The following is a 194,012-nucleotide window of genomic DNA, read 5'->3' as shown; positions in this document are numbered from 1 at the left end:
ACCGATAGCGAACTAGTACCGTGAGGGAAAGGTGAAAAGCACCCCGATGAGGGGAGTGAAACAGTACCTGAAACGGATTGCCTACAAGCAGTAGGAGGGTCTTTAGGGCCTGACTGCGTACCTCTTGCATAATGGGTCTGTGACTTAATGTTTCAAGCAAGCTTAAGCCGATAGGTGTAGGCGCAGCGAAAGCGAGTCTGAATAGGGCGCTTTAGTTTGAAGTATTAGACCCGAAACCCGGCGATCTATGCATGACCAGGATGAAGGTGCGGTAACACGCACTGGAGGTCCGAACCGATTAACGTTGAAAAGTTACCGGATGAGTTGTGCTTAGGGGTGAAAGGCCAATCAAGCCGGGAAATAGCTGGTTCTCCGCGAAAACTATTGAGGTAGTGCCTCGAGCGTACACCATAGGGGGTAGAGCACTGGATGGTTGCGGGGGTCGCGAGATCTACCAATACTAACCAAACTCCGAATACCTATGAGTGATACTCGGGAGACAGACGGCGGGTGCTAAGGTCCGTCGTCAAAAGGGAAACAGCCCTGACCTACAGCTAAGGTCCCCAAGTCGTGTCTAAGTGGGAAAGCATGTGGAAATCCCAAAACAACCAGGAGGTTGGCTTAGAAGCAGCCATCCTTTAAAGAAAGCGTAACAGCTCACTGGTCTAAACAAGGGTTTCTGCGGCGAAGATGTAACGGGGCTCAAGACACGCACCGAAGCTTAGGGTGTACACTTTGTGTACGCGGTAGCGGAGCGTTCCGTAAGCCTGCGAAGCGATCTGGTAATGGGTCGTGGAGGTATCGGAAGTGCGAATGCAGACATGAGTAGCGATAAAGAGGGTGAGATGCCCTCTCGCCGAAAGACCAAGGGTTCCTGCGCAAGGCTAATCCGCGCAGGGTGAGCCGGCCCCTAAGACGAGCCCGAAGGGGGTAGTCGATGGGAACCACGTTAATATTCGTGGGCCTGGTGGTGTGTGACGGATCTCGTGTGTTGTACGTCCTTATCGGATTGGACGTGCCTCGAAGAGGTCCCGGGAAATAGCCCCACCGTATAGACCGTACCCGAAACCGACACAGGTGGTCAGGTAGAGTATACCAAGGCGCTTGAGAGAAGTGTCCTGAAGGAACTCGGCAAATTGCCTCCGTACCTTCGGAAGAAGGAGGCCCCATGTAAGCGCAAGCTCTCATGGGGGGCACAGGCCAGGGGGTAGCGACTGTTTAGCAAAAACACAGGGCTCTGCTAAGTCGGCTTCAAGACGACGTATAGGGCCTGACGCCTGCCCGGTGCCTGAAGGTTAAGTGGAGGAGTGCAAGCTCTGAAATGAAGCCCAGGTAAACGGCGGCCGTAACTATAACGGTCCTAAGGTAGCGAAATTCCTTGTCGGGTAAGTTCCGACCTGCACGAATGGCGTAACGACTTCCCCACTGTCTCCAGGACATGCTCAGCGAAATTGAATTCTCCGTGAAGATGCGGAGTACCCGCGGTTAGACGGAAAGACCCCGTGCACCTTTACTGCAGCTTCAGAGTGGCATTGGACAAGAACTGTGTAGCATAGGTGGGAGGCTTTGAAGCATTGGCGCCAGCCGATGTGGAGCCATAGGTGAAATACCACCCTGTTGTTGTTTAATGTCTAACCTCGTACCGTGAAACCGGTACAGGGACCCTCTGTGGCGGGTAGTTTGACTGGGGCGGTCGCCTCCTAAAGAGTAACGGAGGCGCGCGAAGGTTGGCTCAGGCCGGTTGGAAACCGGCTGTTAGAGTGCAATGGCATAAGCCAGCCTGACTGCGAGACTGACAAGTCGAGCAGAGACGAAAGTCGGTCATAGTGATCCGGTGGTCCCTCGTGGAAGGGCCATCGCTCAACGGATAAAAGGTACGCCGGGGATAACAGGCTGATAACCCCCAAGAGCTCATATCGACGGGGTTGTTTGGCACCTCGATGTCGGCTCATCACATCCTGGGGCTGGAGCAGGTCCCAAGGGTTTGGCTGTTCGCCAATTAAAGTGGTACGTGAGCTGGGTTCAGAACGTCGCGAGACAGTTTGGTCCCTATCTGCCGTGGGCGTCGAAATTTGAGAGGAGTTGACCCTAGTACGAGAGGACCGGGTTGAACGTACCTCTGGTGTACCTGTCGTCGTGCCAACGGCGCAGCAGGGTAGCTATGTACGGACGGGATAACCGCTGAAAGCATCTAAGCGGGAAGCCTCCCTCAAGATAAGATTTCTCAGGACGGTCGAAGACCACGACCTCGATAGATCGGATGTGGAAGTGCGGTAACGCATGGAGCTAACCGATACTAATTGTCCTATTCGCGCTTGAGAGCTCCACACCCCCACCATCAGCCCTGGGCTAGATGGCAGGGTGCGGTCATCAATACAGCCAGTGCACGCATCGATTTTATACCCATCACCCCGCCCACAAAGCGGGGTCAGTATTCGCGGACTCTATTGCCTGGTGGCCATAGCGTCGGTGTCCCACCCGATCCCATCCCGAACTCGGCCGTGAAACCCGACTGCGCCAATGGTACTACTGCTCAAGCAGTGGAAGAGTAGGGCGTCGCCAGGCATTATAGTCCGCGTATACACACAAAACCCATTCACTTGTTTCCTCGGGCACTCCGCCCGGGGCGCTCAGCCCCACGACACCACGCATGAAGCGTGCCGCCGTGCGGCTCAGCTCAGTCGCGGGGTGGAGCAGCCCGGTAGCTCGTCAGGCTCATAACCTGAAGGCCGCAGGTTCAAATCCTGCCCCCGCAACCACCGCCATAGAACGCGACACGCCGCCCTCACGGGCGGCGTCGTCGTTTGTGCGCCACCACACCAGCGACCGACGTAAGCGTGGCGTGGAGGCCGCAGATTATGCTGCTTGTGCGGTCGACTGATCTACCTGCGGCATCCAATTCCAGGGCATGAGTTCGTCCCATCGGCTGGCAGGCCAGTCGCCCGCGACCTTGGCGATAACGTCAGCGATATAGGCCTGCGGGTCGACGCCGTTCGCCTTGCAGAGCCTGCCCCGGCGAAGGCCGGGGTCTGGATGACGGTGTAGATGGCAGCGGCCCGTTCGCGACCTGCGCGCGAACCGGCGAACAGCCAGTTGCGGCGTCCAATGGCAACACCGCGCAGTGCACGCTCCGCGATATTGTTGTCGATTTCCAGACGACCCTCACCCAGGAAGCGCGACAGTGCCTGCCAGCGCTTGGTGCCGTAGGCGATGGCTTTGGCCATGTCGGACCTGGGCGACAGATGGCGAAGGGCGGCGTCGAGCACCTCGCGCAGGGCCTCGACCAGCGGTTTGCTCCGCTCCTGCCTGACACAACACCGTATGTCGGGCGGCTGGCCGCGCACCTCGGCCTCGACGGCATAGATCGCTCCGATCCGCTCGAGAATGTTGGTGGTCAGCGGCGTGGGCGACCGCTCGTGCAGATCGAAGACCTTGCGCCGGAAATGTGCCCAGCACGCGACTTCGGTCACGCCACCACGATACAGTCCGTCATAACCGGCATAGGCATCGGCCTGAAGGAAACCGCGCAAGCCGGCGAGATGGGCCATCGGGTGCGCGGCCGTGCGGTCGGGCGTGAAGCGATACCAGGTCGCGCGCGGCGCCGTGCCGCCGGACGCCTGGTCGTCGGCTGCGTACCCCTCCGCCTGCCTTCCAACGATGCTGCGCATCGCCGGAACCTTCTTGGCAGGCTCCGCCCATAGCCGCCCGGTCGCGGTCTTCCCCCGGCCGGGGTCGAGCACCGGCACGGGCGTGTCCCCGGCCTTCGCCGGGGCAGGCTAGGCATGGATCTTGTCGGCCTTGAGCACCTCGTCGCGGATGCGGCTGACGATGGGGTCGAGGAGCACCGCGGCCTGTCCGGTCCAGCCCGCCAGCGTCGCGCGGTCGATGTCGAGCCCTTGCGCGGCCATCATCTCGGCCTGGCGGTAAAGCGGCAAATGGTGGTCGAACTTTGAGACGACGACGTGCGCCAGCGTGGCGAAGCTGGCCTTGCCACGCGCCACGGCCCTGACCGGGACGGGAGCCTGGACGATCTTGTCGCAGGAACGGCAGCTGTATTTGGGGCGGACGTTGCGCACGACCCGCCAGCGCACCGGCACGATGTCGAGCATCTCGTGTGCGTCTCGCCCAAGCGGGCGCAACGCGCCGCCACAGTCCGGGCAGGTGCAGGCACCCGATGCCGGCTCATGGATGACGTCCTCGCGTGGCAGATGTGCGGGCAGACTGCGGACGGGCACCGGCCGAACCGCCACGCCGCTGTCGGCCATCTCAGGCCCAGGCGCGTTGCGCTGCGTCTCCAGTTCCTCCAGCGCCAGTTCGAGCTGCTCGATCTCGCGGCCGAGCTTTTCGGACGAGGCACCGAACTGCATCCGCCGCAGCCGGGCGATCTGTCCGCGCAGGGTATCGATGAGCAGATCGCAGGCGGCGAGCGCGGCATTGGCCCGGGCGAGTAAGGCCTCCAGCGCGGCGATCCGCGCGGTGGCATCTGCAGGGGAAACAGGTGCTTCCGACACGCTGTCTTCATAGCAGATTGCAGGTCGGCGAGCGAGCAAAAGCGACGAAAAACCGCCGTTCTCACCCCGCCAGCGTCGGCGTAAACGTCCGCTCGGGCCGACGCCAGTCGATGCCCTCCAGCAGCATCGACAATTGCGCCGGCGTCAGCACCACCGTGCCGGTCGCGGTCACCGGCCAGACGAAGCGGCCACGGTCGAGCCGCTTGGAAAACAGGCACAGGCCTTGCCCATCGAACCACAACAGCTTGACCAGATGACCCCGCTTGCCGCGGAACGCGAACAACGCTCCGGAATGCGGGTTCTGCACCAGCACCTGCTGCACCAGCACCGCCAAACCATCGAACCCCTTGCGCATGTCGGTCACGCCGCATGCCAGGAACACCCGCGTCGGCAACGGCACCGGGCTCATCGCAGCACCGACAGCACCCGTGCCAGCGCCCCTGCATCCACGGCAGCATCCACGCTCACCCGCACGCCACCCGGCAGTTCGATATGGATGAACCCCGGTGGACATGGTGCCGGCTGCGGTGTCCGCACGACCGGTTCCGCCACCTGCACTTCGGCGAATACCGGCAACGACGGCACGGCACTCGCCAGCTTGCCCTCCCGCAACTGCTTGCGCCACGTGTAGATCAGGCTGCTCGACACCTCACGCCGGGCGATGACGTCGCAAACCCGCACCCCCGGCCGGAACGCCTCCGCCAGGATCTCCAGCTTCTCCGCGTCCGACCATCGCCGTCGACCCGACACACGGCCGACCACCTCCATCCGACCAGTCATACGAGTGCTCGTATGACCAGTCGTAGAACCGAAAACTTCCCGCACCGCCCGCGCCCTCGTCAAAGGCGACAAGCATCCTGACCGCCAGCGCTACCGCAAGGCGGCCTGCTGACCACGCTTACCGACCGACGCCACGCTGGCCACCACCTCCGCTGCGGGACCTTCCGGTTCATCCGGATAGATCGTCACGCTCTCGATAAGACGCGCACCGTTGCGTAAGCGGCAAAGCCGAGCCCCTATCAGGTCCTCAGATGGCCGGAGCCGTCCTGAAGCAGCCAGAAACGGGTGTGTCGTTGCAGGCGCGGCAGGATCACCCATTGCAGGGTCGCGGTGAGCAGCAGGGACGAGGGGAGCAATTGCAGGGGCAGGGGCGCCTCCTTCACCACCATGCGCACGTTCAGGCTGACGATCAGGAGGACCGGGAAGACCGTCAGCCATGTCGTCACGAAACGCTTCCACTTGCTGGCGCTGGCGTCGCTCGGCAGTTCGAAGCGGACGGCGTCGCCGGTGCCGATCTGGTCAAGCGCGGTGGAATAGTCATCGGCCATGGCCGCATGCGCGACAAAGGCGGGGCTGTTGCGCCAGGCCTCGGCCGTGCCACGATCGTCGAAGCGGAAGAGGAGATGCTGAAAGCCCGCCGTCTGGCCCAGCCGGATGCTCGCGCGAAAGCCCGGTTCCGCGCGGGCCAGCCGATCCAGTTCGGCGGCCCATCGCTCGAAATCCTCCTCATGCCCCGCGCGGATGGCGCGGCTGGTCACGATGGTCGCGGTCTCTTCGGGATCGAGTGGCATGGCGGGGAGAACGTCCGGATGGCCGTCTCGTTTCTGTCCGGGCATCGGTGATGGGCCATGCCGCGCCCCCATGCGCCTGCGATGCGGAAGGCGCATGGGGGCGTGTCGCCATTTACCAGATATGGACCCGCTTTTCGGGCGTTAGATAAAGCGCCTGCCCCGACTGGACGTCAAAGGGCGCATACCAGGCATCGAGATTGCGGACCGTCAGGACCCGCCACGGCGCGGGGGCATGGACGTCGGTCGCGATCCGGGCGCGCAGCGCCTTGTCGCGCACCTTGGTCCGCCAGCTCTGCGCAAAGGCCAGGAAGAATCGCTGGTCGCCGGTCAGCCCGTCGATCACCGGGGCGGGCTTGCCCCCGAGCGAGGCGCGATAGGCTTCGTAGGAGGCGGTGAGTCCGGCGACATCGGCGATATTCTCGCCCAGTTCCTGCTCGCCGTTGAGGTGGAGCCCGGGCAAGGCCTCATAGGCATTGTATTGGGCGACCAGCGCCTGGCCCGCGCCCTCGAACCGCTTGAGGTCGGAAGGCGTCCACCAATTGTGCAGCCGCCCGGTCGAGTCGAAATCGGCGCCCAGATTGTCGAAGCTGTGGCTGATCTCATGCCCGATCACCGATCCGATCGCGCCATAATTGGCCGCCGCGTCGAACCGGGGATCGAAATAGGGGCTCTCCAGGATCGCGGCCGGGAAGTTCAGCGCATTCTGAAGCGGTAGGTTGACCGCATTGACCGTCTGCGGCGTCATCCACCATTCGCCGCGATCGACCGGCTTGCCGAGCTTGGCGAGGTGATAGCGATAGAGCGACAGCCGCGCCCGTTGCGCATTGCCGACCGGATCGTCGGCGCGCACCGCGAAGGTCGGGTAGTTCCACCAATGGTCGGGATAGCCGACACCGACCTTGAGCACCGCCAGCTTGGCCCTTGCCTCGGCCTTGGTGGCGGGCGCCATCCAGTCGAGCGCGGCAATGCGGCGGTCGAAGGCGGCGACGATGTTCGTCACCATATGCTGGATCTCGACCTTGGACGAGGCCGGGAAGTAGCGGCGGGCATAGATTTTGCCCACCGCCTCGCCGAGCGCGCCATTGACCGCCGCGATGCCGCGCTTTTCGCGCGGTTGCTGTGCGGGCGTGCCGGTCAGCGTGCGGCCGTAAAAGCCGAAGGACGCGTCGTCGATCGCCTTGGGCAGCGAGCCGGTGACCTGGTTGATCATATGGAAGGCGAGCCAGTCCCGCCAGCTTTGCAGCGGCTCGCTGGCGACGAGCGCGGACAGCTTGGTGATCGCGCCGGGTTGCCAGGCGATGAAGTCGCGCTGGCTCGCGGGCACGCCAGCCGCCGTCCAGAATGCGGCCCAGTCGAGGCCTGGCGCGCGAGTGGCGAAGTCGGCGCGGGTCCAGGGATTGTCGCCCTTGTGCGCATCCTGGCTGGCGATGATGTCGGCCTGGGCCGCCGCGATCTTCTGTTCGAGGGCGAAGATTCGGTCGGCACGGGCTTGCGGATCGGACAGCCCGGCCAGTTGCAGCAAATGGCCCAGATAGGCGCGATAGGCGGTGCGAATCTCCGCCATCTCGGGCTTGTCGGACAGGTAATAGTCGCGGTCGGGCAGGCCGAGCCCGCCCTGCATGAGATAGGGGATGTTGCGGGTCGGGTGGTTGAGGTCCTGGCTGACGAACAGGCCGAACAGGTCGTTGGTGCTGGCGTAATTGTTGTTGTTGAACGGATCGGTGTCGGCGCGCATCGCGGCGCCGATCGCGCGTGACAGGTCATGTTTGTCGCGGATCGCGGCGATCGCGGCCAGGCCGGGCTGGATCGGCTTCAGCCCGCGCGCCTCGATCCCGGCGGTATCGGTATAGGCGGCATAATAATCGGCGATCCGCTGCTCGTCGCTGCCCGGTGCGCCACGGGCGGCCGCGGCCCCCTTGATGATCGCGGCATTGCGCGCCTCGGCGCGGAGCGAAACGTCGAGCCCGACGCCGATCGAGGAGCGGTCGGCGGGGATCTGGGCGGTCTTGCGCCAGGTGCCATTGGCGTAAGTGTCGAAATTGTCGCCGGGCTTGACCGTCCCGTCCATCAGCGCCTTGTCGACGCCCGAGAGGGTGCCGGTCTGGGCGACGGCAGCGGTGGAGGCGAGCAGGGCGAGCGAGAGCGCGAGGCGTTTCATGGTGTTTCCGGGTTCAGACAGTGTTGCTGTCCGATGGAGCACCCCTTGCCCCGCTCCCGTCAAGGGGCCGCGCCGAATGTGACAGCGAAGACATGCTGGCGGGCCCCACGCCCGTCGTCACGCCTGCCCCCGCGACGATGCCAGGAACCGGTCGGCGGTGCGCAGCGACAGCGCCATGATGGTCAGCGCGGGGTTGGCGGCCAGCGCGCTGGGAAAGATCGAATTGTCGCAGATCAGCAGGTTGGGGATGTCGAAGCTGCGGCCATCGGCATCGACCACCGCCTCGTCGCCATCGTCACCCATGCGGCAGGTGCCGATGGTGTGGGCCGAGCGGTCGATCGCGAAGATGTCGCTGGCGCCCGCGGCGTCCCAGATGGCGGTCATGGTGCGCCGCGAATGCGCGTCGATGGCGCGCTCGTTCGCCTGATAGGTGAAGTCGATCCGTGCCTTGCGCTGTCCGAAGGCGTCGGTTTCGTCCGACAGGGTCAGGCGGTTGTCGGGATGGGGCAGGCAGTCGCCATTGATGCCGATCCCCGCCATCCGGTTATAGTGACGCAGCGTGTCCTGGAGCCGGTCCCCCCACATGCCCGCGCCCCGCGCCAGACCGGTGGCCAGATTGACGGGCAGCACGCCCAGGCTCTGGATCAGATAGCCGCCCGCGAAATCCGCATCGCGGGGGCGCATCATGTCCTCGGTGATGATCGAGGAGGGATAGCCGCGATTCATCCGCATCTCGGCGTCGAACCGGCCCCAGACCTGGGTGGCGACATGCGCCATGAAGTTGCGCCCGACCTGTCCGCTGGAATTGGCGAGGCCGAGATTCAGGAGCAGGCGCGGCGTCTCCACCCCGCCCGCGCACAGGAACACCGCGCGGCAGCGCTGGCGGCGGTCCTCACCGTCCTGGCGATAGACCACGGCGTCGATCCGCCCCTGATGGTCGCGGTCGAAGGTCAATACGCGGCATCCGGCGCGGATCTCGGCGCCATGCGCGACGGCATAGGGAAGATAGCTGGTGTCCATGCTGGTCTTGGACGCGTTGCGGCATCCCTGGTGGCAGGTGCCGCAATTCACGCAGGCCTGGCGCTGCCCCCAATAGGGCTGGTCCCGGTCGCGCGACACCAGCGCGGCGGGCGCGTCGGTCGCGGTGATGCCCAGCGCCGCGCAGCCCCGCGCCATGGCGTCGGCCGACGCGTTGCGCGCCACCGGCGGATAGGCATAGCGGCGGCTGTCGTCCCACGGATAATGCGCCGGGCCGGACACGCCGGTGAACGCCTCCACCTCCTCGATATAGGCGATCAGCTCGGCATGGGGGACGGGCCAGTCCGCGCCTTGCCCGGTCATCGTGCGGAGTTGCAGGTCGCGGGGATCGGGCCGGGGGCAGAAGGCGCCCCAGTGCAGCGTCGATCCGCCCACCCCCATGCCCGAATTGTTCGAGCCGAAGGCGGTGGGGTCGGCGCCGCCGCTCAGCCGCTCCTCCATCCAATAGATATTGGCGGCCACCTCGTCGGCGACATGCTCGTCGGGGCGAAAGGCGCGGCCCGCCTCCAGCGCGACGACCGACAGGCCCGCCTTGGCGAGGCGGGCGGCCAGCGGCGCGCCGCCCGCGCCGGTGCCGATGACCACCGCGTCGACCATGTCATGCTCGGCGTAAGGGGGGCGGCTCATGCGGTCGTCTCCGTGGCGTGCTGCCAGCGTTCGGCATCGTTGGCGGCGGTGCGGGCATAGCCCTGTTTGCGGGGGCCATCGCCGCCGACCGCGAAGCCGTCATAGCCGATGGCGGCCATCGCGGCGGGCGAGGCCATCCATTGCCGCACGATCTCCGCGCGGACGTCCTGGAACCACAGGGCCATCTGGTCGGGGGTGAGCCGGTCGGGGCCGGATGTCCTATCGCCATGGTCGTCCATGCGCCCGGCGTCGATCCGCTTCAGCCATTCGGCCTGCGCCGCGTGGTCCAGCGTGACGAACCCGCCGGTCAGCGCGTCGAGCGTCGCCAGTCCCTGCGCCCATGCCACCCGATCCGGCGGCAGGTCGGCGAAGCGCCAGCCATCGCCGGGGCCATGAACCGCCGCACCGACATGGCGGGCGAGGTCGCGATCGGCCCCCCGGTCGGGCAGGACATGCGCGATCAGCGCCGCGACCATGGCCAGCTGCGCCTCCGACCAGCCGCATTGGTCATCGGATACCGGCCGCGTCCGCTCCAGCATCGCGGCGCGGGTCCGGCGGCTGACGCGGTCGGAGCCCAGGATATGGACGAACCCGGCGGGAAGGATCGACCCGGCGAGCGAGGCGGCGTGATCGGCGATCAGCGCGGCCAGCGCGTCGGGCTGTTCATAGGGGATCAGGTGCGCGGCACCCTCGACCACGCGCATCTCGGCATGGCGATAATGCGGCCGGTTCAGCCGGGCCTGCGCATCCTCGCCCAGATCGCCATCCTCCGCGCCCGCCACGATCAGCGCCGGGATGGTGATGGAGCCTGCCTGTCGGCTCCAATCCTCAAGGCTGCCGCGCTCCAGCCAGCCCAGCCATGCCTCGCGGCTCGACCGACGGACATCGGCGATCGCCCGTTCGCGCAGCGGCGGGGGCAGCGGCCGGGCGGTGTTGGCGTCGACAAAGGTCTCGGCATCGGCCTGTCCGACCGGGCCGTCCGACACCCAGCCGATCATCTGCGCGCGACGGTCATCGTCCATCGGCTCGGGGGCGGGCGGGGAGGCGGCGACCAGCACGACCCCGACGACACCGGCCAGCCCCTGCTCGCCCGCCTGGGCGCGCGCGGCGACCAGGGTGGCGATCTTGCCGCCCATGCTGTGCCCGACCAGGATACACGCGGTCAGCCGGTTGCGGCGTATCGTGTCGGCCAGATCGTCCGCCATCGCGGTGACATCGGCATAGCCTTCGTCGCTCCGCGCACCGAATCCCGGCAGGTCGAGCGCGAGGCTGGGCAGATGGCCGAGCTGGCGGCACACCAGATCCCATTCCCCGCTGCTGGCGCCGAGTGCGTGAAGAAAAACCAATATGGGTTGGGTCATGCGGTCTCGCCCGGATAAATCCCATGCTGGACGTCGCAAAAGCCGGAGCGTTCCCCCCCAAACCCACCGTATCGAAATTAATTTGGATCATGATCGCCGCGCTTTTTGTTCCTGCGGCCTTGTCGATAATTTCATGGAACCCTGCGCGGGAACAAGCGCTTCGGAACGAAGATCATTGCAGAGTGGAGTGACATCGTGACCGATACCGACCAGGCGCAGCCGCAGTACAAGATCGACTATCGCGAAATCCAGCCGTTCGGTACGCTGAAAGACCTGCCGCTCGGCCTGTCCGAAAACGCCCGCAAGCAAAGCGTGTCGATCCTGAACCAGGTGCTGGCCGACACGATCATGCTGCGCGACCTGTACAAGAAGCATCATTGGCAGATGTCGGGTGCGACCTTCTATCAACTGCATCTGCTGCTCGACACCCATTATGAGAAGCAGGCCGAACTGGTCGATATGGTGGCCGAACGTATCCAGGCGCTGGGCGGCATCAGCATCGCGACGCCGCACGACGTGGCCGAGATGACCAAGATCCCGCGCCCGCCGCGTGGCCGCGAGGATGTGCCGACCATGCTCGCGCGGCTGCTCGAGGCGCACAAGATCGTTCTGGAACAGGCGCATGAAGGCGCCAAGACCGCCGATGAATCGGGCGACGACGGCACCAACGACCTGCTGGTCAGCGACATCATCCGCACCGGCGAGCCGCAGGTCTGGTTCATCGGCGAACATCTCGCCGCGACCGAATTGCAGCGCGCGGACTGATCCGGACGACCGACGGGAAAAGGGTGAGGCGATGGCGGATCGTGATCTGGCGAAAGGCATCGCCTCCACCGATCTGGAGGAAGGGCGGATCCTTGCCGGGGTCGTGGACGGACAGGACGTGGTCCTGGTCCGCCATCGGGGCCGTGTCTGCGCACTCTCGGGCACCTGCACCCATTTGAAGGCGCCGCTCGCCGACGGCATCGTCGCCGATGGCACGCTCCGCTGTCCCTGGCATCATGCCCGTTTCGACGTGGAGACGGGCGAGGCGATGGGTGCGCCTGCCTTTGCCCCGCTCGACCGCTTCACGGTGGTCGAGGAGCAGGGGCAAGTCCGGGTCGAGGGGCCCGCGCCACGGGCCGAGACCGTACCGGCGAAGACCGGGCGGAGGATCGGCCGGGTCGTCATCATCGGTGGCGGCGGGGCGGGCCATGCCTGTGCCGAGATGCTGGCGCGACACGGCGCGGATGCGACGGTGACGCTCCTCTCGGACGATCCGGACGCGCCCTATGATCGCACCTTCTGTTCCAAAAAATATCTGGCGGGCAAGGCGGAGCGCGACGACACCGCGCTCCCGCCGCTGGGCGAGGGGGTGACGGTGCGGACCGGGGTGGCGGTGACGCGGATCGACCGCGATGCCGGGGCGGTCGTACTCGGTGACGGCGAGCGTGTGGCCTATGACATTCTGGTCCTGGCGACCGGATCGGCCGCCGTTCCGCCCGACTTCTACGGCGCGAACCGGGACGATGTGCATGTCGTGCGCGGCCTGGCCGATGCTGACCGGCTGATCGCCGCGCTGGCAGGCGCGGCGCGCGCGATCGTCATCGGATCGAGCTATGTCGGGCTGGAAGTCGCCGCCTCGCTGGTCGGGCGGGGATTGGCAGTGGCGGTGGTGTCCGACGCCGACCTGCCGCTGGAAAAGACCGCCGGGCCGGAAGTCGGCGCGATGATCCGCGATCTCCACCAGTCCAAGGGCGTGACCTTCCACCTCAACCGCCGCGTCGCGCGCTGGGACGGGCATGCCGCGACGCTCGATGACGGCAGCCGGGTCGAGGGCGATCTGCTGGTCGCCGGTATCGGTGCCACGCCCCGGACCGAGCTGGCCGAGGCGGCCGGGCTGACGCTCGCCACCAGGGAAGCGGGGGGCGGGGTGCAGGTCGATGCTACCCTGCGCACGTCCGACCCGGCCATCCATGCGATCGGCGACATCGCCAGCGTGCCCGATCCCCGGCTCGGCCATCCGATCCGCGTCGAGCATTGGGTGGTGGCACAGCGCATGGGCCAATGGCTCGCCCGGCATCTGATGGGCGAGGGCGAAGCGGAATATACCGAGGTGCCGTTTTTCTGGTCGGGCCATTACGACCTGAGCCTGCGCTATGTCGGCCATGTCGCATCGACCGAAGACCGGGTGATCGACGGTGACGTTGCCGGACGAGACTTCGTGGTGTCCTTTGCCGAGGAGGGACGCGAGCGGGCGGTCCTGACCGCCGGGCGTGACGTTCTGGCGCTGGAAAAGGAACATGGCTGGGAGCGCGATTAAGTCGGATCGCCATTCAGTATTGCGTCTTCTTCCCCTCTCCCCTGGACAGGGGAGAGGGTTAGCGAAGCTTGCCAGCCTGCTGGCTAGCGCAGCTTGGGTGAGGGGTTGAGCGAGCCCAAAGGCTCGCGCGCTCGCTTCGCGAGCGCCAACCCCTCACCCAGCTCCGACTAAGCCTTTGCTCTCGCAAAGGCCAAGTCTGCGCAACCCTCTCCCCTCTGCGAGGGGCGAGGGACGAAAAGGCATGGCTGAATGGCGATCGGCCCCGGCGCGCGCTTACCCCAGCGTCAGCATCCACAGGCTTTCGCCGCCGGTCACGAACAGCCGCCGCTCGTCGGTGTCGAAGGCGCAGTTGCTGCACAGGTGCGGCGTGGGGACGGTCGCCAGGTGCCGGGCTTGGGCATCGAACAGCTCGACACCGATCTCCGAACTGCTCCACAGCCAGCCGCGCCGGTCGACGGTGAAGCCATCGGGAACGCCCTGCGGCACGCGGGCGAAGAGCCTGCGGTTCGACAGGGTATCGCCATGCCGGTCGAATGCGAAGATCGCGACCTCGCCCTCGCCATGTTCGGGGGTCTGCGAGGCATAGAAGGTCCGGCCGTCGGGCGAGAAGGCCAGGCCATTGGGTTGCGCCATGTCGATGACGCGCACCGCCGTCCCGTCCGCGCCGATCCGGCAGATCGCGGTGCGCCCGCTCTCGGACCGGCCGGGTACGCCTTGCCTGGGGTTTTCCAGCCCGAAAGTCGGGTCGCTGAACCAGATCGAACCGTCATCGGCGACGGCCAGATCATTGGGCGCATTGAGCCGCTGGCCCTGCGCCTGGGTGGCGACCGGCGTCGGGATGCCGGTGCCGTCCGAGCGGCTGATCGCGCGGCGGCCATGCTCGCAATGGACGAGGCCGTCGTCCGCGGTGACCGCATTGCCGTTGATGAAGGGCGTGGCGTCGAGCAGCACGTCGACCGCGCCATCCTCGCGCCAGCCGAGCACCCGGCGGCCGACAATGTCGCTCCACACCAGCGTCCGCGCGCGCGGCCACCAGACCGGCCCCTCGCTCCAGCTCGCCTGATCGTAGAGCGTGAAGAGCCGCGCCTTGGCCAGCACGTCCCGCGCGGCGGCATGGTGGATGCGGATCGGGTCGGCCTCGGTCGGCTCGGGCGGTCCCGGCGGACGCAGGCGCGCGGGTGTCAGCAAGGGGGGAGGATCGCCCGTCATGCGCCGAATGGATCGCGCGTCTGCGCGGCGGGCGAGGTCGCGAACTGGATCATGATCTGGAAACAGGGCTCGTCGCCGATCTGGCCGGAGCGGTGGCCCTTGCCATCGGTGGTGTCCTGATCCTGGCCGAAATGGATGTCGCCCGGCCCCATCTTGACCCGGTTGCCGTCCATCGTCTCGATGAACCAGCGGCCGCGCAGCGGGATGACCCATTGCGGGCTGGGGCTTTCGTGCCAGTCGCCGGTCCAGCCGACCGGCAATATGGCGAAGTTGATCGCGGCGACCTCGCCGGGAAAGGGGCGCATCCATTGCGGCGATGCCTTGCCCCCGACGCTCTTCATCCCGAACCCGGTCATCCGCGACAGGTCGATGCGGCTGGTGCCGTCGATGGCGGTCCACATGTTCAGGAAGGGCAGGACCGGGGGGCGGTCGGCATCGGTGCCGTCATTGTCCAGCGGAACGCGGCTCGGCAGGTCGGTCATCATCGTCTCCCCTCGAGGCGCGGCGGCGGACCCGTCCGGGGCACGCCGACCGCGTCGATGCCGGATCAACCGAATCGTGGACGCCGCGTTCCGGCGCGGTGAATTATCGGTCATCCATCGCCGGCGATCTTGATTCCACCGACGCCCGGCCGATGTTCCGGTCGCATCACTGGAGTGCCCCGATGAACGCCGAAGAACGCACCCTTCTCACCCGTTTCCTCGATGAGCTGGCCGCCGCACGGACCAGCGCCAAGGATGGCGAGGCCGAGGCGATGATCGCCCGCACGCTGTCGTCCAATCCGGATGCGGCCTATCTGCTGGTCCAGCATGCGATCGTCGCCGACCAGTCGCTCCACGCCGCGCAACAGCGCATCGCCGAGCTGGAACGCCAGCAGCCGCAATACGCCCCGGCCCCGTCCGGCAGCGGCTTCCTGCCGCAGGGCGCGGGCGGCCCCTGGGGCGCGCGGCCGCAGGACAGCTATGCGCCGCCCCCGCCCGAGGCGCGGCCGGGCGTCTTTTCCGGCGGCGGCGGGCTGGGCAGCTTCCTGCGCAGCGCGGGCACGACGGCGGCCGGGGTGGTCGGCGGCCAAATGCTGTTTTCCGGCCTGTCGGACATGTTCGGCCATCAGGGCGGCGGCGGCCTGTTCGGCGGCGGTGGCGGTCAGGGCTTCATGGAGCGGCCCGAGAATATCACCATCAACAATTACGGGGATGATGACGACCGCCGCTTCGACGATGGCGGAATGGACAATAGCGGCGATTTCGACCCGTCGGACGATTACTGACGCTGCGCCCCGGCGGACGGCACCGGCCCTACCGGCTCCGTCCGCCGTCGTTCAGGCGGCAAGCGCATAGTGGCGGCAATGGTCCAGATAGCCCGCCTCGTGCCGCTCCGCGAGCGACACGACGCTCTCCCACAACCAGGAGGGCGTGTCGACGGCGCCGCCCCGGTCGGCGTCCAGCATCGCCAGCCAGTCGGCCCTGGCCCGATCGTCCAGCTGTCGGCCATGCGCCTTGCCCACGACGAAGGCGAGGTGGCGGGCGGCGCGCACCGCCTCGCCTTGGCTGAACTGGTCGACCTCCAGCTTCAGGTCCTGCGGCGTCAGCTCGCGGATGAACAACGAACGGTCGAGCATCCGCACCGGCATCATCCGCTGCCCCAGATGGGGTGACAGCGCGCGGGCGGCGGCGGCGACTCGTTCGGCATTGTCGCGCGGCATCTTCGCGCGGGCGGCGGCGGCGGGGGCGAGCGGATCGGTCGCTTCCTTCAGGTCGACCAGCGCATAGGTCCATTGGCCCTTGCCGCCCTTCAGCCCGACGATCGCAGCATAGCGCAGCAGCCCCAGCGAGCTGCACCCCTTCATCCAATAGGCGGCATCGACCAGCCGCACCTCGCGCTCCTTCGACTTGCCCTTCAGCGCCAGCACCAGCGCGGCGACGCGTTCGTCCTCGAACAGATGCTCCAGCGCGTCGCGTTCCTCGGGCGCGAGTTCCCAGAATTTCTTGCCCAGCGGGATGCGCGGCTCGACCGCGTCCAGCCGCTCCCTGGCGAGGTGGCGCCAGCGGCGGCCCAGCGCGGCGCGCTCGACGCTGCGCACGACATCCGATTCGTCGCCGGGATCGCCGCCGGGGTCGCGGATCGCGGCGGCATAGCCGTCGACCATCTCCTCCAGCATCCGCATCGTCACGACGCCGGGCAGGTCCGATCCCCGCGCCGCCGTGGCGAGCGACAGCCCCAGCCGGATCAGGTCGTGCGCCGGATTGCCGATCACCGCCTGGTCGAGATCGCGAATCTGGATCTCCACCTGTCCCGCGCCGTTCGCCAGCGGCCCCAGATTGCCGAGATGACAGTCGCCGCAAATCCAGATGGCGGGCCCCTGCGGCACCCGCGCCGCGACCGGCGACGCCGCCAGCCATTCATAGAATTTCGCGGTGTTGCCCCGCACATAGGCATGGGCGGAACGCGCCATTTTCAGCGTGCGGCGATGGTCGAGGATGGCGTAGCGTTCGGCGGGAAGGGGCATCGATCGGGGGCACCTGACAAAAGGGATGCTCTTCAAACGCCGCCCGTCGCCGAAAGTAACAAAATGTTGCTGGCGGGCGGGGCAGGCGGCGGGGCGACGTCCTGCCCCGCATCATGCCCCGCCGTGCCGGTCAGCGGATCAGGTCGAAGGTCCCATGCGCGCCCTCGTCCTGCGCGGAGGGGGCGATCCACACGTCGAAGGTGCCGGGCTCGACCGTGGGGCGCAGGTCCCGGCCCAGGAACTCCAGCTGGGGACGGGTCAGCGTGAAGCTCACGACCTCGCTCTGGCCGGGGGCCAGCGCGACCTTGCGGAACGCCTTCATCTCGCGCACCGGCCGGGTGATGCTGGCCACGCGGTCGCGGATATAGAGCTGGACCACCTCCTCGCAGGGGCGGGTGCCGCCATTGGTGACGGTAGCGGACACCGTGATCCGGCCGTCCCAGGGCAGGCTGGCGGGCACCTGCGCCGCGCCGTAGGAGACCTTGCCATAGGTCAGGCCATGGCCGAACGGATAGAGCGCCGCGTTGGGCGCGGTGCGCCACTGGGTCTTGTAGGGGACGCGCGGCCCCTCCGGCGCGGGACGGCCCGTCGCCTTGTGCGCGTAATAATAGGGTTCCTGCCCGCTTTCGTGCGGAAAGCTGAGCGGCAGGCGGCCCGATGGCCCCACCTTGCCGAACAGGATGTCGGCAATGGCATGGCCGGTCTCGGAGCCGAGGAACCAGGTGACGAGGATCGCGGGCGCGTCCTTCACCGCGCCCTCCAGCGCAAGGCCGCGCCCGTTCTTGAGCAGGACGACGATGGGCTTGCCGGACGGTTTCACCGCCTGGGCTACCGCCTCCGCCAATGCCATCTGCGGCGCGGGCACGGTGATCGAGGTGCGCGACTGCGCCTCGCCCGACATGACCTCGCTCTCGCCGATCGCCAGCACGACCACGTCCGCCGCTTGCGCCGCCGCGACCGCCGCCTCGATCCCGCCGGGCAGCGCCTGCTCGACGCCCGAGCCGTGCGTCACCGTCACGTTCTTGGCGCCCGCATCGCGCAGGCCGGTCACCAGGTCGATCGCCTGGTTGTTGTCGCCGTAAACGACCCATGGCCCGTTCAGGTCGTGCTGGCCGCTGGCAAAGGGACCGATCAGCGCGATCCGGCGATTGGGGTCGAGCGGCAGCAGGTCGCCGTCGTTCTTCAGCAGCACCATCGCCTTCTGCGCCGCCTCGCGCGACAGGGCCAGGGCCGCCTTGGTGCGCGACCGCGCGGTTTCGCGCTTGCGGTCGATCCGGCGGAAGGGATCGTCGAACAGCCCCAGCATCTGCTTGACCGCCAGCACGCGGCGGACCGAGCGGTCGAGCACCTCCTGCGGCACCGCGCCCTCGCGCACCAGCTCGGGCAGGTACAGCGCATAGAGGTTGGACTGCATGCTCATGTCGACCCCCGCCAGGAAGGCGAGGCGCGCGGCGTCCTTGCCGTCCTTGGCAAAGCCCGCCGCGATCATCTCCTCGTCGCCGGTATAGTCGGACACGATGATGCCGGGGAATTTCCACTCGTCGCGCAGCACCTGCTTCATCAGCCAGGGATTGCCGGTCGAGGGGATGCCGTCGATCTCGTTGAACGAGGCCATGCCGCTCATCGCGCCTGCGTCGAACCCGGCCTTGTAAGGCGGCAGATAGACCTCGCGCAGCGTGCGTTCGGACAGGTCGACGATGTTATAGTCGAGCCCGCTCTCGCCCGCGCCGTAAGCCGCGAAATGCTTGATGCAGGCCATGACCGCATCGTCGGCGGACAGGCTCTTGCCCTGGAAGCCCTTCACGCGCGCGGCGGCGAACAGGTTGCCGAGCAGCACGTCCTCGCCCGCGCCCTCCATGGTGCGGCCCCAGCGCTGGTCGCGCGCGATGTCGACCATCGGGAAGAAGGTCCAGTCGATGCCTGCCGCCGCCGCCTCGAACGCGGCCATCCGCGCGGTCCGCATCGCCAGGTCGGGCTCGAAGCTGGCCGCCTCGGCGACGGGCACCGGAAAGATGGTGCGGTGGCCATGGATCACGTCGGCGGCGAAGATCAGCGGAATCTTCAGCCGCGAATTGCGCATCACCGCGCCCTGCATCCGCCGCGCCATTTCCGCGCCATTGCCGTTGAACACGCCGGTCAGCTTACCCGCGACCGCATCGGCCAGCTGCCCCTCGAAGCTGGGGCCGTTCGACGGCGGGTTGAGCGCGGTGGCGACGCCGCCGCCCCAGGCCGCCGCGTTCAGCTGGAGCTGCCCCGCCTTTTCCTCCAGCGTCATGCGCGCCAGGATCGCCTCGACCGAGGCGGGCAGCGCGACGCCGTCGCCTTGCGCGAGCAGCGCGCGCGCGGGGCTGGCCGCCCAGGCCGCCACCGCGCCTGCGCCGAGCAGCGCTGCACGCCGCGAGATTCTGGTGTCGGACATTGGCGATTCTCCCCTAGGATATGGCGGATGCTCGTGGCCCTTCGGGCTTCGGCATGCGCCTGTCGACTTTCGCATTGACGCTCTTTTGTAACCGGTTACACAGGCTGGACACGTCGCACAAGATACGATGTGAGGGATGGAGCGAGCCGGACCTGCGCCGGGAATGGGGGAGGGGTGTGAGGCAGTCATCGGCCACGATCCGCGATGTCGCGCGCGAGGCTTCGGTTTCGGTCGCCTCGGTATCGCGGGCGATGAACGGGCATAGCAGCGTCCATCCGGACACCCGCGAGCGCGTCCTCGCCGCCGCCAAGGCGCTGGGCTATGTCCCCCATGCGGGCGCGCGCAGCCTGTCGCTGTCGCGCAGCCATGCGATCGGCGTCGTCCTGCCCGACCTCCACGGCGAGTTCTTTTCCGAGATCGTGCGCGGCATGGACCGCGAGGTGACGGCGCGCGGCTATCACCTGCTCCTGTCCAACATGCACGCCGATGCGGAGCGCGCGGCGCTGGCGGTGCGGGCGATGCGCGGGCGGGTCGACGGGCTGATCGTCATGGCGCCGCAGCTCGACGCACAGGCGCTGGCGGAGGCGCTGCCCCCCGAAGTGCCCGCGGTGCTGGTCAACGCCCATCGCGGCCTGGGCCGTGCCGCCCTGCGGGTCGACAATGCCGCCGGGATCGCGGCGAGCGTCGCGCATCTGGTCGGGCTGGGGCGGCGCAGGCTGGTCCATGTCTCGGGCCCGGCGGGCAATGTCGATGCGAGCGAGCGGCGGGACGGGTTCCTGGCCGCGATGGCGCGCCTGGCCCCGGATGTCGAAGCTGTGGTGATCGAGGGGGATTTCCATGAATCCTCGGGCACGGCGGCGGCGGCGACGCTGCTCGCGCGGGACATGCCGTGCGACGGCATCGTCGCGGCGAACGACATGATGGCGCTGGGCGTGCTCGGCGCATTGCGCGGGGCCGGGATCGATGTTCCGGGCGCGGTCGCCGTCACCGGCTTCGACGACGTGCCGCTGGCGCGCTATATGGGGCTGACCACCGTCCGGGCGCCGCTGGCCGGGATGGGCGAGCGCGCGGTGGCGCGGCTGATCGACGCGCTGGAGGGGGGCGGACTGACCCCGGACACGCAGGTCATGGCGACCGAACTGGTGATCCGCGCGACCACCCCGGCGGGGGCGGCATGACCGATCCCAATCCCAATGCGCCGATCAGGACCATCACCATCGTCGGCGGCGGCACCGCCGGGTGGATGACGGCGGCGCTGCTGTCGCGACTGTTCCTCGGGGCCTATACGATCCGCCTGATCGAGTCCGAGGAGATCGGCACGATCGGCGTCGGCGAGGCGACGATCCCCGCGATCCGCACCTTCAACGGCCTGGCCGGGATCGACGAATATGAGATGGTCCGCGCGACCCAGGCGACCTTCAAGCTGGGCATCGAGTTCCGCAACTGGCGCGAACCGGGGCACAGCTATATCCATGGCTTCGGCAAGATCGGGCAGGATCTCTACTGGCTGCACTGTCACCAGTTCTGGCTGAAGGAGGCCGCGCGCGGGCGAGCGAAGCATCTCGACCATTATGCGCTGAACACGCTGGCGGCGCGGATGAACCGCTTCGCCATGCCCGATCCGTCCAATCCCTATTCGCCGATGGCGGACCTGGACTATGCCTATCATTTCGATGCCTCGCTCTATGCGCGCTACCTGCGCGGGCGTGCCGAGGCGGCGGGCGTGGAGCGGATCGAGGGGCGGATCGTCGCGGCCAAGGCGCGCGCCAGCGACGGCTTTCTCGACCATGTCGTGCTGGCCGATGGGCGGACGGTGGACGGCGACCTGTTCATCGACTGCTCCGGAATGCGCGCCCTGCTGATCGGCGAGGCGATGGGCGTCGGCTATGAGGATTGGAGCCAATGGCTGCTCTGCGACCGCGCGCTGGCGGTGCCGAGCGTCCGGGGTGGCGGGCCGCTGACCCCCTATACCCGCTCGACCGCGCATGGCGCCGGGTGGCAATGGCGCATCCCGCTCCAGCACCGCACCGGCAACGGCCATGTCTATGCCAGCGGCTTCACCTCGGATGACGAGGCGGCGGCGACGTTGCTCGCGCATCTCGACACGCCCGCGCTGGGCGATCCGCGCGCGGTCCGCTTCCGCCCCGGCAAGCGTATCCGCGCCTGGGAGAAGAATGTCGTCGCGCTGGGGCTGGCGGGCGGATTCCTGGAGCCGCTGGAGTCGACCAGTATCCATCTGATCCAGACGGGGCTGCTGCGGCTGATCGCGCTGTTTCCGGGGCGCGGTTTCCATGCGGTCGATCGGGAGGAATATAACCGCCAGACCGATTTCGAATATCGCGACGTGCGCGACTTCATCATCGCGCATTACAAGGTGACGAATCGCCAGGACACGCCCTTCTGGCAGTATCTCAAGCATATGGACGTGCCCGACAGCCTGGCCGAACGGATCGCGCTGTTCCGCTCGTCGGCGCGCTTCTTCATGCATGGCAAGGCCGAGCTGTTCCGCGAGGAAAGCTGGGTGCAGGTGCTGCTGGGGCAGGGGCTGGTCGCGCGGCATGACCCGATGGTCGATATGATCCCCGATGCCCAGGCGAGCGACTTTCTGAAGGATGTCGAAGAGGTTATCGCCGAGGTCGCGGCGGCGATGCCCACCCATGAGGCGTTCATCGCCCGCCATTGCCGGGCGCCCGCGCTTCCCGCCGGACTGTGACATTTCCGTAACAGGGAAATCGATATCGGGTGGAACCCGATCACGGTGGTTGTAACCGGTTACGCAGCCAAGTAACCGGTTACACAAGTCCTGAAAGGCTCAGGCGGTCGATGCGCGTCATCGGCTGTCGGGGAACATGACGGGGCACAAGGGATGATCATGGAGGGGATTGAAATGGCATCCAGAATCGATCGTGTGCGTCTCGTCCGCGGGATTTCGGCGATGGCGATGGCCGCGACCCTGGTCGTGAGCGCGCCAGCCCTGGCCCAGGCGACCTCCACCCTGCGCGGCCATGTCGAGGGCGCGGCGGCCGGGACGACGGTCACCATCACCGACCTGACGACGGGCCAGGTCATCAACGGCCGCACCAATGCGGCGGGCGACTATACCATCCCCGGCATCCGCCCCAGCACCTACCGCGTCGCGGTCCAGGGCCAGCCGCCCGAAGAGGTCGTGGTGCCGGTCGGCCAGATCATCACCGCCGATATCGGCGAGCCTGCCGCCACCGCCACCACCGGATCGGCCGACGCGGCCGTCGCCAGCGGCGATGTCGTCGTCACCGGCCGCCGCACCCAGGAGGTGCGCACCGCCGAGGTCTCCACCAACGTCTCGCAGCAGCAGATCGAAAGCCTGCCGCAGAGCGACCGCAACTTCCTGAACTTCGCGGCGCTCGCACCGGGCGTCGCGGTGACGCCGGGACGCGGCAATCGCCAGGTCCAGGCGGGCGGCATCAGCGCCGACAATATCAACGTCTTCATCGACGGCCTGTCCCTGAAGAACCAGGTCAATCACGGCGGCGTCGCGGGCCAGAATTTCAGCCAGGGCAACCCCTTCCCGCAGCTGGCGGTGCAGGAGTTCAAGGTCGACACCCAGAATTTCAAGGCGGAGTACGACCAGGCGGGATCGGCGGTCATCACCGCCGTGACCAAGACCGGCGGCACCTCCTACCATGGTACGCTGTTCGGCGAGTGGCAGCCCAAATCCTTCTACGGCACCAAATATTTCGACCGGCCGGGCCATGCCAACAATATCGACGGGCAGCTTCAGCAGGGCAATTACGACCGCAAGCAATATGGCGCCGATCTGGGCGGCCCGATCATCAAGGACGTGCTGCACATCTATGGCGCGTTCGAGGCGACCGACCAGAAATCGCCGTCGGCGGCGGTGCTGCTCGGCCAGACCAATTCCGCCGACCCGACCCAGAATGTGCCGCAGGCGATCGCCAGCCAGTATAATGGCAGCTATCCGCAGGATTTCAGCCAGCGCCTCTATTTCGGCAAGCTGACCGCCTTCCTGTCCAATGCCGACACCGTCAATTTCAGCGGCTTCTTCCGCCGCGAGAGCAATCTGGCGGACTTTGGTGGCATCGCGGTGCCTTCGCACGGCCATCTGCTCGAGTCGAAGATCGATCTCTACCAGCTCGAATGGAATCATCGCGGCGACCATTGGCTGAACGAGGCGACGATCGCCTATAACAGCGTCTTCAACGGCACGCCGCGCACCGGCACCGGCCCCGAGATCGTGCTGGGCAAGCCCGGCGCCGCCGTGGCGCAGCTCGGCACCAACGGGTTCGAGCAGATCGACAACCAGAAGACCTGGACGTTCAAGGACAATGTGACCTTCTTCGGCGATCGCCATGTCGTGAAGGCGGGCGTCAAGGTGTCGCTGAACGACCTGTCGCGCTCCGAGGACAATCTGGGCAACGGCGCCTATTATTTCACGCCGTCGACCTTCACCTCATTCGAGAATTCGACCCCGCAACAGGCCGCCATCTCGGTCGTGCCGGTGCGCCCCGCCACCGCCAAGGACACGCAGATCGGCCTGTTCATCCAGGACGACTGGACGGTCAACGACCATATCACCATCAATGCGGGCCTGCGCTGGGACTATGAGACCAACGCCAAGAACGACAAGTTCGTCACCCCCGCCGCGATCGCCAATGCGCTGCGCAATTACCAGCCCTGGCAGGCGGCGGGGATCAACCCGGAGGATTACATCTCCACGGGCAGCAACCGGAAACCCTATTGGAAGGCGTTCCAGCCGCGCCTGGGCATTTCCTATGACGTGAACGGCGACCGCGACACCATCTTCTTCGCAGGCGCGGGCCGCTATTACGACCGGCCGCTGTTCATCGCGTCGGGCATCGAGACGGTGAAGGCGCTCTATCAGCAGACGGTCACGCTCAGCTTCTGCGACGGTCCCGGCCAGCCGACCTGCGCCAGCATCCGCGCGGGCAATGGCGGCGCGCTGCCGCCCGCGACGCTGGCCTGGAACAGCGGCTACAAGAACGTCGATACGCTGCGCGCGGCGGCGACCGCGACCGGGGTGGGGGGCGATGTCTGGCTGCTCAACAACAACACCCGGCTGCCCTATTCGGATCAGTTCAACTTCGGCTTCCGCAAGCGGCTGGGCGTCGTCCAGACCTCGGTCACGTTCAGCCACATACGCAGCCACAACATCTTCAAATATGTGCGCGGCAACCGCCTGCCCAGCGGCCAATATACCAGCCAGGGCGATCAGTGGATCGAGGATCTCTTCCCCGCCTCGGGCATCCTGCCCGGCTATAGCGGCAAGCTGAACATCGGGTCGAATGCGGGCAAGGCGGAATATAACGCCATCTACTTCACCGCCGAAAAGCCGTTCGTGACGGGCTCCAAATGGGGCTTTACCGCGACGCTGACGGTGCAGCAGGCCAAGAGCAACGTCGCGCAGGAATTGCAGGGCGATGAATTCTACAATGGCCCGCGCGTCGATGCCTATGGCTGGAACTATGTCGCGGGCGTCGAGAAGTGGCGCTTCGTCGGCACCGGCATCGCCAAGGGGCCGTGGGACACCAAGATCTCGCTGACCGGCACCTTCAGCTCGGGCCCGTCCTTCGGCCAGGTGATCTTCCCGGCCAATCCGCCGGAAAATGCGAACGCCTATGGCAATTTCGGCGGCGTGTTCTGGCCCGACCAGATCGTCGGCTATGCCTCGGTCGATGCGCGCATCTCGAAGAATTTCCACATGCCCTGGGGGCATGATCTGGAGGTCAATTTCGCGGCGTTCAACCTGTTCGACTCGGTCAACCGGACCTACACCGCCTGGGGTGCCGGGTCGGGCGTGAACCCGACCAAGCGGGAGAACGACACGATCGGCGTGCCGCGCTCCTTCCAGGTCGGCGCGCGGTACAAGTTCTGACCGACGCACGGGGAGGCGGTATCGTCATGACGCCCCGCCTCCTCCGCATCGGCGCGTCGCAAAGTCCGGTCGTGGTGGTCGACGACGTGATGGGCGATGTCCCGGCGATCGTTGCCATGGCGGCGGCGCTGGCACCGTTTCCGCCAGCATCGGGCAATGGCTATCCCGGTGTCCGGCGCGTCCTGACACCGGCCGATGGTGCGGGCCATGGCTATGCCACCGCGCTGCTCGAAGCGGTGGCGCCCTTTATCGGCGGCGCGTTCGCGGTGGATCGCTTCGACTGGATCGAGGCCAGTTTCTCGATGATCACCGCCGCGCCCCATGCCCTGTCTCCGGCGCAGTGTATGCCGCATTTCGATTCGATCGATCCGGGCTATCTGGCGGTGCTCCACTATCTGTCCGACACGCCCGGCAGCGGCACCGCCTTCTACCGCCAGCGCGCCACCGCGATCGAACGGGTGGACGCGGCCAATCGCGACGATTTTCTCGCCGCCGCGCGTCGCGCCGGGGCGGCACGGACCGGCTATATCGCAGGCAGCGATACCGCCTATGAGCGGATCGGCATGGTCGAGGCCAGGGTCGACCGCGTCGTCATCTATCAGGGCAGCCTGCTCCATTCGGGGATCATCCCGCCCGACATGCCGCTCAACGCCGATCCGCGTATCGGCCGCCTGACCGCCAACATGTTCGTGCAGGCGCGACCATGATCCTGTCGCTCGGGCTCGCCGCCGCGATCCAGTCCCCCGCCCAGACATATGCCAACCCGGTCGACATCGATTACCGGTATAATTTTGAGCAGGTGAACGAGGGCGTCTCCTACCGCACCGGCGCCGATCCGGTGATCGTGCGGTTCAAAGGGGCCTATTATCTCTTCCTGACGCTGGCCGATGGCTATTGGCACTCGACCGACCTGATCCACTGGCGCTTCGTCACCCCCAGCCGCTGGCCCGCCGAGGGGATCGTCGCGCCCGCCGTGCGGTCGGACGGGGAGCGGTTGCTCATCATGCCCTCGATGACCGGCCAGGGCGCGATCTATGCGACCAGCGATCCGGCGAGCGGCAGGCTCGACTATTTCGTCCGTCGCATGCCGCCGCTGCCCGGCGCGGTGCGATCGGGGTTAGAGGATCGCATCAAGCCGGGGCAGGTGCCCCCCGGCCCCTGGGACCCCGACCTTTTCCAGGACGAGGACAGGCGTTGGTATCTTTATTGGAACTCGTCCAACGTCTTTCCGATCTATGGCGCGCCGGTGCGCTTCGCCGATGGGAAGATGGTCTATGGCACGCCGCGTCGCGCCTTCATCAGGCTCGACCCCGCGCATCATGGCTGGGAGCGGTTCGGCCAGGACCATAGCGGGACGCTGCCCGACGGCACGCCGATCACCCCCTATATGGAAGGCGCGTGGATGACCCGGACGGGCGGGCGATATTATCTGCAATATGGCGCGCCGGGGACCGAGTATAACAGCTATGCGACCGGCACCTATGTCGGGACGTCGCCGATGGGGCCGTTCACCTATGCGCCCTACAACCCGGTCGGGTACAAGCCCGGCGGCTTCGTCCAGGGGGCGGGGCATGGCAACAGCTTCCAGGACGCGCATGGCAATTGGTGGAACACCGGCACGCCGTGGATCGGCTATAACTGGACGTTCGAGCGGCGCATCGGGCTATGGCCCGCTGCGTTCGAGGCTGATGGCCAGATGCATGTCTCGACCCGTTTCGGCGATTTCCCGCATTATGTGCCGCGCGGCCGCGTTACCGATCCCGAGGCGTTGTTCACCGGATGGATGCTGCTGTCCTATCGCAAGCCCGTGGTGGCGAGCGGGGCGGTGGCCGGGCACCCGGCAAGCGACGCGACCGATGAGAATCCCCGCAGCTTCTGGCTGTCGCCCAGCAAGGCGGCGGGCGCGACGCTGACCGTCGATCTGGGCGCGGTGAAGACGGTGCGCGCGGTGCAGGTCAATTTCGCCGATTACCAGGCGGGGCGCTTCGGCGATGCGCCGGACATCTATACCGAATTCCGGCTGGAGCATTCGCGCGATGGCCGCCATTGGCACCCGCTCGCCCGGACCGAGGCGCCGCGCCGCGACCGGCCCAACGCCTATTTCGCGCTCCCCGCGGCCGTGCGGACCCGCTATGTCCGCTATGTCCACGGCCATATCGGCGGCGCGCATCTGGCGATCAGCGACCTGAGGGTATTCGGCCGCGCCGACGGGCCCGTGCCCGCCGCGCCCGTGCTGGTCGAGGCCAGGCGCGAGGCGGACAGCCGCGATGCAACGATCCGCTGGCGGCGGGTGCCGGGCGCGGTCGGCTATAATGTCCGCTGGGGCATCCGGCCCGACCGGCTGTATCTGAGCTATCAGCTGTTCGCGGACCGGGTCGCGGGCGGTGAGGCCGCCACGCTCCCCTTGCGCGCGCTGACCAGCGGCCAGCCTTATTATGTCGCGGTCGAGGCGTTCGATGAAAACGGCGTGTCCCCGCTCAGCGCGGTCGCGCCGATGTGACGCGCCAGCACCGCCCGCTGCGACGCAGACGGATGCCAGTCGCTCGCCAGCAGGCCGTGCTCGCCGAACAGCGCGTCGATCAGCCCCGCCTCGCCCGCGCTTTGCCACAGTGCCGCCAGTTCGGCCGAGCGCGGATCGGGGGAGGCGGGATGCTCGCGCCGGATGAAGCGCAGCCAGGCGCCCAGCGCGGCCAGCGTCGCGGGCATGTCGGTGCCCCGCGGCGCATGATCCGCCAGCGAGCCGAGCCAGCGCGGCCCGACCTTTTGCGACCCGTCGCTCGCGATCTGCGACAGGCGATGCGCCAGCGACGGATTGGCGAAGCGCGCCAGCAGCGCATCGGCATAGGCGTCCAGATCCTGCCCCCGGGCCGGGGTGAAGCCGGTCGCCGCCTCGGCCCGCATCAGCGTCTCGACCAGCGGGCGGATGACGGGATCGGCGATCGCCTGATGGACATAGTCATGCCCCCGCTCCAGCCCGAGATAGGCCAGCGCCGAATGCGCGCCGTTGAGCATACGCAGCTTGGCGGTTTCATAGGGCGCGACATCTGCGACGAAGGTTGCACCACCCGCATCCCAGCGCGGTCGGTCGGCGGCGAAATCATCCTCGATCACCCATTGGCGATAGGGTTCGGTGACGACGGCCGCCGCGTCGCGCAGGCCCAGCATCGCCTCGACCCGGTCGAGATCGGTATCGGTCACGGCGGGGACGATGCGGTCGACCATGGTGTTGGGCGCGCGCCATTCGCGCTCGAACCAGTCGCGCTCGGCCGCCAGTCCCTGATGATCGAGAAAGGCCGCCACGCCGCCATGCAGCACCCGGCCATTGTCGGGCAGATTGTCGCAACTGACCAGCGTCAGCGGCCCCAGCCCCGCAGCGCGCCGCGCCGTCACCGCGCGGGCCAGATGGTGATAGATGCTGTTGCCGTCCGCCGCGATGCCCGACAGGTCGGTGCCGCCGCCGGGCCGCCGCCAATAGCCCTTTTCGGTTACGGTCAGCGTCACCACCCGCGTATCGGCGGCGGCGAGCAGCGCGGCCAGCCGGGTGGGCGCCTTCGCGACCGCGCTGACCTCCCGCACCGCGCCGATCAGGCGGACGGCCTCGCCCTCCGCCGAGCGATCGGTGACGGTATAGAGCCCGTCCTGCGGGGCGAGCGCATCGCATACCCCCGAGGAGCGCAGCGAGGCGCTGGCGATCGCCCAGTCGCGATCCCCCGCCGCCATGGCATCGTCGGTATAGACCGCCTGATGCGCCCGGTGGAACGCGCCCAGGCCCAGATGGACGATGCCGATCCTCTGCGCATCGCGGTCATAGCCGGGGCGCGCGACCGCCTGGGGCAAGGCCGCGACCTGCGTGGCATTCAACCGGGGCGTGCTCACAGCCGGTACGCCGATCGCACGAGACCGCTGGTCAGCGCATGGGCCAGTTCCACCGCTTCATCCTCTTCCAGCCGGTGCTCGGCGACCAGCCGCGCCAGGAAGCCGCAATCGACGCGCCGCGCGACGTCGTGCCGCGCCGGGATCGACAGGAAGGCGCGGGTGTCGTCGTTGAACCCGACCGTGTTGTAGAAGCCCGCCGTCTCGGTCGTCATCTCGCGGAACCGGCGCATCCCCTCGGGGCTGTCGTGGAACCACCAGGCGGGGCCCAGCTTCAGGCAGGGATAATGGCCCGCCAGCGGCGCCAGCTCGCGCGCATAGACGCTTTCGTCCAGCGTGAAGAGGATGATGGTCAGGTCGCGTTCGTTGCCGACCACGTCGAGCATGGGCTTGAGCGCATGGACATAATCAGTGCGCATCGGCAGGTCGGCGCCCTTGTCGCGACCATGGCTGGCGAACAGCGCGGCATTGTGGTTGCGGAACGATCCGGGATGGATCTGCATCACCATGCCGTCGGCGACGCTCATCTTCGCCATCTCGGTCAGCATCTGCGCACGGAACAGCTCGGCATCGGCCGGGGTCCAGGTGCCGCCGACGATCCGTGCGAACAGTGCCTCGCACTCCGCTCTCGACAGGTTGGCGGTCGCGGCAGTGGGATGGCCATGATCGGTCGCGGTCGCGCCCATATCGCGGAACGCCGCGCGGCGCTTGGCATGGGCGGCGAGATAGCCCGACCAGCTATGCACGTCCTCGCCGGTCAGCTCGGCGAAACGCTGCATCGCGCCCGCGAACTGCTCATGCTCGACATCGATCACGCTGTCAGGGCGATAGGTGGTGATGACCCGCCCCTGCCACCCCGATTCGCGGATCGCGCGGTGATGCGGGAGCGCATCGTCGGCTCCTTCGGTGGTGGCGAGGCAGTCGATCCGGAACCGCTCGAACAGCGCGCGCGGGCGGAAGGCCTCGGTCGCCAGCGTCTCGCCGATCGTGTCGAAATACAGGTCGGCCGTTGCCGCCTCCAGCGCGACCGGCATGCCGAACACCTCGGCAAAGACATGGTCGAGCCACATGCGCGACGGCGTGCCGCGGAACAGATGGTAATGGCTGGCGAACAGCGCCCAGGCCGCGCGCGGATCGGTGGCGGGGCGACCCGCCTTGCTGGGGATGGCCAGATCGTCGAGCGCGATCCCCTGGCTGTAGAGCATCCGGAAGATATAGTGATCGGGCGCCAGCAACAGCTCGGTCGCATCGCGCCAGGGTGCATCGGTCGCGAACCAGCGCGGATCGGTATGACCATGCGGGCTGACGATCGGCAGGTCGGCGACCTCGGCGTACAGGGTGCGCGCGATGCCGCGAATGGTCGGGTCGGCGGGGAACAGCCGGTCGGGATGAAGATTCAGCGGGCGGGTCATGCCGCCATCTCCTGCACGGAGTCTCGGGTCAGGCCCAGCATCGCGGCAATTCCTCTCTCCGCCCCGCGCAGCTCCGCCAGTCCGCGCATCCGGCCCAGCAGCGAATAGCCCGGATTGGCCTGGCGATGAAGGTCGTCCATCATGCGGTGGCCGTGATCGGGGCGCATCGCGATGGCACGGCCCTGGTCGTGCGACAGCTCGACCACTGCGCGGACGACTTCGATCATGCGCGCATCGCCGCCCAGATGCTCGGCCTCGTGGAAATTGCGCTCGCCCGCTTCCCAGGCGACCGCGCGCAGATGGAGAAAGTCGATCCGCTCGCCAAAGCGGCGGACCATGGCGGGCAGGTCGTTGTCGGGCCGCGCGCCGAACGACCCCGTGCAGAAGCACAGCCCGTTGGCGAGGGAGGGGACGGCGGCAAACAGCCGGGCAAGATCGTCTGCGGTGCTGACCACGCGCGGCAGGCCGAAAATGGGGAAGGGGGGATCGTCGGGATGGACGACCAGGGTGATGCCGACCTCCTCGGCGATCGGGCAGACCGCGCGTAGAAAGGCGACATGATTGGCACGCAGCTGTTCGGCGTCGATCCCGGCATAGCTGTCGATCGCGCGCAGGAAGGCGGGCGAGTCGAAGCTCTCCTCGCTGCCCGGCAATCCGGCAATGATCGTGCGCTCGAGCCGGTGGCGCTCCTCGGCGCTCATGCCCTCGAACCGCGCGGCGGCGGCGGCGCGGACCTGGGGCGAATAATCGGCCTCTGCCCCCGGTCGGCGCAGTATATGGATGTCATAGGCCGCCACCGCCGCCCATTCGAAGCGCAAGGCGGTCGCGCCGTCGGGCAACCGCCAGTCGAGATCGGTCCGCGTCCAGTCGAGCAGCGGCATGAAATTATAGGTGACGGTGCGCACCCCCTCCGCCGCCAGATGGCGCAGGCTGTCGCCATAAGCCTGGATCAGCGCATCGGTCATCTCGCCGCGCTTGATCGCGTCGTGGACCGGCAGGCTCTCGACCACGGTCCAGCCCAGCCCGGCCGCCTCGATCATGTGCCGCCGCTCGGCGATGGCGGCGCGCGGCCAGACCTCTCCATTGGGGATTTCGTGCAGCGCGGTTACCACTTCGGTGGCGCCCGCCTGGCGGATATGGGACAAGGGCACGGGGTCGGCCGGGCCGAACCACCGCATTGTCTGGGTCATGAACATGTCGCCATCCTCTCCAGCGGACATCAAGCTGCTTTGGGTGATGCGGTAGCAGCAATGATTCTGATAGACCAGTTTTGTAGAATTGGCCTTGCCAGTCTTTCAAGACCGGTAGGGCATAAAAGAGGAGAGGAAGCTTCATGCGGATCGTCGTGGTCGGGGAAGGAATGATCGAGCTGTCGCGCGCCGGTGCGCAGGACTGGCGGCTGGGCCATGGCGGCGACACGCTGAACACCGCGATCCATCTGGCGCGCATGGGGCGCGACGTGCGGTACGTCACCGCGCTGGGCGAGGATCCGTTCAGCGCGACGCTGCGCCACGACTGGGCGGGCGAGGGGATCGACACCTCGCTGATCCAGAGCGATCCGACGCGGATGCCGGGCCTGTATGCGATCACCACCGACGCGGCGGGCGAGCGCAGCTTTGCCTATTGGCGCGGGCAGAGCGCGGCGCGCCGCACCTTGTCGCTGCCCGGCAGCGACGCGGTGCTGGCCGAGGTGGAAGGGGCGGATCTGCTGCTCTTTTCGCTCATCACCATGGCGATCCTCGAGCCCGAGGGGCAGGATCGGCTGATCGCGCTGGCCGAGCGGGTGCGCGCGCGGGGTGGCCGGGTGGCGTTCGACGGCAATTACCGCCCCCGGCTGTTCCCCGACCAGCCGACCGCGCAAGCCGCGTGCCGCCGCGCGGTCGCGGTGTGCGACATCGGCCTGCCGACGCTGGAGGACGAGACGATGCTGGAGGGCACGCGCTCGGCCGAGGGGGTGCAGGCGCGCTGGCAGGGGCTGGGCGCGCGCGAGGTCGTGGTCAAGCTGGGGGCCGAGGGGTGCCTGCTGGCGAGCGGGCTGGTGCCGCCGCCCGAACGGCTGTCGCCGCGCGATACCAGCGGCGCGGGCGATGCGTTCAATGCCGGGTATCTGGCCGCGCGGCTCGACGGGCTGGCCCCGGCCGAGGCGGCGCTGTGCGGGCACCGGCTGGCGGGATGGACGGTGATGCGGCCCGGCGCGATCCCGCCGCGCGATGCCGACATGCCGGGCTGACGCCTTCGGGCTGGTCGGCCCTGGTCGGGGGTGGAGCGTGCCAAATGGCGGCCATCCCCATCGTCATCCCAGCGCAGGCTGGGATCTCTGGCGGAGGATTCCCTTCCCGCGCCAAAGGCCCCAGCCTGCGCTGGGGCGACGATCAGGAATCAGACCGCGTAGCGCTCCCGATGCGCGGCGATGCGGGCGCGGGCCTGTTCCATTTCGTGCACTTCGGTCGCGGCCAGGATCGCATCGAGCACATTGGTCAGATGCTGGCGCATCGCCGCCCGCGCGGCGTCTGCATCGCGCGCGATCAGCGCGTCGAGGATCGCGACATGGTCCTCCAGCCGGGGGACGACGCCCGCGCCATGCGCCTTGTCGCTAAGCAGCCGATATTGCGGCGAGCGTTCGCGGGCGTTCCACAGCAGCTCGACCATCGCGACCATCGCGCTGTTCTGCGTCGCGCGCGCGATCGTTTCGTGGAACCGCCGGTCGGCCAGCTCGGCGCGCTCCAGATCGGGGTCGTGCAGCGCGTCGGTCAGCGTGCGCAATTCGGCCAGCGTCGCATCGTCGATGCGGGTGGCCGCCAGCGCGCAGACCTCGCTCTCGATCGTGCGGCGCGCCTCCAGCAGCTCGAAGGGGCCGATATCGGTCTGGCCCGGTTCGCCGCCATGCGGGGTGGCGGCCGTCACATAGACGCCCGATCCCATCCGCACCTCGACCAGACCGTCGAGTTCGAGCGCGATGATCGCCTCGCGCACCGTGGGGCGGGACACCGCATGCGCCTGCGCCAGGTCGCGCTCGGACGGCAGGCGCTGGCCCACCGCATAGTCGCCGGCCGTGATTTGCGCGCCGATCTCGCGCGCGATCCGCTCGTACAAGCGGCCATTGTCGGGCTTTTTTGCCATGGCCAAGCCTATGCGGCCTGACCGCCCGCTGCAAGCCGGGCAAGAGGCGCATAACGAAAAGGGGGCCGGAACCGAAGTCCCGACCCCCTGATCTGTCAGCCTGACGGCTGCGGCGAGGATTACGCGCCCGGAACTTCCGAGACGTTCACCTTGATGCCGCGGCCCATCGTCGACGAGACGGCGATCTTGCGGACATACTTGCCCTTCGCGCCCGACGGCTTGGCCTTGATGAGAGCGTCGACCAGCGCGTCGAAGTTCGCGCGCAGATCCTCCGCCGGGAACGACGCCTTGCCGATGCCCGAGTGGATGATGCCGGCCTTTTCGACGCGGTATTCGACTTGGCCGCCCTTGGCCGCCTTGACGGCTTCGGCGACGTTCATGGTCACGGTGCCCAGCTTCGGGTTCGGCATCAGGCCCTTGGGGCCCAGCACCTTGCCGAGGCGACCGACGACGCCCATCATGTCCGGGGTCGCGATGCAGCGGTCGAAGTCGATGGTGCCGCCCTGGATGGTTTCCATCAGGTCCTCGGCGCCCACGACGTCGGCGCCAGCGGCGCGTGCTTCGTCGGCCTTCGCGCCCTTGGCGAACACGCCGACGCGAACGGTCTTGCCGGTGCCCTTGGGCAGGGTGACGACGCCGCGCACCATCTGGTCGGCGTGACGCGGGTCAACGCCCAGGTTGACGGCGACTTCGATCGTTTCGTCGAACTTCGAGGTCGCGTTGGTGCGCGCCAGCGTGATCGCTTCGTCGATGCCGTGCAGCTTCTCGGAGTCGATCTGGACGGCCTTCTGCTTCTTGGTCAGCTTCGCCATGATCTTAGCCCTCCACCACTTCGAGGCCCATCGCGCGGGCGGAGCCTTCGATGATCTTGGTCGCGGCCTCGATATCGTTGGCGTTCAGGTCCTTCATCTTGACCTGGGCGATTTCCTCGAGCTTCGAGCGCGCGATCTTGCCCGCCGACACCTTGCCCGGCTCCTTCGAGCCCGACTTCAGGTTGGCCGCCTTCTTGATGAGGTAGGTCGCAGGCGCGGTCTTCGTCTCGAACGAGAACGAACGGTCGGCATAGACGGTGATGACGGTGGGCAGAGGCGTGCCCTTCTCGACTTCGCCGGTCTGCGCGTTGAACGCCTTGCAGAATTCCATGATGTTCACACCGCGCTGACCCAGCGCCGGGCCGATCGGCGGCGAGGGGTTGGCGGCGCCTGCAGGGACCTGCAGCTTGATATAGCCGGTAATCTTCTTTGCCATGTCACTCTCTTTTCGAGTCTAGCGGTCGTGACGGGCACGCAAGGCATAGGCCAGCGCACCCTCCCGCAAGGGTTCCGTCGCATGATGCTAGGGAAGCGCGGGCCGATAGCCGAAAATAGGGGGAATGGCAAGGCGACTCCGCCCTCACCTCCGTTCGCACTGAGCGAAGTCGAAGTGCACGGGATTCCATCTGCCGAAAGGGCAGGGCGTGGGCTTCGGCTGCGCTCAGCCTGAACGGCGGTTTGGGAGCGGGTCTGGATACGAAAAGGGCCGGTGGCGTCGCCGCCCCGGCCCTTTTCGTCGGACGATCCGAACTTATTTCGAGCGTTCGACCTGCTCGAAATCCAGTTCCACCGGGGTCGCGCGACCGAAGATCGACACCGACACCTTGACCTTGGACTTGTCGAAATCCAGTTCCTCGACCACGCCGTTGAAGCTGGCGAAGGGGCCTTCCAGCACCTTGACCGCGTCGCCGATCTCGTAATCGACCTTGACCTTGTGCTTCGGGGCGGCGGCCTCTTCCTTGGAGTTCAGCATCCGCGTGGCTTCGCTTTCGCTGATCGCCTGCGGCTTGCCCATCGCGCCCAGGAAGCCGGTCACCTTCGGCGTGTTCTTGACCAGGTGATAGACCTGGTCGTTCATGTCGAGCTTGGCCAGCACGTAACCGGGCATGAACTTGCGCTCGACCGCGATCTTCTTGCCGCGACGGGCCTCGGTCACGGTTTCGGTCGGCACCTCGATCTGCGCGACGAGATGGTCGAGGCCCAGACGGGTCGCCTCGGCCATGATCGAATCGCGGACCTTGCCCTCGAAACCGGAATAAGCGTGGATGATGTACCAGCGCGCCATGGGAACCCTTTTACTTCGCGAGCGACAGCAGGGTGCGGACCAGCGTCTCGAAGAACGAGTCGACCGCCAGGAAGAAGATGGCCAGGATCGTGGTCATCACGACCACCATCACGCCGGTCATCACCGTCTCGCGCCGCGTCGGCCAGACGACCTTCTTGGTCTCGGTCTTGACCTGGTTGAAGAATTCGATGGGGGTCGTCTTCGCCACTCGTGCCGTTCCCGCACCTGCGTTGAAATACTGTCAGCGAGGCATGGGGCCGCCGTCGCTGACCCAAGGGGTCTGCGACGAAAGGTCCGTCCGCGCTGTTCGGATGGGAACGCGATGTAGCCGTGGCTTGGTCAAAAGGCAAGGGTAGCGGCGGGATGGGGCTTTCGGGGGCACGCGAAGCCGCGATGGCGCGAAGGTTTTTGGTTCGCGCGGAGACGCGGAGACGCGGAGATTTTTGTGGTTCGCGCAGAGGCGTGGAGGGCGCAGAGGGGGAGCGGCAGGCTCTTGTTACCTCTCTCTCGAACCTCCGTTCGGCCTGAGCGTAGTCGAAGGCCAAGGGAAGGAGACGCCTAAGGACTTCGAGCCGCAGGCTCAACGAACGCTGGCGCGTTCCGCCCGCGTGACGGGCATCATCCCATGGCCTTCGACTACACTCAGGCTGAACGGAGGGGGGGTAATGCCCCACTCTTTCTCTCCGCGCCTCCGCGCCTCCGCGCGAACCAACCTTCTTTCCTCTTCGCGCCGTCGCGCCTTCGCGTGAACAATCAACAGCAACGCCCACCATTCTTGCCACCGTACCGCGCCTGTTGCCGCTCGCGGAAAAACGTCACCTCGTCCATCGGCTCCCGGTCGGGATGCCTGGCCGCCATATGCGCCCGATAGGCGTCATAGCTCGGCATCCCGACCATGGCATTGCCGATCTCACGCAGGCGGGCGAGCCAGCTCATTCGGCCGCCGCCATTTCGGGCGGGATCTCGCTGATGCTCGGCCGGTCTATCCGGCGGGCGATCAGGCAGGTGCGGACCGCATAGACCAGGATCGCCAGCACCACGCCCAGGAAGATCGCGCACAGCCCCGCATCGATCCGGTCGTTGAAGACGATCCGCCCCATCTCCGCCATGGTCTTGGCGGGGGGCAGCACCTTGCCCGACGCGGCGGCGCTGGCGAATTTATCGGCATGCGCCAGGAAACCGACGCGCGGGTCGGCGGAGAAGATCTTCAACCACCCGGCAGTCAGCGTGCAGGCGAGCAGCCAGACGGTCGGCACCACGGTGATCCAGGCGTAACGGTCCTTCTTCATGCGGAACAGCACGACCGTCGCCAGCATTAGCGCGACGGCGGCCAGCATCTGGTTGGAGATGCCGAACAGCGGCCACAGCGTGTTCACCCCGCCCAGCGGATCGGTGACGCCCTGGTAGAGGAAGAAGCCCCAGGCCGCGACGCACAAGGCCGTCGCGATCAGGCCCGGCGCGACCTTGCTCGATCCCCGGAAGCTGGGGACGGCGAGGCCGATCAGGTCCTGGAGCATGAACCGCCCGGCGCGGGTCCCTGCATCCACGGCGGTCAGGATGAACAGCGCCTCGAACAATATGGCGAAGTGATACCAAAAGGCCTTCATCGCCTGTCCGCCGAACAGGTGGCTGAAGATTTCCGCCATCGCCACCGCCAGCGTCGGTGCTCCCCCTGCGCGCGAAATGATCGTATGCTCGCCGACGTCGCGCGCGACCTGCGACAGCGTATCGGCCGAGATGGGAAAGCCCATCGCGGTCACGGCGGCGGCGGCGCTGGCCGGGTCGGTGCCCAGTACGGCGGCAGGCGCGTTCATCGCGAAATAGACGCCCGGATCCAGGATCGAGGCGGCGACCAAGGCCATGATCGCCACCGCGCTCTCCATCAGCATCGCGCCGTACCCGATGAACGGTGCGTCCCTCTCGCTGGCGATCAGCTTGGGGGTGGTGCCGCTGGCGATCAGCGCGTGAAAGCCCGACACCGCGCCGCAGGCAATGGTGATGAACAGGAAGGGGAAGAGCGGCCCCGCCCAGACCGGCCCGCTGCCGTCGATGAATTGGGTCAGCGCGGGCATCTTCAGCGGCGGCGCCATGATGACGATGCCGATCGCCAGCGCCACGATCGCGCCGATCTTGAGAAAGGTCGAGAGGTAATCGCGCGGTGCGAGCAGCAGCCACACCGGCAGCACCGAGGCGACTGCGCCATAGCCGATCAGCAGGAAGCAGAGCTGGACCGGCGTGAAGGTAAATAGCGGCGCGAGGACGGCCGACTCGGCGATCGACTGGCCATAGACGATGGCGAGGATCAGGCCGATGAAGCCGATGATCGACACCTCGCCGATCTTTCCCGGCCGCACCCAGCGGGTATAGCCGCCCATCAGCATCGCCAGCGGCACGGTCGCCGTCACGGTGAACAGCCCCCAGGGGCTTTCCGCCAGCGCCCGCACGACGATCAGCGCCAGCACGGCCAGGATGATGACCATGATCATGAAGGCGCCGAACAGCGCGATGGTGCCCGCCACGGGGCCCATCTCCATGCGGATCAGCTCGCCCAGCGAGCGCCCGTCGCGCCGCATCGACAGGAACAGGACCAGAAAATCCTGCACCGCCCCGGCCAGCACGACGCCCGCCAGAATCCACAAGGTGCCCGGCAGATAGCCCATCTGCGTCGCCAGCACCGGCCCGACCAGCGGCCCCGCGCCCGCGATCGCGGCAAAGTGGTGGCCGAACAGCACCGTCCGGTCGGTCGCGACATAGTCCAGCCCGTCGGCGCGACGAATGGCGGGGGTGGGGCGGCTGGGGTCGATGCCGATCACCCGCGCGATGAACAGCGCATAATAACGATAGGCGATCAGATAGACCGAGACCGCGGCCGCGACGATCCACAGCGCGTTGATCGGCTCGCCGCGCACCGTCGCCACGACGCCCAAGGCGCCCGCTCCGACGATCGCCAGCGCGATCCAGGGGAGGTGTTTCGTCATGCCCTGTCCGGTCCTCTTGTTATGCTTTTTATCGATCTTCTACCCCCTGGGGGCGGGCGTGCCAGCCCTGAATATGCCGATGGGGATTTTTGCCGGGGCCGCCGGAATCGATTGCGGGCGTGCGCATCGACATGCCAAGCTGCACGCCATGGAACCGACGCGGCGGTGGATGATCGGCGGGCTGGCGATGGGCGCGCTTCTCGGTGCGACGCGGCCGATGGGGAGTGGACAGGTGACGGACGATCTTTCCCACCTCACGCCCGAACAGCGCACCCGCTATGAGGCGATGCACCAGCGGACGATGGCGGCGCTGACCTATGAGCGGATCACCGTGCCCGGCCGGAACGCGCTGGCGGAGTGGGAGCGGCTCAAAGGCGCCGGGCGTGGCTGGCCGGTGGTGATCGGCGGGGACGAGGATCTGGAGCGGATCGCCGAACAGCTCTCGATCGATGACCCGGCCATGTCGGGCGCGCCCGCGAACCGCCCGGCTCCGCGCACGCCGGCCCAGATCGTCGCGGCGGCCGACGCCCTTCGTTTTTCGGCGGATTTCCACCGTTGGTCCAAGGAGAATGGCGGGGAGGATTTGCGGGCCCCGGTCGGCGAATGGCCCAGGGACGTCGGGGACGGTCCCGAAGAGCCGGGATTGTTCGTCATCGAGGACGGGGCATCCGGCCAGGTTCGTGACCGGGTGCACATCATGATGCTGCCGACCTCGCACGCGTGGGAAGCGCCCGCCTATCTGCGCTGGGGCAACTGGAACGCCTGTCCGCCGTCCGAATATCATGTCGCGGCGCTGCACGACTGGAATCGGCGCTATGGCGCCGAACTGGTCGGGCTCAACGGCGATACGATGAACATCCGGGTCCGGACCCGGCCGAAGGACCGGGCGGAGGGGCTGGGGCTGGCGCGCGAACTGTATGAATATTGCCCCGACATCATCGAGCAGGGGGCGGGCACGCTGTCCAACCTGGCCGCCGGATTGATGACGTCGAACTGGTGGTTCTTCTGGTGGGACTGACGGCATAGCGCGCGCCCGGCGCTTCACCTTGGCACGGTCCCGTCATCGCACCCTCCGGCGGGCCTGCCGCAACTTACCCCTTGCCCAGCCGCCCGGTCCGGGGTGAAAGGCGGACATGGTCAGTCCTTCCTCCTCCCCGCTCGTCGTCGGCATCGGCGGCACGATCGGCAGCGTCTCCTCGACCGAGCGTGCGCTTCGCATTGCGATGACGGCCGCCGCCGACGAGGGGTTCCGCACCCATGTCTTCGGCGGCGAGGATCTGGCGCGCCTGCCGCTCTACAATCCTCGCGCGGCCGAGCGGACCGAGGCGGAGCGGGTCTTTGTCGAGACGGTGCGACAGGCCTCGGCCATCATCATCGCCAGCCCGGGCTATCATGGCAGCATCTCGGGGCTGGTGAAGAACGCGCTCGACCTGCTCGAAGAAACGGCGAAGGACGAACGCCCCTATCTGGCCGATCTGCCGGTCGGGCTGATCGCGACCGCCTATGGCTGGCAGGCGACGGGTTCGACCATCGCGGCGCTGCGCTCGATCGTCCATGCGCTGCGCGGCTGGCCGACGCCCTTTGCGGCGGCGGTGAATTCGCAACAGACGCGGTTCGATGAGGATGGCCGGATCAACGATGCCTCGGTGGAGGGGCAATTGCGGTTGGTCGGCCAGCAGGTCGCCCGCTTCGCACCGCTGGCAGGGACGATTCGCGCGTCGAATTGAGCGGCGCTAGCGCACACAAATTTTGTTCACGCGAAGCCGCAAAGATTTTGATTTCGCGCGGAGGCGCGGAGGGCGCCGAGATAGATCAATCGCGTGCGACCGCGCGCAATCCTTTCTTCGATCATATGAGGAAGAAGGACTGCGTCACCCAAAGCGTACGACATCTCCGCGTTCTCTGCGCCTCCGCGCGAACCCTCCTCTTTCTTCTCGCGCCCTCGCGGCCTCGCGCGAAATGAAGATTACCCCAGCCGTCCCGTCACCAGCGCGGCAATCTCGTCGGCGATCTCCGCCGGATCGCGCAAATTCCCATGCGCCACGGTCGACACCGTCGCCCATTCGCCCAGCATCGCGCCGTCCGCCATCGCGGCATAGTTGGCCCGGACCCGCGCCTGGAGCCCCAGATCGGCCTCATAGGCATCATAGGTCTCGTCGGTATAGCTGCGCTTGCGCTTGCGGGCGATCAGGTCGCGCGCGACGGTCAGCGGCGTGTCGAGATAGACCGACAGATGCGGCGCGGGCAGGCGGAACTGCACCGTCTCCAGCCGTTCGATCCATTGCAGCAGCGCCTCGGCCTGTTCGGGGGGCACCTGCGCCGCCTGATAGGCCATGTTGGACGCGATATAGCGGTCGAAGACGATGACGTCGTGGCGCTCGGCCAGCGCGATCAGGTGCGGGCGCGATTCGAATCGGTCGAGCGCATAGAGCGTCGCCGCCGTCTCGGGCGCGGCGGCATGGGGCAGGCGCCCTGCCAGATATTCGCCCAGCGCCCAGCCGCCGATCGTGTCGCCGTAACGCGGAAAGGACAGCGCCGCCGCCGACAGGCCCGCCGCGTTCAGCCGCTTGGTGACGGCGGCCGTCGCGGTCGCCTTGCCGGCGCCATCGGCTCCTTCGATCGCCAGGAGAAAGGCCATCTCAGCCGCGCAGGCGTTCGTGGTGGCGGATCACCTCGTCGATGATGAAGCGCAGGAATTTCTCGGAAAATTCGGGGTCCAGCTGCGCATCGATCGCCAGTTGCCGAAGCCGGGCGATCTGCGCTTCCTCGCGACCCGGATCGGCGGGGGGCAGGCCGTTCTTAGCCTTATATTCGCCAACCGCCTGCGTCACCTTGAACCGTTCGGCCAGCATGAAGACGAGCGCGGCATCGATATTGTCGATCGACTGGCGATAGCCGGTCAGCACGGTGTCGGACATGGTGGACGTGTCTCCCTCTGGCGCGTGGGCTCGCGCAATTTCGCGCGCGTCCTTTCGCGCTTAGGCTTGCGTTCGGCAAGCGTTGTCGCCAGAGGCTCTTACCTGCCCATGACCGTAACCGCCACCCGCCTCGCCAAGCCCGCGCCCTCGCTGGACACGATGATCCGGCTGGTGGCCGACGACATGAATCAGGTCAATCAGGTGATCATCGACCGGATGCGGTCGGAGATTCCGCTGATCCCGCAACTGGCCGGTCATCTGATCGCGGGCGGGGGCAAGCGGATGCGCCCGATGCTGACGCTCGCGAGCGCGCAGCTGCTCGGCTATCAGGGGACCAGCCACCATGTGCTGGCCGCGGCGGTGGAGTTCATCCACACCGCGACGCTGCTGCACGACGACGTGGTCGACGGCTCCGACCTGCGGCGCGGGCGGCGGACGGCCAACATCATCTGGGGCAATCCGGCGAGCGTGCTGGTGGGCGACTTCCTGTTCAGCCGCTCCTTCCAGCTGATGGTCGATGCGGGCAGCCTGAAGGTGCTGAACATCCTGTCGGGCGCCTCGGCGGTGATCGCCGAGGGCGAGGTGAACCAGCTGACCGCGGTGCGGCAGGTGGGCCTGCCCGAAGAGCGTTACCTCTCGATCATCGACGCCAAGACCGCCGCGCTGTTCGCCGCCGCCTGCCGCATCGCGGCGGTCGTCGCCGAGCGGCCCGAGGCGGAGGAGCTGGCGCTGGAAGCCTATGGCCGCAACCTGGGCATCGCGTTCCAGCTGATCGACGATGCGATCGACTATGTCTCCGACGCCGGAACCATGGGCAAGGATGCGGGCGACGATTTCCGCGAGGGCAAGATGACCCTGCCGGTGATCCTGGCCTATGCCCGCGCCAATGACGAGGAGCGCCAGTTCTGGAAGGACGCGGTCGAGGGGCGGCGCACCTCGGACGAGGACTTCGCCCATGCCATCGCACTGGTCCGCAAGAGCCGTGCGGTGGACGACACGATGGCGCGCGCGCGCCATTATGGCGGGCTGGCGATCGAGGCGATCAAGGGATTTGCCGATAGCCCCGCGAAGAGCGCGATGATCGAAGCGGTCGAGTTCGCGGTCGCACGAGCGTATTGAATCCCTTTTACCCCGGCGAAGGCCGGGGCCCAGTCGCGGTGAATTTGCGAGGGCGCTGGGCGGTTTGCCTTCCCCGCGTTGCGTGGCGCGCCTCCGGCTTGGTCGACCCTGGGCCCCGGCCTTCGCCGGGGAACGGCCTTGCTGACAATGCACCCCACCTCCGTTCAGCCTGAGCGTAGTCGAAGGCCAAGGGAAAGCCTGTCCGCTGGGCAAATGCCCAGGCATGGGCTTCGACTTCGCTCAGCCTGAACGGGGGAAGGGGAATTGGGGCGAAGTCCTTCACCCCGCCCGCCAAACCCCGTATCGCGAGCCGATGACCTTACCCGTCACCGCCGTCCTGCCCGACCTGTTGACCGCGCTCGCGGCCGCTCCCAACGCCGTCCTTGTCGCGCCGCCGGGCGCGGGCAAGACCACCGCCGTCGCGCCCGCTCTCCTCGACCAGCCCTGGTGCACCGGGGAGGTCCTGCTCCTCTCCCCCCGCCGCCTTGCCGCCCGCGCCGCCGCCGAACGCATGGCCGCGCTGGCCGGGGAGCCGGTCGGCCGCACCTTCGGCTATGCCACCCGCATGGATACTAGGGTCAGCGCCGCGACCCGCGTGACCGTGGTGACCGAGGGCATCTTCGTCGCGCGCATCCAGGCCGATCCCGAGCTGGCGGGCGTATCGGCGGTGCTGTTCGACGAGGTGCATGAACGCAGCCTCGACGGCGATTTCGGCCTCGCGCTGGCGCTGGATGCGCAAGCGGGCCTGCGTCCCGACCTGCGGCTGGTCGCGATGTCGGCGACGCTCGATGGCCGCCGCTTTTCCAGCCTGATGGGCGATGCCCCCGTCATCGAGAGTGAGGGGCGCAGCCATCCGCTGACGCTCCGCCATCTCGGCCGTGCGGCGGAGGCGCGGATCGAGGATTCGGTCGCCGCCGCCATCCGCCGCGCGCTGGCCGATGAGGCGGAGGGCGACATCCTGGCCTTCCTGCCCGGCACCGCCGAGATCGCGCGCACCGCCGAGCGACTGGCGAGCCTGCCCGCCGGAATCGCGGTCCATGAACTCCACGGCTCGCTCGACCCGGCGGCGCAGCGCGCGGCGATCCGGCGCGATCCGGAGGGGCGGCGGCGCATCGTCCTTGCCACCTCGATCGCCGAGACCAGCCTGACGCTCGACGGGGTGCGGATCGTGGTCGATTCGGGGCTGGCACGCCGCCCGCGCTATGACCGCGCGGCGGGGATGACCCGGCTGGTCACCGAGCGTGCCAGCCAGGCCGCCGTCACCCAGCGCGCGGGCCGCGCCGCGCGCCAGTCGCCCGGCGTCGCCTATCGCCTGTGGGAAGAGGCCGCCACGGCAGGCCTGCCGCGTTTCGACCCGCCCGAAATCCTGGAGGCGGACTTGTCGGCGCTGCTGCTCGGCACCGCGCTCTGGGGGGTGGGCGACCCGCGCGCGCTCCCCTGGCTCGACCCGCCGCCCGAGGCCGCCGTCGCCGAGGCGCGCGCGCGGCTGACTGTGCTGGAGGCGCTGGACGATACCGGCCGCCCGACCGCGCATGGCAAGGCGATCGCCGCGCTGCCGATGCCGCCGCGCCTGGCGCATATGCTGATCCGCAGCGGCGAGCGCGGGCTGGCCTCCGTCGCCGCCGAGGTCGCGGTGCTGCTGGGCGAGCGGGGCATTGGCGGGCAGGATGTCGATGTCGAACAACGCCTGCGCCGCTGGCGGACCGAGCGCGGCCCCAAGGCGGAGGCGGCGCGCCAGATGGCGAAACGCTGGACCAGCCTGGCCCCCAGCCCGGTTGAGCGCGAGGCGTGGGACCATCCGGCGGGCGTCTGCCTGGCGCTGGCCTATCCCGACCGGGTCGCGCGGCGGCGCGACTCGACCGGCGAGAATTGGGCGAGCGTCGGCGGGCGGGGCTTCCGGCTCGATCCGGCATCGGCGCTGGCCGGTGCGGAGTGGCTGGCGGTGGGCGAGACGCAGGGCGCGGCGTCGGGCGCGCGCATCCTGTCCGCCGCGCCGCTCGACCTCGCCACCGTCGAAGCCCTGTTCGCCGATCGGATCGAGACCCGGCGCACCGTCACCTTCAACCCCGCGACCGGCGGCGTCGAGGCGTTGCGCGAACGGCGGCTGGGCGGGCTGCGCCTGTCGAGCGGACCCGATTCGGGCGCTTCCCCCGAGGCGATCGCGGAGGCGCTGGTCGAGGGGGTGCGGACGCACGGCCTGTCGCTGTTGCCGTGGAGCGACGGGGCGGGGGCGTACCGGGCGCGCGCAGCCTATGCCGGGGTGGCGCTGGACGATGCGACGCTGATCGCGCGGCTGGACGACTGGCTGCCCGCGCTGGTGGCGGGCAAGAGGCGGCTGGATGCGGTCGCCCCCGGCGCGCTGACCGAGGCGATCCGCAACCTGATCGACTGGAACGACCAGCGGCGAATCGATTCGATGGCGCCCGCCCAGTTCACCAGCCCGGCTGGCAGCAGCCATGCGATTGATTTTGCAGCGGAAGGCGGGCCCAGGGTGGAGCTGCGCGTCCAGGCGCTGTTCGGCTTGGCCGAGCATCCGGTGATCGGCACCGAGCGGGTGCCGCTGGTCCTCAGCCTGACCTCGCCCGCCGGTCGCCCGATCCAGACGACGCGCGACCTGCCCGGTTTCTGGGCGGGAAGCTGGAGCGCGGTGGCCAAGGAAATGCGCGGCCGCTACCCCCGCCATCCCTGGCCCGATGACCCCGCGGCGGCCTCCGCGACGCTGCGCACGAAAAAGGCGGATGCAAGAGCCGCCGGTTCGCGATAAGGGACGTGGATTATGGCCACTGCTCGCATCTTCCAGCGCCCCAAGAACGCGATGCAATCCGGCAAGTACCGGACCGATCGCTGGCAACTCGAATTCGAATCCACCGAGGCGAAAAAGCCCGATCCCCTGACCGGCTGGGCCGGAAGCGGCGATACGCGGGAGCAGGTTCGCCTGACCTTCGCGACGCTGGAAGAGGCGATCGCCTATTGCCAGCGTGAGGGGCTCGACCATCATGTCGTGCCGACGCCGCAAAAGACGCTCAAGCTGCAAAGCTACGCCGACAATTTCCGCTGAGGTTCGAGCGCTCCGGTCAAGGCCGGGGCGCTTTTCTTTCGCGCGCAGCGCTTGAGAAGGTTGGTTCGCGCGGAGACGCGGAGGTGTTGCGCCCGGCGGCATCGGGATCGCATCACAACCGATCTGTTGGAGCGGCGTGTCGCTTCCGCGAGCAATCCCTCTCTGCGCCCTCCGCGCCTCTGCGCGAACAAAGTTTCTTGGCGTCTTCCCGTCCGTTGCGGCGTGTCGCGATGATTTCACGCGAAGCCGCGATGACGCGAAGATTGTCGGAATGGGTTCGCGCAGAGGGCGCAGAGAGCGCGGAGGTGACGTGTCCGGTGGCATCGGATGCGCAACACATACAGCTGGTTGAAGAGATACTTCGCTGCCGCGAATACGACATCCCCGCGTCTCCGCGCGAACCAACCTTCTTCTCTTCGCGCCTTCGCGGCTTCGCGTGAAATCAAAAGCCCAGGATGCCGCCCCCCAGCAGCAAGAGCAGCTTGGCATCCATCACCACGCCCGCCGCACGTCGTTCGGCGATGAAGGCCGGAACCTCCGACAGCTTCACCCGATGCACGCTAATCTGCTCATCCGAATCGCCGCCGCCTTCGCCGACCTTCACCAAGCCGCTCGCGCGGACCAGGGTGAAGCGTTCCGAGGTCATGCCGGGCGAGGAGCAGAATTCGCCCAGCGGCTCGATCCGCGAAGGGCGATAGCCGGTTTCCTCTTCCAACTCGCGCGCCGCACCGTCCAGCACGGCCTCGCCCGCGGTTTCGTCGCCGATCAGCCCGGCGGGCATTTCCAGGCAGGGCGCGCCCAGCGGGACACGGAACTGTTCGACCAGCAGGATATGGTCGCCGTCGATCGCCAGGATGACGGCGGCGCGGATGTCACGCGGGCGGTCGGCATATTCCCATGTGCCGCGCTTGCGCAGCGCCAGGAACCGTCCCTCGGCCATGGTTTCGAGGGGGGCGTCCATACGGGGATCGGTCATAGCGAAATGGGTCTGTCCGGCAGTTCGTTGGTATCGGCCGCCGTCTTGGGGAAATGCTCGGCGAGCACAAGCCCGATCCGCTCGACCGCCGCGCCCAGCCCCTCACCGACATGGCCCGTCGCGACATGGGGCAGCATCACCGCCATGGCGCGGCCCCAGGTTTCCGGTCCCACTTTGCCGGTCAGGCCGGAGTCGGCGACGATCTCCGCCATATGCTCGTCTTCGGAAAGGTAGAGCAGCACGCCGTAGCGGCTGTCGGTCCGCCGCTCGGCCGAGACGCGGAAGAGCAGGACGGCACGCGCCCGGACGCGGGCATGGCGGATGCTTTTGGGAACCAGCGCGATCCGGCGCTTCACCGGCCCCAGCGCCGCGACGACGACCGCGAAGACCAGGATCTGCGCGATCATCAGCACGCCCAGGACCAGATCCTCGCCCGCTTCGCTCCATCCGTCATGCACCAGCGCGAGCAGCTTCAGGCCCAGGCCCGGAAACAGCGCGGCGAACAGCGGCACCAGCAGCATCGCGGCGGCGGCGAACCATAGCGCCACGTCGCGATAGTCGTCCGATCGGGGGGCGACGATGGTCACGATCTCGGCATCGGTCGCGGCTTCGGCGCGCGCCACGGCGGCGGTGACCAGATCGCTATCGGCTTCGCTCAACATCTCACCAATCCCCCGAAGCGCCGCCGCCGCCGAAATCGCCCCCGCCGCCGCCGGTAAAGCCGCCGCCGAACCACGATCCGTCGCTGCCGCCGCCGGAGCCGCCTGAACTCCAGCCGCCGCCCGATCCGCCACCGCTGCCCCAGCCGGGACCCCAGAGAATGATCGGCCAGCCGCCTCCACCGCGCCGCCCGCCACCGCCGCCACGATCATCGTCATCGTCATCGTGGAAACGCTGGCCCTGCTTGCGGCGCAGGATGGACAGCAGGACGAATCCGCCGATGAAGATGACCAGGACGATCAGGATCGGAAAGCCGTTGGAATCGCCGCCGCCGCGCCGGTGCTGGCGGTCGAACTGCTTCGCCGCCTCGGCCACCTTGGCCTGGGCTTCCTCGGGCGAGGCGCGGAGCTGCGCGATCACCGCGTCCGCGCCCGCATTCAGCGCGCCCGATATGTCGCTCGATTCACGCAGGCGCGGGATCATCAGGGTGCGGATCATCTGGGACGACCAGGCGTCGGTCAGGATCGGCTCCAGCCCGCGTCCGACCTCCAGCCGGGGGCCGCGCTGGCCCTTGCCCTCATTGGGCGCGACGAACAGGATCGCGCCATTATCCGCATCCTTCAGGCCGACACCCCAGGCGCGGCCCAGCCGATAGCCATAATCCTCAATCGGATAACCCTGAAGATCGGGGATGGTCGCGACCACCAGCTGGCGGCCGGTATCCTTTTGCAGCGCCTCCAGCTTCTGTTCGAGCTGCGCCTTGGTGGCGGGGTCGATCTTGTTCGCCGCATCGACGACCAGGCCGTCGAGCTTGGGAAAGCTCTGCGCCATCACGGGGACGGCGCAGAGGATCAGCCAGAGCCCGAGGACCGGGCGAAGCAACCGGGTGAACCGGGTCATGGGCGCCCGATCAGCTGCCGAAATTCACCTTGGGCGCGTTCTCGGCCCCCGGCGTCGTCGCCTGATAGGGGGTGATCGGCTTGGCGCCATAGAAGACCTTCGCACCGATCGCGTCGGGGAAGGTGCGGATGCGGGTGTTATATTCCTGCACCGCGCCGTTATAATCGCGGATCGCGATGTTGATGCGGTTCTCGGTGCCCTCGAGCTGGCTCATGAAGGTCTGGAAATTGTCCTGGCTCTTCAGGTTCGGATAGGCCTCGACATTGGCGAGCAACCGGCCGAGCGAACCGCTGAGCTGGCCCTGGGCCTGTGCGAACTGCTGCATCTTGGCGGGGTCGGACAGGTCGTCGGCGCTGACCTGGACCGAAGTCGCCTTGGCGCGGGCGTTCACCACATCGGTCAGGATCGCCTTTTCGGACGCGGCGGCGCCCTTCACCGTCGCTTCGAGGTTGGGGATCAGGTTGGCGCGGCGCTGATAGGCGGCCTGGACGTCGGCCCATTTCGCCTTCGCATTTTCCTCCGCCGTGGGCACGCTGTTCATGCCGCAGCCGGACAGGGCGACGGCCATCACGACCGGGGTCAGGGCAAGAACGGGACGACGCATTCGAATATTCCTCCGTCAACTGTCCGATCCATATAAGACGCCGACCCCGCTTGGCGAAGGGGAAAAGCGACGATAGGCGTAACGCTCATCGAACGGAGGGAGTTGGCGATGCTAAAAGAATTTCGCGCCTTCATCGCGCGGGGCAATGTCCTCGACCTGGCGGTGGCGGTCATCATCGGGGCGGCGTTCAGCAAGATCGTGACCTCGCTGACCGACGACGTGCTGATGCCGGTGATCGGCAAGATTTTCGGAGGGCTGGATTTCTCCAGCTATTTCCTGCGCATGGGGCCGATCCCCGCCAGCTATACGGGCTCGCTGACCGATTATGCCGCGCTGAAGAAGGCGGGGGTGCCGCTGCTCGGTTACGGCGCGTTCGTGACCCAGGCGGTCAATTTCGTCATCGTCGCCTTCATCATCTTCCTGCTGGTCCGCACGGTGAACCGCGCGACGACGCTCTTCGAGAAGGAAAAGGCCAAGGCGGCCGAAGAGCCCAAGGCCGAGCCGACCGATATCGCGCTGCTGCGCGAGATCCGCGACGAACTGCGCGCGCGGCGTTCCTGAGCGGTCCAATCAGAAGGCTGGTGTTCCCCGGCAAAGGCCGGGGCCCAGTTGCCATCAAGGCTGTGGGACGTGACAACTTTGCGTGGGAGGCGAACTTGTCCCGCTGCCGCCACTTCATCCCGGCCTTCGCCGGGGTGGCGCGGTTAGGGGGCCTTACGCCGCCGCCAGCTTCCTGGCCGTGGCATCCGCCAGGCTGGTGCCGTCGAGGATCCGCGCCGTCTCGTCGCGCACGCGCATCATCGCATGGCGGATGGCGCAGTCCGCCTCGCTCTTGCAGTCGTTGCAGGGGCGATAGGCGGTCCGGCTGACGCAGGGGACCAGCGCCAGCGGCCCCTCAATCGTGCGGATGATGTCGCCCAGCGAGATCAGATGCGCCGAACGCGCGAGGCGGTATCCGCCCATCTTGCCCCGCTGGCTGTCGAGCAGATTCGCGCCCTTCAGATCGGCGAGGATCAGTTCCAGGAACTTGCGCGGCACATTCGCCTCGGCCGCGATGCGCGTCATCGAGGTCGGCGGCCCTTCGACGGGCATTTCCGCAAGGAACAGCATCGCGCGCAACGCATAACGGGACCGCTGGGTCAACATGGCGCTTCCATGGACCCAAAATGGGGCGAGCGAAAGGCATTTGCGTAAACGCGCATGGCTAACTATATCTCTTCGTGCCGGGTTTCACCCGGCTATGACGATAAACTGCGGCGAGTAATAGACGCAGCGGACCCGGGGGCAGTACCCGGCGGCTCCACCATAAAAGGTGGTGTACTTGGACACCGTTTCTGACGGGGCCGAACCAGGATCGACGTGTGTTGAAAAGCGCTGTTTTCGTTCGGAATGGGACCACCGCAACGGCCCATACACACAAGTGCCAACGATAACGAAGCACTCGCGATTGCGGCGTAATTGAGGGCCTCACGGCCTGAGATTACTCCAAAATAGCGCGGTTGGACCGAACCGGGCAACAGAATCGGATTCCAGCGGTACGGGGAGCACCGGGCAACAGAAGCTCCCCACTTTCCGGATTTTCGGGTGAGCTGAATCTTCCTGGGCCTTGGGGTAGGCGGCGGGTGGATGCTTGCTGGTCGGCTGCCCTCCCAACGTCCGTTCGCACTGAGCGAAGTCGAAGTGCATGGGCGACGCTCGCGGCGGGGCGATGGGGCGTGGCCTTCGACTTCGCTCAGGCTGAACGGGGGTGGGAATGCCTCCATTCCCGCACCCCGGCGGAGGCCGGGGCCCAGGTTCCACCCAGTCGATGGTGCGCCAGACGGTGCGGGGGAGGCAGACCCATTTGCGCCTCCGGAAATGCACCGCAACTGGACCCCGGCCTCCGCCGGGGTGGAAGACGGGAGCGGCTTACCCCTCCCGCGCCAGGGCCTTCAGCCGGTACAGTGCATCCAGCGCCTCGCGCGGCGACAGGCTGTCGACATCCAGCTTCTCCACCTCGGCCCGGATCGCGTCGCACTTTTCCTCCTCCGCCTGCGCGGCGGCGGCGAAGAGGGGCAGGTCGTCCAGCCCCGCCGCCAGCCCGCCGGTCTTGGCCCGGCCCGCCTCCAGCTTGGCGAGCACCGCCTTTGCGCGCGCGACCGTCGGCGGCGGCATGCCCGCCAGCCGCGCCACTGCCAGGCCATAGGAGCGATCCGCCGGGCCTTCGGACACCTCGTGCAGCAGGACCAGCTCGCCCTTCCACTCGCGCGCGCGGACATGGTGCAGCGACAGGGCCTCGCAGCGTTCCGCCAGCCGGGTCAGTTCATGATAATGGGTCGCGAACAGGCAGCGGCAGCGATTATCCTCGTGGATCGCCTCCACCACCGCCCAGGCGATGGCCAGGCCGTCATAGGTGGAGGTGCCGCGCCCCACTTCGTCCAGGATGACGAAGCTGCGCGGGGTCGCCTGCGCCAGGATGGCGGCGGTCTCGACCATCTCGACCATGAAGGTGGAGCGCCCGCGCGCAAGATTGTCCGACGCGCCGACCCGGCTGAACAGCCGGTCGACCAGCCCGATCTTCGCCTGGGTGGCGGGGACATAGGAGCCGGCCTGCGCCAAGACCGCGATCAGGGCGTTCTGGCGCAGGAAGGTCGACTTGCCGCCCATGTTCGGGCCCGTGACCAGCCAGAGCCGCGAAGCCTCCGACAGCGAACAGTCATTGGCGACGAACCGCTCTCCCGAGCGCGCCACCGCCGCCTCGACCACCGGATGGCGGCCGCCCGTCACCTCGAAACAGCTATGGTCGACCAGCTCGGGCCGCACCCAGCCGCCCTCGACCGCGCGTTCGGCCAGACCGCTCGCCACGTCGAGCCGGGCGAGCGCGTCCGCCGTCGCGGCGATGGCTTCGCGCGAGGCGAGCGCGGCGGCGGTCAGTTCCTCCAGATGTGCGGCCTCGGCGGCCAGCGCATGGGCACCGGCCTGCGCGACCTTGCTGGCGACCTCGTGCAGCTCGGGCGTGTTGAAGCGGACGACGCCCGCCAGCGTCTGGCGGTGGGTGAAGCCCGAATCCGGCTTCATCAGCGCATCGGCCGACCGCGCGGGCACCTCGACATGATAGCCGAGCACGCCGTTATGCCGGATCTTGAGCGCGGCAATCCCGGTCTTCTGGCGGAACTCCGCCTCCAGCGCGGCGATGGCGCGGCGGCCGCCTGCACCCGCATCGCGCAGATCGTCGAGCGCGACGTCATAACCCGCCGCGATATAGCCCCCTTCGCTGGCCTCGATGGGGGGCGAGGGGACGAGCGCGCGGCGCAGCAGGTCGATCAGTTCGCCATGCCCGCGCAGGCGCGGCGTCGTTTCGCGCAACAGGGGAGGGCCATCGCTCAACTGTTCAGACAATGCCCAGGCCCCGTCGAGCCCGTCGCGCAACTGTCCCAGATCGCGGGGAGAGCCGCGCCCCGCCGCGATCCGCCCGATCGCACGGCCGATATCGGGCAGCGCCCGCAGCGCCGCGCGCAGTCGCTCGCGAAGCGCGGCATCGTCATGGAAATGCTGCACGAGGTCGAGCCGGGCCTCGATCGCGTCGCGGTCCATCAACGGCGCGCCGATATCCCCGGCCAGCGCGCGGGCGCCTGCGCCCGTCACCGTCCGGTCCACCGCGTCGAGCAACGAGCCCTTGCGCTGGCCGTTCGCGGTCTGGGTCAGCTCCAGGCTCTCGCGCGTCGCCGCATCGATCGCCATGGCTCCAGCCGCCTGCATCAATACCGGCGGGCGCAGGAAGGGGAGCGCGCCCTTGGCGGTGTGGTCGAGATAGGCGACCAGACCGCCCGCTGCCGACAGTCCGGCTCGGCTGAACTGCCCGAACCCGTCCAGCGTGGCGACGCCGTAGAGTCGCTTGAGCCGATCCTCGCCCTGGCCGCTGTCGAACGTGGCGGAAGGGCGCAGCGTGCTGGCCGCTTCGGCATGGGCCGCATTCTCGGCCGCGACCACCTCGGCGGCGGCCAGGCGGGCGAGTTCGGCGCCCAGCGCATCCGCCTTCACGTCGATCACCACGAACCGCCCGGTCGAGATGTCGGCGGCGGCCAGCGCCACCGCGCCGCCCGCCTCGCCGATCGCGACGCACCAATTGTCGCACTTGGCGTCGAGCAGCGCTTCCTCGGTCAGCGTGCCCGCCGTGACGACGCGCACGATGCCGCGCGCGACCAGCGCCTTGGACCCGCCGCGCGCCTTGGCCTCGGCGGGCGTCTCGGTCTGCTCGGCGATGGCGACGCGGTGCCCGGCCTTGATCAGCCGTTGCAGATAGGCGGTCGCAGCATGGACCGGCACGCCGCACATCGGAATCTTCTCACCGCCATGCTCCCCGCGCGAGGTCAGCGCGATGTCGAGCACGCCCGAGGCGATCCGCGCATCGTCGAAGAACAGCTCGAAAAAATCGCCCATGCGATAGAAGAGCAGGCAATCCTCGGCCTCGGCCTTCAGCGTCAGATACTGGGCCATCATCGGGGTGGGGGTGGTCATTGGGGGCGAGAATCCAGATTGCGTGCGCCATGGCGGATGCCGACGATCGATACGATGTCGCCGTTCACGTCATAGCTGAGAATGTAAGGAGGAACCGTCACCAGCTCGCGGGTGCCATCCGCAGCGGGACGGCCACGGCGAGGAAAGTCTCGCAGGCTTTCGCCGAGATCCACGAGTCGCTGCGCGATTCGAGCGGCGGCCTCGGGATCAAAGGCTTCCAGATAGGCGACGATGAGATCGAGCTGGTCGAGGGCCTCGTTCAGCCAGACGACTTGAGCCATTCGCGAAACGATTTGCGGTTCGGGGTTCCCCAGGTGCGGAGCCAGGCGGAAACGGTGGTGTGGTCATGATAGCGCCCGGCGGCGTAATCCGCCCGAGCGCGTTCCAGCGACAGCGCTTCCGCCGCTTCGTCACGCTGCTCGAAAATGCCCGGCTCATGCTCCATGGATGAACGTATAAGGCTGATGCCCGGACTTGCCTAGGGCGGCAAAAGGGCTGCGTGACAGGGTTGTCAGCCGTGTCCGAAACCTTCAAGAGCCGTAGCGTCCTTAGTATCCACAGCATCGAAGGCCGCGCGCATGACCGACGAACCCACCGATCAGTTCTCCGAGCGCGAGGCCCTGCTGTTCCATTCCGAGGGGCGGCCCGGCAAGATCGAGATCATCGCGTCCAAGCCGATGGCGACGCAGCGCGACCTGGCGCTGGCCTATTCGCCCGGCGTCGCGGTGCCGGTGCTGGCCATCGCCGACGATCCCGCCACCGCCTATGACTATACCGCCAAGGGCAATCTGGTCGCGGTCATCTCCAACGGCACCGCGATCCTGGGCCTGGGCAATCTCGGCGCGCTCGCCTCCAAGCCGGTGATGGAGGGCAAGGCGGTGCTCTTCAAGCGCTTCGCCGATGTCGACTCGATCGATATCGAGCTGAAGACCGAGGATGTCGACCGGATCATCGACGCGATCGAGCTGATGGAGCCGAGCTTCGGCGGCATCAACCTGGAAGACATCAAGGCCCCCGAATGCTTCATCATCGAGCAGACGCTGCGCGAGCGGATGAACATCCCGGTCTTCCATGACGACCAGCACGGCACCGCGATCATCTGCGCGGCGGGGCTCATCAATGCCTGCCTGCTGACCAAGCGGCGGCTGGACGAGATCAAGGTCGTCGTCAACGGCGCGGGCGCGGCGGCGATCGCCTGTACCGAGTTGATGAAGGCGATGGGCGTCCGCCACGACAATGTCATCATGTGCGACCGCACCGGCGTCATCTATCAGGGCCGCGACGACATCAACCAGTGGCAGTCGGCGCATGCCGCCGTCACCGACCGCCGCACCCTGACCGAAGCGCTGCACGGCGCGGACGTGTTCCTGGGGCTGTCGGCGGCGGGCGCGCTCAAGCCCGAGATGGTCAAGGACATGGCGCCCTCGCCGATCATCTTCGCGATGGCGAACCCGGAACCGGAAATCCGCCCCGAACTCGCCAAGGCGGCGCGCCCCGACGCGATCGTCGCGACCGGGCGGTCGGACTATCCGAACCAGGTCAACAACGTCATCGGCTTCCCCTTCATCTTCCGCGGCGCGCTCGACGTGCGCGCGACCGGCATCAATGACGAGATGAAGATTGCCGCCGCCAACGCGATCGCCGAACTGGCGCGCCAGCGTGTGCCGGAGGAAGTGGCGCTGGCCTATGGCACGCAGCACAGCTTCGGCCCCGAATATATCATCCCCGCGCCCTTCGATCCGCGCCTGATGGAGCTGGTCCCCTCGGCGGTGGCCAAGGCGGCGATGGATTCGGGCGTGGCGACGCGGCCGATCCTCGACATGGACGCCTATCGCCAGAAGCTGCGCGCGCGTCTCAACCCGACCACCTCGGTCCTGACGCTGGCCTATGAGGGCGCCAAGGCGCACCCCAAGCGCGTGCTGTTCGCCGAGGGCGAGGAAGAGGTGGTGCTGCGCGCCGCCATCGCATTCAAGGAAGGTGGTTACGGCATTCCGGTGCTGGTCGGGCGCGACGACGTCTATGACCGTCTGGCCGCGCTGGGCGTCACCAACCCCAAGGAATATGAAGTCCATAACAGCCGCACCTCGGAGATGGTGCCGCAGATGGTCGACTTCCTCTATGAGCGGCTCCAGCGGCGCGGTTACCTGAAGCGCGATGCCGAGCGGCTGATCAACCAGGACCGCAACATCTTCGGTTCGGTCATGCTGCAACTGGGCATGGCGGATGCGATGATCACCGGCATCACCCGCACCTATGCGCAGAGCTTCCGCGAGATCCGTCGGGTCATCGATCCGGTCGACGGCAAGGTGCCGTTCGGCATCCACCTGCTCGTCGGGCAGAGCCACACCGTCTTCATCGCCGACACCACGGTCAATGAACGCCCCTCCGCCGAGGAACTGGCCGACATCGCCGAGCGCACCGCGGCGGTGGCGCGCCGCATGGGGCATGAGCCGCGCGTGGCCTTCCTGTCCTATTCGACCTTCGGCAATCCCGAGGGCCAGTGGATCGACAATATCCGCGACGGCGTGGCGGAGCTCGACAAGCGGCAGGTCGGCTTCGAATATGAGGGCGACATGGCCCCCGACGTCGCGCTGAACCCCAAGCAGATGGCGAACTTCCCCTTCTCGCGCCTGTCGGGTCCGGCGAACGTTCTCATCATGCCGGGTCTCCAGTCGGCCAATATCTCGGCCAAGCTGCTGCGCGAACTGGGCGGCGACAGCATGATCGGCCCGATGCTGATCGGCATGGAAAAGCCGGTGCAGATCGCGCCGATGACCTCGACCGCCGGTGACCTGGTCACGCTGGCGGTGCTGGCGGCGGGCGGCATCGCGCGCTGATTTTCGGAGATCGGTAGGAAAGGGGGCCGGGCAACGCGGGTTGTCCGGCCCCCTTTTTTCCTCCCCTGCAAGGGGAGGTGGCAGGGCGAAGCCCTGACGGAGGGGTGTCCCGCTGTGCGAGGTTCCGCCATCCTCGCAAGTGGTGACACCCCTCCACCAGCTTCGCTGGTCCCCCTCCCCTTGCAGGGGAGGAAAAGTACGTGACCGCAAAGCCACAACGGCAGGCCGTCACAAACCGGTCATTACGCTGTCGCCATGATGTCACGCGCCGGTCCCATGCGCCCGCTCCATTGGGTTAACGAGCCATTTGGGGGCGAAACATCATGGTGAAGTATCTGGTCGGTGTTGCGACGGTCGCGCTGATCGCACCCGGCGTCGCGGCGCAGGGGTTGCCCGCGCAGGCCGCTGTTACCGGCACGGCGAGCGACCCGGTGGTCGCCGACCCCAGCACGACCGATACCGATCAGTCGGGCAATTCGGGTGACGTCGTCGTGCTCGGCTTCGGCCAGAGCCGCCAGGTCCAGACCGTCACCGCCGCCGATCTCGACCGGCTGACCCCCGGCACGTCGCCGCTCAAGGCGATCTCGAAGCTGCCGGGCGTGAACTTCCAGTCGGCCGATCCCTTCGGCGCCTATGAATGGTCGACCAAGATCTCGCTGCGCGGGTTCAATCAGAACCAGCTGGGCTTCACGCTCGACGGCGTGCCGCTGGGCGACATGAGCTATGGCCCGACCAACGGCCTGCACATCAGCCGCGCGATCATCTCGGAGAATATCGCCTCGACCAGCGTCGCGCAGGGCGCGGGCGCGCTGGGCACCGCCTCGACCAGCAATCTGGGCGGTACCATCCAGTTCACCAGCCGCACCCCGTCCGACACCGCCGGGATCGCCGCGTCGGGCACCTATGGCAGCAACGATACCGCGCGCGCCTTCATCCGTGTCGACAGCGGCGACCTGGGCGGCGGGCTGAAGGGCTATCTGAGCTATGCCTATCTGACTACCGACAAGTGGAAGGGCTATGGCAGCCAGCGTCAGCATCAGGCCAATGCCAAGATCGTCAAGGATTTCGGCGATCGCGGCTCGATCACCGGCTTCTTCAACTTTTCCGACCGTCGCGAGAACGACTATCAGGACCTGAGCCTCGATATCATCAAGCGTCGCGGCTATTTCAACGACAATATCAGCAACAATTATCCGCTGGCGATCCTCTATGCCAAGCAGGCGACCAACGGCGCGGCGGCGGCGGCCTATCAGAAGGCGAACGGTTCGCTGAACGGCTTTTCCGCGCCCTATGCCGGGGTCGGGATCGGCCTGCCGAGCGGCATCACGCTGGACGACGGCTATTATGACGCGGCGGGTCTGCGCCGCGACTATCTGGGCGGCGTAACCTTCGACGCCAAGCTGACCGACAGCCTGTCGCTGACCTCGACCAGCTATTATCATCATAACAAGGGACAGGGGTCGTGGATCACGCCCTACAGCCCGACCACGCTGGGCGCGCCCAATGCCGACGGCACGCCGATCACCAACCCCGCGCCGCTGTCCTTCCGCACGACCCAGTACAGCCTCGACCGCGCGGGGACCATCGCCAAGCTGGCGCTGACCACCGGCGCCAACACGCTGGCGCTGACCGGCTGGTATGAGAGCAACACGCTGCACCAGGCACGTCGCCTCTATGGCATGACCGATACCGCGACGCCGAACCGCAACGCGCTGGACTATCAGAGCAATCCGATGTCGACCGCGTGGAACGGCAAGTACGACACCGAGACGCTGCAATATTCGGTCGGCGACACGCTCGACATCGGCCAGCTGACCATCAATGGCGGTTGGAAGGGGATGCGCGTGCGCAACCAGGCCAATGTGCTGGCGGGGACGCTGGCGCGCGGCCGGATCAAGAGCCAGGACTGGTTCCTGCCGCAGATCGGCGCGGTGCTGCACCTGGGCAACCAGGCGGAGGTCTTCGCCAGCTATACCGAGAATATGCGCGCCTTCGTCGCCGCCGCGACCGCACCGCCCTTCTCGATCAGCCAGGCGGCGTTCAATGCCGTGGCCAACACGGTGCGCCCCGAAAAGTCCAAGACGGCCGAGGGTGGCCTGCGCTATCGCACCGGCGGGCTGCAACTGTCGGCGGTCGGCTATTATATCGACTTTTCCGACCGCCTGCTGACCTATTCGGTCGGCACCGCGATCCAGGGCATTCCGCCGACGCTGAACAATGTCGGCCGCGTCGAAAGCTATGGCGCGGAGGTTTCGGCCTTCTACCGCCTGACCCCGGCCTTCTCGGCGTTGGCCAGCTATTCGTACAATCATGCGACCTATCAACAGACGGTGCGCGACGGTTCGGGCAACCTGCTGGCGGAGAAGGGCCGCTATGTCGTCGACACGCCGCAGAACATGGTCAAGGGCGAGCTGGTCTATGACGACAGCCGGTTCTTCGGCCGGGTCGGCGCGGATTACATGTCGAAGCGCTACTTCACCTATCTGAACGACCAGTCGGTGGCGGGTCGCGTGCTGGTCGATGCCAGCATCGGCTATCGCTTCCCCGAGGCCTGGGGCGGCTTCTCGATCGAGGGCAGCGTGACCAACCTGACCGACAAGCGCTATATCTCGACCATCGGCACCAACGGCTTCACCGCCAGCGGCGACAACCAGACGCTGCTCGCCGGCGCGCCGCGCCAGTGGTTCGTGACGCTGAAAAAGGGATTCTGATAGAACCCCGCCCTGGCCTCTAGCCGCTCCCCTCCCGCAGGCGGGAGGGGATGGGGGAGGGCATGGAGTCTCACCGAGACCATAGCCTGTGGCCTTGCCCTCCCCAAACCAGTTTCAGGTAAACGATGCCCTGCATCGTTCAGGTCATGCCGGGGGCATGACCGACCTGAAATCCGCCTGCGGGAGGGGCTTTTACACCGCCCAGGCCCCGATATCCGCCTGCTCTCCGATCAGCGCCAGGCCATGCGCGATCGAGGTGAGTTCGCCGCCGGTCGCGATCTTGCCCTCGCCGAAGCGCATCTCGAACATCCGCCGGATCGCGGGCATCAGCGAGGTGCCGCCGGTCAGGAACACCTGGTCGATCTGCTCGGGCCCGGTCGCCGCCGCCGTCATCGCCCGGTCGACCGCCTGCTCGATCCGCGCCAGATCGGGGGCGATCCAGCTTTCGAAATCCTTCCGGCTGACACCCGCCTCGATCGACCGGCCGCCGCCTTCGAACCGGAACCGCGCCTCCTCCGCCGCCGACAGGTCGCGCTTCACCCGGCCGACCGCGTCGTAGAGCCGGTATCCCTGCTCCTCCTCGATGATCGCGATCATCCGGCCGATCGCCTCCGGGTCGAGCGCGGCGCGGCGCAGCTTCTCCAGTTCGGCCAGCGTCTTGCGGTTGCGCATCAGCGCCAGGCGCGACCAGTCGCCGAAATCGGCGAAATAGCCGCGCGGAATCTCCAGCACCTTGTCGAACGACCGATATTGGCCGCCCGCGCCCAGCAGCGGCAGGACGAGGTGATCGATCAGCCGCTGGTCGAACCGATCGCCCGCAATGCCGACACCGGCATGGCCCAGCGGTTCGCAGCGGCGCGCGGCGCCGGGCGCGGCGATGCGGACGATCGAAAAGTCGCTGGTGCCGCCGCCGAAATCGGCAACCAATACGGTCGCGGGCTCGGTGATCCGCGAGGCATAGCTGAATGCCGCGCCCAGCGGTTCATAGACATAGTGGATCTCCGCCCCCAGCCGCGCGAACATCGCGTCGTAACGCTGGCGGGCGAGCGCCTCGTCGGGGCGGTGCCCGGCATATTCCACCGGCCGCCCGACCACGATCCGCGCCGCCTTGCCGTCCAGGGCGCCACCGCCATGCGCCGCCATCCGGTCGAGAAAGGTGCGACCCAGTTCCTCGAAGCGATAGCGTTTGTCGAACACCGTCGCATGCTCGAACACGGGTGAGGCGGCGACCGACTTGAACGACTGGATGAAGCGGCTGCCACCCGGAAAGTCGAGATATTCGGCGATCGCCCAGGGCCCCGCCTCGACCGCGATCCCGTCATCTTCCCAGAAGCACAGCGCCGAACGGAAGACCGGATCGGCGTCCTTGGGCCCCTTGAGGGGGACGAGATGGGACTGCCCGCCCTCGGCACGCGCGATGACCGAGTTGGTGGTGCCGAAGTCGATGCCTAGGACGGTGTGCGGAATGTCGGTCATGCGGGGTCCGCTACACGAAGTCCGGGGCGGGGGGAGAGTTTTTGTTCGCGCCTCCGCATGAACCCCTTATCGGGGCGCGCCATCCGAAGGGGTCAGTTCCGGCCACCGCTCCAGCATCGCCGCCGTGACCCCGTTGGTCCAGCCGAACCCGTCCTGCGTGGGATATTCCCCGCCGCCGCCAGGCCGCCGTTCCTCGACATCGTATTTTTCCAGCAGCTTGCCCATCTCGGCATAGGTTCGCGCGACGGTCGCGATCCAGCGGCGGGCGATGTCCCTGGCCAGTGCCTGTTCGCCATAGCGGCCGAGCCCCTCGACCGCGATCCATTGCAGCGGCGCCCAGCCATTGGGGGCATCCCATTGCTGGCCCGACCGGATATTGGTGGTGCGCAGCCCGCCCTCGCCGACCAGCGTGGCACGGGTGGATGCGGCGACCGCGCGCGCCTGCTCGGCACTCGCCAGCCCGGCGAACAGCGGGAAGAGCGAGGCGGCGGTGCGTGCCGCCGTGGGGCGCCGGGCCGTCCGGTCCCAATCGGCGAAGCGCCGTTCTCTGGCGACCCAGAGATAGTGGTCGATCGCCGCCTTTCGCCGCGTCGCCATGGCGGCGAAACGCTGCGCGGTCGCGTCGTCCCCGGCGGCCCTGGCCCGCGCGGCGATGCGGGTTTCGCCGATCCACAACAGGCTGTTGAGGTCGACAGGCACGATATCGGTGGTGCGGATCGTCTCCAATCGCATCGGGTCGCCCAGCCAGCGCGAGCTGAAGTCCCAGCCCGACTCCGCCGCCGCGCGCAGGTCGCGCTGCACGATCGCGGCGGGGCGGGGCGCGGCCCTGGCGGCGGTTTCGCGATCCTCGCGCCAGCTCTCGTCGCGCGGCGTATCGCGCGCATCCCAATAACGGTTCAGCAGGCTGCCATCGGGCATCCGCACGACATGCCGGCAGGCGCCGGTGGCATCCAGGCAGTCCGCCCCCGCCATCCAATAGTCATGCTCGCGGATCAGCGCCGCCAGCCGCCGCTTCGCCAGCGGCGGATCGCGATCGTCCGACAGGTCCATCATCAGCGCCAGGAACGGCGGCTGCGACCGGCTGAGATAATAGCTGCGCGTGCCGTTCGGGACATGGCCGTACCGCTCGACCAGATCGACGAAATTGGCGAGCATCGCCTCGACCAGCGGCGCCTGGCCATCGGCCTTCAGCCCCAGCATCGTGAAATAGCTGTCCCAGTAATAGATTTCCTGAAACCGGTCGCCGGGTACGATATAGCCACGGTTCAGCCCCAGCGCGGAGGAGCCGAGCGTTGCGGCGAAGGGCGCGCGGCCCAGCACGGGCCACAGGTCGCGGATACGCGCGCGCAGCGGCGGGCGGGCCTTTGCCTCGTCGCCGCGCACCGAGAAATGGCGGTGGACGAAGGCCGCCAGCGCCGCCTTGTCCACCGGCTTCTCACGCGCATAGGCGGCCAGGATCGCCTGCGGCTCTTCGCGCGGCACCGCATCGGCGAAGGTCTTGCCGTCGGGAAAGACCTGCGCCTCCTGCACCGCGGCGAATAGCGGGCCATAAATGTCGGCGGGCGAGGGCGGCGCGACCGGAACCGGCGTCTGCGCCTGGAGCAGCAGGGCCAGCATGGGGAGCAGGCATATCGGGCGAAGGCGGGCGGGGCGGGGGATCATCATGCTCTCCTGTCTAGGCGGTGCGGGCGGCGCGGGGCAGCAGCACGGTGGCGGCCAGCCCGCCTCCCGCCGCTTCGTCGAGGATCAGTCGCCCGCCATGAAGCTCGGCCAGTTCGCGCGCGATCGACAGGCCGAAGCCATGCCCGTCGCCCCGCTCGTCCAGCCGGGCCCCCGCCTGGGTTGCGCGAATCCGGTCCGCCTCGGCGATGCCGGGGCCGTCGTCCGACACGGTCAGGCGGATCTGCCGTTCCTCCGCCCGCGCCGCGATCAGGACGCGGGTGCGAGCATGGCGGGCGGCATTGTCGATCAGATTGCCCGCGACCTCGTCCAGATCCTGCGCGTCCATCGCCACCGCCAGATCGTCGGGCAGGTCGGTGGACAGGGTGATGCCGCGATCGGCATGGAGCCGCCCAATCGCATGGGTCAGGTCGCGGATCGCGGGCCCGAGCGCGGTCGCGGCGCGCACCGCCCCGTTCTGGACCCGCGCCCGCGCGAGGTGATGGCGAATGGTGGCATCGATCCGCGCGACCTGTGCCGCGCGGGGCGGATCGTCCGCCAGATCGAGCGCCAGCGTGGCGACCGGCGTCTTGAGCGCATGCGCCAGATTGGCGGCGGAGGCGCGCGCGGTGGCAAGCGCGCGCTCGCTATCGGCGGCCATCGCGTTGAGTTCGACCGCGAGCGGGCGAAGCTCGGCGGGCTGGTCCTCGTCGACCTGGCTCAGCGTCCCGCCCCGGATCGCTGCCACCTGATCGCGCAGCCGCCGCAACGGGCGCAGCCCCAGCCGCAGCTGGATCAGGCTCGCCGCCGCCAGCAACACCCCCAGCCCGGCCAGCATCGCCAGCAACGGGACCAGCGCGGCGCGGATCGGCTGCGCGACGACCGCGCGCGGGGCGGCGGCGGTGATCGTCACGGACCCGCGCGAGGAGGGGATGGCGATCTGCCGGGCATGGACGCGCACGCCCTGTTCGGTCCGACCTTCGGCAGGGCGGGGGCCCTGGATGGCGGGGCCCGGTGGCGGCGGGGCGGGGGAACGACCGGCTTCGTCCGGGCCGGGGGGATGCGGCGCGACGAGCGGCGGGAAATCGCCCGATCCCAGCGTGCCGTCAGGCCCCATGATCCGCCAGCGCCAGCCCGGCTCGGGCTCCAGCAGCCCGCGACGATCGGCGATGCGCGCCCGGTCGACCCGTCCGTCCGGCCCGATCGCGGCGGCGAGGACGGCGATCTCCGAATCGAGCCGCTGGTCCAGCCCGCGCGTCACGATCCCCTCCAGCGCGCTGGTTAGCGCCCAGCCCGCGAGCAGCAACGCGGCGAGGATCGCGGTGCCCGAGATGACGATCATCCGGCCATGGATCGAACGCGGCATCCTCATGCGGCTTCACCGGCGGTCAGGCGATAGCCCAGCCCGCGCACCGTCTCGATCAGCGCCGCGCCGACCTTCTTGCGCAGGCGGCCGACGATCACCTCCAGGCTGTTGGAATCGACATCGGCATCGCCCTCATAGACCCGCTCGAGCAGTTCCAGCCGGGGAATGACCGCCTCCTTGCGCAGCATCAGCGCGGACAGGACGCGCCATTCGAACGCGGTCAGCTTCAGCGGCAGGCCGTCCAGCTCGAACTGCCCGGTCTGGCTGTCGAAGGACAGGGGGCCGCAGGTCAGGCGCGGCTGGGCATGGCCCGCCGAGCGGCGGACCAGCGCGCGCAGCCGCATCACCAGTTCCTCGACGCGGAAGGGCTTGGTCAGATAATCGTCCGCCCCCGCCTTGAACCCCGCCACCTTGTCCGACCAGCCGTCGCGCGCGGTCAGGATCAGCACGGGCAGGGCGCGCCCCGCCTCGCGCCACTGGCGGAGCAGGGTCATGCCGTCGCCATCGGGCAGGCCGAGATCGAGCACGGCGGCGTCATAGATTTCGGTGTCGCCCGCATGGCCCGCATCGACGCCGCTGGCAAACAGGTCGACCGCGCAATGCTCGGCCCGCAGCGCGCGCGCGATGGCGGGACCCAAAGCGGCGTCATCCTCGACCAACAGGATACGCATGATCCCCTTTCCCTCTTGTCCCCGACCGACCCCGGCTATCGGCCGATTGCTTAAACCCAATCTGAACCGCGTGGTTCAGCGGGCATCGGGTCGAATCACCTAGAAGGAGGCATCAACCAAGGAGGACAACATGTCTCGATGGAATTTCCCGACTCCCCGGCTGCAAGGCAAGGCCCCGCTGGCCGTCGCCGCAGCGGCCCTGATCACGCTGGGCGCGGGCGGCGGTGCCGCCGCCGTCTCGATGACCCGGCCGACCGTCACCATGGCACCGACCATTCCGACGCCGATCGCCAAGCTGGCTTCGTCCAGCGGCATCGTCACCGCCAAGGGGCGGGTGGCCGAGGTCTTTGGCGATCGCTTCGTGGTGCAGGACGCCACCGGCCGGGCGATGGTCGCCGGCGACCGTGACGCGATGCCCGCGGTCGGCAGCAACGTGATGGTGCAGGGCCGCTATGATGACGGGCTGATGCACGCCCAGTATCTGGTCAATCCGCAAGGGACGGTGACCCCGGTCGGCCCGCCCCCGCCCCCGCCGGGCGGTCCGCGAGGTCCTGGCGGCCCTGATGGCCCGCGTGGCGACGGCCCGCCGCCGCCTCCGCCGCCGCCCGGCGGTCCGGGTGCGCCGGGTGGCCCCGGTGCTCCTCCGCCCCCGCCGCCGGGTGGCTGCGCACCGGGTGGTCCGGGGGTCCCGGGTGCCGTGCCCCCGCCTCCGCCGCCCCCGGTGAACGGCCAGGCCCCGCAAGGCGCCCCCGTACCGCCGCCCCCGCCGCCCGCCGGGGCTCCGGCTCCCGCCCCCACGGGGGCGGTCCGCCCGGTACGGTGATCGGGGTTTGACGAGGACGCCCTCCGGTTTTGGCCGGGGGGCGTTTTCGTTTTGGGCGAGGGTGGGGCGTGGCCTTCGACTTCGCTCAGGCTGAACGGGCGGTAGGATTTGTGGCCTTACTCTCCCCTCCGTTCAGCCTGAGCGAAGTCGAAGGCCAAGGGAATCCGGCAACCAAAAGGAACCTTCGCCCCCTTGACCGTTTAGCACCCCATGCGCTGGCTTCGATCGCTCGACATTCCGGCCGAATGGCTGTGGCTTCAACATGTGACGATCATTGCGGTCGCGATCCTGATCGCGGTGCTTGTCCACAGCGTCGCGATGCGGATCGCAGGGCATGCCGCGCGGCGGACTGCCAGCCAGAGCGACGATCTGGTCCTCGAACATATCCGCCAGCCCTTGCGCTGGGTCGCGATCGCCATCGCGGTCAGCTTCGCGATGCGGCTGGTCCCGATGTCCAGCGACGGGCGCGAGATATGGCGGCAGGCGCTGGGGTTCTGCGTGCCGGCGCTTCTCGGCTGGCTGGCGGTGTCGGGGCTGCGCGCGCTTCAGGGCGTTGTCTATCTGCGCGCCGATATCAGCGTCGAGGACAATCTGCGCGCCCGGCGCAAGCGGACGCGGGCGCAGATATTGGGGCGGATCGGCATCTTCCTGATCGTGTTCCTGACCGTCTGCCTGATGCTGCTCAGCGTACCCGGCATCCGCACCATCGGCGTCACGCTGATGGCCTCGGCGGGTATCGCAGGGCTCGTCGTCGGTGCCGCCGCGCAGCCCGCGCTCAAGAACCTGATCGCGGGCGTGCAGATGGCCTTTACCGAGCCGATCCGCCTCGACGACGTGGTCATCATCGATAACGAATGGGGGCGGATCGAACAGATTCACCTGACCTTCGTCGTGGTGCGCATCTGGGACGAGCGGCGGCTGGTCGTGCCGGTCGCCAAGTTCCTGGAGAACAGCTTCCAGAACTGGACGCGCGAGACCAGCCAGTTGCTGGGATCTGTCTTCTGGTATCTTGACCCGGCGGCGGACATTCCCCGGTTGCGCCAGAAGATGGGCGAACTGGTCGAGGCGAGTACGCGCTGGGACCGGCGGTTCTTCAACATGCAGGTGACGGATGTGAAGCCCGACTCGATCGAGGTACGCGGGCTGATGACCGCGCGCGATGCGGCGATCGCCTTCGACCTGCGCTGCGAGATTCGCGAAGGGCTGCTGGAGTATATTCGGCAGGAGATGCCGGAGGCATTGCCCCGGCGGCGGTTGGAGCATTCCATTCCTCCCCTGCAAGGGGAGGGGGACCAGCCGCAGGCTGGTGGAGGGGTGTCACCCTCTCGATAGCGGGGACACCCCTCCGACGCGCTACGCGCGCCACCTCCCCTTACAGGGGAGGAATTTCAGGACGCCGCCGCCTCGATCGCCTTGGCTTCGTCCTGCGCCTGATCCCCGCGCAGCGCGGCGAGGAACAGTTCGCACCACCAGAACACGTCTTCACGCCGGACATTGTCGATCAGGCTTTCCCAACGACGAATGCGTTCGTCGCGCGGCATGGTCAGCGCCTGGACGATGGCGTCGGACATTTCCTCGGCACTGTAGGGGTTGATGAGGACCGCGTCCTTCAACTGCTCGGCCGCGCCTGCGAAGCGCGACAGGATCAGCACGCCGGGATCGTCCGGGTCCTGCGCCGCGACATATTCCTTGGCGACCAGGTTCATCCCGTCGCGCAAGGGCGTCACCAGCCCGATCCGCGCCGCGCGATAGATGCCCGCCAGTACCGGCCGCGGAAACCCCTTGTTGACGTAGCGGATCGGCACCCAGTCGATATCGGCATATTCGCCGTTGATCCGCCCCGACAGCGCATCGAGATTGGCGCGAATCTCCTGATAGGTGTTCACCTTCTCGCGGCTGGGCGGTGCGATCTGGAGCATATAGACCAGCGCGCGCCGCTCCGCATTCTGCGCCAGGAACCGTTCGTAACCCAGGAAACGTTCGGCCAGCCCCTTGGAATAATCGAGCCGGTCGACCCCGACGATCAGGCTGCGGCCGGTCGCCGACATATACATGCGTTCGCGCGCGAAACGGGCGTCGTGGCCGCTGGCGGCTTCCTCGAACTCCTTGGTCTCGATGCCGATCGGCGCGCGGATCGCCTGGATGGTCTTGCCGTTCCACGTCACCGCGCCATTCTCGCCCAGCGTGCCGCCCAGCTCCTTGGTCACATAGTCGCGGAAGCTGTCCAGCCAGTCCTCGGTATGGAAACCGACCACGTCATAGGCGAAGAGCGATTCCACCAGCTTGCGATGGCTGGGCAGCGACATCAGCAGCCGCACCGGCGGCCAGGGGATGTGGAGGAAGAAGCCGATCCGGTTCTTGAACCCACGCTTGCGCAGGTCGCGGCCGAGCGGGATCAGATGATAATCGTGGACCCAGACCAGATCGTCGGGCTCGATCAGCGGCTGCACGGTTTCGGCGAACCGCTCGTTGACGCGGGCATAGCCGGAGTCGAAGTCGCGCTCGAATTCGGTCAGGTCGATACGATAGTGGAAGAGCGGCCACAGCGTCCGGTTGGCGTAACCGTTATAATATTCGTCGATATCCTGCTCTTCCAGGTCGATGGTCGCGGTGGTGACGCCGCCGCCCTGCTGGAAGTTGATATGGCCGCTGAACTCCTCGGTGGTCTCCCCCGACCAGCCGAACCAGATGCCACCCTGTTCGCGCAGCGCGGCGAGAAGTGCGACCGCCAGCCCGCCCTGATTTCCGCCCGGCCCGGTGGTGGGCGGCTGGACCCGGTTCGAGATGACGATCAGGCGACTCATCGCACGGCACTCCATGGTTTACTCAGCAGGACGGCGCAGTTGATCAGGCCGACCAGCGAATAGGTTTGCGGATAATTCCCCCACAGCTCGCCCGTATTCGGGTCGATATCCTCGGACAGCAGCCCGGCGGGGGTACAGCGCGCCACCATCTCCTCGAACAGCGCGCGGGCATCGGCATGACGCCCGGTCACATATAACGCCTCGATCAGCCAGAAGGTGCAAACGTTGAACGCGGTATGCGGCAGGCCGAAGTCATCCTCGGTCGCATAGCGCAACATATGGCTGCCCCGGCGCAGGCCCTTTTCCACCGCGTCGAGCGTCGAGCGGAAGCGGGGATCGTCGGGCGACAGGAAGCGCAGGTCGAGCAGCTGGATGATGCTGGCGTCCAGATCGTCGCCGCCGAAGGTCGCCGACATGCGCTGTGTTTCTGGGCGCCACGCCGCCTGCTCGATCGTCTCGCGCATCAGGTCGGCGCGCTCCTGCCAGAAGGCACGCCGCTCCTCCAGTCCCAGCGCCTGCGCGGCATTGGCCAGCCGGTCGCACGCCGCCCAGCACATGGCGGCGGAATAGGTGTGGACATGGCTCTTGGTGCGCAACTCCCACAGGCCCGCATCGGGCTGGTCATACTTCGCCCAGGCGCGCTCGCCGACGCGTTCCAGCGAGTGGAAATCCTCGACCCCCGACATGCGGAACAGGCGGGTATCGAAGAACGCCTGCACGTCGGACAGCACGATCTGGCCGTACGCGTCGTGCTGGATCTGCTCATAGGCCTGGTTGCCGACCCGCACCGGCCCCATGGCGCGGTAGCCGGGGAGCTTGGTCTCGATCCGCTCGACCAGGGTGGCCTCGCCGCCGACGCCGTAGAGCGGCTGGATATGCCCGCCCCGCGCGGCATCGACGATGTTGCGCAGATATTCGAGATACCCCTCCAGCACGTCGAGCGCGCCCAGCCGGTTGAGCGCCTGCACCGTGTAATAGGCATCCCTGATCCAGCAGTAGCGATAGTCCCAGTTGCGCCCCGAATCGGCATGTTCGGGCAACGACGTGGTGAGTGCTGCGACGATCGCGCCGGTTTCCTCATGCTGGCACAGCTTCAGCGTGATCGCGGCGCGGATGACGACGGCTTGCCACTCGACCGGGGTAGCGAGCCCGCGCACCCAGTGATGCCATTCATGCGTGGTCCGCTCCAGCATCGCGCGGCTGGCCTCGCTCAGCACGCCCGCGAAGCTCTCGTCGGGCCCCAGGAACATGTGGATGGGGCGTTCGAGGCGGAACCATTGCTCGGCGGCGATATGGCCGACCGGCGCGTCGGTGGTCAGGCGCAGCGTCTGCTGCGTCATCAGATAGCGGATATGGTTGGACCCCTGCGTCCGCTCGGTCGGGGTGCCCCAGTCGGTTGCGACGCGGAGCGCGATGCGGATGCGGGGCGAGCCGATGGGGCGCACGATCCGCACATAGCTGGTCGGGCGATAGACGCGACCCTCGCGCGAAAAACGCGGGCAGAAATCGGTGATCTCGATGCCGTTGCCCCGGTCGTCCATATGGGTGGTGACCAGGATCGGGGTGTTGCGCAGATAGCCCTGCGTGGTCGAGACCCGGTCCTCCAGCTCGATCGCCCAATATCCCGTCTCCGGCTCGCCATCGCCCAGCAGCGCGCAAAAGGCCGGGTCGCCATCGACGCGGGGCACGCAACCCCAGACGAAACGCCCGGTCGAGTCGATCAGCGCGGAAACCTGGCAATTGCCGATCGGCCAGAGATTCAGATCCTGTTGCGTCATTCGGCATTCTCCAGCGCTTGGGCGAGCCATGAGTGGACGGCGGCGACATCGGGCAGGCGGTAGCGCGCGGCGGTTTCGCGCATCGGGCCGACCAGCACCCCGGCACCGCCCAGCGCGGCGGCGGCGGCGAAGCCGTCCTCGTCGGTCACGTCGTCGCCGAAGAAGATCGGGATGGTGCCACGCATGGCGGGCCTTTCCATCAGGGTTTCGATCGCCTGGCCCTTGTCGCCGGGCAGGCGGATCTCGACCATCATCTTGCCGGGTTGCAAGGTCAGGCCATGACGCTCGGCGATGGCGGCGGCTTCGCGCAGGGCGAGCGGTTCGGCCTGCGGATTGCGGCGATAATGCAGCCCCGCGCCGAAGCTCTTGGTCTCGAAATACAGGTCGTTCGCCTCGGCCACCGCGCGCATCTCCTCGGTCGCGGTGGCGAGATGGTCGGGCTTTTCGGGACGGCTATGGCCGTCCTCGGGACTGCGGCGCTCGGCGCCGTGGCTGCCCGCCAGCGTGAAATGCTGCGCCTGCGGGCCGAACAGCGCATCAAGCTGCGCGATCGAGCGGCCGCTGACGATGGCGAGGCGGCCGGGCATATGCGCGGCCAGCGCATCCAGCCGGTCGGCGAGCGCGGTGCTGACATGCACCCCCTCGGGATTGTCGGCAAGGTCGACGAGGGTGCCGTCGAAGTCGAGGAACAGGCTGTCCTCGGCGGACAGGCGGGGCGGGGGCGGGGCGAGGTCGGCCAGCATGGACGAAAGCATAGCGGATGCGGACATGCCGAGTGAACCCATCCCCGCCGCTCGCGTTCCGCTGCGCATGCGAAATGATTACGGAAGGTCGGATGGAGTATATCGCGCGCGGCTGGGCGCTCCCCCTCCCGCAGGCGGGAGGGGGATGGGGGGAGGGTTCTCTCCACGGGCGACATCGCTTGGGGCTTTCCCTCCCCCAACCCCTCCCGCCTGCGGGAGGGGAGTAAGAAGAGGACGCTGCGATGAGCGATCCGAAAACAAAAAAGGGCCGACGATCGCTCGCCAGCCCCTTTATTACGAACCGTAAAACCGGGCCTTTAGTAAACCCGCTTCTTCGGCTTGATATACTCGATATCGTCGGTCAGCGTGTAATCATGGACCGGGCGATAGTCGATCGCGACACTGCCGCCCTGGCCACCCCAGCCGTCGAAGGTCGCGACGGTGTGCTTCATCCAGTTGGCGTCGTCGCGCTCGGGGAAGTCCTCGTTCACATGCGCACCGCGGCTTTCTTTGCGGTTCAGCGCCGATTCCATCGTCACGACCGCCTGGCTGATGAGGTTGTCCAGCTCCAGCGTCTCGACCAGATCGGTGTTCCAGATCAGCGAGCGATCCTTGATCCCGATGTCCTTCATCCGGTCATAGGTGGCGCGGATCATCTGGCGGCCTTCGGTCAGCAGCTCGTCGGTGCGGAACACGGCGCAGTGGCGCTGCATCGTCTTCTGCATCTCGCTGCGGACCTGCGCGGTGGTCGAGCCACCGGCGGCGTTGCGGAAGTGGTCCAGGCGACCCAGCGCCAGCTCTTCCGAGCCTTTGGGCAGCGGCGCGTGCGGCGTGCCGGGCTTCAGCGTGTCCTTGATGCGCAGGCCGGTCGCGCGGCCGAACACCACGAGGTCGATCAGCGAGTTGGAGCCCAGGCGGTTCGCACCGTGCACCGACACGCAGGCCGCTTCGCCGACCGCGAACAGGCCGGGGACGACCGAATCCGGGTTGCCGTCCTTCAGGCGGACGACTTCGCCGTGATAGTTCGTCGGGATGCCGCCCATATTATAGTGGACGGTCGGCGTGACGGGCAGCGGCTGACGGGTCAGGTCGACACCGGCGAAGATCTTGCCGGTCTCGGTGATGCCGGGCAGGCGCTCGGCCAGGACCTTCGGGTCGATATGGTCGAGATGGAGGTAGATATGATCCCCCTCCTTGCCGACGCCGCGCCCTTCGCGGATTTCCATCGCCATCGAACGCGACACGACGTCGCGGCTGGCGAGGTCCTTGGCCGACGGCGCGTAACGCTCCATGAAGCGCTCGCCCTCGGAGTTGGTGAGGTAGCCGCCTTCGCCGCGCGCACCCTCGGTGATGAGGACGCCCGCGCCGTAGATGCCGGTCGGGTGGAACTGCACGAACTCCATGTCCTGGAGCGGCAGGCCCGCACGCAGCACCATGCCGCCGCCGTCACCCGTGCAGGTGTGCGCCGAGGTGGCCGAGAAATAGCAGCGGCCATAGCCGCCGGTCGCCAGCACGACATTGTGCGCGCGGAAGCGGTGGATCGAGCCGTCTTCCATGCACAGCGCGATCACGCCGCGGCAATTGCCCTGCTCGTCCATGATCAGGTCGAGCGCGAAATATTCGATGAAGAAGTCCGCGTCATATTTCAGCGACTGCTGGTACAGGGCGTGCAGCATGGCGTGGCCGGTGCGGTCGGCGGCGGCGCAGGTGCGCTGCGCGGGCGGACCTTCGCCCATATTCTGCATCATGCCGCCGAATGGGCGCTGATAGATCTTGCCCTCTTCGGTGCGGCTGAACGGCACGCCCGCATGCTCCAGCTCGTACACGGCGGCGGGCGCCTCGCGGCACAGATATTCGATCGCATCCTGGTCGCCCAGCCAGTCCGATCCCTTGACGGTGTCGTACATGTGCCAGGTCCAGTGGTCCGGACCCATATTGCCCAGCGACGCGGCGATGCCGCCTTGGGCGGCCACGGTGTGGCTGCGCGTCGGGAACACCTTGGTGATGCAGGCGGTCTTCAGACCCGCCTCGGCGATGCCCATGGTGGCGCGCAGGCCCGAGCCGCCCGCACCCACGACGACGGCGTCATAGGTATGGTCGATGATCTTGTAAGCGGCAGCGGACATTATGCAGCGGCTCCGAAGGCGATCTTGAGGATCGAGAAAATGGCGATGGCGGCGATCGTGAAGACGAACAGGTTCATGACGACGAGCAGCGCGACCCGGTTCTGGTCCTGCTCATAATCCTCGATCACGACCTGGAGCCCCAGGCGCATATGATAGAAGACCGAGGCGACCAGCATCGCCATCGGGATGGCGGCCCAAGGATTGGCCAGCCACAGATGCACCGAGGCATAGTCGAAGGACGGCTGGCGCAGGATCGAGATCAGCAGCCAGACGACCAGCAGGAAATTGGACCCCGCCGTCAGGCGCTGGTTCAACCAGTGATGGGTGCCCGACTTGGCCGAGCCCAGGCCGCGCACGCGGCCGATCGCGGTTCCGGAACGCATCACTTGATCCCCAGATAGAGCCAGAAGGCCACCGTCATCACGACGGCAAAGACGATGGTGGCTTGCGCCTGACGCTTGTTCGACTTCAGCTCGAAGCCCGCGCCGACATCCATGAACAGGTGGCGGATGCCATTGGCCATGTGCTGGAACAGGCAGGCGGTCAGGCCGATGCCGACGACATAGCCGATGATGTTCAGCCTGCCCGACTCGACGGTGAAGACGTCGCGGAACGTCGCATAGCTTTCCGGCCCGGCGGCGACGGCCGCCAGGAACCAGACGAGAAGCGCCGCACCCACGGTCGCCATGCCCGTGCCGGTGGCGCGGTGCAGGATGGAGACCAGCATGTTGGGACCCCATTTCCAGATCTGGAGATGCGGGGAGAGCGGGCGTGCGGTGTTGCGGGCGGCCAAGGGCAGATCCTCGAACAGTCTAAAGTCGGGCTGGTTTGCGGATACGCCTATGGTGAAGACGCCGACAGGATGCAAGTCGCGAGGCGAGATTGATTGCGGGCCGGGATGGCAGGCAGGGGAGGGGCGCAACGCGGCTAACCGGCCCTTAACGCTTTTCACGCAAGGTCGCATCGAACGATTCCAAGTGCCTGAAACGGGGAGCCTGCGTGCCCAAGTCCCAGCCCAATTCCCAGCCCAAGACCGATCTGCCCCCGCCCACGGTCATCACCGCCGCGATCGATCTCGACGCGCGGATCCGGGCCTTTGATGGGGGGGATGGCATGCTGATCCGGCAGGCCGCCGAACTGTGGCCGGTGATCGAGCCGCGCGCGCAGGAGGTCGTCGATGCCTATTGGGATTATTGGCGCGCCGCCAATCCCGGACAGCCCGACTGGACGCCGCTGGACGAGGAACGCCGCCGCGTCACGGGCAATGCCTATCTGCGCAACCGCTTCTGCCACCTGTCGGGGCGCGACTGGGTGGAGTCGCTCGGGCGTTCGGTGGCCTCGGCCTATGCTGCGGGCGTCATGCCGATGGACGCGCTGGCCATGTCCTGCGCCAGCGACCGGGCCGCACTGAAGATCCTGATGGAGGAAATGTCCGCCGACGATCCGCGCCGGGCGGTGGCGGTCGACACGCTGCTCCGCCTGTTTGGCATGGAAACCGAACTGACCGTCGAGCTCTTCTCGGGCTATGAGAATTGGTGTGCCGATCGCGAGCGCGAGCGGCTGGCCGGGGATTTCCGCAACGGCATCGTCGCGGTGGTCGAAAATGCATCGGTCGAAGGGCAGGATCTGCGTCGCCAGGCGCAGGACGCCTCGCTCTCGACGCGCGGGATGCTCGGCAAGTCGAGCGAGGTCGCCGCCGCCGCCGAGCAGTCGGCGGTCGCGATGCGCGAGGCGGCACAGACCGCCGCCGGGCTGATCCGTGCGATCGAGGATGCCCGGGCCGAGGTTGACCAGGCCGCCGATGTCGCCAACCGCGCCGCCGACCAGGCGGGCCAGGCGGTCGGTATGTCCGAGATGCTGTCGGATCACGCCAAGTCGATCGAATCGATCCTGGGCCTGATCCGCGACATTGCGGGCCAGACCAATCTCCTGGCGCTGAACGCCACGATCGAGGCCGCGCGCGCCGGGGATGCGGGCCGGGGCTTCGCGGTCGTCGCGCAGGAGGTGAAGAGCCTCGCCAGCCAGACCGCGCGCGCGACCGACGACATCGCCACCAAGATCGCCGCGATCCAGGCGGCGACCCGCTCCACGGTCGAGACCAACGCCTCGATCAAGGCGACGGTCACCGAATTGCAGGCCTCGGCCGAGCATATCCGCCACGCCATGGAGGCGCAGGCGCAGACCGTGACCGCGATCACCGCCGCCGTCGACGAGACCGCGCTGGCGGCCGATTCGATGTCGCACACCATCGCCGCGATCCGCGAGGATACCGAGAGCGTCGCGCAGGAGATCGACCGGGTCGGACGCGGCTTCGATCATCTCGACAGCCAGCTGGGCGACCTGAAGGCCAGCGCCAGCCAGTTCGTGGTGCGCGTCGCCGCCTGATCGACCCTGTTGACGCGCCCGCACGCGCCCGGCACGGGCACGGCATGACGACGATCCTGGTAACCGGAAGCAGCCGAGGCATCGGCGCGGCCATCGCATCGACCCTGGGCGCCATGCCCGAAACGCGCGTGCTGGGGCATGGCACGCGCAGCGGCATCGCCGGGGATCTGTCCGAGGAGGGCGCGCCCGCCCACCTCTGGGCCGCGGCGCTGGAACAGGCGGGCGGGACGATCGACGTGCTGGTCAACAATGCCGGCATCTTCGAGGCCAGCCCGCTCGACGCCGACGACTGGTCGGAAAGCTGGGCGCGGACGATGCAGGTCAACCTGACCGCCTCGGCCGAACTCTGCCGTCTGGCGGTGCTGCACTGGCAGGCGCGGGGGCAGGGCGGCCGGATCGTCAACATCGCCAGCCGCGCCGCCTATCGCGGCGACTCGCCCGCCCATTGGCATTATGCCGCGTCCAAGGGCGGCATGGTCGCGATGACCAAGACGATCGCGCGGGGCTATGCCGCGCAAGGCATCCTGGCCTTTGCCGTCTGCCCCGGCTTCACCATGACCGGCATGGCCGACGACTATCTGGCCAGCCGGGGCGGGGACAAGCTGCTCGCCGACATCCCGCTCGGCCGCGTCGCCTCGCCCGAGGAGGTCGCCGCGACCGTCCGTTTCCTGTGCACCGATGCGCCGCCTTCGATGACCGGCGCGGTCCTCGACATCAATGGAGCAAGCTATGTCCGCTGACAGCTGGAAGCTGACGCTGCCCTGCACCCGCGACGAGGCGGAGGCGATCGACGCGGCCGACGACCTGGCGATCGAGGCGGTCATCATGACCACCGAGGAGGTGGAGGACGACCGCGAGCATTGGCGGCTCGACGCTTATTTCGAAGCCGAGCCCGACGCCGCCACCATTGAAGCGATCCGCGCGCTGGTGCCGAGCGCAGGGAATCACCCCGCCACGGTCGAGCATGTGCCCGCGCAGGACTGGGTGACGATGAGCCAGGCGGGGCTGGCGCCGCTCTCGGTCGGGCGGTTCTTCGTCCATACGGGTGACGAGGCGGTGCCCGAAGGCAAGCGCGGTTTCCACATCCCGGCGGGCCGCGCCTTCGGCACCGGGCATCATGAGACGACCAGCGGTTGCCTGGCCATGCTCGACGCGATGGCGGATGAAAGCGTGACGAATGCCATCGACGTCGGCACCGGCACCGGCCTGCTCGCCTTTGCCGTGCGGCACATCTGGCCGGACGCCAAGGTCGTGGCGACCGATATCGACCCCATCGCGATCGACGTGACCGCCGAGAATGCCGCGATCAACGGCGTCGACGGGGTCGCGCTGATCGTCGCCGACGGCGCGCTGGCCGATCCGATCATGGCGGGGGCGCCCTATGACCTGGTCGTCGCCAATATCCTGGCCGGGCCGCTGATCTCGATGGCGCCGGAACTGGCGGCGATCGCGGGGCCCGAGGCGACGCTGGTGCTCGCCGGGTTGCTGGAGACGCAGCGGGCGGACGTGGTCGCGGCCTATGAAGCGTGCGGCTGTGCGCTGGAGACGGTCGACCGGCGCGGCGACTGGAGCGTGCTGCGGCTGCGGGCAGGGGCTCAGCGGTTCGTGCCGAGCGGGCCGTTCGACCCCAAGGGGCGGGATGGTTGGGCTTTGGATATCTAAATCTTTCTCTCCCCTCCCGCAGGCGGGAGGGGTTGGGGGAGGGAAGGGCCGCGAGCTGTGGTCTCGGTGAGACTCCAAACCCTCCCCCCAACCCCCTCCCGCCTGCGGGAGGGGGAGCCTATGGCGCTGGCCATTATTCCAGACCTCCCGCTTACGAAAACGTAAGTCAGAGCATTTGCCATCCCCCCGGCCTCTCGGGCATAAGCCCGTGCAAAGAACCCAAGGAGAGGTCATGGCATCGACGATGGTCGAACTGGAACGCCGCCGCGCGGCCGCGCGGGCCGGTGGTGGCGAGAAGCGCGTCGCCGCGCAGCACGCCAAGGGCAAGCTGACCGCGCGCGAGCGGCTCGACGTGCTGCTGGACGAGGGCAGCTTCGAGGAGCTCGACATGTTCGTCGAGCATAATTGCACCGATTTCGGCATGACCGAGCAGATCGTCCCCGGCGACGGCGTGGTGACGGGTTCGGGCACGATCAACGGGCGGCTGGTCTTCGTCTTCAGCCAGGACTTCACCGTGTTCGGCGGCTCGCTGTCCGAACGTCATGCCCAGAAGATCTGCAAGATCATGGACATGGCGATGAAGGTCGGCGCGCCCGTCATCGGCCTGAACGACAGCGGCGGCGCGCGCATCCAGGAGGGCGTGGCATCGCTGGGCGGCTATGCCGAGGTGTTCCAGCGCAATGTGCTGGCCAGCGGCGTGGTCCCGCAGCTTTCGCTCATCATGGGCCCCTGCGCGGGCGGCGCGGTCTATAGCCCGGCGATGACCGACTTCATCTTCATGGTGAAGGATTCGAGCTATATGTTCGTCACCGGCCCCGATGTGGTGAAGACGGTGACCAACGAGGTCGTGACCCAGGAAGCGCTGGGCGGTGCTGTGACCCACACGACCAAGACCGGCGTCGCCGACGTCGCGTTCGAGGACGATATCGAGGCGCTGCTGGCGGCGCGCGATTTCATCGACTTCCTGCCCGCCAACAACCGCGAAGGCGTGCCCGAACGGCCGACGGCGGACGCCTGGGACCGCATCGAGGAGAGCCTCGACACGCTGATCCCCGCCAGCGCCAACCAGCCCTATGACATGCACGAGCTGATCGCCAAGGTCGTGGACGAGGGCGATTTCTTCGAGGTGCAGCCCGCGCACGGCGCCAACATCATCACCGGCTTCGGCCGGATCGAGGGGCGCACGGTCGGCTTCGTCGCCAACCAGCCGATGGTCTTGGCGGGGGTGCTCGACATCAATGCCAGCCGCAAGGCGGCGCGGTTCGTGCGCTTCTGCGATGCGTTCGAGATTCCGATCGTGACCTTTGTCGACGTACCCGGCTTCCTGCCCGGCACCGCCCAGGAGCATAACGGCATCATCAAGCATGGCGCGAAACTGCTCTTCGCCTATGCCGAGGCGACGGTCCCGAAGATCACGGTCATCACGCGGAAAGCCTATGGCGGCGCCTACGACGTGATGGCGTCCAAGCATTTGCGGGGCGACCTCAACTATGCCTGGCCGACCGCCGAGATCGCGGTGATGGGGGCCAGGGGCGCGGTCGAGATCATCTTCCGGGGCAAGACGCCGGAGGAGATCGCCGAGCGGACGGCCGAGTATGAGGCGCGCTTCGCCAATCCGTTCGTGGCGGCGTCGAAGGGTTTCATCGATGAGGTGATCCAGCCGCATTCCACCCGCCGCCGCATCGCGCTGGGCCTGCGCAAGCTGCGCAACAAGGACCTCGCCAACCCGTGGAAGAAGCATGACAACCTGCCGCTCTGAGATGGTCGCGAGGGGGGGAGCCCTCCCCCATCCCCTCCCGCCTGCGGGAGGGGCGTGCCTGGGGCCAGCGCTTACCCAGAGCCTCTCCCCTCCCGCAGGCGGGAGGGGATGGGGGAGGGCTGGCGCTGTCCAGTTGCAAACCGGCTGGAGGCGCGCATGACCCTCGGCCGCCTCAACCATATCGGTATCGCCACGCCGTCGATCGAAAGGGCCGTCGAAACCTATCGCCACCTGCTGGGCGCGGACGCGATCGGCGAGCCCTTCGATCTGCCGTCGCAGGGCGTGCGGGTGTGCTTCATCGATACGCCCAACACCCAGATCGAGCTGATCCAGCCGCTGGATGAAAGCTCCCCCATCGCCAATTTCCTGAAGAAGAACCCAGGCGGCGGCCAGCATCATCTGTGCTTCGAGGTGGCCGACATGGCCGCCGCCGTTGCCGCGTTGCAGGCCAAGGGCGCGACGCTGCTGGGCCAGCCGCGCATCGGCGCGCATGGCACGCCCGTCGTCTTCCTTCATCCGCGCGACATGGGCGGCGTGCTGGTCGAGCTGATGGAAACGCCGGAGGAAGGGCATTGAGCGAGGCCATGCTGCGCACCGAGCGCCGGGGGGACGTTCTGGCCCTGTCGCTCGACCGGCCCGATCGGTTGAACGCCGCGCCGCCCGCGCTGTTCGATGCGATCGGCGCGGCGCTGGCGGAAAGGGGCGATGCCCGTGCGGTGCTGATCGCGGGCGAGGGGCGCGCCTTTTGCTCGGGCGCGGACATATCGGGGGGCGATGTCGGCCCCGACACCGTCCACCGCGCGCTGGTCGCGCATTACAACCCCGTGATGCTGGCGCTCGCCGATCTTCCCATCCCGGTGGTCAGCGCGGTGCGCGGCGCGGCGGCAGGGATCGGGTGCAGCCTGGCGCTCGCCGCCGATTTCTGCGTCGCCAGCGAAAGCGCCTATTTCCTTCACGCCTTCGTCAATATCGGGATGGTCCCCGATGGCGGGGCGAGCTGGATGCTCCCGCGCCTGATCGGCCGCGCCCGCGCCGCCGAGATGATGATGCTGGGCGAGCGGGTGGGGGCGGCCAAGGCGCTCGACTGGGGCATGATCCACAAGGTCGTCGCCGACGATGCGCTCGACGCCGAGGCCTGGGCGCTGGCCGAACGGCTGGCGGCGGGGCCGAGCGTAGCGCTGGGGCTGATGCGCCGTGCGCTCCATGCCGGGTTCGACAGCGACTATGCCGCAGCGCTCGCGCGCGAAGCACAGGACCAGCGGAGCGCCCGCGCGACACTGGACGGAGAGGAAGGCGGCCGGGCCTTTTTCGAGAAGCGCCCGCCGCGTTTCCTCGGGCGGTAAGACTTGCGCGCGTATGATGATTTCGCTCTAGTGAAAGAAAATAAGTAGCGCGCGTAACGAATGGATGAGGAGTGGCCGATGGCCGAACGCCCTGACCTATCAGACTGGGAAGCCCTTGCCGCGCGCGAGGTAAAGGGGCGCGACCTCGATTGGCAGACGCCGGAGGGGATCACGGTCAAGCCGCTCTACACCGCTGCCGATGTGCGGGAAGACCCCGGCCTGCCGGGCTTCGCGCCGTTCACGCGGGGCGTGCGGGCGAGCATGTATGCGGGGCGCCCCTGGACGATCCGGCAATATGCGGGCTTCTCGACCGCCGAGGAATCGAACGCCTTCTACCGCCGCAACCTGGCGGCGGGGCAGAAGGGGCTGTCGGTCGCCTTCGATCTGGCGACCCACCGGGGCTATGACAGCGACCACCCCCGCGTGACCGGCGACGTGGGCAAGGCGGGGGTCGCGATCGACACGGTCGAGGATATGAAGATCCTGTTCGACGGCATCCCCTTGGATGCCATGTCGGTCAGCATGACGATGAACGGCGCGGTGATCCCGGTGCTGGCCTTCTTCATCGTCGCGGCCGAAGAACAGGGGGTTCACCGCTCGAAGCTGGAAGGGACCATCCAGAACGATATCCTCAAGGAGTTCATGGTCCGCAACACCTATATCTATCCGCCCGAACCGAGCATGCGGATCATCTCGGATATCTTCGCCTACACATCCGCCGAGATGCCCAAGTTCAACAGCATCTCGATCAGCGGCTATCACATGCAGGAGGCAGGGGCGACGCAGCTCCAGGAGCTGGCCTTCACCATCGCCGATGGCATGGAATATGTGAAATACGGCGTGGCCTCAGGCCTCGACATCGACAAGTTCGCCGGCCGCCTGTCCTTCTTCTTTGCGATCGGCATGAACTTCTTCATGGAGGTCGCCAAGCTGCGCGCCGCGCGGGTGCTGTGGCACCGGGCGATGACGCAACTGGGCGCGAAGGACGAACGCTCCAAGATGCTGCGCACGCACTGCCAGACGTCGGGCGTGTCGCTGACCGAGCAGGACCCGTATAACAACGTCATCCGCACCACCATCGAGGCGATGGCGGCGATGCTGGGCGGCACCCAGTCGCTCCACACCAATGCGCTGGACGAGGCGATCGCGCTGCCCACCGACTTCTCCGCCCGGATCGCGCGCAACACGCAGATCGTGTTGCAGGAAGAGACGGGGATGACGAAGGTCGTCGATCCGCTCGGCGGTAGTTACTATGTCGAGAGCCTGACCCAGAGCCTGGTCGACGGCGCCTGGGCGCTGATCGAGCGGATCGAGGCCGAGGGCGGCATGGCGAAAGCGGTCGCGGCGGGCTGGCCCAAGGCGATGATCGAAGAGGCGTCCGCCGCCCGCGCCGCCAGGGTCGACCGGGGCGAGGATGTGATCGTCGGGGTCAACACATACCGGCTGGCCGACGAGGCGCCGGTCGAGATCCTCGACATCGACAACCATGCGGTGCGCGGGGCCCAGGTCGCGCGGATCGCGGCGGTGAAGGCCGCGCGCGACGAGGCGGCGTGCCGCTCGGCGCTCGATGCCCTGCGCGACGCGGCCAAAATTCCTCCCCTGCAAGGGGAGGTGGCATCGCGCCGCGATGACGGAGGGGTGTCGACGCTCGAGAGAGGGGACACTCCTCCGTCAGCGGCTGACGCCGCCGCCACCTCCCCCGCCGGGGGAGGAATGGGGGCGAATCTCCTCGCACTGGCGGTCGAGGCGGCGCGGGCACGGGCGACCCTGGGCGAGATTTCTGCCGCGCTGGAGGATGTGTTCGGCCGCTATGGCACCCAGCCGACCCCGGTGTCGGGCGTCTATGGCGGCGCCTACGGCGAGGACGAACGCTGGGCCCGCCTGATCCGCGGCGTCGAGGCGGTCGAGCGCCGCCTCGGCCGCAAGCCCCGGCTGTTCGTCGCCAAGATGGGCCAGGACGGGCATGACCGGGGCGCGAACCTCGTCTCCTCGATGTTCGGCGATCTGGGGTTCGAGGTCGTGCCCGGCGCGCTGTTCCAGACGCCGCAAGAAGCCGCGCAGATCGCTCTCACCCGCGATGTCGATATCGTCGGCGCGTCCAGCCTGGCGGCGGGTCACAAGACGCTGATCCCCGAACTGATCGGCCACCTCCGCGAGGCGGGCCGCGCCGATATCAAGGTCATCGCGGGTGGCGTTATTCCCGCGCAGGATTATCAGGCGCTCTACGATGCCGGGGTACAGGCGATATTCGGCCCCGGGACCAATCTTGTGAAGGCGGCCGAGGATGTGCTGAGGCTGCTCGGCCATAACATGCCGCCGGAAACGGGCGAATGACAGGACCAGACGTAATGACGACGACCACCGCGCTGAGCGCCGAGACGGCACCCCCGCGCACCGACTGGACCCGCGCCGAGATCGCCGCACTGTTCGACCTGCCCTTCACCGAGCTGCTGTTCCGCGCGGCCGAGGTCCACCGCGCGCATCATGCCGCCGATCAGGTTCAGTTGTCGACGCTGCTGTCGATCAAGACCGGCGGCTGCCCCGAGGATTGCGGCTATTGCAGCCAGTCGGCGCATGCCGATACCGGTCTGAAGGCGACCAAGCTGATGGACCCGCGCGCCGTGCTGCAGGCGGCGGCGCAGGCAAAGGATCACGGCTCGACGCGCTTCTGCATGGGCGCGGCCTGGCGTAACCCCAAGGACCGCGACATGCCCGCCATCGTCGAGATGGTGAAGGGCGTGCGCGCCATGGGCATGGAAACCTGCATGACGCTGGGCATGCTCACCGATGCACAGGCGCAGACGCTGGCCGAGGCGGGGCTCGACTATTACAACCACAATATCGACACCTCGCCCGAGCGTTACGGCGACGTCATCACCACGCGCAGCTTCGGCGAGCGGTTGGAGACGCTGGAGCATGTCCGCGACGCCGGCATCAACGTGTGTTGCGGCGGCATCGTCGGCATGGGCGAGACGCGCGGCGACCGGGTCGGCTTCATCCATGCGCTCGCCACCCTGCCGGTGCATCCGGGCAGCGTGCCGGTGAACGCGCTGGTGCCGGCCAAGGGCACGGTGCTGGGCGATATGCTGGCCGACACGCCGCTCGCCAAGATCGACGATATCGAATTCGTTCGCACCGTGGCGGTCGCGCGCATCACCATGCCGCATTCGATGGTCCGGCTGTCGGCGGGGCGCGAGAGCATGTCGGATGCGACCCAGGCTTTGTGCTTCCTGGCGGGGGCCAATTCGATCTTCACCGGCGACAAGCTGCTGACCGCGGGCAATGCGGGCGACGACAAGGATGCCGCACTCTTCGCCCGGCTGGGGCTCACCCCCATGGCGGCGGAGTGCAAGGTGGAATTGGAAGCGGCGGAGTGAGGCTTCCACCGCCCTGTTCCCCGGCGAAGGCCGGGGCCCAGGGGCGGTGAACCATCGATGGCGCGTGGCAGAGGCCTCCCCCCGAGGCGGCACGGCGCGCCATCAGCGTCTTGGAAACTGGACCCCGGCCTTTGCCGGGGAACAGGCGACACGGACCAATGACATAAAAGGAGAGGTAACCCCGTGTTCCAGAAAATCCTGATCGCCAATCGCGGGGAAATCGCGTGCCGGGTGATCCGCACCGCAAGGGCCATGGGCATCGCGACGGTCGCGGTCTATTCCGACGCCGATGCGGGCGCGCCGCATGTCCGCCTCGCCGATGAATCGGTGCGCCTGGGCCCCGCGCCTGCTGCCGAAAGCTATCTCAAGGCCGAGCTGATCCTCGCCGCCGCCAAGGCCACGGGCGCGGATGCCATCCATCCCGGTTACGGCTTCCTGTCCGAGCGGGAGAGCTTCGCGCGCGCCTGTGCCGAGGCGGGCATCGCGTTCATCGGCCCGCCGCCGAACGCCATCGCCGCGATGGGCGACAAGATCGAATCGAAGAAGCTCGCCAAGGCGGCGGGCGTCAACGTCGTCCCCGGCTATCTGGGCGAGATCGCCGATACCGAGGAGGCGGTGCGCATCGCCACCGACATCGGCTTTCCCGTCATGATGAAGGCGTCGGCCGGTGGCGGCGGCAAGGGCATGCGGCTCGCCTGGTCCGAGGCGGACGTGCGCGAGGGCTTCGAGGCGACCAAGCGCGAGGGGCTGGCCAGCTTCGGCGACGACCGCGTCTTCATCGAGAAGTTCATCGAGAGCCCCCGCCATATCGAGATCCAGGTGCTGGGCGACCAGCATGGCAATATCGTCTATCTCGGCGAGCGCGAATGCTCGGTCCAGCGCCGCCACCAGAAGGTGGTCGAGGAAGCGCCCTCGCCCTTCGTCACCCCCGAAATGCGCCGCGCCATGGGCGAGCAGGCGGTGGCCCTTGCCCGGGCGGTGGGCTATTATTCGGCGGGCACCGTCGAGCTGATCGTGTCGGGCGCCGATCCGACGGGTGAAAGCTTCTACTTCCTCGAGATGAACACCCGGCTCCAGGTCGAGCATCCCGTCACCGAGGAGATCACCGGGCTCGATCTGGTCGAGCAGATGATCCGCGTCGCGGCAGGCGAGCCGCTGGCGTTCGGTCAGGACGATGTGACGCTGACCGGCTGGGCGATCGAGAACCGCGTCTATGCCGAGGACCCGTATCGCGGCTTCCTCCCCTCGACCGGGCGGCTGGTCCGCTACAACCCGCCCGCCGAGCATCGCGACGACGATGTGCGCGTCCGCGTCGATGACGGCGTCGCCGAGGGCGGCGAGGTCAGCATGTTCTATGACCCGATGATCGCCAAGCTCGTCACCTGGGCGCCGACCCGCGAGGCCGCGATCGACGCCCAGATCGCCGCGCTCGACGCGTTCGAGATCGTCGGGCCGGGGACGAACATCGACTTCGTCTCCGCGCTGATGCAGCATCCGCGTTTCCGCGCGGGCGCGCTCACGACCGGGTTCATCGCCGAGGAATATCCCGAGGGCTTCCACGGCGCATCTGCGAGCGCGGACCTGACCCGCACCCTCGCCGCCGTCGCCGCTTTCGCCGCCACCGCCGAGGCGGACCGGGCCCGGCGGATCGACGGCCAGCTCGGCCACCGGCTGCAACCGCCCGCCGACTGGACGGTACGGATCGGGGGCAAGGACCATGCGGTCCACGTCGCGACCGACGGCCTCCGCGTCGACGGCACGGAGCTCGACCTCGCCATCGCCTATACGCCGGGCGACCGGATGATCGCGGTCGAGGACGAAGCGGGCGAAACCCTCCACGTCCGCATCGCAAAAACCCGCACCGGCTTTCGCCTGACCACGCGCGGGGCCAGCCACACGATCCGCGTCCTGCCCGCCCGCGCGGCGCCCTACGCCCGGCACCTGATCGAGAAGGTCCCGCCCGACCTGTCCAAATTCCTGATCGCGCCGATGCCGGGCCTCCTCGTCCGCCTCGACGTGGCCGAGGGCGACAAGGTCGAGGCGGGCCAGCCGCTGGCGGTGGTCGAGGCGATGAAGATGGAAAACATCCTGCGCGCCGCCAAGACCGGCACCGTCAAGACCATAACCGCCAGGACCGGCGACAGCCTGGCGGTGGATGCGGTCATCCTAGAACTGGAGTGATGTTCGGGGGGGCGTCGCCGTCGACGCCCCCGATCGTCACGCCGCGACCGCCTGGCGCGGGGCGTGGGCGATGCGGTCCTGCGCGATGGCGCGGGCGGCATGATGCGGGGTGGCGCCGTCGCGCGCCGCGCGGGCCAGCGTCTCCTCCATCCGCAGCGCGATGCCCTGTACCCGCTTGCGCACGTCGGGCGCGCGCCAGCCGAGATATTCGCCCGCGACATTGATGATCCCCCCGGCATTGACCAGGAAGTCGGGGGCATAGAGGATGTCGCGCTCGGCCAGTCGGTCGGCCATGTCCTCGCTGGCCAGCTGGTTGTTCGCCGCGCCGCACACCACGCTGGCGCGCAGCCCCGCCACGGTTTCGGCATCGAGCACCGCCCCCAGCGCGCAAGGCGCCAGCACATCGACCCGCGCGGACAGCAGCGCGCGGCTGCTCATCACCATCGCGCCGAAGCGATCGGCGGCGCGCGCCGCCACCTCGCTGCGCGGTTCGGCGACGATCAGCCGCGCACCCATTTCGTGCAGCAATTCGCACAGCGCATAGCCGACATGCCCCAGCCCCTGCACCGCGACGGTCACGTCGGACAGCTCCGCGCCCAGCCGGTGCCGGACCGCGACCTGCATCGCCTGTGCGACGCCCAGCGCGGTCCAGGGCGAGGGATCGCCGCCCGGCCGCCCGCCGCTCGCCGGAAGCCCGGCGACGTGGCGCGTTTCCCGGGCGACCATGCCCATATCCTCGACCGAGGTGCCGACATCCTCGGCGGTGACATAGCGTCCCTTCAACTCGCGCACCGTCCGTCCAAAGGCGCGGAACAGCGCCACCCGGTCGAAATCGCCCTGCGGCAACCGGATGACGGCCTTGCCTCCGCCAAAGGGCAGGTCGGCCAGCGCATTCTTCAGCGCCATTCCTTCGGCCAGGCGCAGCGCATCGACGGTCGCCGCGCGGTCGCTGGCATAATGCCAGGCGCGGCACCCGCCCGCCGCCGGGCCCAGCGCGGTCGAATGGAGGACGATGACCCCGCTCGCCCCCGTGTCGGCGTCGTGGAACGACACCACCTCTTCGGGGGGCAGGCTTTGGGCGTCTGGTGCGGTGCGCGACATGTTGGTCTTCCCTTGATCTGTTGGAAAGCAATCTAGCGGGCTTGGCCGAGTGTTTCTGGTCCATCTTGGGGGTCTCGACGCGAAAGATCGGTTGAATTGACCCAATAAAGCGATTTATTGGAATGGTTATGCCGCACGACCTCGATATCTGGGAACGACGCATCCTCGCATTGCTTCAGGAGGATGCCAGCCTGTCCACCGCCGCCATCGCCGAGGCGGTCGGCCTGTCGGCGTCGCCCTGCTGGCGCCGGATCGACCGGCTGGAGCGGGAGGGGATCATCAAGCGGCGCGTCGCGCTGGTCGACCGGGCCAAGGTCGGGCTGAAGGCGCAGATCTTCGCGCAGGTGAAGCTCAACGCGCATGGCCGGGCCAATCTGGACGAGTTCGCCGCCGCGATCCGCGAGGTGCCCGAGGTGATGGAATGCCATGTGCTGATGGGGTCGGTCGACTTCATGCTGCGCATCGTGGCGGCCGACATCGAATCCTATGAACGGCTGTTCTTCGAACGCCTGTCCAACCTGCCGGGGGTGCAGGAAATCAACTCCACCGTCGCGCTGTCGGAGATCAAGTCGACCACCTCGCTGCCGATTGGGCCTGGATCGTAACGACGCTTGCCCGACACGCGCGGCCCCGATACCGCCCGACCACGACAGGCGGCGGAGACGATATGGCGCGGACGCAGGGCTTGGGGAGGATTCGGATCGGCCTGTTCCTGCTGGTCTGGCTGAGCTGTGCCTGGTTTGGGTCGTGGGAGTTCAATCCCAACAACGCCACCCGGCTGTTCGCCGCGATCCGCATGGTCGAGAACGGCACCGCGACCATCGATCCCTTCGCGCCGCTGACCATCGACAAGGCGCAGTTCGGCGCCCATGCCTATCTCGACAAGGCACCGGGCATGACCCTGATGGCCTTGCCCGCCGTGGCGATCACCGACCTCGTCACCGGCGACCGTGCGGGGCGGCATTTACCGAGTTCGGTCGATCCCGGCTTCGTCGCCTATCTGAAGCTGCGTACGCGGGTGGCGGCGGCGACCGGATCGGCGCTGCTGACCGCCATCGCGGCGGTGCTGCTGTTCGATCTGGCGCTGACGCTGACCGGCGGCGCGGGGGCAGCGCTGTTCGCGGCGCTGGGCTATGCGCTGGGGACGCCGATCTGGGGCTATTCCACCACCTTGCTGGGCCATGCGGCGGTCGCGGCGTTGTTCGTCATCGCTTTGGCCGGGGTTGCGCGTGGCGGCGGACGGTGGATGGCGGTGGCGGGGCTGGCGCTCGGCTGGGCGGTGGTGGTCGAGTATCAGGCGGTGCTGGCGGGATCGGTCATCGGGCTGTGGGCGGTGTGGAAGTATCGCGCGACGCCCAAGGCGCTGCTGCCGTTGATCGTCGCGGGGGTGGCGGGGCTGTTGCCGCTTGCCGCCTATAATCTCTTCGCCTTCGGGACGCTGTTCCGCATCGGCTATTCGGGCGTGGTCGGGTTCGAGGGGATGAATCAGGGGCTGTTCGGGCTGACCGTGCCGCGCTTGGCGGTGCTGCGCGAGATTCTGGTCGGGCCGATGCGCGGGCTGTTCTGGGTGGCGCCGGTGCTGCTGGTCGCGCCGGTCGGCCTGTGGCGGCTGGGGGAGGAGCGGGCGACGCGCGGGATCGCGCTGACGGCGGCCGGGGTGGCGGTCGTCGCGCTACTGGTCAACGCGGCCTATGTCTATTGGGATGGCGGCAATGCCACCGGGCCGCGCCATGCGATGCCGCTGGCGGGCGTGGCGGCGCTGGGGCTGGCGCCGGTCTGGGCGATGGCGCGGGCCGGGTGGCAGCGCGTCGGGCTGGCGATGCTGCTGCTCGGTTCGGTCGCGATCAACCTGACCATCGCGGCGGCGGAGATCTTCGCGCCGCCCGGCTATCGCTGGGCCTGGTGGCAGGCGGTGATCCAGCTGCGGTTCCGCTTCGGCGATCTGCGCACCATCCCCTCCGAATGGTGGGGATGGACGAGCTGGAACGGCCTTTATCTATGGGCGGCGGTCGCGGTCCCACTCGCCCTGTGGCTGGTTCAGTCCTGCGCGCGCTTCAGCCCGCGCACCCGGTGCCAGACATAGAAGCCGACCAGCAGGACCAGCACGATCCCGATCGCCAGATCGGCCCGGTGGAAGAACGCCTTCACGCGCGGGTCCGAATCCCATTTCTCGCCCAGCTCGCGCCCGACGATCGCGAGGACCAGGCAGAAGGGCCAGCTGCCGAGGAAGGTATAAAGGTGGAACGGCACGAGCGGCATCCGCGCCACCCCCGCCGGAAAGGCGATGAAGGTGCGAATCACCGGCAACAGCCGCCCGATCATCACCGCGATCGAGCCGTATCGCGCGAAGAACCGGTCCGCCGCGTCCAGCTCGCCCGGCCCGATCAGGAGATATTTGCCCCAACGCTCGGCAACCGGCCGCCCGCCGCGCTTGCCGATCTCATAGGCGACGATCGAGCCCAGATTGCACCCCAGCGCCCCCGCCGTCGCGGCGAGATAGAGGTTGAACTGGCCGGTCGACACCAGATAGCCGGCAAAGGGCATGATGATCTCGGAGGGCAGCGGAATGCACGCGCTCTCGATCGCCATCAGCAGCATGATGCCCAGATAGCCGCCCGACGAGATGACCCAGATGGCGAAGCTCGCCAGTGCGGAAAGAAGTTGTTCGACCATGGGGCCAGCGACTTGCGCGATTGGCGGGGCAGGGTCAATCGGAACCGCATGGGCGTGCGGCCGGTTTGGGACGCATGACGATGTTGACCCTGAACGACGATCGCACCATGCCGCAAATCGGGCTGGGCACCTATCAGATCCCGGATTCGCAGGTCGCGCTGGTGGTGCGGCGCGGGCTCGATACCGGCTATCGTTTGGTCGACACCGCCGCCCTTTATGGCAATGAGCGCGGCGTGGGCGACGGCCTTCGCGATGCGGACGTGTTCCTGACCACCAAGCTGTGGAACGACCGCCACCGCGATGCCGAAGCGGCGCTGGACGAGAGCCTGTCGCTGCTCGGCGTCGAGGCGGTCGACCTCTATCTGATCCACTGGCCGGTCCCCGCCGAGGACGCCTATGTCGAGGCATGGCAAAGCCTGATCGCGCTTCGCGAGGCGGGCAAGGCCAGGTCGATCGGCGTGTCGAACTTCCTGCCCGAGCATCTCGACCGCATCATGGAGGCGACGGGCGTGGTGCCCGCGGTCAACCAGATCGAACTCCACCCCCGCTTCCAGCAACGCGAGGCGCGCGCCTATCACCAGGCCAAGGGCATCGTGACCCAGAGCTGGAGCCCGCTGGGGCAGGGCGGCGAACTGCTGAAGACGCCCGAGATCGTCGCCATTGCGGACAAGCATGGCCGCTCGGCGGCGCAGGTGGTGCTCGCCTGGCATCTGGCGCATGGCCTCTCGGTGATTCCCAAGGCGGCGGATGCGGCGCACATGGCGGACAATTTCGCCGCGACCGAACTGACGCTGGACGACGAGGACATGGCCGCGATCGATGCGCTGGACGATGCCGAGGGGCGGATCGGGCCGGACCCGCGGGAGATGTAGCAGCGGCCGCCGCATGGGAATGGTCAGCTTGGATCGAACAGCCTGCCCATAGCCGTGCGGTCATCCTCGAGAAGCCAACTCGCATGGGTTGATTGCAACCTGCTCAGCTTTACGGCGTCGCACGCCATGACGTCCATGCCGCGATCATCATAAATATGGAGCATCGTACCTGCATCGGGATCGAGCAGGAATGCAACGACCGGCGCACTAGGCGATATTGGCATTTCCGCCGCGATGCCGTGCCAGATCAGGCAGTCGCGTGCGATCCTGTCGTCGCCCAACCGACAACCGCGAAGGGTCCAGCAATAGGCGTCATCAGAATCGTCCGGATAGATTATGCTCTGCCACTCGCTCATGTAGGCCGCCGAAAACCCGCTTGCCTGCAAACGCGAAAAACCGTCCTCGCGCCATTCGTCGTGCAAGTCTTCCGGTTGTGTCGAACCCTCGATCGAGGCGACCACCGCGTGGCAGCCGTTTGGGAAAAGCACGTCGGCAATCGCTGTGGCACGATGGAGTGCCTGGAGGAAGCGGGGGATCGGGTAATGGTCGGCACCCCATATGTCCCCGCCCAGCTCGAAACGCAGTCGCGCTTCGTGATCGGTAAAACGTCTCGTCCAGAGGAATGACCAAAGCTGTTCGAGCGATGAAGACGCCATCCGTTCCTCTATCATCAGGGAGCATGGGTGGCACGCTATTCTGACCTAGGCAATGGCCCCTGCCGCCAGCCTCAGATCCTCCACGAACCGCGCATATTCGACCTCCTTCGCCGCCGGATCGGGCAGGCGGAGCAGATAGCTGGGGTGGACGGTGATGAACGCGGTTCCGCCATCGGGCAGGGTCAGCGCCTTGCCGCGTTCGCGTCCGATCGTCATCACCTTGCCGAACAGCGAGCGTGCCGCCGTCGCGCCCAGCGCGACCGTCACCTGCGGCTGGATCAGCAGGCGTTCCTGCTCGACCCACCAGCGGCACGCCTGGATCTCCCCCGCATTAGGCGAGCTGTGGATACGCCGCTTGCCGCGCGGCTCGAACTTGAAATGCTTGACCGCGTTGGTGACATAGGCCCGCGCGCGGTCGATCCCCGCCTCCGCCACCGCGCGGTCGAACACCTGTCCGGCAGGACCGACAAAGGGGCGGCCCGCCAGGTCCTCCTGATCGCCCGGCTGCTCGCCGACGAACATCAGGGGCGCGTCGACCGGACCTTCGCCGAACACCGTCTGGGTGGCGGGGGCGTAAAGCGGGCAGCGGGTGCAGCCCATCGCCTCGTCGCGTAGCGCCGCCCAGGCCGCCTGCGCATTGCCGCCGCGTCCGGTCCGTACATCCACCCTGGCGGTGTCGATCATGCCCGTCTCCCGTGCCTGCGCGCCTGCAATCAGTTGCGGGACCAACGCGGTTTCCGGCATGTTTTTCCAGTATTTGCGCGGCATCTCCTTCAACATCGCGCCGATCTTCACGCGCGCGGGGTTGAAGATGCTGGCATAATAGGTCTTCCACACCGCCTCGGTCGGATCGCCCTCGGGCGCGTCGGCCTTGCTGGCGCCTGGCCCCTCGGCGAGCGTCTTGCCGTCCCAGTGGAGCGACACCTCCGGCGTCAGGATCGACCAGCGCATCGTCGTGAAGCGGTTGACGAAGAAGGCCGCATTGGCGCGCACGATATGATGCTCGGGCTCGAACCAGGCGACATAGCGCGGGCCGTCGTCATCCTCGGTCTCGCGAAAGCGCAGGAAGGCGCGCATCTTGTGGATGTCGCGCCGCACCGCCTTGGCGAGCCGGTCGAGCCGCCGGACCAGCGGATCGGCCTGATCCTCGATCAGCCGGGGTTGCCGTCGCAGCCGGTCGAGCGCGGTGTGGAGCAGCGCGAAACGCTCCGGATCGTTCGACAGAATGACGCTGCGCGCGAGGTCGATGAAGCCGCGCGCGACCGTGAAGCGCGGCGCGGGGCTGGTCGGCCTTTCCTCTGCGACGGCACCGAACAGGTCGGCGGTCTGCTCGTCGACCTGCCAGACGACCTGATCGGGCGGCACGGCGTCGGCGATCAGGCCACGCGCCGCGTCCCGCCACGCGTCGAAATCATCGGGAGCAGAGAGAGTTATGATGCGCATGAGTTTGCGACTTTCCTCCCCTGCAAGGGGAGGGGGACCAGCGAAGCTGGTGGAGGGGTGTAACCGCCGGCCAGCACGGGCTTCGTTTGCGACCGGTTACACCCCTCCGTCAGGCCTTCGGCCTGCCACCTCCCCTTAAAGGGGAGGAATTGGCGAATCGTTAGAATCAATCGCGCTCGTCTCCGCCCGGCGGATTGGCCTTGGCCTCCTTCGCTTCGATGGGTTTGCGCTCCTCGTAGATTTCGGCGAGCTTTTTCTCGGTCGCGTCGTCCAGTTCCTTTTCGGCGGCCGGGAACATCTCTTCCTCTTCCTCGTCGATATGATGCTCATAGCGATGGCGCATGTGGAAGAATTTGGATTCCCACTCGTCAGAGGCGAAGTCGAGGTCCATCATCTCGCCGAGCAGATCGTCGATCTCCTTATGCTCGGACACCGAATGGCGGGCATCGTCGCGCAGTTCGGGTTCGCCCAGCATGGTGGCATAGAGCGACTCCTCCTCGGCGGCGGCGTGGCTCTGGATCTCGATGCGGAACGCCTCGAACAGCTTCTTGCGCTTGGCTCCGTCGCCCTTCAGCTCGGCGAGTTCCTTGAGCATTTCCCGCTGCTTGTCGTGGTCGCGCTTCAGATCGGCATAGATGTCGGCGGTGGCCATGGCCCTGTCTCCTTCGCGCGACCAACGGCGAAACGCGACGCGCGTTTCACCCGCGAATCACTCTCACTCAGCCGAAGAGTTCGAGCTGCTTGCCGCGCGGCTTGACCAGCGGCTTCAGGTCCGCCCGCTCGGCCAGCGCGACCGGGCGCCAGTCCTCGGCGATCAGGAAGGGGCGCAGCTTGGCGATCGAGACGGTCAGCCGCCCGACATCCTCCAGCCGCAGCCTGCGCCACTGGCGGGTGGCGATGATCCGGTCCACCGCCTTCACCCCCAGCCCCGGCACGCGCAGCAGCATCTCGCGCGGGGCGCGGTTCACATCGACCGGGAAATGCTGGCGGAATTTGAGCGCCCAGGCGAGCTTGGGATCGATATCCAGCGGCAGCATGCCCGTCGCCTCGTCGGCGGCGGCGGCCACCTCATGGGGGCGATAGTCGTAGAAGCGCATCAGCCAGTCGGACTGGTATAGCCGGTGCTCGCGCATCAGCGGCGGGCGCTGGAGCGGCAGGACGGCCGAGGCGTCGGGGATCGGGCTGAACGCCGAATAATAGACGCGGCGCAGGCGGAAGCGGTCGTAGAGCGTCGCCGCGCGCCCGACGATGTCGCGGTCGGTGGCGGCATCGGCACCGACGATCATCTGCGTCGACTGGCCGGCGGGCGCGAAGCCGGGGGCGGACTTGTAGCGTTTGGAGGCGTCCGCCCGGTCCTCGATCGCGGTCTTCACATCGGCCATCGCGCCTTCGATCCGAGCGGCATCCTTTTCGGGCGCGAGGCGGCGGAGCCCGCCCACGGTCGGCAGCTCGACATTGATCGACACGCGGTCGGCATGGACCCCCGCCAGCCGCACCAGTTCGGGATCGGCGTCGGGAATGGTCTTCAGATGGATATAGCCGCGAAAGCCATGATCCTCGCGCAGGCTCCGCGCCACCTCGACGATTTGCTCCATCGTATAGTCGGACGATTTGATGATGCCCGACGAGAGGAACAGCCCCTCGATATAATTGCGCCGGTAGAAGGCGAGGGTGAGGTTCACCACCTCCTGCGCGGTGAACCGCGCGCGGCGGACATTGGAGGATTTGCGGTTGATGCAATAATGGCAGTCGAAGATGCAGCTGTTGGTCAGCAGGATCTTGAGCAGCGAGATGCACCGGCCATCGGGCGCATAGGCGTGGCAGATGCCCATGCCCTCGGTCGAGCCGATCCCCTTGCCATCGCGGCTGTTGCGCTTGGACGTGCCCGACGAGGCGCAGGAGGCATCGTATTTCGCGGCATCCGCCAGGATCGCCAGCTTCTCACGGGTGTCGAGTTGCGCCATGTGTTCGATATATGTTCGCCCGTGCGGCGCGACAAGCGGAACCGGGCGATCCCGTGGCTTGCGGCCGGTTTGACGGATTGAGGGAAGGCGGATGTCGGGCAGGCTGGAGATGGTCCGCCCCGCCAGCCCTCAACCCTGTCGCCGCCCGCGTCCTTTGGTCATCGGGTCGGGCTTTTTGGGCGGCACCCAGTCTTTGGGGCGTTCGGGGCGGGACTGGCTGGTGCCCAGGCCCATCGCGCCGGGTTGCTGGCGGGTCAGGCCGCTGGTGTCGACGCTGATATCCTCCGCCCCGCCGCGCAGCAGGTTGATCCGGTCGCGAAGCGCCCGCGCCTCTTCGAAGTCGAGGCGTTCGGCGGCGGCGTCCATCTGGCGGCGGAGGTCTTCGATGCTTGGCCCGGTCATGACCCGATAAACGCGTCAGGCGGCGATGCGTGCCGCCTCGGTCTCGGCGATCCAGCCGCCGCCGAGCACCCGGTCGCCGTCGTACAGCACCGCGGCCTGGCCCGGCGACACGCCATATTCGGGCGCGTCGAAGACCAGCCGGTCGCCGACCATGCGCGCGGGCACCGGCTTGGCCATCGAGCGGACCTTGGCGAAGAGCGGGCCGTCGAGCGGGCCGAGGATGTTCATCGCGCTGAGCCGCGCCGCCTCCACCGCCAGCGCCGCGCGCGGGCCGACGACGACGCGCCGGGTGTCGGGCTCCAGCCGGACGACATAGAGCGGCTCGGGGCTGCCGCCGATCTCCAGCCCGCGCCGCTGGCCGACCGTATAGTGGATCAGGCCGCGATGCTCGCCCAGCTTGGTGCCCGACAGGTCGACGATGTCGCCGCGCGTATCGGCCTCGGGGCGCAGCTTGCGGACCAGGCCCGCATAATCGCCGTCGGGGACGAAGCAGATATCCTGGCTGTCGGGCTTGGCCGCGACGCCGAGGCCCAGTTCGGCCGCGAGCTCGCGCACCCGCGACTTGGGCAGCGCGCCGAGCGGGAAGCGCAGGAAATCCAGCTGCGCCTGGGTGGTGGCGAACAGGAAATAGCTCTGGTCGCGCGCCGGATCGGCCCCGCGATGCAGCTCCGCGCCGCTCGCGCCTTCGACCCGGCGGACATAATGGCCGGTCGCCAGGCAGTCGGCGCCCAGATCGCGCGCGAGGGCGAGCAGGTCGGTGAATTTCGGCCCCATATTGCACTGGACGCAAGGGATCGGGGTGCGCCCGGCCAGATATTCGTCGGCGAAGCGATCGACCACCTGGGTGCGGAAGCTGTTCTCATGGTCGAAGACGTAATGCGCGATGCCCAGCCGGTCGCACACCGCGCGCGCGTCGCGGATGTCGCGGCCCGCGCAACAGGCCCCGGCGCGGCCGACCGCCTCGCCATGATCGTAGAGCTGGAGGGTGACGCCGATCGTCTCGGCCCCCGTGGCATGGGCCAGCGCGGCGACGACCGAACTGTCGACCCCGCCCGACATCGCCACCACGATCCGACGCGCCCGGGGATCGCCCCCAAGCTGGAAATCCACCATCTGCTCCATCGCGCTCCCATACGCCTTTCCGGCCGGGCATGCAAAAAATCGGGGCGGCCGATGGAGAAAGGGGTGACAGCGGCCTGAAAAACGGGGCCAATGCGATGGGCCTTTACCCGGCTTTCATACCCGTCCAGTAACAGGAGGGCCGACCCACAATATGGATGGCGCTTTTGGATCTCAGCTTCAACAGATTCGATCGGGATACCGAACTGACGGTGTTGCCGCCCGATCTGGCGGTGCTGATGGTCGGCGCGACCGCGCGGCAGGCGGCCAGTCATACGGCCGCAGTGCAGGCGGGCTTTACCCGCGAGCCGGTCGATCCCGCGCTGTTCGCCCCGCTGGATGGGGCGTTCAACGGGGCGATGGCACGGGCTCTTGCCGAATGGAGTCAGGGTAAATGAAGAATTAACCGGTTGGTTTTAAGCCGTGTTCAACGGCCTGTGTTACCCATTCCCTGGTAGACGATATGGGGTAGGGAGCCCCGACGAGGTTGCATGATGATCGAGAACCAGAAGATCCGCCCTGCCAAGGTAATCGGGCCGCTCGGCGAACCGCTGACGCTCGAAACCTTGCCGCCGGCCAGCACGACCCGCTGGGTGGTCCGCCGCAAGGCGGAGGTGGTGGCGGCCGTCAACGGCGGATTGCTGTCGGTCGACGAGGTGTGCGACCGCTATGGCCTGTCGGTCGAGGAATTTGCGGGATGGCAGCGCGCGATCGACCGGTCGGGCATGCCGGGCCTGCGCGTGACCCGCATCCAGCATTATCGCACCCTTTACGAGCGCCAGCAGAAATATTGACAAATCGATTTTTGCGTCGAGTTGATGATACGGGTACGGAACAAGTAACGCCATTCGCACGTCTAAACCCCGTGTCCCGCTTGCGGGCCCAACGGAGGGAAAGACAATGGGTATTATCCTGTGGCTTATCGTCGGTGGTGTCATCGGCTGGCTGGCTAGCATCATCATGCGTACCGATGCCCAGCAGGGCATCTTCCTGAACATCGTCGTCGGTGTGGTCGGTGCGTTCATCGGCGGCCTGATCTTTGCGGGCGGTTCGATCAACAATGCCGGACTGACGCTGACGTCGTTCCTGGTTTCGCTGCTGGGCGCTGTCGTCCTGCTGGCGATCGTGAACCTGGTTCGTCGCGGCCGGGTGCGTTAATCGCTCCCGACACAGGGCGAACGAACGAATGGGCCGTCCGGGCGACCGGGCGGCCTTTCTCGTATCAGATATGTTTTTTGCCGCCGGGATCGTTCCGGCGAAATGAGCGACGCCCCCAAGCCGATCGGCCATGGGGGCGTCGTCCGTTCAGTTCAGCAGGAAGCGGACCGAGACATTGACCGTCACGTCGCGCTCGCCGGGGGCGATGCTGGTCTTGGCCACCGCGTCGCGCGCCATCGCCTGCATCATCATCGGACGCTCGGGGCCGCCCGCATCCTGGCCATTTTCGGTGATCGACACGATCCGCGCGACGCGCAGCCCCGCCGCCTTGGCATAAAGCTCGGCACGCGCACGGGCTTTCTGGATGGCATCGGTGCGCGCCTCGTTCAGCGCGGCATCGGGATTGTCGATCGACAGATTGGGTCCGTCAATCTGGTTGGCGCCCTGCGCAACCAGCGCGTCGAGGACGCTGCCCGATTTGGCAATGTCGCGGAAGCGGATGCTGAGCGTGTTGGTCGCCTGATAGCCGGTGATGGTCGGCGGGACATTCTCGCCATAGCGATATTGCGGCTGCAACTGCACGGTCGCGGTCTGGATGTCGCGATCGGCGACCCCGGCGCGCTTCACCGCCGCCAGCACGCGCGCCATGCGCTGCGCATTGTCGGACAGCGCGGCGGCGGCGGTCGCGCCCTGGCTGACCACGCCCGCGCGGATCGTCGCCAGGTCGGGGACGCGGCTCGTCCGCCCCTCGGCCGAGACGTCGAGGACCGCACCCGCCGCCGGGACCAGCGGCTCGACCGTGGTCGGCGCGGACGCGCTCTGGGCCCAGGCGGCCCCCGGAATCAGCGCGGCGGGCGCCAGTGCGGCGGCAAGCAGAATTTTGTTCATCATCATCTCCCGTTGATGCAGGTTGAAGCTGGCAAAGCTTTGGCGAAGCTCGGCAAAACGTGCGATGAACGCGCCGGAATCATTCTTGAGCCATCTTGATCCAGTATCGCGCAAAGACGCTTGAGCATGGTGCTATATTTCTATAACACAGCGGGTCATGGCGCATCCCAAGGGTGAAAATGCGCACGAAGGATGCGGATCGGGGATCGGTGACGAACATGAATTACGAGACGGGGGCGATCGGTGGCGGCCGGCACCTGGGGCTGGAGGGACCGGCGCCCGCGCGGCGTGGGCGCTGGATCGCCATCGCCCTGGTGGTGATCGTGCTGGCGCTGGGCGGCTGGTACATGCTCGGCGGCAAGAAGCATGAGGCGGCCTCCGCCGCCGGTGCGGGGACGCAGGTGCCCAACATCACCGTCGTCGTGCCGGGGCAGCAGGCGGTCAGCCGGGTGGTCTCGGCCACCGGCACGCTGGCCGCGCGTCGCGAGATGCCGGTCGGCGTCGCGGGCGAGGGGGGCATGATCACCCGCGTCCTGGTCGAACCGGGCCAGTGGGTCCGCGCAGGCCAGGTGCTGGCGACCGTCGATCGTTCGGTCCAGACCCAGACCGCCTCGGCGCTCAACGCGCAGGTCGCGGTCGCCCAGTCTGATCAGCAGATCGCGCAGGCCGAGCTGGACCGTGCGCAGCAGCTGGTCGATCGCGGCTTCATCTCCAAGGCCGATCTCCAGCGCCGCGCCGCCACCCGCGACGCCGCCGCCGCGCGCGTCCGCGCCGCGCAGGCGACGTTCCGGGAAGCGCAGGCGCGCAACGGCCGCCTCGACATCCGTGCGCCCGCCGAAGGGCTGATCCTGACCCGCGCCGCCGAGCCCGGCCAGATCGTCAGCTCGGGCTCGGGCGTCCTCTTCCGCATGGCGATGGGCGGCCAGATGGAGCTGCGCGCACAGCTGGCGGAGGCCGATCTGGTCGGCCTGACCGTCGGGGCGCCCGCCACCGTCACCCCGGTCGGCGGCGACAAGACCTTCAAGGGCGAGGTGTGGCAGGTGTCGCCGGTCATCGATCCGCAGACGCGGCAGGGCGTGGCGCGTATCGCGCTGGCCTATGACCCCGCGCTGCGTCCCGGCGGCTTTGCGGCGGCGACGATCCGTGGCGGCGCGGGCCATGCCCCCGTCCTGCCAGACTCGGCGATCCAGAGCGACGACAAGGGCAGCTTCGTCTATATCGTGGGGTCGGACAACAAGGTCGCCCGGCGCGACATCAAGATCGGGCAGGTGTCCGACGACGGCGTGACCATCGCCTCGGGCCTGACCGGCAATGAGCGGGTGGTCCGCTCGGCGGGCGGCTTCCTGGCGGCGGGCCAACTCGTCCATCCGATCCTCGGCGGCCCGGAGGCCAAGTGACATGAGTTTCCGCAACATCTCCGCCTGGGCGATCCGGAACCCCGTTCCGCCAATCGTCCTGTTCGTCGCGCTGACGCTGGCGGGGATCGTCAGCTTCATGCGGATGGACGTGAACAATGACCCCGACATCGATTTCCCGATCGTCGTGGTCGTCGTCAGCCAGCCGGGTGCGGCGCCGACCGAGCTGGAGACGCAGGTCACCCAGCGGGTCGAGGCGGCGTTGCGGAACCTCCAGGGCGTCGACCAGATCACCTCGACCGTGACCGAGGGCCAGTCGCAGACGCTGGTCCAGCTCGACATCGGCACGCCGATCGACCGCGCGGTCAGCGATGCGCGCGATGCGATCACCCAGATCCGCTCGATGCTGCCCGACGGCATCCTCGAGCCGCAGGTGATCCGCGTCGATTCGACCGATAACGACCTAGCCAGCTATTCGGCGGTCGCGTCCAACATGACGCCCGAACAGCTCAGCTGGTATATCGACAACAACGTCACCAAGGAGCTGTTGTCGGTGCCGGGCCTTTCCAAGGTCATCCGCAACGGCGGCGTGACGCGCGAAATCCGCGTGATCCTCGACCCGCTCAAGCTCCAGGCGCAGGGGCTGACCGCCAGCGAGGTCAACGCACAGCTGCGCATGACCAACCTGAATGCGGCGGGTGGCCGCGCCGAGATTGCCGGGACCGAGCAGGCGGTCCGCGTGCTGGGCAATGCGCGCAACGCCTATGACCTGGGCCAGAGCCAGATCAACGTGCGCGGCGGTCGCACCGTGCGGCTGGCCGACATCGCGACGGTGCGCGACCTTTATGCCGAGCGGCGCTCGCAGGCGGCGGTCGACGGGCGGCAGGTCATCAGCTTCGACTTCCAGCGCGCCAAGGGCGCCTCGGACGTCAGCGTCTATAATGGCGCGGTGGAGAAGCTGAAGGCGCTGGAAAAGCGCAATCCGGAGGTGAAGTTCGTCCTCCGCTCGAACAGCGTGAAATATACCGAGCAGCAATATGAAAGCGCCATCCATGCGATGATCGAGGGCGCGGTGCTGGCGGTGATCGTCGTGTTCCTGTTCCTGCGCGACTGGCGCGCGACGGTGATCTCGGCGCTGGCGATCCCGCTGTCGGCGATCCCGACCTTCTGGGTCATGGACCTGCTGGACTTCACGCTGAACCAGATGACGCTGCTGGCGCTCAGCCTGGTGGCGGGCGTGCTGGTCGACGACGCGATCGTGGAGATCGAGAATATCGTGCGCCATATGCGCATGGGCAAATCCGCCTATCAGGCGTCGATCGACGCGGCGGACGAGATCGGCCTGGCCGTGCTGGGCACCACCATGGCGATCGTCGCGGTGTTCCTGCCGGTGTCGATCATGCCGGGCGTGCCGGGCCAGTATTTCAAGAATTTCGGCCTGACCGTCGTCGTCTCGGTCCTCATGAGCCTGGCGGTGGCGCGCATGATCACCCCAATGATCGCGGCCTATTTCCTGAAGTCGGCGGGCCATGCCAGTCACGGCGAGGGGCGGCTGATGGACGCCTATATGGCGACGCTGCGCTGGTCGCTGCGCTATGACCGGCCGACCGACGGCGTGCGGCGCGGGGTCGTGCGGCGCTTCTTCGGGCGGTTCCGCGACCATCGCCTGTGGGTGATCGGCATCGGCTTTGCCGCCTTCGCACTGACCGTCGTGATGTTCGCGGTCATCCCCAAGACCTTCCAGCCGCCGCAGGACAATGACCAGGCGGTCGCCAAGGTCGAGATGGTGCCGGGCACGACGCTGGCCCAGACCGACCAGGTCGTCCGCCGCGTCGCCGCGTTCCTGAAGAAGCAGCCCGATGTCGAATCGGTCTATTCGCGCACCAGCGTCGGCAATGGCCGCGTGGTCGCGACGCTGAAGGAGGATCGCTCGATGAAGAGCACCGACTTCGAGCGGTCGCTGGCGCCCGAGCTGGCGGCGATCCCCGATGCGCGCGTGTCCTTCCAGTCGCAGTTCGGCTGGGGATCGAGCGGCCGCGACCTGACCATCACGCTGGGCGGCGACGATCCGGCGGTGCTGCGCGATACCGCCAACAAGATCGTCGAGCAGATGGGGACCGTCCCCGGCCTGGTCGCGCCGCGCATCGTCGGCAATCTCGACCGGCCCGAAATCGTCATCCGCCCGCGCCTCGACCTCGCGGCCAATCTGGGCGTGACGACGCAGGCGCTGTCGAGCGCGATCCGCATCGCGACGCTGGGCGATATCGACCAGAATTCGGCCCGCTTCTCGCTGTCCGACCGTCAGGTGCCGATCCGCGTCGCGCTGGACCAGAATGCCCGCGCCCGCCTGTCGACCATCCAGAACCTGCCCGTCCAGACCCAGACCGGCGGCTCGGTGCCATTGAGCGTCGTGGCGGATATCGGCCTGGGCGCGGGGCCGACCCAGATCGACCGCGTGAACCAGCGGCGACAGATCACGGTCGGCGCCGACCTGGCCAAGGGCGTCATCAGCGGCGACGCGATGAAGAAGGTTCATGACCTGCCCATCATGAAGAGCCTGCCCATGGGGGTCAGCGAGATGGTGCTGGGCCAGGCCAAGATGCAAAACGAGATGATGACCAATTTCTTCACGGCCATCATCTCGGCGGTGTTCATGGTCTTTGCGGTGCTGGTGCTGCTCTATCGCCGCTTCCTGCCGCCCTTCGTCAACATGGCCTCGCTGCTGCTCGCGCCGCTGGGCGGGTTGCTGGCGCTGTACTTCACCGGCAATCCGCTGTCGCTGCCGGTCTATATCGGCCTGCTGATGCTGCTCGGCATCGTCGCGAAGAACTCGATCCTGCTGATCGACTTCGCGCTGGAGGAGATCGCCAAGGGCGTGCCGATCCGCGAGGCGGTGCTGGATGCGGGCCACAAGCGCGCTCAGCCGATCGTCATGACCACGGTGGCGATGGTCGCGGGCATGGTCCCGACCGCGCTGTCGCTGGGCGGCGACGGATCGTGGCGCAGCCCGATGGGCGTGACGGTGATCGGCGGGCTGGCCCTGTCGACCATCCTGACCCTGTTGATCGTGCCCGCGGCGTTCAGCCTGGCGGTGGGGGCAGAGCGCTGGATCGGGCCGCGTCTTGGCCGGCGCCTGTTGACCTACACCCCGGGCGACGAGCGGGGCGGGCCGGTGATCGAGGGGCCAGCGGGCGGCCCCGCGCTGCCGCCCGCGACCGGCAAGCTGGGCTATGATCCGGCGGAGTGACGCGGTGAATTGCTCCCCTTGCAGGGGAGCAATGGGTGGTTTCGTTACGCTTGGGAAAGATTCCGCTTGAACAAAGCCGCCGTTCACGAATTGTCATGATCGATGGACCTGAACGCGCGACCGGGGGGTAGCCAGCCCGTTCCGCCCGCCCTGCGAAAGATGCGGGTGGTGGCAACCGGACTGTTGCTGTCGATGGCGGCGCTGTTCCTGATCGCGCGCACCTTTCAGCCGCTGCATCCCGCCTGGGGTTTCGTTCGTGCCTTTGCCGAGGCGGCGATGGTCGGCGGGCTGGCCGACTGGTTCGCGGTGACGGCGCTGTTCCGCCACCCGCTCGGCCTTCCCATCCCGCATACCGCGATCGTGCCGCGCAACAAGGACCGCATCGGCGACACGCTCGCCAATTTCCTGCGCACCAATTTCCTGATCCCCCGCGTCGTCGCGCGCCGGATGAACCGCGTCGACGTGGCGGGCGCGGCGGGGCGCTGGCTGGCGCAGCCGCCGCAGGAAAGCGGGCGGATCCGGCGCGGGGCCTCGCGCCTGTTCGCCGAGATGCTGACCGCCTTCGATCCGCAACGGCTGGGGGGCATGGTCAAGGCGGGGATCGGATCGCGACTGCGCGCGACCGAGGTGGCGCCGATCCTGGGCCAGTTGCTGAAAGCGACGATCGCCGAGGGGCGGCATCTGCCGCTGTTGGACTCAGGGCTGCGCTGGGCGGCGGGCGCGCTGGAGGCGAACGAGCCGATCCTGCGCGCGATGGTGCATGAGCGGGCCGGGGCGATCCTGCGCTGGACCGGGCTGGACGAGACGCTGGCCGACAAGCTGATCGACGGGCTGTACAAGCTGCTGAACGACGTCGCCGAGGATCGCGAGCATCCGCTGCGCCAGAAGATCGAGGAGGGGCTCGACCGCCTCGCCTGGGACCTGCAATATGATCCCGACACGCGCGCGCGGGTCGAGGCGATGAAGGCCGAACTGATCGCCAATCCGGCGATGCAGCGTTGGCTGGACGGGCTGTGGGAACAGGCGCGTGAGGCGCTGCTGCGGCTGGCACGCGATCCGGAGGCGGTGACGGCGGGGCGGCTGGGCGATGCGCTGCGGCAATTGGGGCAGACCTTGCAGGCCGATCCCCGGCTGGCGGCGACGATCAACCGCTTCGTCCGGCGCGCGGCGGTGGGCGTGGCGGCCGATTACGGCGACGGGATCGTCCGGCTGGTGTCGGAGACGGTGCGCGGATGGGATGCCGACACGATCACCACCCGGCTGGAGAATGCGGTCGGCCGCGACCTGCAATATATCCGGATCAACGGCACGCTGGTCGGCGGCAGCGTCGGCCTGGTCCTTCATGTCGTGGACAGGCTGCTTTGAAAACGTCACCTATCCGTATAATTAAGGCGCGGGATCGATTCGTCGCGAGGCGGAAGCGCCTTGTCGATGCCCCCGCTTTCCCGCAAAGAGGCAGGTGATGAACGCCAAGGCCGATTATCAGCACGACCCGGCCGACGGAGGGGCCCTGCGCTTCACCGGCAGCCTGTCGCTGGCGATGCTGGGCGACCTGCCCGAACGGCTGGATCGCGAGGACGCCTCGGTCCGTCGCCTCGACCTGTCGCGAGTGGACCGGATCGACACGGTGGGCGCGTGGCTGGTCCACCGCTTCGCCGCGCGCAACGACGCCCGGATCGAGGGGCTGAGCGACGACCAGCGTCACCTGATCGACAAGGTGGTCGAGGCGGACCAGCCGGTGGCTATGCGGCCCAAGCCGATCAGCCCCTTCGCGCGCGTCGCGGGGGAGGTCGGCGATGCGGTGGTGGCGGCGTTCCAGACGCTGTACGGCCTGCTCGGCTTCATGGGCGCGACGGTGATCGCGGGGCTGGCGGTGATCCGCCATCCGCGCCGCTTCCGCTTCAACGCGGTGGTGCACGAGTTCGAGACGGTCGGCGTCTCGGCGCTGGCGATCATCGGCCTGATGAGCTTCCTGATCGGCATCGTCATCGCGCAGCAGGGGGCGGTGCAGCTTCGCCAGTTCGGCGCGGAGGTCTTCACGATCAACCTGGTCGGCCGCCTCACCTTGCGCGAACTGGGCGTGCTGATGACCGCGATCATGGTCGCAGGGAGGTCGGGCTCGGCCTTCGCCGCGCAGATCGGCACGATGAAGCTGACCGAGGAGATCGATGCGATGCGGGTCATCGGCGTGTCGCCGATGGAATCGCTGGTCGTGCCGCGCGCTCTGGCGGCGATCACCCTGATGCCGCTGCTCGGTTTCTATGCCTCGCTGATCGCGATGATCGGCGGCTGTTTCCTGGCGGCGGTGTCGCTGGGCATCCCGCCCGTCACCTTCATCGCGCGCATCCGCGAAGTGGTGCCGATCACCGACCTGTATGTCGGGCTGATCAAGGCCCCCGTCTTCGGGGCGATCATCGCGATCGCGGGCTGTTTCCAGGGGATGCAGGTCAAGTCCGATGCCGAGCAGGTCGGCCTGCGCACCACCGCGGCGGTTGTGCAGGCGATCTTCCTGGTGATCGTGCTCGACGCGTTCTTCGCGGTCTTCTTCACCTGGATCGGATGGGACTGATGGCCGAACGGGACGAGCATCTGATCCAGGTCCGGGGCCTGCGCAACAGCTTCGGCGAGCAGGTCATCCATGACGGCCTCGACCTGGACGTCCGCAAGGGCGAGATACTGGGCGTGGTCGGCGGGTCGGGCACCGGCAAGTCGGTGCTGATGCGCTCGATCATCGGGCTCCAGACCCCCGATACCGGCGAGATCACCGTGTTCGGCGAACCGACCATCGGGCGCGAGGCGACCGAGGCGACCGAGGTCCGCAAGCGCTGGGGCGTGCTGTTCCAGGGCGGCGCGCTGTTCTCGACGCTGACCGTGGCGGAGAATGTCGCGGTGCCTTTGCGTGAATTCTATCGCGAGTTGCCCCAGGCGCTGATGGACGAGATCGCCTCCTACAAGGTGGTGATGACCGGCCTGCCCGCCGATGCCGGGCCCAAATATCCCGCCGAGCTGTCGGGCGGCATGAAGAAGCGGGCCGGGCTGGCGCGCGCGCTGGCGCTCGACCCCGAGCTGCTGTTCCTCGACGAGCCGACGGCGGGCCTCGACCCGATCGGCGCGGCGGCGTTCGACCAGTTGATCAAGTCGCTCCAGAAGACGCTGGGGCTGACCGTCTTTCTCATCACCCATGACCTCGACACCCTCTATGCCATTTGCGACCGCGTGGCGGTGCTGGCGGACAAGAAGGTCATCGCGGTCGGCACGATCGACGAATTGATCGCGCTCGACCATCCGTGGATCGAGGAATATTTCAAGGGGCCGCGCGGCCGCGCCGCCATCGCCGCCAAGGACGAGATCGCCGACATGACGCCCCGTTCGGCGGATGCGGACGCCGCACGCCACCCCACCGAAGTCGAAGCCCACGCCACCGGCCAGCATAGCCAGGGCAGTGGGGCCGATGCCCATGCGAGAGGCGAAGCAGGGACACGCTGATGGAAACCCGTTCGAACCACGTCCTTGTCGGCTCTGTCGTGCTGATCCTGCTCGCAGTGCTGGCGATCTTCACCGTCTGGATCGCCCGGCTGGGCGGCACGTCGGAGAAGGAATATGACATCTTCTTCCGCCAGTCGGTGGACGGCCTGGCCAAGGGCTCGGCGGTCACCTATTCGGGCGTGCCCTCGGGCCAGGTGAAGGAAATCGCGCTGTGGCGGCCCGATCCGCAATTCGTGCGGGTGCGGGTCGCGGTCAACGACCAGACGCCGATCCTTCAGGGGACGACCGCGTCGATCTCGGCCAGCTTCACCGGCACCAGCACCATCTCGCTGGACGGCGCGCGCAAGGGAGCGCCGCCGATCACCTGCCCGACGCCCGAAAACCGGACCGTCTGCCCCTATGACGTGCCGGTCATCCCGACCAAGCAGGGCGGCATCGGCGCGATCCTGAACTCCGCGCCGCAGCTGCTCGAACGGCTGTCGACGCTGACCGAGCGGCTGACCGGCCTGTTGTCGGATCGCAACCAGGCGTCGATCGCGGGCATCCTCGACAATACCAACCGCCTGACCGATGCGCTGGCCGATCGCGGGCCGGAGATCGCGGCGACGCTGGCGCAGACCCGCGTGGCGATCCAGCAGGCGGGCGATGCGGCGCAGTCGATCGGCCAGCTGGCGGCGACGACCAACGGCCTGCTCGCCGAGGACGTCAAGCCGACCATGGTCAATCTGAACAAGGCGATCGCGTCGGCCCAGAAAAGCGCCGATACGCTGAATTCGGCGATCGGCGACGCGCGGCCGGGGTTGCAGACCTTCTCGAAGCAGACCGTGCCCGAGGTCGATCGTCTGGTGCGCGACCTGCGCGTGATGACCCAGTCGCTGTCGGCGGTCGCCGAAAAGGTCGACCAGCAGGGCGCAGGGTCGCTGATCGGGCAGCCCCAGCTGCCGGACTATAAGGGCAAGTGAGGAAGCCGATGAGGACCGTCATGAAGACTCCGCTGATCGTTCTGATGGCATCGCTTCCCCTGGCGGGCTGCATCAGCTTCGGCGCCAAGCCGCCGCCCTCGCTGCTGACCCTGCAGGCGCAGTCGCAGCCGACCGTGGGACAGACGCAGGATTCGGGGCGCGGCAAGTCGATCACCATCCAGGTGCCGACCGCCCCCCAGGAACTGGCGACCCCGCGGGTGCCGGTGCAGGAGAATGCGACCAGCATCGCCTATGTGAAGGACGCGCAATGGGCCGAGCCGCCCGCGCGGCTGTTCGCGCGGCTGATGGCCGATACGCTGACCGCGCGGATGGGCCGCGTGGTGCTGTCGGCGCGTGAGTCGGTGGCCGATCCCGGCGATCGGCTGGGCGGGGAATTGCGCCAGTTCGGCCTGGACGCGACCCGGCGCGATGCCGTGGTGGTCTATGACGCCGCGCTGGTCCGCGAAGGCCAGACCACGGTCGAAAAGCGCCGGTTCGAGGCGCGCGTGCCCGTCGGCAAGATCGACAGCACTAGCGTCGGCCCCGCACTGAACCAGGCCGCGAACCAGGTGGCGCAGCAGGTCGCCGACTGGGTGGGACGGTAATCCTCCCCGGCAAGGGAGGATGATGCAGGACAACCGCAGCCCCCCGGCTCTATGGGCAAGAGCGCATGGACTTGGGGTGGACCCCCCTCTCCCTCAGGGGTGGGTGACGGGAATTTGTCGGCGCTGTAACATTTTGCGACATAATCGCACTGGACGGGGCCGTATCGGCGGGGCAGGTTCGCGGGCATGAAGCATCGCGCCCGCGTCCTTCTTCTGGCCTCGGCGGCCCTGTCCGCCTGCACGGTCGGTCCCGATTATCATCCCGCCGCTCCCCAGGCGCTGGGGGTGCCCGCCAACTGGTCGGTTCCCGCCGCCACGGCGCAGGCGCAGGATATGGGTCGCTGGTGGCGGTCGTTCGACGATCCGCTGCTGGCCGAACTGGTCGAACGCGCGGTGGTCGCCAATACCGATGTGGTCCAGGCCGTCGCCCGGCTGCGGCAGGCGCGCGAAAGCCTGGTGCAGAGCCGGTCCTCGCTGCTTCCCACCCTGTCCGGCTCGACCGGCTATCAGCGCAACGAGAATCTGCGCGGCGGCGGGCGCAGCTTCACCCTGCCCGACGGCACGGTGGTCGATACCGGTGGGGGCGGCAGCAACAGCTTCACTGTCGGCCTGTCGGCCAGCTATCAGGTCGGCCTGTTCGGCGAGTTGCGCCGCACCGTGGAGGCGACGCGCGCGACCTATGAGGGCGCGGGGTTCACCTATGCCGCGACGCTGCTGACCGTCGAGAGCGAGCTGGCACGTAACTATGTGCTCGCGCGGGCCTATCAGGCCCAGCTTGCCAATGCGCGCGCCAGCCTGGCGTTGCAGGACGACAATCTGGAGATTGCGGGCTTTCGGGTGCGCGCCGGGCTGGTTTCCTCGCTCGACGCCGAGCAGGCGCGGGGGCAGCGGGCGCAGACCGCCGCGACCATCCCGACGCTGGAGCAGCAATACAACACCGCCGTCTCACGCCTGGGCGTGCTGACCGCGCAGGCGCCCGGTGCGCTCAAGGCGCGGCTGGAGGCGGTGCGGCCGATCCCCAGCGGACCGGCGGTGATCGGCGTCGGCATCCCGGCCGACATATTGCGCCGCCGCCCCGATGTCCGCGCGGCCGAACGCAACCTGGCCGCCGCCACGGCGCGGATCGGCGTGGCGCAGGCGGCGCTCTACCCCGCGCTCGCCATCTCCGGGAATATCAACGCCGCGGCGACCAGCATCGGCTCGCTGGGCGATGCGATCACCGGCAGCCTCTTCGCCGGGCTGACCCAGGCGATCTTCAACGGCGGCCGCCTGCGCAGCCAGGTCCGCAACGCGCGGGCGCTCGCCGATCAGAGCTATGCCGCCTATCAGGGCACCGTGCTGCTGGCGCTGGAGGATGTCGAGAACGCCATCGTCGCGCTCAACACCGCGCGCGAGCGGGAGCGGCTGTTCGCGATCCAGCTCGACGCGGCGCGCAACTCGGCGATCCTGGCGCGCAGCCAGTATCGCACGGGCCTGACCGATTTCACCACCCTGTCGCAGCAGGAGGCGTCGTTGCTGAGCGCCCAGAACGGGCTGGTCCAGGCGCGCTCGGACGCCGCCACCGCGCAGGTCGCGCTGTTCGCCGCGCTGGGCGGCGGATGGGACGACAGCACCACCCCCGAAGCGCCGCCGCGCGCGACGCAAACCCCGGACAACCGCTGATGGCCGATCAGACTCTCGACGATTTCCTGGGCGTGAAGCCGCAACCGCGCTGGCGCAAAAGGGCGCAGTGGGGCGTCGTGATCCTGGGCGTCGTGCTGCTCGCGGTGCTGCTGAAAAGCTGTTTCGGCGGGTCGGACCAGGCGGGCTATGCCACCGCCGCCGTATCGCGCGGCAACCTGACCGTGACCGTCTCGGCCACCGGCAAGCTCGCCCCGACCAACCAGGTGACGGTCGGCTCGCAGCTATCGGGTCTGGTTACGAAGGTCGTGGTCGATGTGAACGACCGGGTAAAGGCGGGCGAGGCGCTGGCGCTGATCGATCCCGAACAGATTGACGACCAGATCCGCGCGGCGCAGGCGACGCTGTCCGCCAATCAGGCGCAGGTGGCGCAGGCGCGCGCGACCGTGGCCGAATCGCAGGCGCAGCTGCGGCGGCTGGAGGAAGTCTACAAGCTGTCCAACGGCCGCGTGCCCTCCGGCACCGAACTCCAGACCGGGCGCGCCGATGCGCAGCGCGCGGTCGCGGCGCTGAGGGTCGCGGAGGCCAATGTCGCCGCCGCGCGTGCGCAGCTGGCCCAGTCGCAGACCCAGCGCCAGCGCGCGATCATCCGCTCGCCCGTGTCGGGCGTGGTGCTGGCGCGGCAGGTCGATCCCGGCCAGACGGTCGCGGCGTCGTTCAACACGCCGACCCTGTTCGTCATCGCCGAAGACCTGACCAAGATGAAGCTGGAGGTCGCGATCGACGAGGCCGATGTCGGCGAGGTGAAGGTCGGGCAAAAGGCCAATTTCACCGTCGACGCCTTTCCGGGCCGTACCTTCCCCGCGACGATCACGCGGGTCGACCTGGGGTCGAACCTGACGGTCAGCGCGGCGACCTCGTCCTCCTCGTCCTCGACCGCCAGCACGTCGACCACGGGACAGGTGGTCAGCTATGCCGCCGACCTGACCGTCGCCAATCCCGACCTGCAACTGCGCCCCGGCATGACCGCGACCGCCGATATCGTGACCTCGGACAAGCGGAACGTCGTGCTGATCCCCAATGCCGCATTGCGCTTCCAGCCGTCCGATGGGGCGAGCCAGGGTGGCGGCGGCATTGCGGGCTCGCTGACCTTCCGTCCGCGCCGCGACCGGGCGGCGCGCACCGCGACCGTCCAGCGCGGCGCGACGCAGACCGTCTATGTCCGGGGTACGGACGGCAAGCCGCAGCCGGTGCAGATCGTCACCGGCGACACCAACGGATCGATGACCGAAGTCCTGTCGGGCGAGCTGAAGCCGGGGATGCAGGTCATCACCGGCCAACTGGCGGCGGGCGAGGCCGCGCCGGCGGCGGGGGGACAGCGTCGTCAGGGCCAGCAAGGGGGCGGTGGTGGCCGCTGATGCGCCCCTGATCCGGCTTCGCGGCGTCACCAAGACCTATGGCAGCGGCGCGACCCAGTTCCAGGCGCTGAAGGGCGTCGATCTGGACATTGCGGGCGGCGATTTCGTTGCGGTGATGGGGCCTTCGGGGTCGGGCAAGTCGACCACGATGAACATTCTGGGCTGTCTCGACGTGCCGAGCGGCGGCAATTTCCTGTTCCGCGGCCATCATGTCGAGACGCTGGACCGCGATCAGCGCGCGATGCTGCGGCGGCGCTATCTGGGCTTCGTGTTCCAGGGGTTCAACCTGTTATCGCGCACCACCGCGCTGGAGAATGTCGAGCTGCCGCTGCTCTATCGCGGCGAGGACAAGAAGACGCGGCGCGAGATGGGCATGGCGGCGCTGGAGAAGGTCGGGCTCGACCAATGGTGGGACCATACCCCCGCCGAACTGTCGGGCGGGCAGCAGCAGCGCGTGGCGATCGCGCGCGCCATCGTCACCAGCCCTGATGTGCTGCTGGCCGACGAGCCGACCGGCAATCTCGATTCCGAACGCTCGGTAGAGATCATGGAGTTGCTGACCGGGCTCAACCGGGACAGCGGCATCACCGTGCTGATGGTCACGCATGAGCCCGACATGGCGGCGTTCGCGCGCACCGTCATCCATTTCAAGGACGGGCTGGTCGATCGGATCGAGGCACAGCATCGGCCGGGCACCATGCCGGAGCCGGATGCGCCCGCGGCGGATATGCACTGATGTTCGGCACCACGCTTCTCCTCGCGATCCGGTCGATCCGGCGGCATATGCTGCGGTCGTTCCTGACGACGCTGGGCATCATCATCGGCGTCGGCGCGGTCGTGACCATGGTGACTTTGGGCAAGGCGACCACGGCCGCCGTGCAGCAGTCCATCTCGTCGCTGGGCACCAACATCCTTCAGGTCCGCCCCGGCCAGGGCTTCGGGCGCGGCGGCGGCGGCCCGCGTCCGCCCGACTTCAAACCCGAGGATGTCGAGGCGATCGCCGACCAGATCGCGGGCGTGACGGCGGTCGCGCCCCAGGCCCAGACGACCGCGACCGCGATCTATGAAGGGGCGAACTGGTCGACCACGGTGACCGGCACGACGCTGGCCTATTTCACGGTGCAGCCCTGGCCGCTGGCCTCGGGGCGTCTGTGGACCCCGGCCGAGCAGGCGGCGGGCAAGGCGGTGTGCATCATCGGCAATACCGTGCGCAAGAACCTGTTCCCCAGCACCGAGGCGGTCGGCAAGCGCTTCCGCATCGGGGCGATCAGTTGCGACGTGGTCGGCGTGCTGACGACGCGCGGGCAGGGCGGGTTCGGCGACCAGGACGATGTGGTGCTGATGCCGATCAAGGCGGTACAGCGCCGCTTCACCGGCAGCCGCGACATCCGGCTGATGCTGGTCGGCATCGACCAGGCCTATCAGGCCAGCGCGGTGCAGGCGTCGCTGACCGCGCTGCTGCGCGAACGGCGCAACATCACGGGCGGCAAGGAAGATGATTTCAACATCTTCGACACCAAGCAGATCAGCGACACGCTGACCAGCACGACGACGATGCTGACCCGGATCGTCGCAGCGGTGGCGGCGATCAGCCTGGTGGTCGGCGGCATCGGCATCATGAACATCATGCTGGTGTCGGTGACCGAGCGGACGCGCGAGATCGGCATCCGCCTGGCCATCGGCGCGGTCGCGCGCGAGGTGCTGATGCAGTTCCTGGTCGAGGCGGTGGTGCTGTCCTGCCTGGGCGGGATCATCGGCCTGATCCTGGCGCAAGCTATCATCGCCGCGCTGGTGCCGTTGATGCAGGTGCCATGGACCTTCGACCCCCAGATCAACATCATCGCCTTTGCGATCTCGGCGGTGATCGGCGTGGTGTTCGGCTATTTCCCCGCGCGGCGGGCGGCGGCGCTCAATCCGATCGATGCTCTACGGCACGAGTGATCCGCTCAGGGGCATGGACGAGCTGGCGTAGCCGTTCCAAATCCTCGGGCGTGTCGATGTCGATCAGCTCGGCCGGGGCGGTGACGACATGGCGCCCGCCGGCGACCAGCTTGCGGCCGCCTTCGTCGCCCTCCAGCTTGAGCAGCGCGTCGAACCGGCCCGCGCCGAAGACGCCGGGCGGGGTGGGATGCTCGCCATTGCTCGACACGACGACCGCGTCCGGCCCGTCAAAGGCGTCGAACAGGCGATAGATATGCGCCGCCGTCACGCGCGGCATATCCGCCAGCGCGATCAGGATCGCCTTGGGGCCGGACTTGATCGCCTCCTGCACGCCCAGATGCAGAGAGAAGGACATGCCCTTGGCGATGTCGTCATTGTGGATCACGCGGTAGCCGCGCGACGCGAAGTCGAGCTGGCACCCGTCGGTCACGACGATCCGGTCGGCAAAGGGAATGCTTTCCAGCGCGGTGGTGACGTGGAAGCCCACCGGCTTGCCGAGAAATTCGGCCTCCAGCTTGTTCTCCATCCCGAAGCGGCTCGATTGTCCCGCCGCCAGCAGGACCAGAACCACATCCTCAGCGTCGATCATGAAAGGCTCCTATCATCGCCGCCGCGATCGACAGCGCGATCTCGGACGGGCCGATCGCCCCGATGTCCAGCCCGACCGGGCCATCGATCCGGTCGATCGTCTCGGGGGAAACGCCCATCGCCGCCAGACGCTCCCGCCGCGCGGCATGGCTGCGCCGACTGCCCAGCGCGCCGACATAGGCGGTGGGATGGGCAAGCGCGGCGACCAGCGCGGGGTCGTCGATCTTGGTATCATGGCTCAGCGTCACCACGGCGGTGGCGGGGCCGGGGGTATAGGCGGTGACCGCTTCGTCGGGCCAGCGATCGTCCAGCGTCACGCCGGGAAAACGCTCCGGCGTCAGGAAGCGGGCGCGCGGGTCGATCACCACCGTGGCGATGCCCAGCGTCTGCGCCAGTTGCGCCAGGCTCTGCGCGATCTGCACCGCGCCGACGATCAGCAGGCGGCGCGGCGGGTCGTAACGGTTGGCGAAGACCTCGCCCGTCTCGATGGGGCGCAGGTCGGCCTTGCCGGTGGAAAGGTCGGTGGTGACGGTCAGCGAGCGACCCGCCTCGCGCGCCTCGGCGATCCGTTCGAACAGTTCGGGATCGAACCCGTCCGCCGACACCGGCTGGACCATCACCGCGATCTCGCCGCCGCAGGGCAGGCCGACCTCCCAGGCCGAGGCATCCGCCACGCCGTAGCGTTTCACTTGGAAGGGCGCGCCGCCGATCACCTCGGCGGCGGTGTGGAGGATGTCGTTCTCGACGCAGCCGCCCGACACCGACCCCTCGAACCGGCCATCGGCATGGACCAGCATATGGCTGCCACGCGGACGCGGTGCCGACCCCCAGGTCGACACCACCGTCGCGATCGCCATCGGCGCACCGCGCCATTCGCGCGCGGCGGCCAGAACCCGATCATTGTCGCTCATCAAAGCGCCGGGAGATGATCGAGCAGCTTGTCGAGCGTCACCGGCATCTCGCGCACCCGGACGCCCGTGGCGTTGTAGATGGCGTTGACGACGGCGGGCGCCGCGCCGGAAATGCCCAGCTCGCCGATCCCCTTGGCGTGGATCGGGTTGGCGTGGATGTCCCGCTCGTCGAGGAAATGGACCTCCAGCTGGGGGACATCGGCGTTCACCGGCACATGATATTCGGCCAGGTCATGGTTCACCAGCTTGCCGGTGCGCGGGTCGTGGATCAGCTCCTCGGTCAAGGCGGTGCCGATGCCGAAGGTCATGCCGCCCAGGCATTGCGAGCGCGCGGTCTTAGCGTTGAGCACGCGCCCCGCCGCGAACACGCCCAGCATCCGCCGCACGCGGACCTCGCCGGTGACGACATTGACGCCGACCTCGGCGAAATGCGCGCCGTAACTCGCCTGCTGGAACTGCTTCTCTTGGCTACCCGGCTTGATCTCGCCGATCGCCGACAGGCCGTCCTTGCCGACCAGCTCGGCCAGCGGCGTAGATCGATTGTCGCCGATCGCCATGCCGTCCTTCAACGTCAGGTCGGCGGGCTTGACGCCCATCGCCTTGGCCAGTTTCTCGCGCACCCGCTCGGCGGCGAGATACACGGCCGATCCCGCCGAGGCCGCGCCCCAGGAGCCGCCCGATCCGGCGGCGGGCGGATCGTTGGTGTCGCCCAGCGACATGCTGACCTTCTCGACCGGCAGACCCAGGATCTCAGCGGCGATCTGCGCCATGATCGTATAGCTGCCCGTGCCGATATCGGTCATTGCGGAGGACACGGTGGCGCTGCCGTCCGGGTGGAGTTCGACCTTGGCCGCCGATTGCTGCAACTGGTTGGATCGGCACGCGGCGGCGACGCCCATGCCGATCAGCCAGTCGCCCTCGCGCCGCTGGCCCGCCGCCTGACGCTGGTCCCAGCCGAAACGCTTCGCGCCTTCTTCCAGCGAACGGGTGAGGTTGCGCGAGGAATAGGGGACCTTGAGCTCGGGGTCCTGTTCGGGATCGTTGATCTTGCGCAGATCGATGGGGTCGATGCCGATCGCCTCGGCCAGTTCGTCCATGGCGCATTCCATGCCGACCATGCCCACCGCCTCGCCCGGCGCGCGCATCGATCCCGACAGCGTCCAGTTCAGCCGGACCACGTCATGGTTGATGCGCCGATTCTCCCCCGCATAGAGGAAGTGGGTGCCGATGCCGACGGGCTCGAAGAAATCCTCGTCCGGCAGGTTGGAGGTGATCGCCTCATGCCCCAGCGCGACGATCCGTCCGCCCGCCTCGGCACCCAGCCGCATCCGCTGTTCGGTGTTGGAACGGCGGACGGTGGCGTCGAACACCTGCTGGCGCAGCATCACCGCCTTGACCGGGCGGTTCAGCCGCTTGGCGGCGATGGCGGCGGCGACGCTTTCGGGCGCGATGCCCAGCTTCGATCCGAAGCCGCCGCCGATATAGCGCGAGATGATTCGCACCTTGGACTGCGACACGCCCAATGCCTTGGCAAGCTGCTGCGCGTCCGAGGAAGGCATCTGGTACGCGCCGTACAATGTCAGCGCACCGTCCTCCCACACCGCGATCGAGGCATGCGGCTCCATCGCGGCCGAGTTCTGGCTGGGGGTGGTGTAGGTGACGTCGACCTTGACGGCGGCATTCTCGAACGCTTTGTCGAAATCGCCCTGGTCGTAATGGCCCTTGATCAGCCCGTCCGGCGCGGGTTCGGCCTTGTCCTTGTTCGCCTCATAGTCGAACGCGCCGTCGTCCAGCTCTTCATACTCGACCTTCAGCCGCTTGGCGGCGTCGCGCGCGACCTCGAAGCTCTCGGCGACGACGATCGCGATGATCTCGCCGAAATAGTCGATGGTGCGCACGCCTTGCGTCGGGGCTTCGGTCTCGCCGCCCTGCTGCGAGTTGCGGATGAAGGTCTTGTAATCGGTGATGACGTCGATGACGCCGGGGATCGCCTTCACCGCATCGGCGTCGATCGCCTTGATCTTCGCATGGCCCTTGGTGGCGCTGACCAGCACGCCGTGCGCGCATTTCTCGATGGCATATTCGGCGGCATAGGTGGCGGTGCCCGTCACCTTTTTCGGCCCGTCCACCCGGTCGAGCGGTTTGGAGATCACCCCCTGCACGCCCGTATCGAGCAGGCTGTCGGGATGCGGCTGATTCATGGTCAGCGAATGCGTGTCGTCCTTGCCGAATCCGAACATGGGATCAGCCCTCCTGAGTCAGTTCACGGAGCGTCGCGACCAAAGTGCGGCGCGTCAGCGGAATCTTGAAGTCGTTCGAGCCATAGCCCCGCGCGTCGGCCAGCAGCGCATCGGCGGCGGCGTGGAACGCGGCGTCGGTCGGTTCCTGCCCCACCAGCGCGGCCTCCACCGCCTCGTTGCGCCAGGGCATCGGGCCGAGGCCACCAAAGGCGAGGCGGGCCGAGGCGATCCTGCCATTCTCCACCGCGACGATCCCGGCGACCGACACCAGCGCAAAGGCATAGGAGGCGCGATCGCGCACCTTGCGATAGGTCTGGCGGCCCGCAGGGGCGGGGGGCAGTTCGACATGGGTGATGAGTTCGCCCGGCTCCAGCACGGTCTCGATCTCGGGCGTGCTGCCCGGCAGGCGATAGAAGTCGCCGATCGCGATCCGGCGGCGGTCGCCGTCTGGTTTCTGGGTGATGATGACCGCCTCCAGCGCGCGCATCGCAACCGCCATGTCGCTGGGGTGCGTCGCGATGCACTGGTCCGAGGTGCCGAGGATGGCGAGGATGCGGTTCTCGCCGCCGATCGCCGAACAGCCGCTGCCCGGATCGCGCTTGTTGCACGGGGTGGCGGGGTCGTAGAAATAATAACAGCGCGTCCGCTGGAGCAGATTGCCCCCGGTCGATGCCTTATTGCGCAACTGACCCGAGGCCCCCGCCAGCAGCGCGCGCGACAGGACCGGATAGCGCTCGATCACGCGCGCGTCGGCGGCGAGGTCGCTATTGGGCACCAGCGCGCCGATGGTCAGGCCGCCATCCTCGCGTTCCTCGATCTCGCCCAGGTCCAGGCGGCTGATGTCGACCAGCGTGTCGGGCGTCTCGACCTGCAATTTCATCAGGTCGAGCAAATTGGTGCCGCCCGCGATGAAGCGCGCGCCCGGCACCGCGCCGTCGCGGGTGGCGGTGCCGATCGAGTCGGCGCGGGCATAGTCGAACAGCTTCATGCCGCGACCTCCCGGCCGACATCCTCATTGGGGTTGCGGTCGCCTTGCCCGGCGACTTCGCGGATCGCGTCGACGATATTGGGATAAGCGGCGCAGCGGCACAGATTGCCGCTCATCCGCTCGGAGATTTCTTCCACGGTCAGTTCGGCATGGCCAAGGTCTTCGGTGACATGGCTCGGCCAACCCTTCTTCACCTCGTCGAGCATGCCGACCGCAGAGCAGATCTGGCCCGGCGTGCAATAGCCGCACTGGAACCCGTCATGCCGCACGAACGCATCCTGCAAGGGGTGGAGGTTCCCCGGCTGGCCCAGACCCTCGATCGTGGTGATCTCATCATCCTGATGCATCACCGCCAGCGTCAGGCAGCTATTGATCCGCCGCCCGTCGACCAGCATCGTGCAGGCGCCGCATTGGCCATGGTCGCAGCCTTTCTTGGAACCCGTCAGGCCCAGATGTTCGCGACACAGATCGAGCAGCGAGGTGCGGACATCGACCTCGATGTCATGTGATTGACCATTGATTGTGAAATGCATCGCGCCATCCCCTTGGGATTACAGTTGGATGAACAAACGCCATGATTTCCTTGCGTTTCCCGTTGCGAACCACTCTCATTGCCGCCGCGTTGGTCTTGGGGCAGTCTGAGGCGATGTCCGCCCATTGGTCGAAACCGCTCTCGTCTCCCATCGTCATCGCGCATCGCGGGGCCAGCGGGGAGCGGCCCGAGCATACGCTGGCCGCCTATGACCTGGCGATCCGCGAAGGGGCGGACGTGATCGAGCCCGATCTGGTGCCGACGAAGGACGGCCACCTCGTCGCCCGGCACGAGAACGAGATTTCGGGCACGACCGATGTCGCCGCCCACCCGGAGTTCGCGGATCGCAAGACGACCAAGACGATCGACGGGCAGAGCGAAACCGGCTGGTTCACCGAGGATTTCACGCTCGCCGAATTGAAGACGCTGCGCGCCCGCGAACGCCTGTCCCAACTGCGCTCGACCGCTTATGACGGGCAATTCCAAATCCCGACGCTGGAAGAGATCATCGCGCTCGCCAAACAGCGGTCGAAGGAGTTGGGGCGGACCATCGCCATCTATCCCGAAACCAAGCATCCGACCTATTTCGCCTCGATCGGCATGGGCACCGATGGCCCGCTGGTAGCCGCGCTCGACAAGGCGGGGTGGGAGACCGCCGATGCGCCCGTCTTCATCCAGTCGTTCGAGGTAAAGAACCTCCAGCATCTCAAGACGATGACCGGCATCCGCCTGATTCAGCTGGTCGCGGGCGAGGGCGGTCCGGCGGATGGCGCCGCGCCCAGCTATGCCGCGATGGTGACGCCCGAGGGGCTCCGTCAGGTCGCGACCTATGCCTGGGGGATCGGTCCGGACAAGGCGATGCTGTGGAAGGGCGATGCGGCGACGACGCTGGTGGCGGACGCGCATGCGGCGGGGCTGCGGGTGCATCCCTGGACCTATCGTGCGGAGAACCAGTTTGTCCGCCCCGCTTTCCGCCGGGGCACCGATCCCAAGGCGCATGGGGATGTCGCAGGCGAGATTCGCGCCGCGCTGGGCCAGGGCATCGACGGATTCTTCACCGATTTCCCGCAAATCGGGGTAGAAACGCGCAACGCCGTCGTGCGCGCCCGCTGAAAGACCCCGTGACCATGCGTAATCTCGTCCTGAAAATCGCCGTCCTGACCCTGCCGCTCAGCCTGGGCGGCTGCGTCAAGACCGTCGCCAGCGTGGTGAAGGCCCCGTTCCAGGCGGCGGGGCAGGTGGTCGACTGGACGACGACCAGCCAGGACGAGGCGGACCGCAATTACGGCCGCAAGATGCGCAAGCAGGAAGCGCGCGAGGGCCGCGAGCGGCGGGACTATGAAAAGCAGTGTCGCAAGCACCCCGAGCAGTGCCAGCAAGGTCAGCAGGGGCAACCCAGCCAGCAGGGTTATGAAGGCTATCGCGCCGGTTACTGATCGTTGACGCGCGGCCATCCCGCAAGGATGGTCGCCACCGCCGCCAACACCTGCGGCCGGTGCTGCACCCATAAATGGCCGGAGCGGACCTCGACCGCCGGGATCGTGTCGTCGCGACAGATTCGGCCGGAGACCAGCCCGTCGCTCCGGCTCCAGATCGCCGCCGCAGGGCAGGGGAGCGGCCCAGCGATCACCGCGCCCCGTGCGATAACCGCCGGATCGTCGACCCGCTCGCCCGTCAGAAGCTCGAAGGCGCGCCAGACATTGGTCGCCCGCGCCGGACCCATATAGGGCGAGGCGATGGTGACGACGCCCGCGACCAGATCGGGGCGGCCATGCGCCACCATCCGCGCGATGATCCCGCCCAGGCTGACGCCGATCAGCGTGACCGGGCCGTTATCGGCCAGCGACTCGAGCCGCGCGATCAGTCGTCCGGCGTCCCGCCCGATGCTGCGCACGCCCAGGTTGCGGCCCAGTCCCCAGCCATGGACGCGGTAGCCCTTGGCGGCGAGATAGCGCCGAAGCACGATGTTCGACAGGTCGTCATTGCCCAGGCCGGGCAGCAGCATCACCGTCCGCCCGTCGCCACGCGGCGCGGCGGCGAGTTCCGCCCGGTGCCGCCACCAAGTCGCCCCCATCCATAGGGCACGCGGCAGCTCGGCGGCCCAGAGGGCCTTGGGCGGGGGCGGGATCACAGCCAATGCATCACCGTCCAGGGAAAGGGCGTCCACCACCCCATCCGCACCCCCGCCGCCGCCAGCGCGTCGCCGGTCCAGCTGTTGCAGGTGTGGGCGGCGCTGTACCGCCCCCTCGCTTCGTAAAAGGCATCGTACACGTCATAGCCGGGATAATGACCGCCATTGCTCCGCCAACTTCCCCGGATGAACGCGACCATGTGGCGATACGCCTCGGGCGACAGGCGGATCATCCGCACATCGTCGCCATTCGCGCGCGGAAGCGGCAGGTGGTCGACATGGATCAGCGTCCGATCGCTGCCCAGCGCGGCATGGAGGATCGTCCCCGGCCTGACGTCGCGCCAGTGCGGCGTCTCGCGGAAAAAGCCGGCCTCGCCCCAGCCGATGGCGAGATAGGGAAAGCCCGCATAGCGCGGATCGCGCAAGTCCTCGGCCCGTGCCCGGTCGCGCCAGTCCACCCCCGCCGCCTGTTTGGGGAGGATGATGGCGGTATGGACCGCGCTCGACTCGACGAAGATGGTGACCGCATCGGGGCCGGGCGCGGGCAGGGCGATGGTGCGACGCGGAACCGCCCCCAGCGCCAGTCCCAGCGCGAAATAGCCCAGCAGGATCAACCCGATGGCGGCCGCCATCCCCCTTGCAACCCGGCCGAGCCGTCGCCACGATATGGTTTCATTTGTCACCATCATCATGATAGGCTCCACGAATGGCACAGGATACCCATGTTCTTGCCGCTCCGCCCGAAGGGGCCGGTGCCGACTGGACCATCCCCCAGGGCTGGGAACATTATACGGCCGAGGAGCATGCGACCTGGGACACGCTGTTCGCGCGCCAGTCCAGATTGTTGCCGGGCCGCGCGTCGGAGGCGTATCTGCGCGGCCTCGACGTGCTCAAGCTGTCGCGCCCCGGCATCCCCGATTTCGAGGAACTGTCCGAACGCCTGATGGCGCTGACCGGGTGGCAGGTGGTGGCGGTGCCGGGGCTGGTGCCCGACGCGGTGTTCTTCGACCATATGGCCAATCGCCGCTTCGTCGCGGGCAACTTCATCCGGCGGCCCGACCAGCTCGACTATCTTCAGGAACCCGACGTCTTTCACGACGTGTTCGGCCATGTGCCGATGCTCGCCGACCCGGTCTTCGCCGATTATCTCGCCGCCTATGGGCGCGGCGGGCAGCGCGCGCTGGGCATGGATGCGCTGAAATATCTCGGGCGGCTCTATTGGTACACGGTCGAGTTCGGGCTGGTGCGCGAGGACGGGGACCTGCGTATCTATGGCGCAGGCATCGTGTCGAGCTATTCGGAAAGCCGCTTCGCGCTGGAGGACCCGAGCCCCAACCGGATCGGCTTCGACCTCGCCCGCGTGATGCGCACCGAATATCGGATCGACGATTTCCAGCAGAATTATTTCGTGATCCCGTCGTTCGAGGAATTGCTTCGTACCACGCTGGAGACGGACTTCGCGCCGCTATACGCGCAGATCAAGGCGTTGCCCGATATACCGGTGGCGGAGATCGTGGACGGTGATGAGGTCCTGACCCGGGGTTCACAGAACTATGCCAAGGGAAAGTTGGGATAGGTTTTCGCTTGGCCTTCGACTTCGCTCAGGCTGAACGGAGTTTGGTGCTTGCCACACAGCCGTTCAGGCTGAGCGAAGTCGAAGCCCACGCTCCACCCATCGGAACCTTCGCCCCCGCCCCCGGTTCGCTGCATCATGCACGATCATCCCAACAATGCGGTGAACTATCCGCTGCTCGCCCGCCCGCACATCCAGCTGTACGGCACGGTGGACGAGGTGATGTATGCCGGGTTCAAGGACCAGCTTGCCGCCGCGCCGGCGGACGGTCCGCTGGTGGTGTCGATCACCACGCTGGGCGGCGATCCGGAGATGGCGCGGGCGATGGGCGACTCGATCCGGCTGCTGCGCGACTATACGGGGCGCGACACGCTGTTCCTGGGCAAGGTCGCGGTCTATTCGGCGGGGGCGACCTTCATGTCGGCCTTTCCGGTCGAGTATCGCTTCCTGACGCGCGGCACCCGCCTGATGCTGCACGAGCGGCAGATGAGCGGCAGCATCGACCTGTCCGGCCCGCTCACTAACCTACCCGTGGTGCTCAAGGCCAAGCTGCACGAGATCGAGCAGTCGGTGCTGATCCAGGAGGAGGGCTTCCGCGCCATCGTCAACGGATCGAAGGTGACCTTCGAGACGCTGCAGGAAAAGGCGCGCAGCAACTGGTATATCGATGCCGAGGAGGCGCGCGAGCTGGGCCTCGTCCTTGATGTGATCTGAGGCAGCGCCTAAATCGGTCAAGACATTTGCGACATGCGCCCCTGTCATGTATCGGCGGGAGCGATCCTTTGCCGACACGCCTGTCGGCCCATCCAGCGGGTTTGTGACCATGGCCGAATTTGCCCTGCCGAAGAACAGCGTCATCAAGAAGGGCGAAACGCATAAGGCGACCACCGGCGGCCGTCTGAAAAAGTTCAAGGTCTATCGCTACGATCCCGACTCGGGCCAGAATCCGCGTTACGACACGTTCGAGATCGATCTGGACGAATGCGGCCCGATGGTGCTCGACGCGCTGATCAAGATGAAGGCCGAGCAGGACAGCTCGCTGACCTTCCGCCGGTCGTGCCGCGAGGGCATTTGCGGATCGTGCGCCATGAACATTGACGGCCGCAACGGCCTGGCCTGCACCACCGCGATCGAGGATGTGAAGGGCACCGTCCAGATCACCCCTCTGCCGCACATGGACGTGGTCAAGGACCTGGTCCCCGACTTCACCCATTTCTACGCGCAGTATGCCTCGATCAAGCCGTGGCTCCAGACCGTGTCGCCCGCGCCCTCGGGCAAGGAGCGGCTCCAGTCGCCCGACGACCGTGCGAAGCTCGACGGCCTGTACGAGTGCATCCTGTGCGCCTGCTGCTCGACCTCGTGCCCCAGCTATTGGTGGAACAGCGACAAGTTCTTAGGACCGGCGATCCTGCTCCAGGCCTATCGCTGGCTGGCCGACAGCCGCGACGAGATGACCGGCGAGCGTCTGGACGAGCTGGAGGATCCCTTCCGCCTCTATCGCTGCCACACGATCATGAACTGCGCGAATGTCTGCCCCAAGGGCCTGAACCCGGCCAAGGCGATCGCGGAAATCAAGAAGATGGAGGCCGAGCGGATCATCTGATCCGGTTGGTTCGACGGAAACGGAAAGGGGGTCGGAAACGGCCCCCTTTTTCTATTCCTCCCCAAGCTCGCTTGGGGAGGGGGACCATCGCGCAAGCGATGGTGGAGGGGCGGTATCCCTGATCGGGCGGTGACACCCCTCCGTCAGCCCTGCGGGCTGCCACCTCCCCTTCCAGGGGAGGAATGGGGTTGACGGGAAAGAGGCCAGGGCAGACACCGCCCCCCAACATGCCCGACATCCTCAATGCCTATCGCCGCCTGATCGAAGCCGGAGAGCTTCGCCCCGATCCCGAACAGGCCGCCGCCGCCGCCCGGCTCCAGCAACTGGCGACCGAATTGGAAACGCCGCGCAAGACCGGCTTCTTCGCACACCTGACCGGCAAGGGCGCGCCCGCGCCCAAGGGCGTCTATCTCTGGGGTGATGTCGGGCGCGGCAAGTCGATGCTGATGGACCTGTTCTTCGACCATGTCGCGGTCGAGGCCAAGCGCCGGGTCCATTTCGCCGAATTCATGCTGGAGGTGCACGCCCGCATCGCCACCGAGCGCGCCAAGCAGGCGGGTGAGCCGATCGCCCCCGTCGCCGCCGCGCTGGCCGAGGAAGTCCGGCTGCTGGCGTTCGACGAGATGATGGTGACCAACAGCCCCGACGCGATGATCCTGTCGCGGCTGTTCACCGCGCTGATCGAAGCGGGGGTGACGATCGTCACCACCTCCAACCGTCCGCCCAGGGACCTGTACAAGAACGGGCTCAACCGCGAGCATTTCCTGCCCTTCATCGCGCTGATCGAGGCGCGGCTGGACGTGCTGGCGCTCAACGGGCCGACCGATTACCGGCGTGACCGGCTGGGGCGGCTCGACACCTGGCTGGTGCCCAATGGGCCCAAGGCGACGCTGACGCTGTCGGCGACCTTCTTCCGCCTGACCGACTATCCAGTCGAGGATGCCGCGCATGTGCCCTCGGAGGATCTGAAGGTCGGCGGCCGCGTGCTGCATGTCCCCAAGGCGCTGAAGGGCGTCGCGGTCTTCTCGTTCAAGCGGCTGTGCGGCGAGGCGCGGGGGGCGGCGGACTATCTGGCGGTCGCGCGGCGTTTCCACACCGTCATCCTGGTCGGCATCCCCAAGCTGGGACCGGAGAATCGCAACGAGGCGGCGCGCTTCGTCCAGCTGATCGACGCGCTCTACGAACACAAGGTCAAGCTGCTCGCCGCAGCCGATGCGCAGCCCGCCGAACTCTATGAAACCGGGGATGGTCGATTCGAGTTCGAACGGACGATCAGCCGCCTCGAAGAGATGCGCTCCGAGGACTATCTGGCGCAGGGGCACGGGTCGGGCGAGCCCTTGATTTGACCTTAATGCACTTGCGAACTATTATCGTTTAAAATCTTAAACTCTGTGGAATAACGGTTGCCCCGACGCCCATATAGGCGTAGGCCGCGTGACCAATCACGCACGTCCACTACGGAGTAGGATTGGAATGGCTCGCAAGAAGATCGCGCTGATCGGCGCCGGCAACATCGGCGGCACGTTGGCGCACCTCGCCGCGCTCAAGGGGCTGGGCGATATCGTCCTGTTCGACGTCGTCGAGGGCGTGCCCCAGGGCAAGGCGCTCGACCTGTCGCAGTGCGGCCCGGTCGAAGGCTTCGACGCGAATATCAAGGGTTCCAACGATTACGCCGACATTGCGGGCGCCGATGTCATCATCGTCACCGCCGGTGTTGCGCGCAAGCCCGGCATGAGCCGCGACGACCTGCTCGGCATCAACCTGAAGGTGATGAAGGCGGTCGGCGAGGGCATCCGCGACAACGCCCCCGACGCGTTCGTCATCTGCATCACCAACCCGCTCGACGCGATGGTCTGGGCGCTGCGCGAATTCTCGGGTCTGCCCGCGAACAAGGTCGTCGGCATGGCGGGCGTGCTCGACTCGGCGCGCTTCTCGCATTTCCTCGCCGAAGAGTTCGGCGTGTCGGTGAAGGACGTGAACACCTTCGTGCTCGGCGGTCACGGCGACACCATGGTCCCGGTCCTGGAATATTCGACCGTCAGCGGCATCCCGGTCAGCGACCTGATTGCAATGGGCTTCTCGACCAAGGAAAAGGTCGAGGAGATCGTCAAGCGCACCCGTGGCGGCGGCGGCGAGATCGTCGCGCTGCTCAAGACCGGCTCGGCCTATTATGCGCCCGCCACCAGCGGCATCGCAATGGCCGAGGCGTATCTCTACGACCAGAAGCGCATCCTGCCCGCCGCTGCTCATCTGTCGGGTGAGTATGGCATCGACAATCTGTACGTCGGCGTGCCCGTCGTGATCGGCGCCGGTGGCGTCGAAAAGGTCGTCGAGGTCAAGCTGTCGGACGAAGCGAAGGCCAACCTTCAGGTCTCGGTCGACGCGGTCAAGGAACTGCTCGTCGCCTGCAAGGGCATCGACGAGAGCCTGGCGTAATCCAACTGATTGTGCCCCGGCGGAGGCCGGGGCCCAGTTGGGAAGGCGTTTGAGATGGAGCGGCCGGGCTATGTCTATATCATGGCCAGCGATCGTAACGGGACGCTCTATCTCGGTGTGACCAGCAATCTGCCCCAGCGCGTGCTTCAGCATCGCGAAGGGGTGGTCGCCGGGTTCACGCGAAAACATCGCTGTCATCGCCTCGTCTGGTTCGAGGCGCATGAGAGCATCGAATCAGCACGGCAGCGTGAGCTGCGGATGAAGGAATGGAAGCGGGCCTGGAAGCTGCGGGAAATCGAAGGGCTCAATCCCGACTGGGATGATCTTTACGACCGGATCGCACTGCCATGATCGTTTCCCCAACTGGGCCCCGGCCTTCGCCGGGGAACAAGAGGAAGAGAAGTTAGATGAGCATCCTCGTCAACAAGAACACCAAGGTCATCACCCAGGGCATGACGGGTGAAACCGGCACGTTCCACACCCAGCAGGCGCTGGCCTATGGCACGCAGATGGTCGGCGGCGTGACGCCGGGCAAGGGCGGCACCGAGCATATCGGCCTGCCGGTCTTCAACACCGTCGCCGAAGCCAAGTCGAAGACGGGCGCCGATGCGTCGGTCATCTACGTGCCGCCGCCCTTCGCGGCCGACTCGATCCTGGAAGCGATCGACGCCGAGATTCCGCTGATCGTCGCGATCACGGAAGGCATTCCGGTCCTCGACATGGTCAAGGTGAAGCGTGCCCTGTCGGGTTCGAAGTCGCGCCTGATCGGTCCGAACTGCCCGGGCGTGCTGACGCCGGGCGAGTGCAAGATCGGCATCATGCCGGGTTCGATCTTCAAGAAGGGCTCGGTCGGCGTCGTGTCGCGTTCGGGAACCCTGACCTATGAGGCGGTGTTCCAGACCTCGAACGCTGGCCTGGGTCAGACGACCGCGGTCGGCATCGGCGGCGATCCCGTCAATGGCACCAACTTCATCGACGTGCTCGAGCTGTTCCTGGCCGATGACGAAACGAAGTCGATCATCATGATCGGCGAGATCGGCGGCTCGGCCGAAGAAGAAGCCGCGCAGTTCCTGCGTGACGAGGCCAAGCGCGGCCGTTCGAAGCCGATGGCCGGCTTCATCGCGGGCCGCACCGCGCCTCCGGGCCGTCGCATGGGCCATGCCGGTGCGATCGTGTCGGGCGGCCAGGGCGGCGCCGAGGACAAGATCGCGGCGATGGAAGCGGCCGGGATCAAGGTCGCGGCCAGCCCCTCGGAGCTCGGCTCGACCCTGTTGTCGGTGCTGAACAAGTAAGGCGTATCGCGTCACCCCGGCACACCCGCCGGGGTCCGTGGCGGCAGGCGGGCCGCTCGCGGCTGCGGACCCCAGGCGGATGTGCCGGGGTGGCGATCATGAAGAAGACGGGCGGTCGAGGAAGCGTCTCATGGGCTACGAAGGCCAGGAATTCAGCGAAATCGCGGCGGGCGTCAGCCCCGCTTTCATCGAAACGCTCTATGCCAAGTATCAGGCCGACTCGTCGTCGGTCGATGCGGGCTGGCGGACCTTTTTCGACGGTCTGGAGCAGGGCGTGGGCGCCCCCAGCTGGCAGAACAAGCGTTGGCCGCTGACCTCGACCGACGATCTGACGGCGGGCCTCGACCCGACCCAGATGGAACCCGCGCCCAAGCCCGGCCGTGATGGTAGGGGGGGCGGCAAGCCTGCTGCTGCGGCTCCGGCTGCGGCGCCCTCGACCGCCGATATCGTCAAGGCGGCGGGCGACGCGATCCGCGCGCAGATGCTGATCCGCACCTACCGGGTGCGCGGCCATCTTGCTGCCAATCTCGACCCGCTCGGCCTGTCGGGCCTGCGTGAGCTTCCGGAAGACCTGAAGACCGAATATCACGGCTTCACCGACGCCGATCTCGACCGCAAGGTCTATCTGGGCGGCACGATGGGCTTCGAATGGGCGACCGTTCGCGAGCTGGTCGACACGCTGCGCAAGAATTACTGCGGCAATATCGGCCTGGAATATATGCACATCGCGGACGTGGAGGAGCGCCGCTTCCTCCAGGACCGGATGGAAGGCCAGGACAAGGCGATCGACTTCACCGTCGATGGCAAGAAGGCGATCCTGAACAAGGTCATCGAGGCCGAGCAGTGGGAAAAGTTCCTCGGCAAGAAGTACGTCGGCACCAAGCGCTTCGGCCTGGACGGCGGCGAGTCGATGATCCCCGCGCTGGAATCGGTCATCAAGTACGGTGGCCAGATGGGCGTGCGCGAGATCGTGTTCGGCATGGCGCATCGCGGCCGTCTGAACGTGCTGGCCAATGTCATGGCCAAGCCGCTGCGCGTGATCTTCCACGAATTCGCCGGTGGCTCGGCCAACCCCGATGACATTGGCGGTTCGGGCGACGTGAAGTATCACCTCGGCACCTCGACCGACCGTGAGTTCGACGGCCATAAGGTTCATATGTCGCTGGTCGCCAACCCCTCGCACCTCGAGGCGGTGAACCCGGTCGTGCTGGGCAAGACCCGCGCGATCCAGACCATCGCGGGCGACCTGACCGATCACGCCGCCTCGGTGCCGGTGCTGATCCATGGCGACGCGGCGTTCGCGGGCCAGGGCATCGTGTGGGAGTGCCTCGGCTTCTCCGGCATCCGTGGCTACAACACGGGCGGCTGCGTCCACTTCATCATCAACAACCAGGTGGGCTTCACCACCAGCCCGCAGTTCGCGCGTTCCTCGCCCTATCCGTCGGATGTGGCCAAGGGCGTCCAGGCGCCGGTCTTCCACGTCAATGGCGACGATCCCGAGGCGGTGACCTTCGCCACCAAGATGGCGATCGAATTCCGCCAGAAGTTCCACCGCGACATCGTGATCGACATGTGGTGCTATCGCCGCTTTGGTCATAACGAAGGCGACGAGCCGGGCTTCACCCAGCCGCTGATGTACAACAAGATCCGCTCGCATCCCGGTGTCAGCGAGATCTACTCGAAGCGTCTCGTGTCCGAGGGCGTGGTCGATCAGGCCTGGGTCGACGAGAATATCAAGCAGTACACCACGCGCTGCGAAGGCGAGTTCGAGGCGGGCCAGAGCTACAAGCCCAACAAGGCCGACTGGTTCGCCGGTCGCTGGTCGGGCCTGTCGGCCCCCAAGGAAACCGACCAGGGCCGCCGCAACGTGGAGACCGGCCTCGACAAGAAGCTGTTCGACGCGATCGGCCGCACGCTGACCACGATCCCGGAAGGCTTGCAGGTCCACAAGACGCTGAACCGCGTGCTTGATGCCAAGCGCCAGATGTTCGCGACGGGTGAGAATTTCGACTGGGCGACCGGCGAGGCGCTGGCCTTCGGCTCGCTGCTTTCGGAAGGCTATGGCGTGCGTCTGTCGGGCCAGGATTCGGGTCGCGGCACCTTCTCGCAGCGTCACGCGGTCTGGGTCGACCAGACCGACGAGCACAAATATGTGCCGCTGAAGACCGTCGAGCATGGCAGCTTCGAGGTGCTGGACAGCCCGCTGTCCGAATATGGCGTGCTGGGCTTCGAGTACGGCTATGCGCTCGCCGATCCGAAGACTTTGGTGCTGTGGGAGGCGCAGTTCGGCGACTTCGTCAACGGCGCGCAGATCATGATTGACCAGTTCATCACGTCGGGCGAGTCCAAGTGGCTCCGCGCCAACGGCCTCGTGATGCTGCTGCCGCATGGCTATGAAGGGCAGGGGCCGGAGCACTCGTCGGCGCGTCCCGAGCGCTTCCTCCAGTCCTGCGCCAACGACAATATCCAGGTTGCGAACTGCACCACCCCGGCCAACTATTTCCACCTGTTGCGCCGCCAGATGCACCGTAACTTCCGCAAGCCGCTGATCGTCTTCACGCCCAAGTCGCTGCTGCGTCACAAGCTGGCGGTGTCGAAGGCCGAGGACTTTCAGGGTGAGAGCCACTTCCGCCGCCTGCTGTCGGACACCAACGGTGCCGCCGACGAGGCGACGACGCGTCTGGTCCTGTGCACCGGCAAGGTCGCCTATGACCTGATCGAGGCACGCGATGCGGCGGGCGACACCACGACCCAGATCGTGCGCGTCGAACAGCTCTATCCGTTCCCGAGCGACGCGCTCGCCAAGCGGATCGCGCGGATGCCCAACCTGCAGGACGTGGTCTGGGCGCAGGAAGAGCCGAAGAACAACGGTTACTGGTTCTTCGTCGAGCCGCTGATCGAGGAAGCGCTGGCCGAGGCCGGGGTGTCGGTGAAGCGGGCGCGCTATGCGGGTCGTGCGGCGGCGGCATCGCCCGCCACCGGCCTGATGAAGCGCCACACCGCCGAGCAGGGCGCGCTGGTCGCCGATGCGCTGGGCCACAATGTCCGCGAGGAAATCCGCCGGACGCGCGCCGAGGGCAGCAACACCACCGCCAAGCCGACCACGGCGGCGGCGGACTGACACTTAACCGAGTTCCCCGGTCCTTCAGGGGCCGGGGAGGGATGAAATCTGGCGCGGGCGCTTTGCCCGCCCGCGTAAGAGCCCCGGTCGATGGACCGGGCGGAGGAAATGGGAATGGCGACTGAAGTTCTGGTGCCGGTGCTGGGCGAATCGATCTCCGAGGCGACGCTGGGCGAATGGCTGAAGCAGCCGGGTGACGCGGTGGCGGTCGACGAGCCGATCGCGAGCCTGGAGACCGACAAGGTCTCGGTCGAAGTGCCCTCGCCGGTGGCGGGTGTCATGGGCCAGCATGCCGTCAAGGTCGGCGACACGGTGCAGGTCGGCGCGCTGCTGGCGACCGTCGATGCCGGTGGTTCGGCCCCGGCCAAGACCGAAGCGGCGACGCCTGCCGTGACCGCGGCTCCGGCCGCTGCCGCACCTGCGCCTGCTGCGCCTGCCGCTGACGAGTCGAGCGACTCGCCTGCCGCGCTCTCGCCGTCGGTGCGCCGTGCGGTCCTCGAGCATGGCCTCGACCCCGCGACGATCAAGGGCACCGGCAAGGACGGCCGCATCACCAAGGAAGACGTCGCCGCCGCCGCCGCCAACAAGTCGAGCGCTCCGGCCCCGGCCGCCGCTCCGGCTGCTGCTGCCCCCGCCGGTTCGGCGCGCAAGGAAGAGCGCGTGAAGATGACGCGCCTGCGTCAGACGATCGCCAAGCGCCTGAAGGAAGCGCAGAACACCGCCGCGATGCTGACGACGTTCAACGACGTCGACATGACCGCGGTGATCGAGGCGCGCGCCAAGTATAAGGACCTGTTCGAGAAGAAGCATGGCGTCCGCCTGGGCTTCATGGGCTTCTTCGTGAAGGCCGCGACGATGGCGCTGAAGGACATTCCTTCGGTCAACGCCTCGATCGAGGGCGACGAGATCGTCTATCACGACTATGCCGACATCTCGGTCGCCGTCTCGGCCCCGAACGGCCTGGTCGTGCCGGTGATCCGCGATGCGCAGGACCTGACGGTCGCGGGCATCGAAAAGACGATCGGCGACTTCGGCAAGCGCGCCAAGGATGGCACGCTGAAGATGGAAGAGATGAAGGGCGGCACCTTCACCATCTCGAACGGCGGCGTGTTCGGCTCGCTGATGTCGACCCCGATCATCAACCCGCCCCAGTCGGCGGTGCTGGGCCTCCACCGCATCGAGGAGCGTCCTGTCGTCGTCGACGGCCAGATCGTCATCCGCCCGATGATGTACCTGGCGCTGTCCTATGACCACCGGATCATCGACGGCCGCGAGGCGGTGACCTTCCTCGTCGCGCTGAAGAACGCGATCCAGGATCCGACCCGCATCCTGATCGACCTCTGATCGCTTTGTGATCTATACGGGCCCTCGCCACGGCGAGGGTCCGTCCTTGCTAATGTAAGGCGGGTGCGCCCGCAGGCTGGACCCCGAAAGCCGGGGAACGGGAGAGACAAATGGCTGAGTATGACTATGACGTCCTGGTGATCGGCGCGGGCCCCGGCGGCTATGTCGCGGCGATCCGCGCGGCGCAGCTGGGCCTGAAGACCGCATGCGCCGAGTCGCGTGAGACGCTGGGCGGCACCTGCCTCAATGTCGGCTGCATCCCGTCCAAGGCGCTGCTCCACGCCTCCGAGCTGTTCGAGGAGGCATCGCACGGCGCGCTTGCCAAGTTCGGTGTCGAGATCGAGGGCGCGAAGCTCAACCTCGACCAGATGCATGCCGAAAAGGCCAAGGCGGTCGGCGAGCTGACCGGCGGCATCGAATATCTGTTCAAGAAGAACAAGGTCACCTGGCTGAAGGGCAAGGCCGCGTTCCAGGATTCGAGCACGGTCACGGTCGGCGACCAGACCGTCACCGCGCGCGACATCGTGATCGCGACCGGATCGGTCGTCACCCCGCTGCCGGGCGTCACCATCGACCAGAAGGTCGTGGTCGACTCGACCGGCGCGCTGGCGCTGCCCAAGGTGCCCGAGCATCTGGTCGTCATCGGCGGCGGCGTAATCGGGCTGGAGCTGGGCTCGGTCTGGCGGCGTCTGGGGGCCAAGGTCACGGTCGTCGAATATCTCGACCAGATCCTGCCGGGCTTCGACGGCGAGGTCCGCAAGGAATCGGCCAAGCTGTTCAAGAAGCAGGGCATGGAACTGAAGACCTCGACCAAGGTGACCGGCGTCACCGTCGAGGGCGACCGCGCGACCGTGTCGGTCGAACCGGCGGCTGGCGGCACGGCGGAAACGCTGTCGGCCGATGCCGTGCTGGTCGCGATCGGCCGCAAGCCCAACACCGACGGGCTGAACCTGGAGGCCGCCGGCGTAAAGCTGAACAACCGTGGCCAGGTCGAGATCGACCATGACTTCGCGACCAATGTCGACGGCATCTGGGCGATCGGCGACGTCGCGCCGGGCCTGATGCTCGCGCACAAGGCCGAGGACGAAGGCGTCGCGGTGGCCGAGAACATCGCGGGCCAGACCGGCATCGTGAACCATGATGTCATTCCCAGCGTCGTCTACACCATGCCCGAAATCGCCGGTGTCGGCCTGTCGGAAGAAGCCGCCAAGGAGCGCGGCGAGGTGAAGGTCGGCAAGTTCCCCTTCATGGCGAACAGCCGCGCCAAGACCAACCGCGACACCGACGGCTTCGTGAAGGTCATCGCCGACGCTAAGACCGACCGCGTGCTGGGCGTATGGATCATCTCGAGCCTCGCAGGCACGATGATCGCGCAGGCCGCGCAGGCGATGGAATTCGGCGCGACGTCCGAGGACATCGCGTACACCTGCCACGCACACCCAACCCATGCCGAGGCGCTCAAGGAAGCCGCCATGGCGGTGCAGGGCAAGCCGATCCATATCTGACCCGTCACGGCCGGGCTATCCGCAAAAAGGGGGCGGGCATCGCGGGATGCCCGCCTTTTCTTGTTTTGCGGGTCGGGGGCGGTGGTTACGGCGGCGCATTCCGCCGTGCTCTTGTGCGGGGGAGGTTGTTGCTGGACCGCAATCTCTGAGCGGCTATGCTCCGTGGCAGTACAGGTCGGTGTCGTAGAGCGTTGCCGCTGGACCGCAATCTCTGAGCGGCTATGCTCGACGCAGGCAGGGGGCGAAGCCGGTCTTGGTTGCCGCTGGACCGCAATCTCTGAGCGGCTATGCTTTTGGTGAACAGCGGGCCGCCGGACGTGGAGTTGCCGCTGGACCGCAATCTCTGAGCGGCTATGCTTCGCTGTAGAACCTGGGCGAGGTGACGACGGTTGCCGCTGGACCGCAATCTCTGAGCGGCTATGCTATCGACAGTATTTTCGGCGCGACCAGGCGCGTTGCCGCTGGACCGCAATCTCTGAGCGGCTATGCTGGCGCACAGCAAGCCCTCCTCGACCTGCGCGTTGCCGCTGGACCGCAATCTCTGAGCGGCTATGCTACGCGCCGATCTGAAGGGTCGCCGTCGACAGTTGCCGCTGGACCGCAATCTCTGAGCGGCTATGCTCGATCTCCTGTCCAAGTCGGTGTTCACCTAGTTGCCGCTGGACCGCAATCTCTGAGCGGCTATGCTATTTTCCAGTGTGATTAAGCACGCTGCTGAGTTGCCGCTGGACCGCAATCTCTGAGCGGCTATGCTCGACCGCAAGCTGTGGGGCGCGGTCGACTGGTTGCCGCTGGACCGCAATCTCTGAGCGGCTATGCTGTTTAACGAGGTTGGGAGTTGGGTCGGGTGGTTGCCGCTGGACCGCAATCTCTGAGCGGCTATGCTCAAGGCATTGCTGACGCAATGGCCGAACAAGTTGCCGCTGGACCGCAATCTCTGAGCGGCTATGCTGCTTCGCCTGATTGGCAAGTGGAACCGCAGTTGCCGCTGGACCGCAATCTCTGAGCGGCTATGCTCTGGTTCGTCATTAGCCGAGTTTGCCAAGAGTTGCCGCTGGACCGCAATCTCTGAGCGGCTATGCTGTGTGTCGTCAAATGGCAAATGGCAGCAAGTTGCCGCTGGACCGCAATCTCTGAGCGGCTATGCTCTAGGAGTGGAAGCGTCCATAGTGCCGATAGTTGCCGCTGGACCGCAATCTCTGAGCGGCTATGCTCCGGCTGTCAGCCGCGATCGCGACGAACGCGTTGCCGCTGGACCGCAATCTCTGAGCGGCTATGCTGCTGCCCGTGCCCGAACCCGCGAACAGGAAGTTGCCGCTGGACCGCAATCTCTGAGCGGCTATGCTGGATGGTGGGATATCGTGTTGATCCGCAACGACGAAATCCCCCATCCGGCATAGTCAAACCCTTCGCGAATCATCAGAACAGTGCCAGTTGGTCGGGGTTTTTTCGCGGCTGTCGGCGGGACTGGCCGGCGAAGCGGATGATGTTTTCATACTGGCGGTCGGTAAAGCTCAAGATGTGAACCTCTCCCTTCTCGGGCAGATGGGCTTCGATACGACGCAGATAGGCCTCCATCTGTTCCTTGCCGCTGCAAAAGCGGGCATAGACCGAAAACTGGCTTTTCTCGAATCCTTCGTCGAGCAGATATTCGCGGAACTTGGTCGCCGCGCGGGCCTCCGACTTGGTGGTCACCGGCAGGTCGAACATCACGAAGATCCACATCAGCCGATATCCCGACAATTGCCCGATGCCTGGCGATCCCATGGTCATCGGACCAGGCCGTCCAGCCCGGCCAGCTCCAGCGCGGAGGGCGGCAGGGGCAGGATCAGGTCCGCAGCACGCCCGGTCTGAAAGCTGCGCGCCAGCGTCTGGGCGACGCGCTGGATGGCGAGCCAGACGGTGGTGATCCCGTCGTCCAGCATCAGGTCGACTGCGATCAGCCCGGCATAGGCACGCTTGGCCTCGGGCGTGACGCGGGTGATGTCGCGCGCAATCAGCCTCAGGGTCAGCGCATCGACCAGCGCGCGAAACGGCTCGATCACGTCGTCGGCCAGCGCCAGCGGATTGCCGCGATGCGCATGATGCACCCCGATCGACGGATGCAGCCCTGCCGCGACCACCGCGCGGGCACAGGTCGCGCGCATCACTGCATAGCCATAGTTGAGCAGCGCATTGGTGCCGTCCGCATCCCGGTCACGACGAAAGGTCTCGCCCATCAGCAGCGGCCAGTATCGCCGCGCCGCCTGTGCCTCGACATTTTCGGGGTCGCCCGACCCGACCTTGCGCGCCAGATGGTCGAAGGCGGTGGCGGAATGCCCGTTGGCGGCCAGCACCGCGCCCTGCCAGCGGATCTTGGCGACGACCAGCGCGCGCCACAGCTGCTTCGACAGCGGCCGGCCGGCCTCCCATTGCGCGCGCATCCGGCCGTTCTGCGCATGATGGCCGTCGATCGGCAGGCAGATGGCGGCAGGGCTGTGATTGGCGCCGCATAGCAGCAGGACCGCGCCCCGCTCGGCCAGCGCGACGATCAGGTTGGTCGACCAGGTGATGCCATGCGCATGGACGATGACCGCGCCGACATCGTCGAGCGGCACGCGGCCGACCTCGACCCGATCCTCCGAGACGATCAAGAAGCCGCGATGGACGGACAGATGCCGGTTATCGGTGGCGATATCGACGATCCGTTCCAGCCCCATCGCGGCGCGCGTCCGTCAGTCGGCCGGCGCGGCGCGGGGGCGGGTGCGCCTTACGGTCTTGCGGGCGGGAAAGCCGGGGTCGAGCACACGGCCGAGTTCGTCGATGCGCACCTGCCGGGCCCGAAGCTTCTTGAGGCCGCCAGCCGTCGGTGCGGAATATTTGAAAGGATCTTCGTCATTGGCGGTTGCGTCGCGCCGCTTCAGATCGCCCGCCTCCTGCGGAGCCGCCAGCGTCACCTGACCATTCTGGCCGAATTTGACGACACGCATCAGTCGTCGTTCGCCGCCATCCGGTTCGATAGCGATGATGTCATTCTGCTGAAGGCTGAGAACCCTTTTGGCGGCGGGGTGGGGGCGGGCAGGGGCGCCGGACTGATGCGCGTCGAACATCGAGATGATGCTGCTCTGTTCACGGGCATCGGGATCGTGCCAGCGGGTAAGCCACTTCCCGTCGGGCATCTCCCATACGTCGTACCGGTAATTGCTGTCGCCCTTATAGCCCTTGTACGCGCGGCCATCGCGGTCGCGGATCGGGATGATGGTCAGGGGCTCGGTCACGCGCACCCGGCGGATGCCGCGGTAGAGCAGGGGGCCGAGTTCGCCGAAGCGCGCCATCCGGGCCTCGAACGCCTTGCCGTCATGCCCCTGGGTGAATTCGGCCAGCGCGGTTCGGAGCAGCGGATCGCGGACCCGGGCGATATCGGCGGGCTTCCTGATCGCGCCCAGCGGCACGCGCCGGACGACGATGCTGTTGCCCTTGGCATCCGTCTCGCCCGTCAGGCCATAGGCGGTGTCGTTGTGCAGCCGCCCGGCGGTCTGGTCGCGACCGGGGCGCAGGCCCGCCTTGGACACCGTGCCGTGATCGGGGCGGTGCGACACGATGATGCGGTTGACCGCCGCGCGCAGATCGTCGCGAAAGCCGTCCCATGGCGCGGGGACATGGATTCGCTCGCGCCCCTCGCTCCCCTCCTGACCCGAAGCGCGGGCGATGGCGTTCAGCATGCCCCGGTCGACGATCGCGACCACGACCGCGTCGATGGCGTGATGGCGATGGTCGAGCCGGTTCTTGGGCTGGTCCGCGCCGCCGCCGAAATTATGGTCGGGTAGCAGATCGTTCAGCCCCAGCTTGCGCCGGACCATCTCGGTCAGGCGGCCGGGCGATACCCAGACGGGGTTCGATCCCTCCCCGCGTCCGGGATAGAGCGAGGTCAGATATTCGCGCGCCAGCCGCCCGAGATATTGGGTGTCGACCAGATGCCGCGCCAGGAAGCCGCCATCCTGCGCGAAACGCTGCATCGCATCGGGTTCGAACCGCCAGCGTTTGGCCTTGGGTAGCCGAGAGGCACGTTCGGCGATCCCCGGCCAGCGATCGGTATGACCCCAGGCTTCATAGGGCGAACGACGCCGCTTCTCGCGATTGGCCTCGCGCAGGCAGAGCAGCTTGTTGCCGTTCGAATCGTCCAGCGTCTCGGCAAAGGGCAGGATGTGATCGACCTCGACTTGGGCCGAGAACAGCATGTCGATCGAAATCTGTTCGCCGGTATAGATGCAGCGGCGGTCGAGCACATTGCCCGGATTGAGTTCCTCCCACAGTTTTAGAAGCGCGCGGTTCGCACCGCTGTCACGCTGGCGAATCTCCTCCAGCTTGCGGGACCGCCCCTCGGCGGCGAGGCGGTTCTCGGCATTTTCGCGGTTGCGCCGCTTCTTTTCCTCGTCGGTCAGCTTCAGTTCGCGGGCGAGTTCGACCGCGATTTCGTCGGGCGGGCCATAGGCGCGGATCAGGCGGTTCACGACATGGCGAAGCTGGTTCAGCCCGATATGCACCGTGGGGTTGGTCAGGCGGCCGATCCGCATCTCCTCGGGATCGGTCGGCTCGGCGGTGCCCGGCATGATATGCCGTTCCAGCGCGACGCCGTAATAGGGCAGTTCGCTGACCTCCCTATCGGAGTCGTCGCGGCGGAAATCGCTGTGATGGCCGAGGCCCGATCTCTGCACCGCCTCGCTATAGACCAGGACCCGGCCATCCTCGGTCCGGTCGTGGAGCAGCGAGTCGATCAGCGTCGTCGTCGCGGTCGGCCCGAAGCGGCCATGCCCGTCCGGCAAGCGCGCGCCCAGCACCGCCCGGGCCTCGTCCTCCGAAAGCCCATGGGTCTGCCGCAGCCAGTCCGCGAACGCCGCCTCGTCGCGTTCGCTCTCGACCGCCGTCAGCCGCTGCACCACCTCCCATTGCGCCTCGGTCGACAGATGCGCCCAGCGCGTCCCGAACCGCTTCTTTGCACCCAGTTCGGCGGCGACCTCGTCACCCTTCAATTCGGTGCGGTTCTCGCTCTCCTTGTTGAAACGGTCGGCGGGATCGAGCTTCAGCTGCTTGCGCAGGGCGGCGAAGCTCATTTTCGCGCGCGTCTTGAGCGCCAGGAACAGGACATCGCGCTGCTCGGGCGTCAGCCGCTGCGCGATCTCGCCCGCCCGCACGATCGTCAGCGCGTTGATCTCCTCGAGCAGGCGGCGCTTCTGGAACAGCGGATGCGCCTTGGCCAGACGCGTCTCGCCGGGGACCAGCGTGCATTGCCCGACCGGCGGGGCCTTGAGCGGGCGCTGGTGAAAGATGATCTCGTACAGCCGGTCATGGACCTCGCGCGTCAGCACGGTCGGGTGATGCGGCGCCTGTGCCGCCCAGATCTCGGCGAACTCCTCGGCGATCAGCGCGCGTGAGGGGTAGAAGTCATAGCCGTCGCCCTTGGCCCCCTCGCCGGTTTCGGGGCGCAGCCGGGTGCGGACCGAGGGGATATGGTTGGCATCCTCCGCCGCCTGACGCCGTCGATGGAGAAATTCGCCCAGCGTCCGGGCATCGCTTTCCCGCATCTGCCGGGTCAGCCGGTCGACGCCGACCGCGATCTTGCCCGCCTCGTCATCCTGGCCGCGATCGGTCTTGCGGTTGGACTGGAAACCGCGTCGCTGGTTGAGGTGGAACAGCGCACGGCCCAGCTCGAACGGCGACAGCGCCTCATCCAGCGCGCGGGCGCGCAGGGCATAGGGGTCCTCGACCGCGAGCCTCTGTCGCTCGGCCTGGTCAGCGGGGAAAAGCCCGTCGCGAATCAGATATTTGATGAGTGCGGCCTGACGCTGCTTGAATCGGTCGCGCCGCCGCCGCATCGCGCGGGCGGCGCGCCGGTCGACGGCCAGCGAGGCACCCGACTTGGGATCGCGCCCGTCGCTGAAGATTCGCGATCCCATGGCGAGGATTCCGTTTGGATTGCCCGCGCCGTTTAGGTGCAGCGCGGCCCAGCCCAGCGAATTCGCGCCCAGATCCAGTCCCAGTCGCCAGCCCATCTGCTCCCCCGTCCATCTCTTCGTTCGGCCGAATGATGGACGCGTTTATCTTGGGACGAAAGTCCTTGGGCGGAAACCGGAAGATGGTTCGTTCCGGCGGCAAATCGCACTTGACTGACGCCGCGAAATCGCAAAGACTGCGGGCCTCAGAGATTGCGGTACTGGCGGCTAACAAGCAGTCATGTCTGCACCAGATAAGGCCAGCGCTACGGCGCTGGCTTTTTTCTTGTCCGGCGTTGGTGATGTCGCATGGAAAAGGGCGACGGAGCATTCGCCCCGCCGCCCTTGACTGTTCATGCGTACAGGCGCGGAAACTTACGCTTCCGCCTGGTCGCCATAATTGGCCAGCTCGTCGCCCATGATGCGGGTGACGTGCAGGACGTTGGTTGATCCCGGCGTGCGGAAGGGGACGCCCGCCATCAGCACGACCTGGTTGCCCGCCTCGGCGATGCCGTGGCGCAGCGCCATGCGCTTGGACTTGGCGACCATCTCCTCGAACGACTCGACGTCGCGGGTATGGACCGCATGCGTTCCCCAGAGCAGGCCCAGGCGGCGCGCCGTTTCCAGCTGCGGAGTCAGGACCAGGATCGGCACCGAGGGCCGCTCGCGCGCGACGCGGCGCGCGGTCGAGCCGCTGGAGGTGAAGCAGATGATCGCCTTGGACGACACGGTGCGCGAGATGCCCGCCGCCGCCGCCGCCAGCGCGTCGGCGGTGGTCGGGTCGGGGGTCATCGCGGTGAAGTGGACGCGGTCGCCGTGACCGGGGTCGTTTTCCACCGACACGCCGATCGCGTTCATCATCGCGACCGATTCGACCGGCCAGGCGCCCGCCGCCGACTCGGCCGACAGCATGATCGCATCGGCGCCGTCATAGATGGCGGTCGCCACGTCCGACACCTCGGCGCGGGTGGGCGAGGGGCTCTGGATCATCGATTCGAGCATCTGCGTCGCCACGACGACCGGGCGGCCCATGCGGCGCGACACCTCGACGATGCGCTTCTGGAGCGGCGGGACGGCCTGGGGCGGCAGCTCGACGCCCAGGTCGCCGCGCGCGACCATCACGCCGTCGCACTGCTCGACAATCTCCTCCAGCCGGTCGATCGCCTGCGGCTTCTCGATCTTGGCGAGCAGCGCGGCACGCCCCTTGATCAGGCCGCGCGCCTCCATCAGATCCTCGGGCCGCTGGACGAAGGACAGCGCGATCCAGTCCACGCCCTGCTCGACCGCGAAGGCCAGGTCCGAACGGTCCTTCTCGGTCAGCGCGGCCATGGGCAGCACCACGTCGGGAACGTTCAGCCCCTTGTTGTTCGACAGCGCGCCGCCGACCTCGACCAGCGTCGTGATCTTCTGTTCGTCATGGAAGGCGACGCGCAGCACCAGCTTGCCGTCGTCGAGCAGCAGGCGCGCGCCCGGCTCGATCGCGGCGAAAATCTCCTTGTGGGGGAGTTCGACGCGGGTGGCGTCGCCCGGCGTCGGATCCCGGTCGAGCACGAAGGTGCTGCCGGTTTCCAGCATCACCTTGCCTTGCGCGAACTTGCCGACGCGCAGCTTGGGCCCCTGAAGATCGGCGAGGATCGTGGTCGGGCGACCGAACCGCTCCTCGAGCGCGCGGATCGCCTGGATCAGCGGAACCTTGGACTGCTGGTCGCCATGGCTCATATTGATTCGGAAGGCGTCGGCCCCTGCCTGAAACAGGGTGGCGATCATTTCGGGATCGCTGCTGGCCGGGCCAAGCGTGGCAAGAACGCGGACTTTTCGCGAACGCGGGGGGAGGGCCTGGGTCATCTTACATCCTGCTTCTTTTCTGGGTGCGTCCTAAAGCCTAATGCGGCGCGATCAACCTTGGAGAGACGAATATGGCCGATGCAGTGGATGCGTTGAATGCAATCGATGACAATGCGGCGGCGGCGGCCTTTCGGCGGCTGGTCCTGCATCTGCGCCACCGGACCGATGCGCAGAATGTCGACCTGATGGGGCTGGCGGGCTTTTGCCGCAACTGCCTGTCCGACTGGGTGGGCGAGGCCGCAGGGGTCGACAAGGCGACCGCGCGCGAAGCGATCTACGGCATGCCCTATGACCAGTGGAAGGCGCAGCATCAGGGCGAAGCGACGCCCGAGCAGCTGGCGCGCATGGCCGAAAGCGTGAAGAAGAACGCCTGACGAACATGCCCGCTTGAGCATGTCGCGTTAAGCGCCTAGACCCGCCGCCGATCCCGACATGGGGCCTGATCCGGCCGCGCCAGACCGACCTTCGCTTGATTGAGGGGGCAGGTACGGGCCGCGACATGGATTCGGTCATGCGGGCCTATCGGTATTCAGAGGGTTAAGACGATGGCGGACGATAATTACGACAGCAGCGGCAATGTGACGGCCGACGAGCTGCGCCTGCTGATCGAGCGGGCCGAGCGGCTGGAAGAAGAGAAGAAGGGCATTTCGGACGACATCAAGGACGTCTTCGCCGAAGCCAAGGCGCGCGGGTACGACCCCAAGGCGATCAAGAAGATCATGCAGATTCGCAAGAAGAAGCGTGAGGAATATCAGGAAGAGGAAGCGATCCTCGAAGTGTATATGAAGGCGCTGGGCATGATCTGATCCCGGTTTTCCGGTTTCAGGATGCGAAGGGCGGCGGGGCTTTGGGCTCCGTCGCCCTTTTTGTTTGTGGCAGGCGGCGGGGCGTGGCCTTCGACTTCGCTCAGGCTGAACGGAGGAGGTGCTTGATGGCAGTGGGGTGATCGGGCATGTCTTGTTTCATTATGCTGATCCTCCCTTTCGCGCTGCTTTCCGTTGCGATCGACAAGCCCTTCCCGGAACAGATGCCGGTTTTCATGGAAGCCTGTCTGGGGGAGGCCGTTGATGCGGGTTACGTCAGTGACACTGAAGAAAGCCACAAATACATCTGTGCCGGAAAGGCGGCGGACAAGCTATGGGCGTTCCTGGAGCGGTATAGGATCGAATCCTATGAGCAGGACACCCCAGAGGGCAAATGGCTGGGGCGTGAATTTCCTCTGGGGGGCTGTTTCAATCGCGTTCGGATGCCGGATGGCGGGCCATTGGTGCCAGGACTGTCGTGCACAATCTGGGTGCCACGACTGAAGGACAACGCTTCGGCTCCCAAGCCCTAATCTTCGCGACAATATGAAGGATTGCCCTTCCCCAACTTCCGTTCAGCCTGAGCGAAGTCGAAGGCCAAGGGCAAACCCTCACCCCATCTCCGCCGCCTGGGTCGTCCAGCCCAGCCGCGGGATCGTGATCGACCGCTTCCCCGTCAGATCGGTGCGGCACACGAACAGGTCGCGACTCTCGATATAGGCGATCAGCCGCTTCACCCGGCCTAGCGAGCTGGTGCCATAGGTCTCGGCGATCTTGGTATCCGGCGGGCAGGGCAGGCCCTCCCGCGCCGCGCGTGCGACGAGCAGGAACGCGCCCAGCATGTCGTCGGGCAGCATCCCGGCCAGCGCCAGCGCCTCCTGCCAGTCGGGATCGTTCACATCGAAAATCCCCGCCCGCGCGCAGGACAGCCGCCGGGCAAAGCCGTTCAGGTCGAGCGGCGGCCGCGCGAGCCCCGCCATCCGGCAGCGCACCTGGAAATCCTGGAACAGGACCGAGGCGGGGCGGAAGGTCGATTCGGGGTCCTCGACGATCGCGCGCAGCACCTGTTCGTAGATCGCCTCGACTTCGCCCTCGTCCATTTCCGGCGCGGGCGGCGCGGCGGTGGTGGGCAAGGGCGGGCGCCCGAGATCGGCCATCAGTTCCTCGGCGGGCACCCGGCGCGGGCGCGGGTCGAAGGTCATGGGTAGGGTCGGCGCTTCCTCGACCGGCGCGAAGAGCAGTTCCTGCAAATCGGGCGGCGGCGCGTCGGGCAGGGGGGTCAGCTTGGGGCTGCCCGACCGCGCCGAGGTCTCGACCGCGCCGATCTTCACCGTGATCGGCCGCCGCGAGACGGCGGGCCCCAGCGCCAGGAAGGTGCCGCGCGCCAGATCGCGGATCGAGTCGGCCTGGCGCCGCTCCATGCCCAGCAGGTCGGCGGCGCGGGCCATGTCGATGTCGAGGAAGGTGCGGCCCATCAGGAAGTTGGACGCCTCGGCCGCGACGTTCTTGGCCAGCTTGGCGAGTCGCTGGGTCGCGATCACCCCCGCGAGGCCACGCTTGCGCCCACGACACATCAAATTGGTCATGGCGGACAGCGAGGCGCGGCGGACCTCCTCCGACACTTCGCCGCCGGTGGTGGGGGCGAAGAGCTGCGCCTCGTCGACCACGACCAGCGCGGGATACCAATGCTCGCGCGGCGCATCGAACAGCGCGTTCAGGAACGTCGCGGCGCAGCGCATCTGTCCCTCGATCTCGAGTCCCTCGAGACTCAGCACCACCGAGGCGCGGTGTTCGCGAATCCGCGCGCCGAACCGCCCGACCTCGCGCTCGGCATAGTCGCCCGCCTCGATCACGACATGGCCATAAGCCTTGGAAAGCGTGACGAAATCGCCCTCCGGGTCGATCACCACCTGTTGCACCTGGCCCGCCGATTTCTCGAGCAGGCGGCGCAGCAGATGCGACTTTCCCGATCCCGAATTGCCCTGCACCAGCAGGCGGGTCGCCAGCAGTTCCTCAAGATCGATCGGCACCGACGAGCCACGCTCATCGGTTCCCATATCCACGCGTACCGTCATGACTCTGGCGTTTGGCCGATCAACGCCCCAAGGAGCAAGGCATTTGATTCCCCGAGGGAGCGACCGAACATGGCCCTGTCGACCGCCGCCGAAATCGCCCGCCGTACGCTGGGCAAGCCCGCGCACGAACTGGACGAGGAAGAACGCCAGGTCATCGCCGACATCGAGTCGGGCCAGCTGAGCACCCGCGACGCCGCCGATGTCGCGGACGAAAGCTCGACCTGGGGCGAGAAACTGGCCGACCGGGTGGCGGCGGTCGGTGGCAGCTGGGGCTTCATCATCACCTTTTCGGTGATCCTGCTGGGGTGGATGTTGCTGAACTCGGACGTGCTCGGCCATTTCGGGCTGGTCTTCGATCCCTATCCGTACATCTTCCTCAACCTGATGCTCTCGACGCTGGCGGCGATCCAGGCGCCGGTCATCATGATGAGCCAGAACCGGCAATCGGCCAAGGATCGGCTGGCCGCCAGTCTCGACTATCGCACCAATTTGCGCGCCGAGATCGACATATTACGACTGCATCACAAGCTGGACAGCGCGGTCGTCGAACGACTCGACTCGCTGGAGGCGAAGATCGACGGGTTGGCAAAAGCCCTTGCGCGGTCGTAGAGAGCGCGATCATTTTACGAGGCACCGATGGCAGGCCACAGCAAATTCAAGAACATCATGCACCGCAAGGGCGCGCAGGATAAGAAGCGCTCGGCGGCATTTTCCAAGCTTTCCCGCGAAATCACCGTCGCGGCCAAGATGGGCACGCCCGACCCGGACATGAATCCGCGTCTGCGCGCCGCCGTCAACGCGGCCAAGGCGGCCTCGATGCCCAAGGACAATATCGCCCGCGCCATCGACAAGGCCTCGCGCGGCGACGGGGAGAATTACGAGGAAATCCGCTATGAGGGCTTCGGCCCCGGCGGCGTCAGCCTGATCATCGAGGCGCTGACCGACAATCGCAACCGCACCGCGACCAATGTGCGCACCGCGGTGTCGAAGAATGGCGGCAATCTGGGCACCGCCGGCTCGGTCAGCCACGGCTTCGACCGGATGGGCCTGATCAACTATCCCGCCAGCGCGGGCGACGCCGAAAAGGTGTTCGAGGCGGCGCTGGAAGCCGGGGCCGAGGACGTGACCTCCACCGAGGACGGCCACGAGATCTGGACGGCGCAGGCCGATCTGCATGAAGTCGCCAAGGCGCTGGAGCCCGTGCTGGGCGAGGCGGAAGGCGCCAAGCTCGCCTGGCGTCCGCAGACCATGGTCGCGGTCGACGAAGCGGCGGCGGCTACTTTGTTCAAGCTGATCGACACGTTGGATGACGACGACGACGTCCAGACCGTCTGGGGCAATTACGAAGTCTCCGACGAAGTGATGGAAAAGCTCGGCTAACCCCTATTCCTCCCCAAGCTCGGCTTGGGGAGGGGGACCGCGCGGCATGGCCGCGTGGTGGAGGGGCAAGCCACGCGCAAGATAACCCCTCCCGAAAGCCCGTCATGACCCTACCCCCCGCCATCATCCTCGGCCTCGACCCCGGTCTCGGCACCACCGGCTGGGGGGTGATCGCGGCGGAGGGCAACCGCCTGCGCCATGTCGCCAACGGCCAGATCAAGACCGAGCCGTCGATGCCGCTGCCGCGCCGCCTCGCGAACCTGCACGCCGCGCTCTACGACGTGATCCGCCAGCAGCAGCCCGACGGCGCGGCGGTGGAAGAGGTGCTGGGCAACAGCAACGCGCAATCCACGCTGAAACTGGGCCAAGCGCGCGGCATCGTCCTGTTGTCGGCGGCGCAGGCCGGGCTGATCGTCGGCGAATATCACCCGAGCATCGTCAAGAAGGCGACGGTCGGCACCGGCGGCGCGGACAAGAAACAGGTGCAGGCGATGGTCGGCCACCTGCTCCCCGGCGTGAAGCTGGCGGGGCCGGACGCGGCGGACGCGCTCGCGGTGGCGATCACCCATGCCCACCATTTGGCCAGCGCGCGGGCGATGCAGCGGCGGACTTCTGCTTTTTAAGGGGTGTGGGTTCGCGCGAAGCCGCGATGACGCGAAGAAGAGAAGGATTTGTTCGCGCGGAGGCGCAGAGGACGCAGAGATGGTTGGTATGCCGCGCCAGCGGCCCTCCTTATCTCTACGGTTGATGGTATAGCCTGGGCTTCGCCCAACAGGACGCCGTCTCTGCGCCCTCCGCGCCTCTGCGCGCACAAACCTTCTTCGCGCCATCGCGGCTTCGCGTGAACCCGTTCCACCAGCAACATCGGCGAGGGGCGTGACGAAACCCCCGTTTTGTTCTAATCCGTCGCCATGATCGCGCATCTCAAGGGACGTTTGGACTCCACCGGCATCGACCATGCGGTGATCGATGTCGGGGGGGTCGGCTATCTGGTCGGCGCCTCGGCGCGCACGCTATCCTCGATCGGCCCGGTGGGCGAGGCGGCGATGCTGCATACCGAGATGCTGGTATCGGAGGATTCGATCCGCCTCGTCGGTTTCGCCAGCGCGGACGAGCGGGACTGGTTCCGGTTGCTGACCGGGGTGCAGGGCGTGGGGTCGCGGGTGGCGCTGGCCATCCTGTCGGCGCTGGAGCCCGCCGACCTGATGCGCGCGATCGCCAGCGGCGACAAGGCGATGGTCGCGCGCGCCAATGGCGTCGGGCCGAAGCTGGCGCAGCGGATCGTGATGGAGTTGAAGGACAAGGTCGGCGGCATCGTCCTGGCGCCCGGATCGGGCGGCGGTGCGGCGACGCCGGTCGGGGCGGGCGCGGATGCGGTGTCGGCGCTGCTCAACCTGGGCTTCCGTCCCGCCGAGGCGAGCGCGGCGGTGGCTTCGGCCGAGGAGGAACTGGGGGCGGGCGCGACCCTCGATGCGCTGGTGCGGCTGGCGCTGCGCAAGGCGGCCAAATAGGGGTTCAACCCAGCAACCCCGGCGGCTCGCGTCCCGCGAAATGCGCCTCCAGATTGGCGACCACCATCGCCGCCATCTCGGCCCGCGCCTCGCGTGTGGCGCTGCCCTGATGCGGGGCGAGCACGACATGGTTCATCCGGCGCAGCGCATAGGGCACGTCGGGTTCCTCGGCGAACACGTCCAGCCCCGCACCCGCGATCCGGTGCGCCTCCAGCGCGGCGATCAGCGCCTCCTCGTCGATCAGGCTGCCGCGCGCGATATTGACGATCACCCCCTCCGGCCCCAGCCGGTCGAGCATCGCCGCATCGACCAGATGGTGCGTGTCCGCCCCGCCCGGCGCGGCGAGGATCAGCACGTCGCTCTCCGCCGCCAGCGTCGCCGGGTCGGGAACGAAGCGCCATGGCACGGGCTTGGCCGAGCGGGCGGTGTAGAGGATCTCGCTGGCGAAGGGCTCGGCGCGCCGGGCGATCGCCTGGCCGATCCGGCCCAGCCCGAAGATGCCGATCCGCCGCCCGCTCGCGCGTCGGCCCAGCGGCACCGTCCAGTTGCCCATCCGCATCGCACGGTCGTTGGCGGCGACCCGCCGCTCGACCGCCAGCCACAGCGCGATCGCCTGGTCGGCGACATCCTCGGTCAGCGCATCGGGGGTGATCGCGATGCAGATGCCGCGCGCGGCCACCGCCTCGCGGTCGATCCGGTCATGGCCGACGCCGTGCACCGCGATGATCTCCAGCGCGGGCAGCCGGTCGAGCAGCGCTTGGTCGACCGTCATCATCCCGCCGCCGACGATCGCGCGGGTCGAGGGCGGGGCGTCGTCGCGGTGAAGCTGGAAGCGCTCGGCAAGCGCCAGTTCCAGCGCGGGCGGAATGGACGTGGCCAGGAAGAGGTCGTGCGGCATGCCCGCCAGTCTAGCGCGATTTGCGGCGAAAGTCCGCCACATGAGGCAAGCGCAACGGGCCGGGCCGCACAGCCGGTGACGCCATGGCTGTCCCTGTCGGCCACAGGCTGCTATGTTCGTGCAATGTTCGCCGTTTCTGCCTTTCTTCCGCTGCTCGACAGCCACGCCGTCCAGCCGCTAGGGCGCGTGTCGTGACCGACCAAGACCGTCTTCTGTCCGCCAGCCGCCGTCCCGAGGATGTCGACGCCGCGCTCCGCCCCAAGAGCCTGGACGAGTTTGTCGGCCAGCAGGCCGCACGCGACAATCTGCGCGTCTTCATCCAGGCGGCGAAGGGGCGCGGCGACGCGCTGGACCATGTGCTGTTCTTCGGCCCGCCGGGGCTGGGCAAGACGACGCTGGCGCAGATCATCGCGCGCGAGATGGGGGTGGGGTTCCGCGCGACCTCGGGCCCGGTCATCGCCAAGTCGGGCGATCTCGCCGCGCTGCTCACCAATCTCGAGGATGGCGACGTCCTGTTCATCGACGAGATCCACCGCCTGCAACCCGCGGTCGAGGAAGTCCTCTACCCCGCGATGGAGGACCGCGTCCTCGACCTGATGATCGGCGAGGGGCCGTCGGCGCGCTCGGTACGGATCGACCTGCCGCGCTTCACGCTGGTCGGGGCGACGACGCGCCAGGGGCTGCTGACCACCCCCTTGCGCGATCGATTCGGCATTCCGGTGCGCCTGCAATTCTATACGGTCGCCGAGCTGACCCGCGTCGTGACCCGCGCCGCGCGGCTGCTCGACCTGCCCATCGCCGAGGACGGCGCGGTCGAGGTCGCGCGCCGGTCGCGCGGGACGCCGCGTATCGCGGGGCGGCTGCTGCGCCGGGTGCGCGACTTCGCGACAGTGGCGGGGCATGAGATCGTCCATGCCGCCGCCGCCGACCAGGCGCTCAACCGGCTGGAGGTCGACTCGCTGGGGCTGGATGCGATGGACCGGCGCTATCTGACGATGATCGCCGATGTCTATCGCGGCGGCCCGGTGGGGGTGGAAACGCTCGCCGCCGGACTGTCCGAGCCGCGCGACACGATCGAGGAGGTGATCGAGCCCTATCTGATCCAGCTCGGCCTGCTGGCGCGGACGGCGCGGGGGCGTATCCTGAATGCGGGCGGGTGGAAGCATCTGGGGCTGAACCCGCCGGTGGGGGCGCAGGACGGGTTGTTCGACGCCTGAGGGGCGGGCGGGGCCTTTCGAAAAGGACCCCCGCCGGTCGGGCGACCGGCAGGGGCCAGGCAGGGTATAACTCGGCTCGGCCCTCGGTCGGCTGGACCGGGCGGGAGTGTCGTCGCCATCCTGCATGATCGGCAGGCCATCCGGAGAAGCCGGGCCGCCGCCATCCAACGAAGCCTTGCCGCATCGGTTTCGTTGATCCCGTCGAACAGATGGAAAACGCGTCGCATAGTATTATGCGGTTAATACACTTGAACCGCGCGGCCATCCCCTCCACACTAGGCGGCAAGGTATTTGGAGACGCGTAATGGCCACGACCGCCGAGACTGTGACCGGGGAAAAGGGGCTGACCCTGACGCCACCCGATCCCGTGCCGACGGTGGCGCCGTCCCAGGCCGCGGGGCTGGTCCCGGTCGATGAGAAGACCCGCAGCCAGCTGGAGCAGAAGGTCGACGGCTTCGTCGCCGAGTTGATCGCGCAGGACGTCAACAGCCCCGAATTCGGCCGCCGCGTCGATGCGATCACCGCCATGGGGCAGAAGGAAATCCGCGAGGCCGCCAGCCAGTCCAACCGCTTCCTCGACCGCCCGGTCAAGGCGATGGACGGCGAGACCGGCGTGGGCAAGGACCTGACCGAGTTGCGCCGCGTGGTCGAAAGCCTCGATCCCGGTCGCCAGGGCAATCTCTCGGCTCCGCGCAAGCTGCTCGGCATCCTGCCCTTCGGCAACAAGATGCGCGACTATTTCGACGGCTATCGCTCGTCGCAGACGCATATCGCCGCGATCCTGAAGAGCCTGTCCTCGGGCCGCGACGAACTGCTGATGGACAATGCCGCGATCGATACCGAGCGGGCGAACCTGTGGTCGGCGATGGGGCGGCTGGAGCAGATGATCCATCTGTCCAAGACGATGGACGCCAAGCTGGAGGATACGGCCAACGAGCTGGATCACACCGATCCCGCCAAGGCCAAGGCGATCCGCGAGACCGCCTTGTTCTACACGCGCCAGCGGACCCAGGACCTGCTGACCCAGATGGCGGTCACGGTGCAGGGCTATCTGGCGCTCGATCTGGTCAAGAAGAACAATGTCGAGCTGGTGAAGGGCGTCGACCGCGCCTCGACCACCACCGTCTCGGCTTTGCGCACCGCGGTCACCGTGGCGCAGGCGCTGGCCAACCAGAAGCTGGTGCTCGACCAGATCACCGCGCTCAACTCGACCACCGCCAATATCATCGATTCGACCGGCAAGCTGCTGCGCAGCCAGACCGCGCAGATTCATGAGCAGGCGGCGGCCTCGACCATCCCGCTGGAAACGCTGCAACGCGCCTTCCAGAATATCTACGACACGATGGACGCGATCGACAGCTTCAAGTTGAAGGCGCTCGATTCGATGAAGACCACCGTGACGACGCTGGGCAACGAGGTCGAGAAGTCGAAGGGCTATATCGCGCGGGCCGAGGGGGCGCAGAACCCGCAACTGACCGGCGGCGCATCGTCGTCGCTCAAGCTGGAGGCGCTGTAAGGTCGTGACCACACCCCGCTCGAACGAGGTCGATGCCCAGATCGAGCGTGCGCGCGAAGTGATGGCGCGCATCTCGCAGGATTATCGCGGGTCCGCGCAGCAGACCGTCAAGCGGGTGCGCCGCCGCGCGCGCTCGGCCCTGCAACGCGTGATCCTGATCGCGGTCGCCAATGCCGTCATCCTGATCGCGGCGATGGTGACCGGGCTGATCCTGCCCGGCGGGATCGGCATTTTCGGGGCGCTGGCGGCGATGATGCTGATGATCGCGGTGACGCTGGCGATCGCCCTGGCTCCGGCCGCGCGCGCGCCCAGCCCGGCCAGGCTGGCGCAGGTCGATATCAAGGCGCTGCCCGCCCAGACCGAACGCTGGCTGGAGGCGCAGCGCCCCTTGCTGCCCGCGCCCGCTGTGCAACTGGTCGACCGGATCGGCCAGCGGCTCGACACGCTGTCGCCGCAGCTCACCGGGGTCGACAACGACACCACCGAGGCGATGGAGGTCCGCCGCCTGATCGGCGAGCAGCTGCCCGCCTTTCTGCGCGATTATGAGCGCGTGCCCGAGCCGCTCCGCCGGGTCGAGCGCAACGGGCGGACGCCGGATGCGCAGCTGGTCGACGGATTGAAGCTGATCGAACAGGAGATTGGCGACATGACCCAGCGTCTGGCCCAGGCCGATCTCGACAGCCTGTCGACGCGCGGACGCTTCCTGGAAATGAAGTATCGCGAGGAAAGGGCGGAATGAGCATGCGCGCGGCGGTGGTGGTGTTGATGATGCTCTCCACCGCCGCGATGGCACAGGATGGCGCGACGCAGGCGGATCTGGAGGCGGCGAACGCGGCGTCGCAGCTGCTGGGGAAAGGACGCTATCTCGATGCCGCCGAGCGGCTTCGGCCGCTGGCTTTCGATTCGGCCGGCAAGGCGAAGCCGGGTTTCGTCCACGGCCAGTGGCTGGAAATGCGGACGCTGATGACGGCCGAACCCGTTGAGGCCGAGCCCGCACCAGCCGAGGACGCCGAGGCTCGGGCGATAGCGGAGCGGGTCGCCGCCGCGACCCCGCGCGACGCCCTCGCCGAGATCGTCGCGCGGGCGGCCCGGACGCGCGTGGTCATCCTCAACGAGAATCACGGCGTTCCCCGGCATCGGGCCTTTGCGCTAGAGGTGGCGCGGGCGCTTCGGCCGCTGGGCTATTCGGTGCTGGCGGCGGAGACCTTCGTCAGCGACGGAACGCAGGCCGCCATGACCCGCCTGGCGAAAAGCGGTTATCCGACGCTCAGCGGTACGGGCTATTATACACGCGACCCCGTGTTCGCCGATTTCGTCCGCCAGTCGCTGTCGCTCGGCTATCGCCCGCTGGCCTATGAGATCACCCAGGCGGAGCGGGGCGGTGGAACGAGCCGCGCCGAGAGCATCGCGCGGCGGGAAGAGGCACAGGCCAATCACCTGGCGCAGGCGCTGGCGGCCGATCCCAGGGCCAAATTCTTCGTCTATGTCGGTTTCAGCCATGTCACGGAGCGGCCGATCCAAGGCTGGGACGAAGGGACGTATAGCTGGATGGCGACCCGGTTGAAGGCGAAGACCGGCATCGATCCGCTGACCGTCGATCAGGTGACCCTGGGGCCGCAAATGGGGCGTGACACCGGGCTTGCCCGCCAGGCCCTGGCGGCGAAGGGTTATGATCGATCGACGATCCTGTTCGACAACGACCATCCCGTCACCGTCGGCCGATATGCCGGTGCGGTCGACCTGCAGGTCTATCATCCCGCCGCCCGGATGGTGAAGGGGCGCCCCGACTGGCTGGCGGCGATGAACCGGCGGCCTTTGGCGATCCCGCCGGGCTTCGTGCCGCAAAGGGGCGAGCGGCTGGTTCAGGCGTTCATCGCGGGTGAGAGCGACGATGCGATTCCGGTCGATCAGGTGCTGGTGCGGGCGGGCGAGGATGTGCCGTCCCTGCTGGTGCCCGGCGACAGGCCATTGCGGCTGGTGATGCAGGACCCAGCTCCGGCAAGGCCGTGACACGGACGCCGCCGTCCCGTCTGCCCCAGAAATGAAAAGAGGCTGCCGGGACGTCATCACGACGGCCCCGGCAACCCCTAAACATGGTCAGCGGCCGGAGAGCTCCAGCCCGGGAGACCATGCGGGCCTCATGACATCGGACACGGCCGTTGATTGGGGGAGAATACCCCCCGGACCGCATCCATCGATGTCAGAGACCGGCCCCCCGAACGAACTGAACCGACCCCCTTGCTGAACCATGAGACATCGGATCACCTCCTTTCGCTAGTGGATAGCCAACGCGCCCTTTCAAAGTGCGCAACCGCAATGTGCGTAGTCGAAAGTCGATAAACAAGACTTGTAATGCAACGATGTTTGGCCGAGCATCTTGCGCCCGCCAAACGGCCGGGACTCAGCCCCGACAATCCTCGATCACGCGTCCGATCTCGGCATAGGCGGGGATGACGAGCGGCACCTGGCCTGCCTGCTCCATCGTGAACCGCCCCCGGCTGAACGCCATGGCGTCGAGCAGCGGGTCGGCGGCGGGGAGCAGGATTTCCGCCCCCGTCGCGACGGCGCGCGCGGTCAATATCTTGGTCGTGCTGGAGGTGCGGACGGTGATGCTCCCGGCGACCGAGGCGGGGCGATCCAGCCTGATCTGGCGGGTGCGCGGATCGCAGGTCAGCGCCAGCCGCGTGACCCCCGCCGTACCGAACACCGCGGTCGACCCTTGCGCGGTGCGCCGATAGCGCCAGTCGCCGGGCGTCAGCGGCCAATCGCGCCAGTCGGAGCCCAGCACGGGGCGCGGGGCGGGCGGCTGCGGAGCCGGGCGGGGCGTGTGACGGACCGGCGGAGCGGCCTCGGGGCGGGTGGCGGGGATACAGCCCGACAGGGCGGCCGCCGCGACCATCGTCGTGGCGAGGGGAGCAAGGGACAAGCGACGCATCGCCCCCAGCCTATGGTCGAGCATCAACTATCGCTCAACCCCGTGCTGCGGCAGGCCGTGCCGTTGCGGCGGGCACCGGAACCCGGCCTCGCCCTGGCGGGTTTGAAGGGCGATAAACGGAGGTTAAGAATGGCCGATCACGATACGCCGACCCTGATCCTGGTCCAGTCCAATGTCGCGGGGACGCTGAAGCTGGAGAGCCGCGACGGCGACACGATCGGCAGCGTCTATTCCTTCATGGTCCACAAGCGATCGGGCCGCGCGACGCATGCGGTGCTGGCACTGGGCGGGTTCCTGGGCATAGGCAAGAGCTTCTACCCGGTGCCGTTCAGCCTGTTGCAGTTCGATCCGGTGAACGACCAATATGTCATCACCGTCGACCGCCGCCTGCTGGAAGGCGGCCCAAGCTGGGCCAACAACGCACCGATCTTCGACCAGGCCTATGCCGACCGGGTGGCGGGCTATTATGGCGTGACGACGGAGAATCTCGACCTGGGGTGAGGGGGCGGAGGAGCGGTTTGCGGGGGTTCCCGCAGGCGTTCGCCTTTTCCGAATGCCCGCGTGATGGCCATCGATACGCCCCGACGCCTTTCGCCCCGCGTGACCCGATAGCCCCTCTCCCGGCAGGGGGAGGGGTTGGGGAGGGGCATAGGCCAAACAGGTCCAGCTTGGGCGAGGGGGCGAGCGAGCCCAGGGGCTCGCGCGCTCGCCGAGCGAGCGCCCACCCCTCACCCAGCTCCGACTAAGCCTTTGCTCTCGCAAAGGCCAAGTCTGCGCAACCCTCTCCCCTCTGCGAGGGGCGAGGGAGAGAAGGCATTACTGAGTATCGATCGGCCCTGACGCGGCCTGGGGTCCCTGCGGTAACCGCGTTGGGGTCACGAACAGTCCTGACCTTGAGCCCTTGCGGCGCGGGCCCTCCCCCATCCCCTCCCGCTTGCGGGAGGGGCGGGTTTGAGGAAGCGGGATGCGTGCCTCATGGGGCGATTGCCCCTTCGATCAGTTCGCCTTGCGCCCGCTCGCGAATTTCTTGCTCTTACCGAACCGCGTCTTGCGGGTTCCCGGCTTGCCCTCGTTGGAGCGGCCCATGATCGGGGCCTTCTTCTCATGGACGGGCAGGCCCAGTTCCTCATTCTCCAGCTGCCGGATCTCGTCGCGCAACCGGCCCGCTTCCTCGAATTCGAGGTCGGCGGCGGCCTTGCGCATCTTCTTTTCGAGTTCCTCGATATAGGCGCGCAGATTGTGGCCGACCATGTGCGGACGGTCCTCATCGATCGGCACCGTCACCTGATCGCCGCTGGCGACATGCGCGATGATGTCGCCGATCTGGCGGCGGATCGTCTGCGGCGTGATGCCATGTTCGGCATTATAGGCCATCTGCTTCTCGCGACGCCGTGACGTCTCGGACATGGCGCGTTCCATCGACCCGGTGATCCGGTCGGCGTACAGGATCACGCGGCCATCGACGTTGCGCGCCGCGCGCCCGATCGTCTGGATCAGCGAGGTTTCGGAGCGCAGGAAGCCTTCCTTGTCCGCGTCGAGGATCGCGACCAGCCCGCACTCGGGAATATCCAACCCCTCGCGCAGCAGGTTGATGCCGATCAGCACGTCGTACACGCCCAGCCGCAGGTCGCGGATCAGCTCGATACGCTCCAGCGTCTCGACATCGGAGTGCATGTAGCGGACCTTGATCCCCGCTTCGTGCATATATTCGGTCAGGTCCTCGGCCATCCGCTTGGTCAGCGTGGTGACGAGGGTGCGATAGCCGAGTTCGGTCGTCTTGCGCGCCTCGATGATCAGGTCCTGGACCTGTTCCTCGACCGGCTTGATCTCGACCGGCGGGTCGATCAGCCCGGTGGGGCGGATGACCTGTTCGACGAAGACGCCGCCTGTCTGCTCCATCTCCCAGTTGCCGGGCGTGGCCGAGACGCTGACCGTCTGCGGGCGCATCGCGTCCCATTCGTTGAAGCGCAGCGGCCGGTTGTCGATCGCGGAGGGCAGGCGGAAGCCATACTCCGCCAGCGTGATCTTGCGCCGATGGTCGCCACGCGACATGCCGTTGATCTGGCCGATCGTGACATGGCTCTCGTCGACGAACAGCACGGCGTTTTCGGGCAGATATTCGAACAGGGTGGGCGGCGGCTCGCCGGGCAGGCGGCCGGTCAGGAAGCGGCTGTAATTCTCGATGCCGTTGCAGCTGCCGGTGGCGGCGATCATCTCCAGGTCGAAATTGGTGCGCTGCTCCAGCCGCTGGCGTTCCAGCAGCTTGCCCTCGATCTCCAGCTCCTTCAGCCGCTCGGCCAGCTCGAACTTGATCGCCTCGACCGCCTGCTTCATCGTCGGGCCGGGCGTCACATAGTGGCTGTTGGCGTAGATTCGCACCGAGTTGAGGCTCGCGACCTTCTTGCCGGTCAGCGGGTCGAACTCCACGATCTCCTCGATCTCGTCGCCGAAGAAGGACACGCGCCAGGCCGAATCCTCATAGTGCGACGGGAAGATTTCGAGATTGTCGCCCTTCACCCGGAAATTGCCGCGCATGAAAGCGGCATCGTTGCGCTTGTATTGGAGCGCGACCAGCTTGCGGATGATCTCGCGCTGGTCGACGCTCTGGCCTTTCTTCAGGTCGAAGATCATCGCCGAATAGGTCTCGACCGAGCCGATACCGTAGAGGCACGACACCGAGGCGACGATGATGACGTCGTCCCGCTCCAGCAGCGCGCGCGTGGCCGAGTGGCGCATCCGGTCGATCGACTCGTTGATCGAGCTTTCCTTCTCGATGTACGTGTCCGACCGGGGCACATAGGCTTCGGGCTGGTAATAGTCGTAATAGCTGACGAAATATTCGACCGCGTTGTTGGGGAAGAAGTTCTTGAACTCCCCATAGAGCTGCGCCGCCAGGATCTTGTTGGGCGCCAGGATCAGCGCGGGGCGCTGCAACTCCTCGATCACCTTCGCCATGGTGAAGGTCTTGCCCGATCCGGTGACGCCCAGCAGCACCTGGTCCTTGTCGCCAGCGCGCGCCGCCGCGGTCAGTTCCCGGATCGCGGCGGGCTGGTCGCCGTTCGGCGTATAGTCCGTCACCAGCTCGAAGCGCTTGCCGCCTTCGGCCTTTTCGGGGCGCGACGGGCGGTGGGGAATGAAGCTGACCCCGGTTTCGGGCTCGTCGAGGGTGGTGCGGATCTGGATCGCCATGGGTGCGAATATGGGTATCTGTTCCCGTTTCGTCACCCGTCGATCTGGGTTAGCATCGGGCAAAATCGTGAAAAAGGGGAATCCATGCACCACGTCATCGCCGCCGCGCTTCTGCTGACCGCCGCGCCCGCGCTTGCCGAGCCCGATTATGCCGCCGCGGTGAAGGCGGATTACGACCGCGACCTGGGCAAGCTCTGGGACTGGTTCCACCGCAACCCCGAACTGTCCTTTCGCGAGGTGAAGACCGGCGCGCGCATGGCCGCCGAGCTGCGCGCGGTGCCGGGCATGGTCGTGACCGAGAAGGTCGGCGGGACCGGCGTGGTCGGCGTGTTGAAGAACGGCGCGGGGCCGGTCGTGCTGCTGCGCGCCGACATGGACGGGCTGCCGGTCGAGGAGAAATCGGGGCTCGCCAATGCCTCGACCGTGCGACAGGTGGGCGTGGACGGAGTGGAGGCGCCGGTGATGCACGCCTGCGGCCATGACACGCACATCACCGCGATGGTGGCGACCGCGCGGCGGCTGGCGGCGTTGAAGGACCGCTGGCGGGGCACGGTGGTCTTCATCGTCCAGCCCGCCGAGGAACGCGTCGGCGGGGCCAAGGCGATGGTGGCGGACGGTCTCTATAGCCGCTTCCCCAAGCCCGATTACGCGGTCGCCTTCCATGTCGATGCCGAGCGCGCGGCGGGCACCGTGTCGGCGTCGGAGGGGATCCAGTACAGCTCGTCCGATTCGGTCGACATCACGGTGCCGGGCATCGGCGCGCACGGGGCGAGCCCGCATATGGGCAAGGATCCGGTCTATATGGCCTCGCAACTGGTCGTGGCGCTCCAGGGGCTGATCAGCCGCGAGCAGCAGCCGCTCAAGCCCGGGGTCATCACGGTGGGCTCCTTCCATGCCGGGCTCAAGCACAACATCATCTCCGACCAGGCGAAGCTCCAGGTGACGGTGCGCGCCAATGACGAGGCGGAGCGGGCGCGGCTGCTGGCGGGTATCAAGCGGGTCGCGCGCGGGGTGGGCGTGATGAACGGGATGCCCGAGGACAAGATGCCGGTGGTGACCGTGACCGAGGGGACGCCGACGACGATCAACGACGCGGCGCTCGCCAAAAGGCTGAACGCGGTGATGGCGGCGACCTTCGGAGCGGATCATGTCACGCCGTTCGAGCAGAAGGGGATGGGGGCGGAGGACTTCGCCTATCTGGTCCAGCCGGACAGCGGGGTGCGCGGCTATTATCTGTCGGTCGGCGGCACGCCTGCCGAGGCGCTGGCGGCGGCGAAGGCGGGCGGGCCGGCGATCGCGTCGCACCATTCGCCCCAGTTCAGGATCGCGCCCGAGCCCTCGATCGTGACCGGCGCGGTGGCGACGACGGCGGCGATCCTCGATCTGCTGAAGCCGGGGGCGATGGCGTCGCTTTGACCCGTCGGCATGGAACGGGGCGGTCGTCGCGCGGCCGCCGGCCCGTATCGCGACGCTGCGGATCGATCAGCGACGGCGGCGTGCGATGCGGGCCTGCCACAGCATCAGGAGCGGGACGACGCCCAGTTCCATCGCCAGCCCCAGACGATGGCCGGTCGAGGGCGCGCCGACCATCGCCCAGGACAGTCCCCGCGCCATGCCGCCCGCGATCACCAGCGCGCCCAGCAGGCGGAAGCGTGCGCCCTTGCGCTCGATCGCGGGGACGCAGGTGACGAAGGCGAGCCCCAGGCCCAGGAAGATGCCCGAGACATAGCGGAACTGGCTGTCGAGATCGGTCGGGATCGACGGCGCATGGCCCAGCCAGCCGGGGCCCCTGACGACGCTGATCCCCCCGATCGACAGCGGCACCAGACAGGCGATCGCGACCACCGCCTGCAGCGCGCGACGCTCGGCGATCAATCCAGTATCTCCTTGCGGACATGGATCGCGCGCAGCGAGATGCGCACCTCGACCATGAAGGCGATCAGGCACAGCGTCAGCAGGCTGACCGACAGGATGAAGGCCAGCGCGATCCAGGTGCCGATATGGAATTTGCCGAGATTGGCGATGAACAGCACCGCGATCACGATGCAGGCCATGACCGCGCTCGACACCGCCAGGAACAGCGCGGCGTTGATGATCGACATGCGCCGGTCGAGCAGCCGCAACTCCCATTTGTGGCGCAGCAGGTCGGGGCCGTGATCGATCTTGTGGATCATCATCTCCAGCCCGCGCGCCCGGTCGATCACCCGCGCCAGCCGCCCCGCCAGCACGTTCAGCAACTGTCCGATGGCGGCGAGCAGGAAGACGGGGGCCAGCGACAGCTGGATGGTCTGGGCGATGGTGGCGACGGCGGGAAGGGTAGGCATGTCCGCGAAATGGTGGCGTGTCGTGCGCGGTCGGGCAAGGGGGAAGTGCTGCCCCGCCACGGGGCTGGCCGTCACCGAATTCGCGGAGGAACCTTTCGGGCGATCAGCCCTTGGCCAGCATCTTTTCGGCGCTGGTCTTCACGAACTCGCCGATCGGGCCCGCCATCATCGACAGCATCATCGGGATCGTGACGGTGCCGGTGATCGCACGGTCGGCGACCGCCATGTCGGCCTTCACCGTCTGTCCCATCGCGATGATGGTCAGCATCAGCCGGTCGTCGGCGATCCATTCCGAGGAAACCTGTCCGCCGCCGGGAATCTTGGATTCCAGCTTGGGCAGGCCCTGTTCGATCCGGCGGCGCGCCTCGGCATGGCCCAGTTCGTGGGGGATGTCGAAATTGACCGATGCCATGGCGCAAATCCTCTCGTCCGGTGAACGGGCGGAGTGACGGCCCTTTACGTCAACGTCAAGCAGCGAACGGCAAATTATTCGGCTTCGCAGGCTGATGCACGGTGAGGGGGAATGGAGCGGGTAACGGGAATCGAACCCGTGTATTCAGCTTGGAAGGCTGCTGCACTACCATTGTGCTATACCCGCTCGGATCCAGCGCCGCTATCGACCCTAGCCGATCGGCGGGGATGGTGGAAGGGACTGGATTCGAACCAGTGTACGCTCACGCGGGCAGATTTACAGTCTGCTGCCTTTAACCACTCGGCCACCCTTCCGGGGTGTCACTCCATCGGAGCGAGGCGCGCCAAATGCCGAAGCAAAGCACGGCTGTCAACGCCGTTTTGCGGGTTTTTTGGCCGGAATGTGCGATCACTCGCTTGCATCGCCCGGGACCGGGACATAGCCTCTGTCCCATATCAGTTACCTGGGGGTTTTCATTTCGATGCGCGTTTCCCTGCTCGCCGCCGTCGCGGCGGCCGCCCTGTTGCCCGTCACCGCCGCCTCCGCCCAGGATCGTGCCGCCGCCAACCGGATCATCGACGAGGGCATGAATCACAGCCAGGCGATGCAGACCGCCCAGCATCTGACCGACGTGATCGGCCCGCGCATGACCAACAGCCCCGCGATGCGCACCGCCGAAGCCTGGACCGCCGGGCAATTCGCCAAATGGGGACTGAAGAACGTCCATAAGGAAGGTTTCGTCTTCGGGCGCGGCTGGTCGATCGAGCGGGCGAGCGTGCGGATGGTCTCGCCCCGCCCGTTGCAGCTGACCGCGATCCCCATCGCCTGGACCCCCGCCACCAACGGCGCGGTGACAGCGCCGGTGATCGTCGCGCCGATGAAGCGTGAACGCGACTTCGACAAGTGGCGCGGCCAGTTGCGCGGCAAGATCGTGATGGTGTCGCTGCCCGGCACCGGCGACGAACCCGGCACCGCGCCCTTCCGCCGCCTGTCGGGCGAGGACATCGCCAAGCTCGACCTCTACGTCCAGCCCGAGCATGATCCCGAAAGCGCCGATCGCCGGATGAAGCGGCTCGACTTCGCGCAGAAGCTCGACGCCTTTCTGAAGGCCGAGGGCGCGGTCGCCTATGTCACGCAGAGCTATCGCGACGGCAAGCTGCTCCATGGCGAGGGCTATCTGTTCGGACGCGGCGAGACGCCCGCGGTGCCGGGGATCGAGCTGGCCGCCGAGGATTATCGCCGCCTCGCACGGCTCGCCAAGGTCGGCCCCGCGCCCACCATCGAGGTGCTGAGCGACGTGCGGTACGACGACAGCGACGAGAACGCCTATAACATCATCGCCGAAATCCCCGGCACCGATCCCAAGGCGGGCTATGTGATGGCGGGCGCGCATCTCGACAGCTGGGTCGCAGGCGACGGCGCGGCGGACAATGCGGCGGGCAGCGCGATGGTGATGGAGGCCGCGCGCATCCTGGCCGCCACGGGACAGCGGCCCCGGCGGACCATCCGCTTCGCGCTCTGGTCGGGCGAGGAGCAGGGGATTCTCGGTTCGATGGCCTATGTCGAGCAGCATCTGGCGACGCGCGGGCGGCCGGGCGATGCGCCGCAGACGGGCCTGAAGCGCTATTATGGCTGGACCAATCGCTGGCCGATCACGCCCAAGCCGGGTTACGGTGATCTGGCGGCCTATTTCAACATCGACAACGGCTCGGGCAAGCTGCGCGGGCTCTATGCCGAGAACAATCCGGCGGCGGTGCCGATGCTGAGGGAATGGCTGTCGCCCTATGCCTCGATGGGGGCGGGCAATGTCGTCCAGCGGACGACGGGAGGCACCGACCATGTCTTCATGCAGGCGGTCGGCGTACAGGGTTTCCAGTTCATCCAGGACCCGCTCGACTATGGCAGCCGTATCCATCACAGCTCGGCCGACACCTTCGATCATTTGAAGGGGGAGGACATGCGCCAGGCCTCGGTCGTGCTCGCGGGGGTCTTGCTCGCGGCGGCGAATGCGGACAAGGCGTTGCCGCGTCCGCCGGTGCCGACCGAACCGGCATCGACCAACCCCTTTGCATATACGGATACCGACGACTGATGGCACGCCGAGGACATCGCCCCAGCCAGGCTTCTTCCAACCGCCCGCGCTTCTGGGGGCGACATGCGGTGACGGCGGCGCTCGCCAACCCCAACCGCACCGTGCGCAAGATCTGGGGCACGCGCGAGGCGCTGGCCGCGCTCGACCTGCCGCCGGTGGTGCCGATCACCTATGCCGATGTGGCCGATCTGGGCCGCCTGGTCCCCGCCGACGCGCCGCACCAGGGCCTGGTGGCGGAGGTCGATCCGCTGGAAGATATGTGGCTGGGCGATCTGCTTCACGAAGGGCAGGACGACCGGCGGCCGCTGGTCGTGCTCGACCAGGTGACCGATCCGCACAATGTCGGCGCGATCCTGCGCTCGGCCGCCGCGTTCGACGCGCTGGGGATCGTGACCCAGGACCGGCACGCGCCGCCCGAATCGGGCACGGTCGCGCGCTCGGCCAGCGGCGCGCTGGAGACGGTGCCGTGGATTCGCGTCGTCAACCTCGCCCGCGCGCTGGAGGAGATCGCGGAGGCGGGCTTCTGGCGGATCGGCCTGACCGGCCATGCGAACCAGACGCTGGCCGAGGCGATGGGCACGCAGCGCATCTGCATCGTGCTGGGCGCCGAGGGCGAGGGGATGCGCCAGAATACCGAGGCGCATTGCGACGAGCTCGCCAAGCTGCCGATCAGCCCGAAGGTGGAGAGCCTGAACGTCTCCAACGCGGCGGCGATCGCCCTCTATGCGGTGGCGGCACGGTGATGTCTTGGGGCGGCGGGTCTGGTCCTGCCGCCTTTTTTTGCGCGCGGAGCGGATCGTTGTCGACGGCGGAGCGTGGCCTTCGACTGCGCTCAGGCTGAACGGATGTTGGTATGGGTGGCTATGATCCCCAAACTCCGTTCAGCCTGAGCGAAGTCGAAGGCCACGGGTTTCACGCGGAGACGCGGAGGCGCGGAGATGTCCGGCTCCGGGTGATCGAAGCCCGCCATCACGACCGGCAGACTTTGCGACGGCCTGAGGGGATGGAATGGCCTCGCGGCCCAACCCATCATCTCCGCGCCTCCGCGCCTCCGCGAACAAAAAAGGCGGGGCCGAAACCCCGCCCTCGACGTTCACGCGCCATGCGCCGTCAGTCCTCCGCCGCGATCCGCACCCGCATCCCGTCCTGCGCTTCGCCGAAGGGCAGCTGGCACGACAGCCGCGAGGTGGCGTCGCGCTCGCTGGTCGAATCGAGCAGATCGTCCTCGTCCGGTCCGATCGCGGGCAGCGTGCCGGCGAATTCGGGATCGACATGGACATGGCAGGTCGCGCACGAGCAGCACCCGCCGCACAGCGCCAGCAATTCGTCGACGCCTGCATCGCGGATGACTTCCATCACCGACAGACCGGCCTCGCCGTCGATTTCGCGTTCTTCCCCGTCGCGGGTCACGACGATAAGCTTGGGCATGTCCATTCTCCTTGTCGGCCCTGATGTCGAAAGCGCCTCTGCCGGGCCTGAACGCGCGGATCAAGCATCATGGGGCTGAGCGCCGAACAGATTCGCGAAAGTCTCGACGCGCTGGCCGCCGCCGAGCCCGCCATCGCCGCGGCCGTGGCGCGCATCGGCTATCCCGAGCCGCGTATCCGCGCGCGCGGCTATGCCACGCTGGTCCGCACCATATTGGGCCAGCAGGTCTCGGTCGCCTCGGCGGATGCGCATTGGCGGCGGCTGCACGAATTGCTGGGCGACGCGACCGATCCGACCCGGATGCACGGCGTCACCGACGAGGCGCTGCGGGGCGCGGGCATCTCGCGCCAGAAGGCGGGCTATCTGCGCAGCCTGGCCGAAGAGGTGACGAGCGGCCGCCTCGATCTTGCCAATCTGCCCGAGGATGACGAAGAGGCGATCGCGCAACTGGTTGCGGTGAAGGGCATCGGCCGCTGGTCGGCGGAGGTCTATCTGCTGTTCGCCGAGGGGCGGACCGATATCTGGCCCGCCGGGGATCTGGCGGTGCAGATCGAGATGGGCCGGATCCTGGGCCACGACACGCGGCCCTCGGAAAAGCAGGTGCGCGCTCTGGCGGAGGCGTTTCGCCCCCATCGCAGCGCCTTGGCGATCTTCACCTGGCATCATTACGGCGCGGGCGCCGACGCGGCCCCGGTCTGAGGAAAAGACGGTCCGTCGGAATTGCCCGGAATGAGCAGTCGTTGAACCGCCGAAACAACATATCTTAAGTTTTGATTGGTATCAGGAGAAAGGGTGAGGAGCCAATCTCTTGAATATCATAGAAAAGTGTCGAGTGGGCGGCCTGTCCATAATGGCCATGCTGCTGCTGGGCGGGGTTGTGACCGGGTTCGAGATCGACCGCATCCGGATCGGTGGCCCCCTGGCCGACGCCAATCAGGAGATCAGCGATCTCCAGGCGGATATCCTGCCGCCGCCCGCCTATATCATCGAGCCCTATCTGGAGGCGACGCTGCTCGTCCAGCATCCGGAAACGCTGCCCCGGCGCCGGGCCGCGCTGGCCATGCTGGAGAAGGATTTCCGGGCGAGCATCGCGCGCTGGCAGCAGTCGGCGATCGGCGACGGGCTGAAGCCGTTGCTCGTCGACCAGGCGGCACGTCACGCCGACCGCTTCTGGACCGAGCTGGACGATGTGACGATCCCCGCCATCCAGCGCGGCGACCGCACTGCGGCCGAGACGAGCTATGCCCGGCTGACCCAGGCCTATGCCGCGCATCGCCGCGACATCGACACGCTGGTCGCGTCCGTTACCCGGGCACAAGGGCGCGTGACCGATGCCAGCCTGACGTCGCTGCACAGCACGATCGCGATCCTGGTGGCGCTTGGCCTGGTCATCGCCGCGTTGCTGGCGGGCGGGCTGGTCTATCTCATGCGCGGCGTGCTGGGGCCGGTCGGGGCGACCGCCGATGCGATGCGCCGGATGGCGGGCGGCGACCTGGCGCTGGCACTCGACGGGGGCGAGCGCACCGACGAGATCGGCACCATGGTCTCGGCGGTCGAGGTGTTCCGCGTCGCCGCGCAGGCGGAGCGGAGCAACGCCGACAAGCAGGAAATTGTGGTGCGCGAACTGGCCTGCGCGCTCGACCAGCTGGGCGAAGGCAATATGACGCACCGGATCGGGAACACGCTGCCGGTGGAATATCGCGGGCTGGCCCTGTCCTTCGACGCGACGATGGAGCGGCTGACCCAGACCCTGTCGCGCGTCGCGGCGTCGGCGGGCCATGTCAGGACGGGGGCGACGGAGGTCCGCTCGGCGTCCGACGACCTGTCGCAGCGTACCGAGCAGCAGGCGGCCAGCCTGGAGGAGACGGCGGCGGCGATGGACGAGATCACCACCGGGGTCCGCGAGACGGCCGGTGGTGCGACGCGCGTCAACGCGGCGGTCACCGCCGCGCACCGCGACACGCAGGAATCGGGCAAGGTCGTCCGCCGCGCGGTCGATGCCATGGGGGCGATCGAACGCTCCTCGGGCGAGATTTCCGAGATCATCACGGTCATCGACGGCATCGCGTTCCAGACGAACCTGCTGGCGCTGAACGCCGGGGTGGAGGCGGCGCGCGCGGGCGATGCGGGCAAGGGCTTTGCCGTCGTCGCCAGCGAGGTGCGCGCGCTCGCCCAGCGTTCGGCCGACGCCGCTAAGGATGTGAAGGAGCGTATCCAGACCTCGTCGTCGCAGATCGGCATGGGTGTCGGGCTGGTCAGCGAGGCGGGGCGCGCGCTGGAGGCGATTTCGGTACGGATCGAGGAGATTGCCGGGCTCGTCGCCGAGATCGCGACCTCGGCGCAGCGCCAGGCGACCGGGCTGCAACAGGTGAATCTCGCGGTCGCCGACATGGACGGATCGACCCAGCAAAATGCCGCCATGGTCGAACAGGCCCATGCCGCCGCGCGTCATCTGGCGGCGGAGGCCGAGGGGCTGGCGCGCGAGGTGGCGCAGTTCCGGCTGACGCGCGGGGACGGACCGGCGGTCCGGGCGCCCGCCGTCGCGGCGCGCCCGGTACTGGCGCTGGCGCGGGCCGGCTGACGGGGGGCGGGTTCGTGGGGACTGGCATCGCCGCGCATGCGCCCTTAAGTCCTGTGGCATGTTGACCCCCGAACAGGCCCGCGACCGGGCCGCCGATATCGTCGCCCGCGCCCATGCCGCCGGAGCCGATGCCGCCGATGCCATCTTCGCCGCCGATGCCGCGCTGGAGGTGTCGGTACGGCTGGGCGCGCTGGAGGATGTCGGCCGGTCGGAGAGCGAGGAACTGGGCCTGCGCGTGTTCGTCGGGCGGCGCTCGGCCAGCGTCTCGACCTCGGACCTGTCGGGCGATGCGATGGACCGCGCGGTCGAACGCGCGGTCGCGATGGCGCGCGAGGCGCCGGAGGATCGCTGGGCGGGCCTGGCGCCCGAGGAGCGGCTGCTGCACGGCGCGCCACCGATGCTCGACCTGGACGATGGCGGCGAGGTCGCGCCCGAGGCGCTGCGCGCCGCCGCGCTCGCCGCCGAGGAGGCCGCGCGCGCGGTGCCGGGCGTGACCAATTCCGAAGGCGGCGGCGCCTCCGCCTCGCGCATCGTCACCGCGCTGGCCACCAGCCATGGTTTCGCGGCGGGCTATGCCGCCACCGGCTATGGCCTGTCGGTCAGCGTCGTGGCGGGCGAGGGCGCGGGCATGCAGCGCGATTATGCGCATCATGGCGCGCGCCTGCGTCGCCTGCTCGAAACCCCCGAGGCGATCGGCGCGCGCGCGGGCGAGCGGACCGTGGCACGGTTGAACCCCGGCAAGCTGGCGAGCGGCGCGATGCCGGTGGTGTTCGATCCGCGCGTCGGATCGTCGCTGGTCGGGCATCTCGTCTCGGCGATCGCGGGGGCGTCGATCACGCGGCGGACCAGCTTCCTGCTCGACCGGCTGGGCGAGCGGGTGATGGCCGATGGCATTCGTATCGAGGACGATCCGCACCGCCCGCACGGCCTGCGCTCGCGCCCCTTCGATGGCGAGGGGCTGGCGGTGTCGCCGACCGCGATCGTCGAGGACGGGGTGCTGGAGACCTGGCTGCTCGATTCCGCCTCCGCGCGGCAGCTGGGGCTGGAGCCGACCGGCCATGCCGCGCGCGGCACGGCGGGCGCGCCGGGCGTTTCGACCAGCAACCTCTATATGGCGGCGGGCCGGGTGCCGGTCGACACGCTGATCGGCGACATCGCCGACGGCGTCTATGTGACCGAGCTGATCGGCAGCGGGGTCAATCCCGTCACCGGCGACTATAGCCGGGGCGCGGCGGGCTTTCGCATCGTCGGCGGGCGGATCGCGGAGCCGGTTGCGGAGTTCACCGTGGCAGGCAATCTGAAGGATATGTTCCTCGCCATGACCCCGGCCCATGATCTGGAGTTCCGCTACGGCGTCAACGTGCCCACGCTGCGCATCGATGGAATGACGGTTGCCGGCGGCTGACCCGATCCCCGCCCGGGACCTGATCCCGGCGGTCGTGGCGGCGGCGCGCGAGGCGGCGGCGATGGCGCTCGCCCGCTGGCGCACCGATTTCCGCCAATGGGAGAAGACCCCCGGCAGCCCGGTATGCGAGGTCGATCTGGACGTCGACCGGATGCTCCATGCCCGGCTGACCGCGCTGGTCCCCGATGCGGGCTGGCTGTCCGAGGAGACGGCGGACAAGCCCGACCGGCTGGCCGCGCGCCGGGTCTGGGTGGTCGATCCGATCGACGGCACGCGCGACTATATCCGGGGGCGCGAGGGCTGGGCGGTGTCGGTCGCGCTGGTCGAGGACGGGCGGCCGGTGATCGGCGTGCTGGCCGCCCCCGCGCGCGGCGAGCTGTGGCTGGCGCAGGCGGGGCAGGGCGCGACGCGCAACGGGCGCGCGCTGAGTGCGGGCTATTGCCGCCAGATGCCCGGTGCGCGGGTGCCGGTCGATGCGCTGCCCAAGGCGGACCGCGATCTGGTCGCCGTCTTCAAGCCCAATTCGATCGCGCTGCGCATCGCGATGGTCGCCGCCGACGAAGCCGATCTGGTCGCCACGCTGCGCTGGGGCAATGAATGGGACATCGCCGCCGCCGCGCTGATCGCGTCCGAGGCGGGGGCCGGGGTCGCCGATGCGCTGGGCCAGCCGCTGCTCTTCAACAAGCCCGACCCGCGCGCCTTTGGCGTCCTGGTGACGGCGCGGGGTCTTCAGGATGCGGCGGTCGAACGGCTCGGCCCCCGCGCCCGCGAGGTCATCGTACCCGTCACCGGCTGAGCATCTGCTCGACCCATTCGGGCACCAGCTGCCCCGCCGGACCCAGGCGGCTTTCGTCGAACCAGCCGCTTCCCTCCGAGCGATCGAGGTTCAGCTCCAGCGTCGCCGCGCCATATTCGCGCGCCATCCACACGAACCCGGCGGCGGGATAGACCGCGCCCGAGGTGCCGATCGACACGAACAGATCGGCCTCGGCCAGCGCCGCCTCGATCCGGTCCATGTGATAGGGGATCTCGCCGAAGAACACGATGTCGGGGCGAAGCGCGGGCGAGGCACAGGTGGGGCAGGGGGAGCCGGGTGGGAGGTCGTCCTGCCAGTCGAACCGCTCCCCGCAGCCCGCGCACAGGGCCCGTTTCAACGCGCCGTGCATATGCAGCAGCCGCTTCGCCCCCGCCCGCTCGTGCAGGTCATCGACATTCTGCGTGACGATCAGCAATTCGCCCGACCACGCCCGATCCAGCCGCGCCAGCGCCGCATGCGCCGCATTGGGCACGACATCGGCCAGCGCCCCCCGCCGCCGATCATAGAAGAGGTGGACGAGGTCCGGATCGGCGGCGAGCGCCTCGGGTGTGCACACATCCTCGACCCGGTGCCCCTCCCACAGCCCGCCGGGCCCGCGAAAAGTGGCGATGCCGGACTCGGCCGAGATACCCGCGCCGGTGAGGATGACGATGTTGCGGATGTCGGTCATGCAGCAGGCGCTCCACTATTGTCACTACGGCGAAGTCCGCCATCGCGGCGGACCATCAATGGTCCAGGCGAATTCAGGGGAAGGGCCGTCGGGCGTCATGGCCGGCAATTCTAATCCGGGGCAGGTCCGACGGCCAACCTTTATGGCCTGGGGATCGTTGAAGCATGGAACGGCCACGCGGTTTCTTCGCGCGCCAACCTGTGTCAAGGAGCGCTCCCATGACGACCTTCTTCCTCTTCTCCGCCGGGATCCCCGCATGACCGCCATCGGTATCTATGGCAGCGCCGGGCGCATGGGCCGTGCCATTGCCGAGCTGATCGAGGGCGAGGGCGCCACGCTGGCGGGGGGCTGCGACTCGCATGACGATCCGGCGGCGCTGGCGGCACGCGCCGATGTGCTGGTGGATTTCTCGATTGCGGGTGCGCTCGACGCGCATCTGGCGGCCGCCCGCGCGGCGCGCACCCCGATCGTGATCGGGACCACCGGCCTGTCGCCCGCGCAGCATGCCGCGATCGACGCGGCGGCGGCGGACATCGCGGTGCTCCAGACCGGCAACACCTCGCTCGGCATCACGCTGCTCGCCAATCTGGTGCGCGAGGCGGCGGCGCGGCTGGGCAGCGACTGGGATATCGAGATCACCGAGATGCACCACCGGCACAAGGTCGATGCGCCCTCGGGCACCGCGCTCCTTCTGGGCGAAGCGGCGGCGGCGGGGCGGGGGCATCCGCTGTCCGAACTGCGCGTCGATGGCCGTGCCGGGCTGGTGGGCGCGCGGACCGAGGGGACGATCGGGCTGGCGGCCCTGCGCGGCGGCTCGGTGATCGGCGATCATGAGGTGATCTTCGCGGGCGAGGGCGAGCGGGTGACGCTGGGCCATTTCGCGCAGGACCGCAGCATCTTCGCGCGCGGCGCGGTGCGCGCGGCGCTGTGGCTCGCGGGGCAGGCGCCGGGGCGCTATCGCATGGGCGACGTGCTGGGCCTGTAACGGACATGAAGAAGGCGGACGTCGTCGAATTCTACCACCGGCTGGCGGAGGCGAACCCGCATCCCGAGACCGAGCTGGAGTTCCGCAACCCCTATACGCTGGTGGTCGCGGTCGCACTGTCCGCGCAGGCCACCGATATCGGCGTCAACAAGGCGACCCGCGCCTTGTTCGCCGAGGTCGACACGCCGCAAAAGATGCTTGAACTGGGCGAGGATGGGCTGAAACAGCACATCAAGACGATCGGCCTGTTCAACACCAAGGCCAAGAACGTCATCGCCCTGTCGCGGATGCTGGTCGACGATTATGGCGGCGAGGTGCCGGAGGATCGCGCGGCGCTGGAGCGGCTGCCCGGCGTAGGGCGCAAGACCGCCAATGTCGTGCTGAACGTGGCTTTCGGGCAGGAGACCTTCGCGGTCGACACGCACATCTTCCGCGTCTGCAACCGCACCGGGCTGGCCAAGGGCAAGACGGTGCTGGCGGTCGAACTCAAGCTGGACAAGGCGACGCCCGCGCCGTTCCGCGTCCATGCCCATCACTGGCTGATCCTGCACGGCCGCTATATCTGCAAGGCCCGGCGGCCCGAATGCTGGCGCTGCCCGGTCGAGGACCTGTGCGCCTATCGCCCCAAGACGCCCGCCCCTGCGGCCAAATCCGGAAAAGCGCCCGTGGCGGCATAAAAGGGCTGGCGCGTGCGGACGGGCGATGCTAGTCGGCTCGCCCACGCACCCGTAGCTCAGCTGGATAGAGCGCTGCCCTCCGAAGGCAGAGGCCACAGGTTCGAATCCTGTCGGGTGCGCCATTTCTGTTCAGCTTTGGGCACTGCGGCACTCGGCGTCTGGGATGCTATGATCGCGCGTTCCAGCATCGCGTTGCGCCCCGTGATCCGAACCTCGCGGTCGCCGACTTCGACGCGGTCCACGAGCAGGTGGATGTATTCCTTGCGCATCCTGCCGTCCGATTCGTCTAGCTTACGGCGAAGCAGATCGCCGAACCGGGCGATGATTTCAGGCGTGATTCGCCGATCACCAGCGTCGAGCTGCCGTTCGAGGACGGCGATGTCGGCTTGGGTGCTGGCCTTCTGCGCACGGATGTTGCCGAGTTCACTGGCGACTTGCGGATCGTCGGGGCTCAGCGTGTTGTTCCGGACCAGCCTGATTACGCTAGCGCTTTCGCCATCGAGTTGGGTCAGTCGGGCGCGTAGCCGTTTCAGTTCAGCGGCGCGCTCCGCGACGGCGGTGGCCGACCGGTCCAGCCATGTCTGCAGAAGCGTGGTCAGCCGTTCCGGCTGGACGAGATGACGGGTCACCGCGCCGACGACCAGATCGTCCAGCTGCTCCATCGGAACGCGGCGTCCCGTGCACGCGTCCGGCCCGCGCTTGATCCGCGCCGAACAGGCGTAATAGCGATACTGGCCGGATTTGCCGGTGCTCGTCATCATCCCGGCGCCGCAACCGTCCCCACCGCAACCGCAGACCGCGCGGCTGGTCAGCAGATTCGTATTCGTCTTCGCGGCCGCTTCGCCCATCCGCGGGTCGCGGTCGGCCATCTGCTGGCGGACCGCGTAGAACGTCTCTTCATCAATGATCGGCGGCACCGGGATCGGCACCCACTCGCTTTCCGGCCGCGTCTCACCGGTGCGAGAATTCCGGCGGTTGAAGATGACATAGCCTATATAGGCGGTGTTAGTCAGGATGTTGTGCAACGTCCCGATGCTGAACCGCTTGCCCCGGATGCGATAGCCGCGTTCGTTGAGGTGATGCGCCAAGCCCGTGACGCCGATCGGGCCGCTCGCCGTGCCTTCGCGATACGTTTTGAAGATGTAGCGGACCATGTCGACCGTCTCGGGGTCGTGCTCCAGCTTCTTGCGGTCCTTGCCGCGCGCCTGCGGCACGGTGCAGGTGCGGAAGCCGATCGGCGGTGTCTGCCCGTTCCAAAAGCCGTTCACGGCATTGGCCACCATGGTGCGGCGAACATGCTTGGCGTTCTCGGCCGAATGATATTCGTCGAAGATGGCGAGCATCGACACGGCTAGGTCGGACGTCGGATCGTCGCCGAAATCCTGCGTCACCGAAATAATGCGGATTTTCTTGCTGCGGAGTCGCTCGCGATACTGCATGAAGTCGAGCGCGTTGCGGAACAGCCGCGACAGCGAATGCGCGAGGATGATGTCGACCGGACGCTCATTCGACTCGGCGAGCGCGATCATCTCACGAAAGGCTCGCCGATGATCGTCAGTCGCGCTGCCCGCTTCCGAGAAGACCCTGACGGACTGCGCGCCATGATCCTCGATCCAGCGTTCGGCGGTGGCGATCTGATCCGGCAACGACAAGTCGTTCTTTTCCTGCCGCGTCGTCGATACCCGCGCATAGACGAAGACGCGCTTACCCGCGAACGTGTCGCTTCCCATTGTTAGACCTTTCGAACAGCGCGGCGATCTCGCCGCCGAACAGCCGATCGATCAGCGCGACCTCCTGTTCGAGGGTCGACCATGAATCGTCGAAGGCCGCGCTGACAAGCCCCGGATCGTTTATACGCGCATGACTGCCCGGCGACGCGGAGGTCACTTGGGTCGTTGGAGGTGATGCGCGCCGGCTCATGGGCCGGGCGTGGCAGGTTCGACGCGACGCCGTTGCGGGGGGCGCTCGCGAATTTTCCAGAAGTGCCTGCGTTACCGGTTCACCGTGTCAGGTCGACAAGAAGGAGGCGAGTTTTCGACGTCTTGCTGTCTATCGCAGGCTGGTTGATGGCGTTCCCGATTTCCCATCACAGAACGGTGGTTTTGGGAAATGGCAATCGGGAACGGATTTTGAGAATGCCCATGCCCGGGGCATACGTTGGACCACCCGGCTCAACCGGAATCCTACCTCGGGTTCCCAATGGGAATGTCCCAGCCGTCTTGCCCAACCTTCCTAATCGGGAAGCCGGGTGCCCGTGCCGCTACAAGCGAAACAGGTTCAGCCCCTCTATGATTTCGGCCTTCGTCTGTTGCGTGATCTGCCTGCCCTTCTCCGCACCGGCGCGCAGTATATCCATGATGGTGTCGGGATCGGCGGCAAGCGCCGCTCGCCGCTCGCGGATTGGGGTGACGATCGCCTGAAGGATGCCGGTGAGACGACGCTTCAGCACCATGTCGCCCAAGCCGCCGTGTCGGTATTCCGCCTTCAATTGGGCGACCGCTTCCAAGTCCACGTCGAACGCATCGAGGTAGGTGAAGACCACGTTGCCCTCCACCTGCCCCGGATCGGATGCCCGAAGGTGGTTCGGGTCCGTATACATGCGCTGAACCGCCGCCGCGATCTCGGCATCCGTGGCCGATAGCGGAATGGCGTTGCCCTGCGACTTGCTCATCTTCGCCTTGCCGTCCACGCCGGGCAACCGCCCCGTCGTTGGGATCAGCGCCTGTGCCTCGGGGAGAAGCGCCCGTCCGATCTGGCGGTTGAGACGGCGGACAAGCTCGTTGGTCTGCTCGATGATCGGCGCCTGATCCTCCCCGACCGGGACCACGGTAGCCTTGAAGGCGGTGATGTCGGCCGCCTGCGCCGCAGGGTAGCAGAGGAAGCCAGCAGGAATGTCTCGGCCGAAGCCGCGCGCCTGTATCTCATCTTTGATGGTCGGATTGCGTTCAAGGCGTGCGACCGACACGAAGTTGAGGTATAGAAGCGTCAGTTCGGCCAGCGCCGGCATTGCGGATTGCAGGCAGATCGTGGACAACGACGGATCGATGCCCACCGCGAGGTAATCGGTTGCGACTTCCAACACGTTGCGGCGAACCTTGCCAGGATTATCGGCATTATCGGTCAGTGCTTGGGAGTCAGCGAGCAGCACATATTGCTGGTGCGTATGTTGAAGCTCCACACGGTTGCGGAGCGAACCGATATAGTGACCGAGGTGTAGTGCACCGGTCGTGCGGTCGCCGGTCAGGATCACCGGGCGCGAAGAAGATGGCATTGAGGCAACTCTCCAAAGGTTGCCGCTGCTATCGTCGGGATTGTTGTGACCGGGCCGCCGAGAGCAGCGGCCGGGTCAAAGGTATATGACAGGCCGCGCTTAGATCGCGGGCCACCAGCGTTGCGAGTTGATCGTCATCGGGCTTGTCATGCCAACCCAATAGCGGATCAGCGCACCCGGCGGAAGCGGCCAATCTTTTCGCTACGTGCGGGTTTTCAGAAGCGATCTACGTTCCCGATATTCGATCCCAACGGGAACGCCCGGCCGACTCGCAGGTCGTTCCTTTGCGGGAAAGACCATCGGGCTGTGTTAGAACCGCAAGATCGGTCGAGCGCGTCATATCCGTGAGCGCCTAGCTGGCGTCGCCACGGAGGAGAGGACGATGAAGGCGGCGCTTCCCCACTACCATGCCCGGATGCAGCGGGTGCTGGATCACATCGACCGGCACTTGGATTGCGACTTGGACTTGGACACGGTGAGCGGTGTCGCGGCCTTCTCGAAATACCATTTCCACCGACAGTTCACGGCGACCTTCGGGTTGTCGCTGCATCGCTACGTCCAGCTGGCCCGCATGAAGCGGGCATCCCACCGGCTGGCCTATCGGGACGCGCACAGCGTTACCGACATAGCGATGGATGCCGGATACGACGCCCCAGACGCCTTCGCCCGCGCCTTTCGGCAACGGTTCGGGCAGTCGCCGTCGTCGTTCAGGAAAGCTCCCGATTGGGAGCCGTGGCTTGCGGCCTTCCGGCCTCTCGACAACGCGAGGAGCAAGCTCATGCAGACCACCTATACCACTGATGACGTGACGATCCGAGACGTGGCCGCGACGCCCGTGGCGATCATGGAGCATCGCGGCGACCCGGCGACGATCGGCGCGACCATCCAGCGTTTCATCGCTTGGCGCAAAGCGACCGGGCTGTCGCCGAAGACCGCCCCGACCTTCAACGTCTTTCACTCCGATCCGCGCACGACGCCTTCGGCCGAATACCGCTTGGACCTGTGCGTTGGTACCGATCGCCCGATCGAGGCGAACGGCGAGCGGATCGAAGCCGGCACCATTCCCGGCGGACGCTGTGCGGTCCTGCGCGTCGTCGGCAACACCGACAATCTGGAGCCTGCCGCCCTGTACCTCTACCGCGATTGGCTACCCGCCAGCGGCGAGGAGGCGCGAGATTTCCCGCTCTACTGCCAGCGCATCACCTTCTTCCCGGAGGTGCCGGAACATGAGGCGGTCGCTGAACTGTTCCTGCCACTGAAATAGGTTGGTGCAGGGGCGGCATGGCTCCGTGGCGAACAGGCCGCCCTTTCCCAAAACATGGGGTAATCGCGGGAGCGATCTGCCCCGTGTCTCCGCTTCCAACAGGACGGCAGACAGGTGGTTGTTCCCCGATAGGATGGACAGACGGGCTCACGACTGGCGCCGGGCCCAGGCATCGCACGGAGAACAACCATGGGCGAGTATATCGGTCTGGACGTGTCGTTGAAAGATACGGCCGTCTCCATACGGCATTTGGGCAAGCGGATTTGGCGCGGCAAATGTGCTTCGGATCCGCAGACGCTGGCCGAGTTGATCCGCAAGCGCGCGCCGGATGCGGAACGGGTCGTGTTCGAAACCGGTCCGCTGTCGGTGTGGTTCTATCATGAGCTGACCGCGCTGGGCTTGCCGGCGATCTGCATCGATGCGCGTCATGCAAAGGCGGCGCTCGACATGGCGGCCAACAAGACCGACGCGAACGACGCCGACGGTCTGGCGCATCTCGCCGAGATCGGCTTCTATCGGGAGGTCCGCGTCAAAGGCTATGACAGCATGCTAATGCGCACGTTGGTGGCGGGGCGCATGATCTGGCCCCCGTTTCACCGGACGGATTCAGGCGGTTGCAGAAACCAGTGCGCGATGTTCGCGCGGTGAACGCATTTTGAGCCCTGAATGGGGGTGGTTGTCGTTGTAGTCCTCGATCCATCCGGCAAGCGATGTCAACGCGGTGGGAGCATCAGGCAGCGGCGAGACGCGGACGTAATCGCGCTTGAGGGTATGAACGAAGGCCTCCGAGATGCCGTTGGACTGCGGGCTGCGAACGGGCGTGAAGCAGGGTTTGAGGCCCAGCTGCCGGGCAAAGGTGCGTGTTTCGCGGGCAGTATAGGCCGAGCCGTTATCGGACAGCATCTCGACCGGCACGGGCGCGCGCATACCGCCGAAGCGGGTTTCCACGGCTTCCAGCATGATGTCGCGCACGTCCGAGCCGCTGATGCCCGCATTGGCGATCGCGCGCCAGGCGATGATCTCGCGGTCATGGGCGTCGATGATGAAGGCGCCGCGCACGACCTCGCCGTTCCAGCAGGTGAACTCGAAGCCGTCCGAGCACCAGCGCAGGTTCGAGCGGATCGCCACCACGACGCCGTCATGGCCATAGTCGGCCCGCTCGGTGTAGCGCCGCGCCAGCAGCAGGCGGTCCGCGGCCATGATGCGATAGACGCGCTTGTGATTGACCGGCGCCAGTCCTTCGGCGCGTTGCTGTCGATTGAGGACTGCCGCGATGCGGCGGTAGCCGTAGGTGGGCCGCTGCGCGGCGATCTGGCGTATGCGGGGCAGCAGGTCCGCGTCGTCGGCCTTGGCGTACGGCCCGCGCGTCCGGGTGCGGCCGGTCAGGCGGTCGTACACCGTCGAGCGCCCGACCCCGAGCGTCTTGGCGACCAGGCTCACCGGATAGTCTCCGGCAACGGCGAGTGCATGAGCAAGCTCGCTTTTTTTGGGCGTGAGCGCTCCAGCGCCTCCTTCAGGATCTCGACCTCCAGCGTCTTGCGGCCGAGCTGGCGCTCCAGTTCGCGGATGCGGGTCTCCATCTCGCGGACCTGGCGATTGCTGGTCACGTCGTCGTCGCCGGCGACCGCGACGCTCCCGCCCTCCAGCATCAGCCGCCGCCAGCGGTACAGCAGGTTCGGCGCCACGCCGTTGCGGCGTGCCACCACCGATATGCTCTCGCGACCATCGAGCGTCTCCTCGACGATCCTCAGCTTCTCAGGCGTGCTCCAGTGACGGCGACGACCGCCGTCGGTGATGATTTCGGACACGGACATAAGCCTATGCTTAGGGGATAGCCCCAAGCCTCCTTCTTAGGCTTGAATCCGTCCGGTCGAAATGGGGGCCAGCTCAGAGGCCGACCGAAATGCGAAAGTATGTGCCTCTGCAATGGCGCTCGGCACTCCTTCCTTGATCCGCTGTTCGATAATCGATCGATCATAGGGGAAGGAAGGAGTGCACGGACAAGGCAGATGCTATCAGAAGCGACTTCGGACCGAGAAGCTGAAATTGCGCGAGAAGTATCGTACGTCCTGCGGCGCGGCATAAGAGCCGAAATAGCTGCGGTTGCCATCCGCCGTCAGATTCGACCCCTCCAATGCCAAGGTCAGATTTTTGTTTACGTCATAGTTGATCGACGCATCCAGACGTTTGACTGGATCCAGAAATATGTTGTTGTACGGATCATTGGCATCGACCGACCATTGCCGGCGGGACTGCCAGTTATAGGCGACACGAACGTTCAATCCATCCTTTTCGAAAAAGCCAACCAGATTGTACATATATTTGGATACATTTAGGTACGGACCATAAATGAACTCGGCTTCGCCAATCGATGTGCTATTCGGCTTGAATACGGGATAAGCCTGGCGTGTCAGATTCATCGTACCGTTCACCTGAGCGCCGAAGTTTTTCAGGATGCCGGGGAGGAACGAGAAGAAGGTCGTCAGATTGCCTTCGATACCGCGATGTCGGCCACGACCGAGATTATAGGGCCGCGTCACGAGCACCGGGACATTGGGTGATTCCGGCAATATCTCAGGAAGCTGGCGATTGCCGATCAGACCATCCTGATTCCATTGCCAAATCGCAAGGCTGGCCAGGCCGGTGGGTCCGAAATACCATTCGAGTGAGGCGTCATATTTGTTCGTCGTGATCGGCCCCAGTCGCGGGTTGCCGCCGCCTGCGGTCGGCCCGCTCCGGTTGCGCAAGTCCAGCGTCAGGCGAGGATTGATTTGATAGACGCTCGGCCGCCCGACTTCATAGGTCCAGGCCGTGCGCAATTGGAGCTTGGGCGTGAAGTGAATGATGGCATTCACACTGGGCATGACGTCCAGGAAATTGGCTTTCGGACTGATCGTCGTATCGACCGTCTGCTCGACCAGTTGGTTGTCGACGTTCACGAATTGGGATGTCCTCTGGATCGCCGTCAGATTGGTCAGGCTGTTGACGAAACGTGTGCCGACGACGCCATCGATGGGGAACAGCAGCTTTATGTTGTAATGCGCCATCACATAGGCGGCATAGCTGCCATCCGATCCCCCAAAGCCATCCAGCGGATTATATTTGGGATAACGGTCGGCCAGTTCGGGGTAGATACCAACCAGTCTCGCCCGGATATCGTCAAAGCTGTTGCGAATCGAATCGCTGTCGCCGATCAGCCACTCGGCATTCGACGCTGATTTGGAGCCCTGAAACCCCTTTGAGCTGCTGACCAGCTTGTAATTCGGCAGGCTTACAATCGGAATGCGAAGGTTACCATAGGCGCCGCGAAATCCATATCCGCGCGAATATGTCCGATTGGCGTAGCGGAAGCCGGACTTGACATAGTCAATGAAACTGGAATCCGTATAAAGCTTAAGATCCCATTTCGCTTCTATTTCAGAGCTATAGGTGAACTGTTTTGCTTGGTCAAACCCATCGATATACAAATAATTTTTGGGATCGAGCAGGTTTATGTTCTTGAAGGTAACGTTCGATCCTCCCAGTGGGTCGGTAGTGTCATTGAAGATGACGTCGTAATCAGGTTGTTGGTTGAACCGAATCCAGTGAAAAATGTGATTGGAATCGTTTTCGGCGCGTGCCCAATTGACCCAGCTGTTGAATTCGAATCTTTCGTTCTTGAAATCGACCTGGAAGCGGCCATTATAATTGGTGCTTTTATGCAGGGCCGACTGACGGCCCGGACCCATGGGGTCGAGCGAGGTCGCCGATAGCGACTTCACCAAGCGTCCGTCAGGACCCAGCACGATGTTGGACAGCACCGGCAGCGGCGCCGAGGTGGTGGAATAGGTCAGCGGAATGTCGAACTGGTTGTCCGCCCACAACATGCGCTGCTTGCGATAGCCGCCTTCCAGGGTGATCGACCAATGATCGTCCGGGCGCCATTGGGTGGACACGTTGACGTCGGCGCGCTTCGACCAACCATTCGGCCCAGAAAAACCGACCGCCCATGGCATATAGACGTTGCGCGGCGTGGTGCTGGGCAGGAACGTCAGGCGCGAATCGCCGGGAATATGGGGCCTAGAGTTCCACCGGATTGATTCGTTGTAACGGACATCGTTGATCGATCCATTGACCGAAAAGCCCAACCGCCCGATCGCGGTGTCGGCATTATAGGCGATCAGCGCGCTATAATAGGGATTTACCTTCTTGATCTGGTCGGCATAGTCGCCGCGCACGCTGAAGGCGTAGGTCGCGCCTTCCTTGAAGTCGGTCGGGCGGCGCAGCGTCAAGTTGATGACGCCGGTCTGGCTACCTTCCACCTGATCGGGGGTGCGCGTCTTATAGACCTCGATACCCGCGACCATGTCGGACGAGATGTCGTTCAGATAGGTCGTGCGGTCACCTGCGGAAAAGGTCGGCGATCCGTTGACCGTCGTCATGACCCCTCCCAGGCCACGAATCTTGACGTCGCCCCCTTCGCCGCGGTTCCGCTCGATCTGGATACCGGGGATTCGCGCCAACGCTTCTGGGATATTCTTGTCCGGCAATTTGCCGATATCCTGGGCAACAACGACGTCGACGATCTGGGATGCCCGACGCTTGGCGTTGCGGGCCGACTTCACATTTTCGCGAAGCCCCATGACGATGATGTCGCCCTCCAAGCGGCCATTGTCGTTGGAAAGCTGCGGCTGCGATTCGCCGCTTTTCGCAGCCTCCTTGGCAAGTTTCTCCTCTCGCTTTGACCGTTTGCGAGGGCGTTCTTTAATTCTCTTGTCCCCCGTGAGTAATTTTTGAGCCTTTTCAGTGGTATCCTCCGATTGCTCGGCAGCAGCGCTAGTCACCGGATAAGCAGCGATTATCGCAGTTACGGCAACCCCATTTGCGAGCCCGCGTATGGACAACATCCCGACCTCCCCCAAAAACGTTTCCGGCAACTTTTGTGCTTTAACAGGTGCAATATAGATGGACTATTATAGTAGGACAAGTTAAAAGTCATTTCGCAAGCGAGGTTCGTGCGTCGATATGACGGCGTGCGGCCAAGTGCTCACGGTACCAGATTTTATGACCACTCAGATGGTCGGGGATTTTGTAGCGTTAGCGTTAACAGCGCGAATTGGGGGAAGGGGAGGAGTATGAGGGAAACCAATGTCATATCTGTCGAAAAGCTTGCGATCGCAGGGGCAGGGCGCCGCGAGTTCTTCGCGACGGTCCTGGCCGGAGTCGCGATTGCTGGCACAGTAGGTTCGGCATCTGCTCAGACCGCGTCGTCTGTGGATACGGCGCCGCTTCAGTTCGCGCTGAACCTGCATTACCTCTCGACGAATATGTTGCAGCTCGCGATCTATGGAAAGGATCGCCAATTGCCTGCGCAATATATTCGGGGCGGTGAGACGCTGGACCAGCCTGGAGTGTCCGCCACATCCGCAAAGCAGGTGTCCTTTCCCACCGGCACGCGCGATATTCAGTCCCGCATCCGGGAAATCGCCGATTCGCTGTGGTTCCGCACCCTGTTGCTGCGATCCCTGCTGCGGGCTGACGCCCCGGCCCAGACGCAGATCGACATGTCGGCGGAGCGCTTTACCGCAATGTTTCGTATGGCGGGGGCAATCGGAACGGACGAAAGCTTCGATCCTTATGCCTCGCCGCTAAACTTAGCTTTGGCAGCGGAAACGATTTTGGCGGTCCAGGCGACTGCCCTCAGCGGACTTTTGTCGCAATATACCAATAGTATCGTCCGGGCCGCGATGGTGTCGATGGCATCGACCGCCGCCACCGATGTGACGACGGTCCGCACGATCCTGATGGCCGCCGCCCCCGCCCGTCCCGAACTGATGACGATGGTCGACCGGATGGCGGCCTGGCGCAACGGCATCGATGGATCGACCATCACGGACCGCGGCATGTCCCCGGTCCTGATCAATGGTCAGATGACGACGCGACTCGGTCTGACGGACGATGATGGCCTTCACCTAATGCGCACGCCGGGTCAGGCGCTGAACGTCTTGTTCATGACCTCGGGCGCCGCGACTCAGGGCGGGTTCTTCCCGACCGGAATCAACGGGGCGATCAGAACCACCGCCGTCAACTGAACGTAACGGCCTGATTCCCAAGGGGGATGACATGACGATTTCCAACAAGGAACTGGGTGCGTCCGATACCACCCGCCGCCAGATGATCCGCTGGTTCGGCACCGCCTCGGCAATGGCGGGGGGGCTTGCTCTGCTGGAAGGCTGCAATGACGATGTCGTCGGATCGGAGAATGTGAAGACACCGACGCCCACCGCATCGGCCACCTCCACCCCGACCCCGCCGCCCAGCTATACCGCGACCGATAACGACCGGCTGAATTTCATACTTCAGCTGCATTATCTCTACGGTACCTATCTGGTTCGCGGACTGAACGGGACCAGCCTGCCTGCCGCGCTCACCACGGGCAGCGGCACGGCGGGCGGGGTGTCCGGCGGCCAGGCGGTGACGTTCACCGACAGCGGGATGTGCGCAGCGATCAATGAGGTTGCGAATGCTGTGTTGGGACGAATTGGCTTTCTGCGCCGAACATTGGGGGCGGCGGTGACGGCTCAGCCTGCGCTCAACATCGCCGGAGGACAAAATGGCCCGTTCGACGCGATCGCGCGCGTACCGTCCGATACGCCGCCGACTAGCTACTTCAACCCGTATAGCGCGCAAGACGAATTCTTGCTGGGGGCGGTCGCGCTATCGGCGGTGACGATGACGGCGTCGATCGATCAGAGCTACCAGGTCAGTTCCGGCATGGCCGCCGCGCTCGGAGCCTTTGCGGCAAGCGTAGGGGCCAGCGACGGCATCATCCGCAACGCGCTGTATCAGCGCTCGATCATTCAATCGCGGACACTGCCTGCGAAAGACATATTGTTTGAACGTTCCTGGCGCATGGCGGAGGCGCGCAATCGGCTCGATGGTCCGCGCGATCTCGATCATGGCATCGGGTGGTTCGATGGCGACAAGGATTTCGGCTCCCGCATCCCCTTGCGCGATGGGGCGAACTGGATCGCCCTTCGTCGGACCCCCGAGGAAGCGCTGGGTATCCTTTACGCGTCCGGCACGTCGGTATCCGCGGGCGGCTTTTTCCCCAGCGGGCTGAACGGGCTGATCAAGACCAGCGGGATCAACATCGTGTGATCCCTCCGGTCGCGCGATCGAGGCCCCTCTTCGGTCGCGCGGACAACTTGATAGCGAAGAGGGTCAAGCGCCCTCTTCGCTTTTTTCAAGTGCTCGATCCTGCGACTCAACCCTTTTGACTAGGTGTTTGATCCCACGGTTTGATGGTGCGATCCTTTCGTTGGAATGGAAGGATGCCGTATGGGACAGGTACGTCACGGAAGCGCCACGACCACGCACGCCGTCCGAGCAGCAATACAGCGCGCCAAGCTTCGCTCTCGACGCTGAGCCGTGAGCTGGGGATCAACCCGAAGACGGTCGCGAAGTGGCGTAAGCGGGCGACCGTCGAGGACCTGAAGACCGGGCCGAAGGGCCCTCATTCGACAACCCTGTCCGAGGCCGAGGAGGCAATGGTTGTGGCGTTTCGGCGGCACACGCTGTTGCCGCTGGATGACTGCCTCTACGCCCTGCAACCGTCACTCCCGCATCTGACGCGCTCAGCGCTGCACCGATGCCTCCAGCGGCACGGGATCTCCCGGCTGCCGGACATCGAAGGCGACAAACCGAAGCGGCAACGCTTCAAACGCTACCCGATCGGCTTCTTCCACATCGATATTGCCGAAGTGCAGACTGCCCAAGGCAAGCTCTACCTGTTCGTCGGCATAGACCGCACGAGCAAGTTCGCGGTCACTCAACTGGTCGACAAGGCTGACAGACGCACAGCGTGGGAGTTCCTCGAACATCTGCTGAAAGCCGTGCCGTACCGCATCCACACTATCCTGACCGACAATGGCATCCAGTTCGCCGAGCAGCCCCGCAACCGCAACACCGCCTGGTCCCGCCAAATGCGCTTCGACATGATCTGCGAGGCAAACGACATCGAGCACCGGCTCACCAAACCGAACCATCCGTGGACCAACAGACAAGTCGAGCGGATGAACCGGACCATCAAGGAGGCGACCGTCAAACGCTTCCATTACGAGAGCCACGACCAGCTCCGGACGCACCTCGCCGACTTCATGGCCGCCTACAACTTCGCCCGACGGCTCAAGACGCTCAGCGGGCTCACACCCTACGAATACATCGCCAAGATCTGGACGTCAGAGCCAGACCGGTTCATCGTCAACCCGATCCACCAGATGCCGGGACTGAACACCTAGCTTGGCAGCGACCGCTACCGTTCGGGGTGCTGACCGGGCGGCTGCGGACCGAATGGTTGCATGAGTTCACCAATGGCACGCGCCAAGGGCTGGACTATGCCGATGTTGCTGGACCATCCTTCTACAGTCTGCTCGCGTCGGTTTGGTCGCGTGAACAATTTATGTTCGCACCCGGCATCGGCCTGACGCTGCCGTCGGGTTGGAATGTTGGACTGGATGTCGGCGTCCGGGTCGCCGATGGCGAACAGGCGGCAACCACCGGTGTGCAAGTCTGCAAGAAGTTCTGAGGAGCAACGGGCGGTCGGCGCGATGTCGAATATGGACGTCCCGCCGACCACCTGCTTGACGAGATTCGGCCACCGTGGTTCCGGGAGAGCGCCTCCAACCCGATGTTTCCGTCGATGCTGTCCCCTGCGTTCGCGAGGATAGACCTCATACAACGAACAACTCTCCCGCTTTTGTCGCGTCTGGTTTCGAGAGTGCCTGACGCTGCTTGATTTTGGATTTCAGTCGGCCATGTGATCACGCTGGGAAATTGCTCTTATCGACTGAATTTACCCAGCCAATCGCGGACCTGATGGGGCGTGCGCTGCCCTTGATCCGCCTCCATGACGAAAATTCCTTGATCGCGGCACCGGTGGCGCGGGATGCCAACGCCACTGGGCTATTGACTTACAATCCGGGGTCGACCCCACGACGTCAGCCTGAGCAGTTTGGCTTCACGACACTGCCGGCCGGCGGGGCGCAGTGACGATCGATCGGGTAGCCGGGCAGGCAAGCCCGTTAAGCGGCCCTCGCCACCCTAATTTCCCAATGATCTGAGTGCCCATCGCTTTCACCTCGGGCGCGCCATCGAACATTTCGGATTGATCGCCTGACCCGGGCCGTTGCGCATCGCGCGTGGGGCTTTTGCCGTGGGGGTGGTGCGGTGTACGGAACGGGCAAGGGCTCCGTCAGCGAGTCGTCGTGCTCGGGCGTGCCGGGCCATCCGGGATAGAGGCTGCCGCGTGACGATCATCTCCGCCCCCACCGACTATCGGGAGGCCGCGCGCCGGCGGCTGCCGCCGTTCCTGTTCCATTATATCGACGGCGGCGCGAATGCCGAGCATACGCTGCGCCGCAATGTCGAGGATCTGGCCGGGATCGAACTGCGCCAGCGGGTCCTGCGCGACGTCGCCGATCTCAGCCTGGAGACCGAGCTGTTCGGCACCCGGATGGCGATGCCGGTGGTCCTGGCGCCCGTCGGGCTGACCGGCATGTATGCCAGGCGCGGCGAGGTGCAGGCGGCGCGCGCGGCGGCGGCCAAGGGCATTCCCTTCACCCTGTCGACCGTCTCGGTCTGCGCGATCCAGGAAGTGCAGGCGGCGTCCGCCGCGCCGATCTGGTTCCAGCTCTATGTGCTCAAGGATCGCGGCTTCATGCGCGACGCGCTGGAGCGGGCGCAGGCGGCGGGGGTGACGACCCTGGTCTTCACGGTGGACATGCCGACGCCCGGCGCACGCTACCGCGATGCGCATTCGGGCATGTCGGGGCCCAATGCCGCGTTTCGCCGGATGGTGCAGGCGGTCGCGCATCCGCGCTGGGCCTGGGATGTGGGCTTGCGCGGGCGGCCGCATGACCTGGGCAATATCTCGGCCTATCGCGGCGCGCCGACCGCGCTGGCCGACTATATCGGCTGGCTGGCGGCCAATTTCGATCCATCGATCGCCTGGCGCGACCTGGAATGGATCCGCGATGTCTGGAAGGGCGTGATCGTCATCAAGGGCATTCTGGACCCGGAGGACGCGCGCGACGCGGTGCGTTTCGGCGCGGACGGGATCGTCGTGTCCAACCATGGCGGGCGGCAGCTGGACGGCGTGCGGTCGAGCGCGCGCGCCATGCCCGCCATCGCCGACGCGGTGAAGGGCGAACTCCGGCTGCTGGCCGATTCGGGCATCCGATCGGGGCTCGACGTGGTGCGGATGCTGGCGCTGGGGGCGGATGCGGTGATGCTGGGCCGCGCCTTCATCTATGCGCTGGCGGCGGACGGGGAGGCCGGGGTCGCCAACCTCCTCCGCCTGATCGACAGCGAGATGCGCGTCGCCATGACCCTGACCGGCGTCCGTTCGGTCGCCGAACTCGACCGGACGGCGCTGGCCGGGCGCATCGCCTAGCGCGGCATCTGTTGCAGCATCTGGATATGCTGCTGCACGATCGGGACGGCGCTTTGCGCGCTGGCCTTCAGCGCGGGCTTGTCGCCATTCGCCGCGAAGCCCTGGTGCAGTTCGAGCGCGGCCTGATGCGCGGGGATCTGCTGCCCGATATAGAGCCGGTCGAACGCGTCGCCCGAAGCGCGGCTCAGTTCGCCGATCGAGGCCTGCGCCCCGCCCAGCCGGGGCGGTGTCGGCCTCAGGCCGTCCTGCCGCGCCGCCTGCACGGTGGCGGCGGTCGTCTGCTGGTGATGGTCGATCATCATCTGCGCGAATCGCCGGACATCGGCATTGCGCGATTTTTGCAGCGCGAGCTTGCTGGAGGTGATCTCGTACAGGTCGCTCATGCCCGCCGCCTTCACATAATCGGGGGCCTTCGCCGTGGCGGCGGCAGGGGGCGGGGGCGGCGGGGTCTGCGCCATGGCGGGAGTGGGGGCGGCGGCGATGCCGAGCGCGAGGCAAAGGGCGGGCGCGATGCGAAGGGCCTTGGGCATGATGATCTCCCGTGCAATGGATGTGGGATCGCAACCGGCCGATCATCGCGCTGTTCCAGATAAATATCTGAAATATAACGCGGATCAGTCACTTGGGCGATATGGGAGGGGCGCGTCCACCGGGAAAAGGCACGGCGCTGCGATATTAGGGCATGACACCGCCGCCTGCCGTCTGTTAGCCCTGTCGCCATGCCCGTTTCGGCCGCCGCATCCGCCCGCGAGATCCTCGTCCGCCTCCACGACGTGATGGCGTCGCGCGCGCCCGCCCAAGCCAAGCTGAACCAGGTGGTCCAGATCATCGGCGAGGCGATCGGCAGCGAGGTATGCTCCATCTATCTGCTGCGCGAGGGCGTGCTGGAGCTGTTCGCGACGCGCGGGCTGGCCGAGGAGGCGGTGCACGTCACCAAGCTGGCGCTGGGTGAGGGGCTGGTCGGCACGATCGCCGAGGATGTCGAGGTGCTGAACCTCGACGAAGCCGCGAGCCATCCCGATTTCGCCTATAAGCCCGAGACGGGCGAGGACCGGTTCCACAGCTTTGCGGGCGTGCCGATCATCCGGCGCGAGCGGGCGGTGGGCGTGCTGGCGGTCCAGCATAGCGAGCCGCGCCGCTATGCCGATGTCGAGATCGAGGCGCTGCAGACCGTCGCGATGGTCCTGTCCGAACTGATCGCCAATGCCGGGCTGATCGACGCGGCGGGCGCGGCGGGGGCGCGGCCGCAGATGACCGCGTCGGTCCGGCTGGGCGGACAGAAGCTGGTCGACGGCATGGGCAGCGGCTTTGCCGTCTATCATCAGCCGCGCATCGTCATCGAGCATACCGTGGCCGAGGACATCGATGCCGAGCGTCGCCGGGTCTATGCCGCGTTCGACAAGATGCGCGAGCAGATCGACCGCATGGCGCGCGAGGCCGAGTTCGGCGTGGCGGGCGAGCATGTCGAGGTCATCGAGACCTATAAGATGTTCGCCTATGACGAGGGCTGGGCGCGGCGGATCAACGAGGCGATCGACAGCGGCCTGACCGCCGAGGCGGCGATCGAGCGGGTGCAGCAGCGCACGCGCCAGCGGATGCGCCAGATCGACGATCCGCTGCTCGCCGACCGGATGCACGATCTTGAGGATCTGTCCAACCGGCTGCTGCGCATCGTGTCGGGCCAGATGGGGACGGCGGCACAGCTGGGCCTGCGCCAGGACACGATCCTGATCGCGCGCAATCTGGGCCCGGCCGAGCTGCTGGAATATGATCGGCGGCGGCTGAAGGGCGTGATCCTGGAGGAAGGGTCGCTGACCGCGCATGTCATCATCGTGGCGCGCGCGATGGGCGTGCCCGTGCTGGGCCGGGTCAGCGACGTGCGGCGCCAGATCGCGGAGGGCGACCAGCTGCTGCTCGACGTGACCGAGGGCAGCGTGCTGGTCCGTCCGACCTCGGCGATGGAGGAGGCGTTCGAGGCCAAGCTGGCGCTGCGCCAGAAGCGGCGCGCGGCGTTCGCGGCCCTGCGCGATGTGCCGCCGGTGACGAAGGACGGGCACCGCGTCACGCTGATGGTCAATGCCGGGCTGCGCGACGATGCCGCCGCGCTCGACACCACGGGGGCGGACGGGATCGGGCTGTTCCGCACCGAATTCCAGTTCCTCGTCTCCGCCACCCTGCCGCAGCGCGAGCGGCAGCAGCGTCTGTACCGCGACGTGATGGAGGCGGCGGGCGACCGGCCGGTCGTGTTCCGCACCATCGACATCGGCGGCGACAAGGCGCTGCCCTATCTGAACACGCCCGCCGGGGACGAGGAGAATCCGGCGATGGGCTGGCGCGCGCTGCGCCTGGCGCTGGAGCGCGACGGGCTGATGAAGGCGCAGGCGCGCGCGCTGATCGAGGCGGGGGCGGGGCGCACCCTCCACGTCATGTTCCCGATGGTGTCGGAGGCGTGGGAGTTCGACGAGGCCAAGGCGCTGTTCGAGGCGCAGCGTGCCTGGCTGGGCGCGCGCGGACGCCGCCTGCCGATCGAGGTGCGCTATGGCGCGATGCTGGAGGTGCCCGCGCTGGCCGAACAGCTCGACCTGATCCTGCCCAATGTCGACTTCCTGTCGATCGGCACCAACGACCTGACCCAGTTCCTGTTCGCCGCCGACCGGGCCAACCCGAAGCTGGCCGAGCGCTATGACTGGCTCAGCCCCTCCATCCTGCGCTTCCTGCGCCGGGTGGTCGAGCCCGCGCGCGCGGCGGGGGTGCGCGTCGGCGTGTGCGGCGAGATGGGCGGGCGTCCGCTGGAGGCGATGGCGCTGATCGGGCTAGGGCTCGACCGGTTGTCGATCACCCCGGCGGCGGTCGGGCCGGTCAAGGCGATGATCCGCTCGCTCGACCGCGCCGCGATCACCGCCGAGATGGCGCGGCTGCTCGCCAATCCGGTCCGCGACATGCGCGGGGCGCTTGGTGCCTGGGCTGCGACGAATGGTGTGGAATTGGCCTGATGCGGGGCGGGGCTCCGCGTTGACTTGATCCCAGCCGTCTGAAAGAACGACCGCGATCATGGGGTGGGCCATGGTCACTTCGGAGTTGAGAATGGACGAGGTCAATCCCGGCCACGATGCCGCACCGGCGGCACCTGCCCGCGCCGGTGACGTCCTGCGCACGGCGCGCGAGGCGCAGGGGCTTTCGCTCGGCGATATCGGTGCGCGGACGCGTATCCCCAGCCGCCATCTCGCGGCGATCGAGGCATCCGATTATCAGAGCCTGCCATCGGCCACCTATGCGGTCGGCTTCGCCAAGGCCTATGCCCGTGCCGTGGGCGCGGACGAGGTGGCGATCGCGCAGGCGGTGCGCGCCGATGTCGACCGGCTGGGCCGCCGCATCACCGAATATGTGCCCCAGGATATCGCCGATCCCGCCCGCGTGCCGTCGCGCGGGCTGGCGATCCTCGGCGTCGGGCTGGCGCTGGCGCTGCTGATCATCGCCGGGCTGTGGTACGGCACCGACCTGTTCCGCCGCGACCACACCGCGCAGGAGGTGCCCGCCGCGACCCCGCTCGCCAACGCGAACGCCGCCGCCCCGGCCCCGACGCCCGCACCCAGCCCGACCCCGGTGACGGGCGGCAAGGTCGTGCTGACCGCCAAGGGCGATGTCTGGCTGCGCGTCTATGACGCCAACAACGTCACGCTGAAGATGGGCACGCTGAAGCCGGGCGAGCAATATGAGGTGCCCGCCGATGCGCAGGGGCCGCTGTTGAATGTCGGCCGTCCCGACAAGCTGGCGGTGACGCTGAACGGCGCGGCCATCCCGCCGCTGGGCGACGGTTCGCGCGCGATCAAGGACGTGCGGCTCGACCCCGCCTCGATCGCGGCGCGTCTGTCCGGCGCGCCCCAGCCCGCCGCCAGCACTTCGCCGACCCCTGTCGCCGCGCCGCGCGTGCGCGAGGAGCGGCGGCGCCCGACGACGACCGGCAACGATGCAGGGGTGGCGGCACCGCCCGCCCCGGCGCCGTCGCCGACGCCCGCCGCCACGGCACCGGCGGATCTTTAAGGCTGGAGACAGCCGGGACGGGGCATAGGATGCCGCGTCCGTTCAACAACCAGCCCACCGGGGGGTGAGACCGATGCGTAACCTGTTGCTGGCCGGGGTCGCGGCCGTGATGATCCTGCCGACCGCCGCGCAAGCCCAGTCCAATGTCGAGGGCCGGGTCGGCAAGCTGGAAAGCGAGATGCGCGCGGTCCAGCGCAAGGTGTTTCCGAACGGCGCGGGCGGCTATGTCCAGCCCGAGATCACCGCGCCCCAGACCCAGGCGCAGGCTCCCGGCGTGCCCGCGACGAGCGCGCTGGCCGACCTGACCTCGCGCGTCACCTCGCTCGAGGAGCAGATGGCCAATCTGACCGGCCAGATCGAGCAGAACGGCTTTCGCACCCGCCAGCTTCAGGAGCAGTTCGACGCCTATAGGCGCGGCACCGAGGCGCGGTTGAAGGCGCTGGAGGCCGGGCCCGCCCCGATCGCCCCGGCCGGGCAGAGCGCGCCGCTCGACACCGGAACGCCCGCGCCCGCCGCCTCGACCCGCCCGACCAAGACCCCGGCGGCGGTCGTCGCCAGCGGCGATACGGCGACCCCGGCGGCGGCCGGCGGCGCGGCGGTGGAAAAGCCCTCGACCGGCGATGCGGCCGAGGACGCCTATCTCTATGGCTATCGCCTGTGGGCGGCCAAGCGCTACCCCGAGGCCGAGGCGCAGTTGAAGAAGGTCGTCGCGGACTATCCCAAGAGCCGCCGCGCCAGCTATGCGCAGAATCTGCTGGGCCGCACCTATCTCGACTCGGGCAAGCCCAGCCTCGCCTCGATGGCCTTTTACGAGAATTACAAGAAATTCCCCGATGGCGAGCGCGCGCCCGAAAGCCTGATGTATCTGGGCCAGGCGCTGACCAAGCTCAACAAGGCCGCCGATGCCTGCAAGGTCTATGACGAGCTGAGCGATGTCTATGGCGCCAAGCTGTCGGGCGCGATGAAGGGGCAGGTCGCGGCGGGACGTTCGGCGGCCAAGTGCCAGTAAGCGGCTGATCCGCTCGAAACCGGATGGCGGGCAGGGGGCCGAAACCCCTTGCGCGCGGGCGGCGGAAGGGCCAGAGCGGGCGCATCCCTCACCAGTTTCGAGAGCATCATGGCCACCGATGCCACGGCCGTCGATCAGATCGCGCGTTTCGCGGCGGATCTGACGATCCTTCACGATTTGTCCTCCGATACGGCGCCGCTGTTGCTGGGCGTGTCGGGCGGACCCGACAGCATGGCGATGCTGATGCTGGCGGCCTCGGCCTTTCCGGGGCGGATCGCGGTGGCGACGGTCGATCACGGTCTGCGCCCCGAGGCCGCCGACGAGGTGCGGATGGTCGCGGCGCACTGTGCCACGCTCGGCGTGCCGCATCACGCCCTCAGGCCCGGCGAGGCGATCGCCGGGGCCAGCATCCAGGCGCAGGCGCGCGAGGTCCGCTATGCGCTGCTCGCCGAGCAGGCGCGGGCGATCGGCGCGGCGGCGATCCTGACCGCGCATCATGCCGACGACCAGGCCGAGACCTTCCTGATGCGCGCCGCGCGCGGGGCCGGGCTGTCGGGGTTGTCCGGAGTCCGGGCCCGGACGGTCATCGCAGGAATGACGGTGCTGCGCCCGCTGCTCGACTGGCGCCGTGCCGAGCTGCGCCGGATCGTCCGCCGCGCCGAGGCGCCCTTTGTCGACGATCCCGCCAATCACGATCCCCGGCACGACCGCACCCGGTTCCGCCAGTTGCTCGACGGGCATGAATGGCTGGGCGTGGCGCAGCTCGCGCGGGCGGCGGCGCAGCTGGCCGAGGCGGACACCGATCTGCGCGCGACGGTCGACTGGCTGTGGCAGGAGCGGGCGCAGATCGATGGCGACAATGTCCGCATCGCCGCCGCCGATCTGCCGCGCGAGCTGGGGCGTCGGCTGGCGCGGCGCGCGATCGGCACCGTCCGCGCCGCCGCCGCGATCGAGGCGCCCGCCTGGAACGAGGGCGGCAATATCGAGAAGCTGCTCGACGCGCTGGCGCAAGGCAGCCGCGCGACCCAGGCGGGCGTGATCGCCAGCGTGCGGTCGGGTATCTGGCGCTTCCGCCCCGCGCCGCCCCGCCGCACCGGCTGAGCCGGGGGCGGACTCGGGCGCGTGATCGACGTCGGAGGGAGCGCTCGATCACTTTGATCGGCGTTGTTCCATTGCCATTAACCTCGCTGTGCCTATCTTGAGGGCTGAAAGGTATCCGGCACCGATGAACGACAACGACAAGCAACAGAGCCCCGATCCCAATGGGGGCGGCAACCCCTGGATGAAGAGCCTGTTGATCTGGGTGGGCATCCTGATGGCGCTCGCCCTGTTCGTCAGCCTGTCCGGCGCGGGATCGTCGGCGCAGAGCGGCAACCAGATCGAATATTCCACCTTCCTCGACAAGGTGGACGAGGGGACGGTGAAGACCGCCGTCATCTCGCGCGATTCGATCACCGGCACGCTGTCGTCGGGCGAGAAGTTCCGCACCAGTCCGGTTCCCGATTCGCAGCTGATCCCGCGTCTGCGCGACAAGGGCGTGACCTTCACGGCCAAGGCCGAGGAAGGTCCGTCGATCTGGATGCTGATGCTGTATAACTCGCTGCCGTTCCTGCTGTTCATCGGCATCGCCTTCTTCGTCCTGCGTCAGATGCAGAAGGGCGGCGGAGCCAGCGGCGCGATGGGCTTTGGCAAGAGCCGTGCGCGGATGCTGACCCAGAAGGAAGGCAAGGTGACCTTCGACGATGTGGCCGGCATCGACGAAGCGCGCGAAGAGCTGCAGGAAATCGTCGAGTTCCTGAAGGACCCGTCGAAGTTCGCCCGGCTGGGCGGCAAGATCCCGAAGGGCGCGCTGCTGGTCGGCTCGCCCGGCACCGGCAAGACCCTGCTCGCCCGCGCGATCGCGGGGGAGGCGGGCGTGCCTTTCTTCACCATATCGGGTTCGGATTTTGTCGAGATGTTCGTCGGCGTCGGTGCAAGCCGCGTGCGCGACATGTTCGAGCAGGCCAAGAAGTCGGCGCCGTGCATCGTCTTCATCGACGAAATCGACGCGGTCGGCCGTCATCGTGGTGCCGGTCTGGGCAATGGCAATGACGAGCGCGAGCAGACGCTGAACCAACTGTTGGTCGAGATGGATGGTTTCGAGGCCAATGAAGGCATCATCATCATCGCCGCGACCAACCGCCCCGACGTGCTCGATCCCGCGCTGCTGCGTCCCGGCCGCTTCGACCGCCAGGTCGTGGTGCCGCGTCCGGATATCGACGGCCGCGTGAAAATCCTTGAAGTCCATATGAAGAAGGTGCCGCTGGCACCCGACGTCGATGCCCGCGTCATCGCGCGCGGCACGCCGGGCTTCTCGGGTGCGGACCTGGCCAATCTGGTCAACGAGGCCGCGCTGATGGCGGCGCGCAAGGGCAAGCGCCTGGTCGCCAATGCCGAGTTCGAGGAAGCCAAGGACAAGGTCATGATGGGCGCCGAGCGTCGCTCGATGGTCATGACCGAGGACGAGAAGCGGATGACCGCCTATCACGAAGCGGGCCATGCGATCATCGCGCTGCACGAACCGGCTTCGGACCCGATCCACAAGGCAACGATCATCCCGCGCGGTCGCGCGCTGGGCATGGTGATGCGCCTGCCGGAGCGCGACTCGTACAGCTATCACCGCGACAAGATGTACGCGAATCTGGCGGTCGCCATGGGCGGTCGTGTCGCCGAGGAGATCATCTTCGGTTACGACAAGGTGTCGAGCGGCGCGAGCGGCGACATCCAATATGCCACGGGTCTGGCGCGCGACATGGTCACCAAATGGGGCATGTCGGACAAGGTCGGCCCGGTGGAATATGCCCAGCCCGAGGGCGAGAGCTTCCTGGGTTACTCGTCCAGCCAGCCGGTGCGCATGTCCAACCAGACCGCGCAGCTGATCGACGACGAGATCAAGTCGATCGTCGAGGGCGGCCTGCACCGCGCCAAGCACGTCCTGACCGAGCATGTCGACCAGCTTCACCTGCTGGCCGGTGCGCTGCTGGAATATGAGACGCTGTCGGGCGACGAGATCAAGAAGCTGATCGCGGGCGACGATATCGGTCGCGACGATCCCAAGGCGAAGGCGGTGCCGATCGCCAAGGCGGGAACCTCGATCCCGAAGACGCGGCGCGGCCCCGGACCGTTCGGATCGCCGAGCCCGCTGGGAGCGTGATCCTCCAGCCAAGCTGGCACAAGGGCCATCCCCGAAAGGGGGTGGCCTTTTTGTTTGAGAGGCGCGCGCCCTCCCGTGCGCTTCGACTTCGCTCAGCGTGAACGGAGGTTTTGGGTGGGTCTCATGCGTTGAGGGTGGGGGCGTACCCCCCACTCGGCTCAGGTCGTATCGACATTCAGCATTACCTCTTCTTTCCCTCTCCCCTGAACAGGGGAGAGGGTTAGCGAAGCTTGCCAGCCTGCTGGCTAGCGCAGCTTGGGTGAGGGGTCGAGCGAGCCCAAAGGCTCGCGGCGCTCGCTTCGCGAGCGCCCACCCCTCACCCAGCTCCGACTAAGCCTTTGCTTTTGCAAAGGGCAAGTCTGCGCAACCCTCTCCCCTCTGCGAGGGGCGAGGGAAGGAAAGGCATCGCTGACTGTCGATCGGCCCTGGCCTGGGCGAAGTCGAAGGCCATGTCCCAACCGGATCCGATCAAGCCTAGCCCCGGTCCCCGCACCCGACTAAGCTCCTCATCCGGATCGCAAAATCACCGGCGCCGATGCCGGACCCGCGATCAGGAGTGGAGGATGCCCGCATGACCGATATCCCCCCGACCAATTCGCTGCATGACCGGGCCGTCCGGATCTATGACGCCTTCACCCATGAGCATCACGACCGCCGCACCCTGTTGCGCCAGATGACCGCGCTGGCCGGGTCGGCCGCGGCGGCCGAGGCGCTGATTCTGGGCATCGCCGCCAGTCCGGCGGCGGCCGCGCAGACCGATCCGCACGACACGCGGCTGCGGATCGACCGGCGCGAGGGGATGGAGGCGGGCGCGCGGTCGGCGGCCTATCTCGCCAGTCCCAAGGTTGCGCGGAAGCGGCTGGGCACGGTTCTGGTCATCCATGAGAATCGCGGCCTGACCCCGCATATCGAGGATGTCGCGCGGCGGCTGGCGCTGGCCGGATTCCACGCGATCGCGCCTGACCTGCTCGCCCCCCAGGGTGGCACGCCGCCCGACGAGGACAAGGCGCGCACCCTGATCGGTACGCTCGACTATGATCTGGCGCTGGCCCAGGCGCGGGCGATGATCGACCAGGGGCGGGCGGACCGGACGGGGACCGGCAAGGTCGGCGCGGTCGGCTTTTGCTGGGGCGGGGCGTTCGTCAACCGGCTGGCGGTGGCGGCGGGACCGGCCTTGGCGGCGGGGGTCGCCTATTATGGGCCCGCTCCCGACCCGGCCGAGGCGGCGAAGGTCCGCACGCCGCTGATGCTCCATTATGCGGGCAAGGATGCGCGGGTGAACGCGACCGGCACGCCCTGGGTCGCGGCGCTTAAGGCGGCGGGGCGGCCGGTCGAGGCCTTTACCTATCCCGGCGTCGATCATGCGTTCAACAATGACAGCTCGGCGGCGC

The 194,012-nt window shown here is 67.1% G+C and carries 162 protein-coding genes, 4 tRNA genes, 2 rRNA genes, 1 other RNA gene, 4 pseudogenes and 1 CRISPR repeat array (2 of these 174 running past the window's edge); of the genes and pseudogenes, 96 read left to right on the top strand and 77 right to left on the bottom strand.

Annotated features, from left to right (window positions below; all coding sequences use genetic code 11):
• From QE385_RS08560 to QE385_RS08550, 3 genes are all read left to right on the top strand, one after another.
• A 23S ribosomal RNA gene (locus QE385_RS08560) occupies positions 1-2,320 on the top strand; it begins 502 nt to the left of the window's first position.
• A gap of 130 nt (positions 2,321-2,450) precedes the next feature.
• A 5S ribosomal RNA gene (rrf, locus tag QE385_RS08555) occupies positions 2,451-2,565 on the top strand.
• 117 nt (positions 2,566-2,682) lie between these two features.
• Positions 2,683-2,759 (top strand) — tRNA-Met (locus QE385_RS08550).
• A 97-nt stretch (positions 2,760-2,856) separates the two neighbouring features.
• On the opposite strand, the pseudogene QE385_RS08545 reads toward QE385_RS08550, so the two are convergent.
• The 7 genes and pseudogenes from QE385_RS08545 to QE385_RS08515 form a co-directional block, all read right to left on the bottom strand.
• A pseudogene (locus QE385_RS08545) lies at positions 2,857-4,529 on the bottom strand (IS66 family transposase).
• A gap of 43 nt (positions 4,530-4,572) precedes the next feature.
• Positions 4,573-4,920, bottom strand: a complete 348-nt coding sequence (gene tnpB, locus QE385_RS08540) for an IS66 family insertion sequence element accessory protein TnpB (protein ID WP_267436059.1) — start codon at positions 4,918-4,920, stop codon at positions 4,573-4,575.
• Positions 4,917-5,291, bottom strand: coding sequence for a transposase (locus QE385_RS08535; protein ID WP_267436060.1), 375 nt, complete (start codon positions 5,289-5,291; stop codon positions 4,917-4,919). Before QE385_RS08535 ends, tnpB begins: the two co-directional genes overlap by 4 nt.
• A 239-nt stretch (positions 5,292-5,530) precedes the next feature.
• Positions 5,531-6,127 (bottom strand): antibiotic biosynthesis monooxygenase, encoded by a 597-nt coding sequence (locus QE385_RS08530; RefSeq protein ID WP_307100903.1) that lies wholly within the window; start codon positions 6,125-6,127, stop codon positions 5,531-5,533.
• 67 nt (positions 6,128-6,194) lie between these two features.
• Positions 6,195-8,240, bottom strand: coding sequence for a M13 family metallopeptidase (locus QE385_RS08525; protein WP_307100901.1), 2,046 nt, complete (start codon positions 8,238-8,240; stop codon positions 6,195-6,197).
• A gap of 117 nt (positions 8,241-8,357) precedes the next feature.
• Positions 8,358-9,905, bottom strand: coding sequence for a GMC family oxidoreductase (locus QE385_RS08520; protein WP_307100899.1), 1,548 nt, complete (start codon positions 9,903-9,905; stop codon positions 8,358-8,360).
• Positions 9,902-11,266 (bottom strand): alpha/beta hydrolase, encoded by a 1,365-nt coding sequence (locus QE385_RS08515; protein ID WP_307100897.1) that lies wholly within the window; start codon positions 11,264-11,266, stop codon positions 9,902-9,904. Before QE385_RS08515 ends, QE385_RS08520 begins: the two co-directional genes overlap by 4 nt.
• A gap of 195 nt (positions 11,267-11,461) precedes the next feature.
• Here QE385_RS08515 and QE385_RS08510 point away from each other — a divergent pair, with 195 nt between their 5' ends.
• Both QE385_RS08510 and QE385_RS08505 read left to right on the top strand, forming a co-directional pair.
• A complete protein-coding gene (locus QE385_RS08510) occupies positions 11,462-12,031 on the top strand; it encodes a Dps family protein (protein WP_307100895.1) in 570 nt (189 codons plus the stop codon).
• A gap of 31 nt (positions 12,032-12,062) precedes the next feature.
• Positions 12,063-13,568 (top strand): FAD-dependent oxidoreductase, encoded by a 1,506-nt coding sequence (locus QE385_RS08505; protein WP_307100893.1) that lies wholly within the window; start codon positions 12,063-12,065, stop codon positions 13,566-13,568.
• 273 nt (positions 13,569-13,841) lie between these two features.
• On the opposite strand, the gene QE385_RS08500 is transcribed toward QE385_RS08505, so the two are convergent.
• Both QE385_RS08500 and QE385_RS08495 read right to left on the bottom strand, forming a co-directional pair.
• Positions 13,842-14,777 (bottom strand): SMP-30/gluconolactonase/LRE family protein, encoded by a 936-nt coding sequence (locus tag QE385_RS08500; protein WP_307100892.1) that lies wholly within the window; start codon positions 14,775-14,777, stop codon positions 13,842-13,844.
• Positions 14,774-15,259, bottom strand: coding sequence for a hypothetical protein (locus tag QE385_RS08495; protein WP_307100889.1), 486 nt, complete (start codon positions 15,257-15,259; stop codon positions 14,774-14,776). The genes QE385_RS08500 and QE385_RS08495 overlap by 4 nt, the downstream gene beginning before the upstream one ends.
• Positions 15,260-15,441: 182 nt before the next feature.
• Here QE385_RS08495 and QE385_RS08490 point away from each other — a divergent pair, with 182 nt between their 5' ends.
• Positions 15,442-16,044 (top strand): DUF2076 domain-containing protein, encoded by a 603-nt coding sequence (locus QE385_RS08490; protein ID WP_307100887.1) that lies wholly within the window; start codon positions 15,442-15,444, stop codon positions 16,042-16,044.
• Between the two features lie 51 nt (positions 16,045-16,095).
• Here the strand turns inward: QE385_RS08490 and QE385_RS08485 are convergent, their stop codons facing one another.
• On the bottom strand, positions 16,096-17,283 hold the full coding sequence (locus QE385_RS08485; protein WP_307100885.1) for a DUF2252 family protein: 1,188 nt from the start codon (positions 17,281-17,283) through the stop codon (positions 16,096-16,098).
• Between the two features lie 130 nt (positions 17,284-17,413).
• Positions 17,414-19,702, bottom strand: coding sequence for a glycoside hydrolase family 3 N-terminal domain-containing protein (locus QE385_RS08480; RefSeq protein ID WP_307100883.1), 2,289 nt, complete (start codon positions 19,700-19,702; stop codon positions 17,414-17,416).
• 176 nt (positions 19,703-19,878) lie between these two features.
• On the opposite strand from QE385_RS08480, the gene QE385_RS08475 reads away from it, so the two are divergent.
• The 5 genes from QE385_RS08475 to QE385_RS08455 all read left to right on the top strand — a co-directional run bounded on the left by QE385_RS08475 (position 19,879) and on the right by QE385_RS08455 (position 28,095).
• Positions 19,879-20,880, top strand: coding sequence for a LacI family DNA-binding transcriptional regulator (locus QE385_RS08475; protein WP_307100881.1), 1,002 nt, complete (start codon positions 19,879-19,881; stop codon positions 20,878-20,880).
• Entirely contained in the window at positions 20,877-22,415 is a 1,539-nt protein-coding gene (locus QE385_RS08470) for a tryptophan halogenase family protein (RefSeq protein ID WP_307100880.1), read from the top strand. Before QE385_RS08475 ends, QE385_RS08470 begins: the two co-directional genes overlap by 4 nt.
• Positions 22,416-22,589: 174 nt before the next feature.
• Positions 22,590-25,595, top strand: a complete 3,006-nt coding sequence (locus QE385_RS08465) for a TonB-dependent receptor domain-containing protein (protein WP_307100878.1) — start codon at positions 22,590-22,592, stop codon at positions 25,593-25,595.
• A 26-nt stretch (positions 25,596-25,621) separates the two neighbouring features.
• Positions 25,622-26,302 (top strand): DUF6445 family protein, encoded by a 681-nt coding sequence (locus QE385_RS08460; RefSeq protein ID WP_307100875.1) that lies wholly within the window; start codon positions 25,622-25,624, stop codon positions 26,300-26,302.
• A complete protein-coding gene (locus QE385_RS08455; protein WP_307100873.1) occupies positions 26,299-28,095 on the top strand; it encodes a family 43 glycosylhydrolase in 1,797 nt (598 codons plus the stop codon). The genes QE385_RS08460 and QE385_RS08455 overlap by 4 nt, the downstream gene beginning before the upstream one ends.
• On the opposite strand, the gene QE385_RS08450 is transcribed toward QE385_RS08455, so the two are convergent.
• Genes QE385_RS08450 through uxuA form a run of 3 tightly spaced genes read right to left on the bottom strand, consistent with a single transcriptional unit; the run spans position 28,029 to position 32,070 of the window.
• Positions 28,029-29,471 carry a mannitol dehydrogenase family protein gene (locus QE385_RS08450; RefSeq protein WP_307100871.1) on the bottom strand — a complete coding sequence of 481 codons (1,443 nt, stop codon included), beginning with the start codon at positions 29,469-29,471 and terminating at the stop codon, positions 28,029-28,031. The genes QE385_RS08455 and QE385_RS08450 overlap by 67 nt on opposite strands.
• Positions 29,468-30,880, bottom strand: coding sequence for a glucuronate isomerase (uxaC, locus tag QE385_RS08445; RefSeq protein WP_307100868.1), 1,413 nt, complete (start codon positions 30,878-30,880; stop codon positions 29,468-29,470). Before uxaC ends, QE385_RS08450 begins: the two co-directional genes overlap by 4 nt.
• Positions 30,877-32,070 carry a mannonate dehydratase gene (gene uxuA / locus QE385_RS08440; protein WP_307100866.1) on the bottom strand — a complete coding sequence of 398 codons (1,194 nt, stop codon included), beginning with the start codon at positions 32,068-32,070 and terminating at the stop codon, positions 30,877-30,879. The genes uxaC and uxuA overlap by 4 nt, the downstream gene beginning before the upstream one ends.
• Positions 32,071-32,213: 143 nt before the next feature.
• On the opposite strand from uxuA, the gene QE385_RS08435 reads away from it, so the two are divergent.
• Entirely contained in the window at positions 32,214-33,110 is an 897-nt protein-coding gene (locus QE385_RS08435) for a sugar kinase (RefSeq protein WP_307100864.1), read from the top strand.
• 149 nt (positions 33,111-33,259) lie between these two features.
• Here QE385_RS08435 and QE385_RS08430 read toward each other — a convergent pair whose 3' ends face one another.
• The 7 genes from QE385_RS08430 to QE385_RS08400 form a co-directional block, all read right to left on the bottom strand.
• Positions 33,260-34,000 (bottom strand): FadR/GntR family transcriptional regulator, encoded by a 741-nt coding sequence (locus QE385_RS08430; RefSeq protein ID WP_307100862.1) that lies wholly within the window; start codon positions 33,998-34,000, stop codon positions 33,260-33,262.
• 119 nt (positions 34,001-34,119) lie between these two features.
• Complete coding sequence (gene rplA / locus QE385_RS08425; RefSeq protein ID WP_261268994.1) at positions 34,120-34,812, bottom strand: 50S ribosomal protein L1; 693 nt, start codon at positions 34,810-34,812, stop codon at positions 34,120-34,122.
• Positions 34,813-34,816: 4 nt separating this feature from the next.
• Positions 34,817-35,248: a 50S ribosomal protein L11 gene (rplK, locus tag QE385_RS08420; protein ID WP_307100860.1), complete on the bottom strand. Its 432-nt coding sequence runs from the start codon at positions 35,246-35,248 to the stop codon at positions 34,817-34,819.
• A 315-nt stretch (positions 35,249-35,563) separates the two neighbouring features.
• The gene (gene nusG, locus QE385_RS08415; protein WP_307100858.1) at positions 35,564-36,097 is read right to left on the bottom strand and encodes a transcription termination/antitermination protein NusG; all 534 of its coding nucleotides are present in this window, start codon (positions 36,095-36,097) and stop codon (positions 35,564-35,566) included.
• 10 nt (positions 36,098-36,107) lie between these two features.
• Positions 36,108-36,305, bottom strand: a complete 198-nt coding sequence (gene secE, locus QE385_RS08410; RefSeq protein WP_007407051.1) for a preprotein translocase subunit SecE — start codon at positions 36,303-36,305, stop codon at positions 36,108-36,110.
• A 545-nt stretch (positions 36,306-36,850) separates the two neighbouring features.
• Positions 36,851-37,033: a YbdD/YjiX family protein gene (locus tag QE385_RS08405; RefSeq protein WP_307100855.1), complete on the bottom strand. Its 183-nt coding sequence runs from the start codon at positions 37,031-37,033 to the stop codon at positions 36,851-36,853.
• Entirely contained in the window at positions 37,030-39,075 is a 2,046-nt protein-coding gene (locus QE385_RS08400) for a carbon starvation CstA family protein (RefSeq protein ID WP_307100854.1), read from the bottom strand. Before QE385_RS08400 ends, QE385_RS08405 begins: the two co-directional genes overlap by 4 nt.
• A 58-nt stretch (positions 39,076-39,133) precedes the next feature.
• Here QE385_RS08400 and QE385_RS08395 point away from each other — a divergent pair, with 58 nt between their 5' ends.
• Together QE385_RS08395 and QE385_RS08390 are read left to right on the top strand one after the other, a co-directional pair.
• Positions 39,134-40,093: a DUF4253 domain-containing protein gene (locus tag QE385_RS08395; protein ID WP_307100852.1), complete on the top strand. Its 960-nt coding sequence runs from the start codon at positions 39,134-39,136 to the stop codon at positions 40,091-40,093.
• A 115-nt stretch (positions 40,094-40,208) separates the two neighbouring features.
• The gene (locus tag QE385_RS08390) at positions 40,209-40,802 is read left to right on the top strand and encodes an NADPH-dependent FMN reductase (protein WP_307100851.1); all 594 of its coding nucleotides are present in this window, start codon (positions 40,209-40,211) and stop codon (positions 40,800-40,802) included.
• A gap of 239 nt (positions 40,803-41,041) precedes the next feature.
• Here QE385_RS08390 and QE385_RS08385 read toward each other — a convergent pair whose 3' ends face one another.
• Entirely contained in the window at positions 41,042-41,713 is a 672-nt protein-coding gene (locus QE385_RS08385; protein WP_307100849.1) for a thymidylate kinase, read from the bottom strand.
• 1 nt (position 41,714) lies between these two features.
• Positions 41,715-41,993 carry a chorismate mutase gene (locus QE385_RS08380; protein WP_307100847.1) on the bottom strand — a complete coding sequence of 93 codons (279 nt, stop codon included), beginning with the start codon at positions 41,991-41,993 and terminating at the stop codon, positions 41,715-41,717.
• A 108-nt stretch (positions 41,994-42,101) separates the two neighbouring features.
• On the opposite strand from QE385_RS08380, the gene QE385_RS08375 reads away from it, so the two are divergent.
• From QE385_RS08375 to QE385_RS08365, 3 genes are all read left to right on the top strand, one after another.
• Positions 42,102-43,112, top strand: coding sequence for a polyprenyl synthetase family protein (locus QE385_RS08375; RefSeq protein WP_307100845.1), 1,011 nt, complete (start codon positions 42,102-42,104; stop codon positions 43,110-43,112).
• Between the two features lie 313 nt (positions 43,113-43,425).
• Entirely contained in the window at positions 43,426-45,876 is a 2,451-nt protein-coding gene (gene hrpB, locus QE385_RS08370; RefSeq protein ID WP_307100843.1) for an ATP-dependent helicase HrpB, read from the top strand.
• Between the two features lie 12 nt (positions 45,877-45,888).
• A complete protein-coding gene (locus QE385_RS08365; protein ID WP_261269007.1) occupies positions 45,889-46,170 on the top strand; it encodes an ETC complex I subunit in 282 nt (93 codons plus the stop codon).
• Positions 46,171-46,612: 442 nt separating this feature from the next.
• Here QE385_RS08365 and QE385_RS08360 read toward each other — a convergent pair whose 3' ends face one another.
• The 4 genes from QE385_RS08360 to QE385_RS08345 are packed head-to-tail and all read right to left on the bottom strand — an operon-like array spanning position 46,613 to position 49,310.
• Positions 46,613-47,146: an NUDIX hydrolase gene (locus tag QE385_RS08360; RefSeq protein ID WP_307100841.1), complete on the bottom strand. Its 534-nt coding sequence runs from the start codon at positions 47,144-47,146 to the stop codon at positions 46,613-46,615.
• Complete coding sequence (locus QE385_RS08355) at positions 47,143-47,808, bottom strand: TPM domain-containing protein (protein WP_307100839.1); 666 nt, start codon at positions 47,806-47,808, stop codon at positions 47,143-47,145. The genes QE385_RS08360 and QE385_RS08355 overlap by 4 nt, the downstream gene beginning before the upstream one ends.
• 1 nt (position 47,809) lies before the next feature.
• Entirely contained in the window at positions 47,810-48,706 is an 897-nt protein-coding gene (locus tag QE385_RS08350) for a YgcG family protein (protein ID WP_307100837.1), read from the bottom strand.
• Positions 48,707-48,716: 10 nt separating this feature from the next.
• Positions 48,717-49,310: a LemA family protein gene (locus tag QE385_RS08345; RefSeq protein ID WP_307100835.1), complete on the bottom strand. Its 594-nt coding sequence runs from the start codon at positions 49,308-49,310 to the stop codon at positions 48,717-48,719.
• A gap of 108 nt (positions 49,311-49,418) precedes the next feature.
• Between QE385_RS08345 and mscL the strand changes: the two genes are divergently transcribed.
• Entirely contained in the window at positions 49,419-49,871 is a 453-nt protein-coding gene (gene mscL, locus QE385_RS08340) for a large conductance mechanosensitive channel protein MscL (RefSeq protein ID WP_307100834.1), read from the top strand.
• Between the two features lie 153 nt (positions 49,872-50,024).
• Here mscL and QE385_RS08335 read toward each other — a convergent pair whose 3' ends face one another.
• Positions 50,025-50,456: an Rrf2 family transcriptional regulator gene (locus tag QE385_RS08335; protein ID WP_307100832.1), complete on the bottom strand. Its 432-nt coding sequence runs from the start codon at positions 50,454-50,456 to the stop codon at positions 50,025-50,027.
• A gap of 36 nt (positions 50,457-50,492) precedes the next feature.
• On the opposite strand from QE385_RS08335, the gene ssrA reads away from it, so the two are divergent.
• Positions 50,493-50,880, top strand: a transfer-messenger RNA (tmRNA) gene (gene ssrA, locus QE385_RS08330).
• Positions 50,881-51,218: 338 nt separating this feature from the next.
• On the opposite strand, the gene mutS is transcribed toward ssrA, so the two are convergent.
• From mutS to QE385_RS08315, 3 genes are read right to left on the bottom strand one after another with little or no spacing between them, the layout of a single operon-like run.
• Positions 51,219-53,789, bottom strand: a complete 2,571-nt coding sequence (gene mutS, locus QE385_RS08325; RefSeq protein ID WP_307104636.1) for a DNA mismatch repair protein MutS — start codon at positions 53,787-53,789, stop codon at positions 51,219-51,221.
• 14 nt (positions 53,790-53,803) lie between these two features.
• Complete coding sequence (locus QE385_RS08320; protein WP_307100830.1) at positions 53,804-54,088, bottom strand: type II toxin-antitoxin system RelE/ParE family toxin; 285 nt, start codon at positions 54,086-54,088, stop codon at positions 53,804-53,806.
• Positions 54,067-54,252: an antitoxin gene (locus QE385_RS08315; RefSeq protein WP_307100828.1), complete on the bottom strand. Its 186-nt coding sequence runs from the start codon at positions 54,250-54,252 to the stop codon at positions 54,067-54,069. The genes QE385_RS08320 and QE385_RS08315 overlap by 22 nt, the downstream gene beginning before the upstream one ends.
• A 133-nt stretch (positions 54,253-54,385) precedes the next feature.
• Between QE385_RS08315 and QE385_RS08310 the strand changes: the two genes are divergently transcribed.
• Entirely contained in the window at positions 54,386-56,644 is a 2,259-nt protein-coding gene (locus tag QE385_RS08310) for an NADP-dependent malic enzyme (protein ID WP_307100826.1), read from the top strand.
• Positions 56,645-56,967: 323 nt separating this feature from the next.
• Positions 56,968-59,355 (top strand): TonB-dependent receptor, encoded by a 2,388-nt coding sequence (locus QE385_RS08305; RefSeq protein WP_307100824.1) that lies wholly within the window; start codon positions 56,968-56,970, stop codon positions 59,353-59,355.
• Positions 59,356-59,547: 192 nt separating this feature from the next.
• Here QE385_RS08305 and QE385_RS08300 read toward each other — a convergent pair whose 3' ends face one another.
• The 4 genes from QE385_RS08300 to QE385_RS08285 all read right to left on the bottom strand — a co-directional run bounded on the left by QE385_RS08300 (position 59,548) and on the right by QE385_RS08285 (position 64,527).
• A complete protein-coding gene (locus QE385_RS08300) occupies positions 59,548-60,831 on the bottom strand; it encodes an Hsp70 family protein (RefSeq protein ID WP_307100822.1) in 1,284 nt (427 codons plus the stop codon).
• A gap of 66 nt (positions 60,832-60,897) precedes the next feature.
• On the bottom strand, positions 60,898-62,493 hold the full coding sequence (gene treF, locus QE385_RS08295; RefSeq protein ID WP_307100820.1) for an alpha,alpha-trehalase TreF: 1,596 nt from the start codon (positions 62,491-62,493) through the stop codon (positions 60,898-60,900).
• 13 nt (positions 62,494-62,506) lie between these two features.
• The gene (locus tag QE385_RS08290; RefSeq protein ID WP_307100818.1) at positions 62,507-63,856 is read right to left on the bottom strand and encodes a HAMP domain-containing sensor histidine kinase; all 1,350 of its coding nucleotides are present in this window, start codon (positions 63,854-63,856) and stop codon (positions 62,507-62,509) included.
• 2 nt (positions 63,857-63,858) lie between these two features.
• Positions 63,859-64,527 carry a response regulator transcription factor gene (locus QE385_RS08285; RefSeq protein WP_307100817.1) on the bottom strand — a complete coding sequence of 223 codons (669 nt, stop codon included), beginning with the start codon at positions 64,525-64,527 and terminating at the stop codon, positions 63,859-63,861.
• Between the two features lie 130 nt (positions 64,528-64,657).
• Between QE385_RS08285 and QE385_RS08280 the strand changes: the two genes are divergently transcribed.
• Positions 64,658-65,350, top strand: coding sequence for a hypothetical protein (locus tag QE385_RS08280; protein ID WP_307100815.1), 693 nt, complete (start codon positions 64,658-64,660; stop codon positions 65,348-65,350).
• 210 nt (positions 65,351-65,560) lie between these two features.
• Positions 65,561-66,682 (top strand): mechanosensitive ion channel family protein, encoded by a 1,122-nt coding sequence (locus QE385_RS08275; RefSeq protein WP_307100813.1) that lies wholly within the window; start codon positions 65,561-65,563, stop codon positions 66,680-66,682.
• Between the two features lie 56 nt (positions 66,683-66,738).
• Here the strand turns inward: QE385_RS08275 and QE385_RS08270 are convergent, their stop codons facing one another.
• The 6 genes from QE385_RS08270 to sdhC all read right to left on the bottom strand — a co-directional run bounded on the left by QE385_RS08270 (position 66,739) and on the right by sdhC (position 73,594).
• Positions 66,739-68,154 (bottom strand): trehalose-6-phosphate synthase, encoded by a 1,416-nt coding sequence (locus QE385_RS08270; protein ID WP_307100811.1) that lies wholly within the window; start codon positions 68,152-68,154, stop codon positions 66,739-66,741.
• Positions 68,151-69,932 (bottom strand): glycoside hydrolase family 15 protein, encoded by a 1,782-nt coding sequence (locus QE385_RS08265; RefSeq protein ID WP_307100809.1) that lies wholly within the window; start codon positions 69,930-69,932, stop codon positions 68,151-68,153. The genes QE385_RS08270 and QE385_RS08265 overlap by 4 nt, the downstream gene beginning before the upstream one ends.
• Positions 69,929-70,702, bottom strand: coding sequence for a trehalose-phosphatase (gene otsB, locus QE385_RS08260; protein ID WP_307100807.1), 774 nt, complete (start codon positions 70,700-70,702; stop codon positions 69,929-69,931). The genes QE385_RS08265 and otsB overlap by 4 nt, the downstream gene beginning before the upstream one ends.
• A gap of 290 nt (positions 70,703-70,992) precedes the next feature.
• Entirely contained in the window at positions 70,993-72,801 is a 1,809-nt protein-coding gene (gene sdhA / locus QE385_RS08255; RefSeq protein WP_307100805.1) for a succinate dehydrogenase flavoprotein subunit, read from the bottom strand.
• Positions 72,801-73,184, bottom strand: coding sequence for a succinate dehydrogenase, hydrophobic membrane anchor protein (sdhD, locus tag QE385_RS08250; RefSeq protein ID WP_307100803.1), 384 nt, complete (start codon positions 73,182-73,184; stop codon positions 72,801-72,803). The genes sdhA and sdhD overlap by 1 nt, the downstream gene beginning before the upstream one ends.
• On the bottom strand, positions 73,184-73,594 hold the full coding sequence (gene sdhC / locus QE385_RS08245) for a succinate dehydrogenase, cytochrome b556 subunit (protein WP_307100800.1): 411 nt from the start codon (positions 73,592-73,594) through the stop codon (positions 73,184-73,186). The genes sdhD and sdhC overlap by 1 nt, the downstream gene beginning before the upstream one ends.
• A 245-nt stretch (positions 73,595-73,839) precedes the next feature.
• Between sdhC and QE385_RS08240 the strand changes: the two genes are divergently transcribed.
• From QE385_RS08240 to QE385_RS08200, 9 genes are all read left to right on the top strand, one after another.
• Positions 73,840-75,186: a methyl-accepting chemotaxis protein gene (locus QE385_RS08240; protein ID WP_307104635.1), complete on the top strand. Its 1,347-nt coding sequence runs from the start codon at positions 73,840-73,842 to the stop codon at positions 75,184-75,186.
• Positions 75,187-75,230: 44 nt separating this feature from the next.
• Positions 75,231-75,926, top strand: coding sequence for an SDR family NAD(P)-dependent oxidoreductase (locus QE385_RS08235; RefSeq protein ID WP_307100799.1), 696 nt, complete (start codon positions 75,231-75,233; stop codon positions 75,924-75,926).
• Entirely contained in the window at positions 75,916-76,848 is a 933-nt protein-coding gene (locus QE385_RS08230; protein ID WP_307100797.1) for a 50S ribosomal protein L11 methyltransferase, read from the top strand. Before QE385_RS08235 ends, QE385_RS08230 begins: the two co-directional genes overlap by 11 nt.
• 232 nt (positions 76,849-77,080) lie before the next feature.
• Positions 77,081-78,607, top strand: a complete 1,527-nt coding sequence (locus QE385_RS08225; RefSeq protein ID WP_307100795.1) for an acyl-CoA carboxylase subunit beta — start codon at positions 77,081-77,083, stop codon at positions 78,605-78,607.
• A 156-nt stretch (positions 78,608-78,763) separates the two neighbouring features.
• Positions 78,764-79,183 carry a methylmalonyl-CoA epimerase gene (gene mce / locus QE385_RS08220; protein WP_307100793.1) on the top strand — a complete coding sequence of 140 codons (420 nt, stop codon included), beginning with the start codon at positions 78,764-78,766 and terminating at the stop codon, positions 79,181-79,183.
• A gap of 8 nt (positions 79,184-79,191) precedes the next feature.
• Positions 79,192-79,950 carry an enoyl-CoA hydratase-related protein gene (locus tag QE385_RS08215; protein ID WP_307104633.1) on the top strand — a complete coding sequence of 253 codons (759 nt, stop codon included), beginning with the start codon at positions 79,192-79,194 and terminating at the stop codon, positions 79,948-79,950.
• A gap of 78 nt (positions 79,951-80,028) precedes the next feature.
• Positions 80,029-82,284 (top strand): methylmalonyl-CoA mutase, encoded by a 2,256-nt coding sequence (gene scpA / locus QE385_RS08210; RefSeq protein ID WP_307100791.1) that lies wholly within the window; start codon positions 80,029-80,031, stop codon positions 82,282-82,284.
• Positions 82,285-82,298: 14 nt separating this feature from the next.
• A complete protein-coding gene (bioB, locus tag QE385_RS08205; protein ID WP_307100788.1) occupies positions 82,299-83,327 on the top strand; it encodes a biotin synthase BioB in 1,029 nt (342 codons plus the stop codon).
• 183 nt (positions 83,328-83,510) lie between these two features.
• Entirely contained in the window at positions 83,511-85,508 is a 1,998-nt protein-coding gene (locus tag QE385_RS08200) for an acetyl/propionyl/methylcrotonyl-CoA carboxylase subunit alpha (RefSeq protein WP_307100786.1), read from the top strand.
• Positions 85,509-85,544: 36 nt separating this feature from the next.
• Here the strand turns inward: QE385_RS08200 and QE385_RS08195 are convergent, their stop codons facing one another.
• Positions 85,545-86,609, bottom strand: a complete 1,065-nt coding sequence (locus QE385_RS08195; protein WP_307100785.1) for a Glu/Leu/Phe/Val dehydrogenase — start codon at positions 86,607-86,609, stop codon at positions 85,545-85,547.
• A 128-nt stretch (positions 86,610-86,737) separates the two neighbouring features.
• On the opposite strand from QE385_RS08195, the gene QE385_RS08190 reads away from it, so the two are divergent.
• Positions 86,738-87,214: an Lrp/AsnC family transcriptional regulator gene (locus tag QE385_RS08190; protein ID WP_307100783.1), complete on the top strand. Its 477-nt coding sequence runs from the start codon at positions 86,738-86,740 to the stop codon at positions 87,212-87,214.
• A 62-nt stretch (positions 87,215-87,276) separates the two neighbouring features.
• Positions 87,277-88,692, top strand: a complete 1,416-nt coding sequence (locus tag QE385_RS08185) for a hypothetical protein (RefSeq protein WP_307100781.1) — start codon at positions 87,277-87,279, stop codon at positions 88,690-88,692.
• Here the strand turns inward: QE385_RS08185 and QE385_RS08180 are convergent.
• Positions 88,647-89,282, bottom strand: a complete 636-nt coding sequence (locus tag QE385_RS08180; RefSeq protein WP_307100779.1) for a DedA family protein — start codon at positions 89,280-89,282, stop codon at positions 88,647-88,649. The genes QE385_RS08185 and QE385_RS08180 overlap by 46 nt on opposite strands.
• Positions 89,283-89,356: 74 nt before the next feature.
• Here QE385_RS08180 and QE385_RS08175 point away from each other — a divergent pair, with 74 nt between their 5' ends.
• Entirely contained in the window at positions 89,357-90,154 is a 798-nt protein-coding gene (locus QE385_RS08175) for an aldo/keto reductase (RefSeq protein WP_307100776.1), read from the top strand.
• A 23-nt stretch (positions 90,155-90,177) separates the two neighbouring features.
• Here the strand turns inward: QE385_RS08175 and QE385_RS08170 are convergent, their stop codons facing one another.
• The 6 genes from QE385_RS08170 to mnmA form a co-directional block, all read right to left on the bottom strand.
• On the bottom strand, positions 90,178-90,810 hold the full coding sequence (locus QE385_RS08170; RefSeq protein WP_307100775.1) for a DUF3885 domain-containing protein: 633 nt from the start codon (positions 90,808-90,810) through the stop codon (positions 90,178-90,180).
• A 45-nt stretch (positions 90,811-90,855) separates the two neighbouring features.
• Positions 90,856-92,253, bottom strand: coding sequence for a UdgX family uracil-DNA binding protein (locus QE385_RS08165; protein ID WP_307100773.1), 1,398 nt, complete (start codon positions 92,251-92,253; stop codon positions 90,856-90,858).
• 166 nt (positions 92,254-92,419) lie between these two features.
• Entirely contained in the window at positions 92,420-92,905 is a 486-nt protein-coding gene (locus QE385_RS08160; protein WP_307100770.1) for a hemerythrin domain-containing protein, read from the bottom strand.
• A gap of 67 nt (positions 92,906-92,972) precedes the next feature.
• A complete protein-coding gene (locus QE385_RS08155; RefSeq protein ID WP_307100769.1) occupies positions 92,973-94,217 on the bottom strand; it encodes a putative DNA modification/repair radical SAM protein in 1,245 nt (414 codons plus the stop codon).
• A 129-nt stretch (positions 94,218-94,346) separates the two neighbouring features.
• Positions 94,347-94,619, bottom strand: coding sequence for a UvrB/UvrC motif-containing protein (locus tag QE385_RS08150; protein ID WP_307100766.1), 273 nt, complete (start codon positions 94,617-94,619; stop codon positions 94,347-94,349).
• Positions 94,620-94,634: 15 nt separating this feature from the next.
• Positions 94,635-95,732: a tRNA 2-thiouridine(34) synthase MnmA gene (mnmA, locus tag QE385_RS08145; RefSeq protein WP_307104631.1), complete on the bottom strand. Its 1,098-nt coding sequence runs from the start codon at positions 95,730-95,732 to the stop codon at positions 94,635-94,637.
• Positions 95,733-95,905: 173 nt separating this feature from the next.
• Here mnmA and QE385_RS08140 point away from each other — a divergent pair, with 173 nt between their 5' ends.
• The 3 genes from QE385_RS08140 (at position 95,906) to QE385_RS08130 (ending at position 96,896) form a co-directional block, all read left to right on the top strand.
• Positions 95,906-96,136 carry a hypothetical protein gene (locus QE385_RS08140; RefSeq protein WP_307100764.1) on the top strand — a complete coding sequence of 77 codons (231 nt, stop codon included), beginning with the start codon at positions 95,906-95,908 and terminating at the stop codon, positions 96,134-96,136.
• A 96-nt stretch (positions 96,137-96,232) separates the two neighbouring features.
• A complete protein-coding gene (locus QE385_RS08135; protein WP_307104629.1) occupies positions 96,233-96,532 on the top strand; it encodes a DUF1153 domain-containing protein in 300 nt (99 codons plus the stop codon).
• 106 nt (positions 96,533-96,638) lie between these two features.
• Positions 96,639-96,896 carry a GlsB/YeaQ/YmgE family stress response membrane protein gene (locus tag QE385_RS08130; protein WP_042483991.1) on the top strand — a complete coding sequence of 86 codons (258 nt, stop codon included), beginning with the start codon at positions 96,639-96,641 and terminating at the stop codon, positions 96,894-96,896.
• A 147-nt stretch (positions 96,897-97,043) separates the two neighbouring features.
• Here QE385_RS08130 and QE385_RS08125 read toward each other — a convergent pair whose 3' ends face one another.
• A complete protein-coding gene (locus tag QE385_RS08125; protein WP_307100762.1) occupies positions 97,044-97,787 on the bottom strand; it encodes an SIMPL domain-containing protein in 744 nt (247 codons plus the stop codon).
• 215 nt (positions 97,788-98,002) lie between these two features.
• Between QE385_RS08125 and QE385_RS08120 the strand changes: the two genes are divergently transcribed.
• From QE385_RS08120 to QE385_RS08070, 11 genes are all read left to right on the top strand, one after another.
• Positions 98,003-99,181, top strand: coding sequence for an efflux RND transporter periplasmic adaptor subunit (locus QE385_RS08120; protein ID WP_307104627.1), 1,179 nt, complete (start codon positions 98,003-98,005; stop codon positions 99,179-99,181).
• Between the two features lies 1 nt (position 99,182).
• The gene (locus QE385_RS08115) at positions 99,183-102,386 is read left to right on the top strand and encodes an efflux RND transporter permease subunit (RefSeq protein ID WP_307100760.1); all 3,204 of its coding nucleotides are present in this window, start codon (positions 99,183-99,185) and stop codon (positions 102,384-102,386) included.
• A gap of 159 nt (positions 102,387-102,545) precedes the next feature.
• The gene (locus QE385_RS08110; protein WP_307104626.1) at positions 102,546-103,751 is read left to right on the top strand and encodes a DUF445 domain-containing protein; all 1,206 of its coding nucleotides are present in this window, start codon (positions 102,546-102,548) and stop codon (positions 103,749-103,751) included.
• Between the two features lie 97 nt (positions 103,752-103,848).
• Complete coding sequence (locus tag QE385_RS08105) at positions 103,849-104,955, top strand: ABC transporter permease (protein ID WP_307100758.1); 1,107 nt, start codon at positions 103,849-103,851, stop codon at positions 104,953-104,955.
• On the top strand, positions 104,955-105,872 hold the full coding sequence (locus tag QE385_RS08100) for an ABC transporter ATP-binding protein (RefSeq protein ID WP_307100756.1): 918 nt from the start codon (positions 104,955-104,957) through the stop codon (positions 105,870-105,872). Before QE385_RS08105 ends, QE385_RS08100 begins: the two co-directional genes overlap by 1 nt.
• On the top strand, positions 105,872-106,834 hold the full coding sequence (locus tag QE385_RS08095; RefSeq protein WP_307100754.1) for an MlaD family protein: 963 nt from the start codon (positions 105,872-105,874) through the stop codon (positions 106,832-106,834). Before QE385_RS08100 ends, QE385_RS08095 begins: the two co-directional genes overlap by 1 nt.
• A 20-nt stretch (positions 106,835-106,854) precedes the next feature.
• Positions 106,855-107,439, top strand: a complete 585-nt coding sequence (locus QE385_RS08090) for an ABC-type transport auxiliary lipoprotein family protein (RefSeq protein ID WP_307100752.1) — start codon at positions 106,855-106,857, stop codon at positions 107,437-107,439.
• A gap of 186 nt (positions 107,440-107,625) precedes the next feature.
• Positions 107,626-109,101 (top strand): efflux transporter outer membrane subunit, encoded by a 1,476-nt coding sequence (locus QE385_RS08085; RefSeq protein WP_307100750.1) that lies wholly within the window; start codon positions 107,626-107,628, stop codon positions 109,099-109,101.
• A complete protein-coding gene (locus QE385_RS08080; protein WP_307100746.1) occupies positions 109,101-110,477 on the top strand; it encodes an efflux RND transporter periplasmic adaptor subunit in 1,377 nt (458 codons plus the stop codon). Before QE385_RS08085 ends, QE385_RS08080 begins: the two co-directional genes overlap by 1 nt.
• Positions 110,467-111,213, top strand: coding sequence for an ABC transporter ATP-binding protein (locus tag QE385_RS08075; protein WP_307100744.1), 747 nt, complete (start codon positions 110,467-110,469; stop codon positions 111,211-111,213). Before QE385_RS08080 ends, QE385_RS08075 begins: the two co-directional genes overlap by 11 nt.
• Positions 111,213-112,418, top strand: a complete 1,206-nt coding sequence (locus tag QE385_RS08070) for an ABC transporter permease (protein ID WP_307100742.1) — start codon at positions 111,213-111,215, stop codon at positions 112,416-112,418. The genes QE385_RS08075 and QE385_RS08070 overlap by 1 nt, the downstream gene beginning before the upstream one ends.
• Here QE385_RS08070 and QE385_RS08065 read toward each other — a convergent pair.
• The 5 genes from QE385_RS08065 to QE385_RS08045 are packed head-to-tail and all read right to left on the bottom strand — an operon-like array spanning position 112,387 to position 117,678.
• Positions 112,387-113,007: a nucleotidyltransferase family protein gene (locus tag QE385_RS08065; protein WP_307100740.1), complete on the bottom strand. Its 621-nt coding sequence runs from the start codon at positions 113,005-113,007 to the stop codon at positions 112,387-112,389. The genes QE385_RS08070 and QE385_RS08065 overlap by 32 nt on opposite strands.
• Positions 112,994-113,917, bottom strand: coding sequence for an XdhC family protein (locus QE385_RS08060; protein WP_307100738.1), 924 nt, complete (start codon positions 113,915-113,917; stop codon positions 112,994-112,996). Before QE385_RS08060 ends, QE385_RS08065 begins: the two co-directional genes overlap by 14 nt.
• Positions 113,917-116,157, bottom strand: coding sequence for a xanthine dehydrogenase family protein molybdopterin-binding subunit (locus QE385_RS08055; protein ID WP_307100736.1), 2,241 nt, complete (start codon positions 116,155-116,157; stop codon positions 113,917-113,919). Before QE385_RS08055 ends, QE385_RS08060 begins: the two co-directional genes overlap by 1 nt.
• Positions 116,158-116,161: 4 nt before the next feature.
• On the bottom strand, positions 116,162-117,145 hold the full coding sequence (locus QE385_RS08050) for a xanthine dehydrogenase family protein subunit M (protein ID WP_307100734.1): 984 nt from the start codon (positions 117,143-117,145) through the stop codon (positions 116,162-116,164).
• Positions 117,142-117,678, bottom strand: a complete 537-nt coding sequence (locus QE385_RS08045) for a 2Fe-2S iron-sulfur cluster-binding protein (protein WP_307100732.1) — start codon at positions 117,676-117,678, stop codon at positions 117,142-117,144. Before QE385_RS08045 ends, QE385_RS08050 begins: the two co-directional genes overlap by 4 nt.
• A gap of 113 nt (positions 117,679-117,791) precedes the next feature.
• On the opposite strand from QE385_RS08045, the gene QE385_RS08040 reads away from it, so the two are divergent.
• Together QE385_RS08040 and QE385_RS08035 are read left to right on the top strand one after the other, a co-directional pair.
• Positions 117,792-118,790: a glycerophosphodiester phosphodiesterase gene (locus QE385_RS08040; protein ID WP_307100729.1), complete on the top strand. Its 999-nt coding sequence runs from the start codon at positions 117,792-117,794 to the stop codon at positions 118,788-118,790.
• A 14-nt stretch (positions 118,791-118,804) separates the two neighbouring features.
• Positions 118,805-119,113, top strand: a complete 309-nt coding sequence (locus tag QE385_RS08035; RefSeq protein ID WP_307100728.1) for a hypothetical protein — start codon at positions 118,805-118,807, stop codon at positions 119,111-119,113.
• On the opposite strand, the gene QE385_RS08030 is transcribed toward QE385_RS08035, so the two are convergent.
• Both QE385_RS08030 and QE385_RS08025 read right to left on the bottom strand, forming a co-directional pair.
• The gene (locus tag QE385_RS08030; protein ID WP_307100726.1) at positions 119,107-119,808 is read right to left on the bottom strand and encodes a triacylglycerol lipase; all 702 of its coding nucleotides are present in this window, start codon (positions 119,806-119,808) and stop codon (positions 119,107-119,109) included. The two genes, QE385_RS08035 and QE385_RS08030, sit on opposite strands and share 7 nt — an antisense overlap.
• Positions 119,805-120,440: a TIGR02117 family protein gene (locus tag QE385_RS08025; RefSeq protein ID WP_307100724.1), complete on the bottom strand. Its 636-nt coding sequence runs from the start codon at positions 120,438-120,440 to the stop codon at positions 119,805-119,807. The genes QE385_RS08030 and QE385_RS08025 overlap by 4 nt, the downstream gene beginning before the upstream one ends.
• Positions 120,441-120,514: 74 nt before the next feature.
• Here QE385_RS08025 and phhA point away from each other — a divergent pair, with 74 nt between their 5' ends.
• From phhA to lpdA, 10 genes are all read left to right on the top strand, one after another.
• Positions 120,515-121,384, top strand: coding sequence for a phenylalanine 4-monooxygenase (gene phhA / locus QE385_RS08020; protein WP_307100722.1), 870 nt, complete (start codon positions 120,515-120,517; stop codon positions 121,382-121,384).
• Between the two features lie 135 nt (positions 121,385-121,519).
• Positions 121,520-122,095 carry a ClpP family protease gene (locus QE385_RS08015; RefSeq protein WP_307100720.1) on the top strand — a complete coding sequence of 192 codons (576 nt, stop codon included), beginning with the start codon at positions 121,520-121,522 and terminating at the stop codon, positions 122,093-122,095.
• A 109-nt stretch (positions 122,096-122,204) separates the two neighbouring features.
• Positions 122,205-122,984 (top strand): succinate dehydrogenase iron-sulfur subunit, encoded by a 780-nt coding sequence (locus tag QE385_RS08010; protein ID WP_261268934.1) that lies wholly within the window; start codon positions 122,205-122,207, stop codon positions 122,982-122,984.
• Between the two features lie 227 nt (positions 122,985-123,211).
• Positions 123,212-124,330: a cell division protein ZapE gene (gene zapE / locus QE385_RS08005; protein WP_307100717.1), complete on the top strand. Its 1,119-nt coding sequence runs from the start codon at positions 123,212-123,214 to the stop codon at positions 124,328-124,330.
• A 127-nt stretch (positions 124,331-124,457) separates the two neighbouring features.
• Positions 124,458-125,420, top strand: coding sequence for a malate dehydrogenase (mdh, locus tag QE385_RS08000; RefSeq protein ID WP_307100715.1), 963 nt, complete (start codon positions 124,458-124,460; stop codon positions 125,418-125,420).
• Positions 125,421-125,474: 54 nt separating this feature from the next.
• Positions 125,475-125,771: a GIY-YIG nuclease family protein gene (locus QE385_RS07995; RefSeq protein WP_307100713.1), complete on the top strand. Its 297-nt coding sequence runs from the start codon at positions 125,475-125,477 to the stop codon at positions 125,769-125,771.
• A 56-nt stretch (positions 125,772-125,827) separates the two neighbouring features.
• Entirely contained in the window at positions 125,828-126,712 is an 885-nt protein-coding gene (gene sucD / locus QE385_RS07990) for a succinate--CoA ligase subunit alpha (protein WP_307100711.1), read from the top strand.
• Positions 126,713-126,842: 130 nt separating this feature from the next.
• A complete protein-coding gene (locus tag QE385_RS07985; RefSeq protein WP_307100709.1) occupies positions 126,843-129,833 on the top strand; it encodes a 2-oxoglutarate dehydrogenase E1 component in 2,991 nt (996 codons plus the stop codon).
• A 114-nt stretch (positions 129,834-129,947) separates the two neighbouring features.
• A complete protein-coding gene (gene odhB / locus QE385_RS07980) occupies positions 129,948-131,177 on the top strand; it encodes a 2-oxoglutarate dehydrogenase complex dihydrolipoyllysine-residue succinyltransferase (protein WP_307100708.1) in 1,230 nt (409 codons plus the stop codon).
• A gap of 110 nt (positions 131,178-131,287) precedes the next feature.
• Complete coding sequence (gene lpdA, locus QE385_RS07975) at positions 131,288-132,682, top strand: dihydrolipoyl dehydrogenase (RefSeq protein WP_307100706.1); 1,395 nt, start codon at positions 131,288-131,290, stop codon at positions 132,680-132,682.
• Between the two features lie 124 nt (positions 132,683-132,806).
• Positions 132,807-134,028: a CRISPR direct-repeat array (repeat unit 36 nt; unit sequence GTTGCCGCTGGACCGCAATCTCTGAGCGGCTATGCT).
• Between the two features lie 73 nt (positions 134,029-134,101).
• On the opposite strand, the gene cas2 is transcribed toward lpdA, so the two are convergent.
• The 4 genes from cas2 to pyk all read right to left on the bottom strand — a co-directional run bounded on the left by cas2 (position 134,102) and on the right by pyk (position 140,496).
• Entirely contained in the window at positions 134,102-134,407 is a 306-nt protein-coding gene (gene cas2 / locus QE385_RS07970) for a CRISPR-associated endonuclease Cas2 (RefSeq protein ID WP_307104624.1), read from the bottom strand.
• Between the two features lie 44 nt (positions 134,408-134,451).
• Positions 134,452-135,381, bottom strand: coding sequence for a type II CRISPR-associated endonuclease Cas1 (gene cas1 / locus QE385_RS07965; protein ID WP_307100704.1), 930 nt, complete (start codon positions 135,379-135,381; stop codon positions 134,452-134,454).
• Between the two features lie 15 nt (positions 135,382-135,396).
• A complete protein-coding gene (cas9, locus tag QE385_RS07960; protein WP_307100702.1) occupies positions 135,397-138,711 on the bottom strand; it encodes a type II CRISPR RNA-guided endonuclease Cas9 in 3,315 nt (1,104 codons plus the stop codon).
• Positions 138,712-139,026: 315 nt separating this feature from the next.
• Positions 139,027-140,496 (bottom strand): pyruvate kinase, encoded by a 1,470-nt coding sequence (gene pyk / locus QE385_RS07955; protein ID WP_307100699.1) that lies wholly within the window; start codon positions 140,494-140,496, stop codon positions 139,027-139,029.
• A gap of 71 nt (positions 140,497-140,567) precedes the next feature.
• On the opposite strand from pyk, the gene QE385_RS07950 reads away from it, so the two are divergent.
• The 3 genes from QE385_RS07950 to QE385_RS07940 all read left to right on the top strand — a co-directional run bounded on the left by QE385_RS07950 (position 140,568) and on the right by QE385_RS07940 (position 141,832).
• On the top strand, positions 140,568-140,870 hold the full coding sequence (locus QE385_RS07950; protein ID WP_261268945.1) for a DUF1244 domain-containing protein: 303 nt from the start codon (positions 140,568-140,570) through the stop codon (positions 140,868-140,870).
• A gap of 171 nt (positions 140,871-141,041) precedes the next feature.
• Positions 141,042-141,302, top strand: coding sequence for a DUF2312 domain-containing protein (locus tag QE385_RS07945; protein WP_261268946.1), 261 nt, complete (start codon positions 141,042-141,044; stop codon positions 141,300-141,302).
• A 161-nt stretch (positions 141,303-141,463) separates the two neighbouring features.
• Positions 141,464-141,832 (top strand): hypothetical protein, encoded by a 369-nt coding sequence (locus QE385_RS07940; RefSeq protein ID WP_307100698.1) that lies wholly within the window; start codon positions 141,464-141,466, stop codon positions 141,830-141,832.
• Positions 141,833-141,910: 78 nt separating this feature from the next.
• Here QE385_RS07940 and QE385_RS07935 read toward each other — a convergent pair whose 3' ends face one another.
• Positions 141,911-143,374 (bottom strand): ATP-binding protein, encoded by a 1,464-nt coding sequence (locus QE385_RS07935; RefSeq protein WP_307100696.1) that lies wholly within the window; start codon positions 143,372-143,374, stop codon positions 141,911-141,913.
• A 69-nt stretch (positions 143,375-143,443) separates the two neighbouring features.
• On the opposite strand from QE385_RS07935, the gene QE385_RS07930 reads away from it, so the two are divergent.
• The 4 genes from QE385_RS07930 (at position 143,444) to ruvA (ending at position 146,265) form a co-directional block, all read left to right on the top strand.
• Complete coding sequence (locus tag QE385_RS07930) at positions 143,444-143,983, top strand: DUF1003 domain-containing protein (protein WP_307100694.1); 540 nt, start codon at positions 143,444-143,446, stop codon at positions 143,981-143,983.
• 27 nt (positions 143,984-144,010) lie between these two features.
• The gene (locus tag QE385_RS07925; protein ID WP_307100692.1) at positions 144,011-144,754 is read left to right on the top strand and encodes a YebC/PmpR family DNA-binding transcriptional regulator; all 744 of its coding nucleotides are present in this window, start codon (positions 144,011-144,013) and stop codon (positions 144,752-144,754) included.
• 104 nt (positions 144,755-144,858) lie between these two features.
• Positions 144,859-145,377, top strand: a complete 519-nt coding sequence (gene ruvC, locus QE385_RS07920) for a crossover junction endodeoxyribonuclease RuvC (RefSeq protein ID WP_307100690.1) — start codon at positions 144,859-144,861, stop codon at positions 145,375-145,377.
• 288 nt (positions 145,378-145,665) lie between these two features.
• A complete protein-coding gene (ruvA, locus tag QE385_RS07915) occupies positions 145,666-146,265 on the top strand; it encodes a Holliday junction branch migration protein RuvA (RefSeq protein WP_307100688.1) in 600 nt (199 codons plus the stop codon).
• A gap of 4 nt (positions 146,266-146,269) precedes the next feature.
• Here the strand turns inward: ruvA and QE385_RS07910 are convergent, their stop codons facing one another.
• The gene (locus QE385_RS07910; protein WP_307104622.1) at positions 146,270-147,172 is read right to left on the bottom strand and encodes a 2-hydroxyacid dehydrogenase; all 903 of its coding nucleotides are present in this window, start codon (positions 147,170-147,172) and stop codon (positions 146,270-146,272) included.
• Between the two features lie 182 nt (positions 147,173-147,354).
• Between QE385_RS07910 and ruvB the strand changes: the two genes are divergently transcribed.
• From ruvB to QE385_RS07890, 4 genes are all read left to right on the top strand, one after another.
• Positions 147,355-148,380, top strand: a complete 1,026-nt coding sequence (gene ruvB, locus QE385_RS07905) for a Holliday junction branch migration DNA helicase RuvB (RefSeq protein ID WP_307100686.1) — start codon at positions 147,355-147,357, stop codon at positions 148,378-148,380.
• Between the two features lie 304 nt (positions 148,381-148,684).
• Positions 148,685-149,896, top strand: a complete 1,212-nt coding sequence (locus QE385_RS07900) for a toxic anion resistance protein (RefSeq protein ID WP_307100684.1) — start codon at positions 148,685-148,687, stop codon at positions 149,894-149,896.
• A gap of 4 nt (positions 149,897-149,900) precedes the next feature.
• Positions 149,901-150,635 (top strand): hypothetical protein, encoded by a 735-nt coding sequence (locus tag QE385_RS07895; RefSeq protein ID WP_307100682.1) that lies wholly within the window; start codon positions 149,901-149,903, stop codon positions 150,633-150,635.
• Complete coding sequence (locus QE385_RS07890; RefSeq protein WP_307100681.1) at positions 150,632-151,906, top strand: hypothetical protein; 1,275 nt, start codon at positions 150,632-150,634, stop codon at positions 151,904-151,906. Before QE385_RS07895 ends, QE385_RS07890 begins: the two co-directional genes overlap by 4 nt.
• A gap of 391 nt (positions 151,907-152,297) precedes the next feature.
• On the opposite strand, the gene QE385_RS07885 is transcribed toward QE385_RS07890, so the two are convergent.
• Entirely contained in the window at positions 152,298-152,831 is a 534-nt protein-coding gene (locus QE385_RS07885; RefSeq protein WP_307100679.1) for a hypothetical protein, read from the bottom strand.
• A gap of 129 nt (positions 152,832-152,960) precedes the next feature.
• Here QE385_RS07885 and QE385_RS07880 point away from each other — a divergent pair, with 129 nt between their 5' ends.
• The gene (locus tag QE385_RS07880) at positions 152,961-153,332 is read left to right on the top strand and encodes a PRC-barrel domain-containing protein (RefSeq protein WP_307100678.1); all 372 of its coding nucleotides are present in this window, start codon (positions 152,961-152,963) and stop codon (positions 153,330-153,332) included.
• Between the two features lie 495 nt (positions 153,333-153,827).
• Here QE385_RS07880 and uvrB read toward each other — a convergent pair whose 3' ends face one another.
• The gene (uvrB, locus tag QE385_RS07875; protein ID WP_307104620.1) at positions 153,828-156,020 is read right to left on the bottom strand and encodes an excinuclease ABC subunit UvrB; all 2,193 of its coding nucleotides are present in this window, start codon (positions 156,018-156,020) and stop codon (positions 153,828-153,830) included.
• Positions 156,021-156,104: 84 nt separating this feature from the next.
• Here uvrB and QE385_RS07870 point away from each other — a divergent pair, with 84 nt between their 5' ends.
• Positions 156,105-157,436, top strand: a complete 1,332-nt coding sequence (locus tag QE385_RS07870) for an amidohydrolase (RefSeq protein ID WP_307100676.1) — start codon at positions 156,105-156,107, stop codon at positions 157,434-157,436.
• Between the two features lie 66 nt (positions 157,437-157,502).
• Here QE385_RS07870 and QE385_RS07865 read toward each other — a convergent pair whose 3' ends face one another.
• The 5 genes from QE385_RS07865 to QE385_RS07845 form a co-directional block, all read right to left on the bottom strand.
• On the bottom strand, positions 157,503-157,895 hold the full coding sequence (locus QE385_RS07865) for a DUF4345 domain-containing protein (protein ID WP_307100673.1): 393 nt from the start codon (positions 157,893-157,895) through the stop codon (positions 157,503-157,505).
• Positions 157,892-158,344, bottom strand: coding sequence for a DUF2721 domain-containing protein (locus QE385_RS07860; RefSeq protein ID WP_307100671.1), 453 nt, complete (start codon positions 158,342-158,344; stop codon positions 157,892-157,894). Before QE385_RS07860 ends, QE385_RS07865 begins: the two co-directional genes overlap by 4 nt.
• Before the next feature lie 103 nt (positions 158,345-158,447).
• Positions 158,448-158,756, bottom strand: a complete 309-nt coding sequence (locus QE385_RS07855; protein ID WP_307100668.1) for a polyhydroxyalkanoic acid system family protein — start codon at positions 158,754-158,756, stop codon at positions 158,448-158,450.
• A gap of 112 nt (positions 158,757-158,868) precedes the next feature.
• Positions 158,869-158,942 (bottom strand) — tRNA-Gly (locus tag QE385_RS07850).
• A gap of 42 nt (positions 158,943-158,984) precedes the next feature.
• A tRNA-Tyr gene (locus tag QE385_RS07845) sits at positions 158,985-159,070 on the bottom strand.
• 167 nt (positions 159,071-159,237) lie between these two features.
• Here QE385_RS07845 and QE385_RS07840 point away from each other — a divergent pair.
• Positions 159,238-160,848 carry a M20/M25/M40 family metallo-hydrolase gene (locus QE385_RS07840; protein ID WP_307100667.1) on the top strand — a complete coding sequence of 537 codons (1,611 nt, stop codon included), beginning with the start codon at positions 159,238-159,240 and terminating at the stop codon, positions 160,846-160,848.
• On the top strand, positions 160,848-161,591 hold the full coding sequence (rlmB, locus tag QE385_RS07835) for a 23S rRNA (guanosine(2251)-2'-O)-methyltransferase RlmB (RefSeq protein WP_307100665.1): 744 nt from the start codon (positions 160,848-160,850) through the stop codon (positions 161,589-161,591). The genes QE385_RS07840 and rlmB overlap by 1 nt, the downstream gene beginning before the upstream one ends.
• A 367-nt stretch (positions 161,592-161,958) precedes the next feature.
• On the opposite strand, the gene QE385_RS07830 is transcribed toward rlmB, so the two are convergent.
• A complete protein-coding gene (locus tag QE385_RS07830; protein ID WP_307100663.1) occupies positions 161,959-162,276 on the bottom strand; it encodes a 2Fe-2S iron-sulfur cluster-binding protein in 318 nt (105 codons plus the stop codon).
• Between the two features lie 69 nt (positions 162,277-162,345).
• On the opposite strand from QE385_RS07830, the gene QE385_RS07825 reads away from it, so the two are divergent.
• The 4 genes from QE385_RS07825 to QE385_RS07810 all read left to right on the top strand — a co-directional run bounded on the left by QE385_RS07825 (position 162,346) and on the right by QE385_RS07810 (position 167,058).
• Entirely contained in the window at positions 162,346-162,975 is a 630-nt protein-coding gene (locus QE385_RS07825; protein WP_307100661.1) for a DNA-3-methyladenine glycosylase, read from the top strand.
• A gap of 151 nt (positions 162,976-163,126) precedes the next feature.
• Positions 163,127-164,857: a methyl-accepting chemotaxis protein gene (locus QE385_RS07820; RefSeq protein ID WP_307100658.1), complete on the top strand. Its 1,731-nt coding sequence runs from the start codon at positions 163,127-163,129 to the stop codon at positions 164,855-164,857.
• Positions 164,858-164,915: 58 nt separating this feature from the next.
• Positions 164,916-166,262 (top strand): TldD/PmbA family protein, encoded by a 1,347-nt coding sequence (locus QE385_RS07815; RefSeq protein WP_307100656.1) that lies wholly within the window; start codon positions 164,916-164,918, stop codon positions 166,260-166,262.
• Positions 166,249-167,058 carry a 3'(2'),5'-bisphosphate nucleotidase CysQ gene (locus QE385_RS07810; RefSeq protein ID WP_307100655.1) on the top strand — a complete coding sequence of 270 codons (810 nt, stop codon included), beginning with the start codon at positions 166,249-166,251 and terminating at the stop codon, positions 167,056-167,058. The genes QE385_RS07815 and QE385_RS07810 overlap by 14 nt, the downstream gene beginning before the upstream one ends.
• On the opposite strand, the gene QE385_RS07805 is transcribed toward QE385_RS07810, so the two are convergent.
• Positions 167,048-167,749, bottom strand: coding sequence for an NAD-dependent deacylase (locus QE385_RS07805; RefSeq protein ID WP_307100653.1), 702 nt, complete (start codon positions 167,747-167,749; stop codon positions 167,048-167,050). The two genes, QE385_RS07810 and QE385_RS07805, sit on opposite strands and share 11 nt — an antisense overlap.
• A gap of 256 nt (positions 167,750-168,005) precedes the next feature.
• On the opposite strand from QE385_RS07805, the gene dapB reads away from it, so the two are divergent.
• The 3 genes from dapB (at position 168,006) to QE385_RS07790 (ending at position 169,533) form a co-directional block, all read left to right on the top strand.
• Positions 168,006-168,734, top strand: coding sequence for a 4-hydroxy-tetrahydrodipicolinate reductase (gene dapB / locus QE385_RS07800; protein ID WP_307100650.1), 729 nt, complete (start codon positions 168,006-168,008; stop codon positions 168,732-168,734).
• Between the two features lie 5 nt (positions 168,735-168,739).
• Positions 168,740-169,411 carry an endonuclease III gene (gene nth / locus QE385_RS07795; RefSeq protein ID WP_307100649.1) on the top strand — a complete coding sequence of 224 codons (672 nt, stop codon included), beginning with the start codon at positions 168,740-168,742 and terminating at the stop codon, positions 169,409-169,411.
• Between the two features lie 45 nt (positions 169,412-169,456).
• A tRNA-Arg gene (locus QE385_RS07790) sits at positions 169,457-169,533 on the top strand.
• A 564-nt stretch (positions 169,534-170,097) separates the two neighbouring features.
• Here the strand turns inward: QE385_RS07790 and QE385_RS19840 are convergent.
• Positions 170,098-171,141 (bottom strand): annotated as a pseudogene (locus QE385_RS19840) (recombinase family protein); the annotation flags it as partial.
• Positions 171,142-171,671: 530 nt separating this feature from the next.
• On the bottom strand, positions 171,672-172,682 hold the full coding sequence (gene trpS, locus QE385_RS07775) for a tryptophan--tRNA ligase (RefSeq protein ID WP_307100643.1): 1,011 nt from the start codon (positions 172,680-172,682) through the stop codon (positions 171,672-171,674).
• A gap of 382 nt (positions 172,683-173,064) precedes the next feature.
• Here trpS and QE385_RS07770 point away from each other — a divergent pair, with 382 nt between their 5' ends.
• Together QE385_RS07770 and QE385_RS07765 are read left to right on the top strand one after the other, a co-directional pair.
• On the top strand, positions 173,065-173,946 hold the full coding sequence (locus QE385_RS07770; RefSeq protein ID WP_307100640.1) for a GyrI-like domain-containing protein: 882 nt from the start codon (positions 173,065-173,067) through the stop codon (positions 173,944-173,946).
• 189 nt (positions 173,947-174,135) lie between these two features.
• Positions 174,136-174,522 (top strand): annotated as a pseudogene (locus tag QE385_RS07765) (transposase); the annotation flags it as partial.
• 30 nt (positions 174,523-174,552) lie between these two features.
• Here QE385_RS07765 and QE385_RS07760 read toward each other — a convergent pair.
• Together QE385_RS07760 and QE385_RS07755 are read right to left on the bottom strand one after the other, a co-directional pair.
• Positions 174,553-175,760, bottom strand: a protein-coding gene (locus QE385_RS07760; protein WP_307098189.1) for an IS3-like element ISGbe2 family transposase whose coding sequence is annotated in 2 segments (ribosomal slippage) — positions 174,553-175,436 and positions 175,436-175,760 — 1,209 coding nt in all. Because the reading frame shifts where the segments join, the coding sequence is not laid out codon by codon here.
• A gap of 201 nt (positions 175,761-175,961) precedes the next feature.
• Positions 175,962-178,832 carry a TonB-dependent receptor gene (locus QE385_RS07755; RefSeq protein WP_307100638.1) on the bottom strand — a complete coding sequence of 957 codons (2,871 nt, stop codon included), beginning with the start codon at positions 178,830-178,832 and terminating at the stop codon, positions 175,962-175,964.
• 228 nt (positions 178,833-179,060) lie between these two features.
• Between QE385_RS07755 and QE385_RS07750 the strand changes: the two genes are divergently transcribed.
• From QE385_RS07750 to lldD, 5 genes and pseudogenes are all read left to right on the top strand, one after another.
• Complete coding sequence (locus tag QE385_RS07750) at positions 179,061-180,017, top strand: ferritin-like domain-containing protein (protein ID WP_307100636.1); 957 nt, start codon at positions 179,061-179,063, stop codon at positions 180,015-180,017.
• Between the two features lie 82 nt (positions 180,018-180,099).
• Positions 180,100-181,086 (top strand): ferritin-like domain-containing protein, encoded by a 987-nt coding sequence (locus QE385_RS07745; protein ID WP_307100634.1) that lies wholly within the window; start codon positions 180,100-180,102, stop codon positions 181,084-181,086.
• Between the two features lie 180 nt (positions 181,087-181,266).
• Positions 181,267-182,225, top strand: a pseudogene (locus QE385_RS07740) (IS481 family transposase).
• Positions 182,226-182,251: 26 nt separating this feature from the next.
• The gene (locus QE385_RS07735) at positions 182,252-182,512 is read left to right on the top strand and encodes a hypothetical protein (RefSeq protein WP_307100632.1); all 261 of its coding nucleotides are present in this window, start codon (positions 182,252-182,254) and stop codon (positions 182,510-182,512) included.
• A 720-nt stretch (positions 182,513-183,232) separates the two neighbouring features.
• Positions 183,233-184,378 carry an FMN-dependent L-lactate dehydrogenase LldD gene (lldD, locus tag QE385_RS07730; RefSeq protein WP_307100630.1) on the top strand — a complete coding sequence of 382 codons (1,146 nt, stop codon included), beginning with the start codon at positions 183,233-183,235 and terminating at the stop codon, positions 184,376-184,378.
• On the opposite strand, the gene QE385_RS07725 is transcribed toward lldD, so the two are convergent.
• A complete protein-coding gene (locus QE385_RS07725; RefSeq protein ID WP_307100628.1) occupies positions 184,375-184,908 on the bottom strand; it encodes a DUF4142 domain-containing protein in 534 nt (177 codons plus the stop codon). The two genes, lldD and QE385_RS07725, sit on opposite strands and share 4 nt — an antisense overlap.
• Before the next feature lie 189 nt (positions 184,909-185,097).
• Between QE385_RS07725 and ptsP the strand changes: the two genes are divergently transcribed.
• From ptsP to QE385_RS07695, 6 genes are all read left to right on the top strand, one after another.
• Entirely contained in the window at positions 185,098-187,371 is a 2,274-nt protein-coding gene (gene ptsP / locus QE385_RS07720; protein ID WP_307100626.1) for a phosphoenolpyruvate--protein phosphotransferase, read from the top strand.
• A 91-nt stretch (positions 187,372-187,462) separates the two neighbouring features.
• A complete protein-coding gene (locus QE385_RS07715; RefSeq protein ID WP_307100624.1) occupies positions 187,463-188,419 on the top strand; it encodes a helix-turn-helix domain-containing protein in 957 nt (318 codons plus the stop codon).
• A 73-nt stretch (positions 188,420-188,492) separates the two neighbouring features.
• On the top strand, positions 188,493-189,428 hold the full coding sequence (locus QE385_RS07710) for a tetratricopeptide repeat protein (protein WP_307100622.1): 936 nt from the start codon (positions 188,493-188,495) through the stop codon (positions 189,426-189,428).
• A 108-nt stretch (positions 189,429-189,536) separates the two neighbouring features.
• Positions 189,537-190,529: a tRNA lysidine(34) synthetase TilS gene (gene tilS / locus QE385_RS07705; RefSeq protein WP_307100620.1), complete on the top strand. Its 993-nt coding sequence runs from the start codon at positions 189,537-189,539 to the stop codon at positions 190,527-190,529.
• Positions 190,530-190,653: 124 nt separating this feature from the next.
• The gene (gene ftsH / locus QE385_RS07700) at positions 190,654-192,621 is read left to right on the top strand and encodes an ATP-dependent zinc metalloprotease FtsH (RefSeq protein ID WP_307100618.1); all 1,968 of its coding nucleotides are present in this window, start codon (positions 190,654-190,656) and stop codon (positions 192,619-192,621) included.
• A 571-nt stretch (positions 192,622-193,192) separates the two neighbouring features.
• Positions 193,193-194,012, top strand: partial view of a dienelactone hydrolase family protein gene (locus QE385_RS07695; RefSeq protein ID WP_307100616.1) — the 5' portion only. 77 nt of this gene lie beyond the right edge of the window; only the first 820 of its 897 coding nucleotides appear in the window; the start codon lies at positions 193,193-193,195; its stop codon lies beyond the right edge, outside the window.

This window comes from Sphingomonas sp. SORGH_AS_0950, assembly GCF_030818415.1.
Lineage (GTDB): Bacteria > Pseudomonadota > Alphaproteobacteria > Sphingomonadales > Sphingomonadaceae > Sphingomonas.
This window is presented reverse-complemented; position numbering and strand designations above follow the sequence as displayed.

Excerpts from the sequence above, each read along its gene's own strand:
- QE385_RS08090 (WP_307100752.1), top strand. The coding sequence starts at position 106,855 with ATGAAGACTCCGCTGATCGTTCTGATGGCATCGCTTCCCCTGGCGGGC.
- QE385_RS07770 (WP_307100640.1), top strand. The coding sequence starts at position 173,065 with ATGAAGGCGGCGCTTCCCCACTACCATGCCCGGATGCAGCGGGTGCTG.
- QE385_RS08190 (WP_307100783.1), top strand. The coding sequence starts at position 86,738 with ATGCCGCACGACCTCGATATCTGGGAACGACGCATCCTCGCATTGCTT.
- QE385_RS08115 (WP_307100760.1), top strand. The coding sequence starts at position 99,183 with ATGAGTTTCCGCAACATCTCCGCCTGGGCGATCCGGAACCCCGTTCCG.
- QE385_RS08050 (WP_307100734.1), bottom strand. The coding sequence starts at position 117,145 with ATGAAGCTGTTCGACTATGCCCGCGCCGACTCGATCGGCACCGCCACC.
- QE385_RS08130 (WP_042483991.1), top strand. The coding sequence starts at position 96,639 with ATGGGTATTATCCTGTGGCTTATCGTCGGTGGTGTCATCGGCTGGCTG.
- cas9 (WP_307100702.1), bottom strand. The coding sequence starts at position 138,711 with ATGGGCTGGCGACTGGGACTGGATCTGGGCGCGAATTCGCTGGGCTGG.
- rplA (WP_261268994.1), bottom strand. The coding sequence starts at position 34,812 with ATGGCGAAGCTGACCAAGAAGCAGAAGGCCGTCCAGATCGACTCCGAG.
- QE385_RS08305 (WP_307100824.1), top strand. The coding sequence starts at position 56,968 with ATGGTGAAGTATCTGGTCGGTGTTGCGACGGTCGCGCTGATCGCACCC.
- QE385_RS08290 (WP_307100818.1), bottom strand. The coding sequence starts at position 63,856 with ATGCCGCGTTCGATCCATGGCCGGATGATCGTCATCTCGGGCACCGCG.
- pyk (WP_307100699.1), bottom strand. The coding sequence starts at position 140,496 with ATGACCCAGGCCCTCCCCCCGCGTTCGCGAAAAGTCCGCGTTCTTGCC.
- QE385_RS08275 (WP_307100813.1), top strand. The coding sequence starts at position 65,561 with ATGCGCTGGCTTCGATCGCTCGACATTCCGGCCGAATGGCTGTGGCTT.
- QE385_RS08495 (WP_307100889.1), bottom strand. The coding sequence starts at position 15,259 with ATGACCGACCTGCCGAGCCGCGTTCCGCTGGACAATGACGGCACCGAT.
- QE385_RS07855 (WP_307100668.1), bottom strand. The coding sequence starts at position 158,756 with ATGGCATCGGTCAATTTCGACATCCCCCACGAACTGGGCCATGCCGAG.
- QE385_RS08065 (WP_307100740.1), bottom strand. The coding sequence starts at position 113,007 with ATGATCGACGCTGAGGATGTGGTTCTGGTCCTGCTGGCGGCGGGACAA.
- QE385_RS08300 (WP_307100822.1), bottom strand. The coding sequence starts at position 60,831 with ATGACCGACATTCCGCACACCGTCCTAGGCATCGACTTCGGCACCACC.
- QE385_RS08270 (WP_307100811.1), bottom strand. The coding sequence starts at position 68,154 with ATGAGTCGCCTGATCGTCATCTCGAACCGGGTCCAGCCGCCCACCACC.
- mutS (WP_307104636.1), bottom strand. The coding sequence starts at position 53,789 with ATGATGGCCCAGTATCTGACGCTGAAGGCCGAGGCCGAGGATTGCCTG.
- QE385_RS08315 (WP_307100828.1), bottom strand. The coding sequence starts at position 54,252 with ATGGAGCATGAGCCGGGCATTTTCGAGCAGCGTGACGAAGCGGCGGAA.
- QE385_RS08185 (WP_307100781.1), top strand. The coding sequence starts at position 87,277 with ATGGCGCGGACGCAGGGCTTGGGGAGGATTCGGATCGGCCTGTTCCTG.
- hrpB (WP_307100843.1), top strand. The coding sequence starts at position 43,426 with ATGACCTTACCCGTCACCGCCGTCCTGCCCGACCTGTTGACCGCGCTC.
- QE385_RS07890 (WP_307100681.1), top strand. The coding sequence starts at position 150,632 with ATGAGCATGCGCGCGGCGGTGGTGGTGTTGATGATGCTCTCCACCGCC.
- uxuA (WP_307100866.1), bottom strand. The coding sequence starts at position 32,070 with ATGACCCAGACAATGCGGTGGTTCGGCCCGGCCGACCCCGTGCCCTTG.
- QE385_RS08455 (WP_307100873.1), top strand. The coding sequence starts at position 26,299 with ATGATCCTGTCGCTCGGGCTCGCCGCCGCGATCCAGTCCCCCGCCCAG.
- QE385_RS08375 (WP_307100845.1), top strand. The coding sequence starts at position 42,102 with ATGACCGTAACCGCCACCCGCCTCGCCAAGCCCGCGCCCTCGCTGGAC.
- QE385_RS07860 (WP_307100671.1), bottom strand. The coding sequence starts at position 158,344 with ATGCCTACCCTTCCCGCCGTCGCCACCATCGCCCAGACCATCCAGCTG.
- QE385_RS08520 (WP_307100899.1), bottom strand. The coding sequence starts at position 9,905 with ATGAGCCGCCCCCCTTACGCCGAGCATGACATGGTCGACGCGGTGGTC.
- QE385_RS08490 (WP_307100887.1), top strand. The coding sequence starts at position 15,442 with ATGAACGCCGAAGAACGCACCCTTCTCACCCGTTTCCTCGATGAGCTG.
- QE385_RS08125 (WP_307100762.1), bottom strand. The coding sequence starts at position 97,787 with ATGATGAACAAAATTCTGCTTGCCGCCGCACTGGCGCCCGCCGCGCTG.
- QE385_RS07880 (WP_307100678.1), top strand. The coding sequence starts at position 152,961 with ATGGCCGATCACGATACGCCGACCCTGATCCTGGTCCAGTCCAATGTC.
- trpS (WP_307100643.1), bottom strand. The coding sequence starts at position 172,682 with ATGCCATCTTCTTCGCGCCCGGTGATCCTGACCGGCGACCGCACGACC.
- QE385_RS07885 (WP_307100679.1), bottom strand. The coding sequence starts at position 152,831 with ATGCGTCGCTTGTCCCTTGCTCCCCTCGCCACGACGATGGTCGCGGCG.
- sucD (WP_307100711.1), top strand. The coding sequence starts at position 125,828 with ATGAGCATCCTCGTCAACAAGAACACCAAGGTCATCACCCAGGGCATG.
- QE385_RS08460 (WP_307100875.1), top strand. The coding sequence starts at position 25,622 with ATGACGCCCCGCCTCCTCCGCATCGGCGCGTCGCAAAGTCCGGTCGTG.
- QE385_RS08105 (WP_307100758.1), top strand. The coding sequence starts at position 103,849 with ATGAACGCCAAGGCCGATTATCAGCACGACCCGGCCGACGGAGGGGCC.
- QE385_RS08120 (WP_307104627.1), top strand. The coding sequence starts at position 98,003 with ATGAATTACGAGACGGGGGCGATCGGTGGCGGCCGGCACCTGGGGCTG.
- mce (WP_307100793.1), top strand. The coding sequence starts at position 78,764 with ATGACCCTCGGCCGCCTCAACCATATCGGTATCGCCACGCCGTCGATC.
- QE385_RS08265 (WP_307100809.1), bottom strand. The coding sequence starts at position 69,932 with ATGACGCAACAGGATCTGAATCTCTGGCCGATCGGCAATTGCCAGGTT.
- QE385_RS08390 (WP_307100851.1), top strand. The coding sequence starts at position 40,209 with ATGGTCAGTCCTTCCTCCTCCCCGCTCGTCGTCGGCATCGGCGGCACG.
- QE385_RS08150 (WP_307100766.1), bottom strand. The coding sequence starts at position 94,619 with ATGACCGGGCCAAGCATCGAAGACCTCCGCCGCCAGATGGACGCCGCC.
- QE385_RS08165 (WP_307100773.1), bottom strand. The coding sequence starts at position 92,253 with ATGCGCATCATAACTCTCTCTGCTCCCGATGATTTCGACGCGTGGCGG.
- QE385_RS08360 (WP_307100841.1), bottom strand. The coding sequence starts at position 47,146 with ATGACCGATCCCCGTATGGACGCCCCCCTCGAAACCATGGCCGAGGGA.
- QE385_RS08135 (WP_307104629.1), top strand. The coding sequence starts at position 96,233 with ATGATCGAGAACCAGAAGATCCGCCCTGCCAAGGTAATCGGGCCGCTC.
- QE385_RS08470 (WP_307100880.1), top strand. The coding sequence starts at position 20,877 with ATGACCGATCCCAATCCCAATGCGCCGATCAGGACCATCACCATCGTC.
- QE385_RS07725 (WP_307100628.1), bottom strand. The coding sequence starts at position 184,908 with ATGCCCAAGGCCCTTCGCATCGCGCCCGCCCTTTGCCTCGCGCTCGGC.
- QE385_RS08335 (WP_307100832.1), bottom strand. The coding sequence starts at position 50,456 with ATGTTGACCCAGCGGTCCCGTTATGCGTTGCGCGCGATGCTGTTCCTT.
- QE385_RS07945 (WP_261268946.1), top strand. The coding sequence starts at position 141,042 with ATGGCGGACGATAATTACGACAGCAGCGGCAATGTGACGGCCGACGAG.
- QE385_RS08310 (WP_307100826.1), top strand. The coding sequence starts at position 54,386 with ATGACCGACGAACCCACCGATCAGTTCTCCGAGCGCGAGGCCCTGCTG.
- dapB (WP_307100650.1), top strand. The coding sequence starts at position 168,006 with ATGACCGCCATCGGTATCTATGGCAGCGCCGGGCGCATGGGCCGTGCC.
- QE385_RS07995 (WP_307100713.1), top strand. The coding sequence starts at position 125,475 with ATGGAGCGGCCGGGCTATGTCTATATCATGGCCAGCGATCGTAACGGG.
- QE385_RS08010 (WP_261268934.1), top strand. The coding sequence starts at position 122,205 with ATGGCCGAATTTGCCCTGCCGAAGAACAGCGTCATCAAGAAGGGCGAA.
- mnmA (WP_307104631.1), bottom strand. The coding sequence starts at position 95,732 with ATGGTGGATTTCCAGCTTGGGGGCGATCCCCGGGCGCGTCGGATCGTG.
- QE385_RS08070 (WP_307100742.1), top strand. The coding sequence starts at position 111,213 with ATGTTCGGCACCACGCTTCTCCTCGCGATCCGGTCGATCCGGCGGCAT.
- QE385_RS07825 (WP_307100661.1), top strand. The coding sequence starts at position 162,346 with ATGGGGCTGAGCGCCGAACAGATTCGCGAAAGTCTCGACGCGCTGGCC.
- QE385_RS08215 (WP_307104633.1), top strand. The coding sequence starts at position 79,192 with ATGCTGCGCACCGAGCGCCGGGGGGACGTTCTGGCCCTGTCGCTCGAC.
- QE385_RS08500 (WP_307100892.1), bottom strand. The coding sequence starts at position 14,777 with ATGACGGGCGATCCTCCCCCCTTGCTGACACCCGCGCGCCTGCGTCCG.
- QE385_RS07870 (WP_307100676.1), top strand. The coding sequence starts at position 156,105 with ATGCACCACGTCATCGCCGCCGCGCTTCTGCTGACCGCCGCGCCCGCG.
- QE385_RS08015 (WP_307100720.1), top strand. The coding sequence starts at position 121,520 with ATGCACGATCATCCCAACAATGCGGTGAACTATCCGCTGCTCGCCCGC.
- otsB (WP_307100807.1), bottom strand. The coding sequence starts at position 70,702 with ATGTCCGCATCCGCTATGCTTTCGTCCATGCTGGCCGACCTCGCCCCG.
- cas2 (WP_307104624.1), bottom strand. The coding sequence starts at position 134,407 with ATGTGGATCTTCGTGATGTTCGACCTGCCGGTGACCACCAAGTCGGAG.
- QE385_RS07940 (WP_307100698.1), top strand. The coding sequence starts at position 141,464 with ATGCTGATCCTCCCTTTCGCGCTGCTTTCCGTTGCGATCGACAAGCCC.
- QE385_RS07745 (WP_307100634.1), top strand. The coding sequence starts at position 180,100 with ATGATCCGCTGGTTCGGCACCGCCTCGGCAATGGCGGGGGGGCTTGCT.
- QE385_RS08430 (WP_307100862.1), bottom strand. The coding sequence starts at position 34,000 with ATGGCAAAAAAGCCCGACAATGGCCGCTTGTACGAGCGGATCGCGCGC.
- QE385_RS08095 (WP_307100754.1), top strand. The coding sequence starts at position 105,872 with ATGGAAACCCGTTCGAACCACGTCCTTGTCGGCTCTGTCGTGCTGATC.
- rlmB (WP_307100665.1), top strand. The coding sequence starts at position 160,848 with ATGGCACGCCGAGGACATCGCCCCAGCCAGGCTTCTTCCAACCGCCCG.
- scpA (WP_307100791.1), top strand. The coding sequence starts at position 80,029 with ATGGCCGAACGCCCTGACCTATCAGACTGGGAAGCCCTTGCCGCGCGC.
- sdhD (WP_307100803.1), bottom strand. The coding sequence starts at position 73,184 with ATGCGTTCCGGAACCGCGATCGGCCGCGTGCGCGGCCTGGGCTCGGCC.
- nusG (WP_307100858.1), bottom strand. The coding sequence starts at position 36,097 with ATGGCGCGCTGGTACATCATCCACGCTTATTCCGGTTTCGAGGGCAAG.
- QE385_RS07935 (WP_307100696.1), bottom strand. The coding sequence starts at position 143,374 with ATGACGGTACGCGTGGATATGGGAACCGATGAGCGTGGCTCGTCGGTG.
- QE385_RS08180 (WP_307100779.1), bottom strand. The coding sequence starts at position 89,282 with ATGGTCGAACAACTTCTTTCCGCACTGGCGAGCTTCGCCATCTGGGTC.
- QE385_RS08025 (WP_307100724.1), bottom strand. The coding sequence starts at position 120,440 with ATGGCGGCCGCCATCGGGTTGATCCTGCTGGGCTATTTCGCGCTGGGA.
- QE385_RS08040 (WP_307100729.1), top strand. The coding sequence starts at position 117,792 with ATGTCCGCCCATTGGTCGAAACCGCTCTCGTCTCCCATCGTCATCGCG.
- ptsP (WP_307100626.1), top strand. The coding sequence starts at position 185,098 with ATGCCCGTTTCGGCCGCCGCATCCGCCCGCGAGATCCTCGTCCGCCTC.
- uxaC (WP_307100868.1), bottom strand. The coding sequence starts at position 30,880 with ATGACCCGCCCGCTGAATCTTCATCCCGACCGGCTGTTCCCCGCCGAC.
- QE385_RS08400 (WP_307100854.1), bottom strand. The coding sequence starts at position 39,075 with ATGACGAAACACCTCCCCTGGATCGCGCTGGCGATCGTCGGAGCGGGC.
- QE385_RS07840 (WP_307100667.1), top strand. The coding sequence starts at position 159,238 with ATGCGCGTTTCCCTGCTCGCCGCCGTCGCGGCGGCCGCCCTGTTGCCC.
- zapE (WP_307100717.1), top strand. The coding sequence starts at position 123,212 with ATGCCCGACATCCTCAATGCCTATCGCCGCCTGATCGAAGCCGGAGAG.
- QE385_RS08385 (WP_307100849.1), bottom strand. The coding sequence starts at position 41,713 with ATGGCCTTTCTCCTGGCGATCGAAGGAGCCGATGGCGCCGGCAAGGCG.
- QE385_RS08380 (WP_307100847.1), bottom strand. The coding sequence starts at position 41,993 with ATGTCCGACACCGTGCTGACCGGCTATCGCCAGTCGATCGACAATATC.
- QE385_RS08235 (WP_307100799.1), top strand. The coding sequence starts at position 75,231 with ATGACGACGATCCTGGTAACCGGAAGCAGCCGAGGCATCGGCGCGGCC.
- QE385_RS07815 (WP_307100656.1), top strand. The coding sequence starts at position 164,916 with ATGTTGACCCCCGAACAGGCCCGCGACCGGGCCGCCGATATCGTCGCC.
- QE385_RS08465 (WP_307100878.1), top strand. The coding sequence starts at position 22,590 with ATGGCATCCAGAATCGATCGTGTGCGTCTCGTCCGCGGGATTTCGGCG.
- phhA (WP_307100722.1), top strand. The coding sequence starts at position 120,515 with ATGGCACAGGATACCCATGTTCTTGCCGCTCCGCCCGAAGGGGCCGGT.
- QE385_RS08110 (WP_307104626.1), top strand. The coding sequence starts at position 102,546 with ATGCGGGTGGTGGCAACCGGACTGTTGCTGTCGATGGCGGCGCTGTTC.
- QE385_RS07900 (WP_307100684.1), top strand. The coding sequence starts at position 148,685 with ATGGCCACGACCGCCGAGACTGTGACCGGGGAAAAGGGGCTGACCCTG.
- QE385_RS07805 (WP_307100653.1), bottom strand. The coding sequence starts at position 167,749 with ATGACCGACATCCGCAACATCGTCATCCTCACCGGCGCGGGTATCTCG.
- QE385_RS08280 (WP_307100815.1), top strand. The coding sequence starts at position 64,658 with ATGTCTCGATGGAATTTCCCGACTCCCCGGCTGCAAGGCAAGGCCCCG.
- ruvC (WP_307100690.1), top strand. The coding sequence starts at position 144,859 with ATGACCCTACCCCCCGCCATCATCCTCGGCCTCGACCCCGGTCTCGGC.
- QE385_RS08080 (WP_307100746.1), top strand. The coding sequence starts at position 109,101 with ATGGCCGATCAGACTCTCGACGATTTCCTGGGCGTGAAGCCGCAACCG.
- QE385_RS08480 (WP_307100883.1), bottom strand. The coding sequence starts at position 19,702 with ATGTCCGACACCAGAATCTCGCGGCGTGCAGCGCTGCTCGGCGCAGGC.
- QE385_RS08525 (WP_307100901.1), bottom strand. The coding sequence starts at position 8,240 with ATGAAACGCCTCGCGCTCTCGCTCGCCCTGCTCGCCTCCACCGCTGCC.
- QE385_RS08515 (WP_307100897.1), bottom strand. The coding sequence starts at position 11,266 with ATGACCCAACCCATATTGGTTTTTCTTCACGCACTCGGCGCCAGCAGC.
- treF (WP_307100820.1), bottom strand. The coding sequence starts at position 62,493 with ATGATCCCCCGCCCCGCCCGCCTTCGCCCGATATGCCTGCTCCCCATG.
- QE385_RS08160 (WP_307100770.1), bottom strand. The coding sequence starts at position 92,905 with ATGGCCACCGCCGACATCTATGCCGATCTGAAGCGCGACCACGACAAG.
- QE385_RS08225 (WP_307100795.1), top strand. The coding sequence starts at position 77,081 with ATGGCATCGACGATGGTCGAACTGGAACGCCGCCGCGCGGCCGCGCGG.
- QE385_RS07820 (WP_307100658.1), top strand. The coding sequence starts at position 163,127 with ATGGCCATGCTGCTGCTGGGCGGGGTTGTGACCGGGTTCGAGATCGAC.
- QE385_RS08170 (WP_307100775.1), bottom strand. The coding sequence starts at position 90,810 with ATGGCGTCTTCATCGCTCGAACAGCTTTGGTCATTCCTCTGGACGAGA.
- QE385_RS08035 (WP_307100728.1), top strand. The coding sequence starts at position 118,805 with ATGCGTAATCTCGTCCTGAAAATCGCCGTCCTGACCCTGCCGCTCAGC.
- QE385_RS08535 (WP_267436060.1), bottom strand. The coding sequence starts at position 5,291 with ATGACTGGTCGGATGGAGGTGGTCGGCCGTGTGTCGGGTCGACGGCGA.
- QE385_RS08505 (WP_307100893.1), top strand. The coding sequence starts at position 12,063 with ATGGCGGATCGTGATCTGGCGAAAGGCATCGCCTCCACCGATCTGGAG.
- QE385_RS08230 (WP_307100797.1), top strand. The coding sequence starts at position 75,916 with ATGTCCGCTGACAGCTGGAAGCTGACGCTGCCCTGCACCCGCGACGAG.
- QE385_RS07925 (WP_307100692.1), top strand. The coding sequence starts at position 144,011 with ATGGCAGGCCACAGCAAATTCAAGAACATCATGCACCGCAAGGGCGCG.
- QE385_RS08345 (WP_307100835.1), bottom strand. The coding sequence starts at position 49,310 with ATGCGTCGTCCCGTTCTTGCCCTGACCCCGGTCGTGATGGCCGTCGCC.
- tilS (WP_307100620.1), top strand. The coding sequence starts at position 189,537 with ATGGCCACCGATGCCACGGCCGTCGATCAGATCGCGCGTTTCGCGGCG.
- QE385_RS07950 (WP_261268945.1), top strand. The coding sequence starts at position 140,568 with ATGGCCGATGCAGTGGATGCGTTGAATGCAATCGATGACAATGCGGCG.
- QE385_RS08350 (WP_307100837.1), bottom strand. The coding sequence starts at position 48,706 with ATGACCCGGTTCACCCGGTTGCTTCGCCCGGTCCTCGGGCTCTGGCTG.
- QE385_RS08365 (WP_261269007.1), top strand. The coding sequence starts at position 45,889 with ATGGCCACTGCTCGCATCTTCCAGCGCCCCAAGAACGCGATGCAATCC.
- QE385_RS08355 (WP_307100839.1), bottom strand. The coding sequence starts at position 47,808 with ATGTTGAGCGAAGCCGATAGCGATCTGGTCACCGCCGCCGTGGCGCGC.
- QE385_RS08285 (WP_307100817.1), bottom strand. The coding sequence starts at position 64,527 with ATGCGTATCCTGTTGGTCGAGGATGACGCCGCTTTGGGTCCCGCCATC.
- sdhA (WP_307100805.1), bottom strand. The coding sequence starts at position 72,801 with ATGTCCGCTGCCGCTTACAAGATCATCGACCATACCTATGACGCCGTC.
- QE385_RS07750 (WP_307100636.1), top strand. The coding sequence starts at position 179,061 with ATGAGGGAAACCAATGTCATATCTGTCGAAAAGCTTGCGATCGCAGGG.
- QE385_RS07930 (WP_307100694.1), top strand. The coding sequence starts at position 143,444 with ATGGCCCTGTCGACCGCCGCCGAAATCGCCCGCCGTACGCTGGGCAAG.
- QE385_RS08085 (WP_307100750.1), top strand. The coding sequence starts at position 107,626 with ATGAAGCATCGCGCCCGCGTCCTTCTTCTGGCCTCGGCGGCCCTGTCC.
- QE385_RS08045 (WP_307100732.1), bottom strand. The coding sequence starts at position 117,678 with ATGCATTTCACAATCAATGGTCAATCACATGACATCGAGGTCGATGTC.
- mscL (WP_307100834.1), top strand. The coding sequence starts at position 49,419 with ATGCTAAAAGAATTTCGCGCCTTCATCGCGCGGGGCAATGTCCTCGAC.
- QE385_RS07710 (WP_307100622.1), top strand. The coding sequence starts at position 188,493 with ATGCGTAACCTGTTGCTGGCCGGGGTCGCGGCCGTGATGATCCTGCCG.
- tnpB (WP_267436059.1), bottom strand. The coding sequence starts at position 4,920 with ATGAGCCCGGTGCCGTTGCCGACGCGGGTGTTCCTGGCATGCGGCGTG.
- rplK (WP_307100860.1), bottom strand. The coding sequence starts at position 35,248 with ATGGCAAAGAAGATTACCGGCTATATCAAGCTGCAGGTCCCTGCAGGC.
- QE385_RS08100 (WP_307100756.1), top strand. The coding sequence starts at position 104,955 with ATGGCCGAACGGGACGAGCATCTGATCCAGGTCCGGGGCCTGCGCAAC.
- QE385_RS07715 (WP_307100624.1), top strand. The coding sequence starts at position 187,463 with ATGGACGAGGTCAATCCCGGCCACGATGCCGCACCGGCGGCACCTGCC.
- QE385_RS08195 (WP_307100785.1), bottom strand. The coding sequence starts at position 86,609 with ATGTCGCGCACCGCACCAGACGCCCAAAGCCTGCCCCCCGAAGAGGTG.
- QE385_RS08320 (WP_307100830.1), bottom strand. The coding sequence starts at position 54,088 with ATGGCTCAAGTCGTCTGGCTGAACGAGGCCCTCGACCAGCTCGATCTC.
- nth (WP_307100649.1), top strand. The coding sequence starts at position 168,740 with ATGAAGAAGGCGGACGTCGTCGAATTCTACCACCGGCTGGCGGAGGCG.
- lpdA (WP_307100706.1), top strand. The coding sequence starts at position 131,288 with ATGGCTGAGTATGACTATGACGTCCTGGTGATCGGCGCGGGCCCCGGC.
- QE385_RS07985 (WP_307100709.1), top strand. The coding sequence starts at position 126,843 with ATGGGCTACGAAGGCCAGGAATTCAGCGAAATCGCGGCGGGCGTCAGC.
- QE385_RS08060 (WP_307100738.1), bottom strand. The coding sequence starts at position 113,917 with ATGAGCGACAATGATCGGGTTCTGGCCGCCGCGCGCGAATGGCGCGGT.
- QE385_RS07830 (WP_307100663.1), bottom strand. The coding sequence starts at position 162,276 with ATGCCCAAGCTTATCGTCGTGACCCGCGACGGGGAAGAACGCGAAATC.
- QE385_RS08530 (WP_307100903.1), bottom strand. The coding sequence starts at position 6,127 with ATGCCCGGACAGAAACGAGACGGCCATCCGGACGTTCTCCCCGCCATG.
- QE385_RS08405 (WP_307100855.1), bottom strand. The coding sequence starts at position 37,033 with ATGAGCTGGCTCGCCCGCCTGCGTGAGATCGGCAATGCCATGGTCGGG.
- ruvA (WP_307100688.1), top strand. The coding sequence starts at position 145,666 with ATGATCGCGCATCTCAAGGGACGTTTGGACTCCACCGGCATCGACCAT.
- QE385_RS08055 (WP_307100736.1), bottom strand. The coding sequence starts at position 116,157 with ATGTTCGGATTCGGCAAGGACGACACGCATTCGCTGACCATGAATCAG.
- uvrB (WP_307104620.1), bottom strand. The coding sequence starts at position 156,020 with ATGGCGATCCAGATCCGCACCACCCTCGACGAGCCCGAAACCGGGGTC.
- QE385_RS08435 (WP_307100864.1), top strand. The coding sequence starts at position 32,214 with ATGCGGATCGTCGTGGTCGGGGAAGGAATGATCGAGCTGTCGCGCGCC.
- QE385_RS08175 (WP_307100776.1), top strand. The coding sequence starts at position 89,357 with ATGACGATGTTGACCCTGAACGACGATCGCACCATGCCGCAAATCGGG.
- bioB (WP_307100788.1), top strand. The coding sequence starts at position 82,299 with ATGACGACGACCACCGCGCTGAGCGCCGAGACGGCACCCCCGCGCACC.
- cas1 (WP_307100704.1), bottom strand. The coding sequence starts at position 135,381 with ATGGGGCTGGAACGGATCGTCGATATCGCCACCGATAACCGGCATCTG.
- ftsH (WP_307100618.1), top strand. The coding sequence starts at position 190,654 with ATGAACGACAACGACAAGCAACAGAGCCCCGATCCCAATGGGGGCGGC.
- mdh (WP_307100715.1), top strand. The coding sequence starts at position 124,458 with ATGGCTCGCAAGAAGATCGCGCTGATCGGCGCCGGCAACATCGGCGGC.
- odhB (WP_307100708.1), top strand. The coding sequence starts at position 129,948 with ATGGCGACTGAAGTTCTGGTGCCGGTGCTGGGCGAATCGATCTCCGAG.
- QE385_RS07755 (WP_307100638.1), bottom strand. The coding sequence starts at position 178,832 with ATGTTGTCCATACGCGGGCTCGCAAATGGGGTTGCCGTAACTGCGATA.
- QE385_RS08485 (WP_307100885.1), bottom strand. The coding sequence starts at position 17,283 with ATGCCCCTTCCCGCCGAACGCTACGCCATCCTCGACCATCGCCGCACG.
- QE385_RS08155 (WP_307100769.1), bottom strand. The coding sequence starts at position 94,217 with ATGGCGCAACTCGACACCCGTGAGAAGCTGGCGATCCTGGCGGATGCC.